This is a genomic window from Sphingobacterium faecale, assembly GCF_016746095.1.
GTDB classification, from domain to species: Bacteria; Bacteroidota; Bacteroidia; order Sphingobacteriales; family Sphingobacteriaceae; genus Sphingobacterium; species Sphingobacterium faecale.
Genome location: NZ_JAERTY010000009.1, coordinates 230,687 through 403,939, shown reverse-complemented (window position 1 = coordinate 403,939; position 173,253 = coordinate 230,687). Strand labels below are relative to the sequence as shown.

146 protein-coding genes and 1 rRNA gene are annotated in these 173,253 nt (G+C 40.3%); 94 read left to right on the top strand and 53 right to left on the bottom strand.

All coding sequences use genetic code 11. The features are described from left to right. Window positions 1–89, top strand: a 5S ribosomal RNA gene (gene rrf / locus JKG61_RS17500); the annotation flags it as partial. A gap of 394 nt (window positions 90–483) precedes the next feature. Here rrf and JKG61_RS17495 read toward each other — a convergent pair. Further along, the gene (locus JKG61_RS17495; RefSeq protein ID WP_202104235.1) at window positions 484–867 is read right to left on the bottom strand and encodes an SRPBCC domain-containing protein; all 384 of its coding nucleotides are present in this window, start codon (window positions 865–867) and stop codon (window positions 484–486) included. Between the two features lie 94 nt (window positions 868–961). Between JKG61_RS17495 and JKG61_RS17490 the strand changes: the two genes are divergently transcribed. Next, window positions 962–2,329, top strand: coding sequence for a methyltransferase RsmF C-terminal domain-like protein (locus JKG61_RS17490; protein WP_202104234.1), 1,368 nt, complete (start codon window positions 962–964; stop codon window positions 2,327–2,329). Between the two features lie 6 nt (window positions 2,330–2,335). On the opposite strand, the gene coaBC is transcribed toward JKG61_RS17490, so the two are convergent. The 3 genes from coaBC to JKG61_RS17475 are packed head-to-tail and all read right to left on the bottom strand — an operon-like array spanning window position 2,336 to window position 4,845. Further along, complete coding sequence (gene coaBC / locus JKG61_RS17485; RefSeq protein WP_202104233.1) at window positions 2,336–3,556, bottom strand: bifunctional phosphopantothenoylcysteine decarboxylase/phosphopantothenate--cysteine ligase CoaBC; 1,221 nt, start codon at window positions 3,554–3,556, stop codon at window positions 2,336–2,338. Window positions 3,557–3,569: 13 nt separating this feature from the next. Further along, window positions 3,570–3,899, bottom strand: coding sequence for a DNA-directed RNA polymerase subunit omega (locus JKG61_RS17480; RefSeq protein WP_202104232.1), 330 nt, complete (start codon window positions 3,897–3,899; stop codon window positions 3,570–3,572). Window positions 3,900–3,924: 25 nt separating this feature from the next. After that, complete coding sequence (locus JKG61_RS17475; RefSeq protein WP_202104231.1) at window positions 3,925–4,845, bottom strand: outer membrane protein assembly factor BamD; 921 nt, start codon at window positions 4,843–4,845, stop codon at window positions 3,925–3,927. 215 nt (window positions 4,846–5,060) lie between these two features. Between JKG61_RS17475 and JKG61_RS17470 the strand changes: the two genes are divergently transcribed. Both JKG61_RS17470 and JKG61_RS17465 read left to right on the top strand, forming a co-directional pair. After that, the gene (locus tag JKG61_RS17470) at window positions 5,061–5,336 is read left to right on the top strand and encodes a NifU family protein (protein ID WP_202104230.1); all 276 of its coding nucleotides are present in this window, start codon (window positions 5,061–5,063) and stop codon (window positions 5,334–5,336) included. Window positions 5,337–5,404: 68 nt separating this feature from the next. Continuing rightward, window positions 5,405–6,052, top strand: a complete 648-nt coding sequence (locus tag JKG61_RS17465) for a carboxypeptidase-like regulatory domain-containing protein (RefSeq protein ID WP_202104229.1) — start codon at window positions 5,405–5,407, stop codon at window positions 6,050–6,052. Between the two features lies 1 nt (window position 6,053). Here the strand turns inward: JKG61_RS17465 and JKG61_RS17460 are convergent, their stop codons facing one another. From JKG61_RS17460 to polA, 12 genes are all read right to left on the bottom strand, one after another. After that, on the bottom strand, window positions 6,054–7,295 hold the full coding sequence (locus JKG61_RS17460) for an FtsX-like permease family protein (protein WP_202104228.1): 1,242 nt from the start codon (window positions 7,293–7,295) through the stop codon (window positions 6,054–6,056). Between the two features lie 5 nt (window positions 7,296–7,300). After that, on the bottom strand, window positions 7,301–7,942 hold the full coding sequence (locus JKG61_RS17455; protein WP_202104227.1) for an MBL fold metallo-hydrolase: 642 nt from the start codon (window positions 7,940–7,942) through the stop codon (window positions 7,301–7,303). Window positions 7,943–7,999: 57 nt separating this feature from the next. Next, entirely contained in the window at window positions 8,000–8,578 is a 579-nt protein-coding gene (gene gldD / locus JKG61_RS17450) for a gliding motility lipoprotein GldD (RefSeq protein ID WP_202104226.1), read from the bottom strand. After that, window positions 8,578–9,327 (bottom strand): shikimate dehydrogenase family protein, encoded by a 750-nt coding sequence (locus JKG61_RS17445; RefSeq protein ID WP_202104225.1) that lies wholly within the window; start codon window positions 9,325–9,327, stop codon window positions 8,578–8,580. Before JKG61_RS17445 ends, gldD begins: the two co-directional genes overlap by 1 nt. Then, on the bottom strand, window positions 9,324–10,733 hold the full coding sequence (locus JKG61_RS17440; RefSeq protein WP_202104224.1) for a tetratricopeptide repeat protein: 1,410 nt from the start codon (window positions 10,731–10,733) through the stop codon (window positions 9,324–9,326). The genes JKG61_RS17445 and JKG61_RS17440 overlap by 4 nt, the downstream gene beginning before the upstream one ends. Window positions 10,734–10,904: 171 nt before the next feature. Beyond that, entirely contained in the window at window positions 10,905–12,290 is a 1,386-nt protein-coding gene (locus JKG61_RS17435; RefSeq protein ID WP_202104223.1) for an OmpA family protein, read from the bottom strand. 271 nt (window positions 12,291–12,561) lie between these two features. Continuing rightward, window positions 12,562–13,572, bottom strand: a complete 1,011-nt coding sequence (locus tag JKG61_RS17430) for an inorganic phosphate transporter (RefSeq protein WP_202104250.1) — start codon at window positions 13,570–13,572, stop codon at window positions 12,562–12,564. A gap of 31 nt (window positions 13,573–13,603) precedes the next feature. Further along, entirely contained in the window at window positions 13,604–14,251 is a 648-nt protein-coding gene (locus tag JKG61_RS17425; RefSeq protein ID WP_133586525.1) for a DUF47 domain-containing protein, read from the bottom strand. 72 nt (window positions 14,252–14,323) lie between these two features. After that, the gene (locus JKG61_RS17420; RefSeq protein ID WP_202104222.1) at window positions 14,324–15,358 is read right to left on the bottom strand and encodes a sensor histidine kinase; all 1,035 of its coding nucleotides are present in this window, start codon (window positions 15,356–15,358) and stop codon (window positions 14,324–14,326) included. Window positions 15,359–15,543: 185 nt separating this feature from the next. Continuing rightward, window positions 15,544–16,197: a phosphatidylserine decarboxylase family protein gene (locus tag JKG61_RS17415; protein ID WP_202104221.1), complete on the bottom strand. Its 654-nt coding sequence runs from the start codon at window positions 16,195–16,197 to the stop codon at window positions 15,544–15,546. A 63-nt stretch (window positions 16,198–16,260) separates the two neighbouring features. Beyond that, entirely contained in the window at window positions 16,261–17,388 is a 1,128-nt protein-coding gene (locus JKG61_RS17410) for a toxin-antitoxin system YwqK family antitoxin (RefSeq protein ID WP_202104220.1), read from the bottom strand. Window positions 17,389–17,425: 37 nt separating this feature from the next. Continuing rightward, entirely contained in the window at window positions 17,426–20,218 is a 2,793-nt protein-coding gene (gene polA, locus JKG61_RS17405) for a DNA polymerase I (RefSeq protein WP_202104219.1), read from the bottom strand. Between the two features lie 163 nt (window positions 20,219–20,381). Here polA and rsgA point away from each other — a divergent pair, with 163 nt between their 5' ends. The 5 genes from rsgA to JKG61_RS17380 all read left to right on the top strand — a co-directional run bounded on the left by rsgA (window position 20,382) and on the right by JKG61_RS17380 (window position 28,497). Then, window positions 20,382–21,302, top strand: coding sequence for a ribosome small subunit-dependent GTPase A (gene rsgA / locus JKG61_RS17400; RefSeq protein WP_202104218.1), 921 nt, complete (start codon window positions 20,382–20,384; stop codon window positions 21,300–21,302). A gap of 69 nt (window positions 21,303–21,371) precedes the next feature. Then, window positions 21,372–23,162: a hypothetical protein gene (locus tag JKG61_RS17395; RefSeq protein WP_202104217.1), complete on the top strand. Its 1,791-nt coding sequence runs from the start codon at window positions 21,372–21,374 to the stop codon at window positions 23,160–23,162. 38 nt (window positions 23,163–23,200) lie between these two features. Next, on the top strand, window positions 23,201–24,988 hold the full coding sequence (locus JKG61_RS17390) for a TrkH family potassium uptake protein (RefSeq protein WP_237249525.1): 1,788 nt from the start codon (window positions 23,201–23,203) through the stop codon (window positions 24,986–24,988). Window positions 24,989–25,007: 19 nt separating this feature from the next. After that, window positions 25,008–25,694, top strand: coding sequence for a potassium channel family protein (locus tag JKG61_RS17385; protein WP_202104216.1), 687 nt, complete (start codon window positions 25,008–25,010; stop codon window positions 25,692–25,694). 343 nt (window positions 25,695–26,037) lie between these two features. Next, window positions 26,038–28,497 carry a YfhO family protein gene (locus tag JKG61_RS17380; RefSeq protein ID WP_202104215.1) on the top strand — a complete coding sequence of 820 codons (2,460 nt, stop codon included), beginning with the start codon at window positions 26,038–26,040 and terminating at the stop codon, window positions 28,495–28,497. A 91-nt stretch (window positions 28,498–28,588) separates the two neighbouring features. On the opposite strand, the gene JKG61_RS17375 is transcribed toward JKG61_RS17380, so the two are convergent. Then, window positions 28,589–29,188: a ribonuclease HII gene (locus JKG61_RS17375; RefSeq protein ID WP_202104214.1), complete on the bottom strand. Its 600-nt coding sequence runs from the start codon at window positions 29,186–29,188 to the stop codon at window positions 28,589–28,591. Between the two features lie 139 nt (window positions 29,189–29,327). Here JKG61_RS17375 and JKG61_RS17370 point away from each other — a divergent pair, with 139 nt between their 5' ends. The 4 genes from JKG61_RS17370 (at window position 29,328) to fabD (ending at window position 35,262) form a co-directional block, all read left to right on the top strand. Then, complete coding sequence (locus JKG61_RS17370; protein ID WP_202104213.1) at window positions 29,328–30,062, top strand: hypothetical protein; 735 nt, start codon at window positions 29,328–29,330, stop codon at window positions 30,060–30,062. A gap of 15 nt (window positions 30,063–30,077) precedes the next feature. Then, entirely contained in the window at window positions 30,078–32,888 is a 2,811-nt protein-coding gene (locus JKG61_RS17365; RefSeq protein WP_202104212.1) for a TonB-dependent receptor, read from the top strand. 169 nt (window positions 32,889–33,057) lie between these two features. Further along, window positions 33,058–34,290 carry a M16 family metallopeptidase gene (locus tag JKG61_RS17360; protein WP_202104211.1) on the top strand — a complete coding sequence of 411 codons (1,233 nt, stop codon included), beginning with the start codon at window positions 33,058–33,060 and terminating at the stop codon, window positions 34,288–34,290. Between the two features lie 81 nt (window positions 34,291–34,371). Then, on the top strand, window positions 34,372–35,262 hold the full coding sequence (fabD, locus tag JKG61_RS17355; protein ID WP_202104210.1) for an ACP S-malonyltransferase: 891 nt from the start codon (window positions 34,372–34,374) through the stop codon (window positions 35,260–35,262). A 64-nt stretch (window positions 35,263–35,326) separates the two neighbouring features. Here fabD and JKG61_RS17350 read toward each other — a convergent pair whose 3' ends face one another. After that, complete coding sequence (locus tag JKG61_RS17350) at window positions 35,327–36,058, bottom strand: RDD family protein (RefSeq protein ID WP_202104209.1); 732 nt, start codon at window positions 36,056–36,058, stop codon at window positions 35,327–35,329. 152 nt (window positions 36,059–36,210) lie between these two features. Here JKG61_RS17350 and JKG61_RS17345 point away from each other — a divergent pair, with 152 nt between their 5' ends. Genes JKG61_RS17345 through JKG61_RS17320 form a run of 6 tightly spaced genes read left to right on the top strand, consistent with a single transcriptional unit; the run spans window position 36,211 to window position 42,342 of the window. Beyond that, window positions 36,211–37,173 carry a stage II sporulation protein M gene (locus tag JKG61_RS17345; RefSeq protein WP_202104208.1) on the top strand — a complete coding sequence of 321 codons (963 nt, stop codon included), beginning with the start codon at window positions 36,211–36,213 and terminating at the stop codon, window positions 37,171–37,173. Next, window positions 37,164–38,081 carry an ABC transporter permease gene (locus JKG61_RS17340; protein ID WP_202104207.1) on the top strand — a complete coding sequence of 306 codons (918 nt, stop codon included), beginning with the start codon at window positions 37,164–37,166 and terminating at the stop codon, window positions 38,079–38,081. Before JKG61_RS17345 ends, JKG61_RS17340 begins: the two co-directional genes overlap by 10 nt. Next, a complete protein-coding gene (locus tag JKG61_RS17335; RefSeq protein ID WP_202104206.1) occupies window positions 38,074–38,811 on the top strand; it encodes a hypothetical protein in 738 nt (245 codons plus the stop codon). Before JKG61_RS17340 ends, JKG61_RS17335 begins: the two co-directional genes overlap by 8 nt. Further along, window positions 38,808–40,013 (top strand): DUF4350 domain-containing protein, encoded by a 1,206-nt coding sequence (locus tag JKG61_RS17330; RefSeq protein ID WP_202104205.1) that lies wholly within the window; start codon window positions 38,808–38,810, stop codon window positions 40,011–40,013. Before JKG61_RS17335 ends, JKG61_RS17330 begins: the two co-directional genes overlap by 4 nt. Continuing rightward, the gene (locus tag JKG61_RS17325; protein WP_202104204.1) at window positions 40,010–41,014 is read left to right on the top strand and encodes an AAA family ATPase; all 1,005 of its coding nucleotides are present in this window, start codon (window positions 40,010–40,012) and stop codon (window positions 41,012–41,014) included. The genes JKG61_RS17330 and JKG61_RS17325 overlap by 4 nt, the downstream gene beginning before the upstream one ends. Further along, on the top strand, window positions 41,014–42,342 hold the full coding sequence (locus JKG61_RS17320; protein WP_237249524.1) for a DUF58 domain-containing protein: 1,329 nt from the start codon (window positions 41,014–41,016) through the stop codon (window positions 42,340–42,342). The genes JKG61_RS17325 and JKG61_RS17320 overlap by 1 nt, the downstream gene beginning before the upstream one ends. Before the next feature lie 355 nt (window positions 42,343–42,697). Here JKG61_RS17320 and metK read toward each other — a convergent pair whose 3' ends face one another. Next, window positions 42,698–43,951 (bottom strand): methionine adenosyltransferase, encoded by a 1,254-nt coding sequence (gene metK / locus JKG61_RS17315; protein WP_202104203.1) that lies wholly within the window; start codon window positions 43,949–43,951, stop codon window positions 42,698–42,700. A 300-nt stretch (window positions 43,952–44,251) separates the two neighbouring features. Here metK and JKG61_RS17310 point away from each other — a divergent pair, with 300 nt between their 5' ends. The 25 genes from JKG61_RS17310 to JKG61_RS17190 all read left to right on the top strand — a co-directional run bounded on the left by JKG61_RS17310 (window position 44,252) and on the right by JKG61_RS17190 (window position 69,780). Beyond that, window positions 44,252–45,130 carry a diacylglycerol/lipid kinase family protein gene (locus JKG61_RS17310; protein ID WP_202104202.1) on the top strand — a complete coding sequence of 293 codons (879 nt, stop codon included), beginning with the start codon at window positions 44,252–44,254 and terminating at the stop codon, window positions 45,128–45,130. A gap of 151 nt (window positions 45,131–45,281) precedes the next feature. Then, window positions 45,282–45,629 carry a translation initiation factor gene (locus tag JKG61_RS17305; protein WP_202104201.1) on the top strand — a complete coding sequence of 116 codons (348 nt, stop codon included), beginning with the start codon at window positions 45,282–45,284 and terminating at the stop codon, window positions 45,627–45,629. A 400-nt stretch (window positions 45,630–46,029) separates the two neighbouring features. Next, window positions 46,030–46,860, top strand: coding sequence for a MotA/TolQ/ExbB proton channel family protein (locus JKG61_RS17300; RefSeq protein WP_021068301.1), 831 nt, complete (start codon window positions 46,030–46,032; stop codon window positions 46,858–46,860). 95 nt (window positions 46,861–46,955) lie between these two features. Beyond that, window positions 46,956–47,612 (top strand): ExbD/TolR family protein, encoded by a 657-nt coding sequence (locus tag JKG61_RS17295; RefSeq protein WP_021068300.1) that lies wholly within the window; start codon window positions 46,956–46,958, stop codon window positions 47,610–47,612. A 15-nt stretch (window positions 47,613–47,627) separates the two neighbouring features. Next, a complete protein-coding gene (locus JKG61_RS17290; protein WP_202104200.1) occupies window positions 47,628–48,179 on the top strand; it encodes an ExbD/TolR family protein in 552 nt (183 codons plus the stop codon). A 34-nt stretch (window positions 48,180–48,213) separates the two neighbouring features. Then, the gene (locus tag JKG61_RS17285; protein ID WP_202104199.1) at window positions 48,214–49,095 is read left to right on the top strand and encodes an energy transducer TonB; all 882 of its coding nucleotides are present in this window, start codon (window positions 48,214–48,216) and stop codon (window positions 49,093–49,095) included. Between the two features lie 291 nt (window positions 49,096–49,386). Beyond that, window positions 49,387–50,292 (top strand): PstS family phosphate ABC transporter substrate-binding protein, encoded by a 906-nt coding sequence (locus tag JKG61_RS17280; RefSeq protein WP_202104198.1) that lies wholly within the window; start codon window positions 49,387–49,389, stop codon window positions 50,290–50,292. A gap of 48 nt (window positions 50,293–50,340) precedes the next feature. Next, window positions 50,341–52,050, top strand: a complete 1,710-nt coding sequence (locus tag JKG61_RS17275; RefSeq protein WP_237249523.1) for a tetratricopeptide repeat protein — start codon at window positions 50,341–50,343, stop codon at window positions 52,048–52,050. 105 nt (window positions 52,051–52,155) lie between these two features. After that, window positions 52,156–52,536, top strand: coding sequence for an NADH-quinone oxidoreductase subunit A (locus tag JKG61_RS17270; RefSeq protein ID WP_202104196.1), 381 nt, complete (start codon window positions 52,156–52,158; stop codon window positions 52,534–52,536). 92 nt (window positions 52,537–52,628) lie between these two features. Continuing rightward, on the top strand, window positions 52,629–53,183 hold the full coding sequence (locus JKG61_RS17265) for an NADH-quinone oxidoreductase subunit B (RefSeq protein WP_202104195.1): 555 nt from the start codon (window positions 52,629–52,631) through the stop codon (window positions 53,181–53,183). Continuing rightward, window positions 53,176–53,679, top strand: coding sequence for an NADH-quinone oxidoreductase subunit C (locus tag JKG61_RS17260; protein ID WP_202104194.1), 504 nt, complete (start codon window positions 53,176–53,178; stop codon window positions 53,677–53,679). Before JKG61_RS17265 ends, JKG61_RS17260 begins: the two co-directional genes overlap by 8 nt. Before the next feature lie 18 nt (window positions 53,680–53,697). Then, window positions 53,698–54,933: an NADH-quinone oxidoreductase subunit D gene (locus JKG61_RS17255; protein WP_202104193.1), complete on the top strand. Its 1,236-nt coding sequence runs from the start codon at window positions 53,698–53,700 to the stop codon at window positions 54,931–54,933. Further along, window positions 54,926–55,453, top strand: a complete 528-nt coding sequence (locus JKG61_RS17250; RefSeq protein ID WP_202104192.1) for an NADH-quinone oxidoreductase subunit NuoE family protein — start codon at window positions 54,926–54,928, stop codon at window positions 55,451–55,453. Before JKG61_RS17255 ends, JKG61_RS17250 begins: the two co-directional genes overlap by 8 nt. 5 nt (window positions 55,454–55,458) lie before the next feature. Then, complete coding sequence (nuoF, locus tag JKG61_RS17245; protein ID WP_202104191.1) at window positions 55,459–56,814, top strand: NADH-quinone oxidoreductase subunit NuoF; 1,356 nt, start codon at window positions 55,459–55,461, stop codon at window positions 56,812–56,814. Between the two features lie 31 nt (window positions 56,815–56,845). Continuing rightward, complete coding sequence (locus tag JKG61_RS17240) at window positions 56,846–57,862, top strand: 2Fe-2S iron-sulfur cluster-binding protein (RefSeq protein ID WP_202104190.1); 1,017 nt, start codon at window positions 56,846–56,848, stop codon at window positions 57,860–57,862. A 7-nt stretch (window positions 57,863–57,869) separates the two neighbouring features. Then, complete coding sequence (nuoH, locus tag JKG61_RS17235; protein ID WP_021068287.1) at window positions 57,870–58,910, top strand: NADH-quinone oxidoreductase subunit NuoH; 1,041 nt, start codon at window positions 57,870–57,872, stop codon at window positions 58,908–58,910. A 79-nt stretch (window positions 58,911–58,989) separates the two neighbouring features. Next, window positions 58,990–59,511, top strand: coding sequence for a NuoI/complex I 23 kDa subunit family protein (locus tag JKG61_RS17230; RefSeq protein ID WP_021068286.1), 522 nt, complete (start codon window positions 58,990–58,992; stop codon window positions 59,509–59,511). A gap of 4 nt (window positions 59,512–59,515) precedes the next feature. Then, the gene (locus tag JKG61_RS17225; RefSeq protein WP_021068285.1) at window positions 59,516–60,013 is read left to right on the top strand and encodes an NADH-quinone oxidoreductase subunit J family protein; all 498 of its coding nucleotides are present in this window, start codon (window positions 59,516–59,518) and stop codon (window positions 60,011–60,013) included. Beyond that, entirely contained in the window at window positions 60,013–60,342 is a 330-nt protein-coding gene (gene nuoK / locus JKG61_RS17220) for an NADH-quinone oxidoreductase subunit NuoK (protein WP_202104189.1), read from the top strand. Before JKG61_RS17225 ends, nuoK begins: the two co-directional genes overlap by 1 nt. A gap of 21 nt (window positions 60,343–60,363) precedes the next feature. After that, on the top strand, window positions 60,364–62,283 hold the full coding sequence (nuoL, locus tag JKG61_RS17215; RefSeq protein WP_202104188.1) for an NADH-quinone oxidoreductase subunit L: 1,920 nt from the start codon (window positions 60,364–60,366) through the stop codon (window positions 62,281–62,283). 22 nt (window positions 62,284–62,305) lie between these two features. Further along, complete coding sequence (locus JKG61_RS17210; protein WP_202104187.1) at window positions 62,306–63,751, top strand: complex I subunit 4 family protein; 1,446 nt, start codon at window positions 62,306–62,308, stop codon at window positions 63,749–63,751. A 22-nt stretch (window positions 63,752–63,773) separates the two neighbouring features. Beyond that, complete coding sequence (locus tag JKG61_RS17205) at window positions 63,774–65,159, top strand: NADH-quinone oxidoreductase subunit N (protein ID WP_202104186.1); 1,386 nt, start codon at window positions 63,774–63,776, stop codon at window positions 65,157–65,159. A 232-nt stretch (window positions 65,160–65,391) separates the two neighbouring features. After that, on the top strand, window positions 65,392–67,914 hold the full coding sequence (locus tag JKG61_RS17200) for a DUF5686 family protein (RefSeq protein WP_202104185.1): 2,523 nt from the start codon (window positions 65,392–65,394) through the stop codon (window positions 67,912–67,914). Window positions 67,915–67,918: 4 nt separating this feature from the next. Further along, entirely contained in the window at window positions 67,919–68,695 is a 777-nt protein-coding gene (locus tag JKG61_RS17195) for an enoyl-CoA hydratase-related protein (protein WP_202104184.1), read from the top strand. A 35-nt stretch (window positions 68,696–68,730) separates the two neighbouring features. Continuing rightward, a complete protein-coding gene (locus tag JKG61_RS17190) occupies window positions 68,731–69,780 on the top strand; it encodes an AI-2E family transporter (RefSeq protein ID WP_237249522.1) in 1,050 nt (349 codons plus the stop codon). Between the two features lie 2 nt (window positions 69,781–69,782). Here JKG61_RS17190 and JKG61_RS17185 read toward each other — a convergent pair whose 3' ends face one another. Beyond that, window positions 69,783–70,421, bottom strand: a complete 639-nt coding sequence (locus tag JKG61_RS17185) for a 4'-phosphopantetheinyl transferase family protein (protein ID WP_202104183.1) — start codon at window positions 70,419–70,421, stop codon at window positions 69,783–69,785. Between the two features lie 169 nt (window positions 70,422–70,590). Between JKG61_RS17185 and dcd the strand changes: the two genes are divergently transcribed. Beyond that, complete coding sequence (dcd, locus tag JKG61_RS17180) at window positions 70,591–71,127, top strand: dCTP deaminase (protein WP_202104182.1); 537 nt, start codon at window positions 70,591–70,593, stop codon at window positions 71,125–71,127. A 15-nt stretch (window positions 71,128–71,142) separates the two neighbouring features. Here dcd and prfB read toward each other — a convergent pair. Next, a protein-coding gene (prfB, locus tag JKG61_RS17175; protein WP_202104181.1) for a peptide chain release factor 2 occupies window positions 71,143–72,226 on the bottom strand; the annotation gives its coding sequence in 2 pieces (ribosomal slippage) (window positions 71,143–72,165 and window positions 72,167–72,226; 1,083 coding nt in all). 121 nt (window positions 72,227–72,347) lie between these two features. On the opposite strand from prfB, the gene pgi reads away from it, so the two are divergent. After that, window positions 72,348–73,997, top strand: coding sequence for a glucose-6-phosphate isomerase (gene pgi, locus JKG61_RS17170; protein ID WP_202104180.1), 1,650 nt, complete (start codon window positions 72,348–72,350; stop codon window positions 73,995–73,997). A gap of 267 nt (window positions 73,998–74,264) precedes the next feature. Here the strand turns inward: pgi and JKG61_RS17165 are convergent, their stop codons facing one another. The 5 genes from JKG61_RS17165 to JKG61_RS17145 form a co-directional block, all read right to left on the bottom strand. Beyond that, on the bottom strand, window positions 74,265–75,218 hold the full coding sequence (locus JKG61_RS17165) for a T9SS type B sorting domain-containing protein (protein WP_202104179.1): 954 nt from the start codon (window positions 75,216–75,218) through the stop codon (window positions 74,265–74,267). A gap of 23 nt (window positions 75,219–75,241) precedes the next feature. Further along, on the bottom strand, window positions 75,242–76,276 hold the full coding sequence (locus tag JKG61_RS17160) for a hypothetical protein (protein WP_202104178.1): 1,035 nt from the start codon (window positions 76,274–76,276) through the stop codon (window positions 75,242–75,244). 26 nt (window positions 76,277–76,302) lie between these two features. Then, on the bottom strand, window positions 76,303–77,790 hold the full coding sequence (locus JKG61_RS17155) for a hypothetical protein (protein WP_202104177.1): 1,488 nt from the start codon (window positions 77,788–77,790) through the stop codon (window positions 76,303–76,305). Between the two features lie 450 nt (window positions 77,791–78,240). After that, complete coding sequence (locus JKG61_RS17150; RefSeq protein ID WP_202104176.1) at window positions 78,241–80,361, bottom strand: carboxy terminal-processing peptidase; 2,121 nt, start codon at window positions 80,359–80,361, stop codon at window positions 78,241–78,243. Between the two features lie 150 nt (window positions 80,362–80,511). After that, window positions 80,512–81,618 (bottom strand): tetratricopeptide repeat protein, encoded by a 1,107-nt coding sequence (locus JKG61_RS17145; RefSeq protein WP_202104175.1) that lies wholly within the window; start codon window positions 81,616–81,618, stop codon window positions 80,512–80,514. A 116-nt stretch (window positions 81,619–81,734) separates the two neighbouring features. On the opposite strand from JKG61_RS17145, the gene JKG61_RS17140 reads away from it, so the two are divergent. The 11 genes from JKG61_RS17140 to JKG61_RS17090 all read left to right on the top strand — a co-directional run bounded on the left by JKG61_RS17140 (window position 81,735) and on the right by JKG61_RS17090 (window position 93,841). Continuing rightward, a complete protein-coding gene (locus JKG61_RS17140) occupies window positions 81,735–83,015 on the top strand; it encodes a replication-associated recombination protein A (protein WP_202104174.1) in 1,281 nt (426 codons plus the stop codon). Between the two features lie 40 nt (window positions 83,016–83,055). Continuing rightward, window positions 83,056–83,574, top strand: a complete 519-nt coding sequence (locus tag JKG61_RS17135; RefSeq protein ID WP_202104173.1) for an exonuclease domain-containing protein — start codon at window positions 83,056–83,058, stop codon at window positions 83,572–83,574. Window positions 83,575–83,598: 24 nt separating this feature from the next. After that, on the top strand, window positions 83,599–84,588 hold the full coding sequence (locus JKG61_RS17130; protein WP_202104172.1) for a mannose-1-phosphate guanylyltransferase: 990 nt from the start codon (window positions 83,599–83,601) through the stop codon (window positions 84,586–84,588). A 5-nt stretch (window positions 84,589–84,593) separates the two neighbouring features. Beyond that, the gene (locus JKG61_RS17125; RefSeq protein WP_202104171.1) at window positions 84,594–85,883 is read left to right on the top strand and encodes a nucleotide sugar dehydrogenase; all 1,290 of its coding nucleotides are present in this window, start codon (window positions 84,594–84,596) and stop codon (window positions 85,881–85,883) included. Between the two features lie 166 nt (window positions 85,884–86,049). Next, the gene (locus tag JKG61_RS17120; protein WP_202104170.1) at window positions 86,050–86,880 is read left to right on the top strand and encodes a helix-turn-helix domain-containing protein; all 831 of its coding nucleotides are present in this window, start codon (window positions 86,050–86,052) and stop codon (window positions 86,878–86,880) included. Window positions 86,881–86,985: 105 nt separating this feature from the next. Then, on the top strand, window positions 86,986–87,516 hold the full coding sequence (locus JKG61_RS17115) for a hypothetical protein (RefSeq protein WP_202104169.1): 531 nt from the start codon (window positions 86,986–86,988) through the stop codon (window positions 87,514–87,516). A 192-nt stretch (window positions 87,517–87,708) separates the two neighbouring features. After that, the gene (locus JKG61_RS17110; protein WP_202104168.1) at window positions 87,709–88,305 is read left to right on the top strand and encodes a hypothetical protein; all 597 of its coding nucleotides are present in this window, start codon (window positions 87,709–87,711) and stop codon (window positions 88,303–88,305) included. Between the two features lie 169 nt (window positions 88,306–88,474). Further along, entirely contained in the window at window positions 88,475–89,293 is an 819-nt protein-coding gene (locus tag JKG61_RS17105; RefSeq protein WP_202104167.1) for a fimbrial biogenesis chaperone, read from the top strand. A 7-nt stretch (window positions 89,294–89,300) separates the two neighbouring features. Continuing rightward, window positions 89,301–90,359, top strand: a complete 1,059-nt coding sequence (locus JKG61_RS17100; RefSeq protein ID WP_202104166.1) for a hypothetical protein — start codon at window positions 89,301–89,303, stop codon at window positions 90,357–90,359. A gap of 137 nt (window positions 90,360–90,496) precedes the next feature. Continuing rightward, window positions 90,497–93,205: a collagen binding domain-containing protein gene (locus tag JKG61_RS17095; protein WP_202104165.1), complete on the top strand. Its 2,709-nt coding sequence runs from the start codon at window positions 90,497–90,499 to the stop codon at window positions 93,203–93,205. Between the two features lie 138 nt (window positions 93,206–93,343). Next, window positions 93,344–93,841, top strand: coding sequence for a hypothetical protein (locus JKG61_RS17090; protein ID WP_202104164.1), 498 nt, complete (start codon window positions 93,344–93,346; stop codon window positions 93,839–93,841). A 57-nt stretch (window positions 93,842–93,898) separates the two neighbouring features. Here JKG61_RS17090 and JKG61_RS17085 read toward each other — a convergent pair whose 3' ends face one another. Then, window positions 93,899–94,879 carry a hypothetical protein gene (locus JKG61_RS17085; protein WP_202104163.1) on the bottom strand — a complete coding sequence of 327 codons (981 nt, stop codon included), beginning with the start codon at window positions 94,877–94,879 and terminating at the stop codon, window positions 93,899–93,901. A 309-nt stretch (window positions 94,880–95,188) separates the two neighbouring features. On the opposite strand from JKG61_RS17085, the gene JKG61_RS17080 reads away from it, so the two are divergent. Together JKG61_RS17080 and JKG61_RS17075 are read left to right on the top strand one after the other, a co-directional pair. Then, complete coding sequence (locus JKG61_RS17080; protein ID WP_202104162.1) at window positions 95,189–95,476, top strand: HlyD family efflux transporter periplasmic adaptor subunit; 288 nt, start codon at window positions 95,189–95,191, stop codon at window positions 95,474–95,476. Between the two features lie 29 nt (window positions 95,477–95,505). Further along, window positions 95,506–95,688, top strand: coding sequence for a hypothetical protein (locus tag JKG61_RS17075; protein WP_202104161.1), 183 nt, complete (start codon window positions 95,506–95,508; stop codon window positions 95,686–95,688). A 224-nt stretch (window positions 95,689–95,912) separates the two neighbouring features. Here JKG61_RS17075 and JKG61_RS17070 read toward each other — a convergent pair whose 3' ends face one another. Further along, window positions 95,913–96,161 carry a hypothetical protein gene (locus tag JKG61_RS17070; protein WP_021068247.1) on the bottom strand — a complete coding sequence of 83 codons (249 nt, stop codon included), beginning with the start codon at window positions 96,159–96,161 and terminating at the stop codon, window positions 95,913–95,915. A gap of 573 nt (window positions 96,162–96,734) precedes the next feature. Here JKG61_RS17070 and JKG61_RS17065 point away from each other — a divergent pair. Further along, complete coding sequence (locus JKG61_RS17065) at window positions 96,735–97,592, top strand: hypothetical protein (RefSeq protein ID WP_202104160.1); 858 nt, start codon at window positions 96,735–96,737, stop codon at window positions 97,590–97,592. A gap of 84 nt (window positions 97,593–97,676) precedes the next feature. Here the strand turns inward: JKG61_RS17065 and JKG61_RS17060 are convergent, their stop codons facing one another. Both JKG61_RS17060 and JKG61_RS17055 read right to left on the bottom strand, forming a co-directional pair. Continuing rightward, complete coding sequence (locus JKG61_RS17060) at window positions 97,677–99,302, bottom strand: hypothetical protein (RefSeq protein ID WP_202104159.1); 1,626 nt, start codon at window positions 99,300–99,302, stop codon at window positions 97,677–97,679. Window positions 99,303–99,325: 23 nt separating this feature from the next. Further along, window positions 99,326–99,505 (bottom strand): hypothetical protein, encoded by a 180-nt coding sequence (locus tag JKG61_RS17055; protein ID WP_202104158.1) that lies wholly within the window; start codon window positions 99,503–99,505, stop codon window positions 99,326–99,328. A 329-nt stretch (window positions 99,506–99,834) separates the two neighbouring features. On the opposite strand from JKG61_RS17055, the gene JKG61_RS17050 reads away from it, so the two are divergent. Beyond that, window positions 99,835–100,431 (top strand): hypothetical protein, encoded by a 597-nt coding sequence (locus tag JKG61_RS17050; RefSeq protein WP_202104157.1) that lies wholly within the window; start codon window positions 99,835–99,837, stop codon window positions 100,429–100,431. Between the two features lie 100 nt (window positions 100,432–100,531). On the opposite strand, the gene JKG61_RS17045 is transcribed toward JKG61_RS17050, so the two are convergent. Together JKG61_RS17045 and JKG61_RS17040 are read right to left on the bottom strand one after the other, a co-directional pair. Then, entirely contained in the window at window positions 100,532–101,641 is a 1,110-nt protein-coding gene (locus JKG61_RS17045; protein ID WP_202104156.1) for an acyltransferase family protein, read from the bottom strand. 206 nt (window positions 101,642–101,847) lie between these two features. Beyond that, a complete protein-coding gene (locus JKG61_RS17040; protein WP_202104155.1) occupies window positions 101,848–105,051 on the bottom strand; it encodes a TonB-dependent receptor in 3,204 nt (1,067 codons plus the stop codon). A gap of 159 nt (window positions 105,052–105,210) precedes the next feature. Between JKG61_RS17040 and JKG61_RS17035 the strand changes: the two genes are divergently transcribed. Further along, window positions 105,211–106,281 (top strand): FUSC family protein, encoded by a 1,071-nt coding sequence (locus tag JKG61_RS17035; protein WP_317192419.1) that lies wholly within the window; start codon window positions 105,211–105,213, stop codon window positions 106,279–106,281. Between the two features lie 26 nt (window positions 106,282–106,307). On the opposite strand, the gene JKG61_RS17030 is transcribed toward JKG61_RS17035, so the two are convergent. Together JKG61_RS17030 and JKG61_RS17025 are read right to left on the bottom strand one after the other, a co-directional pair. Continuing rightward, complete coding sequence (locus JKG61_RS17030) at window positions 106,308–108,326, bottom strand: BCCT family transporter (protein WP_202104154.1); 2,019 nt, start codon at window positions 108,324–108,326, stop codon at window positions 106,308–106,310. A 207-nt stretch (window positions 108,327–108,533) separates the two neighbouring features. Beyond that, window positions 108,534–109,193, bottom strand: coding sequence for a hypothetical protein (locus JKG61_RS17025; protein WP_202104153.1), 660 nt, complete (start codon window positions 109,191–109,193; stop codon window positions 108,534–108,536). A 223-nt stretch (window positions 109,194–109,416) separates the two neighbouring features. On the opposite strand from JKG61_RS17025, the gene rfbB reads away from it, so the two are divergent. The 8 genes from rfbB to JKG61_RS16985 all read left to right on the top strand — a co-directional run bounded on the left by rfbB (window position 109,417) and on the right by JKG61_RS16985 (window position 115,428). Further along, window positions 109,417–110,466 carry a dTDP-glucose 4,6-dehydratase gene (gene rfbB / locus JKG61_RS17020; RefSeq protein WP_202104152.1) on the top strand — a complete coding sequence of 350 codons (1,050 nt, stop codon included), beginning with the start codon at window positions 109,417–109,419 and terminating at the stop codon, window positions 110,464–110,466. A 29-nt stretch (window positions 110,467–110,495) separates the two neighbouring features. Beyond that, on the top strand, window positions 110,496–111,047 hold the full coding sequence (rfbC, locus tag JKG61_RS17015; protein WP_202104151.1) for a dTDP-4-dehydrorhamnose 3,5-epimerase: 552 nt from the start codon (window positions 110,496–110,498) through the stop codon (window positions 111,045–111,047). A gap of 42 nt (window positions 111,048–111,089) precedes the next feature. After that, a complete protein-coding gene (gene rfbD / locus JKG61_RS17010; RefSeq protein WP_202104150.1) occupies window positions 111,090–111,938 on the top strand; it encodes a dTDP-4-dehydrorhamnose reductase in 849 nt (282 codons plus the stop codon). Window positions 111,939–112,007: 69 nt separating this feature from the next. Continuing rightward, window positions 112,008–112,871 carry a glucose-1-phosphate thymidylyltransferase RfbA gene (rfbA, locus tag JKG61_RS17005; protein WP_202104149.1) on the top strand — a complete coding sequence of 288 codons (864 nt, stop codon included), beginning with the start codon at window positions 112,008–112,010 and terminating at the stop codon, window positions 112,869–112,871. A gap of 126 nt (window positions 112,872–112,997) precedes the next feature. Next, window positions 112,998–113,357, top strand: a complete 360-nt coding sequence (locus tag JKG61_RS17000) for a hypothetical protein (protein ID WP_202104148.1) — start codon at window positions 112,998–113,000, stop codon at window positions 113,355–113,357. Window positions 113,358–113,623: 266 nt separating this feature from the next. After that, entirely contained in the window at window positions 113,624–114,097 is a 474-nt protein-coding gene (locus JKG61_RS16995) for a TlpA family protein disulfide reductase (protein ID WP_202104147.1), read from the top strand. Window positions 114,098–114,104: 7 nt separating this feature from the next. After that, window positions 114,105–114,620 (top strand): heavy-metal-associated domain-containing protein, encoded by a 516-nt coding sequence (locus JKG61_RS16990; protein WP_202104146.1) that lies wholly within the window; start codon window positions 114,105–114,107, stop codon window positions 114,618–114,620. 1 nt (window position 114,621) lies between these two features. Then, on the top strand, window positions 114,622–115,428 hold the full coding sequence (locus JKG61_RS16985) for a hypothetical protein (RefSeq protein WP_202104145.1): 807 nt from the start codon (window positions 114,622–114,624) through the stop codon (window positions 115,426–115,428). A 177-nt stretch (window positions 115,429–115,605) separates the two neighbouring features. Here the strand turns inward: JKG61_RS16985 and JKG61_RS16980 are convergent, their stop codons facing one another. Both JKG61_RS16980 and JKG61_RS16975 read right to left on the bottom strand, forming a co-directional pair. Next, a complete protein-coding gene (locus JKG61_RS16980) occupies window positions 115,606–116,271 on the bottom strand; it encodes a YoaK family protein (protein ID WP_237249521.1) in 666 nt (221 codons plus the stop codon). 228 nt (window positions 116,272–116,499) lie between these two features. Further along, the gene (locus JKG61_RS16975; protein WP_202104143.1) at window positions 116,500–117,267 is read right to left on the bottom strand and encodes a DeoR/GlpR family DNA-binding transcription regulator; all 768 of its coding nucleotides are present in this window, start codon (window positions 117,265–117,267) and stop codon (window positions 116,500–116,502) included. 161 nt (window positions 117,268–117,428) lie between these two features. On the opposite strand from JKG61_RS16975, the gene JKG61_RS16970 reads away from it, so the two are divergent. The 4 genes from JKG61_RS16970 to JKG61_RS16955 are packed head-to-tail and all read left to right on the top strand — an operon-like array spanning window position 117,429 to window position 121,916. Continuing rightward, entirely contained in the window at window positions 117,429–118,433 is a 1,005-nt protein-coding gene (locus JKG61_RS16970; protein WP_202104142.1) for an NAD(P)-dependent oxidoreductase, read from the top strand. A 4-nt stretch (window positions 118,434–118,437) separates the two neighbouring features. Continuing rightward, window positions 118,438–119,883 carry an FGGY-family carbohydrate kinase gene (locus JKG61_RS16965; protein ID WP_202104141.1) on the top strand — a complete coding sequence of 482 codons (1,446 nt, stop codon included), beginning with the start codon at window positions 118,438–118,440 and terminating at the stop codon, window positions 119,881–119,883. Further along, entirely contained in the window at window positions 119,884–121,317 is a 1,434-nt protein-coding gene (locus JKG61_RS16960; protein ID WP_202104140.1) for an FGGY-family carbohydrate kinase, read from the top strand. Between the two features lie 2 nt (window positions 121,318–121,319). Further along, on the top strand, window positions 121,320–121,916 hold the full coding sequence (locus JKG61_RS16955; protein WP_202104139.1) for a histidine phosphatase family protein: 597 nt from the start codon (window positions 121,320–121,322) through the stop codon (window positions 121,914–121,916). Window positions 121,917–122,009: 93 nt separating this feature from the next. Here JKG61_RS16955 and JKG61_RS16950 read toward each other — a convergent pair whose 3' ends face one another. The 9 genes from JKG61_RS16950 to JKG61_RS16910 form a co-directional block, all read right to left on the bottom strand. Next, window positions 122,010–122,726: a LuxR C-terminal-related transcriptional regulator gene (locus tag JKG61_RS16950; RefSeq protein WP_202104138.1), complete on the bottom strand. Its 717-nt coding sequence runs from the start codon at window positions 122,724–122,726 to the stop codon at window positions 122,010–122,012. A gap of 172 nt (window positions 122,727–122,898) precedes the next feature. Continuing rightward, window positions 122,899–123,165: a hypothetical protein gene (locus tag JKG61_RS16945; RefSeq protein ID WP_202104137.1), complete on the bottom strand. Its 267-nt coding sequence runs from the start codon at window positions 123,163–123,165 to the stop codon at window positions 122,899–122,901. 99 nt (window positions 123,166–123,264) lie between these two features. Further along, a complete protein-coding gene (locus tag JKG61_RS16940; RefSeq protein WP_202104136.1) occupies window positions 123,265–125,592 on the bottom strand; it encodes a collagen-like domain-containing protein in 2,328 nt (775 codons plus the stop codon). Window positions 125,593–125,596: 4 nt separating this feature from the next. After that, entirely contained in the window at window positions 125,597–126,865 is a 1,269-nt protein-coding gene (locus JKG61_RS16935; protein WP_202104135.1) for a gliding motility-associated C-terminal domain-containing protein, read from the bottom strand. Window positions 126,866–127,109: 244 nt separating this feature from the next. Then, the gene (locus tag JKG61_RS16930) at window positions 127,110–129,377 is read right to left on the bottom strand and encodes a GH92 family glycosyl hydrolase (protein ID WP_202104134.1); all 2,268 of its coding nucleotides are present in this window, start codon (window positions 129,375–129,377) and stop codon (window positions 127,110–127,112) included. Between the two features lie 104 nt (window positions 129,378–129,481). Then, complete coding sequence (locus JKG61_RS16925) at window positions 129,482–130,186, bottom strand: DUF3823 domain-containing protein (protein WP_202104133.1); 705 nt, start codon at window positions 130,184–130,186, stop codon at window positions 129,482–129,484. Between the two features lie 18 nt (window positions 130,187–130,204). Then, a complete protein-coding gene (locus JKG61_RS16920; protein ID WP_202104132.1) occupies window positions 130,205–132,106 on the bottom strand; it encodes a RagB/SusD family nutrient uptake outer membrane protein in 1,902 nt (633 codons plus the stop codon). Between the two features lie 11 nt (window positions 132,107–132,117). Then, window positions 132,118–135,228 carry a SusC/RagA family TonB-linked outer membrane protein gene (locus JKG61_RS16915; protein ID WP_202104131.1) on the bottom strand — a complete coding sequence of 1,037 codons (3,111 nt, stop codon included), beginning with the start codon at window positions 135,226–135,228 and terminating at the stop codon, window positions 132,118–132,120. 263 nt (window positions 135,229–135,491) lie between these two features. Continuing rightward, complete coding sequence (locus tag JKG61_RS16910) at window positions 135,492–137,984, bottom strand: hypothetical protein (protein ID WP_202104130.1); 2,493 nt, start codon at window positions 137,982–137,984, stop codon at window positions 135,492–135,494. A gap of 416 nt (window positions 137,985–138,400) precedes the next feature. Between JKG61_RS16910 and JKG61_RS16905 the strand changes: the two genes are divergently transcribed. Beyond that, window positions 138,401–139,339, top strand: a complete 939-nt coding sequence (locus JKG61_RS16905; RefSeq protein ID WP_202104129.1) for a hypothetical protein — start codon at window positions 138,401–138,403, stop codon at window positions 139,337–139,339. Window positions 139,340–139,785: 446 nt separating this feature from the next. Here JKG61_RS16905 and JKG61_RS16900 read toward each other — a convergent pair whose 3' ends face one another. After that, complete coding sequence (locus JKG61_RS16900) at window positions 139,786–141,981, bottom strand: Ig-like domain-containing protein (RefSeq protein WP_202104128.1); 2,196 nt, start codon at window positions 141,979–141,981, stop codon at window positions 139,786–139,788. 423 nt (window positions 141,982–142,404) lie between these two features. Between JKG61_RS16900 and JKG61_RS16895 the strand changes: the two genes are divergently transcribed. The 3 genes from JKG61_RS16895 to JKG61_RS16885 all read left to right on the top strand — a co-directional run bounded on the left by JKG61_RS16895 (window position 142,405) and on the right by JKG61_RS16885 (window position 145,001). Further along, window positions 142,405–143,307, top strand: coding sequence for a helix-turn-helix domain-containing protein (locus JKG61_RS16895; RefSeq protein WP_202104127.1), 903 nt, complete (start codon window positions 142,405–142,407; stop codon window positions 143,305–143,307). Between the two features lie 314 nt (window positions 143,308–143,621). Further along, a complete protein-coding gene (locus JKG61_RS16890) occupies window positions 143,622–144,398 on the top strand; it encodes a hypothetical protein (RefSeq protein WP_202104126.1) in 777 nt (258 codons plus the stop codon). A 21-nt stretch (window positions 144,399–144,419) separates the two neighbouring features. Continuing rightward, window positions 144,420–145,001 (top strand): hypothetical protein, encoded by a 582-nt coding sequence (locus JKG61_RS16885; RefSeq protein WP_202104125.1) that lies wholly within the window; start codon window positions 144,420–144,422, stop codon window positions 144,999–145,001. A gap of 287 nt (window positions 145,002–145,288) precedes the next feature. Here JKG61_RS16885 and JKG61_RS16880 read toward each other — a convergent pair whose 3' ends face one another. Continuing rightward, window positions 145,289–146,458, bottom strand: coding sequence for a TlpA family protein disulfide reductase (locus tag JKG61_RS16880; RefSeq protein ID WP_202104124.1), 1,170 nt, complete (start codon window positions 146,456–146,458; stop codon window positions 145,289–145,291). A 233-nt stretch (window positions 146,459–146,691) separates the two neighbouring features. Between JKG61_RS16880 and JKG61_RS16875 the strand changes: the two genes are divergently transcribed. From JKG61_RS16875 to JKG61_RS16845, 7 genes are all read left to right on the top strand, one after another. Continuing rightward, entirely contained in the window at window positions 146,692–147,279 is a 588-nt protein-coding gene (locus JKG61_RS16875) for an RNA polymerase sigma factor (RefSeq protein ID WP_202104123.1), read from the top strand. Between the two features lie 59 nt (window positions 147,280–147,338). Beyond that, entirely contained in the window at window positions 147,339–148,496 is a 1,158-nt protein-coding gene (locus JKG61_RS16870; RefSeq protein ID WP_202104122.1) for a FecR family protein, read from the top strand. Window positions 148,497–148,631: 135 nt separating this feature from the next. Continuing rightward, window positions 148,632–152,108 (top strand): SusC/RagA family TonB-linked outer membrane protein, encoded by a 3,477-nt coding sequence (locus JKG61_RS16865; RefSeq protein ID WP_237249520.1) that lies wholly within the window; start codon window positions 148,632–148,634, stop codon window positions 152,106–152,108. An 11-nt stretch (window positions 152,109–152,119) separates the two neighbouring features. Then, window positions 152,120–153,529: a RagB/SusD family nutrient uptake outer membrane protein gene (locus JKG61_RS16860; RefSeq protein ID WP_202104121.1), complete on the top strand. Its 1,410-nt coding sequence runs from the start codon at window positions 152,120–152,122 to the stop codon at window positions 153,527–153,529. Window positions 153,530–153,536: 7 nt separating this feature from the next. Next, the gene (locus JKG61_RS16855; protein ID WP_202104120.1) at window positions 153,537–154,226 is read left to right on the top strand and encodes a DUF4843 domain-containing protein; all 690 of its coding nucleotides are present in this window, start codon (window positions 153,537–153,539) and stop codon (window positions 154,224–154,226) included. Window positions 154,227–154,242: 16 nt separating this feature from the next. Next, the gene (locus JKG61_RS16850; RefSeq protein WP_202104119.1) at window positions 154,243–155,685 is read left to right on the top strand and encodes a PKD-like family lipoprotein; all 1,443 of its coding nucleotides are present in this window, start codon (window positions 154,243–154,245) and stop codon (window positions 155,683–155,685) included. Between the two features lies 1 nt (window position 155,686). Further along, the gene (locus tag JKG61_RS16845; RefSeq protein WP_202104118.1) at window positions 155,687–157,762 is read left to right on the top strand and encodes a TlpA disulfide reductase family protein; all 2,076 of its coding nucleotides are present in this window, start codon (window positions 155,687–155,689) and stop codon (window positions 157,760–157,762) included. 173 nt (window positions 157,763–157,935) lie between these two features. On the opposite strand, the gene JKG61_RS23125 is transcribed toward JKG61_RS16845, so the two are convergent. Next, entirely contained in the window at window positions 157,936–158,067 is a 132-nt protein-coding gene (locus JKG61_RS23125) for a hypothetical protein (RefSeq protein ID WP_262896212.1), read from the bottom strand. Between the two features lie 295 nt (window positions 158,068–158,362). Here JKG61_RS23125 and JKG61_RS16840 point away from each other — a divergent pair, with 295 nt between their 5' ends. Next, window positions 158,363–159,283, top strand: a complete 921-nt coding sequence (locus JKG61_RS16840) for an RpnC/YadD family protein (RefSeq protein ID WP_202104117.1) — start codon at window positions 158,363–158,365, stop codon at window positions 159,281–159,283. A gap of 297 nt (window positions 159,284–159,580) precedes the next feature. On the opposite strand, the gene JKG61_RS16835 is transcribed toward JKG61_RS16840, so the two are convergent. Then, window positions 159,581–159,913 (bottom strand): ORF6N domain-containing protein, encoded by a 333-nt coding sequence (locus tag JKG61_RS16835; RefSeq protein WP_202104116.1) that lies wholly within the window; start codon window positions 159,911–159,913, stop codon window positions 159,581–159,583. On the opposite strand from JKG61_RS16835, the gene JKG61_RS16830 reads away from it, so the two are divergent. The 8 genes from JKG61_RS16830 to JKG61_RS16795 all read left to right on the top strand — a co-directional run bounded on the left by JKG61_RS16830 (window position 159,907) and on the right by JKG61_RS16795 (window position 171,219). Then, window positions 159,907–160,794, top strand: coding sequence for a TlpA family protein disulfide reductase (locus JKG61_RS16830; RefSeq protein WP_202104115.1), 888 nt, complete (start codon window positions 159,907–159,909; stop codon window positions 160,792–160,794). The two genes, JKG61_RS16835 and JKG61_RS16830, sit on opposite strands and share 7 nt — an antisense overlap. 147 nt (window positions 160,795–160,941) lie before the next feature. Further along, a complete protein-coding gene (locus JKG61_RS16825; RefSeq protein WP_202104114.1) occupies window positions 160,942–161,529 on the top strand; it encodes an RNA polymerase sigma factor in 588 nt (195 codons plus the stop codon). A gap of 68 nt (window positions 161,530–161,597) precedes the next feature. Then, window positions 161,598–162,797 (top strand): FecR family protein, encoded by a 1,200-nt coding sequence (locus JKG61_RS16820; protein ID WP_202104113.1) that lies wholly within the window; start codon window positions 161,598–161,600, stop codon window positions 162,795–162,797. A gap of 127 nt (window positions 162,798–162,924) precedes the next feature. Then, the gene (locus JKG61_RS16815) at window positions 162,925–166,293 is read left to right on the top strand and encodes a SusC/RagA family TonB-linked outer membrane protein (protein ID WP_237249519.1); all 3,369 of its coding nucleotides are present in this window, start codon (window positions 162,925–162,927) and stop codon (window positions 166,291–166,293) included. Window positions 166,294–166,324: 31 nt separating this feature from the next. After that, window positions 166,325–167,818 carry a RagB/SusD family nutrient uptake outer membrane protein gene (locus tag JKG61_RS16810; RefSeq protein ID WP_202104112.1) on the top strand — a complete coding sequence of 498 codons (1,494 nt, stop codon included), beginning with the start codon at window positions 166,325–166,327 and terminating at the stop codon, window positions 167,816–167,818. A 10-nt stretch (window positions 167,819–167,828) separates the two neighbouring features. After that, window positions 167,829–168,638, top strand: coding sequence for a DUF4843 domain-containing protein (locus tag JKG61_RS16805; RefSeq protein WP_202104111.1), 810 nt, complete (start codon window positions 167,829–167,831; stop codon window positions 168,636–168,638). Beyond that, window positions 168,638–170,059 carry a PKD-like family lipoprotein gene (locus JKG61_RS16800; RefSeq protein WP_262896211.1) on the top strand — a complete coding sequence of 474 codons (1,422 nt, stop codon included), beginning with the start codon at window positions 168,638–168,640 and terminating at the stop codon, window positions 170,057–170,059. The genes JKG61_RS16805 and JKG61_RS16800 overlap by 1 nt, the downstream gene beginning before the upstream one ends. 14 nt (window positions 170,060–170,073) lie before the next feature. Continuing rightward, window positions 170,074–171,219 carry a TlpA disulfide reductase family protein gene (locus JKG61_RS16795; protein WP_202104109.1) on the top strand — a complete coding sequence of 382 codons (1,146 nt, stop codon included), beginning with the start codon at window positions 170,074–170,076 and terminating at the stop codon, window positions 171,217–171,219. Between the two features lie 351 nt (window positions 171,220–171,570). Here JKG61_RS16795 and JKG61_RS23350 read toward each other — a convergent pair whose 3' ends face one another. Genes JKG61_RS23350 through JKG61_RS23120 form a run of 4 tightly spaced genes read right to left on the bottom strand, consistent with a single transcriptional unit; the run spans window position 171,571 to window position 173,032 of the window. Further along, a complete protein-coding gene (locus JKG61_RS23350) occupies window positions 171,571–171,852 on the bottom strand; it encodes a DUF4143 domain-containing protein (protein WP_202104243.1) in 282 nt (93 codons plus the stop codon). Between the two features lie 38 nt (window positions 171,853–171,890). After that, window positions 171,891–172,085 carry a DUF1016 N-terminal domain-containing protein gene (locus tag JKG61_RS23345; RefSeq protein ID WP_202104242.1) on the bottom strand — a complete coding sequence of 65 codons (195 nt, stop codon included), beginning with the start codon at window positions 172,083–172,085 and terminating at the stop codon, window positions 171,891–171,893. Between the two features lie 32 nt (window positions 172,086–172,117). Then, window positions 172,118–172,891, bottom strand: coding sequence for an Abi family protein (locus tag JKG61_RS16780; protein ID WP_202104108.1), 774 nt, complete (start codon window positions 172,889–172,891; stop codon window positions 172,118–172,120). A 6-nt stretch (window positions 172,892–172,897) separates the two neighbouring features. After that, a complete protein-coding gene (locus tag JKG61_RS23120; RefSeq protein WP_262896210.1) occupies window positions 172,898–173,032 on the bottom strand; it encodes a hypothetical protein in 135 nt (44 codons plus the stop codon). Between the last annotated feature and the right edge of the window lie 221 nt (window positions 173,033–173,253).

The following is a 173,253-nucleotide window of genomic DNA, read 5'->3' as shown; positions in this document are numbered from 1 at the left end:
CTACCTCTTCCCATTCCGAACAGAGAAGTCAAGCCCGCCAGAGCCGATGGTATTGCCGTAACAGGTGGGAGAGTAGGTCGGTGCCTTTTTTAATACGAAGCCCCTTCAGGAAACTGGAGGGGCTTTTGTTTTGTGCGTACTTTTCTCAATCTATACTATCGCAGTAATAGGTGGAAGGGTATCCGCCAGCCTGCGGACTGTTTACGAAGGCCCTAGCTAAGCCCTATGGGCTTTTACTGTATGAATGTAGCTCAAAACTCCTTCGTCAGAATGCTGTCCGGAGACCTATTCTGAACATATTTTCTAATGGATAGCTTATAAACTGTGGAACTTTCGTAAGAAATACCTATATAAGAAGTAAATGCAGCCTAAAAGGAAAGATGAGAGATGATTTTATCGGTCGTATAAGAGGAAGGGGCCTCATTAAGGACTCGTTATAGCTAATTCGAGTAATAAAGGGTTTAAGCTGGAAAAAATGTAACTCTATTCTTCTGTATAGAAGTCGATAAGGCTACCTACATATTCTTGATCCCAACCATCAACAATGTCCTCATAGTCTTCATCAGGAATATTAATATGGTTGACTTCAAACGAGGTGCCTTTTTTGTGTTCGTGGAGTTTTATTGTGACGATAGAGGGCTCTTCCTGTTCTCCGAAGTACCATTGCTGTACAATTTTTTTAAAAGGTTCTAGTTCGATGAAATGTCCCGTAATACCTCCATCCCAAAACGAAAATTGTCCGCCTTCACGAGCATCTATTTCAACTAGGTCTCCTGTCCATAAGCGAATAGTGATATCTGTAGTCAACGCACGATAAATATCTTCTGGAGTAGTCGGAATGATGTAGTATTTCTTGAAATTCTTCATAGAAGTAAGAGCATTTAGAATAGTCAAAGATACGACTATTAGGCTGGATTTCATTTTAGTTTTGACTTTTAGTTTTGACTTTTTATTTTTGTGCATGAGTAATAAACTCCCACCAGATTTAGTTAGACATCTCCAAGGAGATCCCCATTTTGATTATAATGCTTTTGTTAGCATTCATGATAAAGAACAAAAAACATCCTCTATACGTATTAATCCAGGGAAGAAGTTTGATTTGTCTCTGCTAGATATTGATCGAGAGATACCTTGGTGTGAAGGTGGTTTTTACCTTAATAAAAGACCTATTTTTACATTGGATCCTTTGTTTCATGCTGGATGTTATTATTCTCAGGAAGCGAGCTCAATGTTTCTTGATTTTGTTATTCGTGAGCTTAAACTGAATATCGAGCCTATACGCGCATTGGATTTATGTTCGGCTCCAGGAGGTAAGGCTACCTTGTTGAATTCTACGTTACACAAAGACAGTTTGTTGGTCGCAAACGAAATAATTAAAAGTAGGGCTTCTATACTACGCGATAATCTGGTGAAGTGGGGAAATGCGAACGTGATTGTTTCCAATAATGATCCCAGTTCTTTCTCTCGTTTACCTGGATATTTTGATTTTGCTGTTATTGATGCCCCTTGCTCAGGTTCAGGTATGTTTCATAAAGACCATGGTGCTATGGATGAATGGTCGATGGCCAATGTCAAGTTATGTAGCGAAAGACAAAAGCGCATTATAGCGGATAGTATAGCGACTGTAAGGACTGGTGGAATTATTTTTTATTCGACTTGCTCTTATTCAAAAGAAGAGAATGAGGATATCGTCGATTGGATGATAGATACATTCAATCTTGAGTCGATATCAGTATCGGTTAACTCCTCCTGGGGTATAGAAGTTGGAAAGTCAGATAAACACGAAGCAACCTCATATCGTTTCTATCCACATAAGGTAGCAGGGGAGGGATTTTTCTGTGCAATTCTCAAGCGTAAGGGAGATGTGCCGAGTTTTTCTCTTAAGAAAGTAAAGATGGAGAAGAATGTGGCAACACAATCTCTAGCACAAGGATGGGCTAATATGGAAGGTCTTTATTCCTTTCTTTATCATGACTTATTACATATTTTTCCGAAAGTATATGAGCAGGATTTAACAGCTTTACAGAAAGTGCTTTATCTGAAAAATGCTGGCACAGAAATCGGACGAGTGGTTGGCAAAGACCTGATTCCAAGTCACGATCTTGCTTTGAGTAATCGAATTCACAAGGACATTCCGTTTCTGGATCTGGATTTAGAGGAAATGTTGACCTATCTTCGTAAAGAAAGTTTGTCGCCTTTGGTCAATAAGAAGGAGTTGAGCGGTTGGATTATTGTACGTTATGAAGGAATGGATTTAGGATGGATTAAAGCGATGCCAAATCGTATTAATAACTACTACCCTAAAGAAGTTCGCATTGCAAATCTTTAATATATCTCAAAGAGTTGAATACGCCTTATTTTGATGCTGAAGTATTAGTTCGCATATATCATTAGCTACTTCAACTTTACTCTTTAGCTTAAACTCTTCTATTTCTCCTGTTTTGGAAACAATTGTGACTTTATTTGTGTCAGTTCCAAATCCAGCCCCTTTGTCTACCAAGGAATTTAGAACAATAAAATCTAGGTTTTTACGTTCTAGCTTTTCTTTTGCATGTTCTAGTTCATTGTTTGTCTCTAAAGCGAAGCCGACTAAAGTTTGCTGGGGCTGTTTATGTTCACCTAAGAAAGCGAGGATATCTGTTGTTTTCTTGAGTTGAATTGAGAATTCTTCTTCTTTTTTCTTTATTTTTTGATGCGCAATGTCTATGGGAGTATAGTCTGCAACAGCGGCGCTCATGACAATTATATCTGCTGTTACAAATTCTGAGCTACTTGCTTCAAGCATTTGTTGAGCGGATTGTATATTAATAGTTTTAATTCCTGTAGGCGCCGGTAGTGCTGTAGGTCCGGATATAAGCGTTACTTTTGCTCCGAGTTCCTTCAGACGAATAGCTAGAGCATAACCCATTTTTCCTGATGAGTGATTTCCGATAAAGCGAACGGGGTCTATTGACTCATAAGTTGGCCCTGCTGTTACTAATGCCGTTTTTCCTTTTAAAGGCAAATTATCTTCTAAATTCGAAAGCAAGAATTGTATGATTTCTTCGGGTTCAGCTAGACGGCCTTCACCGACCAATCCGCTAGCAAGCTCTCCATTTCTTGGAGGAATTATAATATTCCCATAGGACTGAATGAGTGAGATATTGAATTGCGTTGCTGGATGTTTCCACATGTCTAAATCCATTGCTGGTGCTAAATAGACAGGGCATTTAGAAGAAAGGTATGTTGCTGTTAACAGATTGTCACAAATTCCGTTTGCAAATTTTGCTATTGTATTGGCCGAGGCTGGGGCAATAATCATTAGGTCAGCATCTAGGCCCAATTGTACATGATTATTCCATGAACCTGTGTTTTTGTCGTAATACTCGACGAGTACAGGTTTTTTTGAAAGCGTAGATAGTGTTAGGGGAGTGATAAATTGAGTTGCCTCTTTAGTCATTAAGACTTGAACATTGGCCTCCTCTTTGATTAGTAACCGTAATAAATAGGCAATTTTGTATGCGGCTATACTGCCGCATACACCAAGTACTATATTTTTGTCTTTTAGAGAAGACATTTTTTCAATACGATTAATCTTGCTCTTTTGAAGGATTTCTAAAATAAACTTTGTCGTTTAGAAATTCATCAATTGCAACAAGAGTTGCTTTTGGCATACGTTCATAATGCTTGGAAATCTCTATTTGCTCCCGATTTTCAAAAACCTCTTCCAAATTATCATTATTACTAGCAAATTCTGCCAATTTGGAATTCAACTCCTCCTTTATCTCTACACCAATTTGGTTCGCTCTTTTGCTAATTACAACTATAGATTCGTACAGATTGTCGGTAGCTTTATCCAATTCTCTTAAATCTCTGGTGATAGTAGAGTTTGGAACAGCGCTGTTTTTTGCTTGACTCATATTTGTTGGTATATATGTAAATATTCTATTTCTTAACTTCCCTAGCGTTAGCTTCTTTGTTTACCTCTATTATTCCAAGTTCTTTGTTTTGATCTTCTATTTGTTTATTGATCTCGTTCATTTTACGAATAGCAAAGACAATTTTTTTATCAGCACTAGACTTTAAACCGTCTAATTCTCCCCTATACTTACTTGTTGGATAGTGTTCTACAAATGTTTCGTAATAATCAATGGCATCATTAAAGCGCTTCTCTTGTCTATTCGGATAACTGTTATCTGCAAATAGATATTGCGCTTTTACAATCAAATATTCGATTTCCTCAGCAAAACGTGTGTCAGGATAATCTTTCAAAACATTTTCTAGTGCAATTACCGCTGCACGATAGTCATCCGACAACCCCATGTTATAGTAAAGTTTAGCATTGTCAAACGCTTTCTTCTCTAGTTTCTCTCTGAGGTTCTGAATAAGCTCTCCAGCTTCTTTTGCGCGATCCGATTCTGGATAGTAGTTTACAAAAAGCTGTAACTCATCGATTGCTTTACGGGTGTTTTCTTGGTCTAAATTAGACCTAGGGGATTCGATATAGTAACAATATGCTGCCATATATCTACACTCTTCAGCTCGTGAACTACTAGGATAGATAGTAGCAAAACTTTTGAAATGATACCGAGCGGATGTATAGTCCTTAAGGCGATAAGTTGCGTTAGCACGAAGATAGAAAAGATCCTCAGCTTCTGCACGGCCACGGTACTTTTCCGCTAAGTCATCAAATAGAATTAAAGCTTTTGAGTATTTGCCCTTTTCATAAAATTTTACAGCCTCCTGATATTTCATGGCTATATTATTGCTGCTTTTCAGTTTTTCGAACTTACTTTTACAACCGGTGAAAAAATATGTGGCCAATAAAAAGGCAATTATAACTCCTGTGCGTCTATTTAAAAACATTGTACAAAGATACGTCAATTAAAGATAATATTCAATTAAATTTCGGTGTGCAATTTAATTGATTTTAATTGAGTTAGTGGAATCGCTAAGTGCCTTTAACAAACTTTAACCCTTGTTGTATAGGCTGTCACGATCTTGCTATAAAACAATTGAGGATTTCACAATAAGCAAATATTTGTTTATCTTTACTCCATAGGAAAGAAAGTATTTATAAAATGACCTTAAGAGAAAGAGTCGAACAAGCATTGGACACATTGAGGCCCTATCTTGAAACAGATGGAGGAAATGTTAGTATTGAGGAAATTACCAGCGATAATATCGTTCGATTGAGGCTGTTGGGAGCTTGTGCAAGTTGTTCTATGAGTATCATGACGTTTAAAGCAGGATTAGAACAAGCGGTTAAAAAAGCAGTACCTGAGATTGTTGCTGTAGAGGCAATAAATATCACAGATATGGATGATCCTAACGCAACAACACCCAGCCAATTATAGCGAAATTATTTTTATACTTAACACATTTTTAACAAGAAGCCATTTTGTGTTTAACTATTTTTGTTAGAATGCAACAGTATATAAGATATCTATTAGTTTTATGTTTTGCTTGTAGTATACAATTAGGATATACACAAAGTAAGAGTATATTGCAATTCAGCGGATTGATTTCTTCAATTGGATCAGAGCTCCCAGTTGCTTATGTTACTATTAAGAATACATCCTTTAATAATCAGACGTTTATTTCTAATAACGATGGCTATTTCTCGTTTGTAGCGCATAGCGGTGATACCATACAGTTTTCAAGTGTAGGGTATGATCCTTTGACTTACGTTATTCCAACAGTACCTGATGACAAATTTACTGCACATATACAGATGCGTAGTCTGGTAATAGAATTACCTGCTGTGACCCCTTTCCCTTGGGCTAGTTATGAAGATTATTTAGCGGATTTTATGGGTATGAAAGAAGGGTATGACCCTGTTGCATCAGCCCGTAGTAATCTGAGTCCAGAAGCTATGGCAGCCCTAGCACGTATTGTGCCTAGAAATGCTGATGAGATACAGAATTTTAATTCAACTCAGCGACATATTAATATGACGAATAAGAATATCAATCAAAGATATGCAAATCCACTTTTAAATCCATTTGGTTGGGCCCAACTTATTAATCAGATACAACGAGGAGACTTTAGCAGGAAAAATTTAAAATATTAGATTATTCGGCATTTTTGATATCAGTAATACGTCCTATCTCCTTAACGCTTAGTTTGGATGCGAAATAAGAAACACATGTTGAGAGAATAAAAACTGTCATAAATACCACCAAAAAATCTTGTAGCCTGATATCGATAGGGTAAATATCTATCAAAGATCCTTCCATTTCTCCTGTACGGATAAATCCGAAGCTTTGCTGTAGCTTGCAAAAGATATAACCAATAATGATGCCTAATATGCTTCCGATAAGAGCAATCAAAACCCCTTCTAAAAAGAAGATACGCTCAACCATAGACTTTTTTGCTCCGAGATGCTGAAGGATTTTCATGTCTTCTTTTTTGTCAATAACCAGCATAGTGAGTGATGCAATAATGTTGAATATGGCGATGATACCAATAAATGTCAAGATGAAGAAGACAATCCATTTTTCAGATTTAACCGTTTTGTATAATGTAGGATTTTGTTGTTCTCTATTTTTTATTAGAAAATCATGACGTAATTTGTGTTCAAGATCCTTTTGAATTTTTGTGGTTTTATCTATGTCATTTAAATAGATTTCAATGCCGGATATTTGTTCCGGTTCTCCTAAAATATCTCTGGCGAAGTCCATAGGTACTAAGACAATGTTATCGAACTCTGGTTGATAGGACAATACTCCATTTACTGCAATGTTTCTGATATTAAAGTCTTCTAAAGGATTTAAATTGTTCACTGAGGCTGCTTTTCTTGGGAAATATAGTTCAATCTGATTATAAAATCCCGTTAGGGGGATTTGTAAGTTGGATTGAATCTGAGCGCCGATTAGCGCATAGCTAGTTGAGTTCGATTCTATAGAAAATTTACCAGAATGTAAGATTTCTTGTTCGTTTTGGAGATCTAGAGTAGAGGGGGGGACACCTTTTAACTGTCCAACAAATTGTTGATGATCGTATTGTATGAGAATTTTGTCTTCAAGTAGTTCAACATAATTTTTGATATCGGGAGAAGATTCTATGTCTTTGAATACGGTTGTTTTACCTGAGAAAGTCTTTCCTCGTTTTGGTTCTATGCGTAAATCAGGCGTAGAGCTACTGTACATAGATAAGATAAATTTTTCCATGCCGTTGTAAAAGGAAAGAACAATTACAAGAGCGGCAGTACTAACGAATACCCCTACGATACTTATTATTGAGATAATATTTATCGCATTGACGGACTTCTTCGAAAAGAGATATCTGCAGGCAAATAGTAGCGGTATTCTCATTTTTATCATTCACGTATAAAGGGGTTGGTTTCTTTTTCAAAAGCGATAGTCGTGCTAGGTCCATGTCCTGGATAAACGGTTGTATTTTCTGGTAAGGTATATATCCTGTTTTTTATAGAGTTGAGCAATACATCATGATTTCCTCCAGGTAGATCAGTACGGCCTATACTATTTCTAAACAGTACGTCCCCACCTATTAAGAAATCTTGTTGTGGAGAGTAGAAGCAGAGATGAGCCGGAGAGTGTCCTGGGGCAAGTATGCACTTAAGTGTGATTTCTCCAAGTTCAATTTGCTGTCTGTCTACCAAAAAGCTCTCGGGAATTGGTGAAGGTTCGTATCGAAATCCCATTTGTGGGGCATAGTTTTGGACCGCAATTAATACAGGTATTTCACCTTCATGGAATAATGGTTTAAGTCCCCATATTTCATGAACAAAATGATTACCTAAAACATGATCAATATGACAATGCGTGTTCAATAGGATTTGCGGTCTTAAGTCGTTCGTTTCTATAAATGATTTCAATGCCTGTTCCTCTTGGTAATCATGCATGCCAGGATCAATTATTATACAGTTTTTTTTATCATCATAGAGAAGATACGTATTCTCTTGATATGGATTAAACGTGAGAGTTTCTACTGTGATCATATTTCAAACTTAGCCAAAAAAGAGTATAATTCACGAATGTCTCTGGACAAAAACATTTTAAAACCACTTTGTCGTCATAATTAGGTGTGAAATATCTTTTTCTATGAAGTCTAAAACGGGTTGTATAGAGTCCAAATGAGGCTTCTCGTTGAAGTATAGTGCCCCACGTAGATAGTGTTTAGAGTTGTCGGATAGGAAGAATTGATAGTTTGATGCAGTATTGCCTTGTATGTGATATTCCAGACCGTATACATTGTTTTCTGGCTGTCGGATCTCTTTTTGGGTGATGGAGCTTGCTATGGCAGTATGTTTAAATGCGAATGTTCGGGCGTCTTCTCTGAGCTGTTCTAAGGTCGAATTCAAGCCTATTTTGAAATAACTGATATGTAATCTAGCATTGAATTGGGGAAAATCCAAGTTTTTCCAACAAGGTTCAGCATTGTTGCTTTTGTCTGTTTGAAGTTGGCTGTAATTAGGGATTTCAAAACGGAAAGGACAGCCTGTTTCGGTTTGTATATACCTTTTTTCTGGGAACAAAATGCGATGAAAGCCTCTTGGTTTCGGACTATAATCTTGGTTCGTACATGCGGTTACATTTATGACAAGTAAGATTAGGATTAGAAGGTTGCGTCTCATTAGAAATTCTCTTTCCAGATTTCCCAGTTTTTATCCGCTTGTAGAAGGAGCATCTCATAGCCATTTTTTATGGTTGCGCTTTTAGATTTTCCTTTTTTCAGGAATAGCGTTTCTTGGGGGTTATATATTAGATCGTAGAGCAGGTGCTTGTTTGTTATATAATCATATGGGATTTCTGGGCATTGATCTACCGTAGGAGACGTCCCTACAGGAGAGCAGTTAACGATTATGGTGTGGTTGTCAATTATTTCTTTATTGAGGTCTTTGTAGGTGAGGTCTCCGCTGAAAGCGGTTCTGCTCACAATTGAATAAGGGATTCCCAATTTATTGCAGGTGTATAAAACCGCTTTAGCAGCCCCTCCGTTTCCAAGGATAAGTGCTCGTTTGTGATCTTTTTTAAGAAGAGGTGTCAAAGACTTTTCGAAGCCAAAAGCATCGGTGTTGTAGCCTTTTAAATGGATTTCTTTATCTTCACGTTGTACAGTTATACAGTTTACCGCGCCAATTTCTTTAGCTTCAATAGATAGTTCATCAAGAAAGCCTATTACGGATTGCTTATAAGGAATTGTTACATTAAAGCCTTTAAATTTTTCGTCGTTTAAAAATAAGCTCGGAAACATGTGGATATCTTCGATGGCATATAAATCGTAGTTTACGTCCGTGATATTCTCTGTTTCAAATTTAGTTAAATAGTAATTTTTGGAGAATGAATGGCTTAAAGGAAACCCAATTAACCCTAATTTTATCATGAGTTGGACGTATATTTTTTGATTATTTCTGAAATGATTTGATTTCCCTGTAATTGGGGTAAATAGTCAAATAGGATGTTGTGTTTTTCTGGACCGAAAGCCAATGCAAGTTCTAAGAAGTTTAATGCTTCATTATATTGACCATTTGCAAATAGATAAGCTACAAGTCTGTAATAGAGCTCGGCTGTATCTGGATTACACTTTATTGCTTCTGACATCGTCTCAATGGCCTCTACGAATTTCTTTTGCTCAAAATAAATGGATGAAAAATCAAGCCAAGCATCAATATCCGTCGGATTTAGTTCTACTACCCTAGCATATGCTTTTTCAGACTCTTCGACTTGTCCAAGTTTATACCTCGCATCAGCTATAGCGAACCAATAATCGGGATTATCGTCTTCGAGTTCTAAAGCTTTTTTATAGAAATGTAAGGATTCGAAATAACGTTCTTCAAAATCTAAAGTAACACCTATGCCAAACCAAGCATCGGATAGATTACTGTCAAGTTTTACCGCTTTTTTATAGTAGTCCCTTGCCGTATCCATTTGTTCTAATTTTTCATAACATTCTCCTATTGCACAATAGGTGTCGGCGTTGGGTGGTTCATACTCAAAAGTCTGTTTGTATACCAAGATTGCTTCCGAGTATTTGTCTAGATTAACTAGTGCGTTGCCTTTGTTAAAATAAGCCGAAGCGAAGTTTTCCTTTATCAAAATAGAATAGTCGTATGCATCGATGGCCTCTTCAAATCTAGACATCTTGTGATAGGCATTGCCTAGGTTATACCATGCAATGAATGAATAAGGATCTCTATCTATGAATTGGTTATAGAACATGATACTTTCATCTTGTCTATCAAGGATATCATAGCAAAATGCGAGTTCGTACAGTGCGTCAGGATTCTCTAGATTAACTTCGAGTGTCTTTTTGAGGTAATGAACAGCTTTTTCATAGGCTCCTTGTATTTGATATAGTCCTGCAAGCTGATAATATACATCTTCTTTGTTTTCGACATTATTTAAAGCGTTGAACATAGCTTGTTCAGCTTCATGATATTTGCCTGTTGAAGCCAAAATAGATCCTCTCACGAGCTGAATGTCTCCATCAGAGGGCTCGAGTAACTCTGCTTTGAGAAGTGCTTCTAGTGCCTTTTCATATTGCTGCACCGAAGCCAAAAGCTGGGCTTTTTTTAAGATAAATGAGGTCTCAAAAGGATGCTGATTACTTGCGAACTCTATAACCTGTAGAGCCTTCAATGGGTCATTCTTCTCAGTGTAATAGTCTATAATACTATCAAAAGCAGCTGAGTCAAAGAAATATTGATCGTCATTCCGAATCATTTCTTCGTAACGATTTACAGATTCCTTTTGCTCCTCCGGCGATCCAAACTCAAATTCCTCTTCCATATCGTATCTATTTATCGAAAAATACACTTTTTAAACTAAACCTATTCAAAATTCTTTTCCACATATTAACATACAGAGTAAAAAAAAATAAAAAGGTTTAAAATAAATGAAGCCGTCCCGATATACGGGACGGCTTTATTATACTTAATAATTATACTTTACGTATTATTATTATTTTTTGATCTCAACACGACGGTTTTGAACGCGGCCAGACTCAGTAGCATTAGATGCAATTGGGTTAGCTTCTCCGTAACCGTTAGCAGTGATGCTTGATGCAGATACACCAGCGTTTACTAAGTATTGTTTTACTGCATTAGCACGATCTTTAGATAAGTTTACGTTGTACGATTCAGATCCTTCTGAAGAAGCGTACCCGTCTAAAGTAACTGATGACTTGTTATCACGTACTTCTTTAGCTAATTTATCTAATGTAGAGTAAGATTCTGTTTTCAATACAGAGCTGTCAAATTCGAATTGAATAGGAGCATAGTAAGCGCCTGTTGTAGCATTGTTAGTAACTACTGGCTCAGGGAATTTGATAGGACATCCAGAACCATCAACTACCGTACCAGCAGGAGTGTTAGGACATTTGTCAAATTTATCTGGAACACCATCACCATCTGAATCTTTTCCTAAAGCATCAACAGTACCTTCTAACGAAGAAACACGTTGTTTTAAAGCTTCAACTTCGTTACGTAAAGATGGGTCTCTTAACTCATCGTACATTGTAGCCGCAGGATTAGCAAAAGTCAAGTTTTGTTTGTCTCTTGAGCCTAAAGTGAACTCTAAGCCACCGTATACATTAGAGAAACGTTGTTTAGCATCTCCGTGTCTGTTTGGCCCGTATAACGATGCTTCGTCTGTAAAGTTCATCGTATAACCTAAGTTCAATGCAACAACTTCAGATAATTTGAATTTAGCACCAACACCAACAGGTACAATCATTCCTAATCTGTAGTCTCTATCTCCTTTGAACTCGCGGTCACCAAATACCGCTTCTCCAACTTTACCTTTGTTGTCATAAACAACTGTTCCAGTAAAATCATTGTTAGCGTATTGAACCGGGTTGTATGCAAATGTTCCTATACCTACTTTGGCGTAGAAATTAACAGCATTTTCTCTTCTTAAAAAGTCAATAGTACCTAATTGGAAAACTCCATTTAAGCTTGCTGCCCAATTAACATCAGTTACTACTGATTTTGCACCACCGATATTTTCTGAAGCGGGACCTGATAATTCGTGGTTGTATGTTTTGATTTTACCACGGTTACCTTCTAACTCTAAGCCGAATAGGTGAGAGAATTGTTTACGAATAGTCAAGCCGTAGTACTCTCCTACTTTGTTCTGGAAGTAACCAACTTTTTGTCCAAAAGCATTGTTACCACCGATTACAGTGTTAGGAGTAGTGATACCACCCTGTACTCCGATAGACCAAGTTCTGTATTGTGATCTACCACCAAATACAGTTGGAGTTTGAGCTTGAGCAGTTTCAGCAAAACCTAAAGCGGCTACTAAAGAAGCTGCAACAGCTGTTTTTTTAATTGTAGAATAGTTCATACTCTTTTGTTTAAGGTTATTAAAATTTTTAAATTGTTCTCATTTTTAACATAACTTAACAATAACGGTGCCAAAAAAATAAATCTTTAAAAAAAATTGATTCTACACACTTTTGCTGTTAAATAATAGGTAAAATTACTTATTTGTCTGTGATATAGCAAATATTTAACTCAATTTTGTTTGTCTTTCGATAAAAAAGAAAGACAATGTCCTGTGAAAGCTATATTAACTAACTTGTTCTTTTCAAAATGATTGGGATTTTGTCTGTTATTTAAAGTATATAGTGTATTATAGCTAATGTTAGCCCCCCCAATATAGCACTGACAGGTATTGTCAAGATCCAAGCCCATAACAGGCTTATTGTTACCCCCCACCTTACTGCAGAGACTCTTTTTACAACTCCAACACCAATAATAGCGCCTGTGATGGTATGTGTGGTAGAAGCGGGAATACCAAAATGTTCTGTGATCCCAAGAGTGACTGCGCCTGCAGTTTCTGCACTGACTCCTTCTAGGGGCGTCACTTTAGTGATCTTGGTGCCCATGGTTTTTACTATTTTCCATCCACCGCTCATTGTTCCTGCAGCAATGGCAACATAACAGGCGAGTGGTACCCATTCCGGCATTTCTTCAAAGCTACCTATCACACCTTGAGCTATTAAAGCTGTGGCGATGATCCCCATTACTTTTTGAGCATCATTACCTCCGTGGGCAAAGCTCAATCCAGCAGAGGATACCAATTGAAGAAATTTAAACCATCTTTCTGCGACGCTGGGCCGAGTTTTTTTACAAATATTGATGATTATAAGGGTTATAATGATGGCGATAGTCATACCTATAACGGGTGCAAGTACGATAAAAGATAAAATCTTTAATGTCGCACTAAGATTTATAGCTTCGATCGGATTGGCACCAAGAAAGAGCGCATAGGCCATTCCAGATCCCGCAAATCCACCAATTAATGTGTGTGAAGATGATGACGGAATGCCATAGTACCAAGTGAATAGATTCCAAGATATAGCAGCGACTAATCCTGCGAATATTACTTCCAATGTGATATATTCTTCCAGTACAGTTTTAGCAATCGTGTTTGCTACTTTATGATCCGTAAATACAAAATAAGCGACGAAATTAAAAAGTGCGGCCCACAATACAGCCATAAAAGGGGTTAGGACTTTGGTTGATACAACAGTTGCGATTGAATTGGCTGCGTCATGAAAACCATTGATATAATCAAAGGCTATTGCCAGTACAATAACAATAACTAATAAAGTGGTCATAATAAATTAATTATGTGTAGTCAGCGCGTTTTAGTTATGCATTTTTAACAAGAATACTCTCTAAGACATTCGCTACATCCTCGCATTTGTCTGTTGCATCTTCCATTGCAGATAAGACTTCTTTTTGTTTGATAAGAGAGATAGCATCTTTTTCGTATTCAAACAAGTCTGCGACAGCTTTGTCAAAAATATAGTCCGCTTTGTTTTCAACACTGTTGATGCGTACACAAGAGTCTGTAATGTTGCGGATATTTTTTAAGTCTTTTAGTTCAAACAGGGCTTTTGCGACATGTTCTGTTGCTTCTAAGATCAGCGCTGTGATTTCGATCATCGGTTGCGTAGGTTGTTCTACATTATACAGTTGCATTCTATTAGAAGCGCCGTGTATAAAGTCAGCTACATCATCTAAGGAGCTCGCTAGTGCGTGTATATCTTCGCGATCGAAAGGGGTGATAAAATTACGTCCGAGTTCTAAATGTATCTGATGGGTGATGTTATCTCCAACATGTTCGAGGTCTTCGAGTTTTTTAGAGAGCTCTTTTCTTTCTTCTAGATTCGTACTGTTAACCGAGATGTTTAGAAGCTTAGCCATTTCGATTAGATTAGCTCCAGCTTGTTCAAACAGAGGAAAGAATTTTTTGTCCTTTGGGACAAAGTACTGAAAGATGCTATTTAAAGACATAATACTTTTATTTTGATGCAAAAGTATAATCTTAATGTTAAGTTAATGTTAAGTTTTGTCGATGTGATGTGATTAAATATTCTTTGCTTTGGACAAAGTAAAACCGAAAGTTGTACCTATTCCTTCTGTGCTGCGCACATTTACCGTTTGTTGATGAGCCTCTAGTATATGTTTAACAATGGATAATCCAAGTCCAGATCCTCCAATGTCACGGGATCTACTCTTGTCTGTACGGAAGAAGCGCTCGAAAACACGAGGAAGATTTTTTTCCTCAATGCCAAAACCATTGTCTGTAACTTCAATTAGGATTTGATCTAGAAGAGGGTAAATACTGACTGTCGTTTTACCGCCATTTTTACCATATTTTAGAGAGTTGTCAATCAGGTTGACTAGGACCTGCTGGATTTTTAGGCGATCTCCTTTTACTTGTATGGCTTGGTTAGGTTTTGCTTTAAAAAGGATATTAATATTATGTTTGTTTGCCTTGTCAATCAGATGATCTATGGTTTCGTTAATGAGTTCAACAATGTCAAATTTTTGAATATTGAGCGATATCTTTCCGGACTCTAATTTTGAAATTTCATCCAGATCATTAATTAAATACGTTAGGCGGTCGATGTTTTTTGCAGCTTTATCCAGGAAAACTAAGGCCATGTCGGGGTCGTCTGCTATCATTCCGTCTTGCAAGGTTTCTATATATCCTTGTATAGCAAATAAAGGTGTTTTGAATTCATGAGAGATGTTCGATAAGAATTCCCGCCTGAATTTTTCCTGTGCTTTGAGTTGATCGATTTCCGTTGATTTTTGTTTTGCCCAGTCTCTTACTTCTTGTTCAGCTCCTTTTATTGGATCCTCACTCGCGTGCTCCGCTAGCACTTCCTTCATGTCCTTGCCTAGTTTTAGACTACGAATCAGTTTATAGATGTTGCTGATTCTATTGTTGATGTATTGATTCAATACATTATTGAGTATAATGAAAGAAATGACAAAAGATACCGAAAATAGAACGAAGAAATGATTCCAGCTTCTTTCATAGTATATACTTACCAGCGAAAGAGAAAAAGAGACTATCAAAGAGATGTAAAAAACGAGAAGCCTAAAATTCATAAAAGACCTTAATTTGTTAATCAATGTTTAAATTGCAACGAAAATTTCATGATTCATCGGTTCAGCAAGAGATATTAAAGTTCTCAATATCCATTGAGTCCAAACATTTTCAGAAAAATTAGATCTAAAAAAGTAGCTTAGACTGTTACAGCCCTAAAAATAGCGATATCCATGTTAATTTAATATTAAAATCTAGCAACAACGGTTTTACCCCCTACAACCTTGTCCCCGATAGCAACATCGATTTTGGTTCCTAATGGAAGAAAGAGGTCTACACGTGACCCAAATTTGATAAAACCAAACTCCTCTCCCTGTTTAGCCGATTGCCCCTCTTTTACGTACCATACGATCCGGCGGGCTAGAGCACCTGCGATTTGGCGGAAGAGCACTTCTACTCCATTTGCTTTTTTTACAACAACTGTGGTGCGCTCGTTCTCTGTGGAAGATTTGGGATGCCAGGCCACTAGAAATTTACCAGGATGGTATTTGAAAAAAGAAACTACTCCCGACACTGGATTTCTGTTCACGTGTACATTGATAGGGGACATAAATATCGAAACCTGGATTCGCCTGTCATTAAAATACTCCGTTTCTTCTGTTTCTTCAATGACCACGACCTTTCCGTCCGCGGGGCATAATACAACATTTTCGTCTATCTGAATCTTTTTGGTAGGACTTCTAAAAAACTGAACAATAGTGATGAATAAAAAGGCGGATACTAAATACAAGAGCCATTTAATGATCAGATTGGCATCATAATAATTTGCGACGGCATTGATGACGAATATAAATAGAACAACTAATGCTAAACTGGTATATCCTTCTTTGTGAAATTTCATGTGTCAATCTTTATTTTAAAGCTCTTTTTATTTTGCAAACATAGATAAATTCAAGTAAATATCCTACATCCCCTTAGTACGCTGTATCTGCACAGGTGATATGTGTATCTTACCGCTTTGAGTCTGTATTACAAACTTGACGTTAAGAGTATCTATTATGGGAACATTTTGATAGAAAGAGGGCAGATAGTATCTTATTTGGTTGATCATTTGGTTAAGAAAAAATCGTTCTTCTTTTGAAAATGAGTTTAAATTCTCTAATTTGGGAGAGGATGGGAGACCATTTTTCGACACATTAACCTCAAAAGAAATTTCTTTTTCTGAATCCTGATTTCTAGGATAGTCGACTTCATCAAGGTATTGCATAAATTTGTTTGCAATAAATATGTTAAATCCGGTAAACTCATCAAAAGAACATTTTTTGCTGAGGAGAAATTCTGCTCTTGGAAAATAGTCGTTCGGTGTAAAGACGAAATCTTCCTCTGTAATAAGGAGGTGGTCAAAGCCTTCCTCAAAATGTTTCCCTTTGAATAGGCCATCTTCATACTGCTCAATGAATAAAAGGATTCTATCTTGTCTTTTTCCATCACTTACAAAAGAGACATACCAAATGCCGTCAGGCTGTCCGTTTTTCACTTTTCCCTGCCGGTTAAAACTGGTGTAACCATGGTCTGTAAAACCGATTATCGGCAGCGTTATGTCATATTTACCCTCACCATCTTTTACGAGTTGTTCGCCAAGTCTATTCCAATACTGATTAATGTAGAATTCATCTTGGTTTAGCGTAATAAAGAGCATAGGTTTGCTATCTGGGTAATAATACTTCCAAGAGCCCGAAGGGCTATCGTTCAAAAAAGTGGTTTCCCATTTGAGAACGCCATTAGGATGGAACGCTTTAAATTCCCCTTCCTTTTTACCATCCTGATATTGTCCGGTCAGGGTCAGGCGTCCATTTGGATCAAAGTCTTTGAACACACCTTCAAACTTATTCGTGTTTTTGTCAAAAGAAGTTACTCTTTCCAGATATTTGAATTCACAATCTTTGTCGACCAAAAAATAGTTTTGGTCAAAATAGAAGCGCTTCAGGTTATTAGGAGCTTCATCAAAATACCGTGTTTTAAAATCCTGTGCTTTACTCTGATAAGATAGAGTAACAAACAAAAGTATAATCAAATATGTCGCTTTTTTCATCTCTCTTTCGTTAGATGTTACTTCTTGATTGTTTAACCTAATGAGCGGCTAGCCAATTAGATCCTTCACCAATTTCTACTACAATGGGTACGCGAAGTTCAATAGCTTTGGTCATGCGTTCCGTTATAATCTGCTTGAATGCATCGATCTCTTTCTTAGGTACGTCAAATACAAGTTCGTCATGAACCTGCATGATCATCTTCCCAATTAGCTTCTGATCTTCAATATCCTTTTGAATGCGTATCATGGCAATTTTAATCATGTCCGCAGCAGAGCCCTGTATTGGAGCGTTTATAGCGTTACGCTCCGCAAATCCTCTCACCGTCATATTTGCCGAGTTGATGTCCCTTAAATAGCGTCTCCGCTTTAGGATAGTTTCCGCATAACCTTTTTCCTTTGCAGACTCTACTGCTTTGGACATATAATTTTTGATGCCCTTGTACTGCGTGAAATATTGGTCGATAATCTCTGCTGCTTCCTTACGGGATATGCCGAGATTTTGAGAGAGTCCAAAAGCTGACTGACCATATATTATACCAAAGTTGACAGCCTTTGCATTTCGGCGTTGATCTGGGGTCACCTCCTCCAGTTGTACACCGTATACTCGAGCCGCTGTCGCTTTATGGATATCGTGTCCTAATGTAAATGCCTCCAGCATATTCTCATCTTGACTTAATTCAGCCATAATTCGGAGTTCAATCTGCGAATAATCGGCAGATAGGATGATGTGGTCTTCCGATCGAGGGACAAATGCCTTACGTACTTCGCGACCTTTTTCTGTCCTTATAGGTATGTTTTGTAAGTTTGGGTTGGTCGAGCTTAAGCGACCTGTAGCAGCGACAGCCTGATTATAAGATGTGTGTATCAGTCCCGTTTCTGGGTTGATTAGATTGGGCAGTGCGTCTACATAAGTCGATTTTAGTTTCTGATATTGTCTAAAATCCAAAATGTCCTGCACGATATCAGATTTATGCGCTAGCGCTAGTAAGACCTCTTCTCCGGTCTTATACTGCCCCGTTTTTGTCTTTTTGGCTTTCGGATCCAGTTGCAGTTTATCAAATAAAACCTCGCCGAGCTGTTTGGGCGAAGCAATATTGAACTGTACACCCGTTTTCTCATAAATACGTTGTTCTAGCGTTGCAATGTCTGTCTCTAAGGATTGTGAGAATACTTTTAGTGTGTCAATATTAATCTTAACACCATTTTTTTCCATTTCCGAAAGGACATATACCAAAGGGAATTCCACTTTCTCTGCAAGCTCTTGAGTTGCTGTTTCAGACAAGAGTGGAGCAAATGTTTCGTATAGCTGCCAGGTGATATCCGCATCCTCAGCTGCGTATTCCTTCGCCTGCTCCACGGGTACATCGCGCATATTGCCTTGGTTTTTTCCTTTATTGCCGATGAGCTCTGTTATGGAAATCGGTGTGTAGCCTAGGTAGGTTTCCGCTAGGATATCCATGCCATGGCGTGTATCAGGATCAATTAGATAATGTGCTAGCATCGTATCGAACAGGTCGCCTTGTACTGTGATATTATATCGCGAAAGGAGCAGAATGTCATATTTGAGATTCTGTCCGATTTTTTGAATAGCACTATTTTCAAATACAGTTTTAAAATGGGCCACGATGTCCAAAGCCTGTTCTCTATCAGAAGGAGTCGGCACATAGTAGGCTTTCCCTTTTTCAAAGGAGAAAGATAGGCCCACAATATCCGCTAATAGGGGATCTACACCAGTGGACTCCGTATCGAAGCATATTTTTTGTTGTTTGGATAGCGCTGCTACCAGATCTTTGATCTCTTCGATACTTTCTACTAGGATATAAGTATGATCGGTGTCTTTAATCGTGCTATTGGGACCGACTGAAGGTGCAGAAGTGTTATCTTCTACTAGCATTGGTTCACTCGCAAAGAGGTCCATTTGTCCTGACGTTGCTTTTGATGTGGCATCTCCAACAGAGAATTCTTCACCAAAGACGCGTTTGCCCAGTGTCCTGAATTCTAGTTCTGCAAATAACGGTTCGAGAATATCTTTATTTGGAGGTTGTACCTGTAGTTGTTCTTCGTCCAGCTTTACGGGAACATCCAAAAGAATTGTAGCCAGCTTTTTAGAAATTAATCCTTGCTCAGCGTAATTGATTACATTTTCTTTCTGTTTTCCTTTCAGTTTATCTGAATTGGCAATAATGCCTTCGACACTACCAAACTCTTGTATCAGTTTCTTAGCCGTCTTTTCGCCAATCCCAGGTATCCCAGGTATGTTATCTACGGCATCTCCCCAGAGTCCCAGAATATCGATTACCTGAGATACGTCAGTTATTTCCCATTTCTCCAGTATTTCTGGGACACCTTGTACTTCCGCACCATTCCCCATTCGGGCAGGCTTATAAATAAAGATGTTCTCCGAAACGAGTTGCCCAAAGTCTTTATCTGGTGTCATACAGTATACCGTGAATCCTTCTTTTTCAGCTTCCTTGGCAAGCGTGCCTATGATATCGTCTGCCTCATAACCATCTTTTGTAATCAGAGGGATATTAAAACCCTCAATCAATTTAAATACATACGGTATCGATTTAGAAAGATCCTCCGGCATCTCTTGGCGGTTTGCTTTATACGCTTCAAACTCAATATGCCGGTTTGTTGGCGCAGCTGTATCAAACACAACAGCAATATGGCTTGGGTTTTGGTTTTTTAAAACATCTAGTAAAGTGTTTGTAAAACCCATTATAGCGCCGGTATTGAGTCCGTATGAAGTTAACCTAGGAACTTTGTTGAGTGCAAAGTACGCTCTGTAGATAAGAGCCATCCCGTCCAAAAGAAAAAGTTTTTTCACAAATAATATGTTTACGTGTACTAGACAAAGGTAGTAAAACCTTCATCAACTACCTACATTTAGGAGAAGGAAAGAGCGAAGACAATAAGCTGTAATATTGATATTTTTTGCGACTTTTGTGGAGATTGGGATTATTACTTAATAAAATAAGCATTAATAGGAAATGAGAGGTTTGGTGACAAAGTCAACCGGTAGTTGGTATCAGGTGTTAGGAGACGATGGTGTTTCTTATGATTGCCGTATCAAGGGCAAATTCAGAACAAAAGGGATAAAAACCACGAATCCTGTTGCTGTAGGCGATTGGGTGGGCTTTGATGTGGAGTCTTCTGGCGAGAATGGTATTATTACAACTTTGGAACCGCGCAAAAACTATATTATCCGGAGGTCAGTCAATCTTTCCAAGCAGACACAGATTTTGGGAGCCAATTTGGATCAAGCCATTTTGGTGGTGACCTTAGCATCCCCGCCGACTTCTCTAGGGTTTATTGACCGATTCCTGGTGACAGCTGAGGCGTATGGAATTCCAGCTATACTTGTCTTTAATAAGTTAGATCTCTTTAGTGAAGAGGGTAAAGAGATCTTACAACAGTATAAAGCGATTTATGAAAATATAGGTTACCCCTGTTATGATGTTTCCGCACTAGAAGGGACACACGTCGATGTGCTGCAGGATGTGCTGAAAGATAAAATTACGTTGGTTTCAGGGCATTCCGGAGTAGGAAAATCTACATTGATCAATCGACTTGTGCCTGGATTGGAGCTACGTACAGGGCGTATTTCTGATTGGTCTGACAAAGGAAAACATACCACCACATTTGCTGAGATGATTGATCTACCTTTTGGGGGCAAGCTGATTGACACCCCAGGTATCCGTGAGCTAGGTATCGTCGATATTGAAAAGACGGAGTTGTCACATTTCTTTCCCGAGATGAGGTACTATCTCAATAAGTGCAGATTTAATAATTGCCGTCATATCAATGAACCTGGTTGTGTTGTTTTGGATGCTGTCGAACAGGGTGACATCGAAGAGTCACGTTATGAGAGTTATCTGAGTATGTACGCCAACGAAGACAATCGCAGTTAATAGCGCGTATCTGAGAAAAAACAAAATACGTCCTCGGTTGTTTTTTTTCAAATTAATAATGAAACAAATATGAAGCTTGCGTTGAAGTGGATTCTGATTGTATTGCTGGTCCTTATATTGGGCATATCTGGGGTGGTTTGGTATTATGGAAGAAATTGGAAACCGATTGTAGAGACTAAGCTCAAAGAAGCTGTGCACAAATCCACAGGCGGATTGTATACATTAAAGTATGATGACCTAGATCTGAATATCGCACTCGGAAATGCGACATTATGGAACGCGGAATTGATTCCCGATTCGGCAGTATATAGACAGCAAGTATTGTCTAAAGAAGCTCCCAATAACCGTTATCATATTAAGTTGAAGACATTGAAGATAAGACGCTTCAGTCTTATGGATGTGTTGTCTGAGAAGAGATTGAATATCAGTTCTATTGTGTTTGAAGAGCCTAGTATTCATCTTATCAGTGAGTACCATGCCTACAACGATACGATTTCTGAACATAAGCAAAAAACGCTATATGAAAATGTAAAAGATATCGTTAGGTCTATCAATGTAAAGGATATCAAAATTGATAATGTAAAGTTTAAGTATTCTAAAATCGAAGCCGGGAATACCAGTCACATCAGTCTAGATCAGGTGAATATCAATGTTCATGACGTATTGGTTGATGAGACCTCTCTTGCTGATACCTCACGTCTCTATTACACCAAAATGGTTGACGTGCAGATTCCTCATTTTGAGTACGACCTACCGGATGGATACTATCGCGTTAAGTTTGATGACCTGAGGATAAATACCAGAGAGCAGAATGTCTTATTAACCAAAGTCTTTTATGGACCTAAAATGAATAAGGCCGCTTTTTTTAAGAAAAAAAATAAGAATGTGACCATGGCTGTTTTGGCGTTTGATACGTTACGCATGGAACATCTTGATTTTAAGAGATTGATCGATAATCAACAAACTATTGCGGCTAAGGTTCAGATAAAGAACGGGTCTGTAGATCTCTCTGCTGATAAAAGATACCCTAAATACCCCGTGGTGAAAATAGGACATTCTCCACATCAGCAACTGATGAAGGCAAAAAAGCTATTGCGACTGGATACCGTTTTCGTGGATAATATCACCGTAACTTATCATGAGATGAGTGCGAAATTTGGACGTGAAGGATCCATAAGCTTTAATCATGCCAAGGGAACACTTACTAATGTCACGAACGACACTACTTTATTACATAAAGATAAGTATATGAGAGCTGATCTCGTGGCACAAGTTATGGGGGCTGGACGGCTCCATGCAAAATTTGGTTTCGATATGTTAAGTAAAAATGGATACCATACTTATAGTGGTACGTTGGGAGCGATGAATGCGACAGCTTTTAACCGTATTCTACATCCATTACTCAATGTGGGGATTGCTTCTGGAAATATTAAAAAGATAGCTTTTAATATGGAAGGAACCGATCGTAAAAACTGGGGTTCCTTTAAATTTGATTACAATAATTTAAAAATTGATCTACCTGAGAAGGAAAATGGCAAAAAATCAAAAGTAGCATCTTTCCTTGTCAATCATATTTTGATTAACGATAGTAACCCTGACGCGAATGAGCAATATCATGTTGGAAAGATTAACTATACACGTGTACCAGAACATACATTCTTCAAGACACTTTGGCAAAGTCTTCTCGAGGGGATTAAACAGTGTGCGGGTATTAGTCCTGAGCGAGAGGCCAAGTTATTGGGTACAGCGGAGAAAGCGAAAGAGGTGAGCGCAGAAGCAAAGGGAGTAGTAAAAAAGACAGGGCAATTCTTTAAGGGGCTGTTTAAAAAGAAGGAAAAAACTGAAGAAGAGAGCAAGTAATAGACTTCGGCAAGAATATATATTACTATGTTTGTAGGATGAAGTCTATTGCAGATTTTTTAAAGTTTGTGTTCCGATACCGTTATAAGGCTGTAGATCTTATCATGTTTTATGTCAGTATGATATGTGCATTGACGGTGCTGGTCCATATCGGTTATATTACGAATCCACAGGTGGCTAAACATACAAAAGTCGCTATTATAGCCATGTTTTATGGTCTTTTTCTCTTAGAGTGTTTTCGTACAAGCTCCTCTATATTCGCTTCTCGACGTATTGTTGTCTCTCATTATTCAGGTCTTGTTGTTATATCTTATTTTTTAGTCATTGCCTTATCTCGTCTTTCTGATATTGCATGGTTGGACTATTTTACGAAAGATGAGTGGATTTATTTTGGAATAGGCATGGTTTTCCTGTCAGAACTTTCAAAAAGTAGTCTGTTTTTTGACAATTTTTATTTTAACCCAACGATACTGTTTGTTATTAGTTTCATCGGGTTGATTCTTATAGGTACCGTTCTCCTGATGCTACCAAGGACTACATTGGAAGCCCCACTTGGTTTTGTGGATGCCTTTTTTATGGCGACTAGTGCGGTGTGTATTACAGGACTTTCCGTAACGGATATTTCGACTAACTTTTCTTTGTTCGGGCAGACTATAATCATGTTGTTGATACAGGTTGGAGGGTTGGGTATTATGACTTTTACAGGTTTCTTTGGTTATTTTTTTTCAGGGGGCTTCTCATTTAAGAACCAGTTGATGTTTGGTGAAATCTTGGGGGAAAATAAGCTCAACGACGTTGTTTCTACTTTATTGACCATTATATTCATCACTCTGCTCTTTGAACTTATTGGGGGTATATTTATCTATTTCACATTAGATCCTACACTTTTTGAAAGTTCTGCCGAGCGTGTGTTTTTTTCCGCCTTTCATGCGATCTCTTCCTTCTGTAATGCTGGATTTTCTATTCTTTCTGATGGAATCGGTAACCCTCTGTATCGATATAATTATCATTTTCAGGTTGTTCTGGTGTTGATTTTTATTTTGGGGGGATTAGGGTTTGGAACAGTGTATAATTTTTACACCTATATTAAAGGAAAAGTTTATGCTTTAATCTGTATTCTTTTCCTCAAAAAGAAATATAAACACAAGGCCCAGCCCTTTAGTTTCAATACCAAATTTATTCTCCTTTGTAATGCTGTAGTGGTCGTGGTGGCTACAGGCTCCTATTTCCTGATGGAGCAGCATAATACATTGGTGACAGATAAAAGTGTGATGGGAGAATGGGTCACTTCGCTCTTCATGACCAATGCATCCAGGTCAGCAGGATTCAATAGTGTCGATGTCAATTTTGTAAGTACGCCTACCTTAATTATGCTAACTACGTTAATGTGGATAGGAGCCTCTCCAGGATCTACGGGAGGAGGAGTTAAAGTGACTACAGTAGCAGTTGCTTTTATGAATATTTTTTCATTAGCAAGAGGAAAGGATTCTATTGAGCTTTTTAAGCGTAAGATAGCTTCAGAATCTATTAATAAGGCTTTTGCCATTATTGTTCTTTCCGTGTTAACCATAACTTTTTCCTTTGTTCTCCTTAATTTTTCAGATGCGGACAAGCCAATGAAAGCACTATTATTTGAATCGGTTTCTGCGTATACCACATGCGGATTGAGTTTAGGGGTCACTCCTTCTTTAAGTGCAACGGGTAAGATGATCATTATATTTACCATGTTCGTAGGGCGGGTCGGAATGTTGACATTGTTGGTTGCATTTATTAAGAATACAAAGAACAAAAGTTATATTTATCCAACAGAAAAGCTTCTGTTTTAATAAATTAATAAATTTAAAGATGAAGTATATTGTTTTAGGATTGGGACATTTTGGCCGCTCATTAGGCATATACCTGACCGAATTAGGTCATGAGGTCATAGGTGCCGATTTGAAAATTCAGATTGTCGAGCAGTTGAAAGATAAGATTACTCACACCGTTTGTCTGGATACGACCGATCGTGAGGCAGTATCTTCACTGCCGCTTAAGGATAGTGATGCGGTAATTATAGCGATTGGTGAAGACGAAGGGGCCTCATTACTGACTACAGCTTTGATTAAGCAGTTGGGGGTGAAGAGAATTATCGGACGAGTGGTGTCTGATCTTCAGAAAACCGTAATGGAGGCGATGCAGATTGACGAGTATATTATGCCTGAAGAAGAGGCTGCAGAGCGATTAGCGATGCGTTTGGACAATATAGATATCGTCGATTCTTTTAAAGTGTCTGATAGATATAGTATTATTGAGACTAAGGTTCCTTCCAAATATGTGGGAATGACACTTAGGGAAGCTGATCTGACGAATAGATATAGGGTGATTGTTTTGACAACTGTTACGGTTACTGAGGGTATTAGTAAGGGGAAAAATACCCAAAATAAAGAGGCTTCTGGAATTGCAAAGTTTGATACTATGCTTCGTGAAAACGATCTTTTGGTGCTATTTGGTGAACTTTCTGATATTAAGAAATTGATTGAAAAGGCAAATTGATTAGCGGACTAGGGTAAGTGTGAGTTGAATTAATTTTGATGCCGTCTTGGAGATGCGCAGTCCCGATAGCGGCTTGCTGGACAAAATCATTTTACTCAGGCCGTAATTATATTGCATATAAAAATGAATTTACGTAGGTTTGAGCTTTAAAATAAAAGGCATAACCTCTAACTTATTCACGGATTCATGATGAGCTTTACGGTAAAAAAGTATACGCTCGTTAATGGGTTCATTACCTTTAAAATAAAAATTATTGATGAAATGTCCAGGATTGCAAAGCTCAAAAACCAAGGGAAATAATCTGGATATTCCATATGGCCATTAAAGAACAAAATATTTACAGATGAAAAATTGGTTTAAAGAGAATTCTTCGCATTTAATTGTTATTGCGATATTCTTTGTGTTAGTGTTTTTTTACTTCTCTCCGGTCTGGCAGGGAAAAGCATTGTCGCAACATGACGTGATGCAGGCTATGGGAAGCCAAAAGGAGCTTTTCGATTATAAAGCCAAAGATGGTCATGCTCCACAATGGACCAATTCTATGTTTGGAGGAATGCCTACTTATCAGATTTGGTACGAACATACCAACAACGTTACGACCTATGTTAGCCGGATTATAAAGACAGTTTTCCCGTCTCCTGCAGATGTGGTGTTGATTTATCTTTTGGGCAGTTATTTTCTGCTCTGTGTGCTTCGTCTCAGACCTTGGCTTGCGGCCGTAGGAGCTATTGCTATTACGTTTTCATCGTATAACTTTATTTATATTGAAGCGGGGCATATCAATAAAGCGTATGCTATTGCTTACTTAGCACCTATTATAGGCGCTGTTCTTCTTTGTTACCGTGGCAGTAAGCTTTGGGGGCCTATTTTATTGGCCGTGTTCCTTGCTTTGGAAATCCGTACCAATCACGTACAGATGACCTATTATCTGTTTATTGCACTGTTGGTTTTCGTTGGATTTGAACTGTATTATGCGATCCGGGAGAAAAAGCTGTCCGCCTTTGCAAAAGCAACTGGGCTGCAGTTGGTGGCAGTAGTTATTGCAGTTGCGGTTAATGCTACTGTATTATTTCCTACTTACGAATATAGCAAGCTGACAACTCGTGGTAAGGCCAATATAGTCAAGGTAGAAGAAGGAGGTAAGAGTGCGGGATTAGACAAGGAGTATGCTTATGCATGGAGTCAGGGAGTAGGAGAGAATATTACGTTTTTGATACCCAACGCTTATGGTGGTAAAACCCAAGGTGTTCTAGGTGCAGATTCTCATGTTGTCAAGTTTTTTTTAGGACTAGGAGTTCCTCAGAATCAGGCTTTACAGATGGCACAGAGTATTCCTACGTACTGGGGTGAGAAAAGCTTCACTTCTGGCCCTTGGTATTTTGGTGCTGGGATTATCTTTTTGTTTGTTTTAGGTATTTTTATCGTTAGAGATAGACTTAAGTGGTGGATACTCTCGGCAATTGGACTGACTATTCTTCTGTCATTTGGTCGACATTTTCCGTTTATTTCCGATTTATTCTTCGACTATTTCCCGATGTATAATAAATTTAGGGCAGTAGAATCTATTCTGATTATTCCATCTATTCTGATTCCATTATTAGCGGTTTTAGCTGTCAATGAGTTAATAAATAGAGGGAGTGACATTGTTCAGTTGGATAAAAAAGTACTCTATAGTTTTGGTATCGTTGCAGCTATTTGTTTAGCAGTGGCTTTGATGCCTAATATTTTAGCGTTTAAAGCATCGACACACCAGGAGTTTATAAGTATGTTGACGCAGAATTTTGGAGATGCTAATCTGGCTAACCAGCTTTCGGCTGAGCTATTGAAAGATAGAGCAAATCTTGCTTCTACCGACGCTTGGCGATCATTAGGTATTGTAGTCGTTATTTTCGCATTAACTTGGTTCTTTGTGAAGAAGAAGGTTTCGGCGAATGTTCTTGTGATAGGAGTTGGACTTGTTACCTTACTGGACTTATGGACTGTGGATAAGCGTTATCTGAATAACGATACATTTGTGGAGGAGAGTCTGACGAGAAATCCTATCCAAGAACGCGAGGTCGATCAACTTATACGTATGGACAAAGATCCACATTATCGTGTGCTTGATTTGACGACAAATCCATTCTCAGATGCCAAGGCTTCTTATTTCCACAAGAGTCTAGGCGGATATCATGCCGCTAAGTTGATGCGCTTCCAAGAGCTGTTGGAGCATCAGTTCAATGGTGCTATTAATGAGGATGTGTTAGATATGTTTAATGTTCGCTACGTGATTACCCGTGATCAGGCAAACGGTGCTGAGCGTATACAACGTAGATCTACAGCAGCAGGGAATGCTTGGTTTGTCGATAAAGTAACCTTTGTAAAAGATAATGCGCAGGAGATGCAGGCCATCAGTAGCTTCGATCCCGCTAAGGAAGCTTTCGTGCATGATGAGTTTAAAAACAAAGTAAATGCCTCTCGATTGGGACGTCCAAATAATGCGGAAATCAAGTTAACATCCTATCATCCTGATAAGATGGAGTATGAATATACCGCCCCTAATGACGTTTTTGCTGTTTTCTCCGAAGTCTACTATGACAAAGGCTGGAAAGCATATGTGGATGGAGAGGAAGTTCCTATTATACGGGCCGACTACATCCTTAGAGGTTTACAATTGCCAGGAGGGAATCATAAAGTAGAGTTTGTTTTTGACCCAGAGACAATGAAAGTCTCGAACATTATCTCTCTAATTGGCTCTATTGTTTTAGTGCTTGGTTTAGCAGGAGTTATAGTGGTGTCGAGGAAAGGAAAGCAAGTTCCTTAATAGTAAGAATAATACCAAAGGAAATGGGCTACTTAATTTTAAGTAGCCCATTTTTTCTGAAATATTTGCTTTAGAGTTCATCAAGAACGTTTTATAAGGCTAATTTGAGCTGTGGATCGGTAACGCGAAAGGTACGCCTGTGGTGTATAGTGGGTCCGTGTTCTAGTACCGCTTTTCGGTGTACTATAGTCGGGTACCCTTTATTGGATCTCCATTCATACTGCGGAAAATCATCTGCTATTCCATCCATATATTCATCGCGGTATGTTTTCGCTAGTATCGAAGCTGCAGCAATAGACAGGTATTTGCCATCTCCCTTTACGATGCAGGTATACGGAACTTCTTGGTAGGGGATGAACTTATTACCATCGATAATTAAAAATTCTGCTTTTACATTTAATGTATCTAAGGCAAGGTGCATTGCTTTATAGGAAGCGTTATGGATATTTATTTTATCTATTTCCTGTGGTGTCACGCTGCATACTGCAAAGGCAAGGGCTTCTTTTTCTATGATGGGACGAAGTTCGTTTCTTTTTTTTTCCGAGAGTTTCTTGGAGTCATTCAGAATAGGGTTATAATAGTCTTTGGGGAAGATAACTGCAGCAGCAAAGACGGGGCCAGCGAGGCATCCACGGCCTGCTTCGTCACAACCGGCTTCTATAAGGTCGTTTTGAAATTGGGATAAAAGCATATTTTAATTATGTGTAACTTATCTGTGATATCGCCATGTTAACACTTATTTACACTACTTCTTCATTTTTTTGTAAAGATATTGACGATTTAAAGAAACTTTTACATCTCTTTGTGGTAAAAGTAAACATAAATTGCTGATGAATAAATTTAATATCCTTTTTCTGATCTGTTTTTGTCCGTTCGTGCTATTTGCACAGAAGAAGAAAAAGCAGGACTACACCTTTCATAAGGTTGACAAGGTTGTTGTTGATGGAAATCTTACCGATTGGGAGGGTAAGATTTATAACGCTGACAGCGAATTTTGGTCTTTTGGGGTGTGTACCGATGGGGCAAAGCTGTATGTTGTGGTATGCGTTAAAGACGACATGTTACAGCGAGAGGCACTACGGAATGGTGTAGTTGTAAATCTCAGTTATAATGAGAAGAAGAAAGGGGGAGCGCAGCTGCTGTTTCCATATGTGGATAGAGAGCGGTTACGGGCATTAGGTCAGGATGAAGATCTGAATGTTAATAATATAAAAGAAGAGTTGTTGAAAAGCGTTCGCGGTTATCAAATTTCAGGTTTTAGTAAGGTTCTAGATGGTCTTTTGTCTTTTGATAATACCTATGGTATCAACGCTGTCGCTCGGTTTGACGACAAAAATATTTTGGTTTACGAATCCGAGATACCATTGGATTTAATAAATTTCAAAAGTAATAAGATTGCGCTGCAGGTGGGAATCAATACCCATTTTTTTCAGGCAAAAAAGGTGATGGATTCAACCAACAGGCCAAGTAACGTACGGATTTATGGAGCAAACCCTACAGGGGCTACGCTAAAAAACCCGTATAAAGAGGAAACCATGGTTTGGTTCCAAGGCACAATAAAATAGAGAGAAAATAAATATATGGATTTTTTAAAGACATGGATTGCGGCGATAGCCCTATTCGTTAGTTTTTCCGTTCAAGCACAATCGAACAACACTGTGCAGGGATTTTTAAGGGACTCTTTGTCGAGACCTATTGCAGGGGCATCGGTACACTATATTGCAGGAGCCGATACCCTGAAAACTAGTTCGACGGTCGGAGGGATTTATACCTTCAATAATTTGAGTGCTAGCGCTTTTAAGCTTAAAGTTGTTAGCCTTGGTTTTGAGCCATTCGAAAAGAGCTATATATTCGCCCCCGTTGAGGATAATAGGATGTTGGTGCCAAACATTATCTTGTTAGGGATCCCCAATATGTTGGAGGAGGTCGTTGTAAATGGAGTGGTTACGATTCAGGTCAAAGGAGATACCGTTGAGTATTCGACCAAAGATTTAAAACTGCGCGAAGGTTCCGTTGCTGAAGATGCCCTAAAGAAATTGCAGGGAGTAGAGGTAGATAAAGACGGAAATGTAACAGCTCAGGGTGAGCAGGTAACTCGTGTGCGTATAAATGGGAAGGATTTTTTTGGAGGTGATGTCAAAACAGCAACGCAGAATCTCCCTGCTAATATCATCGAAAAGATGCAGATTGTGGATGATTTTGGAGATATGGCTAATCTTACTGGGAATAAATCCGGAGAATCTACAAAGGTGTTGAATATACAGATAGATCCCAAGTATAATGAAGGTTATGCAACCACTTTACGCGTTGGAGGCGGTACCGAAGAACGTTATCAGACTACGGGTATGTTTATGGGATTTAAGGATAAATCCCAGGTGTCGGTATTAGGCAATCTGAATAACATGAATGCCAATCTCTTTGATTTTAATTCGATGGGAGGAGGAGCTAGAGGACGACAAGGAGGCGGTGGCGGACGAGGCCCAGGCGGTATGTTTGGTGGCTCCGAGGGGATTACTAATACAGGCTCCATCGGCGTTAATATTCGTCATGATTTTTCAGATAAATTGAAAGTGTATGGGAGTTATTCTTATGGGAGGGATGACAATCGCACATTGACGAACTCCTTTTCAGAGTATATAGGACAGAAATTGACGGAAGAATCTGAAAAAAACAATAATAGTGTACGAGCAAATCATCGCTTTGAGGGTAATTTAGAGTGGAATATCTCAGACAAAGATTACGTTAAATTTACTCCTCAGATTGGATTTAATGATAATACAACGGACAACTTTTCAACATCAAAATTTCTTTCCTCTGGAAGTTTTGATAATCTTCAAGAGCTAAATAATGGATCTACGGCGACTGTTCCTAGGTATAATTTCTCAGGATTGTATAATCACAAGTTTAATGAAAGGGGACGCAATATATTCTTCAACTTCAACTATGATAATTCTGTTACGGAGAATGAGTATAACCAAGTTTTGGAGCGCTGGCTTACGGATCCGGGAAATGCCGATCGACCAGCTGCCGAAATATACGAGAAAACCTATCGTGAAGTTGAGAATAAAAGCTGGAATGCGGGGGCTTCGGTTTCTTATATTGAGCCTCTTTCCGAAAAAAGCAAGTTAGAGTTTACTTATGATTTTAATACTAATGATTATGACAATCATAATCAGCAAAATTTGGTAGAGTCCAGAGGAAGTACAGGAACCAATGTTCTAAATTATAAATACGATTATGACTATGCGTTTACCACACACCGATTGGGTACGAGTTTTATGTTTGATAATGATAAGATGAAATACTCTCTTGGGGCTGCGGTTCAACCATCTACGTTAAAAGGAGATGCCTTTAGTGCAACCGAATCGGCTATAATCAACCGTAAGAACTTCAATATTATCCCGATCGCTCGGTTTGAGTATAAGTTTTCTAGACAGTCCAATATAACGTTTCAGTATTCTGGGCAGTCCTCAGAACCGTCCGTATCCCAGATCCTTCCGTTTCCCGAGTCAACAAGTGAAACGATGACGACTATCGGGAACCCTGACCTTGACCCTGAATTTAGACATTCCGCAAGGGTACGTTTCCGTACAGGTGATTTCCAGAAAGGAAAGAGTTTCTTTGCGATGCTTAGAGCCGAATTAACAACAGATAAGATTGTGTCTATGAACAGAAGATACCTGAGTTCAGGGCTAGGTAATGTTAACGAGGTTGGCTATAGAAATGAATCTGAACCTGTTTACTCGATCAATTCCTTTTATCACTGGGGTAGATCTTTAAAGGAGAAAACGTATAACATTATGTACGGAGGTGGGGTCGGCTTTACGAAGAATATTTCCTATATCAATAGAGAAGCAACCGGAGGAGTGTTTGATAAAAATGTTACGAATAATACCAATATCTTCCAGATGCTGTTTTTCAGATATAATCCATCGGAGAATCTAGAAATTAATCCAGGTGTGAGATATACCTACAATGTTACCAAATCGACGCTTCCGGATTTTAATTCCCAGCCCAATACTACGAAGATTGCGCCTTCATTAATCGGTTCAATCAACATTACTCCGACTACAATCTTTGGGGCAGACCTTTCTAAGGAATTTAATAGCGGGTATCGTGATAATGTAAATCCTTTTATCATCAATAGCTATATCGAACAGAAGTTCATGAAAGGACAGCGAGGTACCATCCGTTTTCAAGGATTCGACTTGCTAAATCAACAGACCAATATCAATCGTACAGTGGGTGATATTCTGACAGATAGCCGTACGAATCGCTTAGCGCGTTACTTTATGCTGACGTTCACATTCAAACTACAGAAGTTCTCTGGCGTGAACCCGATGGAGAGCAATAGTGGTCCGCATGGTGGTATGCGTCCTCCAAGAATGTAAAAATAGTTTGCCAGGATACAAATCAGGCACCTTGATCCGCGTGAGGATTTTGGTGCCTTTTTTTCTATCATCAATTGAGCCTTTTGTCGAAAGTGGCTTTGGGTAGCCTATGCTGTAGGTTTGTCTTTTATTACGTAACTTTGCATTCATTATTAAAAAATCCATCTGAATGAAGGAGTACAATCTTATCCAATTGGATAACGGTATACGCATATTATTGCATTTTCAAAAGTCAGTTATCACCCATAGCTGTATTCTCGTAAATACCGGATCTAGGAATGAGCAGGAGGGGAAGTTTGGGATGGCTCATTTTATTGAACACCTTGTTTTCAAGCGTACTGAAAAACGGTCGACCAATCAGATTTTGAATCGTTTGGAACACGTTGGAGGCGATTTGAATGCCTATACCACAAAAGAATACACTTGTTTGCACGCTTCGTTCCTGAATCCCTATTTGGAACGGGCATTAGACCTTTTTGAAGATGTCTTATTTCACTCTACTTTTCCTGAGGCAGAAATAGAAAAGGAAAGAGGTGTTGTGTTGGATGAAATTGCTTCTTATCTGGATAGTCCTGAAGAATCGATAATGGATGATTTTGAAGATCTTTTATTTCAGGGGTCTGGGTTGGGACATAATATATTAGGTTTAGAAGACGATTTAAAGTCCATCACGAAATTGGACATTCTTCGTTTTATGCAGGAGACCTACAATACCTCGGAGATCGTTATCGCTATTTCGGGGGATTATTCTTTGACCCAAGTGCAACGATTGGCGGAGCGTATTTTTGGAAAAATAAAACCGAATCTCTTGGATAGCCCGACACAAGTTGTCCCCGTTGTAAACAACATTAATCAGATTGTTGAAAAACCAATCAATCAAGCACATTATATGTTGGGGGGGCAGACTTTTGGAGTCTACGATGACCGGAAGACCGCACTACTCTTACTTAACAATATGTTAGGCGGCTACGGTATGAGTTCCATCCTTAATCTTGGGATTCGCGAAAAGTATGGTATAGCTTACACGATCGAGTCCAACTTTGCGATGTATAAGGATACGGGAAGTATTAGTATTTATTTGGGTACCGATGAGGAGAAACTAAATAAGGCCGTTTCATTAGTTTTCAAAGAGCTTAATAAGCTTAAAAATACGCCCGTTTCCGAATATCAATTGACTAGAGCAAAGCAGAAATTTAAAGGGCAGATTGCATTAGCTGAAGAAAATAGGATGAGTATGGTTGTCGCCGAGGCAAAAAATATTATTGATTATGGTCGGGTTATTTCTTTGGCGGATGTATTGACGTGTATTGATAAAGTCACGGCATCGGACCTTTTCGAATTATCAAATATATTCTTTGATGAAAAGCACCTGGTTTCTTTAAAATTTATGCCCGAAAAGTAGCTATCTTTGATACCTTAAAGTGATGTGTCAACGGACTGATCTGTTACTCAAAGTCAAACCTTCATAAATAATTATTCACATATGAACACAGCTTACATTTTTCCAGGTCAAGGAGCCCAATTTGTTGGAATGGGACAAGATCTTTATAACCTGAACGCAGAAACAAAATCGCTATTTGAACAGGCTAATGATATTTTGGGTTTCCGTATCACGGACATCATGTTCTCCGGTACGGATGAAGATCTTAAACAAACGAAAGTGACACAGCCTGCTATATTTTTGCATTCTGTTATTCTTGCAAAGGCGCTGGGAGATAGCTTTAACCCTGCTATGGTCGCAGGACACTCTTTAGGTGAATTCTCCGCTTTGGTTGCAGCTGGAGCGCTGTCATTCGAAGACGGATTGAAGCTTGTAGCACAACGAGCAAATGCGATGCAAAAGGCATGTGAGGTCGAGCCTTCCACCATGGCGGCGATTCTTGGATTGGACGACGAAACCGTTGAACGTGTCTGTGCACAGGTGGAGGATGTTGTAGTTCCAGCAAACTATAACTGCCCGGGTCAGTTAGTCATTTCGGGATCCATCGCAGGGATAGACAAAGCCTGTGCATTATTGACCGAGGCTGGCGCAAAACGTGCGTTGAAACTGAATGTCGGAGGCGCTTTTCACTCCCCACTGATGGAGCCCGCAAAGGTCGAATTGCAGGCTGCAATAGAAGCCACTACTATCACGGCTCCAACTTGTCCGATTTACCAGAATGTAGATGCTAAGCCTTATACAGATCCTGCTAAGATCAAAGAAAATCTTATTGCTCAATTAACAGGTGCTGTGAGATGGACTCAAACCGTTCAGCATATGCTTGCTGATGGAGTGGAGTCCTTTGTAGAAGTAGGGCCAGGTAATGTTTTGCAAGGACTTGTCAAAAAAGTCGATAGACAAGCTCATACCTCATCTGCGGTTATTAGTGACTAGTGATTAGTGATGGGTTCGGGCAGATTTGCAAATTCGCTGATTCGCCCGCTCTACACATTAATCATTAACTCTGTTCTTTGAACATGTAGTAATGGTCTTTGATTACTTGACTTATAAAGTCCTCTGGGTGTATATTTGCCTTTACGCCCAGTAGGATTTCAACCTTGGCTGCCAATGCTTGTATGATTGTATAATTTTTTCTGCGGAATCCAGTATGGTATATTTCTTTGATTTCATTGAGATCCCGATCGGTTAGTTTAATCACTTCTGGGTATGTAATAGCGTGGGTAGCCGTAATTTCTTCAAATAGTGTTTCTTTTAAGCCAATATCCTCTTTGATATTGATGACGGCTGTTTCAGCGGCTATATCTCCGATACGCTGACTTTTTTGCGTTAGGATGATGCTCGTGAGTCCCAAGCCTCCCATACTCATGAATATGTCTATGGCATTACAGACCCAGCGTATAAAATATTGATAGAAAGTAGCTCGGGTGCCATCAATCTTGACAACTTTTATTTTCATAATCCGCTTTCCGATAGTCTGTCCTTCCATTAATGTCTCCAGAATAAGAGGATATAGAAATATAGGTAAGGTCACAAAAGAGGAGACTCCCCAGCTAAGCCAAGGATCGTTTGAGTTGAATACGCCCGTTTTGGGAAGTACTGTAAACATGAAGATAGCATACAGTATCATGATTCCATAATCCAAGCCAAAGGCCATACAGCGTGAACCAACAGAAGCTAACTTGTATTCGAAGTTTACGTTTTGAGGAGTGTTGATCAGCAGTTTGTTCATATCGATGTGAAGTTACGGAGTTATGTTAATTACTAGGTTACAAAAGCTCTAGATTCTGTGTCATTATAAGATTTTGATAGATTATTTTTTCTTTGTATTCGGGAATACGCAGCATTTTATCTAAGTTTATAGCGAGCTGTAATCTTAAGTTTATGCGAGAAGCATCCTTTATAGAACGAAATAAAGAAAAATGGTTGTCAATAGAAAATAATTTGACGAATAAAGGTGATGTGAATCCCGATACATTGGCATCTAACTATATCGAACTGACGAATGATCTAGCATATGCGCAGACTTTTTATCCGCAAAGTAAGACCAAGCAATATCTCAATGAGCTTTCTATTCGTGCGCATCAGCTGATCTATAAGGATCAAAAATCCTCTAATAACAAAATATCCCATTTTTTTAAGGTTGAAGTTTTTGAAGCGATCTGGTCCATACGACGACCTTTATTGTATTCACTATTGATTTTTTTATTTGCCAGCCTCATTGGTTTTGTATCCGCTCAATACGATGAGGGGTTTGTCCGTCTCATTTTAGGTGATCATTATGTCAATATGACGGTCGATAATATTAAGGCCGGAAATCCTGCTGGCGTCTATCAGGATGGAAGCAATTGGGGAGGAGCACTGGCTATAACCATTAACAATGTAAAAGTTGCCTTTTACGCCTTCATCTTAGGCGCCTTTTTTAGTTTAGGTACAGGTTATATCCTATTCAGTAATGGAATTATGGTAGGAACTTTTCACTATCTATTTTATAAGTACGACGTATTGCCGGAAGCCATATCTGCAATATGGATACACGGTACGATTGAGCTTTCCGTTATTATAATTGCTGGAGGTTGTGGCCTTGCTATGGGCAATAGTATCCTTTTCCCAAAATCTTATAGCCGATTGGACTCCTTTAAAGCCGCGACAAAGCAAGCATCAAAAGTTTTGATCAGTACAGTGCCCTTTTTTATTATCGCAGGTACACTGGAGGGGTTTGTCACACGTTACTACCAATTTTCGATTTGGCTATGTGTATGTATTATCTTGGTTTCGACGATCGCTATTATTTATTGTTATATCATTAGACCCCGACAATTAGCAAGTAGGTATAAATGGAGTTAAGCGAATTCGAATTTAAGCGAGAGCGTAGAGTAGGAGAGTTTGTACAGGACTTTATCAACCTACTAAAAATAATTTGGGGACACCTGACGCGAGAGCTGTTGCGGATGTTGATCGGTCCACTGTGCCTAATGTTGCTTGTGGGCTATTATATCTCTACACAACTTAACTTAAATGCTGATTATAGTTCGGGCGAGATTGTGGATATGTTGATCACTCTTGGATTAGCGGCGTTGTGTATGCTGATTATCGGTGTCCTTGCTTTTGGATTTACTATAGAGTATTTTATCCTGCTAAGGGATCGAAGAGATCTCGCGTTTTCCTATAAGGATATATGGGTAGCGTTTAAGAGTCAAAGTAGCAAATACTTCCGCTTTTTACTAGGGAGTGTAGTTGTTGGCGTTATTCTGCTTATTCCAATCGGTTTTGTAGTATTTATTTCGGCCTTGATTCCTTTCGTCGGATCTATTGCTGTAGGCATTGTTTTTGCCATATTAGGACTGTGGTTTTTTACGGCATTTATGTTATATCGGGAGAATTATTATGACCTTTTTGACACTTATACTTCAGCCTTTTCGATGCTTAAAGAAAAGATTGCCGAATATGGCTTAGCCTCTTATGTTGTTACTTTTTTATTTCGCTCGTTAATGACCTTGATGAGCATAGTTCCTCTTATCATTTTGGGGTTGATAGCTTATAATTATGTAGGCTTCAGCAATGATTTTTTTGAAACCTATATAGGCAAGATACTGGTGACTTTTGGAAGTACAATGCTGACCGTTTTTTTTATTATCTACTACATGTTATCGGTGATCAGTTACGGAATTATTTATGAAACGGCCAAAGAGCTTCGTTTCGGTGAAGATGTTTTTGAAAAAATCCATAAGATAGGGAGGAGGAAGAATGTTTAATGTTCTGCAGGATGCAACTGTTGATACTTTGAATGGGGAGCGTACTGCTCCGATCTACGAATATTGGAAATCGGGATATTATGATTCTATCCCCAAGGACAAGATGGTAATAGGGGATACATTGCCATCGTATGACGCTATGCTGTCAAGATACCAAAGTAAAGAGTTTGAGTATATAGAAAGTATTTCAGATAAACTGAGTTTTTTTGACAAACTGATTGATCGCATTGGTGCTTTCATATCCAGTCTTTTTCCTACTCCTAAGCATAATTTTAACGAAGGGATTGTTAATGTACTAGCCATTATCGGAGCTGTTATCTTTGTGTTTTTGATCTATAAATTCTTCTTATCCCGTAAGCAGGTGTACATACATCATCAAAAGGAGGAGGAAGAAGAGCGGCAAATAGACTTTATAGAGAAAAATCTTTTACAGGTGGATGTTGCTACCTATCTGTCTGAAGCTTTGCAACAAAAGAATTATGCTTTGGCTATACGTTACCTACATTTGATGAACATTCAGCTCTTGGGTAGAAAGGGGATTGTACAGTGGAATCAATCCAAGACGAATAGTGAATTGATGGAGCAAGTCGATAATGCGATGCTGAAAGCTGATTTTCTAGATTGTGCTTCGGTATTTGATTATGTATGGTTTGGTGGTTTTACTATTACGGAGAACTCTTACACCAAGTATGAAGAACGTTTTGTCCAATTTCAAAGGAGGTGGTCTTGAAAAAGAGTATAGGAATAGGACTTTTACTGGTATTGGTTGTTGCTATTGGAATAGCGCTGATTGATGCTGGGGCTAAGCGTCCGATAAACTGGACCAAGACCTACAATTTCAGGGATAAAATACCGTATGGCTTATTTGTCTTTCGGAATGAAGTACCCCGCATATTGGGGCCAGATCGTGTGTATGAAGATTTTGGGGAGACTATATACGAATTGGTCGATCGTCTAGATAGCATTAAAGGTTATGGAACAGCACTCCTAGACGTATATCAACAAGTGAGTTATGGTGACTCGGACGCTAAGAAAATATTGGATTTCGTCGATCGAGGAGGCGAGGTATTTATAGCGTCTACCTATATCGGTAAGCAATTATTGGACACACTGGAGATAGAAGCAGAGTCTCTGCAGTATAAGTTATTTGTTCCTACAGACAAAAATGTTAGTTATTCCTTGGGAACAGATACAACAAGACTTTATTTAGATAAGATAAATGATTTTAATGTATTCTCTAAACTTGATGCAAGGACCTGTACTATTTTAGGTCAGCTGCATGCAAGAGGGAGGAGTATTCCTAACTTCATTCGTGTATCTCACGGAAAGGGAACGCTATATTTGCATTTGCTGCCTGAAGTATTTACCAATTATCACCTTTTGCAAGAAGAAGGGTACAGTTATGTGTCGAGAGTTCTTCGTTTGATTAAAAGTAGGAAAATTTTATTTTCTGACTACTATTTCAACTCTGGACAATCGGTCACCCCTTTACGTGTGATTTTGACGAGTCCGGGTTTTAACCAAGCTTGGTATTTGTTGCTGTTTGGCCTGTTTGTTCTGCTCGTATTTAAAAGTAAGCGGGAGCAACGGGCAGTGAAGATTGTGCGGCCTGAGCCTAATCTCTCAAAAGAGTTCGCAAAGACCATCGGAACATTATATTATGAAAATGGAGATCCGGGCAATATTGTTCAGAAGAAAATAGATTATTTTCTTTATGCTATACGACATAGCTACCATTTGGAAACGATGGATCTTGTTGATAGTAAGTTTCTGCGCCAGCTATCAATGAAATCCGGAGTGCCTTTAGAAGTAACCATCACACTTTTCTCTTCTCTCCAAAGCTACCGCGAACAGGATAGTTTTTCCACAGAAGATGTAAAATATGTTAATAAAAAGATAGAAGAATTTAAAAGTAAAGCCAATTTGATATGAGCGAACAAGATCACCTAACAGACCGTTATCTTCCCGATTTTGAAAATAGGATTGATTTGACTGTTTTACAGCATAAGTTGGATGCGGTAAGGCAAGAAATTAAAAAAGTTATTGTAGGACAGGATCGAGTTATCAATATGTTGTTGATATCTATTCTTGCTGGTGGACACTCTCTTATTGAAGGATTACCGGGTGTGGCTAAGACATTGACAGCCAAGCTTATTGCTAAGACTATAAATAGTGATTTTAAGCGAATTCAGTTTACGCCCGATTTGATGCCATCAGATGTAACAGGGTCATCTATATTGGATTTGAAAACCAATGAGTTTGAATTTAGAAAAGGGCCTATATTTGGCAATATCATTTTGATCGATGAAATCAATCGGGCTCCAGCAAAGACGCAGGCCTCCCTATTTGAATGTATGAGTGAGGAACAAGTGACTGTCGACGGTCATACCTACAAGATGACTAGCCCCTTTATTGTGTTTGCCACTCAAAACCCTATTGAGCATGAGGGAACATACAGGTTGCCGGAGGCGCAGCTCGACCGTTTTCTATTCAAGGTTGATGTTCTTTATCCTGAGTTTGAGCAAGAGTTAAACATTTTAAAAGAACATCATTTGCAGCGTGCAGGCAATAAGGAAGATCTAGTTCAGGCGGTGTTGTCTAAGGAAGAGGTCATCCATTTTCAGCACTTAGTCAAACTTGTCTATGTACATGATGATGTACTACAATATATCGCGCAGATTGTCGTGCAGACACGTAGCAATCCAAATTTAAGTCTAGGTGCCTCACCTCGTGCGTCTATAGCTTTATTGGAAGCTTCAAAGGCTTTTGCAGCGCTACAGGGTCGGGATTTTGTAACTCCTGAGGATGTGAAATATGTAGCATCACCAATTTTAGGGCATCGTGTGCAGCTTACACCGGAGAAGGAAATGGAAGGCTTTTCTGCCGATTATATTATTCGTCAATTGGTAGAGTCTGTAGAAATCCCGCGATAATGAATTGGATAAAGCGGTTGTATGTTAGGAATCTGTTTTTCTTTCTGCTCTTAGGATTAGCGGGAGGTTTCGCGTTGTCGTTTTACGTGGAACCTTTACGTATCCTATGTGCCGTTCTTTCGTGGGTATTGTTGCTTGTATGCGTTTGGGATTTGTTATTTCTGTTTTTTCTCAAAAAGCCTATTGTCATTGAGCGTAGGTATCCCGAAAAAATGTCTAATGGCGATGTCAATACATTTTCCCTGCTTGTTTCCAGTCGTTATACTATCGGCATGAAAGCCCGAGTGCTGGAAGAGATGCCTGTGCAATTGCAAATGCGGCAGAATGAGTTTTCGTTACGACTGTTACCACATAGGGTGCATGAGATTGATTATGAATTATCTCCCAAAAGCCGGGGAATTTATTCATTTGGAAAATGTCACGTCTTAATCAGTCATTTGGGGCTGTTCGAAAGAAGAATTACGCTAGAGAACCATCTTGATATCCCTTGCTATCCATCTTTTGTGCAGATGCGTAAGTATCAGTTGCTCGCTACTATGGATAGACTTGTAGAGTTAGGTGTTAAGCGTATCCGTCGCATCGGCTCCACCATGGAGTTTGATCATATACGGGAATATGTAAAAGGTGATGAATACCGGCACATGAATTGGAAAGCCTCTGCAAAACATAATAAGCTGATGATAAACCAATATCAGGAAGAAAAATCCCAACCGATTTATTCTTTTATTGATCTGGGGCGTGTTATGCGTATGCCTTTCCAAGAAATGACCTTATTGGACTACGCTATCAATGCGACCTTGGTACTTTCTAATGCTGCGATACTCAAACAGGACCGAGCGGGAATGCTTACCTTTTCTAAAGATGTAAATAACCATATTCCGGCAGAGAAGAACAATAAGCAGATGAAGTTGATCGCTGACAAGTTGTATGGCATCACTACAAGGTTTGAAGAGTCAGAGTTTGGCGGTTTGTATGCCTTTGCTAGAAAGCATATTAATAAGCGTTCGCTGATTTTTATATATACCAATTTCGAGACGCTTGAAGCGATGAACAGGCAGCTCCCTTATTTACGGATGCTGAATAAGAGCCATATCGTGGTGGTGATTGTTTTTAAGAATACGGAGCTTTTGGAGATGTCGAGGGAGGAAGCTTTTAAAACAATCGATGTCTACAATAAGATTATAGCAGAGAAGTTTGTCTATGAGAAAAATCTGATTATACAGGAGCTCATCCGTAATGGGTTGCAGACTATCTATACTGCTCCTGAGGATTTGAGCATCAATGCGGTTAATAAGTATTTAGAAGTTAAGGCAAGAGGCTTGATATAGGTCTTCCTTATGTTACTGATCACGCTCTCTTTTTATTAGGTCTTCAATCCCTAATTATCTCAATATGCTTTAAGTCTACTAGAGAAGTCTTCGGTTAATTCTTTTACCAAGTCGGGGACATCTTTTACCTCAAAAGGTATTTGATAGGAAGAAAACAGGGGTAAAACCCGAGTTTTATTCGGGTTTATCCGAATGAAGTCCCTGTTAAGTCCGAATGAAGTACGGATAATCTACCTGTTAGATCAAAAGCTATAGATAATCGGAAGCCTATCAAGTATCGTATGTACTGCATAAAAAAGCGCAAAGAATATTAGTTCTTTGCGCTTTTTTTAACGTATGATCTGTTTTATAAGACTCATATTCCGAAAGCCGTTTTGATTTTATCCACGTAGTCTAGTTTTTCCCAGGTAAATAGCTCTACTTCCACCGTTTTGGTTTCACCATTAGAACTTTCAAATGTCTTCGTGACGGTCTTTGGTGTCCTTCCCATATGTCCATAAGCTGCGGTTTCTGAATATATAGGGTTACGCAGGCCCAGGCGTGTTTCGATACCGTATGGTGTCATGTCGAAAATTTCAGAAATTTTCGTTGCAATTTCGGAATCAGAGAAATTTACCTTGCTCGTTCCGTATGTATTTACGTAGATTCCCATAGGATCTTTTACACCGATAGCGTACGAAATCTGTACTAATATTTCGTCTGCTATACCAGCAGCTACTAGATTTTTGGCGATATGTCTCGTTGCATAAGCCGCTGAACGGTCTACTTTTGATGGATCTTTCCCCGAGAATGCACCTCCTCCGTGTGCTCCTTTACCTCCATAAGTATCTACAATGATTTTACGTCCAGTAAGGCCCGTGTCTCCATGTGGACCGCCGATTACAAACTTACCAGTAGGGTTGACATGGAATTTTATATCATCGTTGAATAATGCTTGTAATTCCGGCTTCAATTGTGCTTTGACACGAGGAATCAAAACGTTTTTGATGTCTTCTGTAATTTTTGCAAGCATCGTATCTTCGTTGTCAAAATCATCGTGCTGTGTAGAGATTACGATGGTGTCGATACGCAAGGGTTTATGGTCGTCGCTATATTCTAAGGTAACTTGCGACTTGGCGTCGGGGCGTAAATAAGAGATTTCTTTATTCTCGCGACGTAAAGCAGCTAATTCGTAAAGTAAGCGATGGGATAAGTCTAGTGCTAAAGGCATGTAGTTGTCGGTTTCGTTGTTTGCATAGCCAAACATGATTCCTTGATCACCGGCTCCCTGATCTTGCCTCGTTTTACGGTCTACTCCTTGATTGATATCAGCAGACTGCTCGTGAATGGCAGATAATACACCACATGAGTTCGCTTCGAACATGTAAGCCGATTTCGTATAGCCGATCTTTTCAATGACTGCTCGTGTTATTTTCTGGACATCCAAATATATTTTAGACTTCACTTCACCGGCTAATACGACTTGACCTGTAGTGACCAAAGTTTCGATAGCCACCCTGGCATCTTCGTCCCAGGCTAGAAAGTTATCAATTAATGCATCAGATATTTGATCCGCAATTTTGTCTGGATGGCCTTCCGATACCGATTCGGATGTGAATAAATATGCCATATTACAATAGTTGTTTTTGTATAATATTACGTTGTGGGAACTGTATCGTACCTTAGTTAGAGAAAAGCAATACAGGTAGAAGTGAAAAACGAGTAAATGAATGGTTTTAGCACTTTTTTTCTGTGGTTGCAATCTCCCTTTTTACTGTTCAAGTAAAATGCAAATCAGTCCACCTTTTTTGACGGGACAAAGCTACAACTCTTTTATAACTATTAAAAGCTAATTTTAGTTATTCCAAGATTTGGACGATTATTAATTGCAATGTAATCTATATCTTTACAGACGTGACAGTATGCATTTATGGAAGATCAAAAGAAGATACTTTTTGTGATAAACCCCATTTCGGGAGGTAAAAAGAAAACAGCTTTCAATAAGAAAGTTTTGGAAGTTCTTGATTTAAAGAAATTTAACCCGACTTTTCAACAGACGACAAAGCCCAATCACGCTTATGAATTGGGTAAAAAGGCAATAGAAGATAAATATGATGCGGTTATCGCTGTGGGCGGTGATGGTACTATTAATGAATTGGGAGCCGCACTGGTCGGATCAGGAATTCCTTTGGGCATTATTCCAGAGGGCTCAGGTAATGGTTTGGCCCTGTATTTAGGAATACCTATGAATGAGACTGCTGCTATCCGCCGGTTGAATCGATTCGAAACAGTGGATGTCGACTGCGGCACGGTCAATGGTAAACCCTTTTTCAATATTGCGGGATTAGGTTTTGATGCGTCCGTGAGTGACCGCTTTGCCAACGACTCCATACGTGGTCCGATCGGTTATTTGCGGTCGGTTGTTAATGTATTAAGCAAGTACAAACCCTGTCATTATACGTTGACCATAGATGGGAAAAAATATGAACGTGAAGCGTTTATGATATCGGTTGCAAACTCGCCTCAATATGGTAATAATGCATATATCGCACCCAATGCGTCTGTTAATGATGGTCTTTTGGATGTTTGTATAGTACATAAATTCCCGCTTTATATTTTGCCCATGATGGTGTATCATCTTTTTAACCGCTCGGCGGACCAGTCGGAGTATGTGGAAATTATTCCAGGGAAGGACATCCTGATCGAGCGCGATGATACCGGACCGGTACATGTCGATGGAGAGCCATTAGTGTTGCCTGGTAATCTACAGATTGAAGTAAAACCAAGCTCATTGAAAATAATATGTTAATGAGGGAGCGGCAAAATTGTGAAACTGTAAAACCGTAAAGGCGTTACTCTATATTAAAATAAAGTTATAACAGTGACAAAAATTATGATGGTTATGGAAAAATCCTTGTAACCTACATCACTTTTATAACTTCTATAACTTTTAAATAAAAATGTCAAAGCAAAAAAAGCAACGGTACGAAGGTGTTGTCTATTCAACAGATAGCTCTTTTAACTACGATGAGAATCTAGATTTTGAGATAGATACTTTACCCAATGAAAAGCAGAAGCTGAAAGTTCTTTTGGATCGTAAATCCCGTAAAGGAAAAGTTGTCACTGTTATTGAAGGATTTGTAGGTAAAGATAGCGATCTGGAGAATCTCGCTAAATTGTTAAAGCAAAAATGCGGAGTGGGCGGATCTGCGAAAGATGGCGAAATTTTGATACAAGGAGATTTTAAGCAAAAAGTTTTTGAATTATTAGCATCTTCTGGATATAACGTAAAACAAGTTGGTGGATAAGACAATTTTTGATTTATAAATACGTTAATACAAGGATCTTAGCAGCGTAAGGTACAGTAAAGCACAAATATGTTGAAACAATCAAAGTGAGTGATAGCTTACTTATTTTTTTCGATTAACTATTTATTAATTTGCATATCAAAGAAAAAATAGTTTTTATTGCATAATATTCACAAGATGGGAACATTTAATTTATATGTGTATTGAGGATATGATTGCCGCTGATGCTCATCCGTCAAGCACATTAAAAAGAGTTTAAAATTAAATGCTAAAAAATTTGACTTTTGTAACAAAATAGTATATTTGTTTTGACAGACGTCAAAATGATGCGACAAGTATTGCATAAAATTGAATTAAACATAAATAATTAAACAACAGTAAAATCTAAAATTTAGTAAAAATGGCAAACGCACCAAAAACTACTAGCCCAGCAAAACAAGAGAGTGGCAATTCAGGTAACTTATTTGCGAGCTTATCTATCGTTATTTGTTTTATCATTGGTTATTTGATTTGGGAATATGTGATGGGTAATCCTTCAAACTTTATTGATGGAAAACAGGAGAATCAACCGCTTCCAGGTAACTATGGTGGTATGGTTTATCACGCTGGTTATGTAGTTCCCGTTCTATTGGGATTATTTTTAATGGTATGGGTATTCGCTATTGAGCGTTTTATCGTTATCGGCAAAGCTTCAGGTACAGGTAATGTAGGTAACTTCGTAAGAAAAGTACAATCATTATTAAAAACAGGTAGTATCGATACAGCTATCGCTGAGTGTGACAAACAAAAAGGATCCGTTGCTAACGTGATCAAAGCAGGTTTGTTAAAATACAAAGATGTGGAGGCTAACCCAGGATTGGATTCAGAAAAATCGGCTTTGGCTATCCAAAAAGAAATCGAAGAGACTACAGCATTAGAAATGCCGATGTTAGAGAAAAATCTTAACGTATTGGCTACATTGGTTTCTATCGGTACATTGACTGGTCTATTAGGAACGGTAACAGGTATGATCAAGGCCTTCTCGGCGTTGGCAACAGGTGGTGCACCAGATTCAGCTAAATTAGCAAACGGTATTTCAGAGGCTCTTATCAATACAGCGACAGGTATTGCTACATCTACATTTGCGATTGTAATGTACAACATCTTGACTGCAAAAATCGACAAATTAACTTACTCTATCGACGAGGCTGGTTTCTCTATCGTACAAACGTACGCGGCTAACCACAAATAAGATGCTTTGAATAAATTTCAATTTTTTTATGGAAATTGAAATAGGCAAGCATCATTAAGTAAAGAAGAGTTGTTAATTAAAAAAGATTAAAGAAAATGGGTAAAGCAAAAGTAAAAAGAGCCAGTACATCGATCGATATGACCGCGATGTGTGACGTATCTTTCTTGCTTCTTACGTTCTTCGTTCTTACAGCAACCGCAAGACAACAAGAGTCACTTATTGTTGACGCACCACATTCGTATTCGGAAGCAAAATTGCCTGATGGAAACGTAGCGATGATCACAGTAGGTGATGAAGGGAAAGTCTTCTTTCATATGTCAGACCAAAACGTACGTGTACAAGCATTACAGCAAATGGGCGCGTTGTATGGTATTGAATTTACACCAGAGGAATATGGTAAATTCAAATCGATGGAAGATTTTGGGGTGTCAATGAAAACAATGAAAACATTGTTGGCTGCAGAATCAGGCGATAGAACGGCAGATAAGCAAAAAGGTATCCCTGTAGATTCGACGACAAATGCATCAAATGAATTGTCATCATGGGTAAAACAGGCTAGATTGGCATCAGCAAAGATATTGAGAGATAAAGCTATTGAAAGTGGTGGCGATCCGGATGATATCGAGCTAATGACCGTAGCAATCAAGGCAGATGCTGATGAGAAGTTTCCTAGTTTGAATTTAATAATTGAAACATTACGTAATCAGAAGCAAAACAAGTTCAGTTTCGTAACTGGTCTTAAAGCTGATTAAATAGAATAGAGACAAATGGCAGAATTAAATCAAGACTCTGGTAAGAAAAGTAAAAAAGGCAGAACCAAGAAAGATGGTGGTAAGGTCGATCTTACAGCCATGGTTGACTTGGCGTTCTTACTGATTACGTTCTTTATGTTGACCACTTCCTTGAATAAGCCTCAAGCGATGGATGTCGCTATGCCTGATAAAAATGTCGAGACCGATAAACAGACAGATGTAGATGTGGATGAGCATCGTAGTGTGACTTTAGTATTGGGGTCTGATGACAAACTTATCTGGTATCAGGGGGATGTCAAGAAGCCACTTCAAGGACCGACAGTTGTTGATTATAGTAAAGATGGCCTACGTGCCGTACTTATTAAGATGAAACAATTAGTTCCTCAGCAGGCAGGTGGTAAAGATATGATCGTGGTGATACGACCAAGTGAGAAATCAGTAACTAGAAATATCGTAGATGCATTGGACGAGATGAAAATCGTAGATGTCAAACGTTATATGATATCTAACCGTATCATGACCGAAGAAGTTGAGCTATTGAAAAAAGATAATCTGTATAACGACTAGTCGCCACATATAGTTATCATAAAACAGAATTAATATGTTTGAAAAATTAAATATATTTAAAAAGGAGTGGCTTGATGTTGTCTTCGAGAACAGGAACAAGGCCTATGGAGCTTACGAGCTTCGTAAGCTGGGGCCGAAAGCGACTAACACCGCGTTACTGATCGTAATGGCAGTTGTTGCAGTTTTCAGTATTCCTTCCGCAATGAATCTAAAGCTTTTTTCAGGAAAAGAGGCTCCTAAAGAGGAGATTGCTTTCACAGAAGAGGTTACTTTAGAGGATCTGGCGGAGAAGCTTCCTGAAGAAGAAGAAAAGCCACCTGTGCAAGAGGAAGCACCTAAAATTGCAGAATCTAAACCAGCATTGGATGTAGTGGCTCTACCAGAAATCAAGCCTGTTCCTAAGGAGAAGGCTGTGGAGCAAGAGGTCGCTACAGTAGAGGAAGCTACAGATAAGAAAAAACTTATCGGCCCTGTTGCTATGAAAGGTATGAAGGGTGGAAGCATTACGACAGAAGGCAAATGGGGTACTAAAGATGTAGCTGGTTCAGCTACGGGTAGTACCAAAGGTGTGGAAGGCGGAACAGGTACAGGGGAGGAAATCTTCGAATCTGTGGAGATCCAACCAGAACCGCCAGGTGGTATGGCTGCATTCCGTAAGTGGATTGGAGACAACTATCAGTACCCTTCAGGAGCCATTGATGCAGGAGTGAAAGGAACTGTCCAGGTATCATTCGTGGTAGAGAAAAACGGCGAGCTGACTGATGTCAAGGTCGTTCGTGACCTATCCTACGGTACGGGACAGGCGGCTGTCAACCTGTTGAAGAAAGCGAAAAAGTGGAGCCCAGGTATACAGAACGGACGTCCTGTACGTGTTGCCTATACTTTACCGATTCGTTTGGACTTAACAAATATGTAATGAGTGTGAATAACAACTCAAGAAGCAATAAATTTAGACAGAAATCGCCAACACAGCGATTTCTGTCCATTTTAGGCCTATGTATGTTCCTTTTTTATTTCATTTTAGGTCTATTAATTATCTTTTGGAAACAGTTTCCATTAGAGATCGACAAGACGTATAAAAATATGTTTGGTGGCTTACTAATTGTATATTCTTTTATGCGGTTTGCTAGACTTTGGCAAAATAATTTTTTACGATAAAAAATAATAAGCGATTAATCTTTCTGTTAATCTTTAAATCTTACTGTATATGAAGCTGTTTTTTTGTTCTGTGTTGATCGGTGTTGTTACTCTGGGCGTTACAGGTTGTTCTAATACCAAGAAGGAGAAGAAGGATGATATCCTAGCTGGGGTGTTGCAAGTTGCCGTAGACGAAACCGTTTTGCCTTTGTTTTTGGAACAGAAAGAAGTTTTTGAGAGTTCATATTACAATGCTAAAATCGACGAACATGCTAAGCCTGAAGTACAGGTTGTTAACAGTCTTTTAAATGGTGATGTGGCTTTCGCAGTATTGACAAGGCAGTTGACTGAGGACGAGCGAAAGGGATTCGAAGCCAGATCCATTAGGCCAAGGATTTATAACGTTGCGTATGATGGCATTATTTTGGTAGGAAATGTTAACGATGCGGATACGAGTGCAAAAGTGTCTGATGTTATAGAGTTGATGAAAGGCAATAAAGCACAGAATTACTCGTTAATTTTTGACAACCTAAACTCAAGTGTCTTCCGTTATTTTAGAGAACTGGGGAAAATTGATAAAGTTGCCAGCGTGTATGTGGAGGCAAAGGGCAGTGCCGATGCTGTTCTAAGGGAAGTAGCCGAAAAAAAAGGAAAAGTTGGCTTGATTAGTTATAATCAATTTTTATCTTTAGAAAGTTCTTTTTCAGAAAAAGATAAAATTCGTATCTTGAGCGTAGTTAACGAACAGTCGGGCGAAAGGAAATTTGTCAAACCTTCTCAAACGAGTTTAGCTACAGGGGAATACCCTTTGAAGCGAGAGATTTTCGTCTTGAACTACCAGCCGAATATGGGTTTGGGAATCGGCTTCTCAGCTTTCATGACAGGGGATAGAGGACAACGCATAGTTTTGAAATCAGGATTATTACCTTATACAATGCCTGGTAGGGAAATAATAATTAGAGATAAAATAAATTAGTAAACAACTAGAATACAAGATAGAATTATGACAAAAAGCAAATTATTTTTGAGTTTATTACTAGCTGGGGCTGTGGTTGGTACAGCAAGTGCTCAAAGTTTGAAGGATGCTCAGGCTGCTATCGATGCAGAGCAGTACGATAAGGCTAAAGGTATTTTGCAAAATTTGGTCGAGAAGAAGGCTAAAGATGGTGAGAATTACTTTTACCTTGGACAGATTTATTTGATTAACGAAAAGGTGGATTCAGCGGCTATGATTTTCAACAATGGTCTGACCAATGCACCTAAGGAGCAATTGAACAGTGTCGGTTTAGGTATTGTTGATTTGATGAAGAACAATACTTCTGCTGCGGAGTCTAAATTTGCGACAGCAACAGCTTCTTTAGGAAAGAAAGACTATTTACCACTATATTATATCGGGCGTGCATATATTGATGCACCTAAGCCTGATTTTGCGAAAGCTGTAGATTATTTGACTCAGGCTAAAGCTAAAAATACTAAAGATGCTATGGTTCCTGTAGCATTGGGAGATGCTTTCTTAGGATTAAAAGATAATAGCCAGGCTTATGTGAGTTACCGTGATGCATTGAATGTAGACCCGAACTTGGTTAAAGCAAGGGTCCAACAGGCATTAATTACAAGACGGGCATTTGCTTTTGATGAGGCGTTGGAGCAATATAATAATATTGCATCTGAATACCCTAACTATGGTCCGGTATATCGCGAAATAGCAGAGACACAGTTGCAAATGGCGAAACGTATGCCTGATAATACCGATGAGGAAAAAGCGGCTTACGAAGCACAGGTTGCAAAGGCTGTAGATAGTTATAAAAAATATTTGCAGGTCACAGGTGATATGTCTCCGGAGGCTAATGTACGTTATGCGGATTTCTTGGTATATGGTCAAAAATATGACGAGTTGAAAACGGTAGCAGAAAAGTTGGCTAATGTACCGGGGGTAGATGCTAAGGTGTTCCGTTATTTAGGTTTGATCGCTGTCAACCAAGATAAAGATTATGCGAAAGGTGTTGAGTATTTCGACAAGTTATTTGCTGGTGCAGAAGAAAGCCGTCTGATCGATATCGATTATCTTTTCTCGGGTTTAGCAAACATCGAAGCAGGGAATATTGCTAAAGGACTTCCTAATTTGCAGAAGGCTTTAGAAATGAATCCTGAGATGATGCCAGAAATCGGCTCGGCTGGTATGGTTGCTTTTGGTCAAGGTAAATATGATGTAGCTGCCGCTATCTTCAATATACCTGCGCAGAAGGCGGGAACGGATTTCTATTACGAAGCAAATTACTTCTTGGGAATGGCAAATTTCCGCGCGGGAGCAGCTAAGAAAGAAAAGGAAGAAGATGCGACGAAAGAATTGAATGACGCGATCAAAGCATTTGACGTTATTGTGAAATCAAATGATCAAAAAGTCTATGACGAATATTTGGTACAGGCGCTGTATATGACAGGTTATGCGAATATGCAGTTGGATGTTATTAACCCAGAGACTCCAGAATTGACTAAAGGATTGTTTGTGCCTGCTTTTGATCAATTGATCAAGGTCTTGAAAGATAAACAAGCTGCCGGTGAGACATTGGATGATGATGCAACTTCTAAACTGGTGGACTCTTACAATAACGTTGGATACTTCCATTTATTGAAAGGTGAAAATAAGAAAGCATTGGAGTATTTTGAGAATACAATCAAGATTAATCCAGAGGATGAAACGGCTCAGGCTTATATCGACTATTTAAAGAGCTAAATTTCTAGATATAAATAATAAAAAGGGGAACTGTCATTCAGTTCCCCTTTTTATTTGGGGATAAAATTCATATTTTTGTGTATATAACTGAGACTTAAACTGATCATGGAAAACGTACAAATAGAGAATATGCCGGTAGATTATCTGCCTATTCTGATTCAATTAGCTGTCGCTACAGGTTTCGGAGTTCTTACTATCGTGGGGACGCACCTTTTGGGGCCAAAGGTACGGTCTGAGAAAAAACTTTCTTCTTTCGAGTCGGGTGTTGAGGTGGTGGGTAATGCAAGGCAGCCTTTCTCCATCAAATACTTCCTTGTCGCAATCTTATTTGTCATTTTTGATATAGAAGTGATATTTATGTATCCTTGGGCTGTTAACTTTAGAGAGTTTGGAATGCAGGGACTTATTGAGATGTTTATCTTTATGGGAATGCTGCTTTTGGGCTTTATCTATGTGATCAAGAAGAAGGCGCTCGATTGGGATTAGAATAGTTCTAAATAGTAATCCTGAGCCTCAATACAGGATTAAAAATATTATATTGAGCCGAGAAATAAACTACGGAAAGAAGAAGACTAATTATGAGCAAAGTTACCTTAGCCGAAGCGCCTCCGGGTGTGGAAGGAGCTGGATTTTTTGCCACTTCCTTAGATAAAGCCATTGGATTGGCTCGAGCGAATTCGCTATGGCCCTTGCCTTTTGCGACATCTTGTTGCGGTATTGAATTTATGGCTACCATGGGTTCTACCTATGATTTAGCTCGTTTTGGTGCAGAACGGCCTAGTTTTTCGCCTCGTCAGGCCGATATGCTGTTGGTGATGGGTACTATTGCCAAAAAAATGGCGCCAGTGTTGAGGCAGGTCTATATACAGATGGCTGAGCCTCGTTGGGTGATTGCTGTTGGAGCTTGCGCATCTAGTGGAGGGATTTTTGACACGTATTCTGTTCTTCAGGGAGTTGATGAAATCATCCCTGTGGATGTATATGTGCCGGGTTGTCCCCCTCGCCCTGAAGCTATTTTAGATGGTGTGCTGAAGCTTCAAGAAATTGTTAAAAGCGAGTCCTTGAATCGAAGAAATACTCCAGAGTATAAAGCATTATTAGAAAAGTACGGAATAGAAGCAAACAATGAATAAGTTGGATAATCAAGTTATAATCGATCGGTTGCAGTCTGTTTTTAACGATAGGGTTCGTTTTTTAGGTGAGCCGCACGGTCTATTGGCCATAGAGACGGAGTCTGCTGATATTTTGGAGTTGCTAGCATTCGTCAAGAATGATGAAATGCTCCGGTTAAACTATTTGACCGATATTACAGCTGTTCATTATCCCAATCAGAACAAACAATATGCAATAGTATATCACCTGCATAATCTTTTTCAGAATATACGTATTCGTATTAAAGTCTTTGTCGGCGGTGAACAGCCTACAGTACCTTCGGCTACCTCCCTATGGAGTGGGGCCAATTGGATGGAGCGCGAGACCTATGATTTTTTTGGGATTCATTTTGAAGGACATCCGGATTTGAGACGTATTTTAAACATGGACGATTTAGGGGTTTTCCCGATGCGGAAAGAATATCCGCTAGAAGATCCTAATCGGATAGACAAGAAAGATTTTTATTTTGGCCGTTAACTTCAAGTGTAGATTAAGATGAGTAACCGAATAACCAAGATAACCCCAAACAGCCCTGTTTTTTTTGATAATGACCCGCAAGATGAGTTGATAACGCTCAATCTCGGGCCTACCCACCCAGCTACACATGGTGTATTTCAGAATGTGTTGCAGATTGATGGGGAACGAATCGTGAGTGGTGTCTCTACGATAGGCTATATACATCGTGCTTTTGAAAAGATAGCGGAGCACCGTCCTTTTTATCAGATTACAACACTGACGGATCGTTTGAACTATTGTTCGTCACCTATCAATAATATGGGGTGGCATATGACCGTCGAGAAGCTGTTGGATATCGAGATTCCAAAGCGCGTACAATATATGCGTGTTATTGTCATGGAGCTTGCTCGTATTGCTGACCATATTATCTGTAATGGTATTTTGGGAGTTGATACAGGGGCGTTTTCGGGCTTTTTGTATGTCATGCAGGAGCGGGAATTTATCTATGAGATATTTGAAGAAATATGTGGAGCTCGATTGACTACAAATATTGGCCGTATAGGTGGATTTGAACGTGACTTCAATGAAGTTGCATTTGATAAAATTAGAGAGTTTTTAAAGCGCTATCCTCCAGTTTTGAGCGAGTTTGAAGAGCTGTTTGTGCGCAACCGTATATTTATAGAACGGACTTCGGGGGTGGCAGCGGTCACACCAGAGCAGGCTTTGGACTACTGTTGGTCCGGCCCGATTTTACGTGCTACCGGTGTAGATTATGATGTACGTGTAACCGCGCCTTATTGTTCGTACGAAGAGTTTGAGTTTGATGTTCCTGTAGGAACGAATGGAGACGTCTATGACCGTTTTATGGTTCGTAACGCGGAGATGTGGCAGTCTATGCGTATTATCCAACAGGCATTGGAAAAAATAGAAAAAGAGCCAAAAGGCATATTTCATGCAGACGTTCCTGATTTTTATCTACCTCCAAAAGAGCAGGTATTTAATAATATGGAAGCGTTGATCTATCATTTCAAAATCGTGATGGGTGAATGGGATACTCCAAAATCTGAAGTATATCATTCGGTAGAGGGTGCGAACGGTGAACTTGGATTTTATCTGATACACGATGGCGGAAGGACTCCCTACCGACTTCATTTCAGAAGACCTTCGTTTATCAATTATCAGATGTTTGCGCCAATGAGTAGCGGTATGTTGATATCGGATGCGATTATCAATATGAGTAGTTTAAATGTAATAGCGGGAGAATTAGATGCTTAGTATACAAGAGAACCAACCGGTAGAATTTTCTGCGGTACTTTTAGAGCAGTTTGGAGAGATCGTTTCTCGATATCCCGAAGGTCGCCAAAAGGCAGCATTGCTGCCCATTCTTCACCTCGTTCAAGCGGAGTATGGATGGTTGAGTACAGCTAGTATGGATAAGGTGGCGGCTTATCTTCATATCCAGCCCATTGAGGTATATGAGGTTGCTACTTTTTATACGATGTATTTTTTAAGGCCTCAGGGCAAATACATGTTGGAAGTGTGTCGGACAGGGCCTTGTTGCCTAGTCGGCGCGGAAAAGATTATGCAGCATATTGAAAAACGTTTGGGAGTGAAAGAAGGGGAAGTTACGACTGATGGCCTGTTTTCTTGGCGTGGAGTGGAGTGTATGGCTGCCTGCGGTTATGGACCGGTACTGCAGATAGGACCGGAATATACCTTTTACGAGAATTTAACAGAAGAGAGTGTCGATGAGTTGATTGATACTTTACGAAATAAGGCTAAACAGCAAGCTTAAAACATATGGGACGTAAATTATTATTAGAGCATATCAATGAGCCGGGTATTCAAACTTTTGACGTCTATCGCCAAAAAGGGGGATACCGTGCTGTAGAAAAAGCATTAAAAAACATGTCTCCTGACGATGTCGTAGAGGAAGTTAAGAAATCTGGATTACGTGGACGTGGCGGCGCCGGATTCCCTACGGGGATGAAGTGGAGTTTCTTGGCAAAACCAGAGGGTGTTTCTCGGTACTTGGTGTGCAATGGGGACGAATCGGAACCAGGAACTTTCAAGGATAGATATTTGATGACGCATATCCCCCACGCATTAATTGAGGGAATGATTGTCTCGAGTTATGCGCTAGGTACCAATACGTCGTATATCTATGTGCGGGGGGAGATGATGCCGCAGATTCGAATTTTAGAACGTGCCATAGCCGAAACGAAAGCTGCGGGACTTTTAGGTAAGAATATACTCGGCACCGGCTATGACTTAGAAATCTATGTACAACCGGGTGGTGGGGCTTATATATGTGGAGAAGAGACGGCTCTTTTGGAATCGTTGGAAGGTAAGCGTGGTAATCCACGTATTAAACCGCCATTTCCGGCGGTTGCTGGGCTTTGGGGATGCCCTACGGTTGTAAATAATGTTGAGTCTATTGCATCTGTTGTGCCGATCATAAATGATGGAGGCGAAGAGTATGCAAAGATTGGTATAGAACGCAGTACAGGAACGAAACTAATCTCCGCGGGTGGAAATGTGAAAAATCCTGGAGTGTATGAGATTGAGTTGGGGGTACCTGTCGAGGAGTTTATTTACTCGGACGAGTATTGTGGAGGTATAGCCAATGGAAAACGGTTAAAGGCTTTGGTCGCTGGAGGATCTTCCGTTCCGATCCTGCCTGCTAACCTGATCTGTAAGACGATCAACAGTGATGCCCGCTTAATGACGTATGAGTCTTTAGCGGACGGTGGATTCCAAACGGGTACGATGATGGGATCGGGTGGTTTCATTGTATTTGATGAGGACCAATGTATTGTCCGCAATACCTGGAACTTTACGCGCTTCTATCATCACGAAAGCTGTGGACAATGTTCGCCTTGTCGTGAGGGGACAGGATGGATGGAGAAAGTGCTGTATAAAATCGAGCACGGACAAGGCACTATTGCGGATATTGACTTGTTGTGGGATATCCAACGCAAAATAGAAGGGAATACTATTTGCCCGCTAGGTGATGCTGCGGCATGGCCTGTTGCTGCGGCAATCCGGCACTTTAGGGATGAATTCGAATGGCATGTACTTCATTCGGGAGAGTCACAATCGCGGAATTATGGACTGGCACACTATGCGGATCCTATAAAACCTGTAATGCAGTAAAGGGATAATTATCTAGTAGAAAGCAGAAACGATGGCTGAAGAAGTTGTAAAATTTAAAGTAACGATCGATGGTATACCTGTAGAGGTAGATCCTGGGACTACTATTCTAAATGCAGCACGTCAGATCGGTGGAGATATTGTTCCGCCCGCGATGTGCTACTATTCTAAGTTGGAAGGAACTGGGGGTAAGTGCCGTACTTGTCTGGTCAAAGTGTCTAAGGGTTCCGAGAAGGATCCGCGTCCTATGCCGAAGCTCGTAGCATCTTGTCGTACGACTGTCATGGATGGTATGGAGGTACAGAATATCACGTCACCCGATGTTGTTGAAGCTCGAAAAGGAGTTGTGGAGATGCTCTTGATCAATCACCCTTTGGACTGTCCGGTATGTGACCAGGCTGGAGAGTGTAAATTACAGGATCTGGGGTATGAACATGGTAATGAGGGGACACGTTATGAATTTGAGCGTCGTACGTTTGAACGTATTGATATTGGTGATAAGATACAGTTACATATGAATCGTTGTATTCTATGTTACCGTTGTGTATACGTGGCCAATCAACTGACAGAGGAACGGGAGCATGGTGTGTTGAACAGAGGTGATCATTCAGAGATTTCGACTTTTATAGAAAAGGCATTGGATCACGATTTTGTGGGTAATGTTATCGACGTATGTCCTGTGGGAGCTTTGACGGATAAGACGTTTCGTTTTAAAAACCGCGTGTGGTTTACAAAACCTGTCGATGCTCATCGGAATTGTCCTACTTGTGCTGGCAAAGTGACACTCTGGTACAAAGGGGATGAGGTATTACGGGTTACGGGCAGAAAAGATGAATATGGAGAAGTAGAAGACTTTATCTGTAATACTTGCCGTTTTGAAACCAAACATACTTCGGACTGGACACTGGAAGAGCCTACGCCGGTGGACCACGAGTCGGTGATTGGAGCCAATCATTACTTGGCGTTCAACCCACCATCGGTGATTCATGAAAATAAAAAATTGCAGTTAGCCAATGAGGAACAGTTGGCTAGAACAGAACGGTTAAAGTAAATCAGCGATGGAAGTAGCTTTTATTTTAGAAAAATTGATTTTAGTAGTAATTGTGTTTACCATTACATTGGTGATCGCGATGTATTCTACTCTTGCGGAGCGTAAGATTGCTGGTTTTATGCAAGATCGACACGGTCCGGACAGAGCTGGTATTTTTGGCCTGTTGCAGCCTTTGTGCGATGGCGGTAAGTTTTTCTTTAAAGAAGAAATCATCCCGTCAGGCGCACACAAACCTCTTTTTATTCTAGGGCCGGTGATCGCTATTATCACCGCGTGTATCAGTTCGGCTGTCATCCCTTGGGGACAGGACCTGACTATTAATGGAAAGGTAATCTCTTTACAGGTTGCTTCAGGAATCAATATCGGTGTGCTTTATATGTTTGGCGTGATTGCGTTGGGCGTGTATGGCATCATGCTTGGTGGTTGGGCCTCCAATAACAAATTCTCTTTGATGGGTGCTATTCGTGCTGCCTCTCAGAGTATCAGTTATGAGATTGGAATGGGATTGTCTCTGATTGCTTTATTGATGGTGACGGGTACACTGCAATTGGAGGATATCGTAGCGCAACAATCGGGCTTCGTGAATTGGAACATATGGGTACAACCTCTGGGCTTCCTGATTTTTATTACTTGTGCATTTGCCGAGTGTAACAGGGTGCCATTTGATTTGCCTGAATGTGAGACGGAGCTGGTGGGCGGATACCATACCGAATATTCATCGATGAAGCTGGGACTTTATATGTTCTCGGAGTATATCAATATGTTTGTGTCCTCGGCGTTGATGGCTGCATTGTACTTTGGTGGTTATAATTTTCCATTTATGTATGAACTTGGTCTGTCGGAAAATTGGATTACTATTATTGGTGTAATCGTTTTCTTTTTAAAAATATTCGGTTTTATATTTTTCTTCATGTGGATACGTTGGACATTACCACGTTTCCGCTATGATCAATTGATGAACCTTGGGTGGAAAGTCCTTATTCCTTTAGCTATAGCGAATATTGTACTGACCGGAGTAATTACATTAGTCAAGGATACTTATTTTTAGGGAGAGTTATCAGGTGAACGAGTTATCAAGTTAACAGGATAACAAGTTAACACGATAACTTGATAACAAAACAACAGTTATGCAATCATTAAGCAATAGAAAGAAGGTAATTGAGCAGAAGCCAATGAATATATGGGAACGCATGTATTTGCCGGCTATTGCCAAGGGGCTATCTATTACCCTTAAACATTTTTTTAGGAAGATACCAACAATTAAATACCCGGAGGAAATACGTCCTTATTCTAAAAATTTCAGAGGACAACATTCTTTAAAACGTGATGAGCAAGGCCGTGAACGCTGTACCGCTTGTGGGCTTTGTGCACTATCCTGTCCTGCTGAGGCTATTACTATGACTGCGGCTGAGCGCCAGAAAGGCGAAGAGCATTTGTATCGTGAGGAAAAATATGCTTCTGTTTATGAAATCAATATGCTGCGTTGTATTTTTTGTGGGCTTTGTGAAGAAGCCTGTCCTAAAGAAGCGATATACTTGGATGGTCCCCATGTGACGGCGGAGTATTTACGACGGGATTTTATATATGGTAAAGATAAATTGGTGGAATCCAAATTTGATATTACGAAACTAAACAGAGAAAACGTTTAAGCAAATGACTATATTCTATTTTGTTGCCTTTTTGTCTATTTTCTTTGCGCTGATGACGATCTTCACAAAGAATCCTGTGCATAGCGTACTATATTTGGTTGTCACTTTTTTCACCTTTACGGTACACTATATTTTGTTAAATGCACAGTTTCTAGCTGTTGTCAACTTCATTGTCTATATGGGGGCGATTATGGTTTTGTTTTTATTTGTCTTGATGCTGCTCAATCTCAATAAAGATATAGAACCTATGAAGTCCAACGTAGTAAAGGTTATGGGGGCTGTTGCAGGGATGTGTATGCTGGCGACTTTTTTGGGAGCCTTTAAGGTGCTCGAGAGCAGTAATGAATTTGTAACAGGAAATACGGATGTAGGGCTTGTGAAGAATCTGGGCAAGGTTTTATTTGATGAGTTCCTCTTGCCGTTTGAGCTATCCTCCATATTGTTGTTAACAGCGATGGTCGGAGCTATATTGTTGGCTAAAAAAGAAACGAAAGAAGCATAATGGATAATCTTATTCAAAATATACAAGGGATACCATTAAATCATTATTTGATTTTTTGCAGTGTCATTTTTGCAATTGGTATTATTGGTGTGTTGATTCGTCGTAATGTTATTATCATTATGATGTCGATTGAACTGATGCTCAATTCGGTTAATTTATTGCTGGCTGCATTTTCTGCCTACCGTGGAGATGCCAGTGGGCAGGTGTTCGTATTCTTCATCATGGCCTTGGCAGCAGCAGAAGTAGCTGTAGGGCTAGCTATTGTTATCATGGTGTACCGCAATACGAAATCAGTAGACATAGAGTCGTTGAGTAAATTACGTTGGTAAAAATTAAGTAGAACTAGTTATATGATCGAACTAATTTGGTTGATACCTTTACTACCCCTAATTGGATTTGTAGTCAATGGAATGGGGCGGAACTTTCTCCCTAAGCGTGCTATTGGAATATTTGGCAGTGGTGTGGTATTGGTGTCCTTTATATTGAGCTGTATGGTATTTGGTGACGTCTTGGCTGCTCGGAATGCAGGACAAGAGTCCGCTTTTGCATATAATTTATTTGATTGGATTCGCGTTGGAAGCCTGGATATTAGTTTTTCTTTCTTGGTTGATCCGTTGAGCGCATTAATGTTACTTATTATTACGGGGATTGGTTTTTTAATCCATTTATACTCGATAGGTTATATGAGTCACGATGTAGGTTTTGGTAAATTCTTTGCTTACTTGAATCTGTTTATTTTCTTTATGTTGCTCCTGGTGCTGGGGTCTAACTATCTGATAATGTTTATTGGATGGGAAGGCGTGGGGTTGTGTTCCTATCTACTCATTGGTTTCTGGTATAAAAACTCAAGCTACGCAAGCGCTGCTAAGAAGGCTTTTGTAATGAACAGGATTGGGGACTTGGGTTTCCTTATTGCTGTTTTTGCTATCATTGCTACATTTGGATCCCTGGAGTTTGATGCTGTTTTTCAGCAAGCGTCCAGTTTTCCAATAGGTGACTCTACACTCCTGTTGATTACCTTATTATTATTTGTTGCTGCAACTGGTAAGTCGGCACAGATTCCTTTGTTTACTTGGTTGCCGGACGCGATGGCGGGACCGACTCCTGTTTCGGCGCTGATCCACGCGGCAACTATGGTCACAGCAGGTATCTATATGATTGTGCGTTCGAATATTCTGTTTACGCTATCACCTGTCACGATGCAAATCATTGCTGCGATCGGTGTGTGTACAGCACTGGTGGCTGCTTTTATTGCTATTACACAGAATGATATTAAGAAAGTGCTGGCGTATTCAACTGTTTCTCAGCTTGGTTATATGTTTTTGGGATTGGGTGTTGGTGCATTTACGGGCGCTTTTTTCCATGTATTGACCCATGCTTTTTTCAAAGCTTTGCTTTTCCTAGGTGCAGGATCGGTCATTCATGCGATGAGTGATGAGCAGGATATGCGTCAGATGGGAGGTCTTAAAAAGAACCTGCCTATAACCTACTTTACGATGCTGATAGGAACTGTAGCTATTGCGGGAATTCCTCCTTTATCTGGATTTTTCTCTAAGGATGAAATCTTGGCCCATGCATTTGTTTCCAATCCTTTATTGTGGGGACTGGGCTTCTTAGGTGCGCTGTTCACTGCTTTTTATATGTTTCGGTTGTTGTACCTTACATTTTTCGGGGAGTTTAGGGGGACTGAACATCAAAAGGGTCATCTGCATGAATCTCCTGTGACGATGTTACTGCCTCTTGTGGTGTTGGCGATTCTTGCGGCAGGTGGCGGGATACTCAATATACCTGAAGCACTCGGAGGGGGCAATTGGCTTGCGAATTTCCTGAGCCCGATATTTGCTTATAGCAATAGTCGTGTAGAAGCTATTCATGTTGACCATAATACGGAATATATTCTGATGGGGGCCTCAGCCCTAGCGGCGTTGGTTATGGCCATTATAGCTTATTCAACTTATGTCAAGAAAAAGAGGATTCCTGGAGCCGATGGCCAAGAACAGGGGTTCTTATATAAGCTTTCTTATAACAAGCTTTATGTAGATGAGTTATATGATCTCTTATTCGTCCGTCCGTTAAACGCGCTTTCTAAATTTTTGTACCACGTTGTCGACAAAGCAGGGATCGATGGTTTTGTAAATGGTGTTGGAAGTTTCTTTATGTCTTCTGGCCGGGGAATCCGTCAACTGCAGACTGGGCACGTTGGTTTTTATATTTTTATGATGGTCATTGGGGTTATTGCTATCCTTTTGTACGGTTTTTTGAATGTATAGCTATTTGTAATCAAAGTAATCCATGAATAACCTATTTATACTGTTGTTACTCCCGCTTGTAAGTGCTTTAGTTTTAGCATTTGTGAAGTCTTCGTCTTCTGCCAAGTGGGGCGCTTTGAGCTTGTCGGTGTTGCAGTTGGCACTGACGATTCCTTTTCTATGTCAATTTGTACCCGATGCCACTATTCAGTTTGAGCAATCATTTGATTGGATAAAGAGTTTAGGGATTCGCTTCCATATTGGATTGGACGGTATTAGCCTTCCTTTGCTCCTGTTGACTAATGCATTGATCCCTTTAATTGTTCTTTCTACCTTTAATAAGACCCTAAAGGGAAATTTTTATGCCTTGGTATCTTTCATGCAGGCGGGGCTGATTTTGGTTTTCGTAGCGCTGGATGCTTTTTCTTTCTACGTAGGATGGGAGGTTGCCTTGATTCCAATCTATTTTATTTGTGCACTTTGGGGAGAAGGGGATCGTATTCGTGTTAATCTGAAGTTCTTTATCTATACCTTCTTTGGTTCTTTATTGATGCTGATTGCTATTTTATATCTTTATCAGCAAACAGCGACTAAAGATTTTGAATGGCAGTCTTTTGCTTCTTTGACGCTTCAGGACGGTACGCAACGTTGGATTTTCTGGGCTTTCTTTATCGCTTTTGCGGTTAAGATTCCTATTTTTCCTTTTCATACGTGGCAGCCGGATACGTATACAAATGCTCCTACAGCAGGCACGATGCTGCTTGCAGGTATAATGCTTAAGATGGGAACTTATGGCTTGATTCGTTGGTTGATTCCGATCGCCCCACTAGGGGTAGCTGCTTATGGACAACTTGCGCTGATTTTATGTGTCGTAGGTGTTGTTTACGCTTCCATTATTGCATTTAAGCAACAGGATGCTAAGCGGCTTGTCGCTTATTCGTCGATTGCTCACGTTGGTTTAATCGGTGCTGGTATTTTTGCTTGGAACCAAGAAGGTATGCAGGGTGCAATGATGCAGATGGTAAACCATGGTATCAGTGTTATTGGTTTATTTTTCGTGTTGGATATTATCGCTCAGCGGACAGGTACCCGTAGCTTAAGTGAGCTCGGAGGTCTTGCACAACGTATGCCTAAGTTGGCTGTTTTCTTCTTGCTTATTATTATGGGTGCGGTGGGATTGCCGTTGACCAATGGTTTTATTGGGGAGTTCTTATTACTTAAAGGTATTTATGGCGTAGGCGTATTCTACGCTGTCTTTGGTGGATTGACGCTGATTTTTGGAGCGGTATATATGTTGCGGTTATTTCAGCGAACGATGTTGGGTGCAGGTTCTCCTGCACAGGATGCTGTTTTAGACATCAAAGGTCATGAGGTTGTTTTGTTGTTGGTTGTCGCGGCGTTTGTATTGTACTTAGGAGTGTTCCCAAATGGGTTGTTGCATTTATCGGAGGCGTCGGTGACGCAACTGTTACAGCAGGTTAAATTTTAAAGCAAGTATAAGTTAATATATTATGGGTGCGATTATTACGCTTTCGTTATTAGGGATTTTAGTATTGTATTTGGGATTGTTCAAAGCAAAGTCTGCTTTGCTGCCCGTTACACTTATCGGCTTGTTGATTGCCTTAGGTTTTGAGCTCGCGCTTTGGAATGGGGATGCTCAACCTTTGTATAATGGGATGGTAATATTTGACAATTTTGCGCTTGCTTTTTCTATATTGTGTATCGTTACTACAGGATTGATATTGTTGCTTTCTAAAGCTTATTTTAGCTCGATCAGTAATAACGTAGCGGAGTATTACTGCTTGATTCTGTTCTCATTGACAGGAGCGCTAATGGTCAGTTCCTACCATAACTTTGCAATGTTGTTTATTGGTATTGAGGTGATGTCGGTGGCTTTGTATATTTTGGTAGGTATTAGAAAGACGGACTTTGGTTCGAATGAGGCATCGCTTAAATACTTCCTTATGGGGGCATTTTCTACCGGTTTTTTGTTGTTTGGGATTACGCTGCTCTATGGCGCTACCGGGACTTTCGATATTACAGGCGTGCGTCAATATTTGATTGATAATCCGCAACAGATATCTCCTTATTTTTACGGGGGTGTTTTATTGCTATTAATAGGATTGTGTTTTAAAGTTGGTGCTGCTCCATTTCATTTTTGGACGCCAGACGTTTATGAGGGAGCTCCGATATTGATTACAAGCTATATGAGTACCGTCGTGAAGGTCGCTTCGTTTGCGGGCTTCTTGCGTTTATTTAGTTATGTGTTTGTTCCATTACACGACTTTTGGACTCCTGTTCTTCTGGTGGTGATTATTATTACATTGTTCATCGGTAACATTACAGCAATGATGCAGGCAAGCTTCAAGCGAATGCTAGCTTACTCTAGTATTTCGCATGCAGGTTATATGTTGTTTGCAATTGTGGCTTTAGGGGCTACATCAACGGCTAGCATTTTTACTTACGCTATCGCTTACTCGCTCTCTTCTGTGGCTGCATTTGCAGGTCTTATTTTGGTAAAGCGTGCCAAAGGATCGGATCAGTTTATTGCATTCAACGGTTTGGGAAAAACAAATCCGTTTTTAGCCTTTGTGATTACGATAGCAATGCTGTCTTTAGCGGGAATCCCGTTGACTGCAGGTTTTATCGGTAAATTTATGATGTTTAATACAGCGATGCAGGACTATCACATCGTTTTGCTGTTATTGGCCGTTTTAAATGCGGGAATCGGCGTATATTATTACCTGCGTGTAGTGGTGCATATGTATTTTAAAACAGAGGAAGGTCGAGGTGAAGCTATTATCCTACCACTGAGTTTTAAAGTCGTTTTGGCTACAACCGTTCTACTTACTTTAGTGATAGGCGTGTACCCAGAGTGTATTATCAGACTGTTATAATTGTTTTATAAATTCACGATGAAAGCCCTTTTTTAAGGGCTTTCTGTTTTTGATGGACATCAAGTACTTGCTTCATGATATTTTCTTTTGGATTGGCATTCAACAACTCTCCCGATAACATCGGGCTCGGTTTACGCCTATGGTGAACCAAAGGAATCATGAAAGATTTTTATGGTAATGTGTTTTGAACTTTGGACACAAGTTGTATCTTTATAAAGGACCATAGTTGATTATGAGAAGATTGGTTGCGCCATTAGGTAGACACGTTGCGTTTTATATTATAATGATTTTGTCGATTGTCCCGACATTGGCTCAGATATCTTTGCAAGGCGTAGTTCTTGATGCAGTGAGCGTACGGCCGATTGTCGGAGCGAGTATTAAATGTATGGAGCATCCGGAAGGGACATCCACAAATAATCAGGGTACCTTTTATATCAAGCTAGACTCCTCCGTTGTGGAAATAGAGATTTCTGCGTTGGGTTATCAAAATCAAAAGGTACGGCTTGCTGGAGCAGACAGGCCATTGATAGTCTATTTAGAGAAGCAAGAACAGTTTATTGAAACGGTTGATATTGTGAAGAAGGGGCGTTATAAAAATAGAAATCCCGCGACTGAATTGATCGATTTGGTGATACAGCATAAGTCTCAGAATCGACTCACTCGGAAAGATAGTCTTTATTTTCAACAGTATGATAAGATCAAGTTTGGGATGGTAGATCCTAAGCCAGGGTTTAAGAATAGACTGGGGGATATGAGTTTCTTTTTTAAGGACGTGGATACAACATCACTACGGGGACACGAATTACTGACACTCTTTCTACAAGAGGATGTATCGGACAACTATGTCAGACAGCGGCCCACCCAGCAAAAGAAAATTATCCGTAGCCAAAGTAAAACTGAATTTGACTCGCGTTATGTGAATAATCCCAATATCAGTTCTTATCTTAATTACCTCTTCCAACCAGTGGATATATACGATGAAAGTATATTTTTTCTAAATAAGTTATTCTTGAGTCCGATAGCGGATAATGCCAAGATGTATTATAAATATTTCGTAACAGATACACTAAGGACGGAAAAGGAGCTTTTTGTACGCTTGCGCTTTGCGCCTAGAAATAGTAATGATCTGCTGTTTCATGGTCAGCTTGTGGTTTCTTTGGACGGGCGTTATGCGGTAAAGAATGTGGAGCTGAATATCGATAAAAAGACAAATATATCCTGGGTGAATGAATTTAAGATTTCTCTTTCCTATTTTAAAAACTCGGAAGGTGTAATGTTGCAGGATACTTCGAATGTGTTCGTTTTATTTGGTAGGGGTAAGGTGGATGCACTCTTTGGTCAGCGTAGCAGTGTGCAGCACAAATACGATACACATAGTGCGATCGGTGATTCCATTTTTTCCGGCGCACCTATAGAGATGCGTTTGACCAAGGATCAAAAAATTGGGGATATGCGGCCTGTGCCGCTAAATCCTAATGAGCAACGGACCTATGCCAATATTGATAGCCTTAATGATTTAAGATCCTTTAAGTCATTATTGGCTGTAGGATATCTTTTGGCACAGGGCTACTTTCCCGTCGGTAAAATTGAATTGGGACCTCTAGAATATTTGTATCATATGAATGAAATGGAAGGACAGCGACTGAGGCTAGGGGGAAGGACTACGTCTGGGCTGTCCGAAAAGATGTACCTAGAGGGGTATCTAGCTTATGGTTTTCGGGATGAACGCTTTAAATACTATTTGCGTACAGCTGTGGCTTTAAATGGCAAGTCTATAGCTACTTTTCCTGCGCATTATCTGGAAGCTTCGTCGCAATACGATATTTTCGAACCAGGAAAAGCGATCGGATATTTAAAAGGAGATAGTTTCTTTCGAAGCTTCGTTTCCAATAAACCTACTAAATGGCTGGAGACCAATGCTTATAAGTTAGGACATGTATATGAGTTTGGAAACCATTTCAGTGTTGAAACGAGCTTTACCCATCAGCGGAGACATGCAATCGGCGATCTTCGGTTTTCTTTGACTGCGGATAGTACCCAATCTTTATCACAGATTAATACCAACGATATGCAGGTTGTTTTAAGATGGGCTCCGTTTGAAAAATTTTATTATCGGAACTTGCAGCGGAGGACTATCGTAGAAAGCTATCCCGTGTTTAATTTGCAATATAATAGAGGTATTAAGGGATTTCTAGGTGCCGGATACGATTATGATGCACTCCGATTTTCTATATCTAAGCGTTTCTTTATGAATCAGGTTGGTTTTGGTGATGTAACGATGTCTGCTGGCAAGATATGGGGTGTATTGCCATATCCACTGCTGGAAATGCCTAATATTAACGAAGTCAAGGATCGTCATACCATCTCGTACGATATGACAAACTCCATGGAGTTTGTGGCAGATCAATTTTTGAAAGTAGCCTATGACCATGAGCTGAATGGCTATATTCTAAATAAAATTCCGCTGATTAAGAGACTAAGGTTCCGGGAGATTTTTGGGGTACGGATGTTCTACGGGAAGCTTTCTGAAGATAATAACCCTTATACAAGTGATAAGGTGGTTTACTTTGATAAACATCAAAAAGGTTATACAATGACTCATGTTTTACAAAAACAACCATATTGGGAAGGCTATGTGGGGCTGGATAATATTTTAAGTATATTACGGGTACAGTATTATTATCGGTTTAACTATAGGGAGCATCCTAATATAAGTAACGAAAGATTTAAATTATCTTTAAACTTTGATTTTTAGCTTTATGGATACGTATAATACACTTTTGGTGGAGCGGGTTGGAAGTACAGCAATCATCACCATAAATAGAGAGTCGAAGTTGAACGCTCTTAATGCAGAGACGCTTTGGGACTTAAGCCGTGTGTTGGGTCTTCTAATAGTAGATACTACGGTGCGTGGTATGATACTTACAGGAGCAGGAGGTAAAGCCTTTGTCGCAGGTGCGGATATACAAGAGTTTGTCGGAATGGATGGAACAGAGGCCGCTCAGTTGGCTGCAAGAGGACAAAACGGTGTAATGGATAAGATAGCGAACTGCCCAAAACCGATTATAGCAGGAATTAATGGCTTTGCTCTGGGCGGTGGACTTGAGTTAGCCCTTGCTGCTCATATTCGTATTGCTAGTACGAACGCTAAATTGGGATTGCCTGAAGTGTCTTTGGGATTGATTCCGGGATATGGAGGGACACAACGGCTCCCTCAGCTGATTGGTAGAGGAAGAGCCTTTGAAATGATTATGACCGGAGACATGATTGGTGCCGAAGAAGCATTGAGTTATGGCTTGGTTAATTATGTGGTGGAAGAAACAGAACTTTTGAAAAAGTGTCTTACCTTATTGGAGCGCATGTATTTACGTTCACCAAAAGCACTCGCGAAAGTAATCGAAGCTGTAAATACAGGTTTTTTGGAACCAAAAACAGGTTTTCAACAAGAAATTTCTCTTTTTGGTGCGTCTTTCGATACCGATGAGGCGAAAGAAGGGATTCAAGCATTTTTAGAGAAAAGAAAACCTAACTTCTAGATGGATTGTTATCGTTGGAAGAAATTAACTAAAATATGATTGGTAAAGACGTTTTTTCGCAAAAAGAGCGAAATATTATCATTTTGATAATTATACTCGTGTTGGGGGCAGTGATCCTATATGCAATGAAAGGTATTTTTGGTGCTATATTGGGCACTATGGTCATGTATACCTTGTTTCGTAACCTGAATATATTTTTGATTGAGCGCTGGAAGTGGCCAAAGGCATTATCTTCTGTCGTAGTTATCGTGATATCTATATTTATTATTGTGCTTCCCTTTGTTGGTATTGGGACTATGTTGGTCAATAAAGCTTTAGAGTTGCAACGGAATCCAGCATGGATCAATGATATTATCAATGCGATTAATACATTTGCAGGAGATAAGTTTGGTAAGCCAGATTTTCTGAAAGAGCAGATTCAAGCGAGTGCTGCCTATTTTGGAGGGATGTTGACTGCTATTATAGGAGGAGCCGCCAATGCTTTTTTAGAGATCTCAGTCATGTATTTCTTACTTTATTTCTTGTTTGTTAATTACAAAGGGTTTGAGAGTAGTTTAATACATTATCTTCCATTTGATGATGCGAATGCAACGGTATTTGGAGAAGAGCTAAAGAACATTACGTATTCTAATATCATAGGTCAAACCTTTATCGCTATTGTACAGGGGATTTGTCTAGCCATAGGTTTTTATATTTTTGGTGTTAAAGATGGTTTGTTTTGGGGGGTAATCTGTACTATTCTCTCGTTTATACCGCTATTGGGGCCGCCCCTGATCTTTGTCCCCGCTGCTGTTATTCTGCTATCGCAAGGAGCGACCTGGCAAGGTGTCGGTTTGTTAATATGGGGCTTTGGATTGGTTATTAATATCGATAATGTATTACGCCTAGTTATCGCTAAAAAAGTAGGCGATATTCATCCTATTATTACAATCGTGGGAGTTATTATTGGTATTCCTTTGTTTGGCATTATGGGCTTGGTCTATGGACCTTTACTATTGGCCTATTTTCTAATTGCTGTAAGAATATATAAGGCGAATAAGCGACTGTCCCTACAGAAAAAGATGCTTGAAGAAAGATTAGATTAGTTCTATCCTACAGCGTAACCCAACATATAGTTCTGAAACTGCTCGTAATATACCTGAAAAGATGAGCTTTTGCCATCTTTATGCAGGTCAAGGATCATTACTCCTTGAGCTTTGTAGTTGAAGGGATGAATGGTCATATCGTGTAGGAAGGATACACCTTTGTTGCCCTGTAGTTTATAAACAGCTTCTTTTGCACACCAACATGCATATAGTTGTAAGATTTCCTGTTCAGGGTTGATGAAGGCTAGTTCGTTGGGTTTTAAAAACTTTTCCTTTATACGGAGAACCTTGTCTTTTACAATTTCGAGGTCCATGCCACATTCCCCTTTAGTAGTTAACATGACGCCCGCATAGTCAAAGGAATGTGTCAGCGAGATCTTATACGGATAGTCTGGTAGGTAAGGTTTACCGTTTATATCGGAGGGACAGTGAATGTATTCATTAGTTTGTAAAAGGTAGCGCAATAAGACGCGTGTAGCTAACCAGTGTAGTGTCCTTTTCCCTTTACTTAAATTACGAAGACGAGCCTGTTCATCGGCATCCAACTGTAGCTTGCTCAATAGCTCCTCAGCCGATTCTTCAATCTTCCATATTGCAAACTTTGTTGCACTATCTAATTCACGGAGATATACTAAAGCCATGTGTCAAAAGTAAAAAGTAAAAAGTAAAAAGGCAAAAAAGTTACGACTTAAAACCAACAAACACGTGATATCACTTAATCTAGAGTAAATTTTAAAAAACTTGCTAGATCTCAGGCAATACCGTATTTTTGGTGTTCAGTCGGTAATCCTGACTGTTTGACAATTCTATATGATATTATCGGATAAAAGAATATTAGAGGAGATCGAGAATGGGTCGATTGTGATCGAGCCTTTTGATCGTAAATGCTTAGGTACAAACTCGTATGATGTGCACTTGGGGAAGTATTTGGCGACTTATAAGGATGGGGTGTTGGATGCCAAAAAGCATAACGAGATTGTTCATTTCGAGATCCCGGAGGAAGGGTATGTTTTAGAGCCAGGAACACTATACTTGGGTGTTACGATGGAGTATACAGAAACACATAGACATGTTCCTTTTTTAGAAGGTAAGTCAAGCACGGGGCGTCTAGGTATCGATATACATGCTACAGCGGGAAAGGGAGATGTTGGATTCTGTAACACATGGACCTTAGAAATATCTGTTGCTCAGTCCGTACGCGTGTATGCTGGAATGCCTATCGGCCAGCTGATCTATTTTGTCGTCGAAGGAGATATCGAGACGTTCTATAATAGTAAGGGCAATGCTAAATATAATAATAAGACAATTCGTCCTGTAGAGAGTATGATGTGGAAGAATGCTTTTTAGCATCCTTCCTTATCTTTATCCTCCAAATTCCATTAAGTAAGCTTTTAGGAATTCATCAAGATCGCCATCCAGTACAGCCTGTGTATTGGACGTTTCTGTATTGGTGCGTAAGTCTTTGATCAGTTTATACGGATGCAGCACATAGTTGCGTATCTGCGATCCCCATTCTATTTTTTTCTTAGAACCTTCGATCGCAGCTGTGGCTTCTTGACGTTTTCGCATCTCAATTTCATACAGCTGTGATTTCAATAATCGAAATGCGTTCTCTTTGTTTTGAAGCTGAGACCTTGATTCCTGATTTTTAATAATGATTCCAGTGGGCTTGTGATGGAGTCGTACAGCTGTTTCGACTTTGTTTACATTCTGCCCTCCGGCGCCGCCAGCACGGAAAGTATCCCATTCTATTTCAGAGTCTTTGATATCGATTTCGATGTTATCATCAACGAGTGGATAGACATAAACCGAAGCAAATGAGGTGTGTCGTTTAGCATTGGAGTCAAAAGGGGAAATACGTACCAATCGGTGTACTCCATTTTCTCCTTTTAGGTAACCATAGGCAAAATTACCAGAGAATTGTAATGTGACTGTTTTTATTCCGGCTACATCGCCTTCCTGATGGTCCTGCTCCGTTACTTTACAGCCATGTTTTTCTCCCCACATAATATACATACGCATCAACATGGAAGCCCAGTCACAGGACTCCGTTCCACCGGCTCCTGCAGTAATCTGTAGTATGGCGTCTAATTGATCCTCTTCAGCACTTAGCATATTTTTAAACTCTAGCTCTTCGACGTTGTTTAGTGCGATTTCATATTGCTCTTGTGCGTCTTGTTCACTAGCATCGCCCGCCTGAAAGAATTCAAACATGATTCCAAGATCCTCTACCGAGGCCATGACCTGGTCAAAGTGTTCGGTCCATACTTTTAGGTTTTTAATGCCATGAAGCACCTTCTCCGCCTCCTTGGGATGATCCCAAAAAGTGGGCTGTAATGTGGTTTCTGTAGCGCTTGCTATCTCTGCTTTTTTGACATCGATGTCAAAGATGCCTCCTCAGGGAAGTTACTCTATCCCTCAAGTCCTGAATTTGTTCTTTGGTCATAGTTTCAAAGGTAAGCAAAGTTTGCGAATTCGCAGATTCGCAGATTTGCAAAACCGGAAAAATATTGGCAAATATCAAGCATTTTATCTAAGTTTGATCGTAGCAAAAAAATAGCATTCTTATGTTGCCAAAAATCAACTTTACCGAAACTCAAGCGTACAAATACCTCGCGGATCATTTTGTCTCTATTAATGACCATACGTTGAAAGACCTTTTTGCGTCCGATCCTGCTCGGTTCGAAAAATTCTCTCTCCGCTTGGAAGATATTCTTTTAGACTATTCTAAGAATAGAATAGACGAGCGTACAATGGCTTTGTTGGTGCAGTTGGCAAAAGAGTGTAAGCTAGAGGATGCAATCAAGGCTATGTTTAGTGGAGAAAAAATCAACGTAACAGAAGGTCGTGAAGTATTGCACACAGCGTTGCGGAACCAATCTGAAAACCCTGTTTTGGTGGAAGGCGAGGATGTGATGCCGAAAGTGAGATCGGTATTAGCTCATATGAAGGATTTTACCGATAGAATCCTCTCTGGAGAATGGCGTGGATATACAGGACTAAAGATCACGGATGTAGTTAATATTGGTATTGGAGGGTCTGATCTAGGACCTGTGATGGTGACAGAGGCTTTAAAGTCTTATAAAACAAGGCTTAATATGCATTTTGTTTCTAATGTTGACGGTACGCATATGGCAGAGACTTTGAAGGGATTGAATCCGGAGACAACCTTATTCTTGATTGCTTCCAAAACATTTACCACACAAGAGACTATGGCCAATGCGATGTCTGCCAAAGAGTGGTTCCTGCAATCAGGGGCGAAACAAGAGGATGTGGCTAAGCACTTTGCAGCACTGAGCACCAATTTATCGGGAGTAGCTGCGTTTGGTATTGATACGGCCAATATGTTTGAGTTCTGGGATTGGGTCGGGGGTCGTTATTCGTTATGGTCTGCTATTGGGTTGTCAATTGCACTGGGAATAGGTTACGAAAATTTTGAGCAACTTTTGGAGGGAGCCTATGTAGCTGACGAACATTTTAAAAACACTGAATTTGAACGGAATATTCCGGTTGTCTTAGGACTTTTGGGAGTTTGGTATAATAACTTTTTTGATGCCGAAAGCCACGCTATACTTCCTTATGATCAATATCTGCACCGCTTTGCGGCTTACTTCCAACAGGGTGATATGGAGAGCAACGGTAAGTACGTCGATCGTAATGGCGATCGGGTTGATTACCAGACGGGCCCTATTATCTGGGGTGAACCTGGTACCAACGGTCAGCATGCTTTTTATCAACTAATACATCAGGGTACAAAGTTGATTCCTTGTGATTTTATAGCGCCTGCAGTTTCACATAATCCGATAGGTAATCACCACCAGTTGCTTCTATCCAATTTTTTCGCGCAGACGGAAGCATTGATGAATGGAAAGACGGAAGACGAGGTTTTTGCGGAACTCGAAAAGTCCGGGAAAAGTAAATCGGATATAGATGCTTTAAAGAGCTATAAGATTTTTGAGGGAAATAGACCGACTAATTCTTTTCTGTTGAAGAAGATTACACCGCGTTCTTTAGGAACGCTGATTGCACTTTACGAACACAAGATTTTTGTTCAGGGGATTATTTGGAATATTTATAGTTTTGATCAATGGGGCGTTGAATTGGGCAAGCAGCTTGCTAATACAATCTTGCCGGAATTGAAGTCAGAAGAACAGGTCAATAGCCATGATAGTTCGACCAACGGATTGATTAACCAGTATAAGCGTTGGAGAGTTTAATTTGTTGCTAACAGTTTTTAAAAAGGCCTCGTTGGAATTTCCACCGAGGCCTTTTTCGTGTGTTTAGCGTGGATGTATACGGGACACAGGTTGAGACAAAAAGAACCAGTGGAGGGTGGGGGGCTGTCCTTTGGTTCAGTGGGACGTGACATGCCATATGAGTTCTGTCTCTGCGAGTCGATAGATAATATTACTAAGACGTTGGTGTGGGGTGAAATTCAGTACACCGTGCGACGATAGTTCGACGCAAGTGGGGGCTTAGGGAGGTTAATAATAGTGATTGCGAAGTATGGTTACATAACCTTTATTGACGTGCGTTTGACCGGTTTCATCTTCGAATTTTAAATAATAAAAATAAGTCCCATCATTTAATCCCTGTCCATTCCAATCGTTGCGGTAATTGTCAGCACGGTACACCTCATTTCCGAGCCGGTTGAAGACTCTTAGTTCTGCATTTTTGAAAAGTTCAAGACCTAAGATGAAGAAAGTGTCGTTGTCGCCGTCACCATTCGGAGTGAAAACATTGGGGATAAAGAAATTGACTATTTTGATGGAAGCTTGTGATTGATTGTTGTCAAGGTTGCTATCCTGTTTTTTGCTGGTGACCTTGGCTATAGTCACTGCTTCGCCTGTCTGTACTCCTTTTAGTTGTATCCATTGGCTGAGGGCTGCGTGGGCTTTGAGCTCATCGATTTTCCAGACTAATCGCCCGCTTTGGTTGTCGAAAGAAATGGTGGTGCCAGATTCGGAGATGGCATCCACGTAGGCTAGCTGATTGGGGATTTCAAACTCGACGATGAGGTCATTGGCGGTGTTGTTGCTGTTGTTAAGTACCAGTAGTTGTTGGTTAAAAGATTCGTCCTTCCATATAGTCGTCTTGTCGGGAAGGTTACGGATCTCGATATCCACTAGTTTTTCCTCAGCATCGGGATCGAAAATGATTTCTACGGGGTCGGAGACGTCGGAGCTACAGCCATCCCCAAGGGCAATAACGGTGTATGTGGCTGCATCGGTCACAATGATACGCTGATCGTGTGAGCCATTTATGGGTTCACCATTTTTGAACCAGATAAACGAGACAGCATGCGTAGCATCCGCCCGTAGTGTCACCTTTTTGCCTTTTATAATACGCAAGGTCTGTCCTTGTTGGGCCATAAGGCTCCTTGGTGCCGCTAATAATAGCAGCACCAAAATGCTTAGGGTTAAGGACAGACGATGCATATGTTGAGTGTTGTAACGTATTATTAGTCAGTTACCTCTATAATAGTGATGTGTGGTTTACCTGGAGCAGGGGTGACGGTGATTTCTGTAGCAGAAGCGACATCATCTCCTCCAAACCAACCTCGATAAATTACGTGAGGTCTGTTACGATTGTTAGGGTCATCCGGTTGCAGACCAAAACTTCTACCCTTAATTGTGTACTCTACCTCTACAAAGACTTTATAAATGCCGTATGTGTTAATTTGGGGATTTATTTGATTTAACGAAACCCCTTCCCCCAAAAGAATAGCTTGAGCTCCGGTAGCTAGAGAAGGATCTTTAAGCATATTGCTCACATCAGGATAATTATTACTTGTACCTTTCTTTATCGCATACCATCTATATGTTTTTTCGAAATCACCTACAATGGGGAGGCCTGTATAGTTATCAAAACTAACAGATGATGTAAGGGTTACTTTTTCCTGTCCATTTTCTGGAGTAGTAATATTTGCCTCGTTTTCACAGAATACATAAGGATTAGTGGTCGTATTAGTAGAAGTTCCATTAGTTGTTACTTTTAGCGTAGGTAATACAAATACCACAAATGTCTCTTCCTGGGTATCACAGAGCAAAGATTCGTCAACATTATCTGGGTTAATGATCCCTTTGACTTTGTAGTAGTGATAGCCGGGAGTCAAGTCTGATTTACTAAGTGTCATGGTTTCTTGTCCTGCTATAACGGTGTAATTTGTGCCATCCGTACTTTCAGACCACACATACTTCGTAAAATCCAACCCTCTATCGTTTGCTTCGTCTTCTATTTTGCTCGCTTTTAATTTAAAAGAGTTTGCTAGATCGGGGTTGTAAAATAGTATCGCATTTGTTAACTCATTATCAAAATTTGCGATAACGGGATCAAATAGACTACCTCGAGTAGTGGTGCCTTCTGTACCTGTATTTTGCGGACCTAAGGGATTAATAGGTCCGGGAGGGGTCTGTCCTGTTTGCCCAAAGACAAGACCTGATGTCGATAGTAGCAAAGCCACCAGCCCTGTTTTAATCATTTTCATTGTTTTCATAGGGTTAATTTTGAATTTTATATTTTTTAATTAATTATATCTGTTATTGTCACATGGGGTTTGCCTGGTTTAAGAGTTACATTGAGCACTGCGTCGGCCGAGTATATTGTTTGCGGACAACTTTGATTTCCTCCGGTAATTGCTGCTCTATATCTTCTTCCATCAGCGCTTAATGGTACGTTAGACAACGTTAATTCTGGTAAATCCGCTCCAGAGATATCAGTCCAAGTCTCTCCTTCTAAATATTGCCACTGGTAGGTTAGTGGTCTGTCTCCTGTTTGGGTAGCGATTACTGAAAATTTTGCTTCATCTCTTTCACAAACTGTTTTGCTATCAGGCTGACCGGCTTTTAGTAGTTCTGGTGCAACGGGGACTAAGGAAATATTGTACACTCGTAGAGCATCGCCTAAGACGCCTAGTCCTAAAAGACCAGCATTAAATTCTACTTTAATTCGATCGAATGCTACACCAGGCTTGAAAACCATATCTAGCATACCTCTACCATCTTGACCTATGTTGATAAGGTTTAAAAGGTTTAAGCCTAACAATTCAGAGAGATTAAATAGGTTTCCTTCCCATGTAGGAGTTTCTGATTCCATGTTATAGGCTTTAAAGTTTATACTGTTAAGTTTTGCAAGACCTAGGTCGATCAAACCCTTAGAAAAGCCTAGTTTAATCCTAACACCATCATTTGCAGATGCTGTGTGGTCAAAATATATCGTTTGGGCAACAGTGTTCGCAATACTTAAGCTTATCCCCGACGAATAAGAGGCATAGGAATTGTTGTCTTGTATTGCATGGTGGGGATTAGCAATTAATGAGTCTAATCTTAAGCCTAAAACTCCTGTATTTAAACTAATACCGGTAGCTTCTCCAGGAGAAGTATAGCGAGCTGATGTGCTACAAGTAGATCCAGACGATTCTGTAAAAGCATTATAGACATTTACATTAATCTCTGATAAGGCACTTAAAACTTCTAAATCAAAATTAGGATAAGTTACAGACAAACGAACCGAATTATAATTTTCGTCGGGGATCACAGCTGCGTACCACTCTCCTAAAGGATCGATTAATAATCTAGTTTTAGTGTTACTTACAAGGATTCCATTGTTTTCGTTTCCATTGTAAGACCATCCTAAACAGGCTAGAGGGGGAGAACCTGTTTGAACTTTATAATTCGTAGCATTTTTGTATCCAGCACCACTAATGCTTACTAGGGAGGTTATACCTAACAATTTCCCGACTTCCAAGTTGATTCCAGTACTGACTGGAGCTTCTTTTAATTTAAAATAAGTAGGTGTGCCAGCTGTTATTATGGAATTTCCTGTATTTCTAAATTGAATATATGTATCTGCACCAGAACCTAGAGCTCCTAATAGTCCTAGAGAGCGAGCTGCTGTTATTTTTGCAAAATGAGTTGTTTCTCCTGTTAGTATAGCTTCCGATCCATAATAATATCTAAAGGTACTAGTTGTTAAAGCTCCAAGTAAACAGTCAACACTATATTTTTCCATAGGAGAGCTAATTCCTGCCGTTCCTGTGCCTAAAGTAATTAAACTGCCCGCTTGTATGACATTCCCAGTCTTTTGTCCAGTCAGATACGTTCTGGTTTGCCCATACACTTCGTGTGCCCCGCAAAAAAGCAGGACAAATATAATCATGCAGTTATTCCATATGAGCATTCTTTGCATAGCGCTCTTCAAAAAATAAACGGAGTGGTTAATAATAAAAATCGTTCTTCAAATAGGTGTAGGAAACACTCTTTGTTTTCCTTTTCAGAATTTTACTTCTTGATCAAAAGTATTGTTTTTTTTTAAGAAATAAAATATATAATTGTAGATGTTGCAATATTTAGTTGATTCGAGATTGTCTCGGATTCAATTATATAATGTTGTACTGTGGAAAAAAAATAAAAAAGGGCGTTTTTAGAAAAACGCCCTTTTTATTACCAATGAAATTTAAATTTACTTTTTCACCAATTGCACATAGTCCTTCATGACTTTCATACTCTCATCTAAGATGAAATCGAATTCGACTTTTGGTTGTGGCTGCCCTTCTTTCCACAGTGGCATATGGTGTATTTCTAACAATTTGTTGATACGTGCTCTGTTTTTGGTTTTATTCAGATCACGTTCTTTTTTCAGCTTTACTTGATTTAGGCTGATCTGCGCTATGGAGTCAGATTTATTGAACTCTTCAATATCTTCCAGTAAGAACTTATACTCTGGAGACTTTTCCATACGTTTTAGATGGATATCCTGAAGCTTTTGTGTTGTACCTTTTAGGTCCGCAAGTTTACTGAAAGCGGTGCCCTTGATCTGATCCCAGGGAAGAGCAGCAGGTTCGGAGCTTTCTCCGAATTTTTCCGCACCGTATTGGGTAGGGAACGTGATGTCAGCATCAACTCCTTTATGTTGTGTACTACTTCCCGTAACGCGGTAAAACTTACCGATTGTAACATTGATCTGCCCAAATTCGGGGGCTCCTGTTGGTGTATCGGCATCTTTGTCAGCGCCAGCAGCTTTTAATAACAGCTTATTTGTTGGACTGATAAAACGAGACATTTGTACGGCGGATTGAACGGTTCCTTTTCCATAAGAGGTGGAACCTAGGATAATACCGCGACCGTAGTCTTGGATTGCTCCGGCAAAAATTTCAGAGGCAGAGGCAGAGAAGCGGTTTATGATTACACCAAAAGGGCCTGTCCATATAGCACCTGCATCCTTGTCTTGTTCGACCTCCACGCGGTTGTTTGTGCTACGGACCTGTACGACAGGGCCTTTGTCGATGAATAACCCTGTGAGTTCGATCGCCTCCTGCAGCGAGCCTCCTCCGTTGTTGCGTAAATCTAATACTACAGCATCTACATTTTCCTTGCGTAGTGAATCTAATATGAGGCGCACATCACGGGTAGTACTTTTGTAATTTGGATCGCCCTTACGATATCCCTCGAAGTCAATATAGAATTTTGGTAGGTTGATGACCCCGATACGGTAGTCCTTGCCATCATCTCCTTTTACAGTTTTAATACTTTTTTTAGCAGACTCTTCTTCAAGTACGATTTTTTCCCTAGTTAACTTGACAATCGTCGGTTGCGCAGAAATATCCTGTCCTGCGGGAAGGATTTTTAAACGGACGATTGTGCCTTTTGAGCCTTTTATTTTTGCCACTGCAGCATCTAGCCTCCAGCCGACGATATCTTCAAACTCGCCATCGTTACCTTGGGCCACAGCAATGATGCGGTCATCCATTTTTAATGTTTTCTCTTTGAATGCCGGCCCTCCTGCAATGATCTCTTTGATAGTGACCATTTCGTTTTCCATTTGTAGACGGGCTCCTATTCCTTCTAAAGTATTGGACATCCCTTCGTTGAATGCTTGCGCAAATGAAGGATTGTAATAGGTGGTATGAGGGTCGATCGCATCTGTAAACGAAGACATAATCAACTGAAATGCATCATTGGCATTCGTTTTCTTTGCTTGAGAAATCAAATTGTTATATCTCTTGCGAAGCGTCTCTTTATGTTTTTCATCTTCATTTTTGCCATCAGCAGTAGTCATTTTAAGATTTAAAAGATCTAACTTTACCCTTTTGCGCCATTGATCTTGGAGTTCTGCTTCGGATTTAAACCAGTTCAACTTTTCCCGATTATTGGTGTAGTTCTCATCTTTATCAAAGTTGTGGGTGGCGTCTACTTGCGTTAGTGCGTATTCCATCGCATCCAAATAGCGCTGGGAGTAAATATTGAAAATATAAAATGGAGCCGAAAGATCACCTTTTTTCATGTCTTGGCTCATAGTATTTTTGTATTTGTTGATGTCATCAATATCGGACTGGAGCAGATAGTTTTTGCCCTGGTCAATCATTTTTATTAAGTTGTTGAAAACGATATTGGAAAGCGAGTCACTGGCTCCGACTTTTTTATAACTGAAGTTTTCTAATATGCCCACTACTTCTTTTGCGATCACTTCATGCTGTAAGGTCGGTTTAATTTTGATCCCCCCTTCTTCGAGTTGTACACGTGGCTTCGAGCCGCAGGCTACAACTGAAATCAATGCTAATCCAATTATTAAATTTCTAAACATATAAACTGTTTTATTAAGGTTCATTTTAAAAAAAATAACGCAAAATTGTTAAAATGTTTTGCGAAGCCTAAAAGTAGTTAAAAAAATACACAAGCAAACATCTGGCCATTGTAATTAAGTCACAAATTGTGTAAAAAGCTTGTAACTTTTCTAAAACAACTCTTTTCTGATCTTCCAGTAGTCTTCCAGTTTCTTTTCAGCTTCATCAATTTTGTTTTCCTGCAGACTGATGCGACCTAATTTTTCTACGATAGCAAGCTGTAAATATTTGTTGTCTTCTTTCTTGGCAAGTTCAAAAGCAGTCGTTAGTTCTTTTTTAGAGATACTTAGGTTGTTTTGTACATACTTTGATGAGGCAAGCATAAACTCGATCTCTGCGAGATCGTTCGTGAAGTTTTTGTCCATCGCGAGGTCACGGGCTTGGATAAGAAACCACTGGGCTTCGGTATGTTTATTTTGCATTTGATAAATTTCCGCTAGAATAAGCCATGCAATGGTTTTACCTTCGTAAGACTTGGCCTTATTGAAAAGAGGTACTGCTTTTCGAATGATAGTGTTTTCTGCAGACTTATAGTCCTTGTCATAAGCCTGTATTAGGGCTATTTTGACCAATGAACTGGCTTGGTCTACAATGCTTTTATTGAGTACGGCCTGCTTGTAATATGCTTCTTCATAGATTCCTGCGTCAGTATAGCTTTGATTGTATACTAAGAGAGCGGATAAGTTGGATTGTATGACCCCAATGTCATGGGGGTTTTGTAGAACTTGGGCCTGTTGGAGCGCCGACTCAAGAATGCCAACTGCTTGGCTTGTTTCTTTTTTAAGTATGCGCATCTTGGCATACTCGTTTAATAAGCCTGTAATGATTGTGAAGCTCTTTTGTTCTGTATAACTATTGATCAGATTGTTCCATTCTGCCGTGCTTTTGGGTACAGGTGTGAGTAATTGTAGAACGGTAGCGTTATTAGAAGTGTTTTTCCAAGCTTCTATAAGTCTAAGATACTGTAAAGACCGTTGGATAGAATCTTGAAATCCTACAATTTCCATGTAATTATCTCTAATTTCTTCCTCTTTGGTGCGAGGTGGAGGAAGTACATATACGCTAGGTCCAATACCATTGAAATTAACATCGTATTTGAGTATATAGCCAGAAGGATCGAGTGTTTTTTGTTGCGCGAATACAGGGGGCGCTATCGAAACTCCTAACAGGGATACAGCAAGAAGTGTCAATCTTATAACGTTATGTATTTTTGTCATTATTCAAACCTAATTAATTTCTTTGGATTGTAAAATAATTTTAAATCTTCAAAGTAAGGCAATGATTATGCCTTTCTACAAATTGCGTACCTTTGTTGATCAAAAAAGGAGCGATTATGGCAACACGAATACCTCTGGCAGAACGGCTTAGACCTCGTAAATTGCAGGATTATGTAGGACAACAACATATTATTGGAGAAAATGCGGTACTCTATCATGCATTGCAACGCCAGAATATCCCTTCGATGATTCTTTGGGGGCCTCCTGGGGTTGGAAAGACAAGTTTGGCCAATCTGATAGCAAAAGAGCTGAATAGGCCTTTTTTCAGCCTTAGTGCCATAAAATCTGGGGTTAAAGAAGTACGGGAAGTTATCGATAAGGCGGAGCAACTGATGAATTTTAACCAAGAGCAGCCTATTCTATTTATTGATGAGATCCATCGATTTTCCAAGAGTCAACAGGATTCGCTATTGGGGGCTGTGGAACGGGGGTTGGTAACTTTAATCGGTGCTACCACCGAAAACCCTTCGTTTGAAGTTATATCTGCATTATTGAGTCGTTGTCAGGTCTATGTACTGGAGAATTTGGAGGCAGATGATTTGATTGGGCTGCTCCAAAAGGCGATTAAGGAGGATGAATTCCTGAAAAATGATCCGATCGTTATTAAAGAATACGAGGCATTGCTGCGTCTGTCTGGAGGAGATGCACGGAAGCTATTGAATGTGTTTGAGTTGGTGGTGGATGCTGCTGTACCTTACAATACACCGATTACTAACGATTTTGTGCTCAAACAGGTGCAGCAGAATATGGCCCGCTACGATAAAACGGGAGAACAGCATTATGATATTATATCTGCATTTATTAAATCTATCCGCGGATCGGATCCTAATGCTGCGGTATATTGGTTGGCCCGTATGATTGAGGGAGGGGAAGACCCTTCGTTTATTGCACGACGATTGTTAATATTGGCTTCGGAAGATATTGGAAATGCAAACCCTAATGCATTACTATTGGCAAATAGCTGTTTTCAGGCCGTAAACGTGATAGGCTGGCCTGAATCTCGTATTATATTAGGACAGACGGTTACTTATCTTGCTTCTTCTGCGAAAAGTAATGCATCATATGAGGCTATAAATAAAGCACAGGCTCTGGTTCGACAGACGGGAGATTTATCTGTTCCTCTACATCTTCGTAATGCACCTACTAAGTTAATGAAAGAGCTGGATTATGGAACTGCGTATAAGTATTCACACGCTTATCCTGGGAATTTTGTAGAACAGGAATTTATGCCTCAACAGATACAGGGAAGCAAACTGTATGAGCCGGGGAATAATCAGGCTGAAGAGAAGTTAAGACTTTCTTTGAGGGATAAATGGAAAGGAAAATATGGATATTGATCTTTGTATTTTAACATATTACTTTCTATTTTTGTCATAGATGGATACATTTACAACTATAGATTTTGAGTTGGCGACATCGGATTACACGAGTGTATGTGCTGTAGGGGTTGTCAATGTTGTTGGCGGGGAGATTAGTAATGAATTTTATAGTCTTGTGCGGCCGCCGCAGAATAAATATATGTGGCAAACTACGCGTGTACATGGTATAAAACCAAAAGACACGGCGGGGGCGCCCACGTTCCGGGATCTGTATCCGATGTTAGAGCCTCTATTGTTGGGGCAGTTTATGGTTGCACACAACGAATCCTTTGATAGAGCTGTGTTGCAGCGCACTATGAAACTTTATGGCCTAGATTATACACTATTGAAACTACCTGAAACCTGGGCTTGTACAAGTAACATATACCGAGAGAAAGGATTTGTTAAAACTAAGCTTAGTATCTGTTGTGATTTAATGAGGATTCCTTTGGAACACCACGATGCACTATCAGATGCCCGGGCATCTGCTTTACTTTATCTAAAAAAAGATTATATCCCTGCTGAGCTGTTGCGATAATCCAGTAGGCTACATGTATTAATTATGGCAAGTATTATTAACGTTATATTATCTGGCGGCGTTGGTTCTAGATTATGGCCACTATCCCGTAAGACTCGGCCCAAACAGTATATTCCACTATTCGAGGGACAGTCACTGTTTGAATTGACCGTATCCCGCAATCAAGGGATTGTGGACCGTACACTTATGGTCGGTAGTATACAGAACGTAGACCTTGCCAAACCATACTTGCCTGAGAACAAAAGCCAGACGATCGTTGAAGCTACACCCCGTAATACCGCTGCAGCGATTGCTTTTGCCGCTTTCGCCTGTGCTCCAGAAGATATATTGATCGTGACACCTTCCGATCACCTTATTGAAAACCAAACGCAGTATGAAGCGGTAATGAAGCAGGGCATTGAAATGGCAAAGCAGGATTATCTAGTGACATTTGGTATACAGCCTAATCGGCCGGAGACAGGTTACGGTTATATTGAATACGAAGACAATTATGTGCTATCCTTTAGGGAGAAGCCTAATCTGGAGACGGCTAGAGAGTTTTTAAAAAGGGGAAACTTCCTATGGAACTCTGGGATCTTTTGTTTTAAAGCTTCAATTTATTTGGAAGAGTTATTTCGTTTTGAGCCGAAGGTGTTCCGGGCCGCCAAGGAGGTGTTTGAAGCATCACATCATGGTATATTGTCCGAAGAACTCTCCGTTAAGATTCCTTCTAAAAGCATAGACTACGCGGTAATGGAACGTAGCGAACGTATTAAGGTAATCCCTTCTCCTTTTGTATGGTCAGATATGGGTTCGTATGATTCTTTGTACGATTATTTAAAGGGGAAAGGTCACGCGGTAGATCCAGCGGGCAATATGGTAATCGGTACAGACAAGTATGTTGCCTTTGTCGGATTACAGGATACCATATTGGTTCATACAGATGATGCTCTACTTGTCGTCAATAAGCAGGCTTCTCAGGATGTCAAGCATTTGTACGAAGAGTTGGAACACGGAGCGTCACCATTGTTATAGTTTAGATGTCGTGTCCAAAAACAATAGCGATTATTGGCCAAGGGTATGTTGGTCTTCCTCTCGCATTGGCATTTGCTCCTTATTATCCGGTACTGGGATATGATATTTCTGCTAGTCGTGTGGATGCACTCAATCAAGGCAGAGATCGTACGCTAGAAGTGGAGGAGGTAAGACTGCAGCACATGTTGGCACTGGCTGTTGAACAGCCAAGCTGTAGAGGCTATAGAGCCACTTGTGACTTGGGTGACATCGCGCATGCTCAGGTTTATATTGTTACGGTACCTACACCTATAGACGAATTTAATGCCCCTGACCTCAGTTTTTTGCAGCATGCTTCGCGCGATATCGGTCAGGTATTGTGCAGAGGAGATATCGTTATCTACGAATCTACGGTTTACCCAGGCTGTACGGAGGAGGAATGTGTACCTATTTTAGAGCAGACGTCCAACCTACGTTTTAATGTTGATTTTTTTGTAGGTTATTCGCCTGAAAGGATTAACCCAGGAGATAAGATTAATACCTTGGAGCAGATTGTTAAAGTAACTTCTGGCTCTACACCAGATGCCGCTGAACGAATCGATGCGCTCTATCGAACAATAATCAAGGCAGGGACCTATAAAGCACCATCGATCAAAGTAGCAGAAGCCGCCAAAGCTATAGAGAACGCACAGCGGGATGTTAATATTTCATTTGTTAATGAACTGGCGCTGATCTTTGACCGGATAGGAATTGATACACATGATGTGTTAAATGCTGCTGCAACAAAGTTTAATTTTCTTAAATATAAGCCAGGTTTGGTGGGAGGGCACTGTATATCTGTCGATCCCTATTATTTAGCTCACAAATCTTCACAGTTGGGGTATCACCCCGAAGTGATACTTTCCGGAAGACGTGTTAATAACCGTATGGCAGAATTTGTCGCTTCTAAGGTGGTTAAGCTGATGTCACAAAAGGATATTGCGGTTAAGGACGCGAAGGTGCTGATTTTAGGGCTTACATTTAAGGAGAATTGCCCGGATATACGAAATACCAAAGTATTGGATATTTACGAAGAGCTTAAAGAATATGGTGCAATCCCTGCTCTGTATGATCCTTGGGTGGATCCAGAGGAAGTGAGGAGGGAATATTTGATTGAACTTTTATCTAAACCTCAGGGAGGGTATGATGCGGTGGTTCTAGCTGTTGCACATACCGCTTTTTTACAGTTAGACATTCAGGCACTTTTAGCGGAGAAAGCTGTGGTTTTTGATTGTAAATCTGTACTAGACCGCAATATAGTAGACGGTCGTCTCTAAGGTCTAAAATTGGATTGTTCTGACTCGATGTGTCGTGGATTACCTTCACACTGTCCCGTTTTTATTTTTGTGATTTGAATTGTTTTTTCGTTAAACTTAAGAATGTTTTTTACTTTTATTGTATGTAAGGGCTTTAAGGCTGTACACTACCTATAAAAACGTTTGAATGGAATATGGTATACGATATATTGTCGGGACCGATTTGAGTCCCATTGTTAGTGATCTAGCGCTAAAGAAAGAGTATTATGCCCTGTTGTTTATTAAAAGTGCTGGCTGTACCCTTTATTTCAACCAGGTCCTTTTGGACTTTCCTGCCAATAGTTTAATATTTGTGCCATTTGGTACATCGCTCAAAAGCAACCCTAAAGAGTCTAGAGAGTTTGTGCTTATTTATTTTACGGAGTCTTTCTTTTGTCGAAGCGACTGGGATTGTACTTTTCTGCAAAATTTCTTTAGTGTTTCTGTGGATAGCGCGACATATCGTGTGTTGGGAGTGCCTGATGAATATCTTTTTTATTATGAATTTGTACGGACCCATTTAGAGATGGCTAGAATGCAAAGTCCAGAGTCCATACAGCATGTTCTAGCTTTTAATATTATAAAGCAGATTCTATTGTTGGGACAGGTCTATTTAGGCGATCGGCACAGTGCAAAATTTATGGAAGAAAGTGAGTCTGCATTGGTTGTAAATCGTTTTCAGCAGCTTATCTTGGAACATGTCTCTCACGAAAAGCATGTTTCTTATTACGCTGATCGGTTGAAGGTCAGCCCGAGAAAGCTAGCTATGTATACCAAGGAGGTGACATCTAAAACACCTAAAGTGTTGATCGCGGATGGCTTGATTAGGGTTGCTAAGCGTTTATTGGCCAATTCACGGCTTAGTATTAAGCAGATCGCATGGCAGCTCGGTTACACGGATGAAAATAATTTTAGTGCTTTTTTTTCAAAAGAAGCAGGAGAAAGCCCCAAAAACTATAGAAATAACTTGAAAAGGTAGCAAAGTATATCTAATTTTATGATATGTATCACAGTGTGTAAAATAATAGCCTAAAAATTCTTTCAGGTATAATTTTACCATTATTTTTACATAAAGTGCTATACTATGAAAGCTTTATTCACCACTTTGCTACTTCTGACAACGGCTGTTTGTACTGTCACTGCACAGACGAATGTACGCCTCAACATTGTTCTTAACCACGTGCAGAACTTGACTATACATCCGGATCAAAATGCTGTAACCTTAACTTATAATGACCTGGAAGACTATAGGAGAGGCGTGGAAGTCGTCAAGAACTCACACCTGACCGTATTCAGTACTGGGGCTTATGAAGTCAAGGTTAAGCTTGCCAACGAAGAATTTGTCAAGTTGGGAGGGCAACCAACAGATCGATTACTAATGCCGCATATAAAAATCAAAGCAAGACCCGTTGGTGTTGATCAAAAGGTAAATTTGAATACCGAAGAGCTGAGTACTGTAGGGGGACGGATTATTTCTTCTGATGGACCAGCTTTTGATGCGATATATGATGTAACTTATCAAGGGCCTAGCGGGGAGGAACTCATTCGCTATGCCGAAAAGAATAAAACTGTTGTATTTACTAACGATGTTCTCTACAGTATTGAGACGCGATAATTGCTAATACTCCAAATTCTGTAGCGTTAAGACTACAACTTGTAGTGCAAAATCTACAAATAATAACTACTGCATTTTTTCATACCTTTTGCGCCTAAAATCATATTTTATGGCTTTTTTCCTTGACTACTTTTGTCTTGTTCTCGATGAGATAGAACACAAAAAGTAAAAGAAAGATTATCTAAAAGAAATATGAAAAAAGTAGTTTTAGCGCTAACAGCAGTTTTCGCAACAGTAGTAGGAGTAAAGGCTCAACAAGCATCTCAATCGGCTAATGTAAAGGTTAATGTTATTCTGACCCCTTTTCAGTCTATTGAAATTGGTACCGGAACAGGTATGGACGTGGTGAATTTAGAATACAATAAGGTAGAGGATTATAAAGAGGGGGTTTCGGTGGAGGTGCCAAAGCAATTGAAAGTTTCATCGGTAGGTACAGGATATAAGATTAAGGCAAGTTTAGCCTATGGTACACAGACTGGTAATTTTGGAAAAGCTTTAGGAAATGGAGAAGCGACTATATTGGCCAGCGATTTATTGGAGATTGCAATTGCAAAAAATGGTACTGGTTTTGGTACAGCACAGGTTGCTGATGCATCAATGACCTTCGGTAGTTTTGGTACTATCGGTGATGGAGCCTCTTCTGTGTTAGATCAGGAATTAGATGTTAAGTATGTTGGTAAGCGACTAGATGCGGGAATGTTGGGAAAAATGTTTGGTACTTCCAGTACTCAAGCAAATCCTACAGCCAAGTACACTATTGATGTTGTATATACGATAACGACAAACTAGTCCGTAAAATACCAAGGATAAAAAAAGCAAGTGTATTTACACTTGCTTTTTTCTTGAATATACCGTCATGCTGATGAGATTGTTGACAGTTTATTATCGCTGAGCAACGGACGTTTATGCTTTAGCTATCGAAAATTTTTATTAATTTTCCGTATAAAATCTACATTCTATGCGATATTACCTGTTTATTCTCTTGTTTAATACCTTGGCACTCTCATTTAGCAGTGCGCAGACTGGACTTACGGTCGGTCCTCCTCGGATCTATTTCGTGGCAGATGCAGGACAAAGTCAAACACAGTATGTGGATGTGACAAATCCGAGTAAAGATTACCCTTTGGACCTAGCCGTCTCTTTTGAAGATTGGGCCTATTCCGTAGTGGGAGATAATGTCCTTAGTCCAAAGGGAAGTCTAAAGACAAGTTGTGCTGATTGGTTGACCGTCTCTGAGCCATTTTTTTCCTTAAAACCAGGTGAAACTAAGCGTTTACAATTGCAGATGAGTGTTCCCCTCGATAAAAGCTATAGCGAAGTTATACCGGTCCATACAACCATGTTGTTTGTTACACAGCTCAATCCTCGTATTAGTGAGGAGAAGGAAGGGGCGAATATTCGACTTGCGGTGCGTTCTGGTATAAAAGTATACCAACGTTTTAACGGCCGGTCTCGTACAAATCTGGAAATAAGCAATTTAGAATATCGATCGGTAGATAGTATCGGACAGTATTTAGAACTGAGCTTCGAAACCCAAGGCAACACATGGACGGAAGGTCAATTGCGGACTGAGTTTTTAAATCAGGATACTGGAGATCGTTATAAAGTGGATGATGTCCAGTTCTATAGTTTACCCGGAGATCAACGTAAGCAATATATATTGCTTCCAAAGGAGTTAACCATAGGAAACTATCTGGCGACTGCTATGTTATTTTACGGTGAAGATAATGATGTTAAGATAGCGGAGATTGAATTTGATTATGTGTCGAAGATATAGTTCCTATATGCTATTGTTAATCCTGCTTGCCACTTCTTTGCATGGTAAAGCACAGATTACTTTTGGACTTTGGTCCAACAACTATATAGAGCTTACTTCTTATTTAGGTAAGAGTACTCATGCCCAGTTTAACACCTTCCAATTTCAGATGGGCAGTCAAAGTAATATCAATATTCCGAATTGGTCTTTGTCGGTACGGCTATTGAGACCTATACAGCCATCATCAGGAGGGCCAAACAAGAGTGGAAAGCCTTTTCCAGCAGATAAGATAAGTCTACGCTGGACGGAAGACGATAATCAACCTCACCTGAATCTGAATGCGATTGGGGCTAGTCGCAATGATATATTCCTGGCAAATAGTAGCGAAGTTTTCCTGATTGAGCGGTCGAATCAGCCACTACGCGCAGAAAAGAATGACTACTCTTCGGCTTTATTATTTGGTATGGTCAAAATAGCCCAAGGCAAGTATCTGGAAGATTTTGTGAGTGGGGTGAGTGGGGACACACGTATCGTGTATGATATTCCTTTGCAATTTACATTGTATGAGGTTAATAGCAAAGTTATAGGAACTCAGTTTCTTAACTATAAACTGCATATCCTGCCTAAGCTTACGGATGGGGGAGCTGTTGAGGTTGTCCCAGATTATAGTTTGCAGGTCGACGCCGGAGCAATGGATGCTTCATTGCAATTCTTCACACGGCAACATTATACCGATGGTGTGAAGCTGCTTGTAGAGAATGCAATCCGTATTAATTCCAATACGGATTATGAATTACGTGTCAAATCATTAGACGCAGAAATAGCAAGACCTGCAGGAGAAGGGCTACCTTTATCCCTGTTGTCATTACAGGTTATCCCTTCTATGGGAGGAGGTGGTACGGTCACTAATCCGAGGATACAGTTATCTACCGCAGAACAAGTAGTATATTCAGGACAGTCAAAAGATAAGAACATAAACCGGGTTTTTAATATACAATACGAGGCTAATTTAACCCGTGCACAATCGTTGACAGCTCGCCCAGGTAATTATACCGTGTCCTTACTATACCTTTTAATGCCCAAGTAGTGAAAATGCTTTTCCACTTTAGGTTTGTTCTTTTGTGTTTGCGTTGGTGTATATCAGCGTTGTTGCTCACCTGTTTGGCTTTAAATCGGGGGTATAGTCAGGAAAATAATCCTATACAATGGCGGATTGTACCTAGTATGTCATTACAGGCAGGTGTAAATAGTCTGGAAGTAGAATTCCAGAATAGTAGTGCCGCTCTTTTTGAGGGGTATGTAACCTTAGAATTGCCTCCCGATCTTGTTGGTCTTAGTACTTCACAGCTCGCCGTACGCATTGAGCCCGGAAAGAAGCGATTTCTATCACTCAAATTAAGGCCGCAATCATTAGGAGGACTCAAGGACAAAAGCTTTAAGGTATTGCTACATGAACGAATTAGTGGAAAGGTGTGGGCTAAAACGATCAATCTGGAGGTTGCCGATAAGCGTTCGATCCAACTCCAAGATAATTCCGGTACCCAATATTTACGAAATGTAGGGGATTCTATTGAAATGCTGTTCAGAGTGATCAATGCAGGAACTACGGACGAGACCGTCAAACTTCTTCTGTCTTCTCCAGATCGCGTGGGCAAGGTGATATTTCAGCAAATTGAGTTATCTCTTCGGTCGGGAAGGGATACCGTCGTAAGGCATACTTTTTTGGTGGAGCGGTATATGATGACTTTGCCGCAGTATACTGTACGTGTTGCTGGGATATATAATAACAATGATGTATTCGGTAATCTTAGTGTTCTTTATGCAAATGTATCTTCTAACCGGAATTTTCAACAAATGTTTGCTCCAGATCGTTCCTTCTCTGGATACAGTCCCAACTATATCGAGTGGCGTATGTCTAATATTCTGGATGAAGAGCAGTCCTATAACCTTTTTTCTGAAGGATATTATCGGCTATTGGGAGGGCGTGTCCGTTACGGTACAGCCATAAACCGCTGGGGGGGAGATTCGCGTTTGAGTGTCAATAATACCTTCTTGGAATATGAAAAAGGGCGGCATGGTGTGATTTTAGGTAATATACAGGAGAGCTTAGACGCTCCGTTTTATGGGCGAGGCGGGACGTATACCTATCGGGATACAGCGTTGGATCAAGGTATTTCGTTTGGGCTAGTAGAGCGTACGCCTAACCTGTTTGGAGGTTATGGAAGCTCTAATCCAGGTTTGACAGCTTTTGCTAGGGTACAACTGGGCCAGGATGGTCCAGTTAGGAAGCGGTATGAGGGACAAATTCTATATGATAATAACCGGACGGATAGTGTTAGTTCTGTTTTATGGACTAATCGTTTTGATATTTTGCGCCCATCAGTGCCCGGTGGTGTTCATTTAGAGGGTTTTATGGGAGCTGGTGTGCAACAATATCATGGTCTGTATTATAATGAGCAAAGTATGCCTTCATTGGCGGTGGGATTGAAAATGAAGAAGCAGGGGCATGGTTGGGATTTTAGTAGTGACAACTATTATAGCACCGGCTATTTTCCAGGTAATAGGAGAGGTACGGTACAGTTGGTTCAACGGGTCAATCGCCGCCTAAAACAGGTGGGCGTAGGTATGGGATATTCCTATACTGATTACAGGCCACAGCATCTTAACCCTTATTTTTACTCTTTCAGTAGCGGGATGTCTAAATGGGACATGCCGTTTTCTATACCTTTATCTTCTAGGGGACAGTTGAGTATTGTGCCGAGCTACAGTAATGAATATGCAGACTATATACTGCAGGATGAATTTGTTAAATTATCTGCCCGGTATGCGTTAATTCTTACTACTGCAAATCTCCGCTCCAAAGATTTAAAACATAGTCTTTTCCTGACCATCGAGGGAGGCAGCACATCGCTGAAACAGAGGTGGTCCAATACCTTCGTGGCACGTACAGACTTCTCGTATAATTACGAACGGCTAGGCGTCTTTGGAAATTATCAAAGTGGCCCATTTCAGATCTACGATATGATGAGTAGTCTGATTATGGGCAGAGAGATAGGAAAGCGGTATTTGCTAGGAGCGCGTTATCAGGGGGATTTATTACAGCGCAGGATAATTTGGAATGGTAGTGTCAGTGGACAGGTTAACCAAGGTTGGGGGCGCGCTCTTAATAGTAATATACAAGGACAGTACCGTGTCGCTAAATTGACACAGTTACAAGCGGTATTTCAGTACATATATAATGTTGGAGTGACGGGGTATAGGTATGATTATACCAATTTACAGGTAGGTGTAAAGCAACAGCTTAAAGGGCAGGATTTGGATCGGCCCTCTGTTAAATCAGGAGATATGCAGGTTTTCTGCTATTATGACAATAACGGTAATTCTATATTTGATGCCGGTGACGAAAAGGCGGTAAATTACGAATTTACGGTACGTAACATCCTCTTTGTTACGGATAAGAAAGGGCAAGCTACTTTCAAAAAAATGTCCTATGGTAACTATATGTTGTTTTTTCCATTGAAGCATCAATATCAAGGAGGCTCCAAGGTTGTAGATATTAGCAGAAGTATGACACGTTTGGAAATCCCTCTTAATAAAGTAGGAATTGTACAGGGGCGACTATCGTTGGATTATGATCCTATGCTAAGTTTATTAACCAATACCAGATTAGATGTCTATACTATAGTTGCACGTAATGAGCAGGGGAAAATGTTCACGGTCCGGAGTGATGAACAAGGAAGGTTTGAGTTTAACCTACCTGAAGGAGAATATGTTATTTATCCAGATATAAATGTCTTTCCTGAACATGTATATATAGATCAGTCAGCACAGGCTGTAAGAGTTGAGGTTGGGAAAGAAATGCAGTTAAAGACTTTTAAATTGTTCGTTAAGAGTAAAAAGGTCGAAGTAAAACGTTTTGGACAGAAAGGCTAACATTTTTAGATAACTACTGGTCTTCAACGATTAATAATCACGCGTTAAATGTATTTTTTTTAATAAGAAATTTCTTTTACAATTTAAAGTTTCTTAAATTCGTCGTAAGGCTTGCTCCCAGGCAATCCCAAGCTATCTATGATTTATGAAGTGTTGTTAACCTTGGTAATAATCCTTTTGGGTTTTTTGGCCTATATACAAAGTAATAGGACAGGAAGGATTTTTCTTTTTCAAGACGCTGTAGATTTGCGTCTTTCAGTATGTTATGCTGCAAATAGTGAAGGTTCTGATACAGGAAATACGGTGGTTAAGCTGCGATTGGAGCTTTTATTTTTATCTCCACAATATAAAGGCATCTGTGTAGAAGAGATAGGTTTTCTTAGACGCAAGGAAGTGCGGCTTAGGCAGTTTAATCGTTTGTTTTTTACAGCATCATCCACAAAAACAAGAGCACGGGAACTCTTTATTGTGGTAGATGCGGCACGGCTTGCTGAAATTAGACTCAATGGCTTGGAACTACATATAGGAGGATACTTATTATCGCCTGAGTTGAGCAAACACGCTATTTATCAAAAATTTATTGTTTTTGAACGGCCCGCCATCCTCGATAACGAAGAGGAAAAGTATCTCGCTTGATAAGTGTTGTACTTTTGGGGCTCGGAGGACCTGAATTTAATAGATAACCTAAGTTGTTTAGATATCCTTAACAGAATGCACTGTTAATATACGCGAATTTTCTCCGTCTGTTAGTTCGTATAGTACTTCTCTTCGTTTACCTGTAGGATTGGCATTGGTGTCACCTTCCTGGTATAGGGGGAATTTTTGTGTCAAATATGTTCCTGTCAAGTTAAAGCTATCGTGTCCCAAATAACCGGTACTGATCTTGGGATTGTCGGCTACAGGAGAAAAGTAGATTTGGCTTAGAGACTTACCTTTATTGACGGAGTATCCAATTATATTTCCGTAACTCCCACTACCATGAGACTGCGTATATACCAGTACTTCTGGATATCCGTCGCCGTTCATGTCTCCAATTTGAGCATCTAATACGGTCTGACCAGTGATATCGTGGCTGTGTATGTCGTTATCTATGGACAATCCTGTAGGAGTAATCATTAATAGCTCCTTATCCCCATCGTTCTTACTTCGGATTGAAAAAGAAATACCATTGAATTTGAGGTTCTTGATGAAGGAAGTTTGGTCTACCTGTTTGGGATCCAAGTTCTCTTTGATTTTTTTGTATCGCCCTCCTAGAGATGCTCCCCCGGAGCAATAAAAGTAGAGTATGGTAGAATCATTGACGAGTTCTGATTTTATACTTACACTCTCCTCATCGAAAGATAGAAGTACGGGTTTTCCTTCGAGCATCGTGCGATAGACGTTGGTTCGGGTTTGGAATGCTTGAGCATCTAAGGTGCAGGTCGGCCCTTTTAGATCTGCTCTTGACCGGACTTTGATGTTAATAACAGTATCCGATAAGCGCTGTACCGACATACCCACCCAATCATAGCCTTCGGCTCTTTTTTCATATGCGGTATCCACATAGTTGCCTTCTACATTTATTGACCGATCTGTTATCTCTTCTTGTGAAGCTGTTTCCGCAGGTTTCAGATTGCAGCTGATAATTGCAAACAAGGACAAAGTCGCTATGATAATATTGTTTAACGCAGACATAGAGTAACTATTTGTTTTTATTGAATGTGTGTTGCAAAATCCTTACCAAGTTCTCATCATTCTATTTTTTATTGCCTTAAAGCCTGATTATAGCTTTATTTGGCCCTCTTTTCTAATTTTCATTTTCTCTTTTTCGGAACAAGTATTCTGAAATACGGATTGTAAAGCCACTGGAGCTAATCATAAACGAATTATTTATTTGCTCAAAACTGCTTTTACTTTTAGGGAATCCCACAGGCCGAATACGATAAAACCTACTTTAGTTTCAAGAATATCAAAAGTAAGGTCAAAGCTCTTGAAGAGCAGCAAATGGCACAGTGGCAGGCGCAAAAAAGAGATATACAGCGTCAACTGACCACAGTAACCAATGATATTTCGCAAATAGAAATTGAAGGCGATAACTATGTTATCCGTGCTCCAATAGCAGGCCGTTTGGTCAATCTATCGGGGGGCAATGAGGGTAATTTCTTAATACAAGGGCAGCCCATTGTTGAAATCTCTGTGGATAATGACCTTGTTGCCGAATGTATGGTGTCTCCCAGTGATATCGGATTAATAAAGAAAGGGCAAAAGGTCCGTTTTCAGATTGATATGTAAAATAGAAACAAACAATAAAAATAAACGTTATGAAAAATTTAGAAAACAAAAACTTAACCGTGTTAGATTTAGAAGAAACAATTCAACTGGACGGTGGTGTCTGGAATCCAAATGATGGACAGGGAGGTGATTATGGTATCCTTAGTCCTGGAGGTTGTATTCCTAACCCATTTGACAAGATTTTGGGAAGAAAGCTTCATATGTCATTTTAACAAGACCTCACTCTATTGTAATGGAAAATCTAACGGAAAAAGAACTCTTAGAAACCTAGGGTGGTGGAATTATTGGAAATCTTATTAAGGCAGCGGCGAATGCAGCAATGGTGATGGCTGGGGATGTTGTTGATCGTTGGAGAGGTCCAAATATATAATTATAAGGCTTGCAGATACAATTGTTGAGACAGAAGATTAAAATAGGTGGGCATTGCCCACTTATTTTAATCTAATAATTTTACTTTTCCGATGAAGGCATATTCATCTATAGTTTTGATTGCTTCAGAAATAGAGTAGCACAGCTGAAAAGTATCTGTGAGTTCTTCTGAAAATTGTTTTAATCTTTCTCTTTTTACTTTTTCAAAGGTCCAGATGGGATCCAGTGGATTGGAGTTGTACGTCGTTATGATAGCGGTGTATCCTTTGTTCTGAGCATCCAAAAGCCTTTGTTTTGTAATGTTTGCTAGTTCCATAACAAACTAATATACAAAAAATATTTAATACAGGGTGTGAATTTTAGGATATAGAGCCTGTTGTTCAGTCGTTTGCTTTCAGATGGCGAGATTAAAAAAAACACAAATTCACGGATTGCAACGAGATAGGCAATATTATTACTTGTTTGTCGGTATAAAAAATACAGTCTTATTATTGGTTGGAAAATTGGACCTGTTTGTAACAAAAAATAAAATATATTCTTCTAGTTTCATTTCCGACTGTGGTTGTAAGGTCTTTTATTATTTAATTGTTGCTGTACTGCTATAAATTTTAATAATTAAAAAAGTACCCTTACTTAATCACATAAAATGTATACCCAATTAGCTCGCATGGCAGATTTAAAAGAATTGCCTGTATTTCAAAAGCTGAAGGAAGGAGATCGATCGTAAAGTAAAACAAATAGATTTTTAAAAGAGCTCGGTTTTTATAAAACTGGTCCTTATTTGTGACTAGTTTTTTATGTTGGGTTTTCCGTTCACTTATGATAATCGACATTAAGTTTGTTATCAATTTTCGTTTTTATTTACTTTTGCCCACAAATATGAACTTGTATGATTAAAAAATACATTCCCTCTGGGGCTTTCTCCGTTGTAGGAATATTGAAAACCGTTCTTTTTGGAATATTAGGTTGCATCCTTTTACCCCTTATATATGTCCTTGTCAACCATTGGATTCCAAATATTTGGTTTGCTGCAATATCAGCCGCTATGTTTGGTCTTGGACTAGGTTTTTTTATCGACCTAGGGATCGGTTTTGGAAAAATCAGAAATATCAAGGTTGCAGCTGTTATCGGGGTGTTTTATGGCTTGCTGGCCTATTACATGCAATGGATATTTTTTGATGAGTTTATGTACAATACCAACGGTTTCTCCGTAAATCGTGATCAGGAGGGATTTACCTCACTCTTGGAGAATATATTCTTTTTGTTTACCCATCCTCAAGCCTTGGTAGAAGAGATTGTCGCTCTGAATGAAGCGGGAACATTTCGTGTAGAGGGCAGCTCGACGGTAAGTGGTGGTCTCCTATGGATGCTGTGGTTTGGTGAGTTCGCTGTGATATTGACAAGTGTAGTATTGGCTGTGATGCTTGGCAAGGCATCCGAGCCTTTTTCAGAACAGAATGATACCTGGATGGTCAGGCGTAAACCATTTGCGAAGACCCCCTATATCGAAAACAAGGATGAGTTGATAGAGCACTTGGATACAGGAGATTTGAGCCTATTAAAACAACCGATAGAAAATATCGATTCCAGTAGTTTTGCCGAAGTTATTGTTTTTGAATCCAGTGGAGATCCAGTGAAATACATTACCGTAATTAATACCTCTATTGTTCGTCAAAAGTTGGGTAAGGATACTATTAAGAAGGATGTTTTAGTGAAGTATTATCCGATTACTGATCCCAGTTTTTAACGGTAGATTGTTTTATCGAAAACTCTACGAGTCATATGTTAGAATTAGAAGGCTGAATCAATACTTTGATTCAGCCTTCTAATTCTAGTTCGATCTTACACAACGTATCTGCATCGCAGATTTTGGATTTATAGAAGTAGCGATTTCTGCAGTATTTATGTTGTTACCAAATTGCATCATCTTATAACCTCCCGGAAAGGTTGGAGATGTACATAGATAGTATCCTGTAGTACCTAGGTGTGTTACACTGGAAGGATTATCATTGTACGACCCACCATATACAAAGAAAAGATATTTTTCATATTCACTTCCTGGATGAGTGTTGATATCAAGAAACATTCCAGTGTTCGTAACCTCATCATTGTAGGTGCCGATGTATCTTAGAGGGGGGAATGGTTGACCGCTGACACGAACAATAGACCTAAACTCTGCCTCTGTTGGTAGTCGCCATTTACCAAGAGGTAGCACCAAAGAGCAGGGGTCTCCATTTGTGCCGTTCACATCTCCTGGTGAGTCTGGGTTTGGATTAGAAATATCTAACCGCTTCGGCAATAGATAGTCTGGAAACCAATAGTTTCCATAATCTCCACTAGTTGGCGCAAAGCCATATATTTCTGTCGAAGGGTCGTAAACTAAATTACCTAATGCCCATTTGGCATCACCGTAATCAATATCAGTGGGGCCATCGGGTGTAAACTGCTTGACATTTAGAGTGAGGGTATAGCGTCCCCCAGGTATGATTTTAAGACCAGTTACTGGTGGGACCTGCGTACTGCTTTCTCCACTTATACTAATATCCGTGATGATTAAGCTGCCTCCGCCAGTCGACGTTTGATCGGCAGCGGTCACGATGGTCGTTGCTTCTGCGCTTCGGCCATTGTTGGAATTAATAAAGCTCACCGTAGCTCCCGAAGTCGAAACGATACCATTACTGTAATCCGGACTGGCGCCATCAACTTTTATATCTACTTGGTTAAGATGAGGCTTGATCATCGCGTCAATAGTCTCTAGAGTTCCAGATACAGCATTATCGAGTGTAATGATCGTCTTTATCTCACTGAATACGTGTTTTAATACTATATCTAGTGTCGTTAGTCCTTCTGAATAATTGCTGGCAGGTTTAACATAGTACATAAAATGTCTATTGCCGTTTACATTGTTAAACTTGGCATCGTTGAAATTTCCAGAGGGCACGATATCATCCAAATCACTGGTTTCCGTAGTACCTACGGAGTAAGCAACAAAGGTATAACGTTCTCCGGCAGGCACTCGGAAGGAGTCATCACTGTTGAGGGGAGTGCCGACTGCATAATCCTTGTACTCGATTAAATTGTTTGAAGCGTCATAAGCGATAACTCTATATTTTGTACCTAGAGGTAGGTCTGATTCTACTCTGCTTTTCGTTTGAATATGATTCTCTGTTCCAGCTTTATTTTTTTTTGGTGGCTCAGCGGTTAACGTTGCAATAATTTTATATTTCTCGTTTAAGCGTATTTCTATGTCTTGGATAGGTGTTGACGTAAGCTGTTCTAGACCTTTTGTGTAAGAGCTGGGGTTGTTTGGTGTTTTACTGTTCATATTGATCGACGCCGTGCCAGAAAAGTTTATCTTGATAGTTGCCATACCATCTTTGTAGCCATCTTCGTTTTTTGAGCATGAGAATACGATTGTTGCTATTATAGCAAGTAATAAGTAGTTTAGTCGTGACATAATTTCTTTTGGTTTGAGACAATTTACCATTCTACATCTTGGATTACATCCCCAAGTTCATCCCATTCTTCTTTAACTTCGGGATAGTTATTTATTGGCTGAACAGAAGCTGCAGCGATGCTCTCCTCAAGTTCGATATAGGTAATATTTAGAGTTGGTTTTACATACGGTTGCCTTTGGGGCTGATCTGATTTTAGATTCATTTTTATTTCTTTAGATAGATTGTTAATTCTTTACTGTTTAGTTATAATAACTAACCTTGACCTTTTTTGTTTGGAAAAAGAGATATAAAACACTTTTATTCCTTTAGGATGTATTGGATATGGAAAAATACAATTCAACACTAAAAAATATATTCTTCTCATAGTATGAAAAACTGGGTAGTTCAATGCCCTTCATTTACAATTCGTATTATTTGTTGGTATATCATCGCGAATCGTAAATCGTCAGGTCATTTTCAGCGTATGTAAAGTTAATATCTGTAGCTTTGGTGTAGTTCAAAGAAAAAGGAACAAACAAAATTAATCGGAAAATGAAAAAGACTAAAACTACAATTCTAGCTGCTTTAGCAGGTGTGCTCTTGATGACCTCTTGTGGAGATGGTGGTGTTTACCCACAAAATGAAGGTGGCGGTAAAGCTGTAAAACAGCTCATCGATAAAAATTTCAATGGCGAAAAACAGGTGCAGGAATTAACGATTAAGGCCAAGGAAGAGTTATATGGGGAGCTTGGTACGATTACAGTTATCTATTGGGATGGAGACAAGCAGACCGAGGAAGTGTTCAGTACTGCTGATGGTGTGAAGGGACCGCAAGAAACTTTTGGATCGAAACATAAGATGACTAATCTTCCAAAAACAAAGACAGTCGCTATTAAAGAGTTTGACGTAGAACCGATTCCTTATAAAGTCGGTGAGGCCGCTGGTTTGATCCCAGAGGAGTACGAGAATTATGCGTTGGCAGATTACGAGTTTACAGTTGGTGATGATGGTAAGATTAAACAGCGTTTTACAATAAACACAACTAAAAAAGGAGAAGGAAAAACACAGAATGGTCGTATGGTAAGTCAAAATTATTACCCGTTCAAATTTAAGATCGACGAAGGAGGCAAGGTTGTTTCTATCGACTAGATTAACTGAAAAGCTCTCAAATATTTGGGAGCTTTTCGGTTAGCAGTAAAATGTGGAGGGGTAAAATATATAATATTTACCTCTCTCGGTCGGACTTGGCTCAAACTTTAAGGAATATACTCTTTTTATACAAAAAATATAAGAAGAACCAACATACCGTAAAATAACCAATATGACTGAGTAGCCCGCCGTATAGTTCCGGCAGGTGTTTGATGAGGCCTCCTAGAAAGTAATTGGAAATCTTCGAAAAACTAACGATTTCCTGGGCTAGGTAAATACTAATAGAATTGAGACCAACTACCCTAAAGAATAGCGCATATCGCGTGTATCCTTTGATATCCATGATGTAATAAAATAGAGAAAATAAGATTAAGGATATACCTGAAACGACACAAACAAAAGAGCTGGTCCATAGTTTCTTATTAATAGGGAATTGTAGACTCCAGATATAGCCGATCAGTATTAATAGAACCGCAGCGATGAGCATATAGCTTGTTTTTTTTGTGTCTGGGTATCTTTCCGATGGTAGTTGGATCCATTGTCCAGTAAACATACCAAACATGGCCATAGCTATGGCGGGTATTGTACTCAATAACCCCTCTGGATCAAAAGAGCCATAAATGAGCTTACCAGGTAGTAACATACGGTCTACAGTGCCAACTAGATTGTCCTCAAAGGAGTAGGGGTCGGAAGAATTTGGGATCAGCCACAGCGCTAGCCAGTACCCGACTAAGAGCACTATTGCTAAGGCAAGGTTGGTTTTGGTACCAAACCGTACGAATAGTAATGCGGAAAACATCCAGGCTAATCCTATACGGCCCAAGACGCTGGCGTAGCGTAGGTTTTCAAAATCGAGTTGGAAGAAACCATTGTATACAACGCCTAATAGTACAAGTGTGATGCCGCGTTTGATGATCTTCCTATAAATCTCACGGTGACTTTTACCGGCCCGACGTTGGCTTTCTAGAGAAAAGGGAAATGATATCCCTGCTATAAATAGGAATAATGGAAATATGGTGTCGTGATGAGTCAGACCGTGCCATTCTACATGGTGCATCTGGCTTTCTAGCCATTGCATAACGGTTGAATCGGGGAATAACTTCGTGACGGCGATGACGATGCCCGCCAACCCCATGATAAAAAACATGTCAAAGCCGCGGAGTGCGTCTAACGAAGTAAGACGCTTGCCTTTTTGTGGAGTAGGTTCCATAATGGTTTTAATTAATCTTGTCTATATAATAGATTATAGGTTGTTATACTGATTGACTACATAAATCAGTATATTGTATGCACTAAGCTAGCGTTTTTTTGTTAAAATATGATGTTTAGAAAAAGAAAAAGACCGCTTGTATTTACAAGTGGTCTTTATGGATCAGATTACGCAATCTGCTATTTTTTGAAGCGTAATTTCCAGTTTTAAAAAGCGTATCTCAATCCGAGTTGAATTTGATAGGGATTGCCTGAGTAACCTTTGGCCCCCACAGAATTAACACTATAGACAAACTCTTGCTTAGCGGCATCAAAAGAATTGACTTTGTATAGCGTCTGATTGCCCAAGGAATGGTTTACTCCCCATTCTTTGTTTAGAAGATTACCAAAATTGAAGATTTCAGCAGAAATTTCTATACCGTGTGTTTTGTAAAACCTAAAATTGCGGGCAATACGGATATCCACAGTTCCAAAAAAACTATTCTCTCCGGCATTACGTTCTGCAATGCGGCCTTTGTATTTTGTTAATACATCTTTTAGACTTTGACTAGCCTCGGGATTGTCCAGGATTCCGTTAAACCCTTTGATAATATTTTCTGGTAATGCTGTATTAGTCCAGTCAAAAATGTAAGCAAGATCATTATCAGGTGTTACAAAGTCTCCATTTGTATTGGCTCCCGAACGAACAGTGTATCGTGTACCCCCTAGTCCTGTATAGCGCACGCCAACAGCTATCCCATACCATGTTGGTAATGTACCATAGGCGACTACTTTGTGGCGAAATTGGTTGTCGGAATAGGTGATCATGCTAAGATCTCGGGGATCATCGACGACAGGTTGTACGAGGGTAGCAGTATTAGCGACATTACCATTGAAAGAGGTATTGTCCTTAGTATCATTCCATGTATAGCTTGCAGTGATAGTACCATCCTTGAAGTAGTTGTAGGTAGCGTCTAGTACGATTGCATATTGATTGATCTTACCAATGCTGGTCAGTTCCAATACACGGCCTAGTTTGTTAGATTTACGGCCATCTTTCCAATCGGGTTGTCCAGTCTTGCTATCGATGCGGTCAGCAGGTACGAATACGCCACGATTGGCTTCGTTGGTAAGTTTAAAGTACGGTTGGTCGACCATATTGCGCTCAATATAAGTGTAGTTGTTTCGTCCCAATGTCATGTACCCAGTAATGCCCATTTTGAACCTGTCCGTGATGAACTTGCTATAATTGATATTGGCTTTGTAGACTGTAGGTACTTTAACATCATCGCCCGTATAATTGATTGTAGGCAATTGGTGCTGGGCGAGAGAAGGGATAGTATTATTGTCCTTACGGTAGTTAATGAAATCGGGTGTAGGTACATCGTTACCACGTACGTCTACTGTAGCTAGATTAGAACCGTCGAATGTCAGGTTGTTGATGATGACATAGTTGTTGAGGTCGGATGCGAATATACCTGCTCCTAGACGGAGAAAATCGGTTTGATTCTCATTGATATCCCAAGAAAACTGAAGTCGGGGCTGTACGATGAAGGAACTGATTTTATTGTCGGTACGTATGCCGAGTTCGTCATGTACCATCTGATTGAAGGTTGCTTTGGGATAAGATGCATAGTCCAGGCGTATGCCTGCTGTCATCTCTAAACTTGGCATCAGATTTTTTTTCATTTGCCCATAGACTCCGATGTTGGCAATCGTACCTTTTACCGAGATATCATCTTTAAGCGGTACTTCGCGGTAGTATCGGTATGGTTTGAGATTCTCAAAATTGTCTAAAGCGGGGATTTCTGCAGCAGTAGCGGTCTTAGCTGTTGTCGTAAAGTGGAACCTACCGTTTACTTCTGATCCGTAGATCGAGCTAGAGCGTGTGGCCATGAGGTCTGCCCCGAAAGTATATTTAGCAAAGTCGGTGTCGTAATATAGATTGTTGGAGACTTGGAAGACGTTATTGCGGAAGCTCTCCTGCGCAAATCGATGACCTCCCAGCTGTATGTTGGTGGCTAGGGATTTGCCATTGATATCGGACGACACGTTTTCTACAATAGCGCGGGGAATATAGTTTTTACCAATCAGGTCGCTCTGTGTACTATTTTGATATACGTAGAGGTATTGCGCCTTGAGTTCGTTGGTGATGCGTGGGGAGACAGAAGTACGTAAGGTAGCTAATAAGCTATTATCAAAATTTTTATCATTGCCCCAAGATTCTAAAATATTGATGCTGGTATTGTCGCCCAGGCCCATAGGGTTGTAGTCATAGGTAAGATTGTTACGGATAGTCAGTAGGTTCTTTTCATTAAGCTGATAATCCAATCTTAGAAAGACGGCATCTGAAGTTCTCTTTTTGGCAATAGCGCCTGTCTGAGGTTGATCAGATATGGCATATTTATTTCGTGCAATACCCATATAGCGATCCAATGTGGAGCCGCTTATTTTATAGAGTTCTTCATTCGAGGTCGAGCGTACATCAGCAATCAATAAAGAGCGATTATCCTGTTGTCTGTCCCATACGACAAAATAATGTAGCTTATCCTTGATGATGGGGCCTCCCAAAGAGAATCCAAACTGATAGGTGGAGTAGTCGCCGATACGCTTATTACCACGGATATCATAATTACTCGTCAGCCAATCAGCCCGTCCGAAACCAAATACGGAACCTGTAACCGTATTAGTTCCAGCTTTTGTAGCGGCAGATATAGTGCCGCCACCACTACGTCCGAAGGTGACGTCGTATTGATTGGTTACGACCTTAAACTCACGTACAGCTTCCATAGAGATGGAATACGGAGCACCGCTGCGGCTAGTGGTCGCTCCGGCAGATGTAGGGTTCTTGGCATTCATGCCGTCTATGGTAAAATTGGTCGACGAGCCTAGCTGCCCAGAAATGCTCCCTCCACGTGCCAATGGCGATAGATCGGTAAGCGATGTAAAGTTACGTCCATTGACCGGTAGTGAACGTATATCTTTGGAAGAGAAAGCGGTGGCAGCACCTAGGTAGTCTTTTGTGTTCTGCAAGGCATTCGCTTGAATCTCTACGGCATCGAGTAAACGAGAGCTGGATAATAGGGCTATATTGACTAGGGCGACATCACCTTGATTGAGTTGTATACCTGTTGCCGAACCTTCTCCACTGTCTAGAGATTGTACAGTTACGACATATGGCCCCCCGAGCGGAAGCTGTTTGAGGTCATACATCCCACGTTCGTTGGTAATGGTGCTTGTGATGAAACCTGTAGACGTATTGCGTATACGCACGGTAGCATTACTCACCGTGTTGCCGTGTTCATCTGTGACACGTCCATTGATCGACGCTTGTGTTCCTTGAGCTTGTGCCTGATAATGGAATGCAAAAGTTAAAATAATGAGAAGTAGGCACACAAGTGGCCTTAATAAACGGAGTAAGGTTGTAGACATAGTGTTAGTTTGTGTTTAGTACAAACTTAGAGTGTAGATGTTAAGATAATACTCTTGATTCGCTAATAGATTGTTATGGTTTGGTTAAATACGGGTTAAGGGTTAATTGCTTTTAAAGATAGTGCTTTGTAAATTTGCTTTATTAGTGATCGAAATATTGTGGAAAGGATAGCAACGATAGCAAAAGAAGAGCTACGCTTATTATTTCAGCTGAAAAAGACGGAACGGTTGTGGCATATTCCCTTATTAGCCTCGCTTTGTACAGGAGTGCCTCTACTGCTGGGATATTTTGGAGGGCGATTGGATTATGGAGTGTTGGCCTGTATCGGGGGGCTGGTAATCCTATATATGCCATCGACAAGTATGGAGCACAGAATGCTTACCTTACTTCTATGTGCTTTCGGTTTTATCGTTAGTTTTGCGGTAGGTGCAGCATTTAGTTTTGATCCGATTTTTTCAGCCTTAGCTTTGGGGTTATTTGCCTTTGCGGTCAACTGGATTGTGCATTATTTCTCTCTACAGCCGCCTCGCAATTTTTTCTTCATTATGATCGCATCGATGGCAAGCTGTATGCCTTTTGATATGGCAGCACTTCCGACTAAGGTAGGGCTGATTGCGTTAGGAACCATATTTGCATGTCTCTTGGCCCTATTTTATAGTTTGTATATTCTTAGACGGATACCGTCCAAGGTGTCTCCACTGTTTGTGCGTACTGCAGACCGTTTTATGGTGATTGAATCTGTTGTTATTGGAGGTTTTATATGTCTCTCCTTATTAGTGGGACATTTGCTTCGATTAGACAATCCCTATTGGATACCAATATCCTGTCTGGCAGTCATGCAGGGACTCAATGTAGCTCATGTAGGGAGGCGCAGTTTTCACCGGATACTGGGTACTTTTGTGGGTTTAGGCTTTACCTGGATGTTGCTAGCCATCAATCCTACAGCCCTGCATCTTTGTTTAGCCATATTAGCGCTGCAATTTATAATCGAAATGCTTGTTGTACGTCATTACGCTCTTGCTGTAATATTCATTACACCACTGACTTTTTTTTTGGCGGAGATCGGATCTGGTTTTAGCGTAGACACAAATCTACTGTTTGCAGCCCGGCTTTTGGATATCGTTATCGGTAGTCTGATCGGAGCTTTTGGTGGATGGGTACTTCATAATAAACAGCTACAGCGTATCGCAATGGTACACGTGGCACATCGGCGTTGGAGAAGAAGGTAGTCCCCTTTTCCCCGCCTGCCTGGCTATTACTTCATGCGGCGATTTGCATTAATGCTAATAAACATTTCGTTGCGTTGTTCGACGATGATTTCGATAAAGCGTTCGTAATGCTTGAGTACATCAGATATCAACTCGTTTTTGGTGAATAGCTGTACGTCATACCCTTCGCGGGCATCGCCAAAATAGGATTTCGGGAAATGGTTTTCCTCTTCGCGTATATCAGGTAGATTATCTTCCGTTAGGAGGTATTCGGATACTTCACGGCCCCGGTTCTCTACGCCATATATAAAGTTGTTGACCACATCATGATGGATTTCTATCTCAATTCTTTTGGGATCTTCGTAGGTATTAATCTGGGCTTCGATGCCGTTGGACTGAAATTCTGCTTGGAGCTCGTCGAAAGCAGTGCGTACCGTAGTCTGTATAAACCTGTCTACAGACTTGCTATCCTTAAAGGAAACAATCTGTTTCATGCGCTCTTTCCAAGATTCCCCAGACCAGGGTACAGTCGATGCGGAAAAATCCTTTTCATAGTAGCTTCTGTCTATAGCCAGCGCCTTGACGAGGCTAACGATAAATAAGAGTACAATAATGGAAAAGGGCAAGGCTGTAATCAGGGTCATACTCTGTAGAGCTTGTAATCCACCAGCGTTGAGTAATAAGAGAGCTAGTGTAGCTAGCAATACTCCCCAGAATACAATCTGCCATTTGGGCGATATCTTTGCGTTCTTAGTAGCTATACCATTCATTACGAATATGCCTGAATCAGCAGAAGTAACAAAGAATATTACGATGATCAGAATGGTGGCAAAGCTAAATATCGTGGACAGGGGCAGGTATTCGAAGAAACGGAACATGAGCGCATCGGGGTCTGTAGCCAGTTTACTCAATGCCCCATCGGCAATGTTAAGGTCGATCCACATAGCGCTGTTGCCAAAGACCGACATCCATATAAAATTGAACAGCGTCGGTAGGATGAGGACTGCTGCTATAAATTCGCGGATGGTACGTCCTTTTGATATCTTGGCGATGAATAGCCCAACGTAGGGCGACCAAGAGATCCACCAAGCCCAGTATAGGATGGTCCAGTTGTAGAACCAAGGTAGGGTATCTTCCTCATACACGTGAGTGCCAAAGGTGAGGTTGAAGAAATTGTTGAAGTAATTGCCCAGACCTTCCGTAAAGCTACCGATAAGATAGACCGTCGGTCCGAGGGCCAGTACAGCCAGAAGGAGTACGATGACACTGGCTACATTGACATTACTAAGTATACGTACGCCCTTGTCTACGCCAGATACTGCAGAGAATATGGATAAAGATACCAGTACAGCAACAATAACGATCTGATAGGTAAAGCTGCTCTCTGGAATAATATGAAGAGTTTCTAATCCTGAAGTAATCTGTACTACACCAAATCCGAGCGTGGTCGTGATTCCAAAGAAGGTGCTACATAAGGCGAATACATCGATGGCATTCCCCCATCGGCCGCTGATCTTTTCTTTCAAAAGAGGGTAGAATCCACTGCGCAAGGATAAGGGGAGCCGATAGCGGTGCGCAAAGTAGGCTAAAGAGAGCCCAACCATACCGTATATTGCCCACGCGTGTATGCCCCAATGGAAGAAAGTGTATAATTGTGCATTCTTGGCGCGATTGATCAATGTATTTCCTTCGAATACCGGATCTGAATAATGTTGCATGGGCTCGGCTACGCTAAAATACATTAGCCCTATTCCCATGCCTGCTGCAAACAGCATAGATACCCAAGAGAAAAATGAATATTGAGGTTTACTATCGTTACTACCCAGCTTGATATCACCATATTTGCTGAACATAAGATAAACGAGGAAGATAACGAAGATTGTTACAGCCCATACGTATACCCAATTTAGATTGACAAAGATGAAAGATTTAACTGTATTTAGTAGATTTTCGGTAAGTAAAGGAAAGGTAGCGGCTAGTAGACATACTCCTAATATAAACACTAAGCTGGGGAGTGTGACGCCTTTACTGAGGGTGGTTCTTATTTTTGGAAATTTGATCATCATGTATATTGAAACAAAAACAGAGAATGGGCTGGTTTTGTTTCATAAGGAGGCTTTTTTCTTTCGAAATAAAGGTGAAATAATTTCCGGCTCCTGGATTTTTCGAGTGTAGACGACCCCTGTGCGTTTTAAACTAAATGACGGGACAGCTGCATGATGAAAATGGAAATTATAAAATGCCGCACAGGCAGCAAAGGTAATAAAATATTTTTAGCCTTCTAACTCCTTCATTCTTTTGTCTTTTTTTGAGTCTTTAGTAGGCATATTGGTCGCCTCATCGATCAGTTTGTCAATAAGCTCGTTAAAATCTGATTGTGAAAATGGATGCAATTTATTAAAATGGGCATCTATACGGTGGCTGATGTCCTGTTGTACGCTCTTAAGATCACGTACAGAAGCTATGATGATTAATTTTTCGGAAGTATCTAAATCGCATAAAAAGCTATCCATATGATACTTCCCTGATCCACTGGTCAGTATAAGGATGTCTGCTTCTGATGCTCCAATTAACGCTTTGTCATTAATCACTCGTGATAACTTGGGGTTGCTATCTATATAAGATGCTAATTTTTCAATATCATAGGGATGAAGTTGCCAGCCAAAGCATTTGTAAATATCCTTTTTAGGGAATGAACGAAGAGGGCTAGGTTTTGCTTGTCTCTTATCCGAAGGGTTCATGTGACGATACCTGTGTTTGTCTTTATAATCATCAAACTCGGGGTAGTATTTGCCTGGGATTCTGTTTTCTTGATCCAATAGCACTCTTTTTTCTACAGATTCCACGTTAGGGGGCTGTTTTTTATATATTATGGACAAACCATTAGCTATCTTATTTAGCCAAGGAGTGAGTCTTTGGGATACGTTCTTCATATACGGTTTTTGTCTTAGTAGCCTTGTTTACAGCGGCTAATATGATGCTAATATAAGATAAATTTTATTGGTTTCAATAATTTTTGCACAAATAATACAAGTTAGTGTTGTAAAATAAAATTTAGGGTATACTATGTGTTTTTGATAGAACTTTCTAGGGTCCATTGTTTGTCGTGTGATTGCGATATCCCTTTTTTTGGTTAAATATTCTTAATTTCGTGGAATGAAGAGGACAGTAGTAATTACAGGGGGGGCTGGTTTTATAGGTTCGCATGTAGTACGGGTGTTTGTGAATAAATATCCGGATTATAATATCGTCAATTTAGACGCCCTTACCTATGCTGGTAATTTGGAGAATTTGAAAGATCTAGAGGGAAAGAGTAACTATACGTTTATCAAAGCCGATATTACCGATGCAGCACATATTTCAGCAATTTTTCAGCAGTATATGCCCGATGGTGTGATTCATCTGGCGGCAGAATCTCATGTCGATCGCTCTATAACAGATCCACTTGCCTTTGTAATGACCAATGTTATTGGTACCGTAAATCTGTTAAATGCAGCACGTGACATCTGGAAAGACGATTACGAAGGCAAGCGCTTTCATCATGTGTCTACTGATGAGGTTTATGGAACTCTTGGCGATACAGGCCTATTTACTGAAGATACAGCTTATGACCCGCACTCGCCTTATTCGGCATCTAAAGCCTCCTCAGATCATTTTGTAAGAGCGTACCATGATACCTATGGTCTACCTGTGGTTTTGACAAATTGTTCTAATAACTATGGACCGAATCATTTTCCTGAAAAATTGATTCCGCTCTGTATACATAATATTTTAAACGACAAACCTCTGCCTATTTATGGGGATGGCAAATTTACAAGGGATTGGCTTTTTGTCATTGATCATGCCAAAGCCATAGATATGGTGTTTCACCAGGGTAACAGCGGAGAATCCTATAACGTTGGAGGCTTTAACGAATGGCAAAATATTGACTTGGTCCGAGAGCTTTGTAGACAGATGGATCAGAAGTTAGGAAGGGAAGCAGGTACATCTGAAAGATTGATAACTTTTGTGAAAGATAGGCCGGGGCATGATTTGCGATATGCTATTGATGCAACCAAGATCAATCAAGAATTGGGGTATAAGCCGTCCGTCACCTTCGAAGAGGGGTTGTCTATTACAATAGATTGGTTTTTAAATAATCAAGTCTGGTTGGATAATGTCACCTCTGGGGAATATCAAAACTATTATAGCGAGCAGTATAAATAAAGGTTTGTAGGGTTAATAAATAACAAATAATGAAAGTTACAGAGACCAAACTGCAAGGCTGCTTTATTTTGGAGCCTATGAAATATGGAGATAGTCGTGGGTATTTCATGGAGAGTTTTAATGAAAAGACTTTTAATGAAGTAACACGTACTGAAGTTCACTTTGTACAGGATAACCAGTCATATTCTACTAGAGGAGTATTGCGCGGGCTGCATGCACAGCAAGGTGAGTATGCCCAAGCGAAGCTTGTACGTGTATTGCATGGAGAAGTATTGGATATCGCTGTAGATGTACGTGTAGGCTCAGCCACTTTTGGCCAATATATAGCGGTTACATTGTCGGATGAAAATAATTTGCAGTTGTTCGTGCCACGTGGTTTCCTGCATGGGTTTGTGGTGTTGAGTGAAACAGCCACATTTTTTTATAAATGCGACAATTTCTATAAAAAAGAATCCGAATGTGGGGTAAATCCGTTAGACAGCGATCTAGCAATTGATTGGCAGGTCCCTGTATATGATATGTTGCTTTCGGACAAAGACAAAGAGGCGCAATCCTTTGCAGAGTTTAAGGCAACGCTGTAGGAGATGAGTTATCGACATCTTTACTATATCAACAAATAAGCAATGAAAATTTTAGTAACAGGCTCTAACGGGCAGCTGGGCTCAGAATTAAGGGAGTACTTGGAGACAAACCCTAGATATGAAACTTATTTCTTAGACCGTAGGCAACTTCCTTTGGATCAAACTTTGATTATTCAGGATATTCTTGGAATGTACCAACCGGATTTGATTATACACACAGCGGCATACACAGCGGTAGACAAGGCAGAGTCTGAACCAAGACAGGCTGATTTGATCAATCACTTAGCTTCGGAAGAAATTGCGCAATACTGTAGATTGCATAACGTGAGATTGATTGCAATTTCGACTGATTATGTATTTGATGGAACTTCAGATACACCATTGACAGAAAAAGCAGCAGTAGGTCCTATAAATACTTATGGGCTGACGAAGTTGAAGGGGGAGCAGGCAATTTTAAGATGGGCTCCAGAATCTATTGTGATCCGTACCTCTTGGGTTTATTCGGCTTACGGTAATAATTTTGTGAAAACCATGCTTCGTTTAATGACTGAACGGACGGAGGTAGCTGTTATCAATGATCAGATTGGTTCGCCTACGTATGCAAAAGATCTGGCACGTGCTATCTTTGATGTGATCGAAGGAGACGATTGGGTAGGAGGAATATATAACTATTCTAATGAAGGAGAGATTTCTTGGTATGACTTCGCGTGTGCTATCAAAGAGATAAAAGGACTGGAGTGCAAGATAAAGCCCATTCCTACGATACAATACCCAACGCCTGCAAAACGACCAAAGTACGCTCTGCTAGATAAATCGAAGATAAAGCGTACATTTAAGGTAGAAGTACCTAACTGGAAAGTCAGTCTTGTAGAGATGTTGAATAAACAATAGTAATGAAAAGATGTCGATATTAGAGTTTTAAGTCTAAATACTAATATCTAAATACCAATATCTAGAATAATGAAAGGAATAATATTAGCTGGAGGCTCGGGGACACGTTTACATCCTTTGACACTCGCTGTTTCTAAACAGTTGATGCCGGTTTATGATAAACCTATGATATATTATCCTTTGTCCACTTTAATGTTGGCCGGTATCAATGAGATATTAATCATATCAACGCCTCAGGACTTACCTAATTTTGAGAAGTTATTGGGTGATGGTTCTCAGTTGGGATGTAGGTTTAGCTATAAGGAACAACCTAGTCCGGATGGTTTGGCGCAAGCGTTTATTTTGGGGGAAGAGTTTATAGGTCAGGATAAGGTCGCTTTGATATTGGGCGATAATATTTTTTATAGCTCTGGGTTGTCTAAACTGTTGCAGACATCTGCAGACCCAGAGGGGGGCGTTGTGTTTGCCTATCCGGTACATGATCCTGAGCGCTATGGCGTAGTGGAGTTTGATGAGGAAAACAAAGTGGTGTCTATTGAAGAGAAGCCCACTGATCCTAAATCGAATTATGCTGTGCCAGGTTTGTATTTTTATGATAATGATGTCGTAGAGATAGCAAAAGGCATCAAGCCGTCCAGTCGTGGAGAACTAGAGATCACAGATATAAACAAAGAGTATTTAAAAAGAGGTAAACTGAAGGTTGGGGTGTTTGATCGGGGTACAGCTTGGTTGGATACCGGTACCATTCAGTCACTCATGCAGGCCGGACAATTTGTGCAGGTTATTGAAGAGCGGCAGGGAATGAAGATAGGCGCTATCGAGGAGGTTGCTTATCGTATGGGGTATATTGACCGGGAGCAATTGATAAAGATTGCCGATCCTTTGAAAAAGTCTGGTTACGGTGAATATCTTACGAGGCTTGTGAAAAAATAAAGATTTCTGCATGTATTTGATCTTACATTAGACAAGAAATTGACAACTGACACCTCATGTATCAGTTAGATTACAATTTTTTTGATAGAAAAACGCTCGAAAAATCCTATTTTTACTCCTAGTACAATGGCACAGAAGCTTTACATACTGTTTTTCGTGATGATAGCCCTGTTTATGGGGCCTCAATCTATCATGGCACGGCCTGTCACAGCCACGGCCAAGGTATGTTGTAAAAAGATGTCATCCGATAAGTCCTGCTGTAAGGGCAAGAAAACCGACACTACCAAAAAGCATTTATGCAAAGGTGGCTGTAAGGCCTGTTCGTGTGCATCTCACACGGTCGATGTGAAGACCCCTTTGGTATCCAACATCAGCGATGAAGATATTACTATTGAATTTTTAGAAAAAAAGCAAAAGCATTTTTACGTAGAGAACTTTCACTCAAACGATGCTCGTGCGATCTGGCTTCCTCCCAAAATAAGCTAATATTTCTCTGTAGACAGCCCATAGTCTGTCTTGTCCAAATTGCCTTTAAGGCAACCTTTTTTCATTTTCAAGTTGTTTTCAGTACGGGATCCGCTCAGTTTATGCGTTGAATTCTTGTGTGAACGTATTCCATTCCGATAAGTCGGAGCGAGCTAATGGCAACTGAAAATCAAACCGATCCTCCAACGGGTGGATCATGTAATAAATGCGAAGCATTTATGAGTTCCATCAAGAAAACAATTAAATGCACGAATAATTATATACATATGAAACCGATAAATATACTGTGGGTAGTAATATTCTTGTTTGTTAGCAGCTCTTATGCGCAGGTCAAAATAGGCGACATATTACCTGATATCACATTGCAAGATAATAAAAACACCAGTGTATCCCTTCGTTCTTTCGAAGGGAAGACAGTTTTGGTGGATTTTTGGGCATCTTGGTGTTTGCCCTGCCGAAAGGCCAATAAAAATCTTGTGAAGATGTACAATAAATACAAAAAGCAAGACTTTGAAATCCTAGGGATTTCTATCGATACAGACCATTCCAAGTGGCTTAAAGCGATTCAACAGGATAAGCTGGAGTATCAGCAATTGATCGATCCAAAAGGATTTGATGCCCTGTCTGCTATCGCCTTTGGAGTCGATGCCTTGCCGGCAACTTATCTGTTTGATCGGTCGGGCAAGCTTGTAATGATCAATCCCACAGAAGCACAAATTATTTCACAAATAAAAAAATAATATAAACATGAAAACTATCACCATACAATCACTTATAGCAGCTTGTTTCCTATTGATGACAAGTGTTGGCGGATATGCACAGATTTCCAAAGTTGACATTATGGCTACAGGACTGACCTGTTCTATGTGTTCTAATGCTATTAATAAGCAATTGAAATCCCTGTCTCAGATATCCAATGTGGCGACAGATTTGAATACCAATACGTTTACAATTTCTTTTAATGATCACCAAATGGTAAATCCAAAAGTTTTAAAGGATGCGGTAGAAAAAGCAGGATTTTTTGTTGGCTCGATGATATTGACTTTAGATCCTAAAGAACTAGCTGTGGAGCATGATAAAACAAGCATAGGAGATGCTTCTTATGTTTTCATGGATCAAAAAAAGACCAAATCCACGCAGTACAGAGTTGTCGACAAAGGGTTTGTAACACAGAAAGAATACAAGAAGTTATCAAAAGCTTATGCAAAACATGAGAGTTATTCTTCGGACAACGATGAGGTATATCATATAGTAGCATTATAAGATGAAGTATATTGTAATATTCATTTGCTTATTGAGCGGCAGTTACGTAGCCGCCCAAGAGTTGTTTGTTGTTACCGAACCAGCGAGCAATGCGCCTGCTGGTTCGCTGAGTGTTCGTGTTGGACAATCTTTAATGAAAAATGATCTTGAAGACGACTATATGTATGCCCTTTCTCCAGAGATAACTTGGGGCATTAATAAGAACCTCATGGTTCGCGCTTCTAGCTATCTGGATAATTCTGTTGACCGGCTTGATTTGGCGGGCGCCAGTGCCTATGCTAAGTATCGCTTTTATTCGCTGGATGATCTACAAAGCCATTTCCGGATGGCTGCTTTTGGAAGATACAGTTGGAATAAGAATCCCATTCAACAGGATGCAATAGATCTTATGGGGAAAAACTCTGGTTTTGAAGTCGGTTTGGTTGCTACCCAGCTCATCAAGAAAGTTGCGCTTAGCACCAATTTGAGCTATGCTCGTGCATTGGACAATAAGGATAATCATTTTCCTGAGTTGCAGGGAGCACATGCTCTGAACTATACGTTCTCCGTTGGGCGGCTGATGTATCCCAAGCGTTATGTTAGTTATAAACAGACCAATATCAATGCTATGCTCGAATTGGTGGGGCAGACGATTACCAAAAACGGTCGTTCGTATATGGATATAGTCCCTGCGGTACAATTTATCATCAATAGCCAGGCAAGGATTGATCTTGCTTATCAAAAGCAGCTCTATGGCTCCGTTTATCGTCCCGTGAAAGATGGTGTATTTCTAAAGCTGGAGTATACATTTTTCAACGTAACGAGATAGCGTTGTTTTAAAGCAATCACGTCCTTTGGTTTAATCTTCAATTGAGAAGCCCAGGACTCGCTGCTGTATGAATAAAATAGAATAGTCTGCTCTCTTTTCCTGGGTAGACTATTCTTTTATCCATACGTCCATTAACTCCGAAAAGAGGCTTGGTTATGAATACTGATTTAAGTCAAACTATCGCTGTAGTAGGCGTCTCTTTATTTGGACATAACTTATTTTGAAGTAGTCATAGGACATTGCTATCACAAGACATACCACCGCAATAAGGAGTGTTTTAAACTGAAATTTTAATGCGAGGAATCCTCCTGCTATTGACCCGAAGAAAAAGAAGAGAATGATTATAAATTTTAAGTAGATATTTTGTTTAAGTTTTCGTGTGTTCTGATTGTTGCGTTTATGGAATATCAAGAGCGAAAGCTCTATCCCGAGATCGGTAAATAGACCTGTTAAATGTGTTGTCCGTACCACTGAGTTAGATATTCTGCTTACTAATGCATTTTGTATGCCCATAGCGAACAATAACACCGATGCTAGCAGATAGCCGGCAGTAGTTATGTCACCTATTAGAGCTACTAGGAGAAGGCATATGATTTCTACAGAAATGGGAAATACATAGCGGCTTACTACAGGTTTTCTTGAAAATAGCTCAATCAAAAAACTAGAAGAGAAGGCTCCCAATAAGAAGCTTGTAACGTAAAATACCAAAATAATAGCGTCGGCATATCTGCTAAGTACTATGTTTTCAGCAAAATATGCAAAGTGCCCTGTCACGTTAGTTGTGAGCACCTGGAGCTGCATCACCCCGCTCACATTCACTAAGCCGGCTACGAATGAAAGCATAGAGGCTAGTCTTAGGTTATGTGTAAAATTCCTTCTTTTCCCCTTGTGACGAAACATTTTGTTTGATTGCTGATCTTCAAGACAATCAAAGATACGAAATAAAAACCAGGCATTATTGAAGGGCAATCTGGCATAGTATCTTCTTAAGAAATCTTAAAGGGTTGCTTTCTTGAAATAGAACAATGCTATTTTCTTCCTCCCATTATTGCTTTGATGCTTGATTAGCAATCAATCCGCAATGATGATTTTTATGCCAGCATCTTCCAGCGCGCTGATATATTTGCGGGAGGTCTTATTGTCGGTGATGATATAATCGACATCTTCTATATTGCATACTTTCCCGAGTCCGCGACGTCCGAATTTGGTGTTATCGGCGAGTATGACTACTTTCTGAGAAGTGGACAGCATCTTTTGGTTTAGCGTAGTCTCGGTGATATTGCTGATGGTGATTCCAAAATCGAGGTCGATGCCATCTACACCTAGGAATAATATTCCACAGGATACATCATCCAGTATACGCATGGCGTATTGGCCAGCGACCGATGAAGAATTGGAGCGTATCAGACCGCCAAGCTGTAAGACCTCGATATTGGCTTTGTTGCATAGTTCGAGTGCCACTTTTAGAGCAGGTGTGATGACAGTCAGAAGTTCTGCGGATTCGAGATGACGGGCCAAGGCGTATGCGGTAGTGCCCGACCCGATGAGTATAGAGTCATTGTCTTTAATCATTTCTACAGCTTTTCTACCGATTTTATTCTTCTCTTCCGAGTTTATGCTTTCTTTTATCAAAATAGGTCTATCGCTGGCATAGGGGTTCGTACCGGACGCCCCGCCCTTAGTTCTGTACAACAGATTCTTTTCTTCCAGAAGCTTTAAATCTTTTCGGATAGTTACACTGGATACCTTCATTTCTTCACTAAGCTCTTGAATAGTGACTTTGCTATTTTCCTTTATTTTCTTCAGGATATATTCGTGCCTATCGGTGATATTTTTCATGCCTAACGGAGTAATATGTGCGAAAATAAGTAAATATTATGATATAGTTTATTTAGCGTTAAAATTGAAGTTTAAAATTGTTTATTTTTCTTTAAAAATATTTAATAATTTTATATATTTGAATTTAGTGACTAACTAAATAACAGATAGACCCCCTACATATGAAAGTATTGCTAACAGCTCCGTACGAAAATGCCAAGGCATTGCGCGAATTAGAAAGCTTGTTTGATGAAGTGATTTATCGATCATGGAAGCCCCATGGTCGCGCTTATAACCCAGATGAGCTAAATGCACTGTTGAAAGAGACCGGAGCGGATAGTTTGATCTCCGAGCATGATGAAATAACAGAAGATGTATTACGGGCCAATCCCAATCTTAAATTTGTAGGTATCTGTAGAGGTACACCTTCCAACATCAATATCGGGGTGGCTACAGAACTGGGGATTCCCGTGTTTAATACACCGGCTCGTAATGCGCAGGCCGTAGCAGAGATGTTTATTGCAAATGTTATTACCTTGTTACGTAATACCATTCCAGCGATCCATTGGTTGGAAGGGGAAAACTGGGGTGAGGGTGCCCATACCTCTTATTTAGAATTCAAGGGCAATGAGCTGGCGGGTAAGAAGGTCGGTATGGTAGGTTTCGGTGCCGTAGGTCAACATATAGCTCGCATGTTAATTAATTTTCCGGCCGACATTTATTATTTTGATCCCTATTATACAGACCCCAATACGGATTTTAAAAAAGTAGAACTTGATGAATTGTTTTCGACCTGTGATATCGTAGGTATTCATCTGCCAGTTACAGCCGAAACAACTGGTTTGATAGATAGAAAATATCTTTCAATGATGAAATCTGATGCGGTTTTTGTGAATACGGCTCGCGCTACCGTTGTCAATCGTACAGATCTATTGGAGATTATCGAGTCCGGACAGATTAGAGGTGCTGTATTAGATGTCTTTTACAATGAGCCTCCCGATGCTATTGACTATAAAATGATTTTGAATAAAAGAGTATTAGCTACACCACATATCGCGGGTGCTACCCACGAAGTAGAGGATCACCATGCTTTTATCATGAATAATAACCTGCGTGAGTTCTTCCATCATGGTAATAAGTATATTAAGCAGCTGGTTAATAAAGAAATAATTAAACTTTCAAAGTAATCAAATGGCAAAGAGTGTTTATCTGGTTGTAGACATCGGGACAGGCAATGCCCGGGTAGGCGTCGCAACTACAGGAGGGGATATCCTATCTGTAAAGCGTGAAAATGTGGGTTATAAGGTGGATTCCAACTACGACGAGTCTTTATATTTTGATCCTGAGGAATTGTGGGATCAGATTTCGAGGCTTGCGCGGGAGGCATTGTCCGAGTCTGGTGATGTCGTCGTTGAGGCGGTCACCGCTACTAGCCAGCGTGAAGGAATCGTCGTCCTCGATCGTGATGGGGGCTCCCTGCTAGGGATGCCCAATATTGACCATCGCGGACGAAAATGGGAAGGAAACTTAAAAGATAAGGATTTGGTGTATAGTCTTTCTGGTCGATACCCTACCTCTTTGTTTTCTGCTTTTAAATTGGTGGGTGTGAGAGAGGTTTATCCTGATCTTTTTGCCCGTATTTCCTGTGTGATGAGTATTTCTGACTGGATACAGTACCGTTTTTCTGGTATTGCGTCATATGAACATTCTCAAGCCTCGGAAACACTATTGTACGATGTCGAGGCCAAGGAGTGGTCCCCTCGTTTGTTGCAATTGTTTGATCTCCCGTCCGATATCCTGCCCCCGCTGAAAGATTCGGGTACGGTATTGGGCACTATCCGTGCCGACATCGCCAGTACGCTTGGTGTATCAGAAAAAGCTGCCGTTGTCGTTGGTGGAGGGGATACCCAGTTGGCGATACGGAGTATGGAGCCATCTCCAGATGATATGGTCATTGTGTCGGGTACGACGACACCGATTATTAAGATTGTTCGCCGTTATGAGAAGGATGAGCACCAACGGACCTGGACTAGCCGGCATATCGACCGATCGAACTTTATTCTAGAGGCTAATGCCGGAGTGACAGGGCTTAATTATCAGCGGCTTAAGGAGATATTTTATCCCAATGAAGGGTATGATGTGATTGAAAGAGAGCTAGAAGATGTTACCTACGCACAGTGTATAGCTTCCTTAGGATCCTTGATTGCTGATGAAGACGAGCCGCTGACCAAAGGAGGGTTTATCTTTAATGCTCCGGTATCACATCAATTGACGAGGGGTAGTTTCGTGTTCTCTGTCTTATGGGATATCGCCTGCTCTATCTACGAAAATTACAAATTTCTATGTGAAGTGTCTGCACATCATGAATCGTATATCTGGGCGTGCGGCGGAGGTGTGGAAAGTAAAAAGCTACGTCAGTTTTTAGCTAACCTTTTGGGAAAGAGCATTCGGGTGAGAGATACCTTTCGGCAAGCTTCGGTATTGGGGGGTGTATTTCTATGCAATGATGCCTTGGGCGTGCCGAATGTAACACCGGTACTGAAAGAGGAGACTTTTCCGGAAGAGCATGACAAGTTTGAAAACTTATATGTCGAATGGAAAAATGCGAGGAAGACATTCAAACAGGTAGTTTCATAAATGAAGAAGTGTTTTTTTGGAATAGATATAGGTACGCAGGGAGTGCGTGTTATTTTGGTCGATCAGGACGGCATAGTCATCGCGTCCAAGGCCAAAAGCTTTACGTTGGAGGAGAATTTTCGTGAAGAACAGTCTCCCGAGATATGGTGGGATGACTGTTATCAGCTGATCAGTGCAATCATGTCCGGTCTTTCTTCTGATTTTGACAGGACGTCTATTGTTGCCGCGGCAGTGACTTCGACATCGGGTACAGTAATCCCTTTAGGTATGGATAATGTACCAATCCATGATGCTATAATGTACAGCGATCCACGTTCGATAGAGCAGGGTAAGCGCATGAATGAATTGGCTTCCCAGTACGTACCCCATGGCTATACTGGGTTCAATGCCTCCTCTGGAATCAGTAAAATGCTATGGTATATGGATACATTTCCCGATCGTGTTGATGATATTTCGTTATGGGCGCATGCATCCGATTATATCGTGGGTAAGTTGTCCGGCAATTATCGTCACACCGATTTTACCAATGTGCTTAAATCTGGATATGACTTGGATAGCCTCAGGTGGCCTGATTATCTTTTTGAACAAACAGGACTGCGCCGCAAGTGGATGCAAGAGGTGGTACCATCAGGTTCTGTGGTGGGGCAGCTCCGGCAAGAACTTGCGGCAGGTTGGGGGATGCCGGCCATCGCTATCGTTGTAGGGATTACGGATGGTTGTGCGAGCCAAGTGGCTTCGGGAGCTGTCCGTCCAGGAGATTGGAACACGACAATCGGTACGACATTGGTCATCAAAGGTGTGACTCTTAGTCCGGTAGTAGATCCTCTTGGGAGACTCTATAACCACAGGCACCCTGAGGGATACTGGATGCCAGGCGGTGCTAGTAATACGGGGGCAGATTGGATATCTCTGGATTTTGGTACGGATCTAGAAGAACTTAGTTTGGCTGCCGATGCCCTGATACCTACAGGGTTGGTTGCTTGGCCTTTGAAGCAACAAGGAGAGCGGTATCCGATTATGGCTCCTCAAGCTAGGGCTATTATTCCAGAGACCGATTCCATTAGTCAGCGTTATGCCGCGAATCTGGAAGGCGTAGCTTTTATCGAACGTTTGGCTTATGAGATGATAACAGAGCTGTCGGGCGAACAATTGGATGTGGTATATACAGCTGGTGGCGGCAGCAATAGCGATGTATGGCTGAGGATAAGGTCCGCAGTACTTGGCGTACCTATCTATAAGTGTAAAGAAGCAAGCGGTGCTCTAGGGGCGGCGATAATGGCGGCTTCGCAGACTTGGTACGGATCATTGACGGAGGCGGCAAAGGCAATGACCAGTGTGGAGAAGAGAGTGATACCGGACAAGATATTGGTTGAAGCATATAATAAGCAGTACCAATTGTTTAAAGATAAGTTGAAGGCACTAAAATATATATAAATATGGTTACTATTTGTTTACTGAGACATGGAGAGACAGGCTACAATGCCGATGGAAATAAGTATTGTGGGCGTACAGATATCGATCTGACAGAGAGGGGTATAGCTCAGGCGTTTAGAATGAAGGATCTACTTGCCGATTTTGAATTTGACGCTGTTTTTTCATCGCCTCTGAAACGCGCAAAGAATACGGCAGCAATAGCCTCGGGTAAGGGTCAGGAAACGGTATTGGATAGCCGACTGATCGAGGTAGATTTTGGTGAATGGGAAGGAAAGCGACCTGAGGAATTTCAGAAGGAAGATCCCCAAAGCTGGGATAATTGGCTTTCTGCTCCAGACGAGTATCGGGCGGGCAATACGGGAGAAACCGCTAAAGAGGTAATTGCAAGGTTAGATTCTTTTTATAATGAACTGCTTGACCAATATGATGGCAGGACTGTACTCATTGTAGGACACAACGGGGTGAACCGTTTTTTTATGGCATCTCAATTGGGAATGCCACTCAAAAACTACAGAAAGATTGTACAGGAAAATTCGGCGTTGACACTATTCACGTTATCCAAGGAGCAAGGCATAAGTTTATTGAAGTTGAATGCCTGATTAATCCGTTTAATATCATACTGGCTTTTAGTATGGGAGATATCGAAAGACTTTAGTGAATGGAGCCCGTGCTAAATGCATTTATAGCATTTGTCAATCTGTCTCAGTAATATAAAATCCATTGAGCTTGGTCAATAGTTCTATAAAGTTTTTTGAATTTGTTTTTTTCAGAATATTTCTTCGGTGTGTATCAATGGTGTGTTTGCTCGAGTGAAGTTTTTTACCGATCTGCTTACTGTCTAAGCCGTCTTGAACAAGATCTACTATCTCCCGCTCTCTCTTTGTCAGGTTATAAAAATTGGTAGCATTTAACTTTTGATTTTTGTCCTTATCAAAGATGTAGTAGTCATTTTCATCTCTGTTACGAAAATCTTTTTCACGACGATGTGTAACAAATGTTTTTGTTAAATGCCCTTTTGAATCCACTTCAATGGCTTGACATTCCTGCCTAATAGCGACGTATTGGTTATTATTTGTTTTGATACGGTAGGTGTAGCTCATAATATAGCGGAAATGTTCGCTGAAAGATAAGGTATTGGTAAAACGTAGTCCTCTGCTTTCACAGGCTATAAAGTAATCTATATCATCAGGATGGATGATGTCCAGTAGCTTGTTAATGTCAAAAAGCTCTTTTGGATAGCCTGTTAAGATTTCAAAAGTATTATTCACATATTCAATTTTGTTTTCAAAGCAGTTAAAAATAAAATAATAGCTATCGATCTTGGAGATTTCTATGTCATTTGTTGCCTTCATGGCTTTCTGCCCATTAACAAGAGCACCCCAATTGGTGTCACGATTGGTCGTTTTCAATTTGTTTTTTATTATGGATAAATATTTGTAAAAATATGTGCTAATAAAAACAGTTAAGTCAGTTTAGCCTCTATTATGCAATACTCCCAATATAAGTAATTTTATGTTATTTTTTTTTTGATGCCATCTCTCCCTTTTATTCCTGTGCGCTCGCGCAACAGGATAAAAGCACTTATTGTCCTTGGTTGCCGGGTTTGGGCAATTCTTTGGGAGCTTCAGGTTTCTTTTCCTCCCTGGGTTGGTCTGAGGCCAACCGGACCGGACTTGGTTGGGGCATTACATCGGAGATCGATTTCGACTGTATGCCGATGTTGGCAACGGAAGAGGTTGCTAAAGGTGCAGCAGAAAATATCCATTTCCAGAGTTCTTCAGGACTCTTTATTCTGCTGCGTTCATCTTCTACAGCTATTGAAGCGGGGTTTGTATTTTTAGCAGTCAAAGCCCGCTTCGTCTTATTGTTAGTTTGACCAGATTGTGCAAACAGGCAACCTGTAAATAGCGTGAAAATTGAAATGAAAACTATTTTGTACATAAGATCTTACTTTACATTAACGAATACGTTTATTTTTTCTATGCCAGCTCCAGTGTAAGATTGTAATGCCTTACCAATGACCTGGCCTACTTTTACTTTGTTCGGGTCGGCTTTCATGGCTACGCCTGGCGTAGACGAAGTAACCAATAGATCCCCTCTTTGGATAGGACCGCCTTCGTTAGAGACTTTGGTCGGAATTACTCCCAGTACCCCCATAGGGACCTTGTCCGAGAGATCCGTATCCATATCTTCTTCGGTCAGCAATACCCCAGGTTTGGTCGCATATACACCTACTACTAATGTCGAGTAGGCATCGGATGATCTTTCTACCTTACGATCCTCATCTATAGAGATTACGAGCACATCACCTGGTTCGTAGGTATTTCGCTCACCGATCACATCGAATGCCTCGGCAATGTCTGCTCCAGAGTTTTGTGTGCCACCATTGAAGAACCCCCGGCCGTTCTTCGCGATCCGGGCGACATTGGCTCCGTCATTTTGAAATACAGCCAAATATCCAGATGTTCCGCTATGGTTTATCAGGAGTGCATTGCCGGTTCCGTTGGTTTTTACATCTACTGTAGGGGATGAATTATCCGAGTTAAAGTTTGTAAATCTACCTGCTTTTCCAGTCGCATAAGAAGGTACCCAAGCGTAGAGCGCATTACCACTTCCATCGATACTCGTCTCTACCCCATGGCCATTTTTTCTTGCATAGGCTTGTATAGCACTACCATTGCCATCAGAAACTGCCACCAATGCTGCGCCATTACCATCGGGATTGGAGGAGTGAAACAGTCCTGCATAGCCGCCTGTACCCGAAGAGGTGCCAAATACAGCAGCAGCGCCAAAATTAGCGTATAGCGTGTTTACCTCTGCCCGTACAGCTGCCGCCACACTATTGTTATTGTTCACGATAAAAGAAGCCGCGTTTCCTATTTTATTATTTTGAATGTTTCCACTGCCGTTTGTCTCTACTTCCAACGTATTCGCTTTATTGTTGGCATTATAATTCTCAAAGCGACCAGCACGTCCTGTACTGGAACTGTGACCTACCTCTCCATATACGGCTATGCTTTCCCCACTCGTATTCGCGGATATAAATCCCCGTACGCCATAGCCACCTCCATCGTTTCGTCCTACCACGGCTCCGGCTATATCACTGGTCGTAATTCCTACTATGGCCTCACCACCGCCATTGTTATTTCCTACGATACCTGCAGAGGTTTTTGCTGTTGTTACCCCATGGATAGCATAGCCAGACTTCGTATTCGCAAACACCCCTTTGCCGTTACCTGTTGTCGAGACATCTATAATAGTTCCATCCCCGCTGTTGTTAATAGCAAATAGCGGAGAGGCATTATTTTCATTAGCAGTATAGGGAAGCACTAGTCCCGATAAAGCACTTAGTGCGGATGGGGTCCACTGTGTCCCGTCAAATTTTAAAATATCGTTGGTCGCGGGAGCTGTCGCGCTGATTGCTTTTCCCCGTAGTGCAGCTACTTGTGGAGCAGGGTATTGACCTGCTAGATCGCCTCCTGCAGCAACATTATTTATCGAAGCATCTGAACCGGCCGGCCCCACATCACCGGTATCCCCTTTTAAGCCCTGTGGCCCTATAGGTCCGGCTGGTCCTTGTATACCGGCTGCCCCATCGGCGCCCGTATCTCCTTTGGGTCCTGTATCCCCTTTTAAGCCCTGTGGCCCTATAGGTCCGGCTGGTCCTTGTATACCGGTTGCGCCATCGACGCCCGTATCTCCTTTGGGCCCCGTATCTCCTTTTAAGCCTTGCGGCCCGATAGGTCCGGCTGGTCCTTGTATACCGGCTGCGCCATCGGCGCCCGTATCTCCTTTGGGTCCTGTATCCCCTTTTAAGCCTTGCGGCCCGATAGGTCCGGCTGGTCCTTGTATACCGGCTGCGCCATCTGCGCCCGTATCTCCTTTGGGCCCCGTATCACCCTTTACTCCTTTTAGCGAAGCAATAAAATCGGCAACGGATCCCGTATTTCCGACCTGTAGCCAACTATCATAGGCTGAAAGATTGGATACCCACTTCTGTCCATCGTTATAGTAAATACCCACCTGTACATCGGCAACGGCTTTGGTATTAAAAACCATAATACCGGCTTCATGAGAGGTGAGCGGATAGGGATCTTTCGTTTCTTTTAATTCGACACGGGCATGCAATAGGCCCCTTGTTTTACTGCTTAATTCTAAAATCGCACTTTTGCTAGGTAGCGAGCGGTCACCGCTACTATCCGAAATTTTTGACTGTGCCTTTACCCCTCCAGCAATCAGAAAGGTTAAAATGAATAGACTATATATACGTTGCATACTATTAATTTTCCTTTATTAATAAGACCCATCCTTTATGTATTGAGCTAAGAGGCCCTTCTTTTGTTTCTATAACATAATAATAAGTTCCTGCATTCAGACCGGTTCCATTCCAGCTGTTATCATAATTTGCATGTTCGTAAATGCTATTTCCCCAACGGTTATAAATCGTAATGGAGACATGATCAAAGGCCTCGATACCCCTTATCTCAAATCGATCATTCACACCGTCTCCATTTGGTGTAAACACGTTAGGAATAAAAAGCTCACTGGATAATGCAATAGATTTAGTAAACCAAGAGCGGTAGTCACTAGCCTGATTGGCTAAAGAGACAGCGCCCGAGCGATGGATTCCCTCTTCAACTCTTTTCGTGGACAGTCGATCGGCCTCCTCCATTGTCGTAAACTGGTAGATAGCCGCTTTTTCATCGGTATATTTTTCCTTATTTGCTGTGCTCGGGTGTTGCAGGGTCAATGTGGCATTCAGCGCTTGCATACTATATACCTGCCAGTTTACGTCTATACCCGATTGCGGACTTTTAAGCCGCATCTGACTATTAAAACTGTCACTGACCCGTGCGACTACCGTTCCTTCGATATCATTTTCCGATACCGTAAGGGGGGAGTATAGTTGCCTTGCGGTAGCGATAGGGAATACAAACTGTGAGCCAGCAGTAAGTATTTTGGAAACATGACCGTAATCAGTGCCCACGATCAGCTTTCGACGGTGACTATACTGGCTGAGTAGTGCATTGGCGTCAAAGGACAAGTTATACCCATTCAGTTGGATGTCTGCTCCATCTTGGGCAAGCTTTAGTTCGCTGCCAAAATTCAAAGCTGCAGCTTCTGCTCCGGATGGGTCGACTGTACGGTAGCCAGGATCATCGATATTATCGAGTAGTATTCCGGCCGTGTTGTGGTGCTCTACAAGCAACTTGATAAAATTGCCGTTATTCCCATCGATTACAGTAGGTTTCTTTTTAAGCCCGTTGTAATACGGATTCTCTGCTGGATTATGAATAAGCAATCGGCCGTTGCCCTGGATCTTTGCTTCGGGAGATATCCAGATACGCTGGCACCAGATTTCGAGTGTGCCATCAATAGTCCACTCCGCTTGCGGGCCAAAATAAATAGTTTCGCCGTACAGCGATCGTACACCTTCCGGTTCTATCTGTACGAAAGAATTTTCTAATATGGAACTTCCCTTATTCTCTTGCCCGAAAGAAAATTGAACAGAAACAAGAAATAAGGAAAAGCATACTACTGATTTCATTTATATAAATGATGTATAAAAGTGGAATACGGGCAAAATTACGATACATTAGTTGCAATTCTCAGTTTAAGGGGGGGACAATTGGGGGACAAATGTCAATATCGAGCTTCTTACAGTCAGTTTATCGGTATGCTCGTCGCATTTTTCGGATTCATTCAGTAAACAGTGTTATAATAGAAAGGTTTCGTTTAATATTATACAATACGCCTGAAAAGTTGTGCTTCAGGCGTATTGTATTTGACGTTTACTTCTCGGGCATCACAAAAGATGGAGGGGGATTAGCTGTTCCCCATTCTTTGTTGGGCCTATCACCCATTTCAAAATGCAAGACACCTCCTTTGGAGATTTCCTCGTGGCTGATCCATGCCCTGTTTATCGGAGAGTCATTGAGCCAAGCCTTCTGTATATATTTATTTGTTTTCGAAACATGGGGTGCAATTACTTTAAGAGTCTTGCCTGAAGACAACCGAATACTCATCTCTTCGAAGAAGGGAGAGCCTATAGTGTATACGGGTAATCCGGGTGTTACCGGATAAAATCCGATCATGGAAAATACCACAAATGCGGACATTCCACCACCGTCTTCATCACCGGGCATCCCCATCAAGTCGCTCCTGAACCACTGATTAATCAGTTCCTTTACACGTTTCTGCGTCATCCAGGGCTTACCTGCATACGCATACAGGTAGGGGATGTGAAGGCTGGGTTCGTTGGCCATCGAAAACTGTCCAACATTGCCGGTATGATCGGGCAGTTGACTGTAAAACTCAAACTTGCTACGTCCCAAGGGCTCCCGGAATGTGCGATCGAGCTCGGCAACAAAGGTATCTTTGCCACCCATTAATTGGATCAGGTCTGCTATATTGTGGGGTACATCCCACCTGTATACCCAGCCGTTGTTCTCTCCATAATACTCCCGGGCCCCTTGTCCTCCTGCAAAACGGTAGTCAAAAGGTTCTATAAAATTGCCTTTTTTATCTTTGGGATGAAAAAAAAGTGTCGACTTGTTAAATATATGCCGATAGTTCAGTGCATTTTTGAGAAAGGTAGCGGCGTCTTCCCCCTTCCCAAGAGCCACTGCCAGTTGTCCTAGAGACCACTCATCATAAGACGTTCCCAGGGTGACGGCCACAGGCTGGCGTTTTTCAAAAGGGTTTACCTCATCAATCTCTTCTTTCTCTCCCGGCCACAGGGCCGGTATATACCCCTGTTCTTTATAAAAGTCGTCCAGCCAGCCTGCGGGTGCCCCAGACCATGGTGCTAGGGTTTTTTCCCGCACAGCGCGCTTACCGGCCTCATAGGCTTTTAAGACATCAAAGTTTCTTAAACCTTTAGCATAAGCATCGGCGATGGTCACTACACCGTGATTGGAATTCATCCGACGCGAATCGCCGGTGATTTCCGGAAACGTGGGTAACCAAAAATGTTCCATCTGCTCCGCCATTCTGATATAAGAACTTAAAATGTGACTCTCTGTCGATTCATCAATAAGAATACGCAAGGGGTGGGTTGCTCTGTAAGTATCCCATATCCAATCGTCCGTAAAAAAAGGTAAAGGATCTTCATGTACCCGTCCGTCAAAGGCACTGAAGTATCGTCCATCTTCCGAGATATTTACCGGACGCTCGTAGCAGCGGTATAGTGCGGTGTAAAATACCTCCATATCCTTTAGATTCGAACTGCTGATCCGGAATTTCGAAAGCTCCCTATTCCACAGGTCACGTCCCTTGGAGGCCACCTGTTCAATCTGAAAATTGCGAATCTCACGTTTCAGATTTTTTTCGGCCTGCTCCAGACTGATAAACGATACGCCATAACGCATGTTTATGGTTTGTTCTGTATCTGGAAACCGTAGCGCACAGGCTAGTTTACTCCCCTTCGCTTTCTGCTCCTTCGGCAGTAATACCCCCTTTTCTATAATGCCTGATAGGGTGGGCTGCTGGTCAAACTCCGCAAAAAGATATACGGTCGTATTGTTGTCCAATTGTTGGGTAGCCTGTACCTTTCGGCCCTCTACCTGAATAGAGCCTTCGTCTGCTGTTAGGACGATCGCTTTCTCCTGTTGTCGGGTAAATCTTAGCTGGTAGATGGCAGATTGGTGAGAGGGCGCAAAATCGATCTGTATATCCTCATCCAGCAATCTTACACGGTATTGGTACGGTCGTATCTCTTCATTATCATAGCTGTAGGGACTTATCTGCTGCAGGTTGTCCTGTTCTCCCCAGTTACGTGGATGGAGTCCAAAAGCCGAACGGCCACGATGGCTTGTCACTAGCAGCGGAAGCCCTTCAAGCTGATCACCCGTATAGTCTTCGCGTTGCGGATAGACACGCAGCATACTATTTGGCAGATGTACCGTTGGGAATGTAGGTACTAAAAGATGACTAATATTACCTATGTAGGGATTTACATAGTCTACGGGTTGTGTAGCATGCTGAGCATATATCTCATAGGCGTTTGCTAAAACAAAGGTTAACAAACAAAAGAAACGCGATAGAAATGTTTTTATCATTTTTTCAGGATTAGCATATGCTAGCTCTACTTTTTTCTAGGAAAGAGAGCTAGCGTATGACTTGCATAGGTACAGTGTATTATGGATACCAAAAGAACTCGATATTACTGAATTGTTATTCGTATGGCGGGCGCATAGTTAAATTTGGCTTCACCGGCATTCATCAGTGCCCCTATTCTAAAATAATAGGGTTTACCGTTCATCAAACTTGTAGTATGCTGTGCCAGATCAATTTCTAAACGGTAAGTATTCGCTTCATCTACTGCGCCGTTAATTGTCTGCTGAACAGATACCTTATGTAGCGGCTCACCTACATTGATTTCTGTATGTGCAAACAGCCCGATTCGCTGTAGGGAATTCTCGACCGTTTTATCGAGACCGAATGTGGCTACAATTTTATTCCCCTGCTGGCTAATGTTTGCATTTTTGATACGCACATAAGGTAGCACTTCAAAATTGTGTTCTGTATTGCTGCTTACCGTTATTTCTTGCGATGGAGGTGGGACGAAATTTCCCCTAACAGCGCGTATGGTATACTTATTTGCAAACATCAGTTTGTTCTGGTACGTTCCATCGTTTTTGACAACCATATACTGCGTCTGAGGGTTAGCATAACCGTGTTCCACGTATTCGATTTGGGTTCCTCTCACGATATCCTGCTGGATTAGCTCCTTGGTTTCTATATCATATATACCGCCATGAATAGCAGCATTAGGGCCATCATAATTGTCTATTTCGCTCAATCCACAAGCAGAAAGCTGGAGCAAAAGACTTAAAGTGGCTAGTTTAATTATATTTTTTATTTCCATGGTTCAGTCTATTTTGAGTTAATGTTGTGGATTCTGTATGGCGCCATTTCCAGCCACATTCGGGATAGGGCGGTAGTAGTCTCTTTCTGGGAAATTCTGTACCTGAGCTCCTGGTACATTTTTACGAACGAAAATATATTGAGGTGTGCTTCCGCGTAAATCCATCATCGGAATCAAAGCTTGCTTTATCTTGTTTTTAAATACCGTATGAAAGGTGCGTCGCCGTATCAAGTCCCAGTACCCTTTATTCTCAAAAGCAAGCTCTACAGTACGTTCCCGTAGGACATTCGTTAATGTCAATGGGACAGCTACACGATGTCCTGCACGGACACGTATCGCATTCAATGCTTCTTTAGCTTTAATCTGGGCGCCATTTTCATCCATGCCGCTTTCTAGTACGGCTTCGGCATAGTTCAACAATACTTCTGCATAACGCATATCTATAAAGTCTGTGGTCGATTGCAGCCAGGTGTTGTATCGGCCACCTTCGTTCAGAAACTTACGCATTAAAAATCCACTACGTGTCATGTCGGCCGAACCATCAAAACCCGAATATTGGTTGGGCTGCTCCTTCCCGTAAGTATAATAGGTAACCGCATTATGCGTGTAGCTCCCCCTGCTGTCCATTAGGCTTCCATCTGTCCGTACGACGCCTCCCTGAATAACGATTTGCTGCCCTTTCCACATCGCGTTAGGATAGATTACCGAAGCAAAGAAACGGGCATCCCGCCCAGCGAAGATGTCCTCTGGGTGGTCAAAGTGTCTATAGCTCACACTGGGGTTGTAACCCTCAGTACCACTTATATTGCCGTCTGTTGTGGTGATGATCGGTGAAATCTCACCCGGTCGATCATACTCCTCGTACAGGTCGACAAGTTCTAAGATTGGATTCGTTCTGCCGCGGTGGGGAAAACCTTCCGAGGTTTGATTCGGGCCATTCCAGCCATCCAGGTCGTGTGAAATATTATTTCCCACCTGACCATATCCTTTTAAAAATATGGCTTCCTCGTTTGCCGAAGCCGGGTTATAAAATATCTCCTGGTAAGCTTTGATCGCTTCTTCCCGTGTTGCCGGATTAGCTTTATGTAATGAAAAACGACCAGATTCCATTATTTTTTCGGATGCCTCGATACATGCCCGGTAGTATTGCGCAGCTTCTATAGATGCTAAGCCTACGAGTTTTTGCGTTACGGCCTCCCCGGATAAGGGAGCCTGTTGCCAGTATTTGGCTACCGAGGCTGCATGCAGGGCTGCGCGCGATTTTAATGCATAGGCAGCCCATTTGGTTGCCCGGCGTTTGGAAGCATCGGTATTGCCGTGGTTTTCTGGCAATTTGGCAATAGCCTCATCGCAACTCGCCAGTACGAAGTCCCAGGTTTCTTTCTCTGTCTTACGAGATACTTTGAGGCTTTCGAAATCGGTAGTATATTCTTGGTTTTTATCTATAAGAGGTACCCCTCCATAGCATTTGGCAAGACCAAAATAGGTGTATGCGCGTAAGAAGTAAGCTTCCCCCATTAAAAAATCCTTCTCCGACTGTGCTATAGAAAGCGACGGAATAGCTTCAAGTAATATGTTTATGCTTCTATTTAGTTTATACCCTTTTTCCCACCAATCGTTCTTATATTCGTTCCAGTTGGGCCATTCGGAGTGTATAGCTTCCATACCGTATTGTGCTAACGAAAGAAAACCCGTGTTGCCCCGCGCATTGAACCCTTCTCGTGGAAAATAAACATGATCTTCGATAGGTGCTTGATAATAAAGATTCGCTAAAAAAGCTTTAACCCCGTTAGGGTCTGTAAGTACGACATCACCTGGGATCTTGTTTTTCGGATCCACATCCAGATAGCTGGAGCAGGAGGTGACTGTTGCTAGACTTAATCCACAGGCCAATAGCAGTTTACTTATGTTGTTTTTCATTTTGTTCAGATTTAAAAGGTAATATTAACACCCGCATTAAAACTTTTAATCAATGGATAATTGTATCCTGCTTCATAGTCGCCCTCATGGCGTTCTGGATCAAATTGCTTTAGAAAGGCGTTTGAAAATGTTAGCAAATTATGTGCATTTCCATAGAATCTAATTCCTTTGATATATTTTATGCCCTTCTCATTCAAGTTTATGGTATACCCCAGCTCGATACTCTTCATTCTAAGATAACTGGCTTTCATACGCCACACGTCACTTTCACGGTACGATGAAGACATGAATTCCGAAAATCGATTGGCCGGCCAATTGCCAGCTATCCACTCACTGTCGGGGTCGGATGGATCCGCCATATGCCAACGGTCGTAGAAATATTCGGGTAGGTTACCATTGTTGAAAAACATCTGTGAAAAAACTTCATTAAAGCGTATTGAATACATAGAGGCTCCTTGAAATACCATATTTAGGTCTATACCGCGCCATGCCCCATTGATTACAAACCCGTAAAATAGCTTTGGCGTACGGTTTCTAAAGTTGGGCAGCATATCTTTGTCGTCAATAAGACCATCTCCATTGACATCCTCATATGTATAATCGCCTGGGAGCAGCAAGCGGTTGCCATTATTCTTGTCATAAACAAGGGCATTGTATATTTCCTCCATACTGTGGAACTGGCCGGTGCGCTGATAGCCCCAGCTCAGGTCGTTCCAACGATTGGCATATCCTGAGCGCCACCTATCCCAGCTACTCGTTGCCTCAGGCTTATCAACTACTTTGTGCATCGTACGTGCAAGGTTCATGTTGACACTCAATCCGTACTCCAATTCACCGATTTTATTCTGATGGCCTACTACAAAGTCAAAACCTCGGGTCAGTTCGCTTTCATAATTTTCGATAGGCATGGTGCCGCCAAAGGTGTTAGGTAGGCCACCGCTCCTTGTAATAAGCTTGCCTGTCTTTTCTCTTTGGTAGTAGTCTACTTCGAATCGTAATTTATTATTGAATAAGTCAGCTTCTAACCCTACATCTGCAATATCCGAAGTTACCCAGGTAAAGTTAGGGTTGATAACGCCTGGAGCTCCTAGTCCTCCCGTGTATGTGCCATCTGCAAATTCGGCTCCCTGATTAGTCACAGGTGAGAAACCCAGTACATGTTGAAAAGGGTCTCCCACATTTTCGCCGATGCGACCAAATGATCCTCTAATTTTTAAGTTGTCAATAAATGCAACATTATTTTTGATAAATGGCTCTTCAGAAATGCGCCATCCTGCTGATATACCGGGAAAGAACCCCCATCGTTTGCCAGGTGCATAGCGGTATGAACCATCGTAACGGAATGAGGCGCCTAGCAAATAACGACCCTTATAGTCATAATTCACCCGTCCCACATACGAAAGGTTTGCTTCCTCTTCTTCTCTACCCTCATTGGTCTGTCTACCGGAAGCATAATCGACCACATCTGTAGTGAAAAATTCATATTCGCGCCATAAATAAGCAAATTTTTTCTTGTAGCGCTTCTGTTCAAATATGGCCGTAGCCTGTACATTGTGTACTTCTTTAAAGGTGCGGTCGTAGGCAAGTTGGGCCTGAAATACAACACGGTCTATATCATCAATGGCATTAGCTATACGTGGGCTATTGATGACAAGGGAAGTCATATCAGGGTTATAAACCTTATAGTTCTTCCATACGTTTTTGTTAAACATATTCCGGCTATCGTATGCTAAGGTACCGATGGCTTTCAATCCTTCTACAAAGGGAACATCGTAGGTCAATCCTACCGAAGAAATAAAATCTTTGTTCTTACTTTCTGTATAGCCTGCATAGTCGCGTTGCGACATGATGACTGCATTTTGCTGGTTGTAGATATTCGCCGGATAGTTAGCATCCTGGTTGATGTACGGGCCTTCGGTCGGGTGGCTTATAAATGTACCCTTGTACATCCAGATAAATCCGTCGCCACCAGGGTATTGTCGTAGACTGTGCTTGCCCGATACCATAAAATCAGCTTTCAATCGGTCGCTCAACTTAGCCGTGAGATTGGTCCTGAAGTTGTAGCGGTCGTATTTCATGTCACCGCTCTTGAAGAGGCCCTGCTCATTGAAATAACCTATACTTGCAAAGTAATTGATGGCATCTGTGCCGCCCCTGACTGAAAAGTCGTGCTGGGTCTGTAACGCTGATTTCTTAAAAGTTTCATCATACCAGTTTGTACTTTGATAACCCGTACCGCCCTGCCTCCATTTATCAAGTTCAGAATTATCAATATTAACGATCCCGTCACGGTAATAAATGGCATCCCGATACATCTCCAGATATTGTGCTGCAGAGGCCATTTTGGTTACATAGGTCGGCTTTAATACCCCTAATGCCCCCGTATACGTAAACTCAGGAGTCCCTGATCGTCCTTTTTTTGTAGTAACGAGTATTACACCATTTGCTGCATTTAGGCCATAGATGGCCGCCGAAGCATCTTTCAATACCGATATGCTTTCAATATCATTGGGTGTCAGCTGTTGAAACTCGACTCCACCATCACGCACGATTCCGTCTATCACATATAATGGCTCCCCAAATCCACGGATATTTATCGAGGATTTGAAACTACCCGGTTCAGCATTATCCTGGCGGATCTGCAAACCAGGGATTTTACCCTGTAGGCTTTGCGCGAGGCTAGCGTTTGTCGTTGTCGATATTTCTTTTGACTGGATCGTAGATATGGCAGCCGTCACGTTACCTTTCTTCTGCGTACCGTATCCGACAACGACCACTTCATCTAGCCCTTGCTGACCTATCTCTAGCGCAATTTGGATAAATCCGCGCGATATGACCACCTCTTTGCTGTTGGCTCCAAGGTAACTGACCAGTAGTGTTTCACCAATGCTAGCTTCAATAGTAAATTGTCCTTGACGGTCAGTTGCGGCCGACCTATCGGTATTTTTGATCTGAACCGTTGCGCCCGATAGTGGTTGCCCTGAATTATCGACAATTTTTCCTCTAACGGTTTGTTGTTGCGTTAGGTTAATTCCCGCGGTACGTATGGAGGGTAATGCAATGGCACCGGATGGCCCCATGCAATAAGCTAACGCAAGAGGTAGTATGACGTAGCGTGTCATTTTTTTTCGATGTATGCTCATAAGTTATATAAAGTGGTTTTAATTAGTTATACTTTTCAGGTATTTGAAGCAGTTCTATTGCTTGGATAGTACCAGCTAAGAACTATCTTTAATCATAGAGAGTTGGTTCATCGCGTTAGAGTTTATAGATCAGATAACACGAAGTAAATAGTCGAGGTATAATTTTGACTTAATATTTTATTAATTTTTGAATTAATTGTATAAATAGCTGTTTTCTAGGCTTTTATTTTTATTAAAAAAAATTAATAGCGCACTATAATTTCTTTGAAAGAGACGTCATATTCCTGATCGTATAACTTTTGGTACTCTGTAGCAAATGATTCATAGGCTTGTTTGGCCTCTTGGTGAGAGCCCATTTGGGACAGAAGGAAGCAACGTACCATCATAGCTTCCTCGTTCATCAGATCATAATGTCCTATCCGCTTGGCTATAATCAGGTGGGGTCCACCAAACTCGTGTACTGGATATTTTTTTAAAAATATAATATAACTATCTGTCACCTTCGAAGCGACCAGTCCTTTCGCTTCATCCATCCATTCAAAATCCATATCCATCAGAAATGCCCCCCTTTCTAAGAAGCCGGATAGTAGAAGCATTTGTTCTAGTAAGGACTGCTGCGTGATATTGATACGCCAAAAATCGTTTAGGTCCACCCGTAGATTATTGTCAAATTGGAATTGCCAATAGCCTGTATCTTTGGAGAGATGGATTCCTTCTACTGCCCCCAATACATTTTTTAATTTACCGATATTAACCAGGAGGTTGTTTCTTGCACTTTTCGTATCCTTATCAGACCATAGCAGCTCGTAGAGTCGCTCCGAGCTCGCACCAGCCTTGTTGAGAATGGTTTGTAGAACAATAAATAGAAACAACTGTTTTAACACCGGTGTGAATTCTTTGGTAATATCTACTCCTCTTTTATCTACTACTTGAAAGTTTCCAAATAAATAGACCTTATTCCCGGTTTGTTCGGGTGTGCTATCCATTAATGAATAAGACGGTACTGGCCTCTGCTTCTTTTTCCGTAGAAGCCACATACTGGCTACAAGCGCAAAAGCACCGCCGATCATGATCCAAGTAAGATGGGGGTGACTAGGAGGGCTTATTTCGGTCAATGGCATGGGTGGGAAATACAGACCGTATAATTGTGCATGTACTTCAGTACCATCGTCGTATAGTGTAACGGCGATCAGCTGTTCATTTTTATCGGCAAAGAATAGATCCGCAAAGGAATTAATATCTTGAAAACGGAATGGTATACTGTCTGCTAAAGCGGTAAGTGGGCCACCTAGCAAGGACCCACGGACTAATTTTATGGCACTATCAAATATATTTTTAGGGTAAGTCAGCGCGTAAAATTGCTGGTTAATGCTGTCTATCCACAAAGAATTACCAAGTACAAATTCTTCCGTACGGGGTGGTAGCTCCCACAATTTACGTAAATGCTGTGTTTTAAAGTCAAAATACAACATATCGTAATAATGATGGGGGTTGAGTCCCTGTTTGCCTGATTTGCTTCCAAATCCACCAAATATATAGACGCCGTCACTGGTGCTTCCTACACTAGAAAGATAGCGTGGAGCATAAGCGGGATCCGAAGTAAACAATGTGTCGAATTGACCTGTCCGTAAACTGGCCTTCATCAACCCACCTTTATAGGTAAAATATCCATAACCACCAAGTAGGTAAATGGCAGAGTCGACCGGCGAATAAAATTTATTGGCATGCCAAAAAGCCGTTTTTTCTCTTTTTTTGTAGGAAGTCCGCCAGCTTCGCTTCTTAAAATCGAAAACATTTACAATAGGTTCGTCCGGAAAAAAATTATATAGCGTATTTGTTTCGGATACGAATATGGATTGATTACCAGCTTGCAGGCCCAGAGGACCACTGCTGTAAATTATGTTTTGAACACTGTTACTTGCAAGATCGACGATATGCAAAGCAGTGTCTCCTATAAAGATTACACGTTCATTGACCTTATCGAAGGCTACGCTACTGGCATGGCCCAATTTGATGTCGGCTAATAGCTGCCAGCGGGTATGTAGGGCTTTTATCCAGTTGGGATTAGTCACCATACCCGTAATTCTGCCCAGGCTATCGGCAACTTCCTGGCCCCTACTTTCAGCAAGTAACCACCGGCTCAGTAGCTGTCCTTGCTGGCGGATCTGCAAGTCACGTACGTACATAGGAGGGACATCCGTATTAGAAAAACCGGCAATAACATTCGCGCCAAAGCTGAGCTGAGCCTGTCCTTTACCCTTATAGCCAAATCGAGCAGTCTGCACGATATTGTTGACTTTTATCTCTACTTCTTGGCTATGCTGCGAAATCTTTACCTGTACGGGCAGCCATCCATAGGGATCGGGCGTCGTGTTAGGCAGTTTCAAAATGTACTGTTGGTCTCCCACCACCAGACTGAAAGTCTGGTTATTCTTACTAAAGTCGTCGCATACAAGATCTATATTGAATTGCTTATCAAGGATCATACGGAATACATAGCCATAGTAGGAGAGTTGATTGGCTTTAAATTTGAGATCAAATGTTAAAAGGATCTCCGCATCTTTTTCAAGGTCAAATGCGGGTGAAAATAAGAGTGAAGTACGTTCGTTCTGTACTTTTTCATAGCTTCGAAAAGCTAGTCCAGCTTCTTGTCCCCAAATAACATAGGGTAAAGCAAAAAATAGCAATATAAAAACCTGGATTGAAAATCGAAATGCAAAAAACTTTTCTTTCATCTTGTACGCAAGCTACTAAATTAATTTAGTACACTTATAAAGGTTAGCAACCGGCTTGTTTAAAACAAATTTAAAGATAGGCTTTTTTACCTCCAATTTTTAACGTTGACTTTTTTGATTTCTGTAGATAAACCAATAGATAGATTAGCCCGGTTTTAATTAAAGGCACTCCGAGCCATGTAACATTAGCCACCGTTGTTTTTCGAAAGAATTGGTTATTCAATAAAATAGTCGAGGAAGGTGGGTATAGATGTTTAGGAAGGATTGCACCCGAAGAAAAGTACAATCATGAAATTAAAAATGTATCATAATTATATCTTATTTTAGTATAAGGTTATCCGACAAATAGAGGAGATCATATGATACTTTGCTAAAACTGATAAAAAATGTGTGATGCCAAAAAATATCCCGTAAAGATGAAATTTAGAATACTGATACTGCTTGTTTTTCTTTGCTTCTTCTCCAATGCTCAAGAGACATTTAGATACACAGAGGATTTAAGGAAAGAGATGCGTTATAAGGTAGAAGGAAATGGCTATCCAAACCGTGGTCTCAAGGAATTTAAGGACGATTTAACCAGCCTCTTTTCCCAACAGAATATCTGTCGAAAGCTGGAGGGACTCCCTTTGGCAAAGATATTTTTTGAGGTAGATTTTAATGGGGGCGGACAGCCTTCCATTAGTCTTTTTGGAACAACACTTAAAGCAAACGAAAGTACGCTGTTTGAAAATATAATATTTGATCAGCTCAACCAAATTGTAGGAAGATTTAAGCCAGCGATATACTCGGATAGCATTTTAACAAGAACTTATCTTGTCGAGTTCTATTTGAATAACAATTTAGAGAAAATCATTGTTACACGACCTTCATTTGAAGCATCTGTCCATAATAGAGTATACAGTAATCGTTGCTTTACATTATACTCCAGAATAACAGGCATAGAGCGCCCTCACGATCTATTCTACGCTACAGAAATAGACCCGCAATATAAAGGGGGAATTAATTTCTTAAAATTCGAATTAAACCGTCTCTTAAAAAACGGGAGTGATATTATAGATACAGGCAATTGGTCCAAGGATAGTGTCGATATCAGTTTTATAATTGACAGAGACAGTAGATTCGGAATGTTTGAAGATTTTGGTGTTAAAAGCAATGAAGAGCGTTTAATTATCGAGAAATTAAAGCTATTGTCTTGCTATTGGCAGGCTGCAATATCTGGAGGAAGGCCGCTGAACTGCGCAGCAAAGTATCGTTTCGTATATAAATATGCTGCGCCAACAGATGATGGAGGTCAAAAAAAGGTTTATTTGATTGATATAAAGCGTCTAATAGCCAGTGAGGGAGATTTTTTATAACGGATCTATAATAAATTCATCATCTTTTTTAATTACTATTTGTTGATCAAAGGACTTTGTGGTACACAGTCACTCCATTTTTGGCCGGTAGCTCTGGGCGTGGTATAAGGCTTTTTATGATAGCCATAAGTAGTCTACTATGGCTTTAATGATTAATGCAGGCTCTCGGCTTTGCTATAGGTTGGTTAATCAATAAAGGAGCATATTATACAGATCGATGTCATTGTTGCACTATCATTAGCTCAGTGGTATAAGCTTAGCGTAAATTTTAAATTAGAAAAACCCTGTTCAGTAGCTGTTCAGGGTTTTTTAATGAATACTATTTTTCTCCTTCTACGGAGGCGCTTATTTGTAGTAGCAGTAAGTATTGTCACTATAGAGGTGTATTTTTTTTGATATTCAATTTGTTGTTGATTTGTCGAGGTCGTGTTTTCTTAGATGTTACTTTACTTTTTTTCCAGAATAATCTGTTCGTTCCACCAATATGGGATTATTGTTGATTTACTAGAATGCCAACGTGTATTAAAGCCCTTGAGTGCAGCAAAGTTTATCTGTATGCGTGTCGGAGTAAGATATTTCAAGATTGCTGGCCCAGGACCGCCCATAGCTTGGAAGTTGACTAAGATATCTTGTTCCCAAGTATCAAAATAAATAGTTGAACGAGGTGTGCTTTGCACGTACTTTTTCATGTTATTATCTTGATCACGAAAGGTCATTGCGTCCTGGAAGATATAGCTATTGTTATCTTCGACGATCATGGTGAAGTAATCGATTTTTTGCCGATTAAATTCTTGTTTAAGCCAATCTCCTTTCCAGTTTTTATGATCTTCACTAAAATAAATTGAAGATGCTTCCCAAGTACCATTTAAGTCCCATAATGCATTAAAAGTAGTCTCCATATAAGTGTCATCCGCTTTTCGAAAAGAGGCTTCTACACGTTGTTGGTTAGTCGAGCCTAATGTCCATTTATTAACTGCAACCCCTGATATATCTGTCGTCGATTCCGCACTTTGAAGCTTTCCGCTACCATCTTTAACTTTCCATACTACTTTATTCCCAATTGCAGGATTGCCCAACGCATCTGTTAACTTTACTGCAATTTCAGAATCTAATGTGACCCCCGGCTTTCCGAATTGCAAATTTCCCCTGACTATCTGAAGTGTTTCGGGATTCATTTGATCGTCATATGTCGCTCGAACACGCTGCTTTGCAAGCATACCAATTTGAGATTGTTCGAAAACTAAATCAAATGTAAACTCAACCTTACCTGTTGTACCAATACCCGTTGCTTGAAAGATGATTCCTTGTTCTCCGTCTGTATGGCTCATTTGTATAGCAGAATTAGAAATGTTTTCAATTCGGATTTGGGACGCACGCACACCACGTGCCGCTTTATTTGAGGATTGTGGAATTAAAGACTCTGGTTTTGCTAGCGTATTTTCTATTTGGAAAAAAGAAGTAATTGCATTTCCCATAGCATAGAATTTTTTATAGGAGGGTAAGACACGTTCATATGCTGATACCAAGGAATTTATAAGGCTACTGCGTGTTTTGTCTTTCATCTTAATCGAAAAGCTGTAAAAGTTAAATGCAATATTCTGTTCGAGCCCTTGCCCGATTTTAAAATCCATTTTTTGTTCTTGGATATCGGAGCTTGATTTAAACATGCTATCACTGTTTTGCATTTTAGTATCCAGAAGATCTTCGGTAAAAACTATCGCGATATAGTTGTAAAGTAAATTTACAGCTGCCATGGCGTTGTCGACTAAACCACATATAAATAAAGCTCCCCCAATAGAAATCGTGGTTCCGCCAATAAGTGCTATCGGTCCCCAGATTCGGCTAGCATATGTTGTTGCTTCGGTAACAATAAGGTGTCCCAATACCCAAACAGCAATGCCTTTCATTATATTAGAAAACTCTATGGCGGGCTTCATAAACAGCGCTTCATAGTCGGGACTTAATTTCGGATTAGACACAGCTAGACGCGTTAAACTATTTGCAGGTGTTAAAAATTGGAGATTTAAATTTTCACGAATTGCGAGTTTTGCGAGATCATTGACTTCAAAGTTGGAAAATTTTTCAAGTTCTCGATCTTTTAAAGTTTGTTTAATTAAGTTACGGTATAAATGTAAGTAAATGTTGCGATCTTCTTTGCTCATTTTTTTTAGATCATCTTCAAACTTTTGTCGCATGTTACCAAACATCGATTGGTCGTTAAATAAGCCCGCTACTATGTTCCATATTTCGTCTTTGATAGCGTTTTCACCGGTGTTAAATGAATACGGTAAGATTTTAAAGGGCGCCTGTATGTTTTTTCCAAGTTGCTGAAGGTCGATGAAATAGTCGCTGGATGCAATTGCGGGTATATAAAGTATCCCTGTGCTATCTGTTAAGCGTAGTATGTCAATTGATTCGGGACCGAACTTTGCCCTGTAGCGTTCTTGTTCAAGCTTGAAGTTGAATTTAAGCTCAATGGCTTCTCCAGGGAGTCCTGTGGATTTGCTTAGCGTAACTTCCTTATTGGTGTTAGACCCGATAGACTCTTCTGGCTCATCTGCTGTTCCTCCCTTTTTACAGGAGCTCAAAAGAAGCGAAAAGAACAAAAAGCCAATTAAAATTTTAAAATAGGATTTCATCATGGTGCTAAAGTTTATATTTACTTGTTCACTATAGCCCTTTTCCAAATAATTGTATCTAGGTTGTGAGCGGCCACGGATAAGCGGGTACAATAGTGATACGTGCATTCAAATTAAGAAGTAATTTTACCACTCTCTTTTATACTAATGATAAATTGAACAACAAATTTAATCTAGATTTTACTATTAATAAATACCCAGGTGTGGGTATTTGTGACTTTCAGCGGAGCTAAAACATGTATTTCGTTTTGATTCATTTGTTCTTGTTCCCTTTATCATCTAGAGCAACTCTTCTCTTTTATTTTTTTCTGGGGGTGGCCTGTTTTTGGTTTGTTCCCTGTTTAAAACCAAAAAGCAATTTAAGGAAAGTCGACGCTCCTGCATTGACATTTTTTGTATTTTAGCTATTGGTAATCAAACAAGCTTATGCAAGTAAAATTTTATGAGACAGATCCTTTACTAAAAGATCATATATTGATGTTTGCTTTTGCGGAACTGTCCGTAGAAGAGCTTTCTAAGACTAAATTTCTGCCGGATAATGCAACTTCATTAACATTATTCTTGAATACTAATCCTTCCGTAAGAGACCATTTTACCGGAGCTATTGTAGATTACAGAATTACTTTTGCAGGACAGTATTCCAAATCGGTCCTATATACACCCAAGGAAGATATCCGTATTATCAATGTAGATTTTCTTCCCTGGGGAGCTTATTCCATTTTCGGGATAGAGCAATCGCAATTACATAACATTACTTCGGATGCTACCGTTCTGTTTCCTGACCTAAAAAAACTCCTACCCGAATTGGAAAGTCATTTGCACGATGATGGGTACTGTGTTAGGGTTTTGGAGAAATTCTTGATTGGCGAACTCCAAAAAAGAACAAAAACCACCGATGAAAGGATTATTAAAGCCTGTAGGCAAATCACAGAAAACCTTGGAAAGGTACAGATAAAAGAACTTTGTAAAAATATAGGTATGTCACATTCTGGGCTTACGAATTATTTTACAGCAATAATAGGTGTTAACCCCAAACTATTTGGACGTGTAGCCCGATTTACAGCCGTTCAGAACTTTCTGGGAGAAAACCCAAATGCCGGCTGGAGCGATATTGTCCACCAATTTGATTATTTCGATCAAAACCACTTTATACGTGAGTTTAAGCAATTTACCGGGGCAGTTCCCAAGGATAGAAGACAATGGGAAGCTTTGTTCGACCCCTTGCAAAAAGCAATAGAGGAAGGTTTTGGCGTAGATGAAGAGCAGATGAAAAAATACAGAGATGCTTCTTTATATCAGATTTTGCACTACATTGAGGTAAGGAGCTGACCGATTAAACCGATAAAAATTAACATGATATCTATAGCATAAGGTCGATTTTTACGATTTTATGCTATTTTTTTTCTAGGCCTTTATCTTACTTTGTTATTGTTTTTAAACTAAAAGCAAACTAATTATGACAAAAAAAGCACTTTATATGCTGCTCTTTCCGGGAATATTCTTTTTCATCATGAGTTGCTCGGATGATAACAATCAGCCAGGCGTGTCTAATTAGAGCATATGAAATACTCATGTTTAGCGAAGCACAAACACCCATAGTCCGGCAGCTGGCGGATGACAGATAAAAAACAGATTATACACCTATGAAAACTATCACAAAAATAACATTCGCATTATTTGCAATAATGCTCGTTTTTACGTCTTGTAGTAAAGATAATGACAATGCGGCACCTAAAGTAGCCAAAGAAATCACAGTCGACGAGCTGCTAACCTATCAAATTGTAGAAGAAATTAGTGTAAAACCAGAATATATCCCTGAATTGGGCAACCAAATCTATTTTAGGGTATATGTTCTAGAACGCAATATAAACAACACCGAAAGATTTTTCATGAGATCATACACTGCATCTACTCAATCTGTTGCAGAATCCGCTATTACTTATAATGCAGAGACAGGTATTACGACGCTCAAAACAAATTTTGGGTATGTAGAACTGACAAGGGATAAAAACAATCAAATCGAGCTGAAAGGAGGTCATTATTTCAATGAAAACAATAAAAAAATACAGACCAAATACATGCAGCTTGTAAAACTGACTAACGACGTATTTGTCCACCAGACATACAAAGCAGTAAGCGGAAACGGGTATTATCGTTTTTCTAATCTCAAATGGCGATACAAACAAGATTCTGCTCCCGCTGATGGCGAATTAACATGGAATTATGAACGATATAAGAGTACATTATGGGCCGGATATGATGGCGGAACAGCAAAGTACTTAAACTTATTTGTCGTTATCCCCAAAGGAAATGGCTGGAAAGGAAGTCATCTGGACAAAAATCTTTTATTAGTTTATGTCTACGATCAGAATAAACAAATACAAATTGGAGATATTACTATTTGTGCTCTGGATAATTAAAAAATAATAAATAACCCTGATATGAATAAATTAATCAAACAATCCTTATTCGCAATAATAGCAGTAAGCCTTACATCTTGTTCTAGCATCCAGCAAGCGGCACGCACCGTAGATAATTCGGGCGTGCTCATCCCTCCATCATCTTCAGGAACAGCAAGAAAAACAGCAGGTAGCGGCGTTACCAACACCACAAAGATCAATGCAGGTACATTTTATATCATCAATGTAGGCAGTCAAAAAGCATTGACCAATCCTAAAAAAGAAAAATTTACTAAGCTTAGGTTGAATGATTTTGATGGCAGCAATCTGCAGAAATGGGAAGTTATCCAAGCAAAAAACGGTACCGTTCAGCTTAAGATGTATGATACGCCCAATTGGTATATCTATTTTTCCAATTCGGTTTGGTTGAGTGTGAATAGCGAAGGAGCCGAAAATTTTACCTTAAAGCCTGCTGCTGGAACAAATAACAAATTCCATTTAGCTTCGAGCACCTATGGTGGAAAAGTTCTTATATGGGACGGCGACAACAGTTACAACGGGACACAGACCGCGGTATTGCAAAACAACAAATTCGACCAATGGGAATTGGTGCCTGCGAGATAGTTCTTTTCACCATTCTTTTCCGCTACAGAATCGATTTCATAAAGTTGTTCTAAAAAAGCTGTATACCTGTTGATAATATCCCAGAATAGAATGGTCGAATAGATGTTTTTTATAGAAAGTTTAAAACATATATATACTTTTTCCAAGCTAGGGTGGTATATTTCGTTTCATATCCACCAGCCTCTTTGTTGCCAAAGTAATCATCAAATAAGATAAAGAGAATAGGATCACATGAGCTAGTCGGATCATTGGTTGTTATTCCTGCCGTTTTCTTTCAAGTGCCTTATTTAATTTTTAGATAGGTTTGCCGTGATTATTTTCTGTAATTTATTTATACCATAACCCTTGTCATTTTTGAATATTATTTTCCCCTCTCTATCGATCAGCAATAGTGTTGGTACGACCGATATGCGGTATAGGTTGCTTAGTTTTTTTCGATGGTCAAGTATATGTCTCCATGTCATTTCGTGTTGTATAGTAGCATTTCTAAAATCGTTCTGATCTCTATCCAGGCTGATTCCTATCACTTCCAGATCATCTATGTGGAATCGCGTTGTTAACTTTTTGATGTCTGGTATCTGAGCGATACAGGGACCGCACCAAGAAGCCCAAAAATCCAGAAGCACCAATTTTCCGCGTAGGTTCTTCAAGCTGATGATATTGCCGTTATAGTCTACCATCTCAAAGCCTGGAGCAAACTCTCCAACTTGTATTGGGGCTTCTTTTGACGCTCGTAGCGATTCTATACTATATGTAACGTTCTCCGATGTGGTGTATTGTTGTGGAAAGGTTTCCAACATAAAAGAAATCAGATATTCCACATAGTCCGGTGCTGCTTTTGCAATAATATTACTAGCGTCCAGTACCTGAGTCTTAAAAAACCAAAAAGAGAAATAGTCGTCAGGATAGTCTTTCAGATAATTGATCGTAATACTATTAAAAGGTTTGATTATATCTACGTATTTATGCTTCAGCGAATCCGATCTCATAAAAGTATTCCCATGCTCTTGCCAAAAGGATGATATGGGTTCTCCATGTTCTTTTCTTACCTGTAAAAGGCCCGCATACATTGGACTCGTAGTAGGATCCATTATTCTGTCGGCATTTACCGCGCTGCAATCTAACCTCTCCATCCCGTCAATATCTCTTTTTATATTCATGTTTATCTGTGCAGGTGCCGTACCGATCAAGTAGTCATAAGATTGACCGCCTTTGTAGGTGATTGAAATATGTGCATAAGGAGCAAAGATCTCTCTGTTTACAAGAACTTTATTGTTCACGATACTATCCACGTCAAACCCGTTTATGCCGTCGTTGATGATGATTTTAAAATCATTTTGAGCATACTGTCCATTGAAGGAAAGCGAAAGATTTGTTTTTCGCTGGGCAAATCCGGTTGATCCCGCTATTAGCAGCAGTAGCACGGTTAAGGCAAGGTTGAAGCATGTTTTTGTCATTTCCTTTTTCTTTGATAAAGTATTATAATTCAAAATATTATTTATTTTAATTCCTTTTATACTTTTAACATACTTTATGCTTTAAAGAAATAGAGCTGATCAAAATAAATTTCTAGAGGTGCCGAAGTTTTGGTTAGTGTGTGCTTTGAGCCGTACTGATTATGATATGCTTTAGATTATTTAAGTTAATCCAATTTTATCTACCTTTATGTCATCTAATCAGAATAACCAAAATGCAGTTGACAGGTGTAACTATAAAAGAGTGTGAGCTGATACAACAGTTTCATGACGGAGATGAAGGTGCCTTTGTTTGGGTTTTCAAGACTTTTCAGCCCGCTCTTGTGTTTTTTGCCAACAGAATGCTTTCATCCCAAGATATTACCGAAGCTGAAGAGGTGGTGCAGGACGTATTTATGCGATTTTATGCAAGAAAGAAGAACTTCCAAAAGATTAGTTCTATTAAGGCATTTTTGTATATCAGTACTAAAAATCGCTGTTTGCAATTACTTGAAAAGGACGCCGTGCGACAACGAAGGTTTCAAGACTATAGATATATGTATACCGATGTACAGGATAGTATATTAGATGATATTCTGTACTCAGAATTAATCCGTGAATTGTCAGATGCGATAGAACAGCTGCCTCCCCAATGTCGTGCTGTCATCAAGTATTTTTTGGAAGAAGGCAAAAATGCAAAAGAGATAGCTTCATTGTTGGGCGTTAGTGTTAGTACGATCAATAACCAAAAATCCAAAGGAGTAGCTTTGTTGAAAAAGCGCCTTTCAGACAGTACTTTTTTATTTATTTCTCTGTTTTTCTAATTTTTTTCATTTTTCTATAGAGAGAACTCTGTTTTTCCGGTTTCTATAGAAAAAGGGACATGGATGAGCAACAGCTAGAATACACATTTCATATAACTAGCCTTCTGACGAAGAAGGCTCAAGGAGATCAGTTATCGATAGAAGAAGAACGTGTGCTTGCAGGATGGCTGTCAGAGCAATCTATCCGTAAGCATTTTGTTGATAATGCCATAAATCCGGAAATAGTAGGTAAGGATATTGTCCGGATGGGACTTTTGACAGATTCGGATGTTCAGTTGGAGATGTTCAGGACACGGCTAGCTCAAAAGAAACGGATGATAGTATTCAGGCGTTGGGTGGCGGCGGCAGCGATTTTCTTAGCCTTTGGTTTTGGAATGTGGGCGGTATGGTTACAGCTTGCTACAGAGACATCCCCAGTTAAGCTGACCAGTCGATACGGAGAAGATGTCCGTCCAGCTACAAATGGCCCTATCTTACAGCTTGACGATGGTAGCGTCATTAATCTAGATAATAAAGCCGAGGGGATTGTAAGTCAATCAGGAGATATTACTTATGTCGATGGAGAATATGTTCAAAACATATCAGCTGATGTCAAGTGGGTTACGTTGAGCATTCCTAATGGTAGTAACTATAGAGTAACCTTGTCAGATAGCTCGGTCGTCACATTAAATGCTGGCTCTTCTTTAAGATATCCTACCCGTTTTGATAGTCAGGAAAGAAAGGTGGAGTTAAAAGGAGAAGCCTTTTTTGATGTCAAACATATACCGTCACAAAAATTTGTAGTGGAGACAATGAGGCAGCGGATTTCTGTCTTAGGGACAGAGTTTAATGTGCGTGCATATACACAGCAGGAAGCAACTTCATTGATTAAAGGGAAAGTGGCAGTTCGTAGTCACGAAAAAGATATTTTTTTATCTCCAGGAGATCAGGCAGTTGTTGATAATACGAGCTTGAACAAACGCACTGTTGATGTTGAGGAAACAATTTCTTGGCTTGATGGGCGTATTGCTGGAAGTTTAGTCGGTTTGCAGGAGGTGAGCCCCGATATTGAAAGAAGATACGATGTACACTTTGTCTACCCTTCGGATTATCAAGCAAGAGAGCGTGCTTATATTAATATCGATGCTACCGAAAATCTTTCTGTAGTACTTCAGGCGTTAGAACAGACGTATAAAGTACAATTTAAGATAAAAGGAAAGGAGGTTTTTGTTTTTTAGAAAGAATACGATTACAATAATGCGCTTTTGTCTTAATAAATAAAAAAGCTGTCCTGATTCGCGGTCGGGACAGCAGTAGTCAGGACAATAAGCTAAAGGATTAACTAACACTTTTTAACCTAACAAACAAATGTAATGAATAAAACTATTCTTGACAATGGATGGATATTTCATGCCGTAGATAATAGGCGCTATCCAACCATTTCCAAACACATGTTACGAATTATGAAACTACTTTTAGTGTCTATTTTTGTGTTCATTTATAGCGCATCAGCTTCTAGTAATGCCCAACAGGTTTCTATTGTAGCAAAAGAAACCTCGTTTCGTGTAGTTATGCAACAAATAAAGAAGCAAACGGGCTATTCTTTTGCTATTACTGAAAGTCACATGCGATCTGCTAAGCCTATTAGTTTGAATGTCAGGCAGGATTTAAAAGATGTATTGCCTCTGATTTTTGAAAATCAACCATTTGGATACAAGATGGAAGGCAAGATTATCCTAACTGTTGATAAGAAGAGAGAAGATGTGAGGACTGCAGTTGTGGCAGATTTTCAACAAAGTGAGATCAGTGGGCGCGTTGTAGACACTTTAGGTCAGCCGCTGGCTGGGGTAAATATCATTTTTGGAAAAGCGAAAAAACAAACTTTTCAAACCGATCAAAACGGAGCATTTCGTCTACCTATCGAGGCCGATGGTGAGCAGGTCGTTTTTAATTTTTTAGGATTTCAAAAGCATAGTCAACAATTGAGTTCCAGCCATGGGCCTTACCTTATTAAGTTGAAAGAAGCTAGACAAGAGGTAGATGAAGTTGTCGTTACAGGATTATTTTCACGGCCTACTGAGAATTTTACAGGAGTTGCTACGACTATTTCAGGAGACCAGCTCCGCAATGTCAATTCAATGAATGCCTTAGAGGCTATGAAAGTTTTTGATCCGGCCATTCGTATGCCTGACAATCTAAATTTTGGATCTGATCCGAATAGATTACCCAATATCAGTTTACGCGGAACCAATAATTTCCCATCTCAGGGTGGTACCACCGGAAACATTCCTTCCTCTGGTGCTGATTTTATGTCGGCCTATCAAACCAATCCAAGCATGCCATTGTTCATTCTAGACGGGTTTGAGAGTAGTTTGCAGAAAATCAGTGATCTTGATATAAATAGAATAGAACGAATTACCATTTTAAAAGATGCAGTAGCTACGTCTGCCTATGGGTCCCGAGCTGCTAATGGAGTGATAGTCATCGATACCAAGCAGCCGGAAAAGGGTAGAGTCCGGCTTAATTATACGGGGACTTTACAAGTGACCGCCCCCGATCTGACATCCTATAATCTCTTAAATGCCAGTGATAAATTGGAACTAGAGCGTATCAGTGGCTCTTTTTTCACGACCAATCCTTATCATCAAATATTTTATGACAACTTGTATAAACAGCGTAAGCTAGCTGTCGAGAGTGGTGTAGATACCTATTGGTTATCCCAACCTCTCCGTACAGGTGTTGGTAATAAACATGCGCTTTATGTTGATGGAGGTGACGATTATGTCCGTTATGGTGTTAATGTCGGATATACCAAAAATACCGGCGTGATGAAAGGCTCTGATCGGAATGTTTATGAAGGAGGGATGCAGCTTTCTTATAGAAAATCCAATTTCCTCGTTCGCAACCAATTCAATCTGACTGTTAATCAGTCAAACAATTCACCCTATGGAGCCTATTCTCAATATACCCGGCTTAATCCATATTGGTCCCCATTCGATGAGAGTGGCGATGTACTAAAAGTATTAGAAGTTTTCTCTAATCCAGGGATTTTAGGACAGACATTGGTTGGCAATCCGCTATACAACGCTTCTTTAGGGACAAAAGATTTTAGTAAGTACTTTGGTGTCACCAATCAGACATTTTTGGAGTGGAAGTTCAGCAATGGGTTAAAGTTGACAGGAAAGCTCGGGCTTACGAAACAGGAGGATCAGTCTGATAAATTCCTGCCCGCAGACCATACGAGTTTTATTAATGTAACCGATTATAGTTCAGAAGAGTATGCTTTACGGGGCAGCTATGATCGTAGCAATAGTAGTTTTTTTGCTTACGACGCTAGCCTTACAGCAGATTATAATAAAACCTTTGGAAAAAGCTTAGTTTTTGCAACACTGGGAGCAGCTGCAGCCGAGCAGAATAGTAAAGCCACAGCGTTTGTTATGAAAGGATTCCCTAATGCGAAGTTAGATGAGCTTTATTTCGGGAAAGAGTTTTTGAGGAACAGTCGTCCTACAGGGCAAAATAATATTAATAGAAGAGTATCCGTTTTTAGCAGTATAGGTTATACTTATGATAAACGCTATTTGGTCGACTTCTCCTTTAATACGGATGGGTCAACTCAGTTTGGTTCGAAAAACAGGTTTGCACCATTTTGGGCGGTAGGGCTTGGTTGGAATGTGCATGAAGAATCATTTGCGCATTTTTTGACAGACTTAGGTGTCACTCGTTTTAAAATAAGAGGAGGGATAGGTACTACCGGTAGTCAACAATTTTCTCCATACATGGCACTGAGCACATACCAGTATAACACTGCTCAGGATTATGTAGGTATGTTCGGCGCCACATTGCTCAGTTATGGAAATGAAAGATTGAAATGGCAGCAAACCCAAAAACTTAATCTAGGTGCTGATATTAATTTCTTAAAAGACTGGGTCACACTTCGGATGGAAGTCTACAACGAAAAGACCAATGATTTACTTTTAGATATTAACACACCTCCGTCGTTGGGTGTTAGCTCTTACAAAGAGAACGTTGGCAAGCTGAAGAACATTGGAGTAGAGGGAAGTATTAATTTCTTTGTTATGAAAAACGAACCAAGGTCGATGTTTTGGAGTTTTTTCGTAAACGCTATTCATAATAAAAATCAGATTCAGGAAATTTCCAATTCTCTGAAAAAAATGAATGACCAAAATGATCAAACTGACAATAACCTTCAAACTAGGCCACAGCTTCGTTTTCAAGAAGGACAGTCGGTCAATGCAATCTGGGCTGTGCGGTCTGCGGGGATTGATCCTAGCAACGGGCAGGAGTTGTATATCAAAAAGAATGGAGATCTTACCTATGTATGGAATGCTGCCGACAAAGTAATCGTGGGAGATGCTATTCCCGATTTAAGTGGCAACTGGGGGACTAATTTTTCTTACAAAGGTATACAGGTTGGAGCCTACTTCTCTTATCAGTTAGGAGGTACGTTATATAACCAGACGTTGGCCGATCGAATTGAAAATGCAAACATCCGTTACAATGTGGACGAACGCGTATTGTTAGGACGTTGGAAAGAGCCAGGAGACGTTACTTTCTTCAAAGGATTGAAAGACCTGAACGGTCTGACGGTGACGACACCGACCAATGCGACTTCAAGATTTGTTCAAAAGAACAACTTTATGGAATTGGAATCGGTGTCATTGGGATATATCTTGTCCGACAAGATTACTTCTAGATGGAAACTTTCTAATACACGATTTAGCTTACAGGCCAATAATCTGGCTCGGATTTCTACCATTAAGGTCGAACGCGGGTTGGACTACCCTTTTGCACGAAACTTCACATTTACAATCAATACCTCATTCTAAATACTAAGGAAATGGTAAGAATATTATATATTTTATTGCTGTCCTGCCTTTGTCTGGGTTGCAATAAATGGTTGGAGGTCCAGCCGAAAACCCACGCCCCAGAGGACGTCTTATTTAAAGATGAACAGGGATTTAAAGACGCTTTAACAGGTGTGTATGTATCCATGTCCAGTCCATCGTTGTATGCAAAAGAAATGACAATGGGGCTTATGGACGTGCTCGCACAGAATTATAACATCACGACGACCACGAATACCTATTATCAGGCATCGAAGTATAACTATCTGGATATCGGCATACGTCCAAAGGTAGACGGCCTTTGGAAGACCAGTTATAATGCTATCGCAAATATCAATAATCTCCTGGCGAATATAGATGCCAAAAAATCTGTTTTCAAAAAGAATAACTATGAGCAGGTCAAAGGAGAGGCCCTGGCACTTCGCGCCTTATTGCATTTTGACCTGTTACGTACGTTCGGACCTATTCCCACAGCAAGCGGGATGATGGAACGAGCAATTCCTTATGTGACAAGTTTTAAAATGGATGTTGTTCCGTCGATTACATTAGCTGAAGGATTGGATTTTTGTTTAAAAGATTTAGAAGACGCTATTGATTTGCTGGCACAGAATAAAGCCGTAAACAACGGTATCGAGGATCCTTTTCTATCCTATACACGCAATCATATGAATTATTGGGCATCCACGGGACTGATGGCCCGTATCTATCTTTATAAAGGAGATAAAGAACTTGCCTACAAGAAGGCTAAGGAAGTTGTTGATTCTAAGTTGTTTAATTTTGTTACTGCGAATGCTATCAATAGTTCGACAAGGTCAGATTTTGTTTTTTCGTCCGAGATATTATTTGGTTTATATGTATCCAACTTAAAAGATATAAACACAAGTTTGTTCTCCAGTTCAGCTTCGACCAGTTTACTGTCAAATACCGAAACATTTAGGAATCAGCTGTATGAGATAGCCGTTGGAGGTAGTACCGACTTCCGGTATTTATATTTATGGGGTACAGAGGGAAGTTCGGCAACGAAATATCCGCTTAAGTATTGGCAGAGCAGCAATGTAGGCAACAACATAACAAATATGAACAGGGTTCCTTGTATCAGGCTTACGGAGATGTATTATATAGCCGCAGAAGCCACATCATCGCTGGGCGAGAAAATAGATTTAATAAATACAGTTCGTACTAACCGGGGGCTGAAAACCTTGGCCAAGAGTTTGGATGGGCATATCATGACCGAAGAAATCTTTAAAGAGTATAAGAAAGAGTTTTATCAGGAAGGTCAATTGTTCTTTTATTTTAAAAGAAAAAATGCAGATAAGATAGAAGGCTTTCCTACTATTATGGACGCCTCTGTTTATGTTCTGCCAAAGCCAGACGATGAAATTGAATTTTCAAGTACTAAATAGACCGATTATGAAATACTATGTTTTTTTTATAGGCACCCTATCTATACTGTTTTTGGGGTGCAAGAAAGAAAGTCTAATGTCCTTTACGCAGTCGGCGGGAGTGTACATTTACAAATACTATAATAATACGGATAAAGACAGTCTAACCTATTCATTCGCGATACAAGATGCCGCTAAGACCGTAGATACGGTGTTTATACCAGTACGGATCCTGGGCGACGCAGTTAGTAGCGACCGAACAGTGAGTTATAGTATACAAGAAGACCGATCTGTAAATATTGAACCTAATAGTTTTGAATTGTTGCCGGCGATTATTGCCGCAGATAGTTTTACTGGAAATATACCGATAAAAGTGAAGCGGAGCGAGGCCATCAAAACAACGGAGATGCGAATGTGGGTTAAACTTGATCCATCCGATGATTTCGAATTGGGTCCCAAAGATCAGCTCAGCTACTTAGTTAAGCTTAATGATTTTCTCTCTAAACCCAATTCGTGGAAAGATTCTTCTTTCGGCTCATACAGTCGTGTGAAATACGAAACGATAATAAACCAGACCGGGTTTTCAGCGTTCGGCTCACTCACATCTTTTGAATTGAATTTTATTGTTCAGACATGTAAGGGGTATCTGTTCAACTATGAACAAGTTAACAAAGAGCCTTTATTGGATGAAGATGGAGTCGCAGTTAAGTTTCCTTAAATAACAGTCTATAGAAATGAAATACAATCATATAATTTTTGGGATAACATTGCTTCTTACAATTTTATCCTGCTATAAGGATAAGGGAAATTATGATTTACATGACGTAAACCAGATTTCTGTACAACGGGATGGGGGAGATACCATCCATGTAAATCAGTTTGACACCTTACGGGTTCATCCTGTACTGGCTCAGACCATGTCTGTGAGTGAGACAGATTTGGACTTTGAATGGAGCGCCTATCTATACCCTGTGCCTTCGGGCAATATAGAATTAGGCACTGGCCGGGATCTTAAAACTTTTGTGGATATGCCGCCGGGAACATATAAGTTAAAACTAAAAGTTACCGACAGAAAGACACAGGTTCCCTTCGTTAAGGAGTTTTTAATGCTAATCAGTGGAAAGTTTAGCGAAGGATGGTTTGTGTTAGAGGAAGATGGAAATGGCGATAAAGAAGTGTCCATTATTAAATCAGATGAAACGCTAAGAAACTTGTTTGGCTTAGCCAATAATGGTCAAAAGTTACCAAAGAGTACACACACCGTGCGTGTAGGGACTGATATTTCTAGCTCGCAGTTTGTCTCTATGCTAGGGCATGAGAACGCTATTGAAGTCAGCTCATATACGTTCCAAGCCACCACACAGGCTAAAGATTGGTTCGTTGTAGCGCCAAAAAAGCTGGCTATTGAGAATTACTTCTTTACCAAGCTAGGTGCAAATGCCTTTTTGGTTAATGACGGTGATATCTATTACCATGATCTGCTTCACTCCGGAACACCTAAGTTTGGCGCCGCAATCGTTGGAGATTGGAAAATAGCCAAATATGGTTTTGTGCAGAATGCATTGAGCACGACATTTCTTTATGACACAAAAAATAAGCGCTTTTTAAAAATGGTGAGCGGTAGAGTGACCGAATTTTCAAATCCGACAGGTTCTGCTTTTGATATGAACAACGTACAGCGAGAGCTTGTTTACGGAGGAGTCAGTTTGGGAGATTTTTATAATTGCCTTTTTAGAGATCAAGGGACAGGAAAATATGCTGTATATAGGATATCGGTTACGGCTGCGGTTCCGGCCGCTGAAAAATACGATGTATTAGATGCTCCAGAACTAGAGAATGCAGTCTTTTTTGCTTCTTCCGGAGCTTATCTCCATATGTACTATGCCGTAGGTCGAAATATATACCTATTGGATATCCCTGCACAGAGAGCACGTTTAGTATATACTTTCCCTGCAGATGAGATGATCACTTCTTTAAAACTGAAGCAAGCACAAGGACTCTTAGTCAACTACCCCGATAATAATAAAACGCTAGGGGTAGCGACCTATGGGCACGGACAAGGGAAATTCTATACATTTTCCATATCTGCGACAGGAGATTTTGTGGGGGATACTTTCGTCCGCAAGGTAGGTGGTCTTAATAAAGTGATTGATTTAGAATATAAAAATAGAACGTAAAATGCAGCATATAATATCTATAGCAAAGCTTTTGGCTTGCCTGTTTCTTGTCCAACTTGTGACAGGGCCAAATGTTCACGGACAACAACAACAATTAGAGAATAATATTCTATATCCGAAATTAAAGAAGAGACTAAAAAAAATAGATAAAAACGACAACACACTGTCCCACGAGCTGCATAACAATATCGAGCGGGTCAAGTCGGATTCAATCTATCGAAATACCATCTTTGGGAAGATGGGTGAATCAAAAGAGCAGCGCTTTATCATTGAGCAAAAGTTTATCAAGGATTACCCCAATGAGATTATCAGTTATTATCTGGTAAGAAAGCATCTGGGTAATACTACTGATTTGGACAAGATTGATCACGGACTTGCACAATTGGATCAACGGCTGATGGAAAACCAAGAAGTAAAAGAATACTTACGTCAGGTAGAGGAAATGAAAAATCTTCAGGAGGGGCATTTGGCTCCGGATTTTACTTCTACCGATACCGACGGACAAAAAGTGTCTTTGAGCGATTTTAGGGGCAAGTACGTCCTGCTGGATTTTTGGGCTTCTTGGTGTGGGCCTTGTAGGGCCGAAAATCCCCATGTGGTCACAGCGTTTGAAAAATTCAAGGACAGCAATTTTACGGTATTAGGGGTCTCTTTGGATAAAGAAAGCGGCAAAGAAGCGTGGCTAAAAGCAATAAAAGATGATAAATTGACCTGGACTAATGTATCTGATCTGCAATTCTGGAACAGCCCTATAGCCAAGCAGTACTTTATAAACGCTATTCCAAAAAACTTTCTAATCGATCCTAATGGTGTCATCATAGCACGTAATCTTAGGGGCGAGGCGCTATCGAAAAAATTGGAGGAAGTACTGCTCCAAAAGTCTGTAGTCAATGAACTGAAGGATTCGAAAGAGGTGACAGAGACCGTTATGGCCATGAATGATCTGATATTGAAGGAGACTACAGCCCAAGGAGCACTTGCTATATATCAGGATATCTTGATGCGTTACCCCGAAGATAAGTATCAGAATGTCGGCTATCTTTTTGATATGTCGCGTCTGTATTTGATTCCGACATTGATCCGATTTGATTATCCCCAGGCACTCGATTACTTAAAGGATGTGAAAAGTGAATATCTGATACGTCCTATATACGAATCCGTTGTTGGTTCTCTCGTCAGTAAAGGTGAGTCGCAAAAAGCGGAGCAACTGTTATTAGCTGAAATCAAGCGTACGGATGCTCTTCGTGCCGATGATAAGGTTGTCTCAGAGACTTATTACCACCATTTGCTTACCTATGCGAAATTTCAGAAGAATGCAGGTCGGACAGCAGAAGCATTGAAGAACATTGAAGAGCTCCGTATGGCAGACAAGTTACCAGGCGGGCAGTTGGGATTTTATGCATTATTGCTACATGACAATGGGCAGCACAGAGAGGCGGCCCGTATTTTTGAAATGCTGACAAAAGAAGGCAGAACCAATCCTGAGGAAAAAAAGGCATTCAAGGATTCTTGGTTGACATTTAATGCATCTGAAAAAGATTTTGACGCGTATGTAGCTCAACTAACAACGACTATGAAGTCCAACATATCTGAGGAAATTACTAAGAATATGAAGGTATATCAGGCCGAACCTTTTGAACTACGTGATATGGATGGAAAAACCGTTTCCTTGGCAAGCCTGAAAGGTAAAATTATCTTTCTTGACTTTTGGGCCACTTGGTGTGGACCTTGTGTAGGCTCTTTTCCAGCGATGAAGCGAGCTTCCGAATTGTATAAGAATCATAAAGACGTGGTGTTTCTGTTTGTGAATACTTTTGAAAAATCCCTCGATTACGAGACTAGAAAGAAGGAAGTTCATGCCTTCCTGGAGAAAGGTAAGTATGATTTACATATATTATTGGATGAAAATACCGGAAAAAGTTATCACATGAGTGATGCCTATCAGGTAAAAGGTATTCCCGCTAAATATATTATCGACAAAAATGGTATGGTGCAGTATGCCTTCACAGGATTTAGTCAGGGTACAGATGATGCCGCTGTTGAAGCGATCAAGCAAATGATTGATAGCCTGTTGTAGTATAATTCGAACTGTCTGAATACAAAACTTAGTCTGACTGAAGAGCAGGTTAAGCCATATTATACGGGATCATAAATAGATTTATCAGAATAGATATTATATTGTAAAAGCGTTTGGGGTTAATCCTGAACGCTTTTTTTAGGTGTTAATTCTGGTATTTTTCGAAAAATGTACTACGCGATATCCGTCAATCTCCATATCTTTCCATCCTTGTCGAACTCAAAAACCGATCTGTCTTTCAGCCCGATAGCATCATCTTTTTCTGTGCCCGATTCTATCTTCCTTTCCTTCCGTACGTAATTCATGGCCTGCTATCGGAGTCTAATCGTTGCCGTCGCTTATAGTTCTCCTTTATTTTTTAGCCTCTTTTGTTTTTCTTCTCGAGTTGGCTCGTTTTTATTTTGCTGGTTTATTTTTTTTGGAAGTCCGAGGCTTTTTCAAGATATCGTCGTCTGCTAGAGGAGTGATATGTAACTGTTCGAAAGCAGTTTTTTTAGCCTCTATTTATAATAGAATAAATAGAGGGTGAAAAACTAAAATAATTAGTTTTTAGAAATTTTGTTTGTTATCTTTGTTATAGTAACCATTTGATAGACAGTTATGACTAAAAAAGTAAGGCGGGTCGATGATCTTCTATGGAAGTCTATTTTGGAACAGACTTTTTCCCATTTTTTGCAGTTCATGTTTCCGAATGCGGATGAAGAGTTTGATCTAAGTAAGCCTTTTGATTATTTGGATAAGGAATTTGAAACATTATTTCCACCCGAGCCGAATGGCAAAGGGGTTCGTTTTGTGGACAAGCTGGTCAAGGTTTATCTTAAGGATGGTGGTGAGCAATATATCTTGTGCCATATTGAAATTCAGAGTAGCAAAGGAAATGGCGATCTGGCCGAGCGTATGTTTCAATATTACTATAAGATATACGATCGATACAAAGTACCTGTCACAGCAATAGCTATTCTTGCTGATGGTAATAAAAGTTACCGACCAAAGGTATATATACGAGAGTTTATGTGTACCAGGATTCAGTACGATTTCAACAGCTATAAGATTATAGACCAAGATGAAACAGTGTTGCGTGCTAATAGCAATCCCTTTGCTGTGGTAGTGCTTACTACACTGCTGGCGATTATTAATAAGCAGGTTTCTGACGAGCAGCTGAAAGATATCAAGCACGATCTGTATGATGAAATGATGAAACGTAATATGGATAAGGCGACCCGTCAGGGTTTATATGACTTTTTAACTTATTATGTGAATTTTGATAACCAACACATTTTGAGTATATTTGAACAGGAGATTAAAGAAAAATTAGGAAGGAGCGACATTATGGGCACTCGGGAATATTTACTGGACAAAGCAAAAAAGGAAGGAATCGAGAAAGGAATCGAGAAAGGCAAAGCTGATGGTGAAAGAGAAAAAGCTATCTCCATTGCTTTGGAGTTCAAGAAAATGGGTTTGCCTTTAGCTGATATAGCCAAAGGTACCGGTCTTAGTCTTCAAGAGGTCGAAGAGCTCTAGGGAATAGAGGGCACAGGTGAAGATATTTAAGCCATTTGGGAAGACCAGATGGCTTTTACTTTTTACTCCTTTTGGTTTTCTTCTGAAGTTGGCCTCGTCATCCCGAAATCGGGACAGGTAGTCGAGAACGTCGAGAACCCCGAAGGGCTCAACGAAGTTACATCTACAAACTATACGTTCGTTTGCGCGTTTCCTATTTCTTCTCTTGCCTCCATGGGGCGATCACCACCGTTGTAGCATCATCTTGCGATCCGTGATTTCTACTGAATCATCACACCATCATGAACTGGCTGGGGGTTACTTTTTATTGCCAAGCTCATATCCGACTTGTTGCCTGGGTCTGTCTTCTTTTTCGATAAACTTACTTAGATAATCAAATAGCAGCTCGATTTTCTGATCCTGCTTTATCATTTGCTTTTCCACTTGTTCTACCCGTAAGAACACATCTTTATGGGCAAGTAACATTTCCCTTATTCGAGTGTATATTCGCATAATCTGAATATTTACCTGTATTGCTTGTTCACTATTCAATACACTTGATAGCATGAGTACACCATGTTCTGTAAAAACATAGGGAAGTGTGCGTCTTCCGCCTCGTCCCTTCTTTGCTATCGCAATTTGCGATGTCAAAGAATCCCATTCATCAGACAAATTTTAATTGGGGTGGGAGAGGACAGCCTATCCTTTATATATTTTATGTGTTGTTTAGTGGTCTTTTGGTTTCTTCTGCTTGGGCGCAGGAGGCCAAAGACCTTAACAAAATCCAAGCGTTAAGAGTTGGAGATCAAATTCCCGAAGCGCTATGGAATATTCCGCTCAAAGTGGTCAATCATCCTGAAGGGAAGGGATATATCAGGCTGCGCGACTATCGGGACAGGGAGCTGATTATACTTGATTTTTGGTCTAGCTGGTGTAGTGGTTGTATTAATAAAATGCCAGAATCGGTCCATATACAAAAAGAATTTTCTGATAAGATTCAGATTGTTTACTCTAGTAGTGAAGGGGAAGATAAGTTAAAGAGAATTGTTGAAAACCTCCCCAGTAAGGAATGTCTGGATTACGTATATGAGGATAGTATATTCAATAAGGTATTTCCTCATAAACTTGTGCCTCATGTAGTCTGGGTAAACAATTGTCGTGAAGTAATAGCCATTACAGCAGGGAAGGAGTTGTCAAGTGCCAATATTCAGGATTATTTTAAAACGGGCAAATTAAAGATTCGGCTTAAACAGGATATCCTTGATTTTGATCAAAATCGAGCCTTAAAAGATAATCTGGATAAGCTGAATATAGCACCTTTACGGGATTATACAAGCTGTATATCATCCGCAATACCCGGCATAGGCAGTAACTCCGGAATAGAGGAGGGCGTGATTTCACATATAAACTCGAACATACTCTCTTTATATCGTACAGCTTTAAACTTGCGTGCTATCAATAAAAATATAAGTATTAATACTGTTTCGGTACTCTTTCGATTTCAAAACTTTTGTTTTGGTATTGCCGCTTGAGGGTGTAGACTTAATTAGAAGGCATTCTGCTCAAAATGACCCTATTTTTGTTCGTTTTTTACCTTAATCTTTCCAGCACCGTGTCGTTTTCAATTACACAATCATTATATTTACATGGAGTAACTAAACAATTCTTGGCCCTGAATCATGAAATATATTGATGAGCAGCAATTATTGAAAGATTTTCTCGAAGGAGAAGAGCATGCTTTTAAGTATATCTTCAATACCTATTATAAGCGTATGTGTCTGTATGCGCGCTCTTTCGTGGATGAATCTAGGGAAGCTGAAGACTTAGCTGGAGACGCTTTTATCCGGATATGGGAGGGCAAGAAAGCTTATGAAAGTGTGTGCCATCTTAAAGCGGCTATTTACCAGACGGTACGTAGGCTCGGTATCAATAACCTAGAGGCTACAAAAAGGCGCAATCTCAGAGCTAATATTTATTATGAAGAGCACAGTCAAATAGCACCTAGTCAGCTTCAGGAAATAGTTTTTGTCGAAGCAATGGCTGAATTGTACCATGCCATTGAAGCGCTTCCGAACAAGGCACAAGAGATTATACGATTGACCTATCTCGAAGGCAAATCAAATCTTGAAGTTGCTGAAATCATGGGTATTAATGTGCAGACCGTTAAAAACCAAAAGCTAAGAGCGTTGACCCTACTACGCTCGCGAATTAGTAAAAATACCTTCCACTTATTAGTATTAGGTTTCCTTTCCTTAGAAAAATTTTAATTTTTTCAATTTTCTTTTAGTACTATTTTAATTTGGCGCTGTATGTATAATAAAGAGCGTATAAGAGCATGTTTAAAAACGAGCAAGAAGCCATTTATATCGGAAATTTAATTTCTAAGAAGATACAGGGTACATTACAGCAGGCTGAAGAAGATTACTTACGGCAATGGGTAAATTATTCTACTGAAAATGCCGACATGTACAACCGCTGTTTTGATGAGCAGCTTCAGAAAGAGGTCTATGTTTCCCTGCATAGTATTGATCTGGAAACTGCCTATGATCGTACTCAACAAAGAATTTTGAGCCGTGGCGAAATGACGCGTAAGCCCCGAATAGCCAGCTTATATAAATATATTTCAGCAGCCGTCATTCTGGTCATCTGCGGTTTTAGCCTTTATCTGTTCACTATCCGTAAATCTCCCACCGATGGGATGAAAGCGGTACCCGACTATGGGCCAGCCACAAGCAGGGCCAGTATCATATTGTCGGACGGCCGGACAATTTCCCTTGACAGCGCCGATTCTCTTATTATTGATCAGCAAAATATCCGTGACAATAATGGAAATACTTTGGGCGATATCAACTCGGCAGTCTTCGCTAAGATAACGACCCCCCGGGGCGGACTGTATACCATTACCTTGGCCGATGGTACTATTGTGAAGCTCAATGCAGAAAGTAGCCTCGAGTACCCTACGACTTGGGCTGTCGACCGCAGGGAAGTATCCTTACAAGGTGAAGCTTATTTCGAGATAGCAAAAAATAAAAATCAGCCCTTTATCGTAAATACTGCCCAACAGAAAATAAAGGTATTAGGTACACATTTTAACGTTTTGGCTTACCCTAACAGTAGTTTAACCAAAACAACACTCCTAGAGGGGAGTGTTCTGGTTGAGCGTAATCATACAGATCAAAATCTCCTATTGGAGCCAGGTGAACAAAGTTTATTGCAGGATAATCGGTTGACAAAGCGCGAGGTTGATGTTAAGCAAGAAGTTGCCTGGCTGTACGGTAAATTCAATTTTGATGGAAAGGATCTCAACGAGGTGATCGAAGAATTGTCCAGATGGTATGATGTGGATATTACATTTGAGGGCAAGATGCCTGAGATTGAATTTTTCGGAGGGACATACCGTAACGGTAAGATATCGAGTGTACTTGATATCTTAAAGATATACGGTATAGAATACCGGATAGTAGAAAGCAGACGTCTTATTCTCTCCCCTCAAAAAGAGCAGAAAGGAGGTGAAGGGCAAGGTAGTAATAAATAAAAAAAGCGGAAAAGTACTTACGATACTAATCCGCTGATAGGTGGTACAGTTAGGATACTGGCCATAGCGATTCGATGAAACCTTAATTGGACCCAGGTCCATAAATTAACTAACCATAACAAAATTAATGAATTTAAGTTACTTTTTAAGAGTGATCAAGCTGAGTACACTTATGTATTTCGTCGTATTTATTCAGTTTAGTTATGCGACATATGCACAGAGCATTACTTTTTCTGGCACTAATGTACCGCTGAATAAAGTCATTCAAATCGTCAAGCAACAAACAGACTTCGAAGTTTTAGGAACAAAAGAACTGTTAAATAAAGCTAAGCCTATCTCGGTAGAAGCCAAAAATATGCCCTTGCGTACTTTTTTGGATCGTATATTTGCCAACCAAGAGATCGGCTACAATATTATAGAAAAAACCATAGTTCTGGAGCAAAAGAAAGTGGAGCCTAGAAATAATGGACATTTACCCCTACGCAATGATCAACAGCGCATCAGCGGGCAGATCCTTGGCAGAGGGGCCGCTCCTTTGCCGGGCGCTACAGTTCTGGACGATGGGAAAACTATCGCCGTTGCTGATAAAGAAGGCAAGTTTATCATTAGCAATGTACCTAAAAATACATTGCTTACGGTGAGCATGGTGGGCTATGAACCATTCCGGCTACGCATCAGTCAAGACAAGTTTGACTATGTTGTGCAAATGCAGGAAGAGTCCAAGGCATTAGATCAAGTCATCGTGACCGGCTATCAAGTCATCAAAAAGGACTCCTACACAGGTACAGCTATCACCAAGAGCGGAGAGGAATTAAGACAGGTAAATCCGCAAAACGTATTGCAGGCTATACAGGTTTTTGATCCATCTTTTAAGCTTATGGATAATAATTTAGCCGGAGCGAATCCGAATACATTACCCACCATCACAGTACGTGGGGCTTCATCATTACCATCAGGAGATAACGAAGTGTTACGTAGAGACAACGTCACAACTAGGGTTAACATGCCAGCATTTATACTCGACGGTTACGAGGTGAATGTTCAAAAAGTACTGGATTTAGACATGTCGCGTATCGAGAGCGTGACTTTGCTTAAAGATGCGGCGGCAACGGCCATTTATGGTTCCCGTGCAGCCAACGGCGTGATGGTCATTACGACCAAGGCTCCAAAAGACGGGAAGCTTCGGCTATCTTACACCCATGAGAGTCATATTAATATGCCCGATCTTACCGCTTACGACGTACTCGACGCAGCCGAAAAGCTGGAGTATGAAAGGTTAGCGGGACTATACGATGGACTATTGCAACGACAGTCACAAGACCTCCTGGACGAGTCTTATTATGTAAAGTATGCAAATGTATTAGGCGGTGTGGATACTTATTGGTTATCCCAGCCGGTACGCACGGCGGTAGGGCAGAAACACGGTTTATTTGTCGAGGGCGGTTCAGAGGTGTTTCGATACGGCATCGATATGCGTTACCAAACCAGACCCGGCGTGATGAAAGGGTCAGGACGTAACCAATATTCAGGAGGGATTAATTTTAGCTATAACCTCAATAACAGATTGCGTTTTCAAAACGAATTAGCGGTGACTATCGTCAAAGGAACAGAGTCTCCATACGGTAGTTTTTCCAGTTATGTCCGCATGAACCCCTACTATCGGATGACCGACGATAATGGCAATATCCTCCAACAGATTGATCGCTGGACGAGAGTAGCCAATTCTGGCGCGGCGCAGAACGAAGCCGTGCTCAACCCTGTTTATAATGCAACCCTGAATAGTTTTCATCAGGTAGGTTATACAGAGATTATGGATAATTTATCTGGCGATTTTGATCTAGGCGCGGGGCTCCGATTGCGGGGCCAGGTCAGCTTGATGAAACGCATGAATGCAGAAGATAATTTCAGGTCTCCGTTAGCAAATGACTTCTTTTTGTATGAAACATCACGGACAGATGAAAAAGGAAGTTATATGAGCTATACCAATAACGAGCTGTATTGGGATGCCAACTTACGCGTCAATTGGTTACGTTATTTTAAAAAGAACAATATCAATTTAGTAGCAGGAGCGAATATACGTACCGAACGTGCAGACGAGCGATCTTTTACAGCCATAGGATTTCCCAATGATCGATTCAACAGCGTAGGGTTTGCAAAAGGATATGCCGAAAATGCACGGCCGTACAGTTTTTTACAAGCTTCACGTTTATTCGGCACATTTGCCAGTGCCAATTATTCCTTTGACAATAGATATCTGTTGGATGCTACTATCCGAACAGATGGTTCCTCCAAATTTGGTGCGAATAATAGAATAGCGCCCTTCTGGTCGTTAGGAATAGGATGGAACGTCCATAGCGAGCCCTGGTTTAAAAAAGGTTTAATTAGTCAGTTGCGTTTACGTGCCACGACCGGATTGACGGGGTCGGTTCAGTTTTCACCTTATATGTCGCGTACCACATATAGTTATGATCAGAGTAACCGATATTCTTCGGGTATTGGGGCCTTCGTGGGCAATTACGGTAACGAAAATCTGACTTGGCAGAAAACCCAAAGCACCGATGTAGGTATCGACCTAGGCTTATGGGAAGACCGCCTATTGGTTTCGCCTAGATATTATCACAAGCTTACGAGAGATATCCTTGCCGACATTAACCTAGCACCGTCTACAGGTTTCAATGCGTATAAAGAGAATTTAGGTGATATGGAAAATAAAGGTATCGAGCTGAATATCAATCTTGGAGTCGTCAAAAGCACGGATTGGACGGTCAATTTAACTGCAAATCTGGTTCGCAATGAGAATAAAATAGTCAAAATATCGAATGCCCTCAAAAGCTACAACGACCGTGTGGATGATGCGCAGCAGGGAGCTGAATTAATGGGTGTACCTTTATTGCGATACAACGAGGGGCAGTCCTTGGATGCCATTTATGCAGTCCCTTCATTGGGTATTGATCCGGAGAATGGCCGCGAAGTATTTCTCAAGCGGGATGGTAGTCTATCGTACGACTGGGACGCACGCGATATACAGGTCGTCGGGGTAGCTACGCCAAAGCTGGAAGGATTTTGGGGAGGCACGGTACGTTACAAGCAGTTCATGCTGGTAGCTTATTTCCAAAGCAAGATCGGAGGCAAACTCTATAACCAGACATTAGTAGACCGGGTGGAGAATGCCGATCCCAGGTATAACGTAGATAGAAGGGTCTTAGAAGAAAAATGGAAAAATCCCGGGGATGTGACGTTTTATAAAAGCATTCAAGATCTGGGACAGACCAGAGTGTCCTCCAGATTTGTAATGCCTGAAAATCTACTGGCCCTACAATCTCTTTTCTTCTCTTACGATGTCCCACAGACTTTGGCGAAGAAGATTGCTGCTTCAAGTCTTCGGATAGGAGCCACAGCCAATGATATTTTTAGGTGGTCTTCTATAAAACAAGAGCGGGGAATTGAATATCCGTTTGCAAGGAGCATGAGTATTAGTTTACAGGCATCCTTTTAACCGGCATAATTTAACTTAATTGATGAAGAAAATGAATCATCTTACAAAAATAACATGTACTATTTTAAGCTGTCTGGCATTTGGGCTATCTTCTTGCTCAAAATGGTTAGACCTACAGCCAGAAAGCGATATCGATAAAGCCATTCTATTTACCACCGAAGAAGGCTTCAAAGAAGCTTTGTTGGGTATTTATACGCGTTGTTCTCGTACGGATCTTTACGGCAAAGAACTTACTATCGCCACACCCGAGGTATTAGCGCAGAACTATACCATTACCAACATCGATTCTTACCGCTATCTACAGACCCAAAATTATAAATATAACGACGCAAACTTTATTCAGCGCAAAGACAACATCTGGAAAGGTCTTTACAATGGTATCGTTAATGCCAACCTGATCTTAGAAGAAATAGATGCTAAACAGCGCATTTTTTCGGGCGATAACTACCGTTTGATAAAGGGAGAGGCATTAGCGCTCCGTGCTTATCTCCATTTTGACTTGCTCCGTCTCTTCGGTCCCGCTTTTTCAGTTAATAGCCAGGCCGAGGGTATTCCCTACGTGACCAGCTACTCCAATAAAGTTACCAAACTTAGTACCGTTGCTGTAGTGATGGACTCTGTCATCAAAGATTTTGAACAAGCCAAAGAACTTTTGGCCAACGATCCCATCCGCTCTAAATCGTATGTTATAGGCTATCCAACCGTTTCCGATACCTTAAAAAACACAGAGCTGAGCAACAGTAGTCTTTTCCTTCAGAACAGAAGACACCGGCTCAACTATTATGCCGTATGCGGCTCTTTAGCCCGTGTCTATCTGTACAAGGGAGATAAGCCCAGTGCCTTGTTGAATGTCAATGCGGTGATAGATGCCAAAAAATTCACTTGGACCAATGCGACCGATTTCATGGCTGTAGATGACAATAAGAAGGACCGTATTTTTTATAAAGAGTTACTATTTGGCTGGTATATCCCCAATTTAAACAACGATTATAACGGCGGTTTCTTTACCGAAGGAAATAGTGGTATGCATCTCAGCCAGGACGATATACGCGCTATTTATGAGACGTCGGGCCCAGGAGCTACCGATATGCGGTATTCACAATGGTTCACCTCGGGCGTAGACAACATCTCAATTATAAATAAATATAAGCGAAATGCTTTCAGCGAAAATTTTTCGGCCAATCTACACTACCTGATGGCTCCAGCCATTCGACTTAGCGAACTCTATTATATCGCTGCAGAATGTACCTATGCAACGGATCCGGCAAAAGCGGCGTCCTATCTCGATGAAGTACGTACACATCGGGGGATAGGCGCCAAGGTCCAGGTTTCTAATGCTGCGGCATTCCAACAGGAACTACTTAAAGAGTACCGTAAGGAAATGTATGCCGAGGGTCAATTGTTTTTCGCCTACAAGCGGTTGAATACCGCAATAGCAGGTCTCGAGGGGCGTACTATTCCTACCAACCAGCAGATTTTCGTATGGCCCTTGCCAGACGATGAGATTATTTATGGACAGCGATAATAACAAAATAATGAAGAAAATTAACTATTACCTAGGGGTTATATACCTTATGTTGTACATGTCGTCCTGTCAAAAAGTAAACCTAATGACGTACGATCAACCAGCGAATATATATTTTGACCTGACATCAGCGCAGCGTGATAGTGTGGTATACACCTTTGCTTACGATATGACTAAAGCGGTGGATACAGTTTTTATACCGGTACGCTTGATGGGCCACCGTACAGCGGCATCCCGCCATTTTCGTGCCGTGGTAGAGCAAGATTCATCGACTGCCCAAGCCGGCACACATTACAAAGCGCTGGAAAGCCAATACCCATTGGCCGCTGCAACAGGCCGACAGGCACTTCCGCTTATTGTTTATAATTCGTCCGACCTAGAAAGCAACTCCGTGACCATGATCGTAAAGCTGCAACCAAGTGATGACTTTGGAATCGAAAATAAAAAGCTGATCCGGGCCTATGTCGTGCTTTCTGCACGGCTGGAAAAGCCTATATGGTGGGATATGTGGATGAGTGCCTACTCCAGAACCAAACATCAATTATTTCTAATCGTGACCGCACAGCGGGATCTCAGCATGGACGGCCTTGACGCGCCCAAAAACCTGTATTTTGCCAATCTGCTTACCCAGATGCTTAACGATCCTTTTCGATGGGTAACTACCCATCCCGAAAAAGGGTATGTCCTCACCAAAAGCTCCGAGAACGAGGATTATGATTTTTACCACAAAGATAATCCAGGGCGGGTTATCAAATTAAAGCTCAATACCGGCTCCGGTAAGTACTATTTTATGGACGAACAAGGAAAGGAGGTTAGATAATGATCAAATTGATAAGCATATTATTAGTTACGTTTTTATGCATAGGTTGTTATAAGGATAAGGGAAATTATCAAATTGATATGCCTATAGCACCCGAGGTGAGTGGTTTGGATACCCTATATGAAGCCTTTGTTGGTGATAGTCTTGTAATAGCACCCCAGATTAAAGGCCTGGATAGACAAAATTTACAGTGTGAATGGCGAATTGATGTACCAGAGGCGTTAGATACTGATGATAACCAATATGAAGGTGAATCGTTGCGCATAGTATTTGGGCTTCAGGCTAAACGTTATAGAGCAAGATTAACCGTTACAAATACAGCAAATGGAATGAAATATTTCCATAGCTTTATTATTCAGGGCCGAACAGAGTTTTCCAAAGGCACGCTCGTACTCAGTGACGATCAGGGTACCACTAAGCTTAGCTTCATAAAAGAAGATGGCACTGTTCAGCCCAATATATACGAAGCTATCAATCGGGAGCAACTACCAGCTTCTCCGCTAGGTATTTTCTTTCTGAGTAATCAATTTACGGGAAATACGCCGCTGGCGTATTGGATTATAAGCAAAACGGATGGTGTCCGACTCGACGTCAATAACCTGAAGAAGGAAGAGATTAAACCAGGGACATTGCAGGACAATTTTTTCTTGGCACCTTCTACCATCGATGTAGGATCCATTGTAAATCACCCTCAAGGTGTCATGATGGGAATAGTAAACGGCAAGTTTTACGGCGGTACCACCTCTACCTGGGATCAATCCAATACCTATGGTATGTTTGGAACTTACGCCGAGGGCGACTATGAGCTATCACCGCAGTTTGTTATGAGCACTGTCAATGGGAGTTACAGTATGATCGCTTTTGAAAAAAACAAAAAACAGTTTGTACGCATTAACGTATACGGCGCACCAACCTATTTCGGGTCACAGTACACGAGCATTAACCCCGAAGTCTTTAACCCCGCAAACGTAGGCCTGGATTTGTTAAAAATAGTACAGATCAACAATAGCGACACTTACGCCTTTATGAAAGATGGCACGGGTCAAGTGTTTGAGTTGAAATTCAATGTAAATTTTAACGGTCCGTTCACATTCACTTCCGGGCATAAGCGAGTATTCCAGCATCCGGAATGGATCCATGAAAATACCCCTCTGGTAGCGACAAGAAATGGAAATATCTATATGGCCGTGCAAAACAAAGTATATCGTTACAATCCGATCAATCAACAGACATCACTTCTGGAAGCCAGTTTTTCAGGTACAGTTACCCTATTAAAAGTTGATGATGACGATAATACTTTGATCGTCGGGGCAGATAACGGTTTACATTACTTAGACGTACAGGCCGGAAAAAACGGAAATCTTATCAAAAAAATCAGCGGTATCCCAGGGCAACCTATAGATGTCGCATCACGTAAATAATAACACAAACAGAAATGAATATTTTTAAATTAATAATTGCCCTGACGGCTTTTCTACCCTTAGCTTTGACAGCACAAGAAGGTGGTTTTATGATTAAAGGAACAGCACCAAAACAATTTAACGGAAAGAAAATCTATCTCGATTACAGTAAAGATGGTTTTGTCTTATCCGATTCCAGCAGTATTACAGATGGCAAATTTTCTTTTAAAGGCAGTGTCGACGAGCCGATGTATTCGCGGATGGTATTTGACCCCGAGGGAAAAGGTAAACCTATGGTACAGGATATCGGGGATCGTCTGTATTTTTACCTAGGTAATGAGACCTATAATTTCAGTCTTAAAGACTCCTTACGGACGGCAGACATTACCGGCTCGTCATTGCACAAGGCTTACGTAGCTTATTTAGCTGAAATAGGGGGAGGTTTCATGGATATTATAGATGGAGCCAATAAAGAGTTCGCCGCTGTTAAAGCAGATGCAACTGATGCCCAACAACAATATAAATCCATTCACGACAAGTATGAGGCAAAGTTTGAAGCACGGCGTAGTAAAGAATTTACTTTTGCACAAAAAAATCCAACCTCGATTTTTTCGGTCGATGCTTTAGTCGACGTGGCTAATAAACGCAAACTGTCGGAGATCGAGCCTGTCTTTTTAGGCCTCTCCAAAGAGGTGCGGCAGCTGGCAGTGGCAAAGCAGCTCGAGGCGCGTATCTGGGCGGATAAAAGCATAAAAGTCGGCAGCAAAGCACCGGATTTTTCACAGCCAGATGTCGATGGAAAGCCGATAAAGGTGTCTGATTTTAAAGGACGTTACGTCCTGATCGATTTTTGGGCGAGTTGGTGTGGACCATGCCGTGCCGAAAATCCCAACCTCTTGGTCGCCTATAATAAATACAAGGATAAAGGCTTAGATATATTAGCTGTATCACTGGATGACGGACGTAGCAGATCAGCCTGGTTAAAGGCAATTAATGATGATGGCATGCCTTGGGTACATGTCGCTGACTTAAAAGGCTGGAGCAATGAGGCTGCGGTGTTGTATGGCGTAAGAGCTGTCCCTCAAAATTACCTGGTAGATCCTCAGGGAAATATCGTAGCTATCAATATCAAAGGAGAAAAACTTCATGAAGAGTTAGCAAAAGTGTTTGGAAAAATTTAATTCCTTTCTTCTCAGACCTACATAAATTCCACTCCTCCATTTAAATTTTTATAGAGGAAATATAAAGAAAACGCCTGAAGCGACCCGCTTTAGGCGTTTTTTATCTTGTTACATGCAAGCACTCTTGCGATGGTTACAGCTACGATTTCAATCTTTACCATCAAAAAATTTGAAAGACATTACTATATACAGTTTACCGTCATTTTCCAGGGCAATACCTGCACACCGCTACGTATCAAGCTTTCTTCACCACCATAGATCAAATAAGGTATTACGATTTGAGGATCAGCCAATTCAGCGAAATGCTTTAAGTTTTTAAATAAGGGTGCGCTTATTGTGTGTGGATTTTATCTAATACACCTCAAAATCACTGGCATTCTTGAGCAAAAGGTCAAGCTCTATACCGTTATGGTTCTGCCAAAAATAATATTGAAGATGCTGATAGCTGTTTTCATTAAATTTTTGAAAATTGGCAATTACAAAATTTTCAAAGATATTGCCTTTGAATCTATTCGTTGCCAATTCCTCCTGCTCTCTGATTTGTAGTAAATGAGTCAGTAGACCGGTGTCATTTTGGAATATCTGATATTTAACTTTGGAATATCTGGTGTTAAACTGTTTTCTCTTCCGCAGGTGGCTCCAGACCTATATAGAGCGTTATGCGATATCCGTCAATCTGCATATTTTCCCGTCCTCATCAGCTTCAAGCAGTGTGACCAATTTAAGCCAAATTCAGCAAGTTTTGACTCTCCGTCTACAGATTGCGCAGACACTGTCTGCGTTTTTGAATATACTAGGTAAAACTGCCTCATTTGTTCAATGTTCCTTTGCGAAAAACCTCGTCCAAAATCTTTAGTGAACTTGATAGCATCACCTTTGAAAAACTGGTCATCTCGAGCTAGTTATTGGGCTTTAATTGTGAGAAAAGAGGCTGATCAAGCCATTCCTTTGGGAAACCCATTTTCCAAAGAGGAGTATTACGAAAATTTTCAATTAGTTCAATAAGTTCCTTTTTTAGGGAGTGACCAGTAGATATTTTGTCGTTCATATATAGCATAGCGCAAAGGATTGGGAAAATCTTTTTTTTCCTATCTTCATTCGGTATGTAATTAAGAACAGTGTCAGAAAGATTATTAGGCCATGCGTATTTAATTATAAGTGACCTATTCCATAGTCTGCTATGGTGGGCTATGAGGTTACGTACTAATGTTATGGTTCTTAACCAGCTTGAAAAATCTCTAGTACTGCTTAGGCCAAATTCATTTGCTATTTTAGATTTTTCTGGAAGTTGCATTGCTAAGTTATCAAATAGTTTTGATAATGTCCCCAGAGTCACAACCTCTAATCCTTTCCATGCTTCTGGATAATCGTTTGGATGATTTAGGTAATGCTTTACCATAAACTCCTCACTGCTTTGGCACATGTCATTCAGTAATTTTGACAAAAATTTAATGTGCTCTTTTTTGTTTCGGAATAAAGACGGCATTAAATACCATTCTGCTCCATGAGATAACGATAAATGATAGATCAATTTTGTTCTTAAGGAAATTTCAATCCGTTCAATAGCGTTAAAAACTAATAATCGAAAATGTCGGTCAAAATTGTAAAGATCAATCACATCTTCAAAAAAGGATCCATTTTTGAAAGTATGAAGCACCTTGTCCTCTTGCATTTCCCACTAGTAGCCTTTTAGTCTGTAATAGCTTATATTGCTTAAGAAATGTGGGGCCGTATCGATATTTCGGAACTGCATATTACGTTCTTGTAATAAGGCGAGCTGATCATGAACAGTCAACGGTATCTTTCCAGACATTTAAGTATAATTTGGTTATAAAATAAAAAAGACCCGCATGCTGTTCTTATGGGAAGCAGTACGAGTACCGTTAGTACAAATATAGTAAGATAAATTAAATTAACAAAATGTTTTTGGTTAATAGTTTGTTTTTTAGAAACTTACCGGTTTTATTTTTCTTTCTTCCCTTCTACAGGTGATACCAAACCTATGATAGGGCGCTCGCCTTCTCCGTAAAAGTA

Coding starts and splice junctions, on each gene's coding strand:
- JKG61_RS17495 (WP_202104235.1), bottom strand. CDS start 867: ATGAAGAATTTCAAGAAATACTACATCATTCCGACTACTCCAGAAGAT.
- JKG61_RS17490 (WP_202104234.1), top strand. CDS start 962: ATGAGTAATAAACTCCCACCAGATTTAGTTAGACATCTCCAAGGAGAT.
- coaBC (WP_202104233.1), bottom strand. CDS start 3,556: ATGTCTTCTCTAAAAGACAAAAATATAGTACTTGGTGTATGCGGCAGT.
- JKG61_RS17480 (WP_202104232.1), bottom strand. CDS start 3,899: ATGAGTCAAGCAAAAAACAGCGCTGTTCCAAACTCTACTATCACCAGA.
- JKG61_RS17475 (WP_202104231.1), bottom strand. CDS start 4,845: ATGTTTTTAAATAGACGCACAGGAGTTATAATTGCCTTTTTATTGGCC.
- JKG61_RS17470 (WP_202104230.1), top strand. CDS start 5,061: ATGACCTTAAGAGAAAGAGTCGAACAAGCATTGGACACATTGAGGCCC.
- JKG61_RS17465 (WP_202104229.1), top strand. CDS start 5,405: ATGCAACAGTATATAAGATATCTATTAGTTTTATGTTTTGCTTGTAGT.
- JKG61_RS17460 (WP_202104228.1), bottom strand. CDS start 7,295: ATGAGAATACCGCTACTATTTGCCTGCAGATATCTCTTTTCGAAGAAG.
- JKG61_RS17455 (WP_202104227.1), bottom strand. CDS start 7,942: ATGATCACAGTAGAAACTCTCACGTTTAATCCATATCAAGAGAATACG.
- gldD (WP_202104226.1), bottom strand. CDS start 8,578: ATGAGACGCAACCTTCTAATCCTAATCTTACTTGTCATAAATGTAACC.
- JKG61_RS17445 (WP_202104225.1), bottom strand. CDS start 9,327: ATGATAAAATTAGGGTTAATTGGGTTTCCTTTAAGCCATTCATTCTCC.
- JKG61_RS17440 (WP_202104224.1), bottom strand. CDS start 10,733: ATGGAAGAGGAATTTGAGTTTGGATCGCCGGAGGAGCAAAAGGAATCT.
- JKG61_RS17435 (WP_202104223.1), bottom strand. CDS start 12,290: ATGAACTATTCTACAATTAAAAAAACAGCTGTTGCAGCTTCTTTAGTA.
- JKG61_RS17425 (WP_133586525.1), bottom strand. CDS start 14,251: ATGTCTTTAAATAGCATCTTTCAGTACTTTGTCCCAAAGGACAAAAAA.
- JKG61_RS17420 (WP_202104222.1), bottom strand. CDS start 15,358: ATGAATTTTAGGCTTCTCGTTTTTTACATCTCTTTGATAGTCTCTTTT.
- JKG61_RS17415 (WP_202104221.1), bottom strand. CDS start 16,197: ATGAAATTTCACAAAGAAGGATATACCAGTTTAGCATTAGTTGTTCTA.
- JKG61_RS17410 (WP_202104220.1), bottom strand. CDS start 17,388: ATGAAAAAAGCGACATATTTGATTATACTTTTGTTTGTTACTCTATCT.
- rsgA (WP_202104218.1), top strand. CDS start 20,382: ATGAGAGGTTTGGTGACAAAGTCAACCGGTAGTTGGTATCAGGTGTTA.
- JKG61_RS17395 (WP_202104217.1), top strand. CDS start 21,372: ATGAAGCTTGCGTTGAAGTGGATTCTGATTGTATTGCTGGTCCTTATA.
- JKG61_RS17390 (WP_237249525.1), top strand. CDS start 23,201: ATGAAGTCTATTGCAGATTTTTTAAAGTTTGTGTTCCGATACCGTTAT.
- JKG61_RS17385 (WP_202104216.1), top strand. CDS start 25,008: ATGAAGTATATTGTTTTAGGATTGGGACATTTTGGCCGCTCATTAGGC.
- JKG61_RS17380 (WP_202104215.1), top strand. CDS start 26,038: ATGAAAAATTGGTTTAAAGAGAATTCTTCGCATTTAATTGTTATTGCG.
- JKG61_RS17375 (WP_202104214.1), bottom strand. CDS start 29,188: ATGCTTTTATCCCAATTTCAAAACGACCTTATAGAAGCCGGTTGTGAC.
- JKG61_RS17370 (WP_202104213.1), top strand. CDS start 29,328: ATGAATAAATTTAATATCCTTTTTCTGATCTGTTTTTGTCCGTTCGTG.
- JKG61_RS17365 (WP_202104212.1), top strand. CDS start 30,078: ATGGATTTTTTAAAGACATGGATTGCGGCGATAGCCCTATTCGTTAGT.
- JKG61_RS17360 (WP_202104211.1), top strand. CDS start 33,058: ATGAAGGAGTACAATCTTATCCAATTGGATAACGGTATACGCATATTA.
- fabD (WP_202104210.1), top strand. CDS start 34,372: ATGAACACAGCTTACATTTTTCCAGGTCAAGGAGCCCAATTTGTTGGA.
- JKG61_RS17350 (WP_202104209.1), bottom strand. CDS start 36,058: ATGAACAAACTGCTGATCAACACTCCTCAAAACGTAAACTTCGAATAC.
- JKG61_RS17345 (WP_202104208.1), top strand. CDS start 36,211: ATGCGAGAAGCATCCTTTATAGAACGAAATAAAGAAAAATGGTTGTCA.
- JKG61_RS17340 (WP_202104207.1), top strand. CDS start 37,164: ATGGAGTTAAGCGAATTCGAATTTAAGCGAGAGCGTAGAGTAGGAGAG.
- JKG61_RS17335 (WP_202104206.1), top strand. CDS start 38,074: ATGTTTAATGTTCTGCAGGATGCAACTGTTGATACTTTGAATGGGGAG.
- JKG61_RS17325 (WP_202104204.1), top strand. CDS start 40,010: ATGAGCGAACAAGATCACCTAACAGACCGTTATCTTCCCGATTTTGAA.
- JKG61_RS17320 (WP_237249524.1), top strand. CDS start 41,014: ATGAATTGGATAAAGCGGTTGTATGTTAGGAATCTGTTTTTCTTTCTG.
- metK (WP_202104203.1), bottom strand. CDS start 43,951: ATGGCATATTTATTCACATCCGAATCGGTATCGGAAGGCCATCCAGAC.
- JKG61_RS17310 (WP_202104202.1), top strand. CDS start 44,252: ATGGAAGATCAAAAGAAGATACTTTTTGTGATAAACCCCATTTCGGGA.
- JKG61_RS17305 (WP_202104201.1), top strand. CDS start 45,282: ATGTCAAAGCAAAAAAAGCAACGGTACGAAGGTGTTGTCTATTCAACA.
- JKG61_RS17300 (WP_021068301.1), top strand. CDS start 46,030: ATGGCAAACGCACCAAAAACTACTAGCCCAGCAAAACAAGAGAGTGGC.
- JKG61_RS17295 (WP_021068300.1), top strand. CDS start 46,956: ATGGGTAAAGCAAAAGTAAAAAGAGCCAGTACATCGATCGATATGACC.
- JKG61_RS17290 (WP_202104200.1), top strand. CDS start 47,628: ATGGCAGAATTAAATCAAGACTCTGGTAAGAAAAGTAAAAAAGGCAGA.
- JKG61_RS17285 (WP_202104199.1), top strand. CDS start 48,214: ATGTTTGAAAAATTAAATATATTTAAAAAGGAGTGGCTTGATGTTGTC.
- JKG61_RS17280 (WP_202104198.1), top strand. CDS start 49,387: ATGAAGCTGTTTTTTTGTTCTGTGTTGATCGGTGTTGTTACTCTGGGC.
- JKG61_RS17270 (WP_202104196.1), top strand. CDS start 52,156: ATGGAAAACGTACAAATAGAGAATATGCCGGTAGATTATCTGCCTATT.
- JKG61_RS17265 (WP_202104195.1), top strand. CDS start 52,629: ATGAGCAAAGTTACCTTAGCCGAAGCGCCTCCGGGTGTGGAAGGAGCT.
- JKG61_RS17260 (WP_202104194.1), top strand. CDS start 53,176: ATGAATAAGTTGGATAATCAAGTTATAATCGATCGGTTGCAGTCTGTT.
- JKG61_RS17255 (WP_202104193.1), top strand. CDS start 53,698: ATGAGTAACCGAATAACCAAGATAACCCCAAACAGCCCTGTTTTTTTT.
- JKG61_RS17250 (WP_202104192.1), top strand. CDS start 54,926: ATGCTTAGTATACAAGAGAACCAACCGGTAGAATTTTCTGCGGTACTT.
- nuoF (WP_202104191.1), top strand. CDS start 55,459: ATGGGACGTAAATTATTATTAGAGCATATCAATGAGCCGGGTATTCAA.
- JKG61_RS17240 (WP_202104190.1), top strand. CDS start 56,846: ATGGCTGAAGAAGTTGTAAAATTTAAAGTAACGATCGATGGTATACCT.
- nuoH (WP_021068287.1), top strand. CDS start 57,870: ATGGAAGTAGCTTTTATTTTAGAAAAATTGATTTTAGTAGTAATTGTG.
- JKG61_RS17230 (WP_021068286.1), top strand. CDS start 58,990: ATGCAATCATTAAGCAATAGAAAGAAGGTAATTGAGCAGAAGCCAATG.
- JKG61_RS17225 (WP_021068285.1), top strand. CDS start 59,516: ATGACTATATTCTATTTTGTTGCCTTTTTGTCTATTTTCTTTGCGCTG.
- nuoK (WP_202104189.1), top strand. CDS start 60,013: ATGGATAATCTTATTCAAAATATACAAGGGATACCATTAAATCATTAT.
- nuoL (WP_202104188.1), top strand. CDS start 60,364: ATGATCGAACTAATTTGGTTGATACCTTTACTACCCCTAATTGGATTT.
- JKG61_RS17210 (WP_202104187.1), top strand. CDS start 62,306: ATGAATAACCTATTTATACTGTTGTTACTCCCGCTTGTAAGTGCTTTA.
- JKG61_RS17205 (WP_202104186.1), top strand. CDS start 63,774: ATGGGTGCGATTATTACGCTTTCGTTATTAGGGATTTTAGTATTGTAT.
- JKG61_RS17200 (WP_202104185.1), top strand. CDS start 65,392: ATGAGAAGATTGGTTGCGCCATTAGGTAGACACGTTGCGTTTTATATT.
- JKG61_RS17195 (WP_202104184.1), top strand. CDS start 67,919: ATGGATACGTATAATACACTTTTGGTGGAGCGGGTTGGAAGTACAGCA.
- JKG61_RS17190 (WP_237249522.1), top strand. CDS start 68,731: ATGATTGGTAAAGACGTTTTTTCGCAAAAAGAGCGAAATATTATCATT.
- JKG61_RS17185 (WP_202104183.1), bottom strand. CDS start 70,421: ATGGCTTTAGTATATCTCCGTGAATTAGATAGTGCAACAAAGTTTGCA.
- dcd (WP_202104182.1), top strand. CDS start 70,591: ATGATATTATCGGATAAAAGAATATTAGAGGAGATCGAGAATGGGTCG.
- pgi (WP_202104180.1), top strand. CDS start 72,348: ATGTTGCCAAAAATCAACTTTACCGAAACTCAAGCGTACAAATACCTC.
- JKG61_RS17165 (WP_202104179.1), bottom strand. CDS start 75,218: ATGCATCGTCTGTCCTTAACCCTAAGCATTTTGGTGCTGCTATTATTA.
- JKG61_RS17160 (WP_202104178.1), bottom strand. CDS start 76,276: ATGAAAACAATGAAAATGATTAAAACAGGGCTGGTGGCTTTGCTACTA.
- JKG61_RS17155 (WP_202104177.1), bottom strand. CDS start 77,790: ATGGAAAAATATAGTGTTGACTGTTTACTTGGAGCTTTAACAACTAGT.
- JKG61_RS17150 (WP_202104176.1), bottom strand. CDS start 80,361: ATGTTTAGAAATTTAATAATTGGATTAGCATTGATTTCAGTTGTAGCC.
- JKG61_RS17145 (WP_202104175.1), bottom strand. CDS start 81,618: ATGACAAAAATACATAACGTTATAAGATTGACACTTCTTGCTGTATCC.
- JKG61_RS17140 (WP_202104174.1), top strand. CDS start 81,735: ATGGCAACACGAATACCTCTGGCAGAACGGCTTAGACCTCGTAAATTG.
- JKG61_RS17135 (WP_202104173.1), top strand. CDS start 83,056: ATGGATACATTTACAACTATAGATTTTGAGTTGGCGACATCGGATTAC.
- JKG61_RS17130 (WP_202104172.1), top strand. CDS start 83,599: ATGGCAAGTATTATTAACGTTATATTATCTGGCGGCGTTGGTTCTAGA.
- JKG61_RS17125 (WP_202104171.1), top strand. CDS start 84,594: ATGTCGTGTCCAAAAACAATAGCGATTATTGGCCAAGGGTATGTTGGT.
- JKG61_RS17120 (WP_202104170.1), top strand. CDS start 86,050: ATGGAATATGGTATACGATATATTGTCGGGACCGATTTGAGTCCCATT.
- JKG61_RS17115 (WP_202104169.1), top strand. CDS start 86,986: ATGAAAGCTTTATTCACCACTTTGCTACTTCTGACAACGGCTGTTTGT.
- JKG61_RS17110 (WP_202104168.1), top strand. CDS start 87,709: ATGAAAAAAGTAGTTTTAGCGCTAACAGCAGTTTTCGCAACAGTAGTA.
- JKG61_RS17105 (WP_202104167.1), top strand. CDS start 88,475: ATGCGATATTACCTGTTTATTCTCTTGTTTAATACCTTGGCACTCTCA.
- JKG61_RS17100 (WP_202104166.1), top strand. CDS start 89,301: ATGCTATTGTTAATCCTGCTTGCCACTTCTTTGCATGGTAAAGCACAG.
- JKG61_RS17095 (WP_202104165.1), top strand. CDS start 90,497: ATGTCATTACAGGCAGGTGTAAATAGTCTGGAAGTAGAATTCCAGAAT.
- JKG61_RS17090 (WP_202104164.1), top strand. CDS start 93,344: ATGATTTATGAAGTGTTGTTAACCTTGGTAATAATCCTTTTGGGTTTT.
- JKG61_RS17085 (WP_202104163.1), bottom strand. CDS start 94,879: ATGTCTGCGTTAAACAATATTATCATAGCGACTTTGTCCTTGTTTGCA.
- JKG61_RS17080 (WP_202104162.1), top strand. CDS start 95,189: ATGGCACAGTGGCAGGCGCAAAAAAGAGATATACAGCGTCAACTGACC.
- JKG61_RS17075 (WP_202104161.1), top strand. CDS start 95,506: ATGAAAAATTTAGAAAACAAAAACTTAACCGTGTTAGATTTAGAAGAA.
- JKG61_RS17070 (WP_021068247.1), bottom strand. CDS start 96,161: ATGGAACTAGCAAACATTACAAAACAAAGGCTTTTGGATGCTCAGAAC.
- JKG61_RS17065 (WP_202104160.1), top strand. CDS start 96,735: ATGATTAAAAAATACATTCCCTCTGGGGCTTTCTCCGTTGTAGGAATA.
- JKG61_RS17060 (WP_202104159.1), bottom strand. CDS start 99,302: ATGTCACGACTAAACTACTTATTACTTGCTATAATAGCAACAATCGTA.
- JKG61_RS17055 (WP_202104158.1), bottom strand. CDS start 99,505: ATGAATCTAAAATCAGATCAGCCCCAAAGGCAACCGTATGTAAAACCA.
- JKG61_RS17050 (WP_202104157.1), top strand. CDS start 99,835: ATGAAAAAGACTAAAACTACAATTCTAGCTGCTTTAGCAGGTGTGCTC.
- JKG61_RS17045 (WP_202104156.1), bottom strand. CDS start 101,641: ATGGAACCTACTCCACAAAAAGGCAAGCGTCTTACTTCGTTAGACGCA.
- JKG61_RS17040 (WP_202104155.1), bottom strand. CDS start 105,051: ATGTCTACAACCTTACTCCGTTTATTAAGGCCACTTGTGTGCCTACTT.
- JKG61_RS17030 (WP_202104154.1), bottom strand. CDS start 108,326: ATGATGATCAAATTTCCAAAAATAAGAACCACCCTCAGTAAAGGCGTC.
- JKG61_RS17025 (WP_202104153.1), bottom strand. CDS start 109,193: ATGAAGAACGTATCCCAAAGACTCACTCCTTGGCTAAATAAGATAGCT.
- rfbB (WP_202104152.1), top strand. CDS start 109,417: ATGAAGAGGACAGTAGTAATTACAGGGGGGGCTGGTTTTATAGGTTCG.
- rfbC (WP_202104151.1), top strand. CDS start 110,496: ATGAAAGTTACAGAGACCAAACTGCAAGGCTGCTTTATTTTGGAGCCT.
- rfbD (WP_202104150.1), top strand. CDS start 111,090: ATGAAAATTTTAGTAACAGGCTCTAACGGGCAGCTGGGCTCAGAATTA.
- rfbA (WP_202104149.1), top strand. CDS start 112,008: ATGAAAGGAATAATATTAGCTGGAGGCTCGGGGACACGTTTACATCCT.
- JKG61_RS17000 (WP_202104148.1), top strand. CDS start 112,998: ATGGCACAGAAGCTTTACATACTGTTTTTCGTGATGATAGCCCTGTTT.
- JKG61_RS16995 (WP_202104147.1), top strand. CDS start 113,624: ATGAAACCGATAAATATACTGTGGGTAGTAATATTCTTGTTTGTTAGC.
- JKG61_RS16990 (WP_202104146.1), top strand. CDS start 114,105: ATGAAAACTATCACCATACAATCACTTATAGCAGCTTGTTTCCTATTG.
- JKG61_RS16985 (WP_202104145.1), top strand. CDS start 114,622: ATGAAGTATATTGTAATATTCATTTGCTTATTGAGCGGCAGTTACGTA.
- JKG61_RS16980 (WP_237249521.1), bottom strand. CDS start 116,271: ATGCTTTCATTCGTAGCCGGCTTAGTGAATGTGAGCGGGGTGATGCAG.
- JKG61_RS16975 (WP_202104143.1), bottom strand. CDS start 117,267: ATGAAAAATATCACCGATAGGCACGAATATATCCTGAAGAAAATAAAG.
- JKG61_RS16970 (WP_202104142.1), top strand. CDS start 117,429: ATGAAAGTATTGCTAACAGCTCCGTACGAAAATGCCAAGGCATTGCGC.
- JKG61_RS16965 (WP_202104141.1), top strand. CDS start 118,438: ATGGCAAAGAGTGTTTATCTGGTTGTAGACATCGGGACAGGCAATGCC.
- JKG61_RS16960 (WP_202104140.1), top strand. CDS start 119,884: ATGAAGAAGTGTTTTTTTGGAATAGATATAGGTACGCAGGGAGTGCGT.
- JKG61_RS16955 (WP_202104139.1), top strand. CDS start 121,320: ATGGTTACTATTTGTTTACTGAGACATGGAGAGACAGGCTACAATGCC.
- JKG61_RS16940 (WP_202104136.1), bottom strand. CDS start 125,592: ATGCAACGTATATATAGTCTATTCATTTTAACCTTTCTGATTGCTGGA.
- JKG61_RS16935 (WP_202104135.1), bottom strand. CDS start 126,865: ATGAAATCAGTAGTATGCTTTTCCTTATTTCTTGTTTCTGTTCAATTT.
- JKG61_RS16930 (WP_202104134.1), bottom strand. CDS start 129,377: ATGATAAAAACATTTCTATCGCGTTTCTTTTGTTTGTTAACCTTTGTT.
- JKG61_RS16925 (WP_202104133.1), bottom strand. CDS start 130,186: ATGGAAATAAAAAATATAATTAAACTAGCCACTTTAAGTCTTTTGCTC.
- JKG61_RS16920 (WP_202104132.1), bottom strand. CDS start 132,106: ATGAAAAACAACATAAGTAAACTGCTATTGGCCTGTGGATTAAGTCTA.
- JKG61_RS16915 (WP_202104131.1), bottom strand. CDS start 135,228: ATGACACGCTACGTCATACTACCTCTTGCGTTAGCTTATTGCATGGGG.
- JKG61_RS16910 (WP_202104130.1), bottom strand. CDS start 137,984: ATGAAAGAAAAGTTTTTTGCATTTCGATTTTCAATCCAGGTTTTTATA.
- JKG61_RS16905 (WP_202104129.1), top strand. CDS start 138,401: ATGAAATTTAGAATACTGATACTGCTTGTTTTTCTTTGCTTCTTCTCC.
- JKG61_RS16900 (WP_202104128.1), bottom strand. CDS start 141,981: ATGATGAAATCCTATTTTAAAATTTTAATTGGCTTTTTGTTCTTTTCG.
- JKG61_RS16895 (WP_202104127.1), top strand. CDS start 142,405: ATGCAAGTAAAATTTTATGAGACAGATCCTTTACTAAAAGATCATATA.
- JKG61_RS16890 (WP_202104126.1), top strand. CDS start 143,622: ATGAAAACTATCACAAAAATAACATTCGCATTATTTGCAATAATGCTC.
- JKG61_RS16885 (WP_202104125.1), top strand. CDS start 144,420: ATGAATAAATTAATCAAACAATCCTTATTCGCAATAATAGCAGTAAGC.
- JKG61_RS16880 (WP_202104124.1), bottom strand. CDS start 146,458: ATGACAAAAACATGCTTCAACCTTGCCTTAACCGTGCTACTGCTGCTA.
- JKG61_RS16875 (WP_202104123.1), top strand. CDS start 146,692: ATGCAGTTGACAGGTGTAACTATAAAAGAGTGTGAGCTGATACAACAG.
- JKG61_RS16870 (WP_202104122.1), top strand. CDS start 147,339: ATGGATGAGCAACAGCTAGAATACACATTTCATATAACTAGCCTTCTG.
- JKG61_RS16865 (WP_237249520.1), top strand. CDS start 148,632: ATGAATAAAACTATTCTTGACAATGGATGGATATTTCATGCCGTAGAT.
- JKG61_RS16860 (WP_202104121.1), top strand. CDS start 152,120: ATGGTAAGAATATTATATATTTTATTGCTGTCCTGCCTTTGTCTGGGT.
- JKG61_RS16855 (WP_202104120.1), top strand. CDS start 153,537: ATGAAATACTATGTTTTTTTTATAGGCACCCTATCTATACTGTTTTTG.
- JKG61_RS16850 (WP_202104119.1), top strand. CDS start 154,243: ATGAAATACAATCATATAATTTTTGGGATAACATTGCTTCTTACAATT.
- JKG61_RS16845 (WP_202104118.1), top strand. CDS start 155,687: ATGCAGCATATAATATCTATAGCAAAGCTTTTGGCTTGCCTGTTTCTT.
- JKG61_RS23125 (WP_262896212.1), bottom strand. CDS start 158,067: ATGAATTACGTACGGAAGGAAAGGAAGATAGAATCGGGCACAGAAAAA.
- JKG61_RS16840 (WP_202104117.1), top strand. CDS start 158,363: ATGACTAAAAAAGTAAGGCGGGTCGATGATCTTCTATGGAAGTCTATT.
- JKG61_RS16830 (WP_202104115.1), top strand. CDS start 159,907: ATGTCAAAGAATCCCATTCATCAGACAAATTTTAATTGGGGTGGGAGA.
- JKG61_RS16825 (WP_202104114.1), top strand. CDS start 160,942: ATGAAATATATTGATGAGCAGCAATTATTGAAAGATTTTCTCGAAGGA.
- JKG61_RS16820 (WP_202104113.1), top strand. CDS start 161,598: ATGTTTAAAAACGAGCAAGAAGCCATTTATATCGGAAATTTAATTTCT.
- JKG61_RS16815 (WP_237249519.1), top strand. CDS start 162,925: ATGAATTTAAGTTACTTTTTAAGAGTGATCAAGCTGAGTACACTTATG.
- JKG61_RS16810 (WP_202104112.1), top strand. CDS start 166,325: ATGAATCATCTTACAAAAATAACATGTACTATTTTAAGCTGTCTGGCA.
- JKG61_RS16805 (WP_202104111.1), top strand. CDS start 167,829: ATGAAGAAAATTAACTATTACCTAGGGGTTATATACCTTATGTTGTAC.
- JKG61_RS16800 (WP_262896211.1), top strand. CDS start 168,638: ATGATCAAATTGATAAGCATATTATTAGTTACGTTTTTATGCATAGGT.
- JKG61_RS16795 (WP_202104109.1), top strand. CDS start 170,074: ATGAATATTTTTAAATTAATAATTGCCCTGACGGCTTTTCTACCCTTA.
- JKG61_RS16780 (WP_202104108.1), bottom strand. CDS start 172,891: ATGCAAGAGGACAAGGTGCTTCATACTTTCAAAAATGGATCCTTTTTT.
- JKG61_RS23120 (WP_262896210.1), bottom strand. CDS start 173,032: ATGTCTGGAAAGATACCGTTGACTGTTCATGATCAGCTCGCCTTATTA.